This window comes from Pseudomonas sp. NPDC096950, assembly GCF_044762525.1.
In the GTDB taxonomy this organism is placed as follows: Bacteria; Pseudomonadota; Gammaproteobacteria; order Pseudomonadales; family Pseudomonadaceae; genus Aquipseudomonas.
Genome location: NZ_JBIWEL010000003.1, coordinates 173,421 through 397,530 on the forward strand (window position 1 = coordinate 173,421; position 224,110 = coordinate 397,530).

At 60.1% G+C, this 224,110-nt stretch carries 220 protein-coding genes and 3 pseudogenes (1 of these 223 running past the window's edge); 121 read left to right on the forward strand and 102 right to left on the reverse strand.

The features are described 5' to 3' along the window. Positions 1–546: 546 nt before the first annotated feature. The gene (locus tag ACIQY3_RS07830) at positions 547–1,473 is read right to left on the reverse strand and encodes a helix-turn-helix transcriptional regulator (protein WP_403018758.1); all 927 of its coding nucleotides are present in this window, start codon (positions 1,471–1,473) and stop codon (positions 547–549) included. Between the two features lie 148 nt (positions 1,474–1,621). Next, positions 1,622–3,067, reverse strand: coding sequence for a transporter (locus ACIQY3_RS07835; RefSeq protein ID WP_403018350.1), 1,446 nt, complete (start codon positions 3,065–3,067; stop codon positions 1,622–1,624). Between the two features lie 130 nt (positions 3,068–3,197). On the opposite strand from ACIQY3_RS07835, the gene ACIQY3_RS07840 reads away from it, so the two are divergent. Next, complete coding sequence (locus ACIQY3_RS07840) at positions 3,198–3,677, forward strand: Lrp/AsnC family transcriptional regulator (RefSeq protein WP_403018351.1); 480 nt, start codon at positions 3,198–3,200, stop codon at positions 3,675–3,677. On the opposite strand, the gene ACIQY3_RS07845 is transcribed toward ACIQY3_RS07840, so the two are convergent. Both ACIQY3_RS07845 and ACIQY3_RS07850 read right to left on the reverse strand, forming a co-directional pair. Continuing rightward, positions 3,674–4,585: a hypothetical protein gene (locus tag ACIQY3_RS07845; RefSeq protein WP_403018352.1), complete on the reverse strand. Its 912-nt coding sequence runs from the start codon at positions 4,583–4,585 to the stop codon at positions 3,674–3,676. The two genes, ACIQY3_RS07840 and ACIQY3_RS07845, sit on opposite strands and share 4 nt — an antisense overlap. A gap of 3 nt (positions 4,586–4,588) precedes the next feature. Beyond that, positions 4,589–4,750 (reverse strand): DUF2986 domain-containing protein, encoded by a 162-nt coding sequence (locus ACIQY3_RS07850; protein WP_403018354.1) that lies wholly within the window; start codon positions 4,748–4,750, stop codon positions 4,589–4,591. Positions 4,751–4,935: 185 nt separating this feature from the next. Here ACIQY3_RS07850 and ACIQY3_RS07855 point away from each other — a divergent pair, with 185 nt between their 5' ends. Beyond that, the gene (locus ACIQY3_RS07855; RefSeq protein WP_403018355.1) at positions 4,936–5,334 is read left to right on the forward strand and encodes a hypothetical protein; all 399 of its coding nucleotides are present in this window, start codon (positions 4,936–4,938) and stop codon (positions 5,332–5,334) included. Between the two features lie 118 nt (positions 5,335–5,452). Here the strand turns inward: ACIQY3_RS07855 and ACIQY3_RS07860 are convergent, their stop codons facing one another. Next, on the reverse strand, positions 5,453–5,821 hold the full coding sequence (locus tag ACIQY3_RS07860) for a DUF6124 family protein (RefSeq protein ID WP_403018356.1): 369 nt from the start codon (positions 5,819–5,821) through the stop codon (positions 5,453–5,455). A 608-nt stretch (positions 5,822–6,429) separates the two neighbouring features. Here ACIQY3_RS07860 and ACIQY3_RS07865 point away from each other — a divergent pair. The 4 genes from ACIQY3_RS07865 (at position 6,430) to mqo (ending at position 9,395) form a co-directional block, all read left to right on the forward strand. After that, positions 6,430–6,885, forward strand: a complete 456-nt coding sequence (locus ACIQY3_RS07865; RefSeq protein WP_403018759.1) for a DUF6130 family protein — start codon at positions 6,430–6,432, stop codon at positions 6,883–6,885. A 67-nt stretch (positions 6,886–6,952) separates the two neighbouring features. Then, complete coding sequence (locus tag ACIQY3_RS07870; RefSeq protein WP_403018357.1) at positions 6,953–7,180, forward strand: hypothetical protein; 228 nt, start codon at positions 6,953–6,955, stop codon at positions 7,178–7,180. Positions 7,181–7,248: 68 nt separating this feature from the next. Next, positions 7,249–7,455, forward strand: coding sequence for a hypothetical protein (locus tag ACIQY3_RS07875; protein ID WP_403018358.1), 207 nt, complete (start codon positions 7,249–7,251; stop codon positions 7,453–7,455). 293 nt (positions 7,456–7,748) lie between these two features. Then, positions 7,749–9,395, forward strand: a complete 1,647-nt coding sequence (gene mqo, locus ACIQY3_RS07880) for a malate dehydrogenase (quinone) (protein ID WP_403018359.1) — start codon at positions 7,749–7,751, stop codon at positions 9,393–9,395. Between the two features lie 160 nt (positions 9,396–9,555). Here the strand turns inward: mqo and ACIQY3_RS07885 are convergent, their stop codons facing one another. After that, positions 9,556–10,149, reverse strand: a complete 594-nt coding sequence (locus ACIQY3_RS07885) for a LysE family translocator (RefSeq protein ID WP_403018360.1) — start codon at positions 10,147–10,149, stop codon at positions 9,556–9,558. 95 nt (positions 10,150–10,244) lie between these two features. Between ACIQY3_RS07885 and ACIQY3_RS07890 the strand changes: the two genes are divergently transcribed. The 3 genes from ACIQY3_RS07890 to ACIQY3_RS07900 all read left to right on the forward strand — a co-directional run bounded on the left by ACIQY3_RS07890 (position 10,245) and on the right by ACIQY3_RS07900 (position 12,189). Next, positions 10,245–11,099: a LysR family transcriptional regulator gene (locus tag ACIQY3_RS07890; protein ID WP_403018361.1), complete on the forward strand. Its 855-nt coding sequence runs from the start codon at positions 10,245–10,247 to the stop codon at positions 11,097–11,099. Positions 11,100–11,225: 126 nt separating this feature from the next. Then, the gene (locus tag ACIQY3_RS07895) at positions 11,226–11,618 is read left to right on the forward strand and encodes a GFA family protein (protein ID WP_403018362.1); all 393 of its coding nucleotides are present in this window, start codon (positions 11,226–11,228) and stop codon (positions 11,616–11,618) included. A gap of 157 nt (positions 11,619–11,775) precedes the next feature. Further along, positions 11,776–12,189 carry a hypothetical protein gene (locus tag ACIQY3_RS07900; RefSeq protein ID WP_403018364.1) on the forward strand — a complete coding sequence of 138 codons (414 nt, stop codon included), beginning with the start codon at positions 11,776–11,778 and terminating at the stop codon, positions 12,187–12,189. 283 nt (positions 12,190–12,472) lie between these two features. Here the strand turns inward: ACIQY3_RS07900 and ACIQY3_RS07905 are convergent, their stop codons facing one another. Then, positions 12,473–13,399 (reverse strand): LysR substrate-binding domain-containing protein, encoded by a 927-nt coding sequence (locus ACIQY3_RS07905; RefSeq protein WP_403018365.1) that lies wholly within the window; start codon positions 13,397–13,399, stop codon positions 12,473–12,475. Positions 13,400–13,689: 290 nt separating this feature from the next. Here ACIQY3_RS07905 and ACIQY3_RS07910 point away from each other — a divergent pair, with 290 nt between their 5' ends. From ACIQY3_RS07910 to ACIQY3_RS07995, 18 genes and pseudogenes are all read left to right on the forward strand, one after another. Next, positions 13,690–15,033 (forward strand): OprD family outer membrane porin, encoded by a 1,344-nt coding sequence (locus tag ACIQY3_RS07910; protein ID WP_403018366.1) that lies wholly within the window; start codon positions 13,690–13,692, stop codon positions 15,031–15,033. 563 nt (positions 15,034–15,596) lie between these two features. Continuing rightward, positions 15,597–17,177, forward strand: coding sequence for an ABC transporter substrate-binding protein (locus ACIQY3_RS07915; RefSeq protein WP_403018368.1), 1,581 nt, complete (start codon positions 15,597–15,599; stop codon positions 17,175–17,177). Continuing rightward, the gene (locus ACIQY3_RS07920; protein WP_403018370.1) at positions 17,178–18,305 is read left to right on the forward strand and encodes an NAD(P)/FAD-dependent oxidoreductase; all 1,128 of its coding nucleotides are present in this window, start codon (positions 17,178–17,180) and stop codon (positions 18,303–18,305) included. Beyond that, positions 18,286–18,582 carry a (2Fe-2S)-binding protein gene (locus ACIQY3_RS07925; RefSeq protein ID WP_403018372.1) on the forward strand — a complete coding sequence of 99 codons (297 nt, stop codon included), beginning with the start codon at positions 18,286–18,288 and terminating at the stop codon, positions 18,580–18,582. Before ACIQY3_RS07920 ends, ACIQY3_RS07925 begins: the two co-directional genes overlap by 20 nt. Beyond that, positions 18,579–19,979 carry an FAD-dependent oxidoreductase gene (locus ACIQY3_RS07930; RefSeq protein WP_403018373.1) on the forward strand — a complete coding sequence of 467 codons (1,401 nt, stop codon included), beginning with the start codon at positions 18,579–18,581 and terminating at the stop codon, positions 19,977–19,979. The genes ACIQY3_RS07925 and ACIQY3_RS07930 overlap by 4 nt, the downstream gene beginning before the upstream one ends. Further along, entirely contained in the window at positions 19,976–20,917 is a 942-nt protein-coding gene (locus ACIQY3_RS07935; RefSeq protein WP_403018374.1) for an ABC transporter permease, read from the forward strand. Before ACIQY3_RS07930 ends, ACIQY3_RS07935 begins: the two co-directional genes overlap by 4 nt. Then, on the forward strand, positions 20,914–21,786 hold the full coding sequence (locus ACIQY3_RS07940) for an ABC transporter permease (RefSeq protein ID WP_403018376.1): 873 nt from the start codon (positions 20,914–20,916) through the stop codon (positions 21,784–21,786). The genes ACIQY3_RS07935 and ACIQY3_RS07940 overlap by 4 nt, the downstream gene beginning before the upstream one ends. Further along, a complete protein-coding gene (locus ACIQY3_RS07945) occupies positions 21,783–23,684 on the forward strand; it encodes an ABC transporter ATP-binding protein (protein WP_403018377.1) in 1,902 nt (633 codons plus the stop codon). Before ACIQY3_RS07940 ends, ACIQY3_RS07945 begins: the two co-directional genes overlap by 4 nt. Positions 23,685–23,823: 139 nt before the next feature. Beyond that, positions 23,824–24,921, forward strand: coding sequence for an NAD/NADP octopine/nopaline dehydrogenase family protein (locus ACIQY3_RS07950; RefSeq protein ID WP_403018379.1), 1,098 nt, complete (start codon positions 23,824–23,826; stop codon positions 24,919–24,921). Further along, positions 24,915–25,961 (forward strand): annotated as a pseudogene (locus ACIQY3_RS07955) (methyl-accepting chemotaxis protein); the annotation flags it as partial. The gene ACIQY3_RS07950 and the pseudogene ACIQY3_RS07955, both read left to right, overlap by 7 nt. A gap of 144 nt (positions 25,962–26,105) precedes the next feature. Continuing rightward, positions 26,106–26,819, forward strand: coding sequence for a methyl-accepting chemotaxis protein (locus ACIQY3_RS07960; RefSeq protein WP_403018760.1), 714 nt, complete (start codon positions 26,106–26,108; stop codon positions 26,817–26,819). Between the two features lie 12 nt (positions 26,820–26,831). Further along, positions 26,832–26,981, forward strand: coding sequence for a hypothetical protein (locus ACIQY3_RS07965; protein WP_403018380.1), 150 nt, complete (start codon positions 26,832–26,834; stop codon positions 26,979–26,981). 253 nt (positions 26,982–27,234) lie between these two features. Beyond that, positions 27,235–28,842, forward strand: a complete 1,608-nt coding sequence (locus ACIQY3_RS07970) for a hypothetical protein (RefSeq protein ID WP_403018381.1) — start codon at positions 27,235–27,237, stop codon at positions 28,840–28,842. Positions 28,843–28,853: 11 nt separating this feature from the next. Continuing rightward, positions 28,854–29,276 carry a hypothetical protein gene (locus ACIQY3_RS07975; protein WP_403018384.1) on the forward strand — a complete coding sequence of 141 codons (423 nt, stop codon included), beginning with the start codon at positions 28,854–28,856 and terminating at the stop codon, positions 29,274–29,276. A gap of 54 nt (positions 29,277–29,330) precedes the next feature. Beyond that, positions 29,331–30,383, forward strand: coding sequence for a hypothetical protein (locus ACIQY3_RS07980; protein WP_403018385.1), 1,053 nt, complete (start codon positions 29,331–29,333; stop codon positions 30,381–30,383). A 165-nt stretch (positions 30,384–30,548) separates the two neighbouring features. Further along, entirely contained in the window at positions 30,549–30,962 is a 414-nt protein-coding gene (locus tag ACIQY3_RS07985) for a hypothetical protein (RefSeq protein ID WP_403018386.1), read from the forward strand. A 2-nt stretch (positions 30,963–30,964) separates the two neighbouring features. Then, positions 30,965–31,855, forward strand: coding sequence for a hypothetical protein (locus tag ACIQY3_RS07990; RefSeq protein WP_403018387.1), 891 nt, complete (start codon positions 30,965–30,967; stop codon positions 31,853–31,855). Beyond that, positions 31,855–33,201 (forward strand): hypothetical protein, encoded by a 1,347-nt coding sequence (locus ACIQY3_RS07995; RefSeq protein WP_403018388.1) that lies wholly within the window; start codon positions 31,855–31,857, stop codon positions 33,199–33,201. Before ACIQY3_RS07990 ends, ACIQY3_RS07995 begins: the two co-directional genes overlap by 1 nt. 47 nt (positions 33,202–33,248) lie before the next feature. Here ACIQY3_RS07995 and ACIQY3_RS08000 read toward each other — a convergent pair whose 3' ends face one another. Continuing rightward, positions 33,249–34,664 (reverse strand): cytosine permease, encoded by a 1,416-nt coding sequence (locus ACIQY3_RS08000; RefSeq protein ID WP_163914220.1) that lies wholly within the window; start codon positions 34,662–34,664, stop codon positions 33,249–33,251. 349 nt (positions 34,665–35,013) lie between these two features. Between ACIQY3_RS08000 and ACIQY3_RS08005 the strand changes: the two genes are divergently transcribed. Then, the gene (locus ACIQY3_RS08005; RefSeq protein ID WP_403018389.1) at positions 35,014–35,925 is read left to right on the forward strand and encodes a LysR family transcriptional regulator; all 912 of its coding nucleotides are present in this window, start codon (positions 35,014–35,016) and stop codon (positions 35,923–35,925) included. A gap of 16 nt (positions 35,926–35,941) precedes the next feature. Here the strand turns inward: ACIQY3_RS08005 and argE are convergent, their stop codons facing one another. From argE to ACIQY3_RS08025, 4 genes are all read right to left on the reverse strand, one after another. Beyond that, on the reverse strand, positions 35,942–37,090 hold the full coding sequence (gene argE, locus ACIQY3_RS08010) for an acetylornithine deacetylase (protein WP_403018390.1): 1,149 nt from the start codon (positions 37,088–37,090) through the stop codon (positions 35,942–35,944). Further along, entirely contained in the window at positions 37,087–37,764 is a 678-nt protein-coding gene (locus ACIQY3_RS08015) for a DUF1028 domain-containing protein (RefSeq protein WP_403018391.1), read from the reverse strand. The genes argE and ACIQY3_RS08015 overlap by 4 nt, the downstream gene beginning before the upstream one ends. 140 nt (positions 37,765–37,904) lie before the next feature. Next, complete coding sequence (locus ACIQY3_RS08020; protein WP_054051217.1) at positions 37,905–38,321, reverse strand: RidA family protein; 417 nt, start codon at positions 38,319–38,321, stop codon at positions 37,905–37,907. A 20-nt stretch (positions 38,322–38,341) separates the two neighbouring features. Continuing rightward, positions 38,342–39,688 carry a flavin-containing monooxygenase gene (locus ACIQY3_RS08025; protein WP_403018761.1) on the reverse strand — a complete coding sequence of 449 codons (1,347 nt, stop codon included), beginning with the start codon at positions 39,686–39,688 and terminating at the stop codon, positions 38,342–38,344. 115 nt (positions 39,689–39,803) lie between these two features. Here ACIQY3_RS08025 and ACIQY3_RS08030 point away from each other — a divergent pair, with 115 nt between their 5' ends. Next, complete coding sequence (locus tag ACIQY3_RS08030) at positions 39,804–40,193, forward strand: ester cyclase (RefSeq protein WP_403018392.1); 390 nt, start codon at positions 39,804–39,806, stop codon at positions 40,191–40,193. Between the two features lie 148 nt (positions 40,194–40,341). Here the strand turns inward: ACIQY3_RS08030 and ACIQY3_RS08035 are convergent, their stop codons facing one another. Together ACIQY3_RS08035 and ACIQY3_RS08040 are read right to left on the reverse strand one after the other, a co-directional pair. Then, the gene (locus tag ACIQY3_RS08035) at positions 40,342–40,770 is read right to left on the reverse strand and encodes a nuclear transport factor 2 family protein (protein WP_163914230.1); all 429 of its coding nucleotides are present in this window, start codon (positions 40,768–40,770) and stop codon (positions 40,342–40,344) included. Beyond that, positions 40,763–41,233 carry a hypothetical protein gene (locus ACIQY3_RS08040; protein WP_403018764.1) on the reverse strand — a complete coding sequence of 157 codons (471 nt, stop codon included), beginning with the start codon at positions 41,231–41,233 and terminating at the stop codon, positions 40,763–40,765. Before ACIQY3_RS08040 ends, ACIQY3_RS08035 begins: the two co-directional genes overlap by 8 nt. A 177-nt stretch (positions 41,234–41,410) precedes the next feature. Here ACIQY3_RS08040 and ACIQY3_RS08045 point away from each other — a divergent pair, with 177 nt between their 5' ends. Both ACIQY3_RS08045 and ACIQY3_RS08050 read left to right on the forward strand, forming a co-directional pair. After that, the gene (locus ACIQY3_RS08045) at positions 41,411–43,033 is read left to right on the forward strand and encodes a diguanylate cyclase domain-containing protein (RefSeq protein ID WP_403018765.1); all 1,623 of its coding nucleotides are present in this window, start codon (positions 41,411–41,413) and stop codon (positions 43,031–43,033) included. A gap of 31 nt (positions 43,034–43,064) precedes the next feature. Continuing rightward, the gene (locus ACIQY3_RS08050; RefSeq protein WP_403018394.1) at positions 43,065–43,487 is read left to right on the forward strand and encodes an HD domain-containing protein; all 423 of its coding nucleotides are present in this window, start codon (positions 43,065–43,067) and stop codon (positions 43,485–43,487) included. A 52-nt stretch (positions 43,488–43,539) separates the two neighbouring features. Here the strand turns inward: ACIQY3_RS08050 and ACIQY3_RS08055 are convergent, their stop codons facing one another. Further along, on the reverse strand, positions 43,540–44,166 hold the full coding sequence (locus ACIQY3_RS08055; protein WP_403018396.1) for a TetR/AcrR family transcriptional regulator: 627 nt from the start codon (positions 44,164–44,166) through the stop codon (positions 43,540–43,542). A 119-nt stretch (positions 44,167–44,285) separates the two neighbouring features. On the opposite strand from ACIQY3_RS08055, the gene ACIQY3_RS08060 reads away from it, so the two are divergent. Continuing rightward, positions 44,286–45,491: an MFS transporter gene (locus ACIQY3_RS08060; RefSeq protein ID WP_403018398.1), complete on the forward strand. Its 1,206-nt coding sequence runs from the start codon at positions 44,286–44,288 to the stop codon at positions 45,489–45,491. A 70-nt stretch (positions 45,492–45,561) separates the two neighbouring features. Here the strand turns inward: ACIQY3_RS08060 and ACIQY3_RS08065 are convergent, their stop codons facing one another. Beyond that, the gene (locus ACIQY3_RS08065; protein WP_403018399.1) at positions 45,562–46,017 is read right to left on the reverse strand and encodes a GFA family protein; all 456 of its coding nucleotides are present in this window, start codon (positions 46,015–46,017) and stop codon (positions 45,562–45,564) included. Then, a complete protein-coding gene (locus tag ACIQY3_RS08070) occupies positions 46,014–46,472 on the reverse strand; it encodes a GFA family protein (RefSeq protein WP_403018400.1) in 459 nt (152 codons plus the stop codon). The genes ACIQY3_RS08065 and ACIQY3_RS08070 overlap by 4 nt, the downstream gene beginning before the upstream one ends. 129 nt (positions 46,473–46,601) lie before the next feature. Between ACIQY3_RS08070 and ACIQY3_RS08075 the strand changes: the two genes are divergently transcribed. Next, entirely contained in the window at positions 46,602–47,504 is a 903-nt protein-coding gene (locus ACIQY3_RS08075; RefSeq protein ID WP_403018402.1) for a LysR family transcriptional regulator, read from the forward strand. On the opposite strand, the gene ACIQY3_RS08080 is transcribed toward ACIQY3_RS08075, so the two are convergent. Then, positions 47,498–51,553 (reverse strand): molybdopterin-dependent oxidoreductase, encoded by a 4,056-nt coding sequence (locus tag ACIQY3_RS08080; RefSeq protein WP_403018403.1) that lies wholly within the window; start codon positions 51,551–51,553, stop codon positions 47,498–47,500. The genes ACIQY3_RS08075 and ACIQY3_RS08080 overlap by 7 nt on opposite strands. A gap of 570 nt (positions 51,554–52,123) precedes the next feature. Here ACIQY3_RS08080 and nirB point away from each other — a divergent pair. Continuing rightward, complete coding sequence (gene nirB / locus ACIQY3_RS08085) at positions 52,124–54,685, forward strand: nitrite reductase large subunit NirB (protein WP_403018406.1); 2,562 nt, start codon at positions 52,124–52,126, stop codon at positions 54,683–54,685. Then, entirely contained in the window at positions 54,685–55,071 is a 387-nt protein-coding gene (gene nirD / locus ACIQY3_RS08090) for a nitrite reductase small subunit NirD (RefSeq protein WP_403018408.1), read from the forward strand. Before nirB ends, nirD begins: the two co-directional genes overlap by 1 nt. Positions 55,072–55,204: 133 nt before the next feature. On the opposite strand, the gene arsH is transcribed toward nirD, so the two are convergent. From arsH to ACIQY3_RS08110, 4 genes are all read right to left on the reverse strand, one after another. Continuing rightward, complete coding sequence (arsH, locus tag ACIQY3_RS08095; protein WP_403018409.1) at positions 55,205–55,894, reverse strand: arsenical resistance protein ArsH; 690 nt, start codon at positions 55,892–55,894, stop codon at positions 55,205–55,207. A gap of 12 nt (positions 55,895–55,906) precedes the next feature. Next, complete coding sequence (locus ACIQY3_RS08100) at positions 55,907–56,377, reverse strand: arsenate reductase ArsC (protein ID WP_403018411.1); 471 nt, start codon at positions 56,375–56,377, stop codon at positions 55,907–55,909. Positions 56,378–56,397: 20 nt separating this feature from the next. Further along, complete coding sequence (locus ACIQY3_RS08105) at positions 56,398–56,745, reverse strand: metalloregulator ArsR/SmtB family transcription factor (RefSeq protein WP_123515291.1); 348 nt, start codon at positions 56,743–56,745, stop codon at positions 56,398–56,400. A 367-nt stretch (positions 56,746–57,112) separates the two neighbouring features. After that, complete coding sequence (locus ACIQY3_RS08110) at positions 57,113–57,745, reverse strand: TetR family transcriptional regulator (protein WP_403018412.1); 633 nt, start codon at positions 57,743–57,745, stop codon at positions 57,113–57,115. 131 nt (positions 57,746–57,876) lie between these two features. Between ACIQY3_RS08110 and ACIQY3_RS08115 the strand changes: the two genes are divergently transcribed. From ACIQY3_RS08115 to ACIQY3_RS08130, 4 genes are all read left to right on the forward strand, one after another. Continuing rightward, on the forward strand, positions 57,877–58,533 hold the full coding sequence (locus ACIQY3_RS08115) for an O-methyltransferase (protein ID WP_403018413.1): 657 nt from the start codon (positions 57,877–57,879) through the stop codon (positions 58,531–58,533). A 110-nt stretch (positions 58,534–58,643) separates the two neighbouring features. Continuing rightward, on the forward strand, positions 58,644–59,738 hold the full coding sequence (locus ACIQY3_RS08120; RefSeq protein ID WP_403018414.1) for an alpha/beta fold hydrolase: 1,095 nt from the start codon (positions 58,644–58,646) through the stop codon (positions 59,736–59,738). A gap of 59 nt (positions 59,739–59,797) precedes the next feature. Further along, positions 59,798–60,853: an alpha/beta hydrolase gene (locus ACIQY3_RS08125; protein WP_403018415.1), complete on the forward strand. Its 1,056-nt coding sequence runs from the start codon at positions 59,798–59,800 to the stop codon at positions 60,851–60,853. Positions 60,854–60,871: 18 nt separating this feature from the next. Then, the gene (locus ACIQY3_RS08130) at positions 60,872–62,029 is read left to right on the forward strand and encodes a cupin domain-containing carboxymuconolactone decarboxylase family protein (protein ID WP_403018418.1); all 1,158 of its coding nucleotides are present in this window, start codon (positions 60,872–60,874) and stop codon (positions 62,027–62,029) included. Positions 62,030–62,054: 25 nt separating this feature from the next. Here ACIQY3_RS08130 and ACIQY3_RS08135 read toward each other — a convergent pair whose 3' ends face one another. Further along, positions 62,055–62,948, reverse strand: coding sequence for a LysR family transcriptional regulator (locus ACIQY3_RS08135; protein ID WP_403018420.1), 894 nt, complete (start codon positions 62,946–62,948; stop codon positions 62,055–62,057). Between the two features lie 158 nt (positions 62,949–63,106). Here ACIQY3_RS08135 and ACIQY3_RS08140 point away from each other — a divergent pair, with 158 nt between their 5' ends. The 3 genes from ACIQY3_RS08140 (at position 63,107) to ACIQY3_RS08150 (ending at position 65,120) form a co-directional block, all read left to right on the forward strand. Continuing rightward, positions 63,107–63,451, forward strand: a complete 345-nt coding sequence (locus tag ACIQY3_RS08140; RefSeq protein WP_403018421.1) for a cupin domain-containing protein — start codon at positions 63,107–63,109, stop codon at positions 63,449–63,451. Between the two features lie 122 nt (positions 63,452–63,573). Beyond that, positions 63,574–64,245, forward strand: a complete 672-nt coding sequence (locus tag ACIQY3_RS08145; protein WP_403018424.1) for an ATPase — start codon at positions 63,574–63,576, stop codon at positions 64,243–64,245. An 83-nt stretch (positions 64,246–64,328) separates the two neighbouring features. Beyond that, positions 64,329–65,120, forward strand: coding sequence for a DeoR/GlpR family DNA-binding transcription regulator (locus ACIQY3_RS08150; protein WP_403018425.1), 792 nt, complete (start codon positions 64,329–64,331; stop codon positions 65,118–65,120). Here the strand turns inward: ACIQY3_RS08150 and chrA are convergent. From chrA to ACIQY3_RS08165, 3 genes are all read right to left on the reverse strand, one after another. Then, complete coding sequence (gene chrA, locus ACIQY3_RS08155; RefSeq protein WP_403018426.1) at positions 65,117–66,451, reverse strand: chromate efflux transporter; 1,335 nt, start codon at positions 66,449–66,451, stop codon at positions 65,117–65,119. The two genes, ACIQY3_RS08150 and chrA, sit on opposite strands and share 4 nt — an antisense overlap. A 70-nt stretch (positions 66,452–66,521) precedes the next feature. Continuing rightward, a complete protein-coding gene (locus tag ACIQY3_RS08160; protein WP_403018428.1) occupies positions 66,522–67,946 on the reverse strand; it encodes an MFS transporter in 1,425 nt (474 codons plus the stop codon). Positions 67,947–68,221: 275 nt separating this feature from the next. Then, the gene (locus ACIQY3_RS08165) at positions 68,222–69,115 is read right to left on the reverse strand and encodes a LysR family transcriptional regulator (protein WP_403018430.1); all 894 of its coding nucleotides are present in this window, start codon (positions 69,113–69,115) and stop codon (positions 68,222–68,224) included. 100 nt (positions 69,116–69,215) lie between these two features. Between ACIQY3_RS08165 and ACIQY3_RS08170 the strand changes: the two genes are divergently transcribed. Beyond that, positions 69,216–69,620, forward strand: coding sequence for a cupin domain-containing protein (locus ACIQY3_RS08170; RefSeq protein ID WP_403018431.1), 405 nt, complete (start codon positions 69,216–69,218; stop codon positions 69,618–69,620). Between the two features lie 5 nt (positions 69,621–69,625). Here ACIQY3_RS08170 and paoC read toward each other — a convergent pair whose 3' ends face one another. The 4 genes from paoC to ACIQY3_RS08190 form a co-directional block, all read right to left on the reverse strand. Next, positions 69,626–71,821 (reverse strand): aldehyde oxidoreductase molybdenum-binding subunit PaoC, encoded by a 2,196-nt coding sequence (gene paoC / locus ACIQY3_RS08175; RefSeq protein WP_403018434.1) that lies wholly within the window; start codon positions 71,819–71,821, stop codon positions 69,626–69,628. Further along, positions 71,818–72,774 (reverse strand): FAD binding domain-containing protein, encoded by a 957-nt coding sequence (locus tag ACIQY3_RS08180; RefSeq protein ID WP_403018436.1) that lies wholly within the window; start codon positions 72,772–72,774, stop codon positions 71,818–71,820. Before ACIQY3_RS08180 ends, paoC begins: the two co-directional genes overlap by 4 nt. After that, the gene (paoA, locus tag ACIQY3_RS08185) at positions 72,771–73,412 is read right to left on the reverse strand and encodes an aldehyde dehydrogenase iron-sulfur subunit PaoA (protein WP_403018437.1); all 642 of its coding nucleotides are present in this window, start codon (positions 73,410–73,412) and stop codon (positions 72,771–72,773) included. Before paoA ends, ACIQY3_RS08180 begins: the two co-directional genes overlap by 4 nt. Positions 73,413–73,767: 355 nt before the next feature. After that, a complete protein-coding gene (locus ACIQY3_RS08190) occupies positions 73,768–74,619 on the reverse strand; it encodes a CAP domain-containing protein (RefSeq protein ID WP_403018439.1) in 852 nt (283 codons plus the stop codon). A gap of 153 nt (positions 74,620–74,772) precedes the next feature. Here ACIQY3_RS08190 and ACIQY3_RS08195 point away from each other — a divergent pair, with 153 nt between their 5' ends. Then, entirely contained in the window at positions 74,773–75,396 is a 624-nt protein-coding gene (locus ACIQY3_RS08195) for a cell wall hydrolase (RefSeq protein WP_403018441.1), read from the forward strand. A 330-nt stretch (positions 75,397–75,726) separates the two neighbouring features. On the opposite strand, the gene ACIQY3_RS08200 is transcribed toward ACIQY3_RS08195, so the two are convergent. Both ACIQY3_RS08200 and ACIQY3_RS08205 read right to left on the reverse strand, forming a co-directional pair. Beyond that, positions 75,727–75,939 carry a YXWGXW repeat-containing protein gene (locus tag ACIQY3_RS08200; RefSeq protein ID WP_403018443.1) on the reverse strand — a complete coding sequence of 71 codons (213 nt, stop codon included), beginning with the start codon at positions 75,937–75,939 and terminating at the stop codon, positions 75,727–75,729. A 67-nt stretch (positions 75,940–76,006) separates the two neighbouring features. Then, positions 76,007–76,327, reverse strand: coding sequence for a YXWGXW repeat-containing protein (locus ACIQY3_RS08205; protein WP_054050395.1), 321 nt, complete (start codon positions 76,325–76,327; stop codon positions 76,007–76,009). A gap of 172 nt (positions 76,328–76,499) precedes the next feature. Between ACIQY3_RS08205 and ACIQY3_RS08210 the strand changes: the two genes are divergently transcribed. Both ACIQY3_RS08210 and ACIQY3_RS08215 read left to right on the forward strand, forming a co-directional pair. Further along, a complete protein-coding gene (locus ACIQY3_RS08210; RefSeq protein ID WP_403018444.1) occupies positions 76,500–77,432 on the forward strand; it encodes a GlxA family transcriptional regulator in 933 nt (310 codons plus the stop codon). 95 nt (positions 77,433–77,527) lie between these two features. After that, positions 77,528–78,481 carry a nitrilase-related carbon-nitrogen hydrolase gene (locus ACIQY3_RS08215; protein WP_403018445.1) on the forward strand — a complete coding sequence of 318 codons (954 nt, stop codon included), beginning with the start codon at positions 77,528–77,530 and terminating at the stop codon, positions 78,479–78,481. 128 nt (positions 78,482–78,609) lie between these two features. Here the strand turns inward: ACIQY3_RS08215 and ACIQY3_RS08220 are convergent, their stop codons facing one another. From ACIQY3_RS08220 to ACIQY3_RS08235, 4 genes are all read right to left on the reverse strand, one after another. After that, positions 78,610–79,308, reverse strand: a complete 699-nt coding sequence (locus ACIQY3_RS08220; protein WP_403018446.1) for a dienelactone hydrolase family protein — start codon at positions 79,306–79,308, stop codon at positions 78,610–78,612. 30 nt (positions 79,309–79,338) lie between these two features. Further along, positions 79,339–79,962 carry a glutathione S-transferase family protein gene (locus tag ACIQY3_RS08225; RefSeq protein ID WP_403018447.1) on the reverse strand — a complete coding sequence of 208 codons (624 nt, stop codon included), beginning with the start codon at positions 79,960–79,962 and terminating at the stop codon, positions 79,339–79,341. Between the two features lie 52 nt (positions 79,963–80,014). Continuing rightward, a complete protein-coding gene (locus tag ACIQY3_RS08230) occupies positions 80,015–80,530 on the reverse strand; it encodes a DoxX family protein (RefSeq protein WP_403018448.1) in 516 nt (171 codons plus the stop codon). A gap of 287 nt (positions 80,531–80,817) precedes the next feature. Next, positions 80,818–81,441: a ferric reductase-like transmembrane domain-containing protein gene (locus ACIQY3_RS08235; protein WP_403018449.1), complete on the reverse strand. Its 624-nt coding sequence runs from the start codon at positions 81,439–81,441 to the stop codon at positions 80,818–80,820. Between the two features lie 208 nt (positions 81,442–81,649). Between ACIQY3_RS08235 and glsB the strand changes: the two genes are divergently transcribed. The 5 genes and pseudogenes from glsB to ACIQY3_RS08260 all read left to right on the forward strand — a co-directional run bounded on the left by glsB (position 81,650) and on the right by ACIQY3_RS08260 (position 85,654). Continuing rightward, positions 81,650–82,558, forward strand: a complete 909-nt coding sequence (gene glsB / locus ACIQY3_RS08240) for a glutaminase B (RefSeq protein ID WP_054050381.1) — start codon at positions 81,650–81,652, stop codon at positions 82,556–82,558. A gap of 410 nt (positions 82,559–82,968) precedes the next feature. Continuing rightward, positions 82,969–83,310, forward strand: a pseudogene (locus ACIQY3_RS08245) (methyl-accepting chemotaxis protein); the annotation flags it as partial. Positions 83,311–83,346: 36 nt separating this feature from the next. Continuing rightward, positions 83,347–83,733 carry a CZB domain-containing protein gene (locus ACIQY3_RS08250; protein ID WP_403018767.1) on the forward strand — a complete coding sequence of 129 codons (387 nt, stop codon included), beginning with the start codon at positions 83,347–83,349 and terminating at the stop codon, positions 83,731–83,733. 67 nt (positions 83,734–83,800) lie between these two features. Beyond that, entirely contained in the window at positions 83,801–85,303 is a 1,503-nt protein-coding gene (locus ACIQY3_RS08255) for an aldehyde dehydrogenase family protein (protein WP_403018452.1), read from the forward strand. A gap of 60 nt (positions 85,304–85,363) precedes the next feature. Next, positions 85,364–85,654, forward strand: a complete 291-nt coding sequence (locus ACIQY3_RS08260; RefSeq protein WP_403018453.1) for a BON domain-containing protein — start codon at positions 85,364–85,366, stop codon at positions 85,652–85,654. 9 nt (positions 85,655–85,663) lie between these two features. Here the strand turns inward: ACIQY3_RS08260 and ACIQY3_RS08265 are convergent, their stop codons facing one another. Beyond that, positions 85,664–86,560, reverse strand: a complete 897-nt coding sequence (locus ACIQY3_RS08265) for a DMT family transporter (protein ID WP_403018456.1) — start codon at positions 86,558–86,560, stop codon at positions 85,664–85,666. Between the two features lie 87 nt (positions 86,561–86,647). Here ACIQY3_RS08265 and ACIQY3_RS08270 point away from each other — a divergent pair, with 87 nt between their 5' ends. Then, positions 86,648–87,979 carry a PLP-dependent aminotransferase family protein gene (locus ACIQY3_RS08270; protein WP_403018457.1) on the forward strand — a complete coding sequence of 444 codons (1,332 nt, stop codon included), beginning with the start codon at positions 86,648–86,650 and terminating at the stop codon, positions 87,977–87,979. Between the two features lie 3 nt (positions 87,980–87,982). Here ACIQY3_RS08270 and ACIQY3_RS08275 read toward each other — a convergent pair whose 3' ends face one another. The 3 genes from ACIQY3_RS08275 to cynS form a co-directional block, all read right to left on the reverse strand. After that, positions 87,983–88,642 (reverse strand): carbonic anhydrase, encoded by a 660-nt coding sequence (locus tag ACIQY3_RS08275; protein WP_054614365.1) that lies wholly within the window; start codon positions 88,640–88,642, stop codon positions 87,983–87,985. A gap of 34 nt (positions 88,643–88,676) precedes the next feature. Continuing rightward, complete coding sequence (locus ACIQY3_RS08280) at positions 88,677–88,913, reverse strand: DUF2790 domain-containing protein (protein WP_403018459.1); 237 nt, start codon at positions 88,911–88,913, stop codon at positions 88,677–88,679. A gap of 79 nt (positions 88,914–88,992) precedes the next feature. Continuing rightward, positions 88,993–89,460 (reverse strand): cyanase, encoded by a 468-nt coding sequence (gene cynS / locus ACIQY3_RS08285; RefSeq protein ID WP_403018460.1) that lies wholly within the window; start codon positions 89,458–89,460, stop codon positions 88,993–88,995. A gap of 124 nt (positions 89,461–89,584) precedes the next feature. Between cynS and cynR the strand changes: the two genes are divergently transcribed. Then, a complete protein-coding gene (gene cynR / locus ACIQY3_RS08290) occupies positions 89,585–90,466 on the forward strand; it encodes a transcriptional regulator CynR (protein ID WP_403018461.1) in 882 nt (293 codons plus the stop codon). 197 nt (positions 90,467–90,663) lie between these two features. On the opposite strand, the gene ACIQY3_RS08295 is transcribed toward cynR, so the two are convergent. The 7 genes from ACIQY3_RS08295 to ACIQY3_RS08325 all read right to left on the reverse strand — a co-directional run bounded on the left by ACIQY3_RS08295 (position 90,664) and on the right by ACIQY3_RS08325 (position 96,599). Beyond that, entirely contained in the window at positions 90,664–90,993 is a 330-nt protein-coding gene (locus tag ACIQY3_RS08295) for a hypothetical protein (RefSeq protein ID WP_290029078.1), read from the reverse strand. 495 nt (positions 90,994–91,488) lie between these two features. After that, the gene (locus tag ACIQY3_RS08300; RefSeq protein WP_403018462.1) at positions 91,489–92,007 is read right to left on the reverse strand and encodes a GNAT family N-acetyltransferase; all 519 of its coding nucleotides are present in this window, start codon (positions 92,005–92,007) and stop codon (positions 91,489–91,491) included. A 202-nt stretch (positions 92,008–92,209) separates the two neighbouring features. Further along, entirely contained in the window at positions 92,210–92,839 is a 630-nt protein-coding gene (locus ACIQY3_RS08305; protein ID WP_403018463.1) for a glutathione S-transferase family protein, read from the reverse strand. Between the two features lie 78 nt (positions 92,840–92,917). Beyond that, on the reverse strand, positions 92,918–94,867 hold the full coding sequence (locus tag ACIQY3_RS08310; protein WP_403018464.1) for a DNA topoisomerase III: 1,950 nt from the start codon (positions 94,865–94,867) through the stop codon (positions 92,918–92,920). A 117-nt stretch (positions 94,868–94,984) separates the two neighbouring features. Continuing rightward, complete coding sequence (locus ACIQY3_RS08315; protein WP_403018466.1) at positions 94,985–95,125, reverse strand: hypothetical protein; 141 nt, start codon at positions 95,123–95,125, stop codon at positions 94,985–94,987. Between the two features lie 168 nt (positions 95,126–95,293). Beyond that, positions 95,294–95,623, reverse strand: a complete 330-nt coding sequence (locus ACIQY3_RS08320; protein WP_403018468.1) for a DHCW motif cupin fold protein — start codon at positions 95,621–95,623, stop codon at positions 95,294–95,296. Positions 95,624–95,699: 76 nt separating this feature from the next. Beyond that, the gene (locus ACIQY3_RS08325; protein WP_403018769.1) at positions 95,700–96,599 is read right to left on the reverse strand and encodes an AraC family transcriptional regulator N-terminal domain-containing protein; all 900 of its coding nucleotides are present in this window, start codon (positions 96,597–96,599) and stop codon (positions 95,700–95,702) included. A 206-nt stretch (positions 96,600–96,805) separates the two neighbouring features. On the opposite strand from ACIQY3_RS08325, the gene ACIQY3_RS08330 reads away from it, so the two are divergent. From ACIQY3_RS08330 to ACIQY3_RS08340, 3 genes are all read left to right on the forward strand, one after another. Beyond that, positions 96,806–97,639, forward strand: coding sequence for an oxidoreductase (locus tag ACIQY3_RS08330; RefSeq protein ID WP_403018470.1), 834 nt, complete (start codon positions 96,806–96,808; stop codon positions 97,637–97,639). A 149-nt stretch (positions 97,640–97,788) separates the two neighbouring features. Further along, positions 97,789–99,198 (forward strand): serralysin family metalloprotease, encoded by a 1,410-nt coding sequence (locus tag ACIQY3_RS08335; RefSeq protein ID WP_403018472.1) that lies wholly within the window; start codon positions 97,789–97,791, stop codon positions 99,196–99,198. Positions 99,199–99,472: 274 nt separating this feature from the next. After that, positions 99,473–99,841 (forward strand): DUF427 domain-containing protein, encoded by a 369-nt coding sequence (locus ACIQY3_RS08340; RefSeq protein WP_054052884.1) that lies wholly within the window; start codon positions 99,473–99,475, stop codon positions 99,839–99,841. Between the two features lie 138 nt (positions 99,842–99,979). On the opposite strand, the gene lldD is transcribed toward ACIQY3_RS08340, so the two are convergent. The 3 genes from lldD to ACIQY3_RS08355 all read right to left on the reverse strand — a co-directional run bounded on the left by lldD (position 99,980) and on the right by ACIQY3_RS08355 (position 104,756). Further along, positions 99,980–101,125 carry an FMN-dependent L-lactate dehydrogenase LldD gene (gene lldD, locus ACIQY3_RS08345; RefSeq protein WP_403018473.1) on the reverse strand — a complete coding sequence of 382 codons (1,146 nt, stop codon included), beginning with the start codon at positions 101,123–101,125 and terminating at the stop codon, positions 99,980–99,982. Between the two features lie 228 nt (positions 101,126–101,353). Further along, a complete protein-coding gene (locus ACIQY3_RS08350) occupies positions 101,354–102,976 on the reverse strand; it encodes an MFS transporter (RefSeq protein ID WP_403018474.1) in 1,623 nt (540 codons plus the stop codon). Positions 102,977–103,034: 58 nt separating this feature from the next. Continuing rightward, positions 103,035–104,756 (reverse strand): GMC family oxidoreductase, encoded by a 1,722-nt coding sequence (locus tag ACIQY3_RS08355; RefSeq protein ID WP_403018475.1) that lies wholly within the window; start codon positions 104,754–104,756, stop codon positions 103,035–103,037. Positions 104,757–104,877: 121 nt separating this feature from the next. Here ACIQY3_RS08355 and ACIQY3_RS08360 point away from each other — a divergent pair, with 121 nt between their 5' ends. Then, the gene (locus tag ACIQY3_RS08360; protein WP_403018476.1) at positions 104,878–105,768 is read left to right on the forward strand and encodes a LysR family transcriptional regulator; all 891 of its coding nucleotides are present in this window, start codon (positions 104,878–104,880) and stop codon (positions 105,766–105,768) included. A 72-nt stretch (positions 105,769–105,840) separates the two neighbouring features. On the opposite strand, the gene ACIQY3_RS08365 is transcribed toward ACIQY3_RS08360, so the two are convergent. Beyond that, complete coding sequence (locus ACIQY3_RS08365; RefSeq protein WP_403018477.1) at positions 105,841–106,239, reverse strand: carbohydrate-binding module family 20 domain-containing protein; 399 nt, start codon at positions 106,237–106,239, stop codon at positions 105,841–105,843. 298 nt (positions 106,240–106,537) lie between these two features. Here ACIQY3_RS08365 and ACIQY3_RS08370 point away from each other — a divergent pair, with 298 nt between their 5' ends. From ACIQY3_RS08370 to ACIQY3_RS08385, 4 genes are all read left to right on the forward strand, one after another. Then, positions 106,538–107,902, forward strand: coding sequence for a hypothetical protein (locus ACIQY3_RS08370; protein ID WP_403018478.1), 1,365 nt, complete (start codon positions 106,538–106,540; stop codon positions 107,900–107,902). 89 nt (positions 107,903–107,991) lie between these two features. Then, positions 107,992–109,473, forward strand: a complete 1,482-nt coding sequence (locus ACIQY3_RS08375) for a hypothetical protein (RefSeq protein WP_403018479.1) — start codon at positions 107,992–107,994, stop codon at positions 109,471–109,473. A 97-nt stretch (positions 109,474–109,570) separates the two neighbouring features. Further along, positions 109,571–109,783 (forward strand): DUF4287 domain-containing protein, encoded by a 213-nt coding sequence (locus ACIQY3_RS08380; protein WP_403018481.1) that lies wholly within the window; start codon positions 109,571–109,573, stop codon positions 109,781–109,783. Positions 109,784–110,291: 508 nt separating this feature from the next. After that, the gene (locus ACIQY3_RS08385; RefSeq protein ID WP_403018482.1) at positions 110,292–110,660 is read left to right on the forward strand and encodes a DUF6124 family protein; all 369 of its coding nucleotides are present in this window, start codon (positions 110,292–110,294) and stop codon (positions 110,658–110,660) included. A gap of 207 nt (positions 110,661–110,867) precedes the next feature. Here ACIQY3_RS08385 and ACIQY3_RS08390 read toward each other — a convergent pair whose 3' ends face one another. Genes ACIQY3_RS08390 through ACIQY3_RS08400 form a run of 3 tightly spaced genes read right to left on the reverse strand, consistent with a single transcriptional unit; the run spans position 110,868 to position 113,589 of the window. Next, entirely contained in the window at positions 110,868–111,971 is a 1,104-nt protein-coding gene (locus ACIQY3_RS08390) for a DNA alkylation repair protein (RefSeq protein WP_403018483.1), read from the reverse strand. A 25-nt stretch (positions 111,972–111,996) separates the two neighbouring features. Continuing rightward, on the reverse strand, positions 111,997–112,608 hold the full coding sequence (locus ACIQY3_RS08395; RefSeq protein WP_403018484.1) for a glutathione S-transferase: 612 nt from the start codon (positions 112,606–112,608) through the stop codon (positions 111,997–111,999). 60 nt (positions 112,609–112,668) lie between these two features. After that, positions 112,669–113,589, reverse strand: coding sequence for a MurR/RpiR family transcriptional regulator (locus ACIQY3_RS08400; protein WP_054052853.1), 921 nt, complete (start codon positions 113,587–113,589; stop codon positions 112,669–112,671). Between the two features lie 310 nt (positions 113,590–113,899). On the opposite strand from ACIQY3_RS08400, the gene iolC reads away from it, so the two are divergent. The 14 genes from iolC to ACIQY3_RS08470 all read left to right on the forward strand — a co-directional run bounded on the left by iolC (position 113,900) and on the right by ACIQY3_RS08470 (position 131,810). Beyond that, positions 113,900–115,837, forward strand: coding sequence for a 5-dehydro-2-deoxygluconokinase (gene iolC / locus ACIQY3_RS08405; protein ID WP_403018485.1), 1,938 nt, complete (start codon positions 113,900–113,902; stop codon positions 115,835–115,837). 163 nt (positions 115,838–116,000) lie between these two features. Further along, positions 116,001–116,891, forward strand: a complete 891-nt coding sequence (gene iolE / locus ACIQY3_RS08410; RefSeq protein WP_403018486.1) for a myo-inosose-2 dehydratase — start codon at positions 116,001–116,003, stop codon at positions 116,889–116,891. Continuing rightward, positions 116,891–117,700: a 5-deoxy-glucuronate isomerase gene (iolB, locus tag ACIQY3_RS08415; protein WP_403018487.1), complete on the forward strand. Its 810-nt coding sequence runs from the start codon at positions 116,891–116,893 to the stop codon at positions 117,698–117,700. Before iolE ends, iolB begins: the two co-directional genes overlap by 1 nt. A 30-nt stretch (positions 117,701–117,730) precedes the next feature. Then, positions 117,731–119,233 (forward strand): CoA-acylating methylmalonate-semialdehyde dehydrogenase, encoded by a 1,503-nt coding sequence (locus ACIQY3_RS08420; RefSeq protein WP_403018488.1) that lies wholly within the window; start codon positions 117,731–117,733, stop codon positions 119,231–119,233. A 23-nt stretch (positions 119,234–119,256) separates the two neighbouring features. Beyond that, positions 119,257–120,078, forward strand: a complete 822-nt coding sequence (locus ACIQY3_RS08425; protein WP_403018489.1) for a TIM barrel protein — start codon at positions 119,257–119,259, stop codon at positions 120,076–120,078. 156 nt (positions 120,079–120,234) lie between these two features. Beyond that, on the forward strand, positions 120,235–122,166 hold the full coding sequence (iolD, locus tag ACIQY3_RS08430; RefSeq protein ID WP_403018491.1) for a 3D-(3,5/4)-trihydroxycyclohexane-1,2-dione acylhydrolase (decyclizing): 1,932 nt from the start codon (positions 120,235–120,237) through the stop codon (positions 122,164–122,166). Positions 122,167–122,208: 42 nt separating this feature from the next. Then, positions 122,209–123,219 carry a Gfo/Idh/MocA family protein gene (locus ACIQY3_RS08435; RefSeq protein WP_403018493.1) on the forward strand — a complete coding sequence of 337 codons (1,011 nt, stop codon included), beginning with the start codon at positions 122,209–122,211 and terminating at the stop codon, positions 123,217–123,219. A 152-nt stretch (positions 123,220–123,371) separates the two neighbouring features. Continuing rightward, positions 123,372–124,232 (forward strand): sugar phosphate isomerase/epimerase family protein, encoded by an 861-nt coding sequence (locus ACIQY3_RS08440; RefSeq protein WP_403018494.1) that lies wholly within the window; start codon positions 123,372–123,374, stop codon positions 124,230–124,232. A 161-nt stretch (positions 124,233–124,393) separates the two neighbouring features. After that, entirely contained in the window at positions 124,394–125,446 is a 1,053-nt protein-coding gene (locus ACIQY3_RS08445; protein ID WP_403018495.1) for a Gfo/Idh/MocA family protein, read from the forward strand. A 146-nt stretch (positions 125,447–125,592) separates the two neighbouring features. Continuing rightward, positions 125,593–126,519, forward strand: coding sequence for a sugar ABC transporter substrate-binding protein (locus ACIQY3_RS08450; protein WP_403018497.1), 927 nt, complete (start codon positions 125,593–125,595; stop codon positions 126,517–126,519). 70 nt (positions 126,520–126,589) lie between these two features. Continuing rightward, positions 126,590–128,155, forward strand: coding sequence for a sugar ABC transporter ATP-binding protein (locus tag ACIQY3_RS08455; protein ID WP_403018771.1), 1,566 nt, complete (start codon positions 126,590–126,592; stop codon positions 128,153–128,155). A gap of 57 nt (positions 128,156–128,212) precedes the next feature. Beyond that, on the forward strand, positions 128,213–129,235 hold the full coding sequence (locus ACIQY3_RS08460; RefSeq protein ID WP_054052830.1) for an ABC transporter permease: 1,023 nt from the start codon (positions 128,213–128,215) through the stop codon (positions 129,233–129,235). Between the two features lie 326 nt (positions 129,236–129,561). Continuing rightward, entirely contained in the window at positions 129,562–129,966 is a 405-nt protein-coding gene (locus ACIQY3_RS08465) for a TraR/DksA family transcriptional regulator (RefSeq protein ID WP_010459637.1), read from the forward strand. Between the two features lie 620 nt (positions 129,967–130,586). Next, complete coding sequence (locus ACIQY3_RS08470; protein WP_403018773.1) at positions 130,587–131,810, forward strand: methyl-accepting chemotaxis protein; 1,224 nt, start codon at positions 130,587–130,589, stop codon at positions 131,808–131,810. 237 nt (positions 131,811–132,047) lie between these two features. Here ACIQY3_RS08470 and ACIQY3_RS08475 read toward each other — a convergent pair whose 3' ends face one another. From ACIQY3_RS08475 to ACIQY3_RS08485, 3 genes are all read right to left on the reverse strand, one after another. Beyond that, positions 132,048–132,287: a DUF2789 domain-containing protein gene (locus tag ACIQY3_RS08475; RefSeq protein WP_054052826.1), complete on the reverse strand. Its 240-nt coding sequence runs from the start codon at positions 132,285–132,287 to the stop codon at positions 132,048–132,050. Between the two features lie 130 nt (positions 132,288–132,417). Then, positions 132,418–132,648 carry a hypothetical protein gene (locus ACIQY3_RS08480; RefSeq protein WP_403018500.1) on the reverse strand — a complete coding sequence of 77 codons (231 nt, stop codon included), beginning with the start codon at positions 132,646–132,648 and terminating at the stop codon, positions 132,418–132,420. A gap of 158 nt (positions 132,649–132,806) precedes the next feature. After that, positions 132,807–133,055 carry a hypothetical protein gene (locus ACIQY3_RS08485; protein ID WP_403018775.1) on the reverse strand — a complete coding sequence of 83 codons (249 nt, stop codon included), beginning with the start codon at positions 133,053–133,055 and terminating at the stop codon, positions 132,807–132,809. A gap of 409 nt (positions 133,056–133,464) precedes the next feature. Between ACIQY3_RS08485 and ACIQY3_RS08490 the strand changes: the two genes are divergently transcribed. The 3 genes from ACIQY3_RS08490 to ACIQY3_RS08500 all read left to right on the forward strand — a co-directional run bounded on the left by ACIQY3_RS08490 (position 133,465) and on the right by ACIQY3_RS08500 (position 135,284). Further along, on the forward strand, positions 133,465–133,935 hold the full coding sequence (locus tag ACIQY3_RS08490) for a hypothetical protein (RefSeq protein ID WP_403018502.1): 471 nt from the start codon (positions 133,465–133,467) through the stop codon (positions 133,933–133,935). Further along, a complete protein-coding gene (locus ACIQY3_RS08495) occupies positions 133,935–134,138 on the forward strand; it encodes a hypothetical protein (RefSeq protein ID WP_403018505.1) in 204 nt (67 codons plus the stop codon). The genes ACIQY3_RS08490 and ACIQY3_RS08495 overlap by 1 nt, the downstream gene beginning before the upstream one ends. Positions 134,139–134,267: 129 nt before the next feature. After that, positions 134,268–135,284, forward strand: a complete 1,017-nt coding sequence (locus ACIQY3_RS08500) for an ABC transporter substrate-binding protein (protein WP_403018507.1) — start codon at positions 134,268–134,270, stop codon at positions 135,282–135,284. 117 nt (positions 135,285–135,401) lie between these two features. On the opposite strand, the gene ACIQY3_RS08505 is transcribed toward ACIQY3_RS08500, so the two are convergent. Beyond that, the gene (locus ACIQY3_RS08505; RefSeq protein ID WP_403018508.1) at positions 135,402–137,534 is read right to left on the reverse strand and encodes a TonB-dependent receptor; all 2,133 of its coding nucleotides are present in this window, start codon (positions 137,532–137,534) and stop codon (positions 135,402–135,404) included. 88 nt (positions 137,535–137,622) lie between these two features. Beyond that, a complete protein-coding gene (locus tag ACIQY3_RS08510; protein WP_403018510.1) occupies positions 137,623–138,009 on the reverse strand; it encodes a DUF2946 domain-containing protein in 387 nt (128 codons plus the stop codon). Positions 138,010–138,104: 95 nt separating this feature from the next. On the opposite strand from ACIQY3_RS08510, the gene ACIQY3_RS08515 reads away from it, so the two are divergent. Beyond that, a complete protein-coding gene (locus ACIQY3_RS08515) occupies positions 138,105–138,542 on the forward strand; it encodes a DUF3995 domain-containing protein (RefSeq protein ID WP_403018512.1) in 438 nt (145 codons plus the stop codon). A gap of 114 nt (positions 138,543–138,656) precedes the next feature. Here the strand turns inward: ACIQY3_RS08515 and ACIQY3_RS08520 are convergent, their stop codons facing one another. From ACIQY3_RS08520 to ACIQY3_RS08550, 7 genes and pseudogenes are all read right to left on the reverse strand, one after another. Beyond that, a complete protein-coding gene (locus ACIQY3_RS08520) occupies positions 138,657–139,019 on the reverse strand; it encodes a Na+/H+ antiporter subunit G (protein ID WP_403018514.1) in 363 nt (120 codons plus the stop codon). Then, positions 139,016–139,294, reverse strand: coding sequence for a K+/H+ antiporter subunit F (locus ACIQY3_RS08525; RefSeq protein WP_054052807.1), 279 nt, complete (start codon positions 139,292–139,294; stop codon positions 139,016–139,018). The genes ACIQY3_RS08520 and ACIQY3_RS08525 overlap by 4 nt, the downstream gene beginning before the upstream one ends. Then, on the reverse strand, positions 139,291–139,779 hold the full coding sequence (locus ACIQY3_RS08530; RefSeq protein WP_403018516.1) for a Na+/H+ antiporter subunit E: 489 nt from the start codon (positions 139,777–139,779) through the stop codon (positions 139,291–139,293). Before ACIQY3_RS08530 ends, ACIQY3_RS08525 begins: the two co-directional genes overlap by 4 nt. Further along, positions 139,776–141,461, reverse strand: a complete 1,686-nt coding sequence (locus ACIQY3_RS08535) for a monovalent cation/H+ antiporter subunit D (RefSeq protein ID WP_403018517.1) — start codon at positions 141,459–141,461, stop codon at positions 139,776–139,778. Before ACIQY3_RS08535 ends, ACIQY3_RS08530 begins: the two co-directional genes overlap by 4 nt. Then, positions 141,458–141,802 (reverse strand): Na+/H+ antiporter subunit C, encoded by a 345-nt coding sequence (locus ACIQY3_RS08540; protein WP_007986256.1) that lies wholly within the window; start codon positions 141,800–141,802, stop codon positions 141,458–141,460. The genes ACIQY3_RS08535 and ACIQY3_RS08540 overlap by 4 nt, the downstream gene beginning before the upstream one ends. After that, the gene (locus ACIQY3_RS08545; RefSeq protein WP_403018519.1) at positions 141,802–144,738 is read right to left on the reverse strand and encodes a monovalent cation/H+ antiporter subunit A; all 2,937 of its coding nucleotides are present in this window, start codon (positions 144,736–144,738) and stop codon (positions 141,802–141,804) included. The genes ACIQY3_RS08540 and ACIQY3_RS08545 overlap by 1 nt, the downstream gene beginning before the upstream one ends. 244 nt (positions 144,739–144,982) lie before the next feature. Further along, positions 144,983–146,012: pseudogene (locus ACIQY3_RS08550) on the reverse strand (DMT family transporter). On the opposite strand from ACIQY3_RS08550, the gene ACIQY3_RS08555 reads away from it, so the two are divergent. From ACIQY3_RS08555 to ACIQY3_RS08605, 11 genes are all read left to right on the forward strand, one after another. Next, on the forward strand, positions 146,007–146,570 hold the full coding sequence (locus ACIQY3_RS08555; protein ID WP_403018520.1) for a helix-turn-helix domain-containing protein: 564 nt from the start codon (positions 146,007–146,009) through the stop codon (positions 146,568–146,570). The pseudogene ACIQY3_RS08550 and the gene ACIQY3_RS08555 sit on opposite strands and share 6 nt — an antisense overlap. Before the next feature lie 157 nt (positions 146,571–146,727). Continuing rightward, complete coding sequence (locus tag ACIQY3_RS08560) at positions 146,728–147,921, forward strand: SfnB family sulfur acquisition oxidoreductase (protein WP_403018521.1); 1,194 nt, start codon at positions 146,728–146,730, stop codon at positions 147,919–147,921. A 10-nt stretch (positions 147,922–147,931) separates the two neighbouring features. After that, positions 147,932–148,381 carry an acyl-CoA dehydrogenase gene (locus tag ACIQY3_RS08565; protein ID WP_403018523.1) on the forward strand — a complete coding sequence of 150 codons (450 nt, stop codon included), beginning with the start codon at positions 147,932–147,934 and terminating at the stop codon, positions 148,379–148,381. Continuing rightward, positions 148,381–149,784 (forward strand): LLM class flavin-dependent oxidoreductase, encoded by a 1,404-nt coding sequence (locus ACIQY3_RS08570; protein WP_403018525.1) that lies wholly within the window; start codon positions 148,381–148,383, stop codon positions 149,782–149,784. Before ACIQY3_RS08565 ends, ACIQY3_RS08570 begins: the two co-directional genes overlap by 1 nt. A gap of 106 nt (positions 149,785–149,890) precedes the next feature. Next, the gene (locus ACIQY3_RS08575) at positions 149,891–150,796 is read left to right on the forward strand and encodes an acyl-CoA synthetase (protein ID WP_403018526.1); all 906 of its coding nucleotides are present in this window, start codon (positions 149,891–149,893) and stop codon (positions 150,794–150,796) included. Then, a complete protein-coding gene (locus ACIQY3_RS08580; RefSeq protein WP_403018528.1) occupies positions 150,793–151,569 on the forward strand; it encodes an ABC transporter ATP-binding protein in 777 nt (258 codons plus the stop codon). The genes ACIQY3_RS08575 and ACIQY3_RS08580 overlap by 4 nt, the downstream gene beginning before the upstream one ends. Further along, entirely contained in the window at positions 151,569–152,450 is an 882-nt protein-coding gene (locus ACIQY3_RS08585; protein WP_054052782.1) for a branched-chain amino acid ABC transporter permease, read from the forward strand. The genes ACIQY3_RS08580 and ACIQY3_RS08585 overlap by 1 nt, the downstream gene beginning before the upstream one ends. A gap of 4 nt (positions 152,451–152,454) precedes the next feature. Then, positions 152,455–153,504 (forward strand): branched-chain amino acid ABC transporter permease, encoded by a 1,050-nt coding sequence (locus tag ACIQY3_RS08590; protein WP_403018529.1) that lies wholly within the window; start codon positions 152,455–152,457, stop codon positions 153,502–153,504. A gap of 25 nt (positions 153,505–153,529) precedes the next feature. Further along, positions 153,530–154,870, forward strand: a complete 1,341-nt coding sequence (locus ACIQY3_RS08595) for an ABC transporter substrate-binding protein (RefSeq protein ID WP_403018531.1) — start codon at positions 153,530–153,532, stop codon at positions 154,868–154,870. 3 nt (positions 154,871–154,873) lie between these two features. After that, positions 154,874–155,641 (forward strand): ABC transporter ATP-binding protein, encoded by a 768-nt coding sequence (locus ACIQY3_RS08600; protein WP_403018533.1) that lies wholly within the window; start codon positions 154,874–154,876, stop codon positions 155,639–155,641. Positions 155,642–155,654: 13 nt separating this feature from the next. Beyond that, on the forward strand, positions 155,655–157,127 hold the full coding sequence (locus ACIQY3_RS08605) for an FAD/NAD(P)-binding protein (protein WP_403018534.1): 1,473 nt from the start codon (positions 155,655–155,657) through the stop codon (positions 157,125–157,127). A 178-nt stretch (positions 157,128–157,305) separates the two neighbouring features. Here ACIQY3_RS08605 and ACIQY3_RS08610 read toward each other — a convergent pair whose 3' ends face one another. From ACIQY3_RS08610 to ACIQY3_RS08620, 3 genes are all read right to left on the reverse strand, one after another. After that, positions 157,306–157,551, reverse strand: a complete 246-nt coding sequence (locus tag ACIQY3_RS08610; RefSeq protein WP_403018536.1) for a hypothetical protein — start codon at positions 157,549–157,551, stop codon at positions 157,306–157,308. Positions 157,552–158,045: 494 nt separating this feature from the next. Beyond that, entirely contained in the window at positions 158,046–158,465 is a 420-nt protein-coding gene (locus ACIQY3_RS08615) for a hypothetical protein (RefSeq protein WP_403018537.1), read from the reverse strand. Positions 158,466–158,627: 162 nt separating this feature from the next. Continuing rightward, on the reverse strand, positions 158,628–159,368 hold the full coding sequence (locus ACIQY3_RS08620) for a response regulator (RefSeq protein WP_403018538.1): 741 nt from the start codon (positions 159,366–159,368) through the stop codon (positions 158,628–158,630). 198 nt (positions 159,369–159,566) lie between these two features. Between ACIQY3_RS08620 and ACIQY3_RS08625 the strand changes: the two genes are divergently transcribed. Together ACIQY3_RS08625 and ACIQY3_RS08630 are read left to right on the forward strand one after the other, a co-directional pair. Then, a complete protein-coding gene (locus tag ACIQY3_RS08625) occupies positions 159,567–160,589 on the forward strand; it encodes an alpha/beta fold hydrolase (RefSeq protein WP_403018540.1) in 1,023 nt (340 codons plus the stop codon). Positions 160,590–160,735: 146 nt separating this feature from the next. Then, entirely contained in the window at positions 160,736–161,407 is a 672-nt protein-coding gene (locus ACIQY3_RS08630) for an NAD(P)H-binding protein (protein ID WP_403018541.1), read from the forward strand. A 251-nt stretch (positions 161,408–161,658) separates the two neighbouring features. On the opposite strand, the gene ppnN is transcribed toward ACIQY3_RS08630, so the two are convergent. Then, positions 161,659–163,032 carry a nucleotide 5'-monophosphate nucleosidase PpnN gene (gene ppnN / locus ACIQY3_RS08635; RefSeq protein WP_054614419.1) on the reverse strand — a complete coding sequence of 458 codons (1,374 nt, stop codon included), beginning with the start codon at positions 163,030–163,032 and terminating at the stop codon, positions 161,659–161,661. A gap of 228 nt (positions 163,033–163,260) precedes the next feature. Between ppnN and ACIQY3_RS08640 the strand changes: the two genes are divergently transcribed. The 3 genes from ACIQY3_RS08640 (at position 163,261) to ACIQY3_RS08650 (ending at position 165,970) form a co-directional block, all read left to right on the forward strand. Beyond that, a complete protein-coding gene (locus tag ACIQY3_RS08640; protein ID WP_403018542.1) occupies positions 163,261–163,788 on the forward strand; it encodes a DUF3087 domain-containing protein in 528 nt (175 codons plus the stop codon). A 112-nt stretch (positions 163,789–163,900) separates the two neighbouring features. Beyond that, complete coding sequence (locus tag ACIQY3_RS08645; RefSeq protein WP_403018543.1) at positions 163,901–164,302, forward strand: hypothetical protein; 402 nt, start codon at positions 163,901–163,903, stop codon at positions 164,300–164,302. 90 nt (positions 164,303–164,392) lie between these two features. Continuing rightward, entirely contained in the window at positions 164,393–165,970 is a 1,578-nt protein-coding gene (locus ACIQY3_RS08650) for a sensor domain-containing diguanylate cyclase (protein WP_403018545.1), read from the forward strand. A 2-nt stretch (positions 165,971–165,972) separates the two neighbouring features. Here ACIQY3_RS08650 and ACIQY3_RS08655 read toward each other — a convergent pair whose 3' ends face one another. The 3 genes from ACIQY3_RS08655 to ACIQY3_RS08665 all read right to left on the reverse strand — a co-directional run bounded on the left by ACIQY3_RS08655 (position 165,973) and on the right by ACIQY3_RS08665 (position 168,344). Continuing rightward, positions 165,973–166,890: a LysR family transcriptional regulator gene (locus tag ACIQY3_RS08655; RefSeq protein WP_403018547.1), complete on the reverse strand. Its 918-nt coding sequence runs from the start codon at positions 166,888–166,890 to the stop codon at positions 165,973–165,975. Between the two features lie 71 nt (positions 166,891–166,961). Then, entirely contained in the window at positions 166,962–167,336 is a 375-nt protein-coding gene (locus ACIQY3_RS08660; RefSeq protein ID WP_403018549.1) for a DUF2784 domain-containing protein, read from the reverse strand. A 72-nt stretch (positions 167,337–167,408) separates the two neighbouring features. Then, positions 167,409–168,344: a GGDEF domain-containing protein gene (locus tag ACIQY3_RS08665; protein ID WP_403018550.1), complete on the reverse strand. Its 936-nt coding sequence runs from the start codon at positions 168,342–168,344 to the stop codon at positions 167,409–167,411. A 181-nt stretch (positions 168,345–168,525) separates the two neighbouring features. On the opposite strand from ACIQY3_RS08665, the gene ACIQY3_RS08670 reads away from it, so the two are divergent. Genes ACIQY3_RS08670 through ACIQY3_RS08680 form a run of 3 tightly spaced genes read left to right on the forward strand, consistent with a single transcriptional unit; the run spans position 168,526 to position 169,760 of the window. Beyond that, complete coding sequence (locus ACIQY3_RS08670; protein WP_403018552.1) at positions 168,526–169,224, forward strand: AzlC family ABC transporter permease; 699 nt, start codon at positions 168,526–168,528, stop codon at positions 169,222–169,224. Beyond that, positions 169,224–169,535: an AzlD domain-containing protein gene (locus ACIQY3_RS08675; protein WP_403018776.1), complete on the forward strand. Its 312-nt coding sequence runs from the start codon at positions 169,224–169,226 to the stop codon at positions 169,533–169,535. Before ACIQY3_RS08670 ends, ACIQY3_RS08675 begins: the two co-directional genes overlap by 1 nt. A 60-nt stretch (positions 169,536–169,595) precedes the next feature. Then, positions 169,596–169,760 carry a hypothetical protein gene (locus ACIQY3_RS08680; protein WP_403018781.1) on the forward strand — a complete coding sequence of 55 codons (165 nt, stop codon included), beginning with the start codon at positions 169,596–169,598 and terminating at the stop codon, positions 169,758–169,760. Positions 169,761–169,889: 129 nt separating this feature from the next. Here the strand turns inward: ACIQY3_RS08680 and ACIQY3_RS08685 are convergent, their stop codons facing one another. The 6 genes from ACIQY3_RS08685 to ACIQY3_RS08710 form a co-directional block, all read right to left on the reverse strand. After that, positions 169,890–170,117 (reverse strand): hypothetical protein, encoded by a 228-nt coding sequence (locus ACIQY3_RS08685; RefSeq protein WP_403018553.1) that lies wholly within the window; start codon positions 170,115–170,117, stop codon positions 169,890–169,892. Positions 170,118–170,307: 190 nt separating this feature from the next. Further along, positions 170,308–170,580 (reverse strand): hypothetical protein, encoded by a 273-nt coding sequence (locus tag ACIQY3_RS08690; RefSeq protein ID WP_403018555.1) that lies wholly within the window; start codon positions 170,578–170,580, stop codon positions 170,308–170,310. A gap of 275 nt (positions 170,581–170,855) precedes the next feature. After that, positions 170,856–171,536 carry an SOS response-associated peptidase gene (locus tag ACIQY3_RS08695; protein WP_403018557.1) on the reverse strand — a complete coding sequence of 227 codons (681 nt, stop codon included), beginning with the start codon at positions 171,534–171,536 and terminating at the stop codon, positions 170,856–170,858. 29 nt (positions 171,537–171,565) lie between these two features. Then, the gene (locus tag ACIQY3_RS08700; RefSeq protein ID WP_403018559.1) at positions 171,566–172,279 is read right to left on the reverse strand and encodes an ABC transporter ATP-binding protein; all 714 of its coding nucleotides are present in this window, start codon (positions 172,277–172,279) and stop codon (positions 171,566–171,568) included. Between the two features lie 2 nt (positions 172,280–172,281). Next, a complete protein-coding gene (locus ACIQY3_RS08705) occupies positions 172,282–173,118 on the reverse strand; it encodes an ABC transporter permease (protein WP_403018561.1) in 837 nt (278 codons plus the stop codon). Between the two features lie 90 nt (positions 173,119–173,208). Continuing rightward, entirely contained in the window at positions 173,209–174,195 is a 987-nt protein-coding gene (locus ACIQY3_RS08710) for an aliphatic sulfonate ABC transporter substrate-binding protein (protein WP_403018563.1), read from the reverse strand. Between the two features lie 299 nt (positions 174,196–174,494). Between ACIQY3_RS08710 and ACIQY3_RS08715 the strand changes: the two genes are divergently transcribed. Further along, a complete protein-coding gene (locus ACIQY3_RS08715) occupies positions 174,495–175,442 on the forward strand; it encodes an ABC transporter substrate-binding protein (RefSeq protein WP_403018565.1) in 948 nt (315 codons plus the stop codon). Here ACIQY3_RS08715 and ACIQY3_RS08720 read toward each other — a convergent pair. Continuing rightward, positions 175,416–176,318, reverse strand: a complete 903-nt coding sequence (locus tag ACIQY3_RS08720; RefSeq protein ID WP_403018567.1) for a LysR family transcriptional regulator — start codon at positions 176,316–176,318, stop codon at positions 175,416–175,418. The two genes, ACIQY3_RS08715 and ACIQY3_RS08720, sit on opposite strands and share 27 nt — an antisense overlap. 131 nt (positions 176,319–176,449) lie before the next feature. Here ACIQY3_RS08720 and ACIQY3_RS08725 point away from each other — a divergent pair, with 131 nt between their 5' ends. From ACIQY3_RS08725 to ACIQY3_RS08745, 5 genes are all read left to right on the forward strand, one after another. Next, positions 176,450–177,742 (forward strand): CitMHS family transporter, encoded by a 1,293-nt coding sequence (locus tag ACIQY3_RS08725; protein WP_403018569.1) that lies wholly within the window; start codon positions 176,450–176,452, stop codon positions 177,740–177,742. Beyond that, positions 177,742–179,106, forward strand: a complete 1,365-nt coding sequence (locus ACIQY3_RS08730; RefSeq protein WP_403018570.1) for an acyclic terpene utilization AtuA family protein — start codon at positions 177,742–177,744, stop codon at positions 179,104–179,106. The genes ACIQY3_RS08725 and ACIQY3_RS08730 overlap by 1 nt, the downstream gene beginning before the upstream one ends. Beyond that, positions 179,103–179,411, forward strand: coding sequence for a hypothetical protein (locus tag ACIQY3_RS08735; protein WP_403018571.1), 309 nt, complete (start codon positions 179,103–179,105; stop codon positions 179,409–179,411). Before ACIQY3_RS08730 ends, ACIQY3_RS08735 begins: the two co-directional genes overlap by 4 nt. A gap of 148 nt (positions 179,412–179,559) precedes the next feature. Next, a complete protein-coding gene (locus ACIQY3_RS08740; RefSeq protein ID WP_403018573.1) occupies positions 179,560–180,459 on the forward strand; it encodes a polysaccharide deacetylase family protein in 900 nt (299 codons plus the stop codon). Positions 180,460–180,558: 99 nt separating this feature from the next. Beyond that, positions 180,559–180,801: a DUF1652 domain-containing protein gene (locus ACIQY3_RS08745; RefSeq protein WP_403018574.1), complete on the forward strand. Its 243-nt coding sequence runs from the start codon at positions 180,559–180,561 to the stop codon at positions 180,799–180,801. A 169-nt stretch (positions 180,802–180,970) separates the two neighbouring features. On the opposite strand, the gene ACIQY3_RS08750 is transcribed toward ACIQY3_RS08745, so the two are convergent. Beyond that, on the reverse strand, positions 180,971–181,855 hold the full coding sequence (locus ACIQY3_RS08750) for a LysR family transcriptional regulator (protein WP_403018575.1): 885 nt from the start codon (positions 181,853–181,855) through the stop codon (positions 180,971–180,973). 127 nt (positions 181,856–181,982) lie between these two features. Here ACIQY3_RS08750 and ACIQY3_RS08755 point away from each other — a divergent pair, with 127 nt between their 5' ends. The 8 genes from ACIQY3_RS08755 (at position 181,983) to ACIQY3_RS08790 (ending at position 189,568) form a co-directional block, all read left to right on the forward strand. Continuing rightward, positions 181,983–183,131, forward strand: a complete 1,149-nt coding sequence (locus ACIQY3_RS08755) for a muconate cycloisomerase family protein (RefSeq protein ID WP_403018576.1) — start codon at positions 181,983–181,985, stop codon at positions 183,129–183,131. A 10-nt stretch (positions 183,132–183,141) separates the two neighbouring features. Further along, positions 183,142–183,432 carry a muconolactone Delta-isomerase gene (catC, locus tag ACIQY3_RS08760; protein ID WP_403018577.1) on the forward strand — a complete coding sequence of 97 codons (291 nt, stop codon included), beginning with the start codon at positions 183,142–183,144 and terminating at the stop codon, positions 183,430–183,432. Positions 183,433–183,483: 51 nt separating this feature from the next. Further along, positions 183,484–184,413: a catechol 1,2-dioxygenase gene (gene catA / locus ACIQY3_RS08765; protein ID WP_403018579.1), complete on the forward strand. Its 930-nt coding sequence runs from the start codon at positions 183,484–183,486 to the stop codon at positions 184,411–184,413. Between the two features lie 123 nt (positions 184,414–184,536). After that, positions 184,537–185,496 carry an AraC family transcriptional regulator gene (locus tag ACIQY3_RS08770; protein ID WP_403018580.1) on the forward strand — a complete coding sequence of 320 codons (960 nt, stop codon included), beginning with the start codon at positions 184,537–184,539 and terminating at the stop codon, positions 185,494–185,496. A 240-nt stretch (positions 185,497–185,736) separates the two neighbouring features. Continuing rightward, the gene (benA, locus tag ACIQY3_RS08775) at positions 185,737–187,101 is read left to right on the forward strand and encodes a benzoate 1,2-dioxygenase large subunit (protein ID WP_403018581.1); all 1,365 of its coding nucleotides are present in this window, start codon (positions 185,737–185,739) and stop codon (positions 187,099–187,101) included. Beyond that, the gene (gene benB, locus ACIQY3_RS08780) at positions 187,098–187,586 is read left to right on the forward strand and encodes a benzoate 1,2-dioxygenase small subunit (protein WP_403018583.1); all 489 of its coding nucleotides are present in this window, start codon (positions 187,098–187,100) and stop codon (positions 187,584–187,586) included. Before benA ends, benB begins: the two co-directional genes overlap by 4 nt. 10 nt (positions 187,587–187,596) lie before the next feature. After that, on the forward strand, positions 187,597–188,610 hold the full coding sequence (gene benC / locus ACIQY3_RS08785) for a benzoate 1,2-dioxygenase electron transfer component BenC (RefSeq protein WP_403018584.1): 1,014 nt from the start codon (positions 187,597–187,599) through the stop codon (positions 188,608–188,610). A 184-nt stretch (positions 188,611–188,794) separates the two neighbouring features. Then, a complete protein-coding gene (locus tag ACIQY3_RS08790; protein WP_403018586.1) occupies positions 188,795–189,568 on the forward strand; it encodes a 1,6-dihydroxycyclohexa-2,4-diene-1-carboxylate dehydrogenase in 774 nt (257 codons plus the stop codon). A 5-nt stretch (positions 189,569–189,573) separates the two neighbouring features. On the opposite strand, the gene ACIQY3_RS08795 is transcribed toward ACIQY3_RS08790, so the two are convergent. Continuing rightward, positions 189,574–189,936, reverse strand: coding sequence for an NUDIX hydrolase (locus ACIQY3_RS08795; RefSeq protein WP_403018587.1), 363 nt, complete (start codon positions 189,934–189,936; stop codon positions 189,574–189,576). Positions 189,937–190,147: 211 nt separating this feature from the next. Here ACIQY3_RS08795 and ACIQY3_RS08800 point away from each other — a divergent pair, with 211 nt between their 5' ends. Further along, complete coding sequence (locus ACIQY3_RS08800; protein ID WP_403018588.1) at positions 190,148–190,339, forward strand: DUF2188 domain-containing protein; 192 nt, start codon at positions 190,148–190,150, stop codon at positions 190,337–190,339. A gap of 103 nt (positions 190,340–190,442) precedes the next feature. On the opposite strand, the gene ACIQY3_RS08805 is transcribed toward ACIQY3_RS08800, so the two are convergent. Continuing rightward, complete coding sequence (locus tag ACIQY3_RS08805; protein WP_123508759.1) at positions 190,443–190,682, reverse strand: hypothetical protein; 240 nt, start codon at positions 190,680–190,682, stop codon at positions 190,443–190,445. A 163-nt stretch (positions 190,683–190,845) separates the two neighbouring features. Here ACIQY3_RS08805 and ACIQY3_RS08810 point away from each other — a divergent pair, with 163 nt between their 5' ends. Next, positions 190,846–191,181, forward strand: coding sequence for a hypothetical protein (locus tag ACIQY3_RS08810; RefSeq protein ID WP_403018589.1), 336 nt, complete (start codon positions 190,846–190,848; stop codon positions 191,179–191,181). Between the two features lie 151 nt (positions 191,182–191,332). Here the strand turns inward: ACIQY3_RS08810 and ACIQY3_RS08815 are convergent, their stop codons facing one another. Further along, positions 191,333–191,890 (reverse strand): RrF2 family transcriptional regulator, encoded by a 558-nt coding sequence (locus ACIQY3_RS08815; protein ID WP_403018591.1) that lies wholly within the window; start codon positions 191,888–191,890, stop codon positions 191,333–191,335. A gap of 285 nt (positions 191,891–192,175) precedes the next feature. On the opposite strand from ACIQY3_RS08815, the gene ACIQY3_RS08820 reads away from it, so the two are divergent. Beyond that, positions 192,176–193,378, forward strand: coding sequence for an NAD(P)/FAD-dependent oxidoreductase (locus tag ACIQY3_RS08820; RefSeq protein WP_403018592.1), 1,203 nt, complete (start codon positions 192,176–192,178; stop codon positions 193,376–193,378). Positions 193,379–193,577: 199 nt separating this feature from the next. Here ACIQY3_RS08820 and ACIQY3_RS08825 read toward each other — a convergent pair whose 3' ends face one another. From ACIQY3_RS08825 to ACIQY3_RS08900, 16 genes are all read right to left on the reverse strand, one after another. Then, positions 193,578–196,052: a TonB-dependent receptor plug domain-containing protein gene (locus tag ACIQY3_RS08825; RefSeq protein ID WP_403018594.1), complete on the reverse strand. Its 2,475-nt coding sequence runs from the start codon at positions 196,050–196,052 to the stop codon at positions 193,578–193,580. Between the two features lie 36 nt (positions 196,053–196,088). Next, positions 196,089–196,586, reverse strand: a complete 498-nt coding sequence (locus ACIQY3_RS08830) for a RidA family protein (RefSeq protein WP_403018595.1) — start codon at positions 196,584–196,586, stop codon at positions 196,089–196,091. A 146-nt stretch (positions 196,587–196,732) separates the two neighbouring features. Next, positions 196,733–198,307: a flavin monoamine oxidase family protein gene (locus ACIQY3_RS08835; RefSeq protein ID WP_403018596.1), complete on the reverse strand. Its 1,575-nt coding sequence runs from the start codon at positions 198,305–198,307 to the stop codon at positions 196,733–196,735. 84 nt (positions 198,308–198,391) lie between these two features. Further along, positions 198,392–200,524 carry a TonB-dependent receptor gene (locus tag ACIQY3_RS08840; protein WP_403018597.1) on the reverse strand — a complete coding sequence of 711 codons (2,133 nt, stop codon included), beginning with the start codon at positions 200,522–200,524 and terminating at the stop codon, positions 198,392–198,394. A gap of 458 nt (positions 200,525–200,982) precedes the next feature. Continuing rightward, positions 200,983–201,942: a D-isomer specific 2-hydroxyacid dehydrogenase family protein gene (locus ACIQY3_RS08845; protein WP_403018599.1), complete on the reverse strand. Its 960-nt coding sequence runs from the start codon at positions 201,940–201,942 to the stop codon at positions 200,983–200,985. After that, the gene (locus tag ACIQY3_RS08850; protein ID WP_403018600.1) at positions 201,939–203,126 is read right to left on the reverse strand and encodes an acyl-CoA dehydrogenase family protein; all 1,188 of its coding nucleotides are present in this window, start codon (positions 203,124–203,126) and stop codon (positions 201,939–201,941) included. The genes ACIQY3_RS08845 and ACIQY3_RS08850 overlap by 4 nt, the downstream gene beginning before the upstream one ends. A 217-nt stretch (positions 203,127–203,343) precedes the next feature. Continuing rightward, positions 203,344–204,354, reverse strand: a complete 1,011-nt coding sequence (locus ACIQY3_RS08855; RefSeq protein ID WP_403018601.1) for an ABC transporter substrate-binding protein — start codon at positions 204,352–204,354, stop codon at positions 203,344–203,346. Positions 204,355–204,367: 13 nt separating this feature from the next. Beyond that, entirely contained in the window at positions 204,368–205,051 is a 684-nt protein-coding gene (locus ACIQY3_RS08860) for a peroxiredoxin-like family protein (RefSeq protein ID WP_403018602.1), read from the reverse strand. After that, the gene (locus tag ACIQY3_RS08865) at positions 205,048–206,394 is read right to left on the reverse strand and encodes an LLM class flavin-dependent oxidoreductase (protein ID WP_403018604.1); all 1,347 of its coding nucleotides are present in this window, start codon (positions 206,392–206,394) and stop codon (positions 205,048–205,050) included. Before ACIQY3_RS08865 ends, ACIQY3_RS08860 begins: the two co-directional genes overlap by 4 nt. Before the next feature lie 15 nt (positions 206,395–206,409). After that, positions 206,410–207,387 carry an ABC transporter substrate-binding protein gene (locus ACIQY3_RS08870; RefSeq protein ID WP_403018605.1) on the reverse strand — a complete coding sequence of 326 codons (978 nt, stop codon included), beginning with the start codon at positions 207,385–207,387 and terminating at the stop codon, positions 206,410–206,412. 12 nt (positions 207,388–207,399) lie between these two features. Next, positions 207,400–207,777 carry a ferredoxin family protein gene (locus ACIQY3_RS08875; protein ID WP_403018606.1) on the reverse strand — a complete coding sequence of 126 codons (378 nt, stop codon included), beginning with the start codon at positions 207,775–207,777 and terminating at the stop codon, positions 207,400–207,402. After that, a complete protein-coding gene (locus tag ACIQY3_RS08880) occupies positions 207,774–209,384 on the reverse strand; it encodes an FAD-dependent oxidoreductase (protein WP_403018607.1) in 1,611 nt (536 codons plus the stop codon). The genes ACIQY3_RS08875 and ACIQY3_RS08880 overlap by 4 nt, the downstream gene beginning before the upstream one ends. Before the next feature lie 701 nt (positions 209,385–210,085). Then, on the reverse strand, positions 210,086–212,560 hold the full coding sequence (locus ACIQY3_RS08885) for a TonB-dependent receptor plug domain-containing protein (protein WP_403018609.1): 2,475 nt from the start codon (positions 212,558–212,560) through the stop codon (positions 210,086–210,088). A gap of 282 nt (positions 212,561–212,842) precedes the next feature. Further along, the gene (locus tag ACIQY3_RS08890; RefSeq protein WP_403018611.1) at positions 212,843–213,712 is read right to left on the reverse strand and encodes a TauD/TfdA dioxygenase family protein; all 870 of its coding nucleotides are present in this window, start codon (positions 213,710–213,712) and stop codon (positions 212,843–212,845) included. A 235-nt stretch (positions 213,713–213,947) separates the two neighbouring features. Then, the gene (locus ACIQY3_RS08895) at positions 213,948–215,531 is read right to left on the reverse strand and encodes a rhodanese-related sulfurtransferase (protein ID WP_403018613.1); all 1,584 of its coding nucleotides are present in this window, start codon (positions 215,529–215,531) and stop codon (positions 213,948–213,950) included. Further along, positions 215,528–216,136: a cysteine dioxygenase gene (locus tag ACIQY3_RS08900; protein WP_403018614.1), complete on the reverse strand. Its 609-nt coding sequence runs from the start codon at positions 216,134–216,136 to the stop codon at positions 215,528–215,530. The genes ACIQY3_RS08895 and ACIQY3_RS08900 overlap by 4 nt, the downstream gene beginning before the upstream one ends. A gap of 229 nt (positions 216,137–216,365) precedes the next feature. Here ACIQY3_RS08900 and ACIQY3_RS08905 point away from each other — a divergent pair, with 229 nt between their 5' ends. Beyond that, the gene (locus tag ACIQY3_RS08905) at positions 216,366–217,271 is read left to right on the forward strand and encodes a LysR family transcriptional regulator (RefSeq protein WP_403018617.1); all 906 of its coding nucleotides are present in this window, start codon (positions 216,366–216,368) and stop codon (positions 217,269–217,271) included. 119 nt (positions 217,272–217,390) lie between these two features. Further along, complete coding sequence (locus ACIQY3_RS08910) at positions 217,391–218,185, forward strand: class II aldolase/adducin family protein (RefSeq protein ID WP_403018619.1); 795 nt, start codon at positions 217,391–217,393, stop codon at positions 218,183–218,185. A 116-nt stretch (positions 218,186–218,301) separates the two neighbouring features. On the opposite strand, the gene ACIQY3_RS08915 is transcribed toward ACIQY3_RS08910, so the two are convergent. Together ACIQY3_RS08915 and ACIQY3_RS08920 are read right to left on the reverse strand one after the other, a co-directional pair. Next, entirely contained in the window at positions 218,302–219,249 is a 948-nt protein-coding gene (locus tag ACIQY3_RS08915; protein ID WP_403018621.1) for a Dyp-type peroxidase, read from the reverse strand. Positions 219,250–219,632: 383 nt separating this feature from the next. Next, entirely contained in the window at positions 219,633–220,721 is a 1,089-nt protein-coding gene (locus ACIQY3_RS08920) for an LLM class flavin-dependent oxidoreductase (RefSeq protein ID WP_403018623.1), read from the reverse strand. Between the two features lie 360 nt (positions 220,722–221,081). Here ACIQY3_RS08920 and ACIQY3_RS08925 point away from each other — a divergent pair, with 360 nt between their 5' ends. From ACIQY3_RS08925 to ACIQY3_RS08940, 4 genes are all read left to right on the forward strand, one after another. Beyond that, positions 221,082–221,954, forward strand: coding sequence for an ABC transporter permease (locus tag ACIQY3_RS08925; RefSeq protein ID WP_401322061.1), 873 nt, complete (start codon positions 221,082–221,084; stop codon positions 221,952–221,954). A 1-nt stretch (position 221,955) separates the two neighbouring features. Beyond that, the gene (locus ACIQY3_RS08930) at positions 221,956–222,735 is read left to right on the forward strand and encodes an ABC transporter ATP-binding protein (RefSeq protein WP_403018625.1); all 780 of its coding nucleotides are present in this window, start codon (positions 221,956–221,958) and stop codon (positions 222,733–222,735) included. Then, the gene (locus ACIQY3_RS08935) at positions 222,728–223,744 is read left to right on the forward strand and encodes an ABC transporter substrate-binding protein (protein WP_403018628.1); all 1,017 of its coding nucleotides are present in this window, start codon (positions 222,728–222,730) and stop codon (positions 223,742–223,744) included. Before ACIQY3_RS08930 ends, ACIQY3_RS08935 begins: the two co-directional genes overlap by 8 nt. Before the next feature lie 183 nt (positions 223,745–223,927). Then, a protein-coding gene (locus tag ACIQY3_RS08940; RefSeq protein WP_403018630.1) for an isopenicillin N synthase family dioxygenase crosses the window boundary here: on the forward strand, positions 223,928–224,110 show its beginning. Its footprint extends 855 nt past the window's final position; only the first 183 of its 1,038 coding nucleotides appear in the window; it begins with the start codon at positions 223,928–223,930; its stop codon lies beyond the right edge, outside the window.

Below are 224,110 nucleotides of genomic sequence, written 5' to 3' on the forward strand. Positions count from 1 at the left end.
ACCCAAATCCCCTGTGGGAGCGGGCTTGCCCGCGAAGAGACCGGCACATTCAGAATGGATGTCGGCTGACCCACCGCTTTCGCGAGCAAGCCCGCTCCCACACTGGATCTGCAGTGGACGCAGTATTTGTGAACAACCCACATCCCCTGTGGGAGCGGGCTTGCCCGCGAAGGCGGACGGTCAGCCAACATCAATGGCGCCTGACACGACCCCTTCGCGAGCAGGCTCGCTCCCACATTGGTGTGGTGTCGTTCGCAATATTTGTGGCCAGCGACGGTCCCTGTGGGAGCGGGCTTGCTCGCGAAGAGGCCGGCACATTCAGAATGGATGTCGGCTGACCCACCGCTTTCGCGAGCAGGCTCGCTCCCACATTGGTGTGGTGTCGTTCGCAATATTTGTGGCCAGCGACGGTCCCTGTGGGAGCGAGCCTGCTCGCGAAGGCGATGGCACAGTCAAAAACAACATTGCCTGACCCACCGCTTTCGCGAGCAAGCCCGCTCCCACAGTGGTTTTGTGGTGTGCCAGGGACTGTGTAGAACGGCCCAGTCAGCGCCGTCGGTTTTTCACTTCCGCCGGGCTGACACCGTAGGCATTCTGGAAGTACTGGCAAAACCTGCCGACATTGCTGAACCCATACCGCAAAGCCACATCCGTCACCGACATCGCGGCGCCACCCGCCAGCGCATCGTAGGCACGCTCCAGACGCACTTGCCGTTGGTAGGCCACTATCGAAGTCCCCACAAATCGCTGAAACCCATCTTGCAAAGCACGCTGGCTGACGTTGCTCAGCCGCGCCAACTCCGTGCCGCTGAGCAGATTATCCGGATGCTCCCGAATGTACTCGACCGCCAGCTTCACATGCCGTGGCGCGATCAGTGGCGCCGGGCGGCGCAGGGCCGGGGTGAAGTTGTGCGGCCAGGCCTCCAGCACCGCGTCCACCAACATTTCCCGCAGGCGCGAAGGCATCAGCGTGCCGGCGTTGATCAGCAAGTCGAACTCAGTCCCCGTGGCCAGGTCGATCAACGCCTTAATGCCTTGGAAGGCTGCAGCATTCAGATTCACCTCCGGTTCGAAAACCACCTTGTTCAAGATCGGCTTGCCCAGCAGCGTCGACAGCCGTTCGGTGATCAGACTTCGCTTGATCGAAATCCCGTGCTGCGCATGGTTGTCGATAAAACGCATCGAACGCACATCGGCCTTGTCGATGGCCAGTCCGACATGGGCGATGCCCACCGACTCGGTTCTGTGATTGAAGACGATCGTGCCGGCGGTAGGGATAACGAAGGTGATTTCATCCACCGGATCAGGAAACGCCACCGTGAAATCGCCGCGATAGTGCATGCGCCGAAAGCTCACGCCTTCGTGTCGGCCATAGACCCCGCCGATGATGATGTGCCCCGGCGGGGGCGGCGTGTCGGCATAGCGGTTGCCGAACATCTTCGAGAACAGCGCGCCAAAGTCATCGCAGCGCATGTCGTTGGATCTGAGGATGATTTGCTGGCGTGTCGAGGTTGAGAACACCTTGAGGGGCACCTTGGGTCAGGCTGCTGGGGGGGCACAGGGCGGGTCGCGCGAGGAAGATAGCAGGCGGGCGTTACGGGTTTGTGACGCCCCCCGGTTTCTACCATGCGCTCAGCAACCCGGCACCCAACGCGACCAACGCCGTATTGAGGCAGACCAGCACGAAGCCGAACCGAACCAGCTCACTGTCTTCCGTGGCCGTAGTTTTGGCCAGTCCCAGGATCAGCATGACGATCGACAGCGAGCCCAGCGCCGCATGTCCTGCCGAGCTATTTTGTACCGCGGCCAGCAATAATCGAGAGGGCTCGGGCAGCATCGCGATGGCCGGCATGAAGATCGCGTTGCCGCCCACGTTCGAGCCGGTCATGTAACCGGACAGTGCGCCGAGCATGGTCACCAGCGAAGTCGCGCCGGAGGGTGACAGGCCCGCCAGCAATTGCATCAAACCCGTCAGGAAACCGGCCTTCACCATCATCTGCGACATCGCGAGAAAGAAGAAAATCGTCAACAGTGGCCGCTTCGCCCGGGCCGTTAACGCAACAATAAGGTTGGCGCCGGGCTCTACCTGATGTCGTGCGTTGCGCGTGTGAAACCCCAACCCGATCAGCACCAGAGTCAGCGCGATGCCAGGTGATGCGAGAGGCTTCCAGGTGACCTGGGCGCCTTGAACGATCCAGAGATCCTGCCAAGCCGTGATCGTCCACAGTGTCTTCAACGCCACAATGGAGACAATCAACACCTGATACGGCCACGCCTGACGCGGCCATTGCACCGAACCGTGTTCGCTGCGCCGCCGCCACAACCCGGCAGCCAGCACCGCGCCTGCTGTCACCAGACCCGCCGCAACGCCGGCCACTTCCGGCCCCAGCCACCGACTGACGCTGTACAGCACCGCCACAAACAGCAGCCAGAAAGCGCCGAGCGCCTGCCATTCCCGCGACTCGCGAACGCCGGCCAGATACAGCGCCATCGCACCGAGGGCCAGAAAAACCGGCGCACTGATCAGTGCCGAGGTCGACGCCAGTGCGGTGGCATCCAGGTGAGCCAGCGAGGCGCCAATCACCGAGGCCAGGCCCAACGTTCCCCACGGCATGATCGCCATGCCGGTCAGCGCAATGCGCAGCGCGACCCGGCGCTCGAAGAGGCTGAGCAGCAGCGGCACCGTGGCGATCAACGACACACCGAACCCGGTCATCGCTTCCAGCAACGGCGCCAGCCCGAGAACGATAAACACCACCTGATTGCCGCGCCCCAAACCCAGCGAGCGCACCCATTGACTCAGCGTCAGATTGACGCCCAGGCGCTCGATAAAAATCACGAAGGCCAGCCCCGGCACGATCACGAAAGCCGTACTGGCAAACAGCACCGCCGTATCTTGCGCGGCCGCCACCATGCTGCCCGGCTGCCACGCATCCGCAGCGCCGGCGAGCCACAGCACGATGACGAGGAGGGTGCCGGCGATAGCGGCGTGAACGGGTGGCCGGCGCAGCACCACGAGCATGGCTGTCACCAACAAAACCGGGGAGAGATGAAACAAAGCGACCATGCCAAAAATATCCTTGTGAGTTCCCGACTCAGGCTGCGGATGCAGACTGTGGGCAAGATAATATTTCGCACGACTGGATAAAGGGCCTCGGTTTTCTGGTAGTTTTCGAGAAAATTTCTCGCGGCCTACCATGATCAAAAACGACGCTGCATCCGAATCGCTGGACAAATTCGACCGCGCCATCCTGGATCTCGTCCAGCGCGACAACACCACGCCGCTGCGCCTGATGGCCGAGCAGGTTAATCTCTCCACGGCTGCCGTGCAGCGGCGCATCAAGCGCATGGAGGAGCGGGGCGTCATCACCGGCAATGTCGCCATCGTCGACCCCACCGCCGTCGGCCGGCCGATCACGATCATTGTGGAAGTCATGGCCGAGCGCACCAGCATCGAGGCGCTGGAGGCGATGAAGGCACACTTCGCGGTGCCCGAAGTTCAGCAGTGTTACTACGTCACCGGCGAAGTGGATTTCGTCCTGGTGCTGACGGTGGCCAGCATGCAGGAATACCAGGCGTTAGCGCGGCGTTTGTTTGCTGAAAACGCCAACGTGACCTGGTTCAAGACCATCGTGGCGCTGGACCGAGTGAAAGTAGGGCTGGCGGTGCCGAGCTAAACCGTCGTCGAAGTTTGACGTTCCGGACAGGGCCCGACGCTGGCTTGCGCCTTGTCCACCAGCCGTTGTATCCATTCGGCATCTTGCTGATTGACCACGGCGTAGCGATCGGGAGGAAAAAAGGTCCAGTGATGGGCGACATCGGCAAGGCGCTTGAGCTCATCGGCAGACAGCCAATATGGCGTGTTCACCAATGTCATCGGTGCGCCGCTGAAGCGCCGACCGAGAGAGAGGTTGGTGCCGGGAGCGAAGGCGATCGCCAGTTCCTGGCCGGGGTGCATGTGCTTATCCGGCGCGGGCATTTTTCCCTCCCGTCCGTAGCTGAAACTGCCCGGAAATTGTTCCTTCAGCACCAGCCAGTGACCCGCAGTGGTTTTCGCCACGACCCATTGCGACACACCGCTGTCTTGCACGCCTTCAAGCTTGCCGTTTTTCCATTGCATAACGGTGTTGCAGTCCGGGTCGTAATCGGAAGACCACAGGTTGATGCCTGATTCCAGAGAATGGCGCTCAAGCTCGACCAGCCCTTCATCCGGCATCGACTGCCAGTAGCGTTTGGTCGGGTCGCGGGTATCGCGCAGATAGTTGCGTAACACCCAGGCTGTCATGAACAGCAGCGTCGCCAGTGCAAGCCAGCCATAAGACGCGCCGACGATCCGGTCGATATCCACGTCAGGCGCAAACAACGATCGATAGAGCAACAGCCCCAGTAAATACGCGAGACCCGGCAGAACCGGGCCAAAGCACAACGGCGGGAGCAACACCGCGATCCAACTGAAACGATGCCCGGAAGCACGCTCATACGCCCAGGCTTTCTCCTGAACAAGCATCGGCGCCTGTTCCCGTGGGGCAATGCCAGGATCGGGCGTCTGAAAGCGTATGTATCGCGTGTAGGAATCGTCGCTCATGGATCAGCTTTCAGAGGCACTGATGGCGTCCGGATCGGCTTCAGCCTCCAGCTTCAACCGGTCGGCTTTACTGATGTACTTATCCTTTTTTTGCGGCGCCAGTTTGGCACTGGCCTTCTTGGCTTTAGCCTTGAACAGTTGCTGTAATTTTTTTTGACGATTCATCTCGTTCTACCGGGCTTGAAAACGCTCGAATGATATCTGAAATAGATCGCGGATTTATTCAATGGGTTATTTATCCAGAAAATAGAACTGTCCCGCTATCCACAAAAAAACATTGTTGAATAGCCCTTTGCTACTACTCTGAGGTCGCAGATGTCATGCGCAAATAATCAAATGGAAGGTCAAGGATGAGCACGTTCGCACGATCCCTTACTGTCGAGATTTTCAACTCAAGCGGCGCTGACATTACTGTCAACTATGGACTATTGACGGGGGGAGAATGGGCGACATCGCCGGTTCCCGGCACGGTAATCCGCGCCACCCAACAGCAAGCCTATGTTAACGGTGTGTCCAATACCCTATCGTCACTCGGAGGTCAGATTTTACTGACGCCTGCCACGGGCGGCAGCATCGCCCCGGTATGGAACTGGCCGGCAGGGTCTCCGGTTTCTGGCAGTGTGAACAATACGGCGACGGATCTCGCCATTACCTACCAGATGGTAAACACCCAAACCAATAACCCCACGATGCAGATAGTGGTCGCTAATGCGAGCACCAGCGGTAAGTTCGTAGCGGCGGGGAAGTAAACCGATCTCTGATCGAATGTGGGAGCGGGCTTGCTCGCGAAAGCGGTGTGTCAGGCGACACAGTCATTGACGGTGCCGACGCCTTCGCGAGCAAGCCCGCTCCCACAGTGCCCGGCTGCTACCCGGGCTTGTGGTTATCCAGTACGCGATTGACCGCCAGTTCACCCATCGTGATCACCCGGTGCAGCACCCGCATCGTATGGCGTCGCGGGGCGTCATCGAGGTCGACGAGATCGTTGACCATCTCGCGGGCTTCTGCGAACGATTCGCTGGCCTCGACGAGCAACGTTTCGTCATCCACCGCTGCGTCGATGGTGAAGATGGTGCTGCGCTTGCGGGGCGCTATCTGCGTTTTCGTCGCCCCGGGGTTCAGGTAATAGTTGAGCGCGCGGTCGGCCGACTCTTTCAGTTTCTTGGGGTCAAGATCAAAAGAGACGTCGTAGGGCACTGGACCGGTATTTGGGGGGTTAGGTGTAACTTTGAACATAGATGAAACTCCCATTTTCGAACTTAAGATTAAGGAGCCATCACCTTCGCTACCAAACGAGGGGTGGCGGCCATACGTGGGTTGGTAGACCGGTCGAAAACGGGAAACCCGGCGCTCGCAAGGAGCCCCACGCATGACCACCATATAAAGCTGAGTCCCAAAAAGAGACTACATAAGGTGCCGCCATGCGGATGTTTTCGAGGCGGGCTACCAAACCCGATCACTGTTTTGCAGTGACCCGGAAACGATATAGCCCACCCCACAGCCGCACAAGCCGGCGGATTCTGGCGTACGCGTAGGCAACGACGCAAGGCGTTGTAGCCGCTTATGACGTAACACTGAGTGTCTTTAAACGCGCGCCGTTAAACATGATCATACCCAGCGCAGACGCAACGCCAGCGGAGGTTTTAGAGCAGGCTGAGAGGGCGGGGCTGACGCAGATTGAGGTGGTTGATCAATAGAGACGATGGCAGCTTTAGCGGTCTGGTATGCGCGTCTTGGCGGTTTTGAATGACTGACTCTGCCTGTCGGTTCAACCGTTCGATGCAGCATAGACAATGGGTCGGTTTGATCTAGCCTTGAATAAGATCACGCTGGAGAAAAACTCCATGTCCCTCGCGCTCAGAAATCTGTTTGTCTTTGCCTTCGCAAGCTTTGTTTGCATCGCCGCATTCGGTCAAGGAGAAGCAGATACCCATCACCCACCGGCAATACTCCCATTGGAATCCGAGGCGCTGCCCAAACTCACTGCCTATCCACCGCTTGCCGAGCCGCTCGCCCGCGGTGTTGTCATCATCCAGTATCGAACAGAGCACGCCAGGATCATGCCGGTATTTGGCAAAGCGGCGGGTGACGTCTCACCCCGTCTCGGCCACCTCCATGTGACCGTCGATGACTGGAAAGGTACATGGGCGCATACCAGTGAAGACCCGATCATCCTGGTTGGGCTGACGCCCGGAACTCACAAAGTTCTTCTGGAAGTCGCCGACCCGACTCACAAAATCCTCACCAGTACGACAGTGAGTTTTATAGTGCCCGAGAAGCAACCACCAAACGCCGAATAGTTGAACCAAGCACTGATTAATCAAGTCGGGATTGTTAACGGCACTTCTTCCCTGACGAGAATCAACCATGCGCTACTACACCCTGAAATACCTGTTCGACGGCGAGCCCCGCACCCACGTGTTCGATCTCAAGCAGCCTCAACTGCCCATTCACGAGGCGGCGATGCACCTGCTACAACTGCATTTCGGGGATGGCGAGAATAGCCTGATCATGCCCAGCGCAGACGCGACGCCGGCGGAGGTTTTAGAACAGGCCGAGCGGGTAGGGCTGACGCAGATTGTGGTTGTTGATTAATAGATCTGATGGCAGGTGCAGAGACTTGGCTTGCACCTTGTCAGCCAATAGACATGCGGCACACCGGTATGACCAAGATGAAAAATCCTGAAGATGTGCCAGGTGCATTCCAAGCTGCCTGGAATGATCACGACATGGCTGCTCTAGGCGGACTGTTCGATCAGGAAGCGACGTTCGTGAATCGTTTCGGACACTATGTCGGGGGCATCGAGAAGATTGTGACGATTTCTGCCGGTTGCCACCGTCCGCTTAGGGCCGATAGACGCCTCCCGTGAAACGCTAATTTTTCGACCAAAACTAACGTCGCATTTGCCGGCAACCACATGAATTCACGAATGTGGCTGTAATTAAATGCAAATTGGCACAAAAAGCACGCATACACCTGACCAGGACTCTTCGATCCTCGTTACCCTGATTCCATTGGGTGCCGAGCATGGAACCCAATAGGGATCCTGGATTCACGTGATGCTTGATCTTGAAGCTTCTCACCAGGTCTTTACCTCCTATCACCAACGATAGAGCCAACTGAGCGGTAAGGATGACCGTAAATTTGCGGGAGAAGCACAAGATGAACACGAAAAGACTGAGACACATTCTTGCCGGTTTAACGCTGTCTTTTGGCGCTGTGCATTCGCAGGCCGAAGAGGCCAAAAAAGTCGACGTACTGCTGATCGGTGGCGGCATCATGAGCGCAACCTTGGGCGTGTGGCTGAATGAATTGGAGCCGGGCCTCTCGATGGAGATGGTCGAGCGCCTCGACGGTGTCGCCTTGGAAAGCTCCAATGGCTGGAACAACGCGGGCACAGGTCATTCGGCCTTGGCCGAGTTGAATTACACGCCGCAAGACGAGAACGGAAACGTCACGATCTCGAAGGCCGTTGAGGTTAATGAAGGCTTCCAGCTGACCCGGCAGTTCTGGGCTTGGCAGGTCAGGCAAGGGGTGCTGAAGAACCCGCGTTCGTTCATCAATTCCACCCCGCACATGAGCTTCGTCTGGGGCGATGCCAACGCCAGCTTTCTGAAAAAGCGTTATGAGGCGTTGCAGGCTAGCCCGCTGTTTCGCGGAATGCAGTACTCCGAAGACCCGGCCGTGATCAAACAATGGGTTCCGCTCATGATGGAAGGGCGTGATCCCAAGCAAAAAATCGCGGCCACGTGGAATCCCAATGGCACTGATGTCAATTTTGGAGAAGTGACCCGCCAACTGGTCGGTTACCTGAAAACCTCGCCGAAATTTGCCTTGAAGCTGTCAAGCGAAGTGCGCGACATCACTCGAAACGAGGACGGTAGTTGGCGCGTCAGCTATAAAAATCTCAAAGACGGGAGCGAAAACGTAACCGATGCCAAGTTCCTGTTCATTGGTGCGGGTGGTGGCGCGCTGAAGCTGTTGCAGAAGTCGGGTATTCCCGAGGCCAGGGAATATGCGGGCTTTCCAGTCGGCGGCTCATTTTTGGTGACAGAAAACCCGGCCATAACAGAGCGGCATCTGGCCAAAGCCTACGGTCAGGCGTCGGTGGGGGCGCCGCCCATGTCGGTTCCGCATCTGGATACACGTGTACTGGACGGCAAGCGCCTGATCCTGTTCGGACCATTCGCAACTTTCAGTACCAAGTTTCTCAAGCAGGGCTCCTTTCTGGACCTGCTGAGTACTACCACGGTAGACAATGTGTGGCCGATGACTCGCGTCGGCATCAAACAATATCCACTGGTCGAGTACCTGGCCGGCCAACTGATGCTGTCGGACGAGGATCGGCTCAGTGCTTTGAAAGAGTACTTCCCCAACGCCAAGGCCGAAGACTGGCATCTGTGGCAAGCGGGCCAGCGCGTGCAGGTGATCAAGCGTGACGAAGCTGCCGGTGGCGTGCTGAAACTGGGCACGGAGATTGTTACGTCCCAGGACGGCACGATTGCCGGCTTGCTAGGTGCTTCTCCAGGCGCGTCGACCGCGGTACCGATCATGGTGAGCTTGCTGCAGAAAGTCTTCAAAGACAAAGTCGCGACGCCCGCCTGGCAGGAGAAACTGCATCAGATCCTCCCGAGCTACGGGACCCAACTTAACGACGATCCGGCGAAAGTGGCGGAAGAGTGGGCCTATACCGCCAAGATTCTTGAGCTGATGCCGCCACCGGTGATCAGTCAAGCCGCTACGCCGAGTGCTGAAAAAGAGGAGGGCAAACCGATGGAAGAAAAGGCAGCGGCTGACATGGCTCTCTGATTAACAAGACCACCCATTCGCAATGCCTTGTATCGCTGACTTAGAGAAAAAAGCCCGCTGGACGTTAACGGTCAGCGGGCTTTTTTATGGGGCGAGAGAAGCTAGCCTGAAACTTTCCACGTATTTACTGGCAGGGCGTCAAGCGCTTAGCCAGAGGTTCCTAAAGCCAGATTGGCACAATAGACACAGCCAGCAGCGCACCCAGCAGCATGTTTAAAAATCGCCATTGTCGTTCGCTCTTCAATTGCCGCGACAGCGCCAATCCGGCGCCGCACCACAGCGCCAGCGAACACATGCAAGATATGCCAAACACCAGGCTCAGCAGCAACGCAAGTGACGCCGGCCCCGGTGTCAGCGAAGCGAATGATGCGGCGGCGCTGAGGGTCATCGCCCAGCCTTTGGGGTTTTGCAAAAGCATCCAGATGCCCGTGAGAAAACTTGCGGGCTTTTCGTTGACCGCGGCGTTACCGGGTTTTCCTCGTTTCGCGATCTGCCAGGCCAGCCACAGCAGATAAAGCGACCCCATCAGTTTCATCGCCAATTGCAGCGACGGCGCCGCCAGGATCAGGCTGCCCAGACCGCCAGCCGCCGCGACGGCCATCAGCGCCAAGCCAAATGAGATGCCCGCAAGCAATGGAAGTGAGCGCACCCAACCGAAATTTGCTCCGGAGGCTGTCGCCAAGGTGGTTGCGCCGCCCGGGCTGAAAGTGGCGACCATAACGAAGAGTAGAAGCGGAAGTATTGAACCTGGCATGGCGAGTTTCCTTAAGTGGTCTCGACTTAATAGCCTGTTGCCAAGTAGCATTAAAGCTAATGTTTGTAATGCTAAATATTAGGAACCCTAATGCTATGCAGACTCTGGATCTGGTACTCCTGCGCAGCTTCGTCGTGGTCGCTGAAAAACGCAGCATGACGGTGGCTGCCAAGCATCTGCATGTGAGCCAAGGAGCGGTCAGTCAACAGATCAAACGGCTGGAGGAAGTGCTGGGCGGGGTGTTGTTTTTACGTGATCGGCGCGGCATTCGCCTCGCGCCACTTGGTGAGCGCTTGTTTACCAAGGCCCAGCAAATGCTCACGCTTAACCAGCAGATTTGGGCGGACGTGAAGGGGAGCACGCTCCAGGGGCGGGTGCGCCTGGGTGTCCCTTACGACCTCGCCGGCGCGTGGATTGCGCCAATCCTCAAGGCGTTTGTCGAGGCGAATGCGCAGGTGGAGCTGTCACTCAAATGTGGCTCGTCGCTAGAGCTGAAAAATGAAGTCGACAAAGGCGCACTGGACCTGGCCATTATTGAGGAAGCGGCCGCGGGGGCTAACGGTGAATGCCTGATGATCGATCGTTTGGTATGGGTCGGCGCCAGCGGTGGAGCGGCCTTCCTGAACACACCATTGGCGGTATCGCTGGTTGCCGAGACTTGTGCATTTCGTGAGCCAGTGATCGCTGCTCTGGAAGGCCAGGATCGACAATGGAAGATGGTATTTGATAACGGCAACCTTGAGACAACGCGAGCGATGGTCGGCAGCGATCTGGCCGTGTCGGCGTGGTTGAAGTCGGCAGTGCCGCCAGGCCTGGAGATCTTATCTGCCGAGGCGAACTTACCGGATTTGCCGCCGTTTGCGATTTCGCTGGTGAGATCAAAAGGCACTGCGAGTGCGGCGGCTGTGGAGCTGGTGCGGCACATTCATGAGCATCTTGATCAATCCTGATTCGCCGAGATCTGCATCTGAGATCAAGGCCGCGCAGGACACTTTCTCCATATAGAGGAAGCGCTCAATCTCCCCCAACTGCTAGCGTTAAACATTCCAACGGTTCAACCTCCCAGGAGAAGCCCCATGAACTCATTCACCGGCGGCTGCCTATGCGGCGACGTCCGAATCGTGGCGACAGGCCAACCCTACCGCGTCGGCATCTGCCACTGCCTCGACTGCCGCAAGCACCATGGCGCACTGTTTCACGCTTCCGCGATTTTCCCTCAAGATGCGGTGACCATCACTGGAGAAACACAGGACTACGCTGGACGGTTTTTCTGCCCACGCTGTGGCTCATCGGTTTTCGCCCGCACTGGCGACGAAGTCGAAGTGAATCTGGGCTCTCTCGACACCCCGGATCAACTCAAACCTACCTACGAAAGCTGGATCGTCCGGCGCGAATCCTGGTTGCCGGCGTTTCCGCTCGCTAAACACTATGAGCATGATCGTGAGGGGCCGGGACGGTTTGAGGAGTAAGGGCATCCAGGCGGATGCACTTCATTGATTGTGTGATGGCATATTAATATGAATACTGGCCGCCAAATGGGGCGACGCGTATAGCGACGATCCTGTGCTCACGAAAAAACAGGCGTCTGCATCTCAGGACGGCGACACACATTATGGAGACGTACAGATGGCCGAAGAGATTGTTAAGTCCAAATGGGTCAATTTTCTGGTGGCCGACGCTGAGGTGAATTACGGCCTGGCGGATGATGTTTATTCGATCGCCGGCAGCGGCAATGTCGGTGCGTTAAGCAGGGTGATGGAGGCTTTCAAGCAAGCCAACGGTGGGTTGTGGGTGGGCGGGAAGATGGCGCTGACCCGAACGTCGGTTCGCTTGAGCGCCAGTGCTTTGAACCGCCTGGTTCAGGAGGGGACCCTCGATATTGATCTGCCGCTGGCGATGATCCGCAAGGTGACCATTGAGGGTGGGTTTGTGACCAAGATCGTTCGTCTGGATACCGACGCTGGCAGCGTTAAATTTCGCTGTTTTGGGGCAAGGGACGTCGCCGCACTGATAGAAAAGATGACCCTCTCGCGGGCCTGAACACAATAAAAAACCCGCATCACCGTGCGGGTTTTTTACGTTTGAACGCTTGCTCGCGAAAGCGGTGTGTCAGGCGACATTGTCATTGACTGTGCCGACGCCTTCGCGAGCAAGCTTCGCTCCTACAGGGGATGTGCCCGGCTGCTACCCAGGATTTGCCCAGCGCAGACGCAACGCCGGCGGAGGTTCTAGAGCAGGCCGAGCGGGTAGGGCTGACGCGGATCCAGGTCCGGCAGCCTTCGGTTTCGTAGGGCCATTCAAATGCATGGCGTCGACTGGTTAATTAGCCTCGAACAATCAAATTAGCAGGAACCATATTTCGTATCTCCCGGCGCGCATGATCTATGAAGGGCTTCAAGATAAGGGTCGATGAGTTTCGCTGGGAGATGACTATCGAATAATCGTTGATAATCACAGGCTCAAACGGGATGAATTTAAGCAAGTTTCCCGAGTAGCCACTGGCCGTCAACGGGTCGACAATCGAAATGCCTAATCCGGCTTCGGCTAATTTGAGTATGGCGATGGTTGTCTGCGTTTCGGCACTGATCCGGCGTTTGACTCCATAGGAAACCATCAAAGAGTCGATCTTCATCCGAACCTCCATCAGCGGCAAAAGCGATATATAGTTTTCGCCTTCGAAATCTTCGGGGCGCAATGTACGCTTGCGCGCCAATCGGTGATTGACGGGAACCACGCCTACCATTTTCGCGGTGACCAGCGTTTCACTGTTGCCGAGTCGCGTGGCCCTCATGGGAAACATCGCGAACCCCAGATCACATCGGTCCTGCTGAACCATATCCAGTACGGTTGCCGAACTGTGCATGTGCATCGATACAACTGCATCCGAATGCTCGAGCGTGAAACTTGCGATGGCCTTGGGTAAAAAAGACAGTGCCATGCTAGGTGCCGCCGCAATCTCAATACGCCCAAGTTTCAACGTTTTGATGTTGGATGCGGCATTCGCAATCCGCTCAATGCCAATCAAGGATTGCTCGACGTCCTTGAACAGAAGCGCCGCCTCTGGCGTAGGCAATAAACGCCCTTTGATTCGGGTAAAAAGCGAAATGGAAATTCGCTCTTCCAGGTCGGCGATAAGGCGCGTCACAACGGGTTGGGTGACTTCGAGCATCTCTGCTGCACCCGTAACGGTTTTGCGCACCATGATGGCGCGAAACGCCTCAAGGTGACGCAGTGTGATTCTATTCTCCACACGTCTCTCCCGGCTAAATAGCATTACAACATGGGCTAATAGTATAGCGACATTAAAATCGCCATCTGATATAAATTAATTCATATAAATCAATATATTAAATACCCGTGGCACCTCTATTGCTAAAAAACATGTATGGAATTCACCTCGTAAAATTTAACGCTGATTGGAGCGTGAATGCCATAGCAATGCGGGTGTTACGGTTCAAGGATTCGATATGTGGGCGTGGCGACATATCGGGCACTTGCTCCGGAGCACGTAAAAAAATAACGTTTCAGGAGCGATAACAATTGAAAAAGAGCACCCTGGCATTAGCCGTTGCCACGGGCATTTTGACCCAACACGTCAGTGCCGCCGGCTTCATTGAGGACAGTAAAGCCTCCATCAGTTCCCGCACTCTGTATTTTGAAAGCGATCAGCGTGACGCCGGCGGTATTGACCAGCGCCAAACGGTCACCGGTCTCAAGTTTGATTTTCTGTCCGGCTTCACTCAAGGAACAGTAGGTTTCGGTCTGGATCTGCAAGGTGTTCAGGGCTTTACTCTGGGCGGCGGTACTTCTCCGCACGGGCCTGCGACGACCAACACCGTTTCTCCCCTCGATACGGATGGCACACCGGTTGGAACGTGGGGGCGTGTGGGCGCTAACGCCAAGATCAAGTACTCCAAGACTCAGCTGACTGCAGGTAACGCGCTGTCGCCTAACTTGCCCATACTGGTGGCCAACGATGGTCGCTTAGTGCCGACCGCCTTCCAGGGCGCCATTCTGACCTCAAATGAAATTGATAACGTTACGCTGACAGCCGGTGAGCTGAATCGTGTTATAGGACGGGCGTCCTCAAACTGGTCTGCAATCGCCGCGGGTGGTCGCAAGGGCTCTGACAGTTTCCGGTTCGTGGGTGCAGACTGGAAGGTAACGAAGGATCTCACGCTGCAGTACTACCATTCACAGCTTGAAGACTACTATCGCCAGAATTTCTTTGGCTTGCTTCATGTTTTCCAGATAGCACCCAATCAAACATTCAAGACCGACTTGCGCTACTTCAACAGCAAGTCAGATGGGAAAAACGGTAGCGACGTAAACTACCAGTACAAGAACGGCTATAACGCCGGCGGCTTAGGCAAGGTGGACAATGACACTTGGTCCGCCGCTTTCATTTATACCCTCGGCGGGAACGTTTTTACGTTGGGGCATCAGCGAGTCAGCGACAGTGGTGGTATGGCGTACGTTAACAATGCCAACGTTGTTGATGGCCGTGGGCGTAATGAAGGTGAAGGCGGCGCCAGCATTTATTTGTATACCGACCTGACAATCAACAGCTTTGCCAGGGCGGGCGAAAACACTACGTTTGGCATGTACAGCTATGATTTTGCCGGACTTGGAGTGCCCGGTTTAAAGCCGTCCATCTACTATGCGAGCGGTCGAGACGTGCGTGGCACGGGTAACGCAACCACTGGACGTTATGATGAGTGGGAGCGGGGTGTCCGGTTGGACTATACCCTGCAGAGTGGGCCGTTCAAGAACTTGAACTTCTCGCTGCGTCGGGCAAACTTCAGGACTGACCTTCCAGAGACCATCGTGAAGGATCAGGATCAAACTCGGTTCTATATAAATTACACCTACGCACTTTGGTAGGCGCAAAAGATAGCCATCTAGTTCAACGCTGATTTTTTAATTTATCTAACCTCGCAATGCAGGGCTACAGCCTCGGACGTTGGCGCATCACTGTGCGTCATCGTCCGGGGCTGTTGTGTTTTCACACCATTTAAATTCGCTGTTCGACTACTGCAAAACCGGATTTTGCGGCATGCGGTCACCTGTATCTGTGGGCCGAAATCTGATCGATCGCAACGCGCACCAAAGTGTTACCTCAAGTAGCGAATCATGCTCGGTGGCAGAACCTGAGCACTACATTGGGTAGCAGGTGCATCAGCCTTGGGCATGCTTTCAGCCATAGGATCGCAAGTGCATAGCATTTAAGCATTGGCCCATATCATTAGGCTTTAGATATCAGTAATCGAAAAATAAAAATCTTTATTAATCAATCGTTTAAATAACGATGGCCTTGGCATTGCTAAATAACATGGTGTAAGGCTAACGATGGTGCGGGACGTGGAATAGTCGCTTGCGATCTAGGCTATCCATGTAGTCATCGGAAAGCCCTGCTGTGGTCTTATCAATAATCAAGGAGCCCTTCGATGAAGTCTCATGGTCTGACGATTCGTTCGAGTGCATTAGCAGTACTTCTGGCGTTGTATGGCTCAAGTCCTTCGGTGTTCGCCCAGGACGATGCCCGTCCTCTTATCACAGTCAGCTCGGGCGCTTCTGACATCACTACGCTTGATCCACACCGTGCGACATTGGTTGGGGATAAGGGGGTCGTGTCCGAACTGTTCAATGGGCTGGTTCGTTTCCCGCCAGGAAGCGCCGACCCCAAGGAATTACAGGGCGACCTGGCTGAGAAATGGGAAGCGTCAGCGGATAACCGGATCTGGACTTTTCACCTGCGCAAAGGCGTTCAGTTTCACGGTGGTTACGGTGAACTGAAAGCGGCCGATGTCGTGTATTCGATCCAGCGTGCAGGGGATCCCAACCGTTCGAGTTTCGCGGCTAACTTCGCAATCATCGACAAGGTTGAATCGTTAGACGACTACACGGTGCAGATCACGTTGAAGTACCCGGATGCAACCTTCCTCGGTCGCGTATCCAACTATCACGGCGGCAATATCATCAGCAAAGCCGCTGCGGAAAAACTGGGCGACAAGTTTGGCCAATCGCCCATTGGTACCGGACCGTTCGTATTCGGTGAGCATGTCACGCAGCAATACGTAAAACTGGTCGCCAACGACGCCTATTTCCTGGGTAAACCAAAACTCGGCGGGATCACTTATCGGTTGATTCCTTCAGATAGCGCACGGGATCTCGCGTTCACTTCGAACGAGCTGGATCTAACTGCGGGCAAGCGTGAGCAACGCTGGGTTGAACGCACAAGAAGTCGTGGCGTGAAGGTCGATGTATTTGAACCCGCCGAATTTCGAACGCTGTTTCTCAATCGAACGATCAAGCCGTTGGACAACCTGAAAGTGCGTCAGGCGATCGCCGCCGCCGTCAATCTGGACGAGATCGTGCGCTATGTGGGCAAGGATGTGGCGGACAAGGGCTGCTCGGTCATACCCAATGGCTACCTCGGCGTGGATTGCACTGCGGGTGGCTATAAATACGATATGGATCGCGCCAAAAAGCTGCTGACGGAGGCGGGATTTGCGAACGGCATTGTTCTCAAAGCGGTGGTATCCAACGCGCCTGCCCAGCAACCCATCATGGAAATCGTCCAGGCGCAATTGGCCAAGGTCGGAATCAAGCTGGACATGGAGGTCGTCGACCATGCGACCTATCAAGCCAAGAGCCGCCAGGATCAGAGTGCGATTGTCTTTTACGGAGCTGCGCGGTTCCCTAATGCCGATTACTGGCTGACCGAATTCTATGACTCCACGGCATCGATTGGCGCTCCTGGGGCCATGTCCAACTTCGGCCATTGTTCGGTGGCTGACGAGGCAATCCGCAAAGCACGCGTTGAAACCAATTCGCAGGAGCAGCTCGTCCTGTGGAAGCAGGCACAGTTGCAGATTCATGACGACGTCTGCGCCATCCCCCTGTTTGGCCTGAAACAAGTCTGGGCACACAGTGATCGCGTGAACTACGGCTACGACTTCAAGGGTGCGCTGAACCTGCAACCGCCGATTACCGAACTCACAACGGTTACCGGGAGTGGGCGCTGAATGTCCTTCGAATATGACGTGATCGTCGCGGGCGGCGGAATGGTCGGTGCCGCCATCGGGTATGGGTTGGCCGGAATGAATCGCCGGGTGCTGATGCTGGATGGCGCGGATACGGATTTTCGTGCAGCCAAGGCCAACTTCGGTTTGATTTGGGCCCATGGGAAAGGCTTCGGGCACCCTGCTTACCAGCGCATGTCACTTCAGGCGGTAAAAGACTGGCCTGAGTTCGCCATGCAGCTGGAGGCGGAAAGTGGCATGGAGTTGGCGTATGAGCGCAACGGAGGATTGAACTTCTGCCTGAGCGAAGATGAGTTCAACGCCCGCACGCATCACATAACCAGGTGGCACGCCCAGACCCCGGAGCTTGCCCCCTCAACTCAAATGCTGGATCGGGCCGAGCTCAATCGACGTTTCCCCTCATTGCGTTTGGGCAAGGAGGTCGCAGGCGCAAGTTTTGGTGAACTGGATGGACACGCAAACCCCCTTCGTGTGCTGGCGGCGATGCATCAGGCCTTCCTGCAAAGGGGAGGGACACTGCGCAGCAATCATGCCGTGAAGGCCATTCACAAGCTGTCGGGTGGCGGGTTCGAAGTGCTGGCCGGGACGTTCCGAGCGCGCGCTGAGCGGGTAGTGATTGCGGCGGGTCTGGGATCGTCGGCTCTTGGGCCGATGGTGGGGCTCGATGTGCCATTGCGTCCCCAGCGGGGGCAAATCCTGGTGACCGAGCGACTCGCCCCGTTGCTGCCCGTGCCGGCAAGCGGCCTGCGTCAAACAGGCGAAGGGACGGTCATGATCGGTGTCACCCAAGAGGATGTTGGGTTCGACCTGGCCACGACCGCTGAGGGTGCCGCGCGCATGGTGCGCAAAGCCCTGAGGATTGTTCCGGATCTGGCGAAAGCGAAGTTGATCCGCCAATGGTCCTGCCTGCGGGTCATGACACCGGACGGCAATCCCGTCTATGCGAAATCCATCAGCCATCCAGGCGCGGATATCGCGCTATGCCATTCCGGCGTGACCTTGGCTTCCTTTCATGCGGGCGCCTACGCCAAGGCGCTGATTGACGGGGTACTGCCTGCCTCTTTGGAGATCTTTCATCATGGGCGTTTCAATGTTCAAAAGACTGCCTGAGTCGCCAGCCGCTACATTGACGCTGTTTATTGACGGCAAATCCGTTGCAGCGGCTGAAGGCGAGTCTGTCGCCGCTGTGCTGTTGCGGCAGGAAGGGCTGGCCAGCCGCACGACTCCGGTGCTGGGCACCCCGCGGGCGCCCTATTGCATGATGGGCGTTTGCTTCGATTGCCTCGCGGTCATCGATGGTGTCGCCTCCACGCAATCCTGTCTGGTGACAGTGCAAGAGGGCATGCAGGTGGAACGCCAATATGGTCGGCGGAGCGTGACGGCATGACACGTAAATTTGATGTGGTCGTGATCGGTGCCGGTCCCGCCGGCATGAGCGCGGCGATCGGCATGCGCGAGCTTGGCCTTGGTGTTCTGGTGGTCGACGAGCAACCTGCGCCGGGAGGACAAATCTGGCGCGCAGTCGAAGCCGTGGCGCCCACCCCGACAGGTGCGATTCTTGGAAATGAGTACCGCGCGGGTGCCGAGCTCGTTGCACGATTTAGAGGGTGTGGCGCGGTTTATGAACCACAGACCCAGGTCTGGAAGATCGAGCCAACATGGAGGGTGTTCCTCAAGCTTGACGGGCAGGTCGAGGCGGTGCGTGCCGACCAGGTTGTATTGGCCACTGGCGCTCAAGAGCGACCGGCGCCGTTTCCTGGTTGGACGTTGCCGGGCGTATTGACCGTCGGCGCAGCCCAGATCCTGTTGAAGACCTCAAGCCAGGTGCCTTCACAACCTGTGTGGGTGGTCGGCTGCGGTCCGCTGCCACTCTTGTATATGGCGCAGCTGTTGCGTGCGGGAGGACGTATCGCCGGGTGGATCGATACTTCACCGCCGGGTGGATGGCGCCGCGCATTACCCTGGGCGGGCGCAGCGCTGGCCGACCTGAAGGAAATCGGCAAGGGCCTTAAATGGTTGTATGAAATCAGAAGCGCCCGCGTTCGCCGAGTGCGCGGAGCGACTGCCCTGCGAGCGCTGGGTGAAGGACGCCTTGAGGCATTGGAATACGTCCAGTCCGACGGTAAGTCGGTTCGTGTCAAAGCGAGTGTGTTGCTTTCACACGAGGGCATCGTGCCCTCCATCCACATTTCACAGGCATCGGGCTGTAAACACAGTTGGAGCAAACAGCAGTCATGCCTCTCGCCTGACCTTGACGAGTGGGGGCAAACCACCGAGTCCGGTATCTACGTGGCCGGTGATGGCGCGGGAATCGGCGGTGCGAAAGCGGCGTGTGTACGGGGTGAAATTGTTGCGCTTGGCATTGGCATGCGTGCCGGACGTATCACTGCAGGCGCAGCGAGCGCCAGGAAGAAAAAACTTCGAGAGAAGCTGGATTCATTACTGCGTTTGCGGCCAATGCTTGATGCGTTGTATCCACCTCGGGCAAGCATTCTCGCGCCATCCAACGACACCATTGTGTGTCGCTGTGAGGAGCTGACCGCAGGCGATATTCGCAAGGCCGCTGCGATCGCTTTGCCTGGCCCCAATCAACTCAAGGCGTTTACCCGGGCGGGCATGGGGCCCTGTCAGGGCCGACAGTGCGGATACACGGTCGCGAACATCATTGCAGCGGAACAAAAACAGTCTGTTGCGACCGTGGGGTATTTCCGTATTCGCCCACCGTTGAAGCCGCTGACGCTCGGTGAGTTGGCGTCGCTTAATATCGATGAGGATAAGTCATGATGCAATTTGCGATCAAACGACTCCTGCTGGCCATACCTACGTTGATTGCCATGTTGACGGCGGTGTTTGTATTGGTGCGCCTGGTCCCGGGCGATCCGGCAGCGGTGATGCTCGGCGATCAGGCCAGCGCCGAGTCACTGAGTGCCATGCGCACTCAGCTCGGCCTGGATCAACCGGTTTACGTTCAATACCTGCAGTTTCTTGGCGATATGTTGTCGGGCAACTTCGGTGTATCCATGTCCAGCGGCCGGACCGTGGCGCAAGAAGTGGCCCTGGTGCTTCCCTGGACACTGCAACTGACGTTGGCGTCGATTGTGATTGGTCTGATCCTGGGCTTGCCTTTGGGCGTCTGGGCGGCACTGCGGCGTAACGCTTGGCCGGATTACCTGGGCCGAGTGCTGTCGTTGGTGGGATTGTCATTTCCAGCGTTTGTGTCGGCGATTCTGATGTTGCTGGTTTTTGCCATTCATCTTCGGTGGTTCCCGGTGATAGGCAGTGCCGTGGATGGAGGATGGCTGGCGCAGCTGCATGCGCTGGCGCTGCCGGCGTTCAACCTTGGCCTGATCATGACGGCCTATGTGATGCGCGTTACCCGTTCATCCATGTTGGGTGTCATGGGTGAAGACTACATACGAACGGCCAAAGCCAAAGGTGTCCCCGCGATGCGCCTGGTCTTGCGGCACGGCTTGCGCAATGCACTGATCCCCATCGTGACAGTGGTCGGATTATATTTCGGTACGTTGATTGGCAACTCTGTACTGACTGAGATTGTGTTTAACCGACCAGGGCTGGGTAAGTTGATTCTTGGCGCATTAAATACTCGTGATTACAGCTTGCTCCAGGGTTTGATGGTGGTGTTCGCCTGCTGTGTCATTGTCGTCAACATCTTGACCGACCTTGTCTATGGGTTGGTTGATCCTCGAGTGAAATTCAAATGACCTCTTTAGCCGCACCATTAGCCGCCAGGCCGAATGGGCTTTGGCAGGCCTTGGCTACCAATCGAATGGCGTGGATCGGTATCGGATTGCTGTTACTGATCATATTGATTGCCGTGTTTGCGCCGCTGTTGGCGCCCTATGATCCTTTGCAGCAAAACATTGCTTATCGACTTGAGCCTCCGTCCGCAGAGTTCTGGCTGGGCACAGACAGTTACGGACGGGATGTCCTGTCACGGCTGATCTATGGCGCACGCGTGTCACTGCTTGTCGGTTTCGTGGCGGTCATGATTGCCATGACTATCGGCTCTGCACTGGGTGTTCTCGCAGGCTATGTAGGCGGGGTGCTGGACCGGTTCATTATGGGGCTGGTTGACGTGTTGCTTTCCTTCCCGACCTTGCTCTTGGGACTGATGGTGGCTGCCATGCTGGGCGCGAGTCTGGAGAATCTGATCATCGCGATCGCCATCACCGAAATTGCCCCATTCGTGCGCGTCGCCCGCGCACCGACCATTGTGTTGAAACAACGGGATTTCGTTGAAGCGGGCCGCTCATTGGGATACGGGCCGATGCGTCTGATGGGTATCCACATACTGCCGAACATGATTTCAGAAGTCGTCGTGCTGGGCGCCCTGTGGATGGCGACCGCGATTCGCACCGAAGCGTCGCTGAGCTTCATCGGTCTGGGTGCGCCGCCACCCACACCGACATGGGGCAGCATGATCCGTGAAGGCTTTGAAAATATTCTGGATGCGTGGTGGCTGACGGTCTGCCCGAGCATCGCGATTCTACTGACGGTCCTGGCGCTCAGTCTGCTGGGCGATGCGTTACGTGACGCCATAGATCCCAAAACACGATCGGAGCGCTCATGAATACGCACAGCGTCATCACCTCCAGCTCTCGGAGCATTCAGACCCCTATGAATGACACTCTCATCAGCGCCGCGGCTTCAGCCGGGACCCAGCAAGCAGTTCTGCAAGTCAGCGGGCTCAACGTAGCGTTTCGCCGGGGCGACGCATGGGCCTCAGTCGTCAATGGCCTGGATTTCAGCGTTGCGCGGGGCGAGACCCTGGCAATCGTCGGCGAGTCAGGTTCCGGCAAGAGCGTTTCAGCGATGGCGGTCATGGGACTGCTGGCGTCAAAAAGCAGCCGCGTCCAAGGCAGCATATGCCTGGATGGGAGGGAGTTACTGACCCTTTCGGAACCTGAAATGGCGACCCTGCGCGGTAATCGGATCGCCATGATTTTTCAGGAGCCGATGACCTCGCTCAACCCGGTCATGAGCATTGGGGAGCAGATTGCGGAACCCCTGCGTCTTCATCGCCGGCTGAATCACGCCGAAGCACGCGCCGAAGTTTTGCGCCTTATGGACCGAGTCCGAATTCCGGCAAGTCACCAGCGTTTCAGCGATTACCCTCATCAGTTTTCTGGCGGCATGCGTCAGCGCGTAATGATTGCGATGGCGTTGGCGTGCAATCCATCGGTGCTCATCGCTGATGAACCGACCACGGCGCTCGATGTGACCATCCAGGCGCAGATACTGGAACTGATCAAAGAACTGCAAACGCAAGAGCAGATGGCGGTGGTGTTCATCACTCACGACATGGGAGTCGTAGCGGAGATCGCGGATCGCACTTTGGTGATGTACCGCGGTGACATGATCGAGACCGGAGTCACCGCTGACATCTTTGCGCGCCCGCAGAAGGCGTACACCAAGGCACTGATAGCGGCGGTTCCAGAGTTGGGCTCCATGAATGCGCACAATCTTCCCCAGCCATTTCCGATCTATGACATCAAAACCGGCGCGACCGCTCCGGTTCCACGGGTCAGCGACAGCGTTCAACATGACGCTCCGTACTTGCTGGAAGTATCAAACCTGGTCGCGCGTTTCGACGTTCGTTCGTCTTTCTTCAAGCGAGTGACCGGGCGTGTTCATGCGGTAGAGAACGTTAACTTCAATCTCCGACGCGGTGAGACGCTGGCTATAGTCGGCGAGTCCGGTTGCGGTAAGTCGACGACAGGGCGACTGATCACAGGTCTGTTATCCGCAACGGGCGGCCAGATCAAGGTCGAGGGTCAGGACATTGGGAGCATCGCCCCGATGGAGCGCGCCAGGAAAATCCAGATGGTTTTCCAGGATCCCTACTCAAGCCTCAACCCACGTCAGAGTGTTGCGCAGGCACTCATCGAACCGTTGCGGGTGCATCGTCTGGTCAGTTCGCGCGACTGCGAACAGGTGGCAGTGGAGTTGCTGGCAAGGGTGGGATTACCGGCCGATGCAGTGTTGCGCCTGCCCCATGAGTTTTCAGGCGGGCAGCGCCAGCGCGTTTGCATTGCCCGCGCGCTGGCGTTGCGGCCTGGAACGATCGTAGCGGATGAAGCGGTTTCAGCACTGGATGTATCGGTGAAGGTGCAGATCGTCAATCTGCTGTTGGAATTGCAGCAAGAGATGGGGCTGGGGTTCGTTTTCATCAGCCATGATATGGCCGTGGTGGAACGCATCAGCCATCGCGTGGCCGTCATGTACATGGGTGAGATCGTCGAAATAGGTCCCCGCGCCGAGGTCTTCAGCAATCCGCGACACCCTTACACCCGTCGTCTGCTCGAAGCGGTCCCGGTCCCTGATCCGGCGCGCCGTCAGACTCGGCACCTGGCCCCCCGCGAACTGCATACCCCCTACAAGTCACACGACTTCAAACCTGCGGTCAGGACCTACCATCAGGCGGGGCCCAACCACTTTTACATGGAGCCGGGAGACGAGTGGAAGTGAGTTGATGTTCGGTGGATGAACTTAGTCGCAAGGACAAGTTGAGCTGAAGTAACGATTCATATCTAAAACGATGCGATGCAAGTAGTGCCGTGCGAGCGCGGTACTACGCATCGTAGACACACAACTGTGGGGTTTATAAATGCTTCGCTTGAAAACTGGAATAGCTGGTTCTGGTGCGATAGGTCTCGCCTATGCAGCCTGGATTTCACATGGCCAACATGATGTTGCCGTCTGGTCGCCTCAGACAGGAAGTGCAGAACTGCTGCGAAGCGAGCCGCTGCGAGCAACGGGATTGCTCGAAGAAGCGTTTCCAGTCAGCTACGCAAAAAGTGCCGAAGAACTCGCCACTGGCGTTGACGTGATTGTCATTGCCTTGCCACTTAATGGGCATCGCGCAGTCATGGACGCTCTGTTACCGCATCTACGAACGGGGCAGATTGTGATTGTCAGTTCCATGGCTTCTCTCTCCTCACTTTATTTGTACGAGCGTGCTCTCAAACGTGGCATTGAGATCACTGTTGCGAGCTTTGGTACAAGTGCATTAACGGCTCGACGCAAGGGGCCTGTACATGTCCACATCATGACGAAGCGTCCGAGTTTAGGAGTTTCCTGTTTACCCGTTTCGCAACAGGGGCTTGCGTTGAATGTTTGTAAATCACTGTTCGGGAGTGACTTTAAAGCTGAAGAAAATCCACTGAGTTCGATGCTTTCCAACACCAGCGCCGTCGGCCATGTGCCGCTAGCCTTGTTCAATTGGACACGAATCGAACGCGGTGAAGATTGGCCGCAGTACTACTACATGACGTCCAGCACAGCAGATGTGATCAACGTACTGGATGTCGAGCGCCGTTCGCTCGCCAGTGTCTTTGGTTGGAGTCTCCCAAGCTTTAGTCAGAAGCTGCGCCAGTCGTTCAACATTGAATCGGTTGAATTAGCCGACGTGGCCAGGGAACTTCACCGAAAACGAGGCGGCCCCGCCGGCCCAACCCATATAGAGACGCGTTATATCTGGGAGGACGTGCCCTACGGCCTGTTATTTACGCTGGCGCTTGGGCGTATTGCGAACGTTGCAATGCCCGCTACAGAAGCCATCGTTGCCACAGCCGGGCTGATTGTCGGCGAAGCGTTGCTCAAGGCCAATGACCTGATTGAGGCGCTGGGGCTTTCAACTGAAACCGTTCAGGGCCTACTCAGCCGGGTTAATGTGGGTTCGCCCTGCAAGGAAGCGTTATGTTGACTAATGCGCTTCTGAATATCGCCGTAAGGTCGAAACTCATACTCGGCTTTACTCTGGTTATCGTCCTGACCGTTCTGATCGCATTTACCGGTTGGAGCGGTATTCAAACGTTAAGCCAGAGAAGCGAAAAAATTGCAGACATTGGAAAGCTCGGCACGTTGACGCGGGACATGTTAATTGGCCGCTTATCCTATGCGATCAACTACGATGCTGATCATGCCGCCAGTTGGCGGGTCAACCTGGAAAATCTGGAAAGCCATTTGGTTTATGTACGCTCGGTGCTTGTTTCCGAGTCCGATGCTCCACATCTGGAGGCAGCAGCCTCCGCCTTGAAACAATCGTGGGAACACTACAACGACATCATTCGTGGCACCGCCGCAATGGTCGCCAGTCGTGCAACGGCGGGGCGCCAGGCTGAAATAGCGACCAATGCGCTAAATGACCTGGACGATTTCGCGAACTCCTCGGAAGGGAATATTGCTCAGCGTGCTGCAACGGCGCAGGCGCTCAGCCTGTTTCAAAAAATGCGTTTCGATGTGCGCGGTTATACCTACTCTCTGAATGCCGAGACCAAAAAAGTGGCGGGTTCTTCCGTCGCCACGACTATCGGGTATATCAAAAATCTGGAGGGGTTCGACTTACAAGCGAACACAGTGAAAACTCTCCAGACGTCGTTAAATGTGTATCAGGATGCAATTTCCCGGTTTGGCGATGCGCAGGTGGCTGTCGAGGATGCCCAGACCGGTATCGAACAGAATATTGCCAGCCTGCTCTCGTCCACTGCACGACTGACTGAGAACCAGGAAGCCTTGCTGGTCAGTGATATCCGGCAGGCGGAAAAATACCTTGTTCTATGGTTGATTGTCGTTCTCGTCATGAGCGTCTTGATCGCCTGGATCATTACCCGCTTGATCGTTACACCGCTACTCGATGCTTTAAGGCTCGCGGAGCAGGTAGCGAATGGTGACCTGACAGACACACAGACCACGACTCGTCAGGATGAACTGGGGCGATTGCAGACCAGCATGCATAAGATGACGGCTAACTTGCGCGTGTTGATTGGCGGTCTACGTGACGGTGTGATTCAGATATCCAGCGCTGCTGAACAACTTCAGACGGTGACTGAGCAGACTAACCATGGCGTCAACAGCCAGAAGAGCGAAACAGACCAGGTCGCCACGGCCATGCACGAAATGGCTGCCACTGTGCAGGAAGTCGCAAGGAACGCTGAGCAAGCTTCCCGGGCGGCGATCAGCGCTTCACTGGAGGCTCGGGAGGGTGGCGACGTTGTTTCAAAAGCGATCCTGCGAATCGAAAGGCTGGCGATCGAGGTTGGTCACTCCAAAACCGCCATGGACGATCTCAAAACCCAGAGCAACAAGATCGGTGGGGTGCTGGATGTGATCAAGGCGGTGGCAGAGCAAACCAACTTATTGGCCCTCAATGCCGCCATCGAGGCTGCGCGGGCTGGTGAAGCCGGACGAGGATTCGCGGTGGTGGCGGACGAGGTGAGAAGCCTCGCCCAACGCACCCAGATATCGACAGAGGAAATCGCATTACTGATCAGCGGTTTGCATAGCCGCACGGAACAGGTTGCGGCGATCCTGGACAACAGCCGAGTGTTGAGTGACAACAGCGTGGAGCTGACACGCGATGCTGGGGCGTCCATCATGAGTATCAGCCACTCAATCTCGACCATCGAGTCGATGAATGTCCAGATTGCGGCGGCTGCGGAGCAGCAAAGCGCGGTGGCAGAAGGCATAAATCGAAGCATTCTGAGTGTTCGGGATATTTCCGAACAGAACGCTTTCGCCAGTGAAGAAACTGCGTCGTCGAGTGTCGAACTCGCTCGCCTGGGCGTTCAATTGCAGAGTATGGTGAGTAAATTCGCCATCTAAGGCGCCGGCAACGTGCAACTCGTAGCCTCAGGCCAACCCTACCGCGTCGGCCTGTTCCATTGCCTTGACTGCCGCAAACACTATGGTGCGCTGCTACCAGCGTTTCCGCTTGCGAAACACTATGTAAGTGATCGTGAAGGTACAGGGCGTTTTGAGAAATAGGCTCATCCCCCACCCGCGTATCCCGTAAGGCGAGCAGGCCGTGCTGGCTGCCGCTGCCGATGGAGTGAAAGTCCTGTTAAGTGGAGAGTGTCGGTGACAATTTGTCGGTGTCCGGTGGGAAGTTATGCCCCGGCGACGGCACTCTCACGCCCAATTTGACAAGCGCAATAATCATTACTAAACCTCTCAATGGTCACCCATTCTGTTGTTGGAGGATCTTCTGCCATGCCTTAAATCATGAAGGGAGTCTCGAATGAAAAACGATCCCGCAACAGACCAACTGGATGCCGACACACCTGAAGATGTCATCGTAAAGACGCAAGCACGTGTCCCGGACTTTGATCCCTCGCTCGGCATTACGGTCAAGCTTGACGCGATTCCGGGTGCCAGTACGAATAAGCTGGTGACCATTGGCGATTCTGTGACGATGGGGTTTCAGAGCGGCGCTATCTACAACACGCGTATCAGTTGGCCAAAAATTGTCGCGGCGGAACTTGGGTGTGATCCGGGATTTCGCTTCCCGTTGTTCGACGGTTACGGCGGACTTCCGTTGAACATTGAATATCTCCTGCGCGCCATCGAACATAAGTACGGCACGGAAATCAGCTGGTGGGAGTTGCCCGCGGCAGGGTTTGAGTTGCGTCACCAAATGGCGTTGATCGAGGATTACTGGGAGCGCGGCGCAGGCGCGAAAGCGCCGGTCACCAGCGCAATAATGCATAACCTGGCGGTTTATGGCTGGGATATTCGAGATGCGTTGTCCCGAACCGCAAAGAACCTGAAAGCTGCGATGGTTAAACCAAAGGATGATCTTTTTTCCCAGGTCGTCGAGAACGCCAATATCAGGGCGGCACTTGGGGTCTATTCCTCCATGGATGAAACCGATACGTTGCTGGATGCCGCAAGAAAACTAGGCGAACAAGGTGCATTGCCAGGAAGCGGTGGCGATGCAACTACGCCCGGGATCGAGACCCTCGTGGTTTTTCTGGGGGCCAATAATGTGCTCGGCGCCGTTACTCGCCTGAAGGTCAATTGGAGCGGAAAAAATCACGACAAGATCGGCAAGGACAAGGACAGTTACACCGTATGGCGTCCAATCCACTTCGAGTCCGAATACTTGTTGCTGGTAGCAGAGCTGGAAAAAATCAAAGCGCAGCATGTGATTCTGATCAACGTTCCTCATGTGACGATCGCGCCTGTAGCCCGTGGGGTTGCGCAGAAGGTTGAGCCTCGTTCACGCTACTTTCCGTTTTATACCCGCCCATGGATCAGTGATTCGCAGTTCAACGCCGCGACAGATCCCAACATCACCGAGAATCAGGCGCGGGCCATTGACAGTGCTATCGATCAATACAATGAGCTGATAGCGAATGTTGTGAAACAGCAGCGGTTGGCCGGTAAAGACTGGTATGTGCTGGACATTGCGGGCGTCATGGATCGAGTCGCGGCTAGGCGTTATATAAACGATGTCGCCGCACGCCCCGCATGGTGGACGGAATATGAACTGCCGGCAGCGCTCAAGGTCCTGAATCCAAAACCCGACTCGCGATTTTTCTCTTCAAGCCCACAGGGCCGCCTGCAAGGAGGCTTGTTCAGTCTGGATGGCATTCACCCAACGACTATCACCTACGGCCTCATCGCGCAGGAAGTGATCAACATCATGCAGTTGGCCAAAGTGCCGTTTTATCATGGCGATGGCGTGACCCTTCGACAGGGGCCCGTGCAGGTCGACTTTGAACGGCTGATCAGGCTGGATTCACTCATTTCAAAACCGCCCGCTACGCTGTCCAGTGATATGAAGACACTGGGATGGCTGGATGAAACCGGTGACTTTTTTGGCAAGTTGAATCCATTCAGTTGATCGGAGCCAACGTGAACGATCTTGCCCGCTCGCCACCACCGGGTGCCTCGCAGTTGCTGAATCGTCAACACATCTCGTCCCGCGATAAGTGGGCTGGGACGGGCGTCACCCTGGAGCAGGGGAGGCGTTATTTTTTTCGAGCCAGCGGTACATGGCGGGATGCCTGGATTCACTGTGATGCCAATGGCTACAACCGCACTTTTTTGAACCTGGCCAAACGATTTTTGCGTTGTTCTACGGGTGACGCCTGCTGGTTCATGCTGATCGGGGCCATTGGCGAGTCCACAGACTCCTTCTTTGTAATAGGTGATGGCGCTCGCTGGAGTGAAGGCTGGATAGCCCCGGCGAGCGGGAAGCTAAGTGCGTTTGCCAACGACATAAACGGTTTTTATTGGAATAACTCCCGTTCGATCATCCTGGAAGTCTGGCAGTAAGTTTCCAGGATCTACCACTCGCAAGCCCCGATAGATTCGTCTGGGAGGGAGACCGTGCGTAATGCTCTTTGGCTGACAGTGTTAATGACGATCAATGTTTCAGCTTACAGCTCAGAAGATGACAACCTGGAGATCTGGCGCCAGCAAGGTGTTGCCGAGCCGAAGATTCAGTTCCTGGGTGTTGGCGGCTGGCTTTTGCATTGGCACGCAGAAGGGTTGCTATTGGCTCCCTCCTTCAGTAATCCCGCCGCGCTGGGGATAGAGGGGTTGCCGCCGCTCTGGGTTGAAGCCGACAAGAAACGCATTGATCAATACATGCCGCCAGCAAGTGACGTTACGTTGCTGTTAGTCGGGCACGGACACTACGACCATTTGCTGGACGTGCCCTGGGTCATGAGCCGACACACACCCAAGGCGAAGCTCTATGGGTCTGATTCGGTGGTGCACATGCTAAAGGCAATGGCGGATCCCGACAGGGCTGAGGACGATCATTGGACGCGGGTCGACCCGGCCAGAGTCTTCAGCGCACAGAAAGCCATGGCCACGATTCAAACGAATTCAACCAGGCCCGGAGAATGGATCTATTCCTCCGGCCAGACAATCCGGGCGATGCCGATCCAGAGTGAACATGCAGGGCATATCCTGGGTATTGATCTTGTTCCGGGTGAATACACGGCGGATCTGACTGAAGTGCCGACTTCCGTATTCAAATGGAAGCCCGGGCAATCGCTGGCCTGGCTGATTGACTTGCTCGATGACCAGAAACAACCGGTGTATCGCATCCATTATCAGGACAGCGCCGCCTCGCCGCCTTACGGCTTTCCTCCAGTCTTGTCAGACTGCAAGGCCATTGATGTCGAGATCCTCAGCGTCGGTTCCTGGCAGCAGGTGGACAAGTACCCGAATGAACTGTTGAAGTTGACCCGGCCTCGATTAGTGCTGCTGGGGCATTGGGAGCGGTTCTTTGGAAACGACCCCGGCAAACCCGAGTCTCTTCGTTGGCAGAACGAAGCGGGAATGGTTCGGGCGATTCATGACAGTGTTCCGGTCGGCACGCTGGTGCGCATGCCTGCGCCGTTTGCCGAAATAGCCCTTCCAACCGCGTAATGACCGGAGCTGAAACGGGCAGCGAATCAGGTTTCGATGAGTCGTTTATCGGGCAGCGTGACTGCCTCAAACAGATATTGCCTAAACAGGGGAAATACCGTGCCCGATTCAACAGGACAAACGCCAGAGACTCCACCAACGCCTTCTGGAGCGGGAATTGCACATATGTCGAAAACCACTATAGAGTCAGTTCAGTTTGATATTGCCCAGGGCAACAACTACCGGATGGAACTGAGCAAGACAATGCTCGCCATCGCAACAGGTTTGCTTGCGTTCACCATCTCCTTCCCGCCGACTTTGACCAAAATCACATGGGTTGAATCGATGCAGGTTGGTTGGCTTGGCCTCGCCGCATCCATTATTGGTGGTTTCGTCAATATGTATGGATGGGAAAGGTTTTACCTGAGTTATCGAGAGGATTTTCACGGTAAGGGCGAGGCCGCAAAAGGGAATCGAAAATGGATTACGGTATGGCGACGCTGCGGCCGGTTCGTTCAGTCCGCCGGGTTGTGCATCGGTGTTATCGGCATTGGCATTTTCGCCTACTGCAATCTCCCCAACATCAAACTGGCGCCTTGATTATGTCCGCTAAATGGCAACAACGCAGAAGCCGCGAGTTGGCGGAATCGGGCAAACGCAAAACAGAGAAACGGGCGTTTGCGATTGCAAATGGCAAAGCCGTTGACGGGGTAGTCAAAGACCTTGGACCCGATCCGGGTTCAAAGGCTGGAGGCGGTGTTCGCGTGGTCTTCAACATGTCCAACGAACACATTCCGACGTTTTGCGCCGACACGGTGGGCGGCTATAAAAACTCCTACGATCTTGGCAAAACAATCCGCTTGGGTGACGTCATTCCGACCCCACCGCCCAAACTCCGTGAACTGGTGGATTATGCTGTTTCAAAGGCCACCGGCATCGCGGCTGATGAAATTTACTTCGGGGCCGTGGAAGTGAACGGCAGCGGGGTGCGTTTTTACGGCGACTATTGTCTGGTTTTGAAAGACACCCAAACCGATGAATGGGTGCTTGATCGCAACTCCTACGACATTGCCCGGCCACCGCTTTCCTGGAATGGACCTCTCGATCAAAAACAGATGATTAAAAACGTCGAATCGATTTCAGGAAAGTGGAGCGCTGATCTCGGACATATGTTGGTCGTAAAGACGTTTTCGAGTGTCCGAGTCTCGAGTCGAAGACTCACCGTCGGGCAGATCTCAAATGCGGTTCTGAATGACGAAGACTATGTCGAAGTGCTGCGCAAAGGCAGCTTCACCACTGCCGATATAGCCGAGGTACGAACCTCCGCGACCGACGCCGCTCGGGAAAGCGCCATTGCTGACCGCGCGCTGCATGGCCCCATTCCCAGCGCAATGGAATTGCTATGGCGCCGTCGCCGTCTTGAGGCGGAGCATGCGATGACAAACAGGGGGCTAACCGTCCGGGTCGTCACCGCCCCAGGGAGAATCCGCTGATGGCCTGGTATATCGACACGATGGATGCACCGGCCGGTTATGCGTTTGCGACCAAACGGATGCCTGATCTGGAGGGCGATCGCACCCTTGCGGACAATGCCGATACATTCTTTATCGAGGCCCCGCATTTTGTCGCTGAGCGTGTGAGTTCTCGCGCCATTGCATTCGGTGCGACGCGGGGCCGGTTTCAGGCCGGCTTGTATCAAGGCGCGAGCGAAGTTTCATTTCCATCCCTAAGCGCGGTGTCCGAATTCGTGCGACGTTGCTATGGCAGTGGCGGTGGTGCGGATGAGGGCGGCCCCGGGACACCCGTCGGGCCTGGCCCGAACGAGCCTCAACCGGATCGCCCGCGTCTGAGCGCTTGGCGCGCGCCATCCGGCGAACGTCCGGAGCGGGAGCAGACCGATCCTGTCCGGACTCTGGAAGGCGCATTTGGGTCGTTTCAGGAGCAGGTGCAGGCCCGGCACGAGGAGCTTGCCTCCATCGAGCCGTCTTCGTTTCTTGAACTGACTGCACAACCCACAGAGCGCTATGGCGAGGATTCGGCGCTGCGCCTGGCGCGGGCTGCGTTGAGGCTCATTCTTGAAGTCAACCTGATTCCCGAAGCCGCTGATCCGGAGCAACGCTGGGCCATTGACGAGTCTGGCAGACGACTCTACGCATGCATTTCGCGGATGGGGCTCTGGGTGCCGATTTATAGATTGCTCGAGGCTGATCAACAGGCTTTCGGGCTGGCCAAAGGTGCCGTCGGCTGGAACCTGATCAACCTATTCGAACATATTGTCGGGCGAACGCGTGATGAGCTGACCGTCGTTCATTTACTGGGACTCAAACTGTTCGCTGGACGGGAAGATCTATCGATCTACGAAAACATTATTTCGAGATCACGTTACAGTTTCGACTACCACATGGGCATTTTCAGCGAGACGTTTCATGTTGGTGTTGCGCTTGATCGTTTCGCGGATATTTCGCATATCGTGATTCCTGCGGTGCTGATTCCTGAGGAGTATCGTCCTCGCCAAGTGGCGCCCACCCTTAGAAACCTAATCGCATTCGCGTGCAATTCGCCGACGAAAATCCCTGCGAACTTTCGCCAAGAAGTCTGCGAAACCCTTTTATTCGGCGCCTGTTACTTAAATGGCTCCACAGGCTCGAACCATTTCATGAACCACTCGGTGCCCTATGACATTCCCAACTTCGCATCCAGCGAATCTCAGTTGGCGAACATTCATCGCATGGTCACCGCCGCCATGGCTTGGCTCAAGACTAGCTTTCCCACGTGCGCGTTCAGCCCGGCACTTGAAAGCATCATCGCGGACACGGCGTCATTGAAGAAGAAAATCTGAGCCCGAAAAAACCCGCAACTCAGTGCGGGTTTTTTCACGCTTGAACGTTACACGGCACTCGCCAGTTTCCCGCTCGACAACCGCCGCTTATAAGCACTGTCCCGATTCGCCAACCAGAAATACAACGGCGAAGTCACCAGCAACCCCACCAGCCAAGACAGATCCGCACCGTTGATGTGCTCGGAAATCGGCCCGACGTACAGCGGTGTGTTCATGAACGGAATCTGCACCGCAATCCCGATCGCGTAGGCCAGCAATGCCTGTGGGTTGTAGCGTCCGTAGATCCCGCCGTCGACGTGGAAGATCGAGTCGATGTCGTACTGACCTTTGTGAATCGCGTAGAAGTCGATCAGGTTGATCGCGGTCCACGGCACCAGCACTACGAGCAGCACCAGCACCATGTCGACGAAGTGGCCGATGAAGTCCGCCGAGGCGCCGACGGCGGCGAAGCAGCACGCGCCGAGGACGATGACCGAGAGCACGGCGCGGCTTTTCGCGGTGGGGATCCAGCGATAGGCGAAGGTTTGTACCAGGGTGATCAGCGACAGCACGGCGCCGTAGAGGTTGAGGGCGTTGTGGCTGATGACGCTGAGCAGGAACAGCACCAGCATCAACGGACCGATGGAGCCGGTGGCGAGTTTGACGGCGTCCATGGTGTCCATGCCGACCGGCGTGGCGAGGACCGCGACGGCGCCGAAGATGAACGACAGGCTGGAGCCGAGCACGGTGCCCAGGTAGGTGGTCCAGAACGTCGAGGCGACAGGCACGTCCGCCGGCAGGTAGCGCGAGTAGTCGGACACGTACGGCGCGAACGCAATTTGCCACAGCGCTGCCAGCGATACTGTGGCCAACCAGCCGGAGATGTTGAAGCTGCCACGGGTGAGGAAGTCGGTGGTCTGCACGTGGGTGAAGATGTAGCCGAAGCCGAGCACGATGCCGGCACCGAGCACCCAGGTGCCGATGCGGTTGAGGACGTGGATGAAGCGGTAGCCGATGATGCCGATGATCCCGGAACCGAGGGCGCCGATGACGATGCCCACCGGCACTGGCACGCTGTCGACCACGCCGTGCAGCGATTTGCCGGCGAGGACGATGTTGGAGGCGAAGAAGCCGATGTACATGATGCCGGCGATCAGCACCACCAGCAGCGCGCCGAGGGAGCCGAATTGGGCGCGGCTCTGGATCATCTGCGGGATGCCCATCTGCGGACCTTGCGCCGAGTGCAGCGCCATCAGCACGCCGCCGACCAGGTGCCCGACCAGAATGGCGATGACGCCCCACACCAGGTTCAGGTGAAACAGTTGCACGCCGAGGGCGCCGGTAACGATGGGCAACGGCGCGATGTTGCCGCCGAACCAGAGGGTGAACAAGTCCCGGACCTTTCCATGGCGATCTTGCGGCGGGACGTAGCCGATCGTGTGCTTCTCGATCAGCGGAGCGGAGGTTGTTGCAGAGGTGACCATGACGAACTCCAAGGCAATGTGAGTACGTGGACGTACTTCGGTGAGCGCCGCGTGGGCGACGCTTTTCTTGTTGGAGTGATCATGTGCAAAGCCTCGTCATAGATAAATTAGTAAGTTTGTTGCTTCAAACCTTAAAAAAAATATGCCCCGGGGTTGGGTGGGTCCGGTATGTTCTGGGTTGATCGAACACTGACCTGTGGCGAGCGAGCTTGCTCGTGCTGGGCTGCGAAGCGGCCCCAAAAATTCTGCGAACCGTTGTCGATTTTGTGAGTGCTGCGCACTCAAGCGGGAGCAAGCTCCCTCGCCACAACAGTCTGTCGGTGCAATCCGATGTTTTCTGGAGATCCGCATGGCCGCTTACAACCTGCGACAGCTGCGCTATTTTGTCACCACCGCCGAATGCGGCAGCGTGGCGGAGGCTTCGCGCAAGCTCTACATCGCCCAGCCGTCGGTGTCGACGGCGATCAAGCACCTGGAAGAAAGCTTCGGCGTGCAGCTGTTTATCCGCCATCACGCCCAGGGTGTTTCACTGACGCCGAGTGGCTCGCGGTTTTATCGCAAGGCGCTGGAGCTGCTGCGGGTGGCGCACGAGTTTGAGCAGAACGCATTGGCGGACAATGACGTGGTGGCGGGGCAGATCGATATCGGCTGCTTTGAAACCGTGGCGCCGCTGTACCTGCCGCGTTTGATCGCCGGTTTCAAGGAGCGCTGGCCGGGTGTGGAGATCCGCATTCGTGACGGCGAGCAGCAAGAGTTGGTGCAGGCCCTGACTGCCGGCAGCATCGATGTGGCGATGCTGTTCGAACACGATCTGGACAGCACGATCGAGACGGTTCCGCTGATGCCACCGCAGCAACCTTACGCCTTGCTGCCGGCGGACCATCGCTTCGCGCAGCAGGCGAAAGTCTCGCTGGACGACCTGGTGCTGGAGCCAATGATTCTGCTCGACGTGGTGCCGAGCCGCACCTACTTCGTCAGCATCTTCGAGGAGCGCGGATTGACCCCGCACATCGTCTTCAGCTCGCCTTCAATCGAGATGGTGCGTGGCATGGTCGGCCGTGGTTTTGGCTTTTCGATCCTGGTGACCAAACCCTTTTCGCCCTACACCTATGACGGCCAACAATTGGTGTGCATTCCGCTCGCGGAAACGGTGACGGGATCGGGGTTATCGGCGGCGTGGCTCAGAAGGTCGCAACTGACCAAACCGGTGCAGTTGTTCGTGGATTATTGCCAGGAAGAACTGGCCCGACTCTATACCTGAGTGTCGGGCCCATCACTCAACTGATCGATGCCAGCATCCGTTGCAGCAACGCGTCGCAGCCGTTCAATTGCTCGACGCTGACGAACTCGTCCGGTTTGTGGCCCTGGTCCATGCTGCCCGGACCGCACACCACCGTCGGGATCCCCGCCGCGTCAAACAGACCGCCCTCGGTGCCAAACGCTACCGTGCCGAACTCCCGGGAACCCGAGAAGGCAGCGATCAACTCAGCGGCTTCGCTGCGGGCATCAGTGGCCAAACCGGGATACGCCGACAACTGACTGAAGCGGATATCGCTCTGTTCACTTACGGCGCGCATACGCGGCAAAACCTGTTGCTCGGCGTAGGTCTTCAGCTCTTGCGCCACAGCGCTTGGATCAAACGAGGGCAGGGCGCGGATTTCAAAGTCGAAACGGCAATCGGCGGGGACGATGTTCAACGCCTTGCCGCCGGCAATCACCCCGGTTTGCACGGTGCTGAAGGGCGGATCGAAACGTTCGTCGTGATGCTCCGGCGCTTTCAGCCGCTGGCCAATCCGCCCCAGTTCACCGATCAGTTCGGCGGCGTATTCAATCGCGTTGACCCCAAGCGGCGCGTAGGCCGAATGGCAGGCTTCACCGTGAATGTCGCAACGCATCGCCAGTTTGCCCTTATGCCCGAGCACCGGTTTGAGTTCGGTCGGTTCGCCGATGATGCACAGCATCGGTTTGACCGGGCGTTGCTCCAGCGCTTTGAGCAGCGAGCGCACCCCGAGGCAGCCGACTTCTTCATCGTAGGACAGCGCGATGTGCACCGGCCGCCGCAGCGAGGCCTTGACCAGCGACGGCACCAAGGCCAGCACGCAGGCGATGTAGCCTTTCATGTCCGCCGTGCCACGGCCGAACAGCTTGCCGTCGCGCTCGGTGAGTTGGAACGGCGCAACGGTCCACGGCTGGCCATCGACGGGCACTACATCGGTGTGCCCGGACAGCACAATGCCCGGCAGATGGGCGGGGCCGATGGTTGCGAACAGATTGGCCTTGCTGCGTTGCTCGTTGTAGACCTGTTCGCAGGGCACCTCGAAACGGGCAAGGTAGTCGCGGACAAACTCGATCAGCTGCAAGTTGGATTCGCGGCTCGTGGTGTCGAACGCCACCAGCGCTTGAAGCAAATCGCGGCTGCTGTTCATCGGTCGTCTCCGGCAACGCCGTAGCCAGGGGAGCGATCAGGCGCCAGGGCGCGGTCGATGTAATCCTGAACTTGAGGGCGATAGGCGTCCCATAGCTTTTCCAGTTCGCCGATCGGATCTTCTTCGGCCCAATCCACCCGCAGGTTGATGATCGGCCAGGTCAGTTCACCGACCACGACCATCGCGGCAGAGTGCACCGGCCCGGCTTCACCGCCCGCCACCATCGCGGCTTGCATTGCGGCCAGCAAGCGGTCGGCCAGTTGACCTTCACCCTGCTCGAACGAGCGGACCATGGCCTCGATCACCGAGCGATCCGCCAGCATGTTACCGGCGGCCACGCATTGCTCGCCGGACACGGCATTGTGGTTGCCCAGGGTTTCCGAGCCGCTGAAATGCGCGGTGCGGCCGAGGTGGTCAATCGCGGTGACCTGGCGATATTGGCTGTAGCCGTTGCGGGTCAGCACCTTGTCCAGCGCATCCGAGGGTGAAAGCCCTTGCTCCATGAACGCGAGGGTTTCCGGGCCGAGGGAGGGCAGGGTGATGTTTTGTGTGGAAACGGCGCCGACACCCGGAACGAGCCACGGGCAGCGGGCGCCGACGGCGATGCTGGAGGAACTGATGGCGATGCCGAGTTGACCGGTTTCGGGGCATCTGGCGGCGATGGAGAAGGTCATGGTTTTGCTCCTTGTTTTGCCTTGGCAAAAGGGGTGTCTGGGCGGGCGTCTTCGCGAGCAAGCCCGCTCCCACAGGGGGAACGCATTCCAAATGTGGGAGCGAGCTTGCTCGCGAAGGCCGCGCCTCGGTCTACCTGTGCTTACTCAGGAATCACCGCAATCACATCAATCTCCATCAACCACTGCGGCTGCCCCAGCGCCGAGACCACCAACCCGGTGGAAATCGGGAACACGCCCTTGAGCCACTTGCCGACTTCCTGGTACACCGGCTCGCGGTAGCGCGGGTCGATCAGGTAGGTGGTGGTTTTGACGATGTGGCTCAGGTCGCTGCCGGCTTCTTCCAGCAGTTGTTTGACGTTGCGCATCGCTTGCTCGGCTTGGGCTCGCGGGTCGCCGAGGCCGATCAGGTTGCCTTCGAAATCAGTACCCACCTGACCGCGAACATACACGGTGTTGCCGGCGCGCACGGCCTGGCACAGGTCGTTGTCCAGGCTCTGGTTCGGGTAGGTTTCCTTGGTGTTGAACATGCGAATACGGGTATGGGTTGGCGTGGACATGTGAAGCTCCTGAACAAGAGTTAAGCGCTGACGCTGGTTTTATGGGCGACGGGGCCGGTCTCGGCTGCACGCTGGTCCGCGTCGCGGTACTCGAGGTACGAACGCTGGATGGCGATGTGGTCGGCGACGTACTTGGCGTCATGCCATACGCCCCAGATAAACGACGAACCGCGACGGGACTGCCACGGCAGGCCGAGGAAATACACACCCGGCTCGCTGGACACGCCGCGCTGATGCTGCGGCTTGCCGTTGTCGTCGAAGGCGTTGACCTTCAGCCAGCTGTAATCCGTGGCAAAACCGGTGGCCCAGATGATCGAGGTCACGCCGGCCTTGACCAGGTCGAGTTCAAGAATCGGATTACTCACACACTCCGGCTCCGGGAAGGTGTGGCGGGCTTCGGGTTCTTCCGGCAGGTCCAGGCCATTGCGTTCGATATAGGCGTCGGCGGCATCGAGCAGCGCCCGGTAGTTCTCGTCGCCACGGGCGAGGTTTTCCGCCAGGTTCGGCTGGAACGACGCCACGGCACCGTTGAACGACTGGGTCAGACCGACCAGCGTCATCCCGGCATGGGCCAGGCCACGGAAGTCCACGGTGCGGCCGCCATGGGCACCGCTTACGGCGATGGTCACGTGTTCACGGCCCGGCTTCATTGCCGCTTGATCCCACTCGCCCAACACCCCCAGCCACCAGCAGAAATCACGGTTGCGATAGGCGCGAGGAGGGCGGTCGTGGGCGCCCACCGAGAGATAGACCTTCCTGCCCGCGCCCTGCAATTCATCGGCAATCTGCACCCCGGACGAACCGGCGCCCACCACCAGCACCGCGCCTTCGGGCAGTTGCTGCGGATTGCGGTATTCGGCGGAATGAATCTGGGTGAACGGCGCGTCTTTCGGCGCAATCGGTGGGATCACCGGACGCTGGAACGGCCCGGTGGCGGCCACCACGCGATTGGCTTCGATCACACCTTCGGAGGTTTCAACGGTGAAGCCCGGGCGACCGACATTGCGATCGACCTTCAGTACGTCCACGCCGGTACGGACCGGGGCGTTGAATTTCTTGGCGTAGGCTTCGAAATAATCCGCCACCCGCTCTTTCGGGGCAAAGCCGTCGGGGCTCAGATCGTCGAATTCCATACCGGGAAAGCGATCGTGCCAGGCCGGACCATTGGCCACCAACGAATCCCAACGCCCGGTGCGCCAGCGTTCGGCAATCCGATTGCGCTCCAGCACCAGGTGCGGTACACCGAGTTTGCTCAGGTGTTCACTCATGGCCACGCCAGCCTGACCGGCGCCGACAATCAACGTGTCTGTTTTTATTGTTTCTGTGGTCATTTCTCTACCCTTCGAAGTGGGAGTCAGGTCGGTTATGGCCTGCCATCTCTTGGGGTCAAGACTAGGGTTCACCCTGGTATCGGTAAAATATTATTAAGCTGGGAACTGAGCATAAATAACGGATGCAGAGGGTTAACGGAGAGATCGAGCCATGAACAAACAAGCACTCAGCGATGCTTATTGCGCCTATATCGACTGCCTCAACCGCCAGGACTGGCCGACCCTGGGCCAACTACTCGATGAAAACGTGCACTACAACGGCGAACGCGTCGGGGTGTCCGGTTATCAGGCGATGCTGGAGCGGGATTTCCGCGCGATCCCCGATCTGCGCTTCGTGATCGAACGGCTTATCGCCGACCCACCGCACATCGCTGCAAGGCTGAACTTCGATTGCACGCCCGTGGGGGAATTGTTTGGCTTGCCGGTGAATGGGCGGCGGGTAGTGTTTAGCGAGAATGTGTTTTACGAGTTCAAGGAGGGGAAGATTTGCGCCGTGTGGTCGGTGATCGATAAGGCTGCGGTCGCGGCGCAGATTATTTGAATGGTGCCAGATACATTTTTGACTTCACCTGAAAACCCTGTGGGAGCGAGCCTGCTCGCGAAGACGGTGGGTCAGCCAACATCACCGCTGAATGACACACCGCATTCGCGAGCAGGCTCGCTCCCACATGGACAGCATTAAGGTCCGATCAGGCCTTGCTCGCCGCCAGATAAGCGCCAAGTCGGCTGCCCATCTCCGCCCCCAACGCCTGCAAACCACTCAGCGGACGCACCATCACTTCAAATTCGACGATTTTCCCTTGTTCATCGAAGCGGATCATGTCGATGCCTTTCAGCGCTTTTCCGCCGACGTTGGCACTGAACTCCAGCACGACATTCAACCCGTCCGCCGTCGCCAGTTCGCGGTGGTATTCAAAGTTTTCGAAGACGTCGAACACGGTGTTGAGGATCATCGACACCACGGCCGCGCCTGGATAAGGCGTGTGCGCCATGGGCGAGCGGAAGACGGCTTGTGGGTCGAGCAATTCGGGCAAGGCTTGCAAGTTCCCGGTGCGGATCATCGCGTGCCACAGGGTCAGGGATTCTGCGGCTTTGGGATGCAGGTTCAGTTCAGACATTATCAACTCCTGTTTTTTGTTGTTCTGTGAGCGCCGGGCGAGCCTGCAAATACTCGGCCATCGCGGCGAAGCGCTGGCGCGTTTCGTGTTCGAAAATACGATTGACCAGCGGATCCAGCAACCACCCCAGCCAGCGTGGCCGCAAACGGACGCTGAAGGTGTAGATCAACTCCGAGGTGTTGTCACCCAGATCGCGATGGCGCATCGACGCCGCCCACCACTCAAACACGCCTTCAGGCTCGACCAGCAGCGCGGCGGCGACTTGCCCTGGCTGGAAGTTGACGAAGCGGGTGCGCATGGAAAAGTAGCGCTTCCAGCCTCGGCCTTCATTGAATGTGATTGCACCGGTGTAAGGACGAATACCGCCACCTTCGACGCCAGCGCGCGACAGCAGCGTGTCCCACTGCATGCGCACCGTGTGATTATGGAAGGCCTCGAACGCGTCGGCCGCGCTGGCGGGCATGATCAGGTTGATTCGGTGTTGGGTCACGCGTCGTCCTCGACGATTTTCACCATCATGCCCCAGCGCGGAACCAGAATGCTATGCACCGCCATGACCATCCCCACACAGGAATGGCGGCCTGCGCCGCCAGTGGAAAACATCACCACAGAGCGGATCGCTCTCGGATACACTCCCGTGATGCCAAAACATCATCACACGCCCTTGCGCTTCAGCCGTATCGCTCACAGCATCGTCACTCGACTGCTGTTATTGGCGCTGTGCATGGTCATTTTTGGCGCGGTGGTGCGCTATTTCGTCTTGACCAACTTCCTGCGTGAAGATTTGAGCGCCGTGGTGGAAGGCCAGCAATTGACCCTGGCCACCTATGTCGCCCGGGATATCGACTACAAAATCGTCCAGCGCCAACTGATGCTGGATCGCCTGGCCGATTCCGTTCCGGTCGAGCTGCTGACACAACCGCAGCAGTTGCAGGCGTGGCTGAAAGAGCATTACGCGTACCAGACGCTGTTCACCGCGGACTTATTCATCGTCGGCCCAACGGGGCGTGTGCTCGGGAACTATCCGGAACCCGTCGAGACCGATTACGCCGAGCGGGATTACGTGCGGGCAGGGCTGGCGGGGCGCTCCTTGATCGGTCAACCGGCGCTGGACAAAACGACCCAAACACCGATCCTGCCCATGGCCGCGCCCATCAAGAATGCCGCCGGTGAGGTCCAGGCCGTGCTGGTTGGCGTCAGCGTGCTCGGTACGACAGGGCTTCTGGATTCGCTGCTGCAAAGTCGCGTGGGGGATGCCACGGGGGATTTCCTGCTGGTATTCCCCGACAGTCAATTGTTTATCGAGTCGTCCAACCGTAACGTGCAACTCAAGCCCACCTCGGCTACCGGCGTCAATGTGCTGCATGATCGGGCGGTGGCGGGGTTTCGCGGCACCGGGATGACGCTCAATTCCAAAGGCGTCGAGGAAGTCGCCGCCATCGCCGCCGTCCCCAGCGCCAACTGGTTCATCGTCGCGCGCTTGCCGGCCAGCGAGGCGTTTGCCACGGTGACGCGCACCCAGCATTTCTTGCTGAAAGGCGCGGTGTTGTCGATTCTGTTTTTTGCGACGTTCGCTTCCATCGGTTTGTACTTTGTTTTCCGTCACCTGTTCCGCGCCGCCGAGCAGGCCGACCGCATGACCCGCGATGAACTGCCCCACGCGCCCCTGGCGGTGGTGCGCGATGATGAAGTCGGGCACTTGATCTCGGCGTTCAATCGCCTGCTGCTCAAGTTGAATGACAAACAGGATGAACTGAAAAAAATCGCGCATCACGACACCCTGACCGGGCTGACCAACCGGCACCATCTCTCTGGCCAACTGCGGCAAGTGCTGGCGCAGGCGCGACGCACAGACACTCAAGTCGGCTTGCTGTTTATGGACCTCGATGGTTTCAAGCACATCAACGACAGCCTGGGGCATGAGGCCGGCGATGAGGTGCTGCGTCAGGTGGCGCGGCGTTTTTCGTCGGTGGTGCGCGAGGGCGACACCCTGGCGCGCATTGGCGGTGACGAATTTGTCGTGCTGCTGAGCGACCTTGGGGCCCATGCCGAAGAAACCCTGGGCACCGTCGCGACCCACTGCATCGAATCCTTGAGCGCGCCGTTCTTCATTTCCGGCACAGTGTGCATCGTCGGTGTTTCGATTGGCATCGCCTTGGGTAACGGGCAGAGTTCCGCCGATACACTGCTGCTGGCCGCCGACCGGGTCATGTACCAGGCCAAGAAAACCGGGCGTGGGCGGTATGTGACGTACAAGCTTTAGGCCATTGGCGTTTAACTCAAGGAGAACCGAAATGAGCCAGACACTGGAACGTGCCATCGCTATCGCCGCTTCCGCCCACGAAGGGCAGGTCGACAAGGGCGGCGCGCCTTACATCCTGCATCCGCTGAAAGTCATGCTGCGGGTGACGACCCTGGAAGAACGGATCGTCGCCGTACTGCATGACGTGGTGGAAGACACCGGCATCAGCCTCGAAGCCCTGCGTCAGGAAGGCTTCAGCGAAGCGGTGCTGGAGGCCATCGCGTCGGTCACCAAAGTGCCGGGCGAGTCTTATGAAGCGTTCGTCGAACGCGCGGCGCTGAACCCGATCGGGCGGGTGGTGAAGCTGGCGGATCTGGAAGAGAACAGCGATTTGTCCAGGATTGCGCAGCCGTCATGGGATGACTTGGAGCGGGTTGAGAAGTATCGGCGGGCGATTGGGGTGCTGCGGTCGTAATCTGCCAGATCAAAAAACACCCCCATCCCGCCGTGTGGGCCGCGACGTTGATTTACCGTCGCCCTGTGGTTGCGCCCAAGGCATCCCACACAGCCATGACCTGAGTCACCGACGCGTCCATCACCGCGTGGGGAATCCCGTCTCTGGCCAACGCTGTCAGGCCCAACAGAAAACTGTCAAACATGGCGGCCAGCGCAGACGTGTCGGTCTCGGTCGGCAGTTCGCCCTGGGCAATGCCGCGCTCGATGCAAACAATGATGCCCGCCCTGTTACGAGCCCTGGCTTCGGCCAGCGGTGCAGAAACCGCCGTGGGTTGTGCCGAGCAAGTGTGCATGACGCCCAGCGTCACCAGGCAGCCCGGAGGATGGCCAGCTTCGCTCTGCATTTTGGCGGAGCGGCGCAAGGTCGACTCGATGGCTTCGCGCGGGGGCAGAAGGGGGTCGAACAGGCTCTCGGTCACGCGGCCGTGGGAATTTTGATAACGCTCGATTACTTCCTGGAACAACGCCTCTTTTGAGCCGAACGCGGCATAGAAACTGGGCGCGGAGATACCGCCGCCGATGGCTGCCTTGAGCTGACTCAGTGAAGTGGATTCATAGCCGTGCTCCCAGAACAGGTGCATTGCCTGCGTGATTGCCTCGTCACGGTCGAACGTGCGCGGGCGGCCCATTGTTGCCATGTTCACCTCCGGTAATCGTGTACTTAGATACTAGTCGATACAAAAGTCATTGACCATGTCCTGTTTGCTCTTTAGATTTATACCACTCGATACATAAGTGCGTAATCAGGAGCAAAAACATGCAGGACAGTCAGCTTGAAAATGAACGGTTACCCCTCGGCGCGCTCCTCGCGCTGGCCATGACAGGCTTTATTTGTATCGTCACCGAGACCTTGCCGGCCGGGTTATTGCCCGAGATCGGCAGTGGTCTGAATGTTTCGCCATCACTGGCCGGGCAAATGGTCACCGTCTATGCGTTGGGTTCGTTGCTGGCGGCCATTCCGTTGACCATCGCCACCCAAGGCTGGCGGCGCCGTAGTGTGTTGCTGCTGACTATCGTCGGTTTCCTCGTGTTCAATTCCGTCACGGCCTGGTCGTCGAGCTACGGGTTGACGCTCATTGCCCGATTCTTCGCAGGGGTATCTGCCGGGTTGGCGTGGAGTCTATTGGCCGGTTATGCGCGGCGCATGGTGGCGGTGCACCTTCAAGGGCGCGCCATGGCCGTGGCGATGGTGGGCGCGCCGATTGCGTTGTCGCTGGGCGTGCCGTTAGGCACTTGGTTGGGAAGCCTGGTGGGTTGGCGCACGGCGTTTGGGTTGATGTCGGTTCTGACGGTGGGGCTGATTGTCTGGGTGCTGGCGAAAGTCCCGGATTATCCTGGCCAGGCAGGTTCCGAACGCATGCCGTTGGGCCGGGTGTTCTTCACCCCGGGCGTTCGACCGGTGCTCGGGGTCGTGATGACCTGGATGCTGGCGCACAACATTCTCTACACCTACGTCGCGCCTTTCGTGACCCCGGCCGGGCTGGCCAGCGATATTGATCGCGTGCTGCTGGTGTTCGGTATCGCGGCACTGCTGAGTATCTGGATTACCGGTCGCCTGGTGGACCGCTATCTGCGCAACGCCGTGTTGATCAGCCTCGCCGCGTTCGCCGCGACGGCCTTCGTTTTCGGGTTCTTTTCCCAGTCTGTGATCGTCATCTACCTGGGCACCTTTGTCTGGGGCCTGACCTTCGGCGGTGCCGCCACATTGCTGCAAACTGCGCTGGCGGATACGGCCGGCGAGGGCGCGGATGTCGCCTTGTCCATGAACGTTGTGGCCTGGAACGGTGCGATTGCCATTGCCGGGTTATTGGGGGGTGTGTTGCTGGATCAGGTCGGCGTTGTCTCGTTTCCGTGGGTGTTGCTGTTGCTGTTGCTGGCGGGATTATGGATTGCAGTGGGCGCACGGGTGCATGGTTTTCCGCAGGGTCAGCGGCAAGGAGGCGCTGTGGTGACCGGTCATTGATAAGCGAGAGACGCAGCGCAAAACCCGGCCTGCGGTTGAAGGCAGTGCCGTTTCGGCGGCACTGCTTTTCTCAGTTCTGACCGCGCTGTGCGTATTGCTGAACCAGCGGTCCAAAGTCCTGCGGCGCAGGGAATTGCTCAAAGCCATGTTCTGCGCCGGTCGCGACCCACGGCAGCTTTTCGCTTGTCCACGTTTCGATAAACGGGGCGTAGCGCTGCGGGTTTTCGAGCAGGCTGGAACGCACGCCAATCACCTGATCATTGCCTTCCGGACGGGTAAACAACCAACTCAGGCAATGCGGGCAGAAGAAGTGTTGCGTTGGCCCATGCAAGCCACCGATGGCGGGGTTGCCTTGTGTGACCACAAAGCTTTCCGCCGGCACCAGAACACTCAGAGAGAAAGCGCTGGACGCCATTTTCTGGCAACCCGTGCAATGGCAGGCGGTGGTGATGAGCGGCGGGGCGCGCAGCTCAAAAACAACCTGGCCGCAACGACAACTGCCTTTATCCATGACTGAGTGATTCATCGAACCTCCGGTGCCGTTTCGGATGGCTGCAACGCTTGAGCGAATGCCTGCGGGGTCGGGCTTTGCGTCCAGGTCGGGATACCCTCCGGCAACGTCAGCCAGGGTTGTTTGTGTCTGACCCAGATATGCGCGACAGGCTGCAGGGTTGGGCTGTGATCCAGCGTCCCGGCGCGCAGCACCAACATGCCCGGCGCCGCGCTGGTGGTGTTGTAGAGTCGGGTATGACAGACGCTGCACAACGTGTGAATGGAATGCTGGCTGTCGGCGTCATAGGCATAGTGCGTCACCGGACCTTCATGGGCGATGGCCTCGGATGGCATCAACGCGTGAAGGGCGAACGCGCTGCCACTCCAGGTCTGGCAATCCCTGCAATGACAAGCATAGACCGCCAGTGGCGCATCGGTTGCGAGGGTGTAATGCACGGCGGTACAGCGACATTGGCCGGTCAGCGTCATATGAAAAGCTCCTTTCAGCATCAGGGCAGCGGATAAAGCAGGTTGCCCATGGGATATTCTTGGCCAGCATGACGCTGTGCTTGCAGAAAGAACATCAGCCAAAGTTGCCCAACGGCTCACAGGAAATGTATGAACGCTCCTCAACTACAGTGGGAAACCCAGCGAGCCTTTCTGGCCGTACTGCGTACCGGCAGCCTGTCCGGCGCGGCACGTTTGTTGGGCATTGCGCAGGCGACGGCGCGGCGACGGATCGAGGCGTTGGAGCAAAGCGTCGGCGTCAGCCTGTTCATCCGTTCACCCGCCGGATTGCTGCCGACGGAGATGGCCAAGGACCTGATCAGCCATGTCGAAGCCATGGCCATGGCGGCGAACGCCTTCAATCGGGCGGCGTCAGCCGATGCGGGGCTGGCCAGCGGCACGGTTCGCCTGACCAGCAGCAAACTGCTCGGGGTTGAAGTGCTGCCACCGATGTTGCGCACCTTGCGCCAGGCCTGTCCGCAATTGGCCATCGAACTCAGCGTGTCGAACCGTCTGCAAGCGCTGGCACGGCAAGAGGCTGACGTGGCGGTGCGTATCCGTCGTCCGACCGAGGCATCGGTGGTGACGCGCAAAGTGGGTGACTTGCGCGTCGGGCTGTACGCTACGCCTGATTTGCTGGCGGAGCAGGGCACGCCGGCTACTGCGGCGGAGTTGCATCGCTACCCGCTGATCGGGCCGGATCGCAATCTACTGGAAATAGAATTTCTGCGCGAAAGAGGCTTCGACTGCGCGGCGGAGCATGCCCTCATTCGCACCGACGATCATCTCGCGCAACTGGCTGCACTTCGTGCAGGGTTGGGAATAGGCGTCTGTTCCAGTCAGTTGGCCCAGCGTTACGGACTGGTGCGGGTATTGCCTGGGCAGGTGGATTTTTCAGTCGATGTCTGGATTGCCATGCATCAAGACATGCGCCGGGTTCAACGGATTGCCCTGGTGTTTGATGCGTTGGGCGAAAGCCTGAGGGATTTCCTGGAGCAACCTCCCATTCAGTAAACATCCCGCAAATAGCGCTTCTGCTCACTCATCTGCCGCCAGTAATCCGCAGCACTTTCCTGACTCAACCCGCCATGCCGTTGCGCCACCTGGCGCAACGCCTGGTCGACATCCTTGGCCATGCGCCCGGCATCGCCGCAGATGTACACCTGCGCACCTTCCTGCAGCCAGCGCCACAGTTCCGCACCTTGTTCGCGGATGCGGTCCTGCACGTAGATCTTTTCTGGCTGGTCCCGGGAAAACGCCAGGCTGAGTTGTGTCAGCAGGCCGTCATGTTGCATGCCCTGGAGTTCCTCGCGGTAGTAGAAATCGGTGGCGGCGTGTTGCTCGCCGAAGAACAGCCAGTTGCGGCCCTGATCGCCCCGGGCGCGACGTTCTTGCAGGAAGGCGCGGAACGGTGCGACACCGGTGCCGGGGCCAATCATGATCATCGGCAGGCTGCCATCGGCGGGCGCGCGGAAGTGTTTCGATGGCTGGACGAATACCGGTACTTCGCCGTTTTCCAAACGGTCAGCAAGGAAGGTCGAGGACACGCCTTTGCGTTTGCCGTAGCGAACGGCGGCCACGGTGAGATGGACTTCCTGTGGGTGCGCCTTGGAGCTTGAGGCAATCGAATACAGCCGCGGTTGCAGGCGTTTGAGCGTGCCCAGCAGCTCTTGCGCCGAGCAGTCGATCGGGAATTCCTGCAGCACGTCCGCCAGTTGCCGGCCCCACAACCAGTCTTTCAAGTCCGCTTTGCGTTCACTGCCCAGCAGGTGTTTCAACGCCGGGTTGGCGCTGCGTTCGGCGATAAAGGCCAAGGTGTCGATGTTGGGGCGGGCGATTTCCAGGTGTTCGGTCAACGCCTGATGCAGCGGAACTTCACCGAACTTGTCGACGGTCACGGTGGTGTCAGCATCGAGCCGGGTCAGGTCGAGCAATTCATCGACCAGTTCCGGGCAGTTGCGCGGCATTACGCCCAACGCATCGCCCGCTTTGTAGCTCAGCCCGGAGTTCGCCAGGTCCAGGGAAAACATGCGGGTTTCCTTGTGGCGGCTCTGTTGGTTCAGGTGACGGTTGATCAGTAGGCGTGACGCGTGAGGCTTGGCTTTGCCGGGCGTTTCGGTGGGGCTGACGGCGATGCTCGGTGCCGCCGGTTTCAGCGTTTGTTGGAATTGGCTTAGCCATGCCTCCGCACGTTCTTCGAATTCCGTATCGCAATCGACCCGTTCCAGCAGCCGGATCGCGCCCAATTCCTGCAAGCGTTGATCGAGTTGTTTGCCGTGCTTGCAGAACTGGTCGTAATTGGGATCGCCCAGCGCCAGGACCGCGAAACGCAGCGATTCCAGACGGGTTTCGGCGGTCTTCAGGGTGTGCCAGAAACCTTCGCCATTGTCCGGCGGATCACCGTCGCCGAAGGTGCTGCTGATCAGGGCCAGGGTCTGGGTGGTCGCGAGTTTGCTCGCCGGGAAATCCGCCATGGCGCTCAGTTCCACGGCGATTCCATCGGCGCGTAACCGTGTGGCAAAACGCTGCGCCAGGGCTTCGGCGTTGCCGGTTTGCGAGGCCCACAGCAAGGTCACGGTGGGAGCGCTGTCACTGTTCAGTTGGGGGATGCCTGATTCGACGCGGCTGAACAACCCACCCAGCAAACCATCCAGCCACAGCCTCGAGTCAACCGCCAGTGGCGCATTGGCGGGCAGGGTAGGGACGCCACCTGTCTGGCGTCCGGCCGGGGACTGCAAACCGCTGAGAAAACCGGCGAGGTAAGTGCGTTCACTGTCGCTCAGTGGTGGAGAAGGCACGCGGCTGATGCCGGCGAGATCGGCGAAGGCCTCGATGCGCGACATGGGCAATTCCTCGGACAAGGGGGGAGTGTCGATAGCCGCCGGCACGTTGAGAAACTGATGCTCGATCAATTCCACCCGTTGCAAGGCGACCGCACAAAACTTGAATTCAGGCTGCAGCGAAATCGGGTCGACGGCATCGTTGGTCACCGCGTTGATCGCCAGGTTTTCACCGAACACATCGTTCCAGTGAAAAGGCGCAAAACAGTTGCCCTGACGTACCCGGTCGGTGACCACCGCCGGCAGCACCGCGCGGCCGCGCACTGAACGCACTTCGACGTGATCCTTGTCCTTGATGCCGAGGTTGGCGGCATCTTCCGGGTGCAGCTCCACGAACGGCCCCGGATTGAGCTTGTTCAGGGTCGCGACCTTGCCGGTCTTGGTCAGGGTGTGCCACTGGTGCTGCAAGCGACCGGTATTGAGCACAAAGGGAAAGTCCACGCCCGGCATCTCCGCCGGCGGCATGTGCGGGCGCGGGAGGAAGACGCCTTTGCCGTGCTCGGTGGCAAACACGATGGTGGGTTGGCGGCCATCGTTGTCGACCTTGAGCGTCTGGCTCACGCCGTTGTTCAGGTAGCGAATCGGATTGCGATCCGCCGCCTCGCCTGTCGCGCAGGGCCATTGCAGCGGTTGGTCCCGCAGTCGCGCATAACTGGCTCCGCGAATGTCGTAGCCAGTCTTCGGGTTCCAGGCCTGTTTGATCTCTTCAAAAACCTGCGACGCACAGGTATAGGTGAAGGCCTCGGCGAAGCCCATTTCGCAGGCGACCCGGGCGATGATGTGCCAGTCGGCCAGCGTCTCGCCGGGTGGCTCCACGGCTTTTTGCATCAGCGTCAGGTTGCGCTCGGAGTTGATCATCACGCCCTCGGCCTCGGCCCACAGCGCGCCGGGCAGGAGGATGTCGGCGTAGCGGTTGGTCTCGGTGTCGAGGAACGCATCCTGGGTGATCACCAGCTCGGCGGCCTGCAAACCTTCAATCACTTTCTGCCGGTTGGGCCCCGAGGCGACCGGGTTGGTGCAGATGATCCAGCAGGCCTTGATCTGGCCGGCGCTCATCTGCTCGAACATCGCCACGGTGCCACCGCCAACCTTGCGCGGCAGGCTGTCGTGGGGGAGCCGCCACAGGTCTTCGATGAATTGCCGATCCGCCTCGACCAACACCGAACGCTGCCCCGGCAGACCCGGGCCCATGTAACCCATTTCGCGACCGCCCATGGCATTCGGTTGCCCGGTCAGGGAAAACGGCCCGCTGCCCGGTCGGCAAATCGCGCCGGTAGCCAGGTGCAAATTGCACAGGGCATTGGTGTTCCAGGTGCCGTGGGTGCTTTGGTTGAGGCCCATGGTCCAGCAACTCATCCACTCGGCGGCCTGGCCGATCCATTCGGCGGCTTGGCGAATGTCGGCTTCGGGGATGCCGGTGATCTCGGCGACGCTGGCCGGTGGGTAGTCTTCGAGGAACGCCGGCATGACGGCCCAACCTTCGGTAAACGAAGCGATGAAGTCCGGGTCGGTGTGGCCGTTTTTCACCAGCAGATGCAGCAAGCCATTAAGCAACGCCAGGTCCGTCCCCGGTTTGATTTGCAGGAACAGACCAGCCTTGTCCGCTGTGGCGCTGCGCCGTGGATCGACCACAATCAGCTTCGCCCCGGCCTTGACCCGATCCATCATGCGCAGGAACAGAATCGGGTGACAGTCAGCCATGTTGGCGCCGATCACGAAGAATAGGTCGGCGCGATCGAAGTCCTCATAGGAGCCCGGCGGCCCATCGGAGCCGAGGGACAGCTTGTAACCGCTGCCGGCACTGGCCATGCACAGGCGCGAGTTGGACTCGATGTTGTTGGTGCGGACAAAGCCTTTGGCCAATTTGTTGATCAGGTACTGAGCTTCCAGCGACATCTGCCCCGACACATAGAACGCCAACGCATCCGGGCCGTCGCGATCAAGAATGGCGCGCAGTCGGCCGGCGGTTTCGCTGATCGCCTGGTCCATGCCAATCCGCACCGGATCACGATCGCGTTCATGACGCAGGTAGGCGTTTTCCATCCGCCCCGACTCGGCGATTGCCTGCCCGCAAGTGGTGCCCTTGGTGCAGAGTCGGCCGAAATTAGTCGGGTGCGTCTTGTCGCCGGTGACCTTGACGACCCGGTTGTCCGCGACCTGCATGACGATGCCGCAACCCACGCCACAATAAGGACAGACGCTGCGTACGCTGGTGTTTGTCATCCTCGCCCCTTGACCTTTTGCCTGCATTTGCCCGACCCGCAAACAAAAAAAGCGCCATGTGACCCTCCGTTAAAAAAACGGGAGTTACACGGCGCCTTTGTCGTAGGTGGGCAATCTGCGTTGACTGCTTTGCTGGTGTTATTGCAAGTCACGCGCCAGAAGTATTGTTCAGGCTTGAGCGGTAGATAATCAGCGGGATTCGCGCCCCTGTCCGGCAAGCCGTCATGCGTATTCGGTGCACTTTTATATGGCGCCGTGCACCAGTCGGAGGCGCGATATCCGCGTTTCCAATCGCTGTGACAACCTCCGGGCGCCGTAGCTGCTGGCTTGCACCGGTTGGCACAAACGCTGCAAGCCCTTGTTCAAACCCACCGTCAATACAGCAGTGGGTCGCCCCCTCGGTCAACGACGATCGAATGGCCAACAGGTCGTGGGCTACATCGGTGGATCGGGCATAGACGTCCGGTTTCAACACCGCAAAAGAACAGGCAAAGACGCCTGGAACCGCAAGGTTTCAGGCGTTTTTTTTTGCTTTTTGAACCGTGATTGGCCGTGCAAAGGGTGCTTCTTATGAATTCCAATGTTGCCGCGTTGAACAAATTGCAAACGCTGATCGTGATCGGCAATGGCATGGTCGGACATCATTGTGTCGAACAACTGATCGAGCGCGGGGCGCTGGACCACTACCGCCTGCACGTCTTCAGCGAAGAACCGATGCGGGCCTACGACCGCGTGCATCTGTCGGAGTATTTCACCGGCCGCGATGCCGAGTCGCTGGCGCTATCGGATGCGTCGCTGTACCAGACGCCCGGGGTCACTTTGCATCTGGGTGTGCCGGTGCTGGAAATCGACCGCGCCCGTTGCGAGGTGATAACCGCCCAAGGCTGCGTGGCTTATGACAAGTTGATCCTGGCCACTGGCTCCTATCCGTTTGTGCCGCCGATTGAGGGTGCCGAGGGCGATTCGCGGCTGGTGTATCGCACCCTGGAAGACCTCGACGCGATTCGTGCTGCTGCGGCCAACGCCCGGCGCGGTGTGGTGGTCGGCGGTGGCTTGCTTGGTCTTGAAGCTGCCAATGCGCTGAAAAGCCTGGGGCTGGAAGCGCATGTCGTCGAATTCGCCCCGCGCCTGATGCCGGTGCAACTGGACGACTTCGGCGGTTTGGCGCTCAAGGCGCAGATCGAACGCCTGGGCGTGGGTGTGCATTTGTCCCGCGCCACCCAGTCGATCAGCGCGGGCGCGGATTACCGCTACCGCATGAATTTTGCCAATGACGAATTCCTTGAAACCGACCTGATCGTGTTCTCCGCCGGTATCCGTGCCCAAGATGCGTTGGCTCGCCAATGTGCCTTGGACATCGGTCCGCGCGGTGGCGTGGTGATCAACGACGAATGCCTGAGCAGCGACCCGAACATCTACGCCATCGGCGAATGCGCGGCGTGGAATGGCAGCCTGTTTGGCCTGGTCGCGCCGGGTTACCAGATGGCCCGTGGGGTGGCCGCACAGGTGTGCAACCAGACTGCCGAGCCGTTCCTGGGCGCGGACATGTCGACCAAGCTCAAACTGCTGGGCGTGGACGTCGGCTCCATCGGCGATGCCCACGCCCACACGCCGGGCGCGCGCAGCTATCAGTTCATCGACGAAGCCACTGCCAGCTACCGGCGTCTGGTGGTTAATCCGACCGGCAAATATGTGTTGGGTGCGGTGCTGGTGGGTGACAACAGCTATTACGACACGCTGCTGCAATACATGCAGAACGCGATTGCCTTGCCGGCGGAACCGGCCAGCCTGATCCTGCCGTCGTCCGAAGGCGCACCGACCCTCGGCCCCGGCGCGTTGCCCGAGTCGGCCACGGTGTGCTCGTGCCACAACGTCACCAAAGGCGCGATCTGCTCAGCCATCGACGGCGGCTGCACCGACCTCGGCCTGCTCAAGTCGCAGACCAAGGCCTGCACCGGTTGCGGCGGTTGCGCCGGGTTGCTCAAGCAAGTCTTCGAGCATGAGTTGATCGCCCGTGGCGTCAGCGTCGACAAGAGCCTGTGCGAACACTTCGCCTACACCCGTCAGGAACTCTATGCGCTGGTGCGAGTGGAAGGGGTGATTACCTTCGAAGAACTGCTGGCCAAACATGGCCGTGGCCACACCGGTTGCGACGTGTGCAAACCGGCGGTGGGCTCGATCCTCGCCTCGTGCTGGAACCAGCCGATCATGGACCCGTCGCTGGTGCCGTTGCAGGACACCAACGACACTTTCATGGCCAACATGCAAAAGAACGGCACGTACTCCGTGGTGCCGCGCATCCCCGGTGGCGAAATCACCGCCGACAAACTGATCGCGATTGGCGTGGTGGCGAAGAAATACGACCTCTACACCAAAATCACCGGCGGCCAGCGCATCGACCTGTTTGGCGCGCAGTTGCATGAGTTGCCGGACATCTGGAGCGAGCTGATCGAGGCCGGTTTCGAAACCGGGCACGCCTACGGCAAATCCACGCGCACGGTGAAGTCTTGCGTCGGCAGCACCTGGTGCCGTTATGGCGTGCAGGACAGCGTGAAAATGGCCTTGCTTATCGAGGACCGCTACAAGGGACTGCGCTCGCCGCACAAACTCAAATTCGCCGTGTCCGGTTGCACCCGCGAATGCGCCGAAGCCCAGAGCAAAGACGTCGGCGTGATCGCCACCGAGAAGGGCTGGAACCTCTACATCGCCGGCAACGGCGGCATGCGCCCGCGACATGCCGAGCTGTTCGCCACCGACCTCGATGATGAAACCCTGATCCGCTACATCGACCGCTTCCTGATGTTCTACATCCGCACCGCCGACAAATTGCAGCGCACTTCGGTGTGGCGCGAAAGCCTGGAGGGTGGCCTCGACTTCCTCAAAGACGTGATCATCAGCGACAGCCTCGGGCTCGGTGCAGAGCTTGAAGCGCAGATGCAACTGGTGGTCGATCGCTACGAATGCGAATGGGCCAACGCCCTCAAGGATCCGGAAAAACTCAAGCGCTTCCGCACCTTCGTCAACGACAAACGCCCGGACCCGGACATCCACTTTGTCCAGGAACGCGGCCAACGGCGCCCGATCATGGCCGCCGAACTCAACCTGATCCCGGTCACCGAGGAGATTGCCTGATGAGCCTTCCCAATACCCAACGCGTTACCGTTCCGGAAAACGCCGAAGCCTGGCAGACCGTGTGCGGGCAACAGGATTTGGTCGATAACTCTGGCGGGGTCGTGTGGCTTGATGGCGCGCAAGTGGCGCTATTCTACCTGCCGGATGCCGAGGGCCAGACCCTGTTCGCCATCGACAACCACGACCCGCAATCCGGGGCGAACGTGATCGGTCGCGGGTTGGTCGGCAACATCAAGGGCGATCTGGTGGTGGCGTCGCCGATCTACAAGCAGCATTTTCGGCTGGAGGACGGGAGTTGCCTGGAGTATCCGCAGCAGCGGTTGCGGGTGTGGCCGGTCAGGCTCAATGGCGGGGCGGTGGAAGTGGGAACGTTGATAACTCGCTAGCGCGCAAAACCTGTGGGAGCGGGCTTGCTCGCGAAGGCGGTGTGTCAGTCACCATCAATGTTGACTGTGAAACTGCTTTCGCGAGCAAGCCCGCTCCCACACTGTTTGTGTTTGGCTTGAATGCCTGGTGCTATCAAATCGAGCGCTGATTAACCCGTTGGGTCAGCGCTTCAGCCGATTCCTTGCGCTCCGAATAGCGGTCAACCAGATCCGGGCGATCGCGAAGCAGCAGGGTGAATTTCACCAGTTCCTCCATCACGTCCACCACCCGGTCATAGAGCGCCGAGGGCTTCATGCGGTTGTCCTCGTCGAACTCCAGAAAGGCCTTCGGCACGGATGATTGATTGGGGATGGTGAACATCCGCATCCAGCGCCCCAGCACGCGCAGTTGATTGACCACGTTGAAGGATTGCGAGCCGCCGCATACCTGCATCACCGCCAGGGTCTTGCCTTGGGTTGGGCGCACGGCGCCGATGGCCAGTGGCACCCAGTCTATTTGCGCCTTGAACACGGCGGACATCGAACCGTGCCGCTCCGGCGAGCACCAGACCTGGCCCTCCGACCATTGCATCAGTTCCAGCAGCTCCCGGACTTTCGGGTGATCGTTCGGCGCGTCGTCCGGCAGCGGCAAACCTGAGGGATTGAAAATCCGTGTCTCGGCACCGAAGTGCTCAAGCAAACGGGCCGCTTCTTCGACCATCAGGCGACTGAAGGAGCGGGCGCGGGTCGAGCCGTACAACAGCAGGATTCGTGGTTTGTGCTGATCGTCATGGTCACGAGGCTGGATCAATGACGCGTCGAGGTTGGGCAGTGGATGAGGCATGGACGGCTCCGGTTACAGCGTGCTGATGCGGTCGAGTTCCCGCTTCAAGGCATCGCGATCAAGTTCGGCGAAGGGCAGGGCGAGAAAGGCCCGGCAGCGGGTTTCGATACGCGCGAGGGTCGCGTGGAAAGCGGTGGAGATCGTGGCCTCGTCACCCGTCACTTCCGACGGATCTTCCAGCCCCCAATGGGCCTTCAATGCCGGACCGAAGTACACCGGGCAGGCTTCACCGGCGGCCTTGTCGCAGACGGTGATGACGATGTCCGGCGGGTTGGCCTCGAAGGCGTCGTTGCCTTTGCTGCTCAGGCCATCGGTGGCGATCCCGGCTTCTTGCAACGTGATCAGGCTGCGGGGCAACACCTGGCCCTTGGGGAAACTGCCGGCGCTGACCGCCTCGAAACCCGACGGCGCCAGGTGATTGAACATCGCTTCGGAAAGGATGCTGCGGCAGCTGTTGGCCGTGCACATGAATAGGACTCGCATGAAAACTCCGTTGGGTCAGGTCAGCAGCACGCTGCGGTGTTGAGGGGGCGGTCGTTCATCTGCTTGAGCCGTGCGCTGTTTTCTTCAAGCCAGTCGGCATTGGCGTGCAGCGTGGTTTCAAGAACAGCGCGCACCCAGGCGGGCAGTTCCGGGTTGAGCCGGTAATACACCCATTGCCCCTGGCGTCGATCAAGCAACAAACCGCAAGACCGGAGCTGGGCCAGATGACGGGAGATCTTTGGCTGACTGTCATCCAGCGCACAGACCAACTCGCAAACGCATAACTCGCCCTCGCGGGTGATCAGCAGCGTGGCCCGGGCGCGGGTTTCGTCGGAGAGGCATTTGTAGATGGCTGGAGGACTGAGCATGGGGGAGGTCGTTGATATGTGAATATTCGAATATACGGATATCCATATATATTCAGCAAGCCTGCTCTCACATCAGGTGACCAGTGAACGCCGAATCTCTACCCAATCCCAATCCCCTGTGGGAGCGGGCTTGCCCGCGAAGAGGCCGGCACATTCAGAATAAATGCAGACTGACCCACCGCCTTCGCGAGCAAGCCCGCTCCCACAGGGGATCTGTGTCGGCGCAAAAATGTTGCGAACAACACTGAACAAAAATGTGGGAGCGGGCTTGCTCGCGAAGGCGGTGGGTCAGTCCCCATCAACGTTGAATGTGAAACTGCCTTCGCGAGCAAGCCCGTTCCCACAAGGAGTCCTTAACTGATCGGCATCAGCGCAGGCTGAGCGTCCTGATGTAGGCACAAAACATATCCGCCATCCCGTCCGAGTAAACCGCGATCTCTTCATGGCTACGCGGACTTCCCGAGAAGGACTTCCCCACCGAACTGAGCGTCGTGGAGATCAAATCACACGCCAGCGCGCGAGTTTCGCCTGAGGCCTCAGGCAACGCCTCAAGCATGAAATCCTGAAAAATCTGCTGCCCCGCCGCACGAACCTCATGAGCTTCCGGCGCGTCACGATAGAGCGGCGCGGCATCACTGAGCGCCACCCGCATCTGCGCCTCCTCGCACTCTGAACATATGAACGCATGCACCAACACGCGCAGCCGCTCCAGCGGCGGCTTGCCCGCATCCTCCAGAATCCCGCGCAGCATTTGCGTGGTCTGTTGCCACTCATCACTCTGCAGCCGGAACAGGATGGCGGCCTTGTTGGGGAAATATTGGTACACCGAGCCGATGCTGACACCGGCTTTTTCCGCCACGCGGGCAGTGGTGAAACGCGCAGCGCCTTCCTTGGCCAAAACCTGAGTAGCCGCTTGCAGAATGGCCGCCACCAACTCGGTCGAGCGGGCCTGCTGGGGCTGTTTGCGTGAGGAAATCTGCGAGGTCTGGCGGGGTGTCATAAAGGCTCCGGGCCTCGGGGCTAATGCGAATAGCGAATGTGACGAATGGCTCGCATAATTTTAATGCGACGGATTAGTCGCATCTTAGCCCCGGCGCCTCCAGGCGCTCAACCTACAAACGGAAAGCACCCATGACCACCATCACCTCGGCCCCTGTGGCACCGCTGATTGAACGCCTGTACGCCCAAGCCAATGCCGCCACCAGCCCGGTTTTCAGCGACTTTTCCAATGAAGAACGCGACCGCCTCATGCACAGCAAGACCGACTACCTTGAACTCTACGGCCTGCTCAAAGACGCGTGGCTGCCGGTATCCCGCGACACCGGCAAATTGCTGTACACCCTGGCGCGCAGCTCGAAGGCGCGAGCCATCGTCGAATTCGGCACCTCGTTCGGCCTTTCAACCTTGCACCTGGCCGCCGCACTGCGGGACAACGGCGGCGGCGTGCTGATCAGCAGTGAGTTCGAACCGTCCAAGATCACCGTGGCGCGCCAACACCTGATCGAAGGCGGGGTCAGCAATCTGGTGGAAATCCGCGAGGGCGATGCACTCGTCACCCTGGCAACCGATCTGCCCGAGGCCATCGATTTGCTGCTGCTCGATGGCGCCAAAGCGCTCTATGGCGACGTCTTGAGTTTGGTGGAAAGTCGTCTCCGGCCCGGCGCCCTGGTGGTGGCCGATAACTCCGATTACTGCCCTGAATACCTGGCCTACGTGCGCTCGCCAGCAAATGGATACCTGTCGGTGCCTTTTGGTGAAGACGTGGAGTTGTCGGTGCGATTGCGGTAACTCAGTCACAGTTATGTGTTTTTGGTATCAGTGCTATCCGATTAGCACTGTTTATCAATCAATAGTCGAAAGGTAAGTTGCTTCTCTGCACGTTCAGCCGAGAGCAATCCATGCCCCAGCACACTATCCGCAAATGCATACCTGCCCTGGCAAAGGCGGGCTCCCTGTGTTTCGCGCTGAGCACCAGTGCGGTCGTCGATGCGGACGATCGCAGTCCACTGGTCATCAAGGATCAGGGCAGCCTGATTGCCGGCGGCAGGCTGGCCACCCAGCCGGGTGTTTTTGATCCCTACGCGCCGATGAAACCCGATGGGCAGACCTATCACGGCGACCATGTCTACGCGTTCTACCAGGTCCCGGTAGAAGCGCGCCCGCTTCCGATCGTCATGTGGCATGGCGCCGGGCAGTCTGCGAAGTCGTGGGAAACCACGGCCGATGGGCGTGAAGGGTTCCAGAACATCTTCCTGCGTCGCGGTTTCTCCACCTATCTGATCGACCAGCCGCGCCGTGGCGATGCGGGACGCAGCCTGGTTGAAACCACGCTCAAACCGGTGGCGGACGAACAGATGTGGTTCAACCAGTTCCGCATCGGCCTGTGGCCCGACGCCTTCGAAGGCAGCCAGTTTCCACGTGGGCCGCAGGCGCTGGAGCAGTTCTTTCGTTCGATGACGCCCAACACCGGCCCTTACGATATCGAGGTCGTCTCCGATGGCGTCTCGGCGCTGCTGGAAAAGACCGGCCCGGCCATCCTGTTCACTCACTCGCAGGGTGGCGGGCCGGGTTGGCTGACGGCGATCAAGAGTCCCAATGTGCGGGCTATCGTGGCATTCGAGCCGGGTAGCAATTTTGTTTTTCCGGAAGGGGAGGCGCCGGCACCGATCCCTAGCGCGTTCGACACGCTCTCGGCGCAGGTCGTGTCGAAGGTGCAGTTCGCAGCGCTGACTCGCATCCCCATCGTGATCTTCTATGGCGACAACATCCCCGACAAACCGGTGCGTTTGCCTGCGCAGGACAGCTGGCGCGCACGCCTTGAGATGGCGCGCCTGTGGCGCGACACCGTGAACCGGCATGGCGGTGACGTCAGGCTGATTCACCTGCCGGAGATCGGGATCAAGGGCAATTCTCACTTTCCTTTCTCGGACCTCAACAACGTCGAGATCGCCGATCTGGTGTCGACGTTTCTCGCAGAGAAGCAACTGGATTGAACACGTGCACGGCGATGGCCGACATGCACGCCGAAACAGGAATCGACAGGAATATCCCTATGACGCGAACCACGATAAAAGCCACCGTTCTGGCCGCCATGATCGGGCTCTCTGCCGCCGAGATTGAAGCCGCTGACTACAAGCAGAATCCCTTCACATTGACCTACGGCGGTGCGCTGGTGAAGAACGAGCCGGGCAAGGTCAACCTCCACTCGGTCACATACAAACTTAACGGCCTGGACATTGCTGCCAACGTTTACACCCCCGCGAACTATGACGCGGCGAAGAAATATCCCACCATCGTCGTGGCGCATCCCAATGGCGGGGTGAAAGAGCAGGTGGCCGGACTGTATGCCCAGCGTCTGGCCGGTCAGGGCTACATTGCGATCACGGCAGATGCCGCGTATCAGGGAGCCAGCGGCGGTCAGCCGCGCAATGTGGACAAGCCCGCCAACCGCATCGAAGACATCCATGGCATGGCCGACTTCATCGCCCGTTATCCCGGCGTTGATGCTGCACGTCTTGGCTTGCTCGGTATTTGCGGTGGCGGCGGTTACTCATTGAAGGCGGCGCAGACCGACAAGCGCTTCCAGTCGATTGCAACCTTGAGCATGTTCAATTCCGGCCTGGTACGCCGTAATGGCTACCGGGATTCGCAAGTGTCCACAATCCAGCAACGCTTGCAGCAAGCTTCGGCCGCCCGGGCCCAGGAATCGGCAGGTGGGGAGGTTCTCTATACCGGGGATGCCACGCTGACTGACGAGCAGATCGCCAAGTTGCCGTTTGATCTGTACCGGCAGGGTTTTGAGTATTACGGAAAAACCCATGCCCACCCCAACTCGACCTTCAGGTACACCTTGAGCAGTTTGCTGGACCTGATGAGTTTCGATGCCACCGATCAAATCGAACTGATCGATAAGCCGTTGCTGATGCTCGCGGGCAGCAAGGCTGACAGCCTGTACATGTCAGAGCAGGCGTTTGCCAAGGCCACCGGCACGCAGGATAAAAAGCTGTTCTTGATCGAGGGCGCGACTCATATCGAAACCTATTGGGTGCCTCGTTATGTGGACGTCGCAATGGATCAGTTGACCGCGTTTTACGCCCGCACGCTGTGAATCGAAGGAGAAGTCATCATGAACAAAACCCTTTTGGGCATCGCGATATGCGCCGCGACGCCGTTCGCTGGCGCCGCACAGGCAGACAATGCCAGTGAGTCGCAGGTCGCCCAGCAGATTCGTCGTGCCGGCACACAGGCTTCGGCGACGGGTCCAGCGGAACATTTCTCCGGAAAGGTCCGTGTCGATCCCTTGTTTCCCGCCAGCGGTGAAATCAATGCGTCGGGTGCCTACGTCACGTTCGAACCGGGGGTTCGCTCGGCTTGGCACACCCACCCGGCGGGACAGCGATTGGTGGTCATTTCCGGTGTGGGCCTGACTCAGGAGTGGGGCAAACCGGTGCAGGAAATCCGCCCGGGCGACGTCATCGTCTGCCCGCCGGGTGTCAAACACTGGCATGGCGCTGCACCAACGAGCGCCATGACTCATCTTGCCGTGACCGGCGTGGTGGATGGCAAGAGCGTGCAGTGGCTGGAGAAAGTCACCGATGAGCCGGCGTCGCTGGCAACACCCGCCGAACAGTCCACCTCCGGTGAGCTGACCGCCAGGCAGCGAGCCATTCCAGCGATTGCAGCAGCCATGGCCACGAGCAATATGCCGAGACTCGGCACGGCGTTGAACCAGGGGCTGGATGCCGGCCTGACCGTCAGCGAGGCGAAGGAAGTGCTGGTGCAACTTTATGCCTACACCGGTTTTCCACGCAGCCTCAACGCCCTCGGCGAATTGATGAAGGTGGTGCAAGCGCGTCAACAGCGCGGCATTCAGGACAATCCGGGGCGCGAGCCCGGTCGGGTCATTCCAACCGGAGGTGAGCTGCTGGCAGTGGGCAAGGCCAATCAGACGCGGATTTCCGGTGCGCCGGTCCAGGGACCGCTGTTCGACTTCGCCCCAGTCATCAACCAGTACTTGCAGGCGCATTTGTTCGGCGACATCTTCGAGCGCGACAACCTCGACTGGCAAAGTCGCGAGCTGGCCACGGTCGCCGCGTTAGCCGCTACACCTGGCGTGGAGCCGCAACTGCGATCGCACATGGCCGCCAGCATGAGGGTGGGGCTGAGCGCTGCGCAATTGCGTCAACTGAGTCAGGTGCTGGCCGATCAAGGCGATGCTGATGCGGCCAAGCGTGCCGGCGAGGCGCTGGATCAACAGCTGGCTGGAACAGCCGTGCAGCCATGAGTCACGCCATAAGCGAATAGATCGATCAGTTGGAATAGCGCAGGGCTTCGCGCAACAAGGTGAAGGCGGGCGAACTCTGGCGACGGCTTGGATAGTAGAGGTGGTAGCCGGAAAACGGCTCGCACCAATCCGCGAGCACGCGAATCAACCGACCCTGTGCGACATGCTCCTGCACCAGGTCTTCCGGCATATACGCCAGCCCCAACCCCTGCAGGGCGGCCTCCAGGCGCATGGCAATATTGTTGAACACCAATTGGCCTTCGACGCGCACTTTCAGTTCCTGCCCGTTTTTCTCGAACTCCCAAAGAAAGAGGCCGCCGTAAGTCGGCATGCGCAAGGTGATGCAGTTTTGCTGCGTCAGGTCACCCGGCACTTTTGGCTTTGGATAGCGGGTGAAATACGCCGGGGAGCCGACAACAGCCATCCGCATATCGGCGCCGATACGCATCGCGATCATGTCCTTGGCGACTTGCTCACCCAGCCGAACCCCGGCGTCGAAGCCTTCTGCCACGATGTCGGTCAGGCCGTAGTCGACGATGATCTCGATCTTGAGATCGGGATTGTCGGGCAGCAGTTTGGCGAGCACAGGTTGCAGGACCGTGATCGCGGAATGTTCACCGGCCGTGATACGCAATTTGCCTGCCGGTTTGTCGCGGAATTCGCTGAGCAAGGCCAGCTCGGTGTCGATTTCCTCGAACCGGGGGGCGATCACGCGCAGCAGATGCTCGCCTGCTTCGGTGGGGGACACACTGCGAGTGGTGCGAGCAAGTAGCCTCACGCCCAACCGCTCCTCCAACTGACGCATGGCCCGGCTCAAGGCCGGCTGTGACATGCCCAGCCTGGCAGCGGCACGGGTGAAACTGCGCTCTTGGGCCACAGCCGTGAAGATTGCGAGCTGGTCGTAACTTTCAACGGTCATTTATACGCGCCTGTTATGAACGGTTTGCGATTATGCCATTTGAGCGACGCATCGTCCGGCCAAGGTACGCTGCTTGACCCTTGGTCGCCTCCCCACCAATCACGCCTTTTAGGGTCTCTACTTGTAACTAGACCCTTTAGGTCCACGTGGAGCGCGCAATGAGCATCGAACCGGCGGCACCTGAAACGAAAGGCGTTACGGTGACGTTGCTGGCAACGATTGACCTCGGTCCCGAGATCGAAGGCATGGCAGGGCGCCAACTCAGAATGCGCAGGGTGACCATCGAGCCCGGAGGTGTCTTCGGGCCGGTGCACAACCACATCGACAGGCCGGGTACCGTCTACATCCTGCAAGGGACAATCACGGACCATCGCAATGGCGTCGCCACGGATTACGGACCGGGCGTGGGCTGGCCCGAGGATCGCAACACCACCCACTGGCTCGAAAACAGAGGCTCGGAAACGGCGGTAGAGATCTCGGTGGATATCGTCAGGCAAGCCTGAACGCCGGGCGTTCCTGACCATTCGTTCAATCGATAGTCATCATCAAAAAATGCGAGTTCTGTTTTTTCCTCAACGGAGGAGGATAGCGACATACCGATCTCGCTTCTGAAGGAATCTGCGCGATGAGAATCTCAACTGTCTTGGCCCTTGTCGCCGTCCTCACCGGCGGTTTCGCTGCCACCGCCCCGGCCTATGCGGCCGATCCACAGGCCTGCCATTTCCTGCCGATGGGGGACAGCAGCGCCGAGTTGAAGCATTCCCAGTCGGTGGGTGTGCTCTACAGCGAAAACACCGTCAACACCCTCGAATACCTTGAGAACTACCACACTGTTGCGGTGAACGGCGGCAAGAACCCGGCGCTCGATTCGCGCATCAGCAACGCCTTCATCAAAAGCTCCGATCCGAAACTGGCGATCAACTGGTTGATGGGTTCGTTGCAGAAAGAATTCGCTTCGGTGACCGTCTACGACAACCTCGATGCGTTGGTGCAAGCGAAGCCGGACGTGGTGGTGATGCTCGACACCTACAGCCGTCTGGTGAGCAAGCGCAACAACCAGGTTGAAGCGCGTTTCCTCGCCAAGTTCTACGACTCGAACCTGCAATACATCGGCCAGGCCGAAGGCGCCCGTGAACAGCAAATGCCTTCGGTGTGGGTTCGCGGTAAAGCGGCGCCGGAGATTGCGGCGCAAATCGACCAGCAGACCGAGTTGCAAGTGAATGCGTTGAAGCAGTTTGATGCGTCCTTGAAGGCGCTGGTGAAGTCGGGGAATGCGGCACGGATGGCGACTAACTGAGGAGGAGGTTTCATGACCTCCTCGATTGTGTTTACCCGGCGCTTTGGCTAATCTCGCACAAACCCGCAAAAACAGGCATTACCATGCAAGATCACGCCATCGCCGAACTGCCGTCCCTGCGTCGACAAAAAATCCTGCTGATCCTCGAACGCGACGGCAAGGTCATGGCCTCCGAGTTGAGCCAGCATTTCGCCGTGTCCGAAGACACCATCCGCCGCGATCTGGCGGAACTGGACAGTGCCGGCCTGGTGCAACGGGTGCACGGCGGGGCGTTGCCGCGGCCCAAGGACACCGGCAAGGATTTTTTCACCCGCGTCAGTGAAACCGATGAAGTGAAATCCTATCTGGCGCAACTCGCGGCGAGGTACGTGAAGGACGGCCAGATTGTGATTTTCGATTCTGGCTCCACGACGTTGCAGATCGCCCGTTCGCTGCCAGTGGACATCGCCATCACGGCGGTCACGGCCTCGCCGATCATTGCGATCGCGTTGGCCGAGTACAAAGGCATCAAGGTGATTCTGGCGGGCGGTCAGCTCAATCCGGCGACGATGTGCGCCAGCGGGCATGAAACGTTGCGCCTGCTTCAGGGGATCAAGGCTGATCTGCTGTTCACCGGGGTTTGCGCGATTCACCCCGAGGTTGGCATCAGCTCTTTGCATTTCGACGAGGTGCCGGTGAAACAGGCGATGCTCGACAGCGCCGCCCATGTAGTGGCCGTGAGCATGGCGGACAAACTGGGGGCGGTGGAGCCGTTTGTGGTGGCGCCTTGCCGGCGCATCCAGACGCTGATCACTGAGCGGCATCTGGCCTCGGGTAATGTCGAGGATTACCAGCGATTGGGCATCGAAGTGGTGCAGGCCGACACGGATCTTTAGCGGATTAAATGCACCGCCAGTCCGACCAACGCACAGCCGATCAACACCTGGATCACTCCGCGCTTGAAGCGAAACAAGGCAATCGCCGCTGCAATGGCAATCAGCGCCGAAGGCCAGTCGAGGTGAGCGCTGAAGCCGTTGGGCCAGAGCACGTGGTAGCCGAAGAAACACGCCAGGTTGAGAATCACCCCGACCACCGCGGCGGTGATGGCGGTCAGCGGCGCGGTGAATTTCAGTTCGTTGTGCGTCGATTCCACCAACGGGCCGCCGGCGAGGATGAACAGGAACGAGGGCAGGAAGGTGAACCAGGTCACCAATGTGGCGGCGAGGGCGCCGGCGAGGAACACGTGATCGGCGCCGAACACCTGCTGAACGTAGCCGCCGACAAACGCGACGAAGGCCACCACCATGATCAGCGGACCGGGCGTGGTTTCGCCCAGCGCCAGGCCATCGATCATCTGCGTCGGCGTGAGCCAGCCATAGTGGCCGACCGCGCCCTGATACACATAGGGCAGCACGGCGTAGGCGCCGCCGAAAGTCAGCAGCGCGGCTTTGGTGAAGAACCAACTCATCTGCGTCAGCGTGCCGTTCCAGCCGAACAACACCGTGAGCAGTCCCATCGGCACGATCCATAACACGGCGCCGATCAGCGCCAGACGCAGCAGCTTCACCGCACTGAAACGCGCATGTTCAGGCGTCGGGGTGTCGTTATCGATCAGCGCCGGGCCGTAGGATTTGTTCGTCCCGCTGTGGCCGCCGTTGTTGAATTTCTCCGGAGCCAGGCGTCCGCCGACATAACCGATCACCGCCGCGCCCAGCACAATCAGCGGAAACGGCACATTGAACGCGAAGATGGCAATGAACGACGCCGCCGCAATCCCCCATAGCCAGTTGTTCTTCAGCGCCCGGCCGCCGATGCGATGCGCGGCCTGCAGCACAATCGCCGTGACCGCAGGCTTGATCCCATAAAACAACCCGGCCACCACCGGCACGTCGCCGAATGCGATGTACATCCACGACAATCCGATCAGGATAAACAGCGACGGCAACACAAACAGCCCGCCAGCGATCACGCCGCCCCAGGTCCGGTGCATCAGCCAGCCGATATAGGTCACCAATTGCTGCGCCTCCGGGCCGGGCAGCAACATGCAGTAGTTGAGCGCGTGCAGAAAACGCCGCTCCGAAATCCAGCGCCGTCGCTCGACCAACTCCTGATGCATGATCGAAATCTGCCCGGCCGGACCGCCGAAACTGATGAAGCCGAGTTTTAGCCAAAACAGGAAAGCTTCGCGCAGGGAAATGGCTTGGGGTTTGGCGATTGCGTCACTCAAGAGTTGAGCCTTTTTCAGAGACCGGCGGGTTGCTTACAGTAGCGGGGAAGGGCCGGTTTCGGATAGTCGGCTATGGCCGCACGCGTTCGACGGTTGAAGCTACGGGGGCGGGTTTGATGATCAGCGTGACGATGCAGATCAGGGCCAGACCGAGCATCAGGCTGCTGCCGATATAAGCTGCGGAGATGCCGCTGGCGATGGCCTCTGCACCCACCTCCGATGCCGCGCCGTGAGCAAACACCACGGTCAGAATCCCCAGACCCAGCGAGCCGCCGAGCTGATGCGCCACATTGACCATGCCTGAACCCGCACCTGCGTCGCGTGGATCGACGTCGGTCATGCCGGCGGTGGTCAACGGACTCAGGCTGGCGCCTTGACCGAGTCCGATCAGTGCCATCGGCAACGCGACCTCCAGCAGGTAGTTGCTGTGTGCCGTTACGCCGCTGAGCCAGAGCATGCCGACCAACGCCACCGCTACGCCACCGGCCAACAGCCAGGCGTTGCCGAAGCGCCGGGTCAAGCGCGGGACGGTCAGCGCGACGGCGAAGTTGACCAGGGTGGTCGGCAGGAACGCCATGCCAGCTTCGCTCGCGCTGAAGCCGAGCACTTCTTGCAGGTATTGCGTGGTGAAAAACCAGAAGCCGATCATCCCGCCCAAAAACAGCATGCGTGCCGCATAGGCGCCGGCCCGCACTCGGTGGGTGAACAGGCGCAGGGGCAGGATCGGCTGATTAACCCGCGCTTCATGGGCCATGAATATGGTCAGTAACAGGAGGCCGCCGAGTGCGCTGGCGAGGGTGACCGGATCGGCCCAGCCGAGGGAGGTGGATTCGACGATGCCGTAGACCAGGGCGGTCATTCCGAGGGTCGATAACACGGCGCCGAGCAGATCGAACGTGCCGCCATGCCGCGCCGTTTCGCCGAGGCAACGCCGTGCACCGAGCATCAGGGCCAGGCCGATGGGTACGTTGATCAGAAAACCCACGCGCCAGGACAACCATTCGGTCAGCAGGCCGCCCAGCAGCAATCCGACGCTGGCGCCGATACCTGCTGCGGCGCCATACCAGGCTATGGCGCGGATACGCTGTGGGCCTTCGGCAAAATGGGTGAGCAGCAAGGCGAGGGTGGACGGGGCCAGGATCGCGGCGCCGATACCTTGCAACGCCCGGGCGGACAGCAGCAACGAAGCGTTCTGGGCGAGAGCGACAAGCAGCGAAGCGGCGGTGAACAGCCCCAGCCCGACAATGAACATACGGCGCCGACCGAGAATGTCACCGGCCCGCGCGCCCAACAGCAACAAACCACCGAAGGCCAGGGTGTAGGCGTTCTGCACCCACGACAGACCCGCCGCGGACATCTCGAAGGTTTGTCGGATCCGGGGCAGGGCGGTGATCACGATGGAGATGTCCAGCACGATCATCAGGTAGCTGCTCAGAATCACCAGCAACACGGCGAGTTGGCGTGGCGTGAGGTGGGCGTCGTGGGTAGCGGGCATGGGCGGACTTCTCGGAATGGCAGCGCGGTGCGCCATTTTATGGTCCCGGCGGCTCAGTGATTAGTCAGCTGAAAGGCATTTACCCTATGAGCGTGGCTCATGAATCGAGCAGGTAAACTTCGAGCACGAACCGAGCAATCCCTGTGGCGAGGGGGCTTGCCCCCGTTCGGCTGCGAAGCAGTCGCAAAACCTGCTTGCACGGTATGACTGAAGTAGTCGGGGGCCGCTTCGCGACCCAACGGGGGCAAGCCCCCTCGCCACAGGGGTTGTGGGATTCAGCCCCTGTAACGCAACGCATCCAATAGCAGCGCAAACGCCGGCGAAGCCTGCCGACGACTCGGGTAATAAAGATGAAACCCGGTAAACGGCGCGCACCAGTCCTCCAGCACTTGCACCAACCGTCCTGCCGCCAGATGCGGTGCGACGATGTCTTCGGGAATGTAGCTCAAGCCGAATCCATCCAGTGCCGCGTTCAGCAGTTGATAAACACCATTGAACGTCACTTGCCCGGACACCCTTACATTCAGGCTTTCCTCGGCCTTTTTAAACTCCCAGACGTAGAGGCCGCCATTGGTGGGCAGCCGCAGGTTATTGCATTGATGCTCGGTCAGGTCGCGAGGTGTCCGGGGAATCGAGCGCTCGGCAAAGTAGGCCGGCGAACCCACCACCGCCATGCGCATGTCCGGCCCGATGCGGGTGGCGATCATGCCTTGGGCCACATCCTCACCGAGGCGCACGCCGGCATCGAACCCCTGGGCGGCGATGTCGACAAAACTGTAATCGCAGCACACCTCGACCGAGATGTCCGGGTACTTTGCCAGGAACGGTTTCAACACCGGCCACAGGATGTGTTCCAGCGCGTGGTCCATCGCGTTGATGCGGATAGTGCCGGCCGGTCTGTCGCGCAGGTCACTCAGCGCTGCCAGGCCGATCTCGATTTCTTCGAAGTGCGGGCCGATGGTGTCCATCAGGCGCTGGCCGGCTTCGGTCGGCGAGACGCTGCGGGTGGTGCGGGTCAGCAGACGCAAGCCCAGTCGCGCTTCCAGGCCACGAATCGTATGGCTCAGCGCGGATTGGGAAACCCCCAGTCTGGCCGCAGCCTTGGTGAAACTGCGCTCCCTGGCAACCGCCAGAAAGGCGAGCAGATCATTGGCGTTTTCCCGCAGCATCCATGAGTCCCCCTCATAAGTTTTTCCGAATTGTAGCGGCTAATCCGGGGAATACGCAGCTGATAGATTGGGCGCACTTTTTAAGGCTCAGGAGAATCCGATGCTGACTGTTACCCCCAACGGCGCCCAACCCTCGGCCAAAGGCCCGGCTGATTATTTCACCGGCACCGTGCGGGTCGATGCACCGTTTAAAGGCACCGAAGCGGCGCGGGTCAGTGGCGCCACGGTCACGTTCGAACCCGGTGCGCGCACAGCCTGGCACACCCATCCGCTGGGGCAGACGTTGATCGTCACGGCCGGCATGGGCTGGGTGCAGGAGCAGGACAAACCCGTGCAACAGATCAAGCCCGGCGACACGGTGTGGATTCCACCCCACGTCAAACATTGGCATGGCGCCACGGCGACCACCGCCATGACCCACATCGCAATTGCCGAAGTGCAGGATGGCAACGTGGTGGAGTGGATGGAGCAAGTCAGCGACGGGCAATACCCCGCCGCGCAGTAACCCGCTCAGATCATCTCTGGCAACTTGTCCAGAATTTTGTCCAGGGTGATCGGGTACTCCCGAACCCGCGCACCGGTCGCGTTGTAGACCGCGTTGGCGATGGCCGCACTGACACCGCACAACCCCAATTCACCGACACCTTTGGCTTTCATCGGCGATGAATAAGGGTCGGTTTCCTCCAGGAACATCACCTCCTGGTGCGGGATGTCGGCATGCACCGGCACCTCGTACCCGGCAAGGTCATGATTGACGAAAAAGCCCTGGCGCTTGTCCACCGCCAGTTCTTCCATCAACGCCGCGCCCACACCCATGGTCATCGCGCCGATCACCTGGCTGCGCGCCGAGGTCGGGTTGAGGATGCGTCCGGCGGCGCACACGGCCAACATGCGGCGCACGCGGATTTCCCCGGTGGCACTGTCCACCGCGACTTCGACAAAGTGCGCGCCGAAGGTCGATTGCTGGAACTGCTTGCCCAGATCACCAAACTCAATCGAGTCCTCGGCGACCAGTTCGCCAGCCTTGGCCGCATCCCGCAGCGGCAGGCTTTTATCGCCGGCGTGCACTTGGCCGTCGGAGAACGCTGCTTCCTGCGGGTTCACGCCCAACTTTTGCGCGACTGCTTCGCGCAACTTGACGCAGGCCGCGTACACACCCGCCGTCGAGCAGTTGGCGCCGAACTGGCCACCGGAACCGGACGACACCGGAAAGCTTGAATCCCCCAGGCGCACCACCACGTTGTCCAGTGTCACGCCCATCATTTCCGCTGCGGTCTGGGCGATGATCGTGTAGCTACCGGTGCCGATATCGGTCATGTCGGTTTCAACAGTAACGATGCCCTGGTCATTGAGCCGAACCCGCGCGCCGGACTTCACCAGGTTGTTATTGCGGAAGGCCACGCCGACACCCATGCCGATCAGCCAGCGACCGTCCCGTTGCGTGCCGGGCTGCGGGTGGCGCTGGCTCCAGCCAAACCGCTCGGCGCCGGTGCGCAGGCATTCGGACAGTTGCCGTTGCGAGTAACGGCGTTCGGGATTGGTCGGGTCGACTTGGGTGTCATTGAGGATGCGGAACTCGATGGGGTCGAGGTTGAGTTTCGCGGCCATCTCGTCCATGGCGATTTCCAGCGCCATCAACCCCGGGGTTTCACCCGGCGCGCGCATGGCATTGCCTTCCGGCAAATCAAGGGTGGCGAGACGCATGGCGATCAAGCGGTTGGCCCCGGCGTACAACAGCTTGCTCGGTTGCGCCGCCCGTTCGACCTTGCCGCCGGGCAAGTCGCCGGACCAGCCTTCATGGGCGATAGCGGTGATCTTGCCGTCACTCGTGGCGCCGATGCGAATCCGTTGAATGGTCGCCGGACGATGTGTGGCGTTGTTGAACATCATCGGCCGGGTCAGCGCGACTTTCACCGGCCTGCCGGCCAAGCGCGAGCCGAGGGCGGCAAGCACCGCATCGGCCCTGACAAACAGTTTTCCGCCGAAGCCGCCGCCGATATAGGGCGAGATCAGCCGCAGGTTTTTCTTCGGAATGCCCAGGGTGGTGGCCACGTCGCTGGCGGCCCAGTCGATCATTTGGTTGGACGTCCATAACATCAGCTGATCGCCGGTCCAGGCAGCCATGGAGGCGAAGGGCTCCATCATTGCGTGGGCCTGGTCGGGGGTGGTGTAGGTCGCATCCAGTTGCACCGGCGCGGCAGCGAATGCACTGGCGAAATCGCCATGGCTGACGTCCGGCATCTCCTTGGGCACGACGCCTGAACCCCGAAGGCTGGCGAGATCAAACGCGCCGTCGACGCGGGCGTAGGTGATGTCGAGCCGTTGAGCAGCAGCCCGTGCCTGTTCGAAGGTTTCAGCGACCACCAGCGCGATAGCCTGGTGGTAGTGCTCGATGTCGGGCCCGGCGAGCAACTTCGCCGTGTTGTATTTGCCTTTGCCGAGCTTGCCCGCGTTGGCGGCGGTGACAATCGCGATCACCCCCGGCGCTGACTTCGCCTGTTCAAGGTTCATCGAAGTGATGCGGCCCTTGGCGATGGCCGCGCCGACCACGAAACCATAGGCCTGATTCGGCACCGCGTCGTGATGTTCGTAGGCGTAAGGGGCTCGCCCCGTGGTTTTCAAATGGCCCTCGATACGCTGCGTGGGCTTGCCGATCACCTTCATTTGATCGATCGGGTTGGTGCCGGCCGGGGTCTCGAATTTCATGCGTGGTCCCTCGCTTGCGCCAACACCGACGCGAGCGTGCGCTCGGCCAGGGTCAGCTTGAATGCGTTTTGCTCGGTGGGCGTGGCGCCGGCAAGCAGTTGTGCGGTGACGGCTTTCGCGCCTTGGGACATTGCCGATTCGGCGGCCTCGACGCGCCATGGCTTGTGCGCCACGCCACCCAGGGCAACGCGGCCGGAACCGTCGTTCTGGATCACCGCCGCCACCGAAATCAGGGCGAAAGCATAGGACGCGCGGTCGCGGACCTTCTGGTAAATGTGCGTGCCGCCGAGGGGCGCCGGCAGCGTGACGGCGGTGATCAACTCGTGCGCGCCCAATGTGGTTTCAATGTTGGGCGTATTCCCGGGCAGTCGATGCAAGTCGGCAATTGGAATCAGGCGGGTGGTGCCGTCGGGGCGCACCGTTTCGATCTGCGCATCGAGGACGCGCATGGCCACGGCCATGTCGCTGGGGTGAGTGGCGATGCAAGCATCGCTTACGCCGATGATGCCCAGGGAGCGATTGATCCCGCCGATGGCCGCACAGCCACTGCCCGGCTGGCGCTTGTTGCAGGCCTGGTTGGTGTCATAGAAATAAGGACAACGCGTGCGTTGCAGCAGATTGCCGGCGGTGGTCGCGACATTGCGCAACTGGCCGGATGCGCCAGCGAGGAGGGCGCGGGACAACACGGCGTAATCCTTTCTGATCCGCGCATCGGCCGCGAGGTCGGTGTTGCGCACCAGCGCACCGATTCTCAGGCCGCCCTGATCCGTGGCTTCGATTCGGTCCAGGGCCAGGTCGTTGACGTCGATCAGGTGCATCGGCGTCTCGATGTCCAGCTTCATCAGGTCCAGCAGGTTGGTGCCGCCGGCGATAAATCGCGAACCTTCGATTTTCGCCGCCAGGGCAGCGGCCTCGGCCGGGGATTTGGCGCGGGAATAGGTAAAAGGTCTCATGCGTTGGCCTCCGCGACTTCGGTGATCGCCTCGATGATGTTGGAGTACGCACCGCAGCGGCAGATATTGCCGCTCATGCGTTCCTGCAATTCACGGGCGATCAACTGGGGAGGTTCAGTCAGGCTGGCGCTGGCATGACTGGGAATCCCTTGGCGGATTTCTTCCAGTACGGCCACGGCGGAACAGATCTGCCCCGGCGTGCAATACCCGCATTGATAGCCGTCGTGCTTGATGAACGCGGCTTGCATGGGGTGCAGTTTTTCCGGGTTGCCGAGGCCTTCGATGGTGGTGATTTTCGAGCCTTCGTGCATCACCGCCAGCGTCAGGCACGAATTGATCCGTCGGCCATCGGCGATCACTGTGCACGCTCCGCATTGGCCGTGGTCGCAACCCTTTTTGGTGCCGGTCAGGTGCAAATGTTCGCGCAAGGCGTCGAGCAGGGTGGTGCGGGTGTCCAGGTCCATGGCGTGCGCTTCGCCGTTAACCTGGATGGACAACTTGGCCTGCACCGGTCGCACGAGGTTCGCGGCCGAGGCTTGGGCGCAGATGAAGGGCGGCAGCGCGATGGCGGTCGCGGTCACGGCGCCGACAATCAGAAAGGTGCGTCGGGAAATCGTCTTCCGGTCATGCTCGTCCATTGGTTCGATTCCTGTGCGGTATTTTCTTCGCGCAGCAGCAACCCTGCGCCCTGGCGGAACTCATCAAAGAGTGACATGCGCGGGGGCGAAATGTTTTTGCGTTATTGGGCTATAGAGTTATGCGTGGGGCTCATGAATCGATGGAGGGTGGGGTGTCAGTCGCCATTGATGGTGTCGGACACAACGCCTTCGCGAGCAGGCTCGCTCCCACAGGGAGTTGTGGTCGTACACAATTTTTTGATTCAGCACAGAACAACTGTGGGAGCGGGCTTGCTCGCGAAGAGGCCGTGTCAGTCGACATCAACTTGTCTGACACACCGCCTTCGCGAGCAAGCCCGCTCCCACAATGAAAGGTTTATTGGGTGCCAAACATCGCCGTCCAGTAAATCCCCCCATCGCTCTTCGGGTCCACCGCGTATGCGGCGCCGAGTTCGCGGAATTGCGGGTTCATCAGGTTGGCGCAGTGGCCGGGGCTGTTGATCCAGCCATCGACGACTTTGCGCGTGGTGTCTTGCCCGGCGGCGATGTTCTCGCCGATCTGCTGGGCGATGTAGCCGCCCAGTTCCGCGCGGTCACCCGGCGTGCCGCCCGAGCGGTCCTTGTGGTCGAAATAGTTGTTGTTGGCCATGTCCCGACTGTGGGCTTCGGCGGCTGCACCCAACGTGGCATTCCAGGCCAGCGGTGTGGTGGCAGCGAACGGTTGACCGCCGCACTGACGCGGTTGGGTGCGGGCGACGTTGAGCAGTTCCAGAAGCTTTTGGCCTTCGGCCTGCGCATCGCCCAGGCGCCCGCTCAACAGCGGACGGGCGAGCACGATGCGCCACTCGCGACCTTCGCGGCTTACACCGACATCGATGAATTGCGGGTTCAGCACCACCTGGCAGAAGGTCTCCTGCACGGCCTGCATCGCCGACTGCGCATCACGCGGGCCGGACAGGGTGATCGCCTGCACGTTGACCATCGGATAACCCGCCCGCGCCATCGCCTGTTGCAGGTCGACGTTTTGCGTGGCCGACAGCACCAGGCGTGGATCGGGCGCCAGCGGTGGCAACTCCGGCGACGCTTGGCCGCCACAACGTTGCACCTGGCTGCGGTAGGTGTTGATCGACTGAACCAGTTGCGTCTCGTCGGTGGCCAGGGCCGTGGTGGCGAACACCAGGCCCGACGACAACGCCGCAACACGCAAAACGGATGATAGGACGCGCATGAAAATCCCCCTTGAACGGACTGCGCCCATGATGCGCGATTTCGCCCCGTTCAGGGCAATGGCTTTTTGCTGTTTGTTCGCGGTTTTATCCAGTGATTTGCGGACTACAATGAAGCGAAGTCGCCTGCCGACGCCCTACAGAGCCTGCCCATCATGCGCTTCCCGTGGATTGCATCCTGTCTCGCGTTAACCCTCTTCACTGGCCAAGTCATGGCGGACGACCAGGAACAAAAAAAGGAAGTCGCGGTGGACAAGGCTCAAGTCCTGGAAGAGAAAGCCGCCGATAAAGGCAGCACGGCCCCGGCGCCGAAAAAGGCCGAGACGATCACCCAATCCGAAGTCCAGGCCGTCGACCCGGCCGGCACCGCGCCGCTGGACGAAGCCATCACCTGCATGGCCCGCAGCATTTATTGGGAAGCCAAAGGCAAAGACTCTGCCGACATGGAAGCCGTTGCCAACGTGGTGATGAATCGCCTCGGCCACGAGGGCTTTCCGGATACGGTGTGCGGGATCGTCAAGCAGGGCTCGGAAAAGCATGCCTGCCAGTTTTCGTGGTGGTGTGACGGCAAGCCGGACACGGCTCAGGAAGAAGCCCCTTACGCGATCGCCAAGGAAATCGCGCGCAAGGCGTTGAACAAACAACTACCGGATCGCACCCACGGCGCCATGTATTTCCATGACCGTACGGTGAAACCGGACTGGGCGCATGAATACATCAAGACCGCCCAGATTGGCCTGTTCACGTTTTACAAACCCCATGACGGCGACGCGAAATAGCGCGGTCAGGCGTGGCCCAGCGCGATGGCAAAAGACACTACGATGACGCAGGCAATCGCCAGATTGAAATTCATGAGGAGTTCGTCCGATCTGTTTTAGGTGGTGCCATGGTGAACAGGTCGGAGGGAAATGAAAAATTCGCTTTCGTGATTTGTATGATCGAGAGAAATGATGGGTCGTTGGGCAGGTGCCAATTTCTGCGTTGACTGGCAGGCCGCCTTCGCGAGCAAGCCCGCTCCCACACTGGATCTGTGAATGACACAGATTCAGTGTGGGAGCGGGCTTGCTCGCGAAGAGGCCATCAGCTTCACGCAGATTTAAGATCCGGCATCAATAACCCCTCCAATGCCCCGGCACCCACACCCACTCGTTATGAGACCAACGATACTGCCCGGCCACCCAGTGATAACCCGGCGCGGGCATCACCGGGACCATCTCGACCCGCGGTGGCGGTCGGTGTGGACGGGCCGGTTCGATGACGCAGCCGGACAGGGTGATCGCCATGAGGCTGGCGATCACAGTGGTCTTGAACAGTCGAGACATTGCCTGATTCCTTGATTCATACAAACCGGCGCCAGGATGGCGAGCCGGTAGACCCAGCGTTTAGCACTCAACGCACCCAGCGCCCTTCGATCCAGTACCAGTTCGGCCCGCGCGCCTCCCAGTGCCCCGGCATCCAGCGCCCGCCGTGGTGCATCCGTTGCCAGTGACCGGGCGCCCACACATAACCGCGACCGTCCCAGCGCCAGTGACCGTTGTCCCAGGCGTAACCGGGACGAGCCATCGGCACTTGTTCCATGCGCACGGGCGGCGGCGCCTGGCGGATGATGATCTCGGGCTGAGCAAACACCGGCGTGCTCGCCAGCGCTGCCAGCGCCAGAGGGACGAGCAAGACATGCCGCAACTTGATCAGGGGGCGCACAACGTTCATGACAACTCCTCTAGGCCGGCATCCTGAAAGTGGATGCTGCTGATGAATTGGACGCCGTATCGGGAAAAGATTGGTCCCGGGAAAAATGAAATTTTTTTCAGGTTGGCGGTGGGCGTACAGTGCAAACAGGCTGGCCTGAAATTCCACCAGGCCACGTTTAAGGTCAAAACAGATGCACAGCATCGGACTCATCGTTTACCCCGGTTTCCAGGTGTTGGGCCTGGCCATGTGCGCCACCTTCGAAATGGCCAACAGCGTCGCGGATGAGCCGGTGTACAGCATCGCCTTGCTGTCGGAGCAGGGCGGGACGGTGCAGACGTCGGCCGGGTTTGGCGTGGAAACCACCTCGTTCGACCAGCGCACTTTCGACACCTTGCTGGTGATGGGCGAAAACCTGGTTCGCCCGGTATCTCCCGGCATGGTCGCGTTCCTGCGTCATGCCAGCCTGACCACCCGGCGCCTGGGTTCGATCTGCACCGGCGCCATCGCCCTGGCCGAAGCCGGATTGCTCGATGGCCGGCGGGCGACCACTCACTGGTGTCACGCCCGCGTCTTGCAGCAGGCTTATCCGAAGGTGATCGTCGAAGAGGACCGCATCTTCATCAACGACGGCAATATCTGGACCGCGGCGGGCATGAGCGCCTGTGTCGACCTGGCGCTGGCCCTGGTGGAAAAGGATCTCGGCGCCGAAATCGCGCGCCGTGTGGCCCGGCAATTGGTGGTCTATCACCGGCGGGCGGGGGGCCAGTCGCAGTTTTCCGTGATGCTGGAACTCGAGCCGCGGACCGACCGCATCCAGGCTGCGTTGACCTATGCCAAGCACAACCTCAAGTCTTCGCTGTCGGTGGAAGAACTGGCGGTTGCCGCCAACCTGAGTCCACGCCAGTTCAGTCGGGTGTTCCATGCCGAAACCGGACAATCACCGGCCAAAGCCGTGGAAAACCTGCGGGTGGAAGCGGCGCGGCTGATGATGGAAACCGGCCGGCATTCCATCGATGTGGTGGCGACCGACACCGGTTTTGGTGATCGCGAGCGCATGCGTCGAGCGTTTATCCGGGCGTTCGGGCAACCACCGCAAGTAATCCAGCGGGCCAATCGCGGCTGATGTCCTAAAAGGTGGCGTATTCGGCATTTAAGACAAAATATGATTACCGTAATATTGATCTCGTTGAAGCCCATTCCCTCAATGAGATCGCCGCCATGTCCATCGTCAAAGCCGCCGCCGTACAGATCAGCCCGGTCCTTTACAGCCGTGAAGGCACCGTCAATAAAGTCGTGCAGAAGATTCTCGAACTCGGTGAACAAGGCGTGCAGTTCGCCGTGTTCCCGGAAACCATCGTGCCGTACTACCCGTACTTTTCCTTCGTGCAGTCGCCCTTTGAAATGGGCGCTGAGCACTACAAGTTACTGGATCAGGCCGTGACGGTACCTTCCGCTGCAACCGAGGCCATCGGTGCAGCGGCGAAGCAGGCCAACATGGTCGTGTCCATCGGCGTCAACGAACGTGACGGCGGTACGCTATACAACGCGCAGTTGCTGTTCGACGCAGACGGCACCCTGATCCAGCACCGGCGCAAGATTTCCCCGACCTACCACGAACGCATGGTCTGGGGCATGGGCGACGGCTCCGGCCTGCGCGCCACCGACAGTGCCGTGGGTCGCATCGGCCAACTGGCGTGCTGGGAACATTACAACCCGCTGGCCCGTTATGCGTTGATGGCCGACGGCGAACAGATCCACGCCTCGATGTACCCCGGCTCGTTCGCCGGCCCGTTGTTCACCTCGCAAATGGAAGTCAACATTCGCCAGCACGCGCTGGAGTCGGCGTGCTTCGTGGTCAACTCCACGGCGTGGCTGAACCCCGAACAGCAAGCACAAATCATGGCCGACACCGGATGCCCGATCGGCCCGATCTCGGGTGGTTGCTTCACCGCGATCATCAGCCCGGATGGCGTGGTGCTGGGTTCGTTGCAGGAAGGCGAGGGCGAGGTGATCGTTGATCTGGATATGTTCCTGATCGACAAGCGCAAACGCATGATGGATTCGCGCGGTCACTACAGCCGTCCGGAACTGCTGAGCCTGCTGATCGACCGCACGCCGACGGCGCATGTGCATGAGCGCGGTGTGCAGCCTCAACAAGTGGAAGAAGTGTGATTCTGCCGACGCTTTAAATGTGGGAGCGGGCTTGCTCGCGAAGGCGTCGCATCAGTCAACATCATTGCTAACTGACAAACCGCCTTCGCGAGTAAGCCCGCTCCCTCAAGGGGCTGTGCGTTGGGGGCTTAGAGCTCCATACCCAGGAAGATCAGGGTATTGCCATGGGCCTCAACGGCCGCGCGCTGGTTGTAGCTGTCGCGGTGGGAGCAGTTGAAGCCATGTTCGGCCTCCGGATACACCACGATTTCCACGTTGTCGTTATTGTCGAAACGCTCGGCGATTTTCTCCACGGCTTCCAATGAGATGTGGCTGTCCGCCTCACCGAAGTGCATCAGCAACGGCACCTGGATTTCATCGGCGCGGTCGAGTTGGTTCTGGATGCCGCCGCCGTAATAGGCGATGGCTACGTCGACGAAACCGTTGGCGGCGGTGTGATACGACAGCAAGCCGCCGAAGCAGTAACCGATCGACGCGATGCCGCCATCCAGGCCCGGTTGGGCTTGCAGGGCATCGATGGCCAGTTTGATGTCGGCCTGGGCCTTGGTCAAGTCGGTGGCGTTCATCAACTCCACTGCGCGTTTCCAGCCGGCTTCGTCGTAGGTCAATTCGATGCGCGGGCCGCTGCGCCAGAACAGGTCCGGTGCGATCACCAGGTAGCCGTCGGCGGCGTATTGCTCGGCGACCGAGCGGATGTGTTCGTTGACGCCGAAGATCTCCTGGATCAACACAATCCCCGGACCCTTCTGGGTATGGGGAATCGCCAGGTAAGCGCCGAATTTACCTTCGGGGCTGTCGATCTCGATCCATTGGGTGGTCACGCTCATGGTGGCTCCTGTCTTCAGTAAGGGTTGAGTTTATTGCGGTGCGGTGGCCTGGAAACTGGGCAAGGCCTGCATACGCTTCCACCACTCGGCGAAACCGTCAACGGCAAATACTTGCCCTGCATCCGGCGTCATGGCGATGTAGGCGCAGCCCGGAGCCAGGTAGAAGTCACCGAAGCTCGGTGCGAGGCCGGCGATATACGGATCATCGCCCTTTATCTTCATCAGTTCACGCAATACGCGCTTGGAATTTTCGATGCCTTTGCGGCGGGAGTCTTCATTCTGCCCGCCAATAAAGTCCGGAAACAGGTGATAGCCGAACACCGAAACCAGCGAACCGTAGCCATAGGAATCATAAATGCCCATGGCCATGTGGCTGCGCGCACGGTCGTGGGCGTTGTCCGGGGTCAGCGACGGGCCGGGCAGGACTTCATCCAGATAGGCCATGATCGCCGCTGTTTCAATGATCCGGAAACCATCGTGATCGATCACCGGCACCTTGCCGAAAGGGTGGCGGGCCAGGTGTTCCGGCAGGTGCGGTTCGCCTTTGATGACGTTGACCTGCACCTGATCGAAATCCGCGCCTTTTTCCTCCAGCAGCATCTTCACCGTGCGTACATAACTGCTGCCGTCAAAACCGTAGAGAGTGAGGCTCATGACGATCGCTCCGTTTTTATAGAGTGTGGGACGTTTTCGAGACACTGACGTTTCAGCGGTTGTGACGACGCCAGAAGAATCGAGCCAGCAAGGCATCCAGACTGAGCTTGCCTGCGCCGCAGAGCAACAGTGGCATCAGGGCGGCGAGGTAGATCAGCGGCAGTTTGAAGTTACCGTGCCCTTTGTTACTGATGGCGTAGCCCTGGGCGAGTTCACTCAATGTAGACCAATCGGCCGGCCAGTGGACAGCGGCGGTCGCGACCACAGTGACGACGATCAGGATCACCGTCGAGATCCGCGTGCCCAGGCCCACCAGCAGCGCGAGGGCGCAGATCAGCTCGGCCCACATCGACAATTCCCAGTTCAGCGTGGCGGGTACGTGGTTGAACGGAAACGGGAACGCATCCTGGATGTCGGCGAACCAGTTCTGGCCGTTCCATTTCTCCAGGCCCGACTCGAAAAACTCCCAGGCGAGGAAAATGCGCAGGGTCAACGGGGCAATCCAGCTGCCGGCACGGTCGAGGTTCAGGTGCAGGCCTTTGACGGCCGAAGAAAGTGAAGTGTTCATGGGCTTGATCTCCGTTGAGGGTTTTGATCGGCTGGGCCAATCGACCGGGTCATTTGATCAAGTGGGTGTATCTGCGGTGTGTCGCGGGGGCGGGGTTTTGAAGCGTTGGTGTGTCTGGGGCGGGGCTGTACACATTCCGATACATAGCCAGACAAAAAATCGCCAAACAACAAAAATCCCCTTGTGGGAGCGAGCCTGCTCGCGAAGGGGACCTGTCAGTCGAAGTTGATGTAACTGACAGTCCGCTTTCGCGAGCAGGCTCGCTCCCACAGGGGATCTGGGTGGACTCAGGAATAGGCAACCCGCTGACTACGCTTGTTCTTCACCGCCCACTTACCCATCAACCGCACCGCAATCGCTGCGCACATCATCCCGAACGGCAGCACATACCAGGCACTCATCGGAATTCGCTTGAAGTTGGAATAGGTAAACACCGCCGCAATCACCCACATACCCGTCACGTGCAGGGCTTTCCAGGCTTTGGCGCCGATCAGCCGCGTGGTGGTTTTAAACGAAGTAATCGCCATCAGCAAAATGAACAGATAACCCACCGAGCCCGGAATGTTGCCCACGGTGGTACGCCCCGGCCAAAACTCGGGATTCAACTGCCCATAGCTATAAATCAGCACCGCATGCACCAGATGGGAAAAGGCAAACGCCAGGCCGATAAACCGCCGCTCGCGCACCAGAGATTTAGTGAACGGCGAGGGCACCAGCACGGCGAAGGCCGACGCGAGGAACGCCGCGAGAAACAGTGCAAACGAGGTCCGGGCCGTGGCGCGGATGGCGCTGCGGGTGGCTTCCACCAGATCCGGGTTGAGCACCAGGATCAGGCCGGTCATCAGCAGCACCAGCAAGGACAGCAGGCCGAACAGCGACCAACCGTGATAACGCGCAATTGAGGTATTCATGACAACGCTCCGGAACAAGGGCCGACCAGGGTCAGCAGACAACCGCAGTGTCCCCGCGCGGTGTGTTGGCGATATGTCCCGATAGCCTCTTGATGTATCAGGACGGGCCCCAGATACATTCCTCTACAAAACTGTGATCCGTCCCGGACCAGCGGCGTCTAGCGACTGTGTCCCCGCAAACCCATGGGGCGAGACTTCGGAACCCGGCATGCAAGCGCTGTTGAACGAGATCCTTGACGCAGTTCGTCCCCTGATCGGCCAGGGCAAGGTGGCTGACTACATTCCCGCCCTCGGCACCGTGCCGGCCAACCAGTTGGGCATCGCCGTGTATGGCAATGACGGCGAGTTGTATTGTGCTGGCGACGCCGAAACGCTGTTCTCGGTACAGAGTATTTCCAAGGTATTCAGCCTGGTGCAGGCCATCGACCACTCCGGCGAAGCGATCTGGGAACGCCTGGGCCACGAGCCGTCCGGCCAGCCGTTCAACTCGTTGGTGCAACTGGAATTCGAGCGCGGCCGCCCGCGCAATCCGTTCATCAACGCCGGGGCGCTGGTGATCTGCGACATCAACCAGTCGCGCTTCGCCGCGCCGGCCCTGTCGATGCGCGATTTTGTCCGGCGCCTGTCGGGCAACCCGCAAGTGATGGTGGACGGCAAAGTCGCCGAATCCGAATACCAGCACCGCGCGCGCAACGCCGCCATGGCTTACCTGATGCAATCCTTCGGCAATTTCCACAACGACGTCGAAGCCGTGTTGCGCAGCTATTTCAGCCACTGCGCCCTGCGCATGAGTTGCATCGATCTGGCTCGCGCCTTCTGCTTCCTGGCCAACGATGGTTTCTGCAAACACAGCGGCGAACAAATCCTTACCGCGCGCCAGACCCAGCAAGTCAACTCGATCATGGCCACCAGCGGCCTCTACGACGAGGCGGGCAACTTCGCCTACCGCGTCGGCCTGCCGGGCAAGAGTGGCGTCGGCGGCGGGATTGTGGCGGTGGTGCCGGGACAGTTCACGGTGTGCGTCTGGTCGCCGGAATTGAACGCGGCCGGCAACTCCCTGGCGGGCATGGCGGCGCTGGAGTTGTTGAGCCAGCGGATCGGCTGGTCGGTGTTCTGATCCGACGCGGTCTACCGGTCTTTCGCCGGATTGGATCTTTTACCGTGCGCCGTTCGTTCGTATCGTCCGCGCTTTGACGCTTTGCGTCGGGCGGGCAGGGGAAACGGATGAATTTCGGATGGCGCAAGAAACCGGTGGCACAGAGCGTTGAACCCCAGGCGATGGTCGTGCAGCCCGTGGTCGATGAAGCAGCGCTGGCGGCGCATGCGGCAGACCGGCGCGATCGCGATTTCTTTCGCGGCCTGGCGCAACACCTGCTGACCTGCGGCAACTCGCTGTCGCCGGTCAGCGAATCCTTTTCGATGCTCAACCATCGCCTCAAACTCAATCACGAGCGGGCCGAAACCGTGGCCCGCGCCGCCGTGGACAACCGCGAGCGCGTCGGCCATCTGCAAGAACAGTCGCGGGTCATGGAAGCGGGGCTTGAAGCGCTGGAAGGAGTGATCACGCACCTGGTCGGTCGCGCCAGCGAGATTGACCGCATCGTGGACCTGATCAGCGACATCGCGCGCAAGACCAACCTGCTGGCCCTGAACGCTGCCATCGAAGCCGCGCGTGCCGGGGAAACCGGGCGCGGGTTTGCCGTGGTCGCCAGCGAAGTGCGCTTGCTGGCGGAGAAAACCGCCGAGGCGACCCAGGAGATCGTCAAGGAAACCTCGGCCATCCAGCAGCAAATCAGCGAGGCCAAACTGGCGATCTCGCAACAGAGTCAGGTGTCGAGCGCGTTCGGCGCGGTGATCGATCAAACCGCCGACACCATGGCCGGCATGTACGGCGAAGCGCAGCAGATGCAGCGGGAAATCGACCAGTCGCACCTGCTGTCCAACGTCGAACTGGCCAACCTGCAAGAACTGACGCTCAAGGTCACCGTCTACGACCGCTTGCTCAATCCCAAGCCGCTTTCGCCATTGAGGCTACCGGATGAAACCGAGTGCATGTTCGGCCAGTGGTACTACGGCGAGCAGAACCAGAACCAACAGCGCGACGCCGATTTTCGCCGCATGGAAGTCCCCCATCGACTGGTTCACAGCAGCGGCCAGGCAGCGCTGGAAGCCCATGCCCGTGGCGAACTGGATGTAACGCTCAATCACGTCGGGCAGATGGAAGAAGCCAACGCCGCGGTGATGCGCACGGTCAAGGGACTGCTGCATTCGCGCCTGCAATCACCCGCCTGAGGCGTGACGCTTGGCGGGTTTTGCTATACATTTTTCCGCCCGCCCCCCTGCATGGTGAAACCGCTTCATGTCCCTGATGCTCGAACGTCTCGTCGCTGGCACTCCGATCCCTTTCGCTGGTAACCGCGTCACTGTGGTCAGCCCCGAACTGGCGGCGCGTTTTCAGCCCGGTGACCATCTGCTGGTGGAGCAGGTCAGCGGCGAGTTGTTGTTGATTCCAGTGGTGGATCAGCAAGCGGCAACCGTGGCGATCGAGCGCGCACAAGCGGCGTTCAGCGCGATGTCGGCGGTGTCCGATGAAGCCATCAGCGAGTTCTTCGACGTGTTTGCCCTGCGTCTGGAAACCGCCGAAACCTGGGCCTTGATCGAAGCCGCCAACCTGGCCGACATCGAGCGCGCCAAGGCTCGAGGGCGTTCCACCACGCGGTTGCTCGCCGATGAGCGCATGCGTCGCGACATGATCGCCGGCCTGCGGGCCTGGCGTGATGCGCCGGCCACTCGCGGCAAAGTGATCAGCTGCGTCGAGCATGACGGCTGGAAAGTCGAGCAAGTGGTGTCGCCGCTGGGCATCGTCGCTTTCGTCTTCGAAGGCCGGCCGAATGTGTTTGCCGACGCCGCCGGTGTATTGCGTACCGGCAACACTGCGGTGCTGCGGATTGGCAGCGATGCATTGGGCACCGCCCAAGCTATTGTCGAGCACGCCTTGAATCCGGCACTGGCCGATGCCGGGTTGCCGACTGGTGCGGTGTCGCTGGTGGAAAGCGTCAATCACGCTGCCGGTTGGGCGATGTTTGCCGATCGGCGTCTGTCGCTGGCCGTGGCCCGGGGTTCGGGGCGCGCGGTCAGTCAACTGGGCAGCATCGCCCAACAGGCTGGCACTGCCGTTAGCCTGCACGGCACTGGCGGCGCCTGGTTGATCGCTGATAAAGACGCCGACGCCACGCGGTTTGCCGCCGTAGTACGCAATTCCCTGGACCGCAAAGTCTGCAACACCCTGAACGTTTGCCTGATCCAGCGCGAGCGCGCCGCTGAACTGGTGCCGCTGTTTCTCGACGCCTTGCAACAGGTTGGCACCGCACGGGGCCAGGGCTGCAAATTGCACATCGTCGAAGGCAGCGAATCGTATTTGCCGAGTGACTGGCAGGGCGCCACGGTCGAGGTTTATCGCGCCGAAGGCTACGTCACCGAAGCCTTGGCCGAGCCGCTGGCGGAAGCTCAATTGGGCCGCGAGTGGGAGTGGGAAGAAACCCCGGAAGTCAGTCTGAAGATCGTTGACGACTTGGATCAAGCGATCGCGCTGTTCAATCTCTATAGTCCGCAGTTCACCGTGTCGCTGATCAGCGAAGCGGCTGAGGCGCATGAACGTTTCTACAACGCGGTGAATGCGCCGTTTGTCGGCAACGGCATCACCCGTTGGGTCGACGGCCAGTACGCGCTGAACAAGCCGGAACTGGGGCTTTCGAACTGGGAAAGCGGTCGTCTGTTCGCTCGCAGCGCGATTCTCTCGGGCGATGGCGTGTTCACCGTTCGCAGCCGCATGACCCAAGTGGATTTGTCGGTCAAACGCTGAGCCCTTGGGAGCGCACTATACTTATCGGGTGTCTGTGTTTGTGTAATGGAGGTTTTCACCATGAAACTTCATTCCTTTGAGCATTACTCCCATGACCTGGCCATGGCCGCCCGCGACTCATGGACGACCGCGAGGGTGAAGTCGGCCCTGACCCGGGCCGACCCCAACTTTGGCCTGCACATCCATGTCAAAACCCATGGCGGCGCGGTAGCGCTGAGCGGCATGGTCGATACCCACCGCCAGTGTGACCAGGCGGTTGAAGTGGCCCGTTCGGTCCAGGGTGTCGTCGATGTCGAGGCCAGTGCCTTGCGCACTCATGTGTTCAAGCCTGGCAGTTCTGACGATCAATAACCCTGGTGATCAGCGGGAGAACTTTCGCGCTCCGGCCACACAGAGGATCACCGCCACGGTGACCCCCAGCATCCCCAGGCTGACCTGCTCGTGCAGCAGCGTGGCCGCCAGCGCCAGGCCAAAGAACGGTTGCAGTAACTGAAGCTGGCCCACGGCGGCAATCCCGCCTTGGGCCAGTCCGCGATACCAGAACACGAAACCGATCAGCATGCTGAACAGCGACACATACGCCAGGCTCAGCCAGGCCGGCGTGCTGACTGTCGAAAATGAAGCGGGCAAGCGATACCAGGTCAGCGCCGCCATCACCGGCAGCGATACCAGCAACGCCCAGCAAATCACCTGCCAGCCGCCCAGCGTCCGGGACAGTTTCGCCCCCTCGGCATAACCGAGCCCGCACACCACCACCGCCAACAGCATCAGCAGATCGCCGGTGGGCGAGGCGGTAAGTCCTTGGGAAACGGCAAATCCCACTACCAGCAAACTGCCGAGAATCGAGAACAGCCAGAACGCCGGTTTTGGCCGCTCGCCACCGCGCAACACGCCGAACACGGCGGTCGCCAGTGGCAGCAGACCGATGAAGACGATGGAGTGTGCGGACGTTACGTATTGCAGGGCCAACGCGGTCAACAACGGGAACCCGACGACCACGCCCAGCGCGACAACGATCAGCGGCACAAGCTGATGCCGGGCAGGGCGCTTTTCCTTGAACAGCCATAGCAGGCACAGCGCGAGAATCCCGGCGATGGTCGCCCGGGCCACGGTCAGGAACACCGGGTCGAACTCCAGCACCGCCAACCGCGTGGCAGGCAGCGAACCGCTGAAGATCACCACGCCGATCAGTCCATTGATCCAGCCGCGAGTGCTGGTTTCCAGCGGCGGGTTATTCAGCTTCGAGGTACGTTCCATGGCGGGTCTCGTCAGGTCGGGTTGCTTTCAGCGCATCCTATGACCGAAGATCAAGACAATCAAAAAATTGTCATGGATACATTCCCGATGCCACGCTCCCGGTACAAGTCGTTGGTGGACACCTTTGCCGCCGATATCCGTTCAGGCCGTTTGCCGCCGGGCACGCGTTTGCCGACTCATCGGCAGTTGGCGACCACGGAAGGCCTGGCGCTGGTCACGGCCAGTCGGGTCTATGCCGAGCTGGAAGCCATGGGCCTGGTCAGTGGCGAAACCGGGCGCGGCACCTTTGTCCGCGAGACTTCGCTGCCACCCAGCCTGGGCGTGCACCAGCCCAGTGTGGTCGCGGGGATGCGAGATCTGAATTTCAACTATCCGGCGTTGCCGGGGCAGGCCGATCTGTTGCGCATGGCCTTGCGCCAACTGGCGCTGTCCGGGGACCTGGAATCCCATTTGCGCTACCAGCCCCACGCCGGACGCCTGCATGAGCGGGCCTCGGTGGCACGGCATCTGCTGACACGCGGGTTGAGCGTGGCGGCCGAACAAGTGGTGATCGTCAGCGGCGCCCAGCACGGGTTGGCGGTGACGATGATGGCGCTGCTGCAACCCGGTGACGTGATCGCCGCCGATGCGCTGACCTATCCGGGGTTCAAGGTGCTGGCCGAGACGCTGCACCTGGAAGTGGTGCCGATTCCCGTGACGGAGACCGGGCCTGATCTCGAAGCGCTGGAAAAACTCTGCCGAAGCCGTTCGGTGCGTGCCGTCTACAGCATGCCGACTTTGCACAATCCGTTGGGCTGCGTGATGGCTGCCGATCAACGCGAGCAACTGGTATCGATTGCGCGAAAGCATGATTTGCTGATCATCGAGGACGCGGCCTACGCGTTCCTGGCTGAAGCGCCGCCACCACCGTTGGCGGAATGGGCGCCCGAAAGGACGGTGTACGTTTCCGGATTATCCAAGAGCATCGCTACTGGATTGCGCGTCGGTTTTGTTGCCGCGCCGTTGGCCATGGTTCCGGCGCTGGAGCGCACGATCAGGGCCACTACCTGGAACACCCCCGGCGTGATGACGGCGATTGCCACCGCCTGGCTCGACGACGGCACCGTCATGTTGCTGGAAGCGCAAAAACGAACGGATGCCCAGGCCCGGCAGGCAGTGGTCGACGAGGTGTTGGTGGGCTTGCACTACGTGCGTCATCCCGCGTCCTACTTTGTCTGGCTGCCCTTGTCGGAAGAGGCCAGGGCGGATCAGATTGCCGTGGCATTGCTGCATGAGCAGGTGTCGGTGTCCACCGCCGAACCGTTTGCCACGTCGGTCCATGTCCCCCATGCGATCCGGTTGGCGCTTGGCTCGGTGGACATGGATTCGCTTCGCCAAGCGCTGTTGAAAGTGAAGCAGGTGGTGGGGGCTTACTTTTAGCTTTCAGGCGACTTGTGCAGCCTTGGCATACACCGCGCAGGTGGTCGGGTGCTCGACCAAAGAGACGAAGCTGCGGCTGTCCGCATCCAGCGCATCGATCGAACCGGTCTCGATGTCGTACACCCAGCCATGCAGGTTCAACTGACCTTTTTCCTGGGCCAGACGCACACTCGGGTGAGTCTGGATATTCGCCAGTTGCGCGATCACGTTCTCACGCACCATCGAACTGACCTTGGCCGCTTCACTGGCGTGAGGCCGGGATTCGTTAATCACCTTGGCCGACTCGGCGTGTTGCAACCAGCCGCTGACGGCGGGCAGGTGATCCATGCATTTGCACTTGGCCACGGCGGTCATCGCGCCGCAGTCGGAGTGGCCGCAGATCACGATGTCGGTGACGCCCAACACGGCAACCGCATATTCGACCGTGGCCGAGACACCACCCGGATGCGGGCTGTAGGACGGCACGATATTGCCGGCGTTACGGATCACAAACAGCTCGCCGGGCTCTTGCTGGGTCAACAATTCCGGCACGACGCGGCTGTCGGAGCAGGTGATGAACAACGTGCCGGGGTGCTGAGTGGTGGCCAGGTGTTTGAACAGGTCGGTGCGTTGTGGAAAGGCTTCTTTCTGGAACTTCAAAAAACCGTCGATGAGCGCTTTCATGGTTGCTTCCTCATAAGTGATGAACAGTGGCGGCTCAGTTCGAGCAACCGGTGCCGAATTCGCTGTATTGCAAGATGTGCGTTGCGCCTTTGGAGTCGAGGTAGGTCATCTCCACCGGCGCCGGGCCGCAGACATCGGCGACCGGGGTGATATTGACGACCTGGGCGATGTCCAGGTCCATGCCGTATTGGTAGGCGACGGCGCTGTCCTGGGCTTGAGCCTGGGTCGCCAAACCGGCGATCAGCGACAGAGCGAACAGAATTTTTTGCATGGGGCGTCCTCCAGTCGAAAGTGGTGATCCGTGATTTTTTGGGGGGAGGCCCGCCGGTAAAGCGCGGGCCAGTCTGGGTTTAGAAAGGACGCAGTGGCAGAAACTTGCCGTCCAGGGTGATCACGGCGCGGGAGCCGCCTTCCGGGTCTTCAACTTTCTTCATGTCCAGCTTGAAGTTGATCGCGCTGATGATGCCGTCGCCGAACTGCTCGTGAACCAGGGCTTTGAGCGTGGTGCCGTAGATCTGGATCATTTCGTGGAAGCGGTAGATGGTCGGGTCGGTCGGCACACCCGACAGGCTGCCGCGCAGCGGGATGATTTGCAGACGGGCGATGCTGTCGGCGTCCAGCTCCAGCTTGTCGCCGACCACTTTGGCGGCGGCTTCCGGCAATGGGTGTTGGCCGAGCAGGGCAGCGGTGACATAGGCCAGGCTCAGGCCAGTGCCATCGCTCAGGTCCTGCCAGGACAGGTTTTTGCGCGCCTTGGCGTCGAGGATCGAAGTGGTCAGGGCCAGACTCTGATCGTTGTAAGCGTGGGACTGTTGCATGGTGTGACTCCTTTATCGGATTGGGTTGTTGCTGTGTGTGGAGCAATCTTCTGCCGATTGATCCATAGCGTCCAAGACCGATATACAATGCCTAGCATAAGCACAGCCTATAGATGGTGTTCCGATGCTGCTCCGACACTTGCGTTACCTGATCGCGGTCGCCGACCACGGCGGCTTCACCCGCGCCGCCGAAGCGCTGCACGTCTCCCAGCCGACCCTGTCCCAGCAGATCCGGCAATTGGAGGAGACTCTCGGCGTGAGCCTGTTCGACCGCACTTCGCGCACGGTCAAGCCCACCGATGCCGGCGAGGCCTACATCGAGTGCGCCCGACGGGTGCTGGTGGAACTGGAGGCGGGCAAGCGTGCGTTGCACGACGTGAAGGACTTGTCCCGCGGCACCTTGCGCTTGGCGATGACGCCGACCTTCATGGCGTACCTGGTGGGGCCGCTGGTGCGTGACTACGTGGCGCGCTTTCCGAACATCCACCTGGAGATTTTCGAGTTGTCCATGGATGACATCGAAGCCGGGCTGGCGGACGACTCACTGGACATCGCCATTGCTTTTACGCCGGTGAGAAACCCGGAAATCGAGTGCATCCCGGCGTTCGTCGAGACGCTGGGGGTGATGGTCGGGCGTGATCATCCGCTGTACGAAAGCCAGGCCACGCTGACGCCAAGCGAAGTGGCGCAACTGGAATTCGCGTTGCTGGCGCCGGAGTTCATTACCCGGTCGTCCATCGACGAATACTTCCGCCAGCAAGGCATCACGCCCAAAGTGGTGATCGAGGTGAACTCGGTGAGCACACTGCTGGAGGTGATTCGGCATACGGCGGTCGCGACGATTTTGCCGGAGGCGATTGCGACTGAAGATCGAGCGTTGCGCAAGATTGCGGTGGCGGGTGAGGCGCCGCAGCGGGGGGCGGCTTTGCTACGGCGCCGGAATAACTACCACAGCGCGGCGGCGTTGGCGTTTGTGGAGTTGGTGTTGGGCAGCGATTTGTCTTAATCACCACAAGTCCCCTGTGGGAGCGGGCTTGCTCGCGAAGGCGGTGTGTCAGTCGACATAACGGCTGGCTGACACGACGCCTTCGCGAGCAAGCCCGCTCCCACAGGGATTTAGGTGTTTATTAGTCTTGTGTGAAAACCCAGGCATAAAAAAGGGTCTGCTCCTTGATGGGAGCAGACCCTTTTTTTCAGTCTTGTTTAGTAGAACCGATCAATCACCCGAACTTCGTTCTGGTTCTGCATCGATGCCCACGCCTGTTTCAGAGTTTGCAGAACATTACCGATGAAGTCCTTGTCGGCGGCGGCTTTCTTGCCGACATAACCCTGGCCGCGACGGTACATCTTCAGGCGGGCCAACAGGTTCTGGTTGTTCTTGTCGAACTCTTCTTCGTGAGCATGGGGCGACAGGCAGTCCATGTGCACCTGGCCCGACTTGCTGATCCACAGGATATGGCTGTCGTGGCTGTCTTTTTGCGCAGCGAACATACGAGCCAGTTCATCGATAGTGGGTTGATTGTTCAAATTCATAATTAAGCCCCTTGACCATTTGGTGATCTTTCAAAGTTGATTCGCTAATACAGGTAGCCCATCGGTTAGTTGATCCCTGGCACCGAAACCAGGACGTCAGCGGTCAGCCGCCAAATCGACGGGGTCTCGCGTCTGTTGCATGTAGTCGTGTTGAATAACTGCTACGCAATAGCGTCACAACGAAGAGAAGCGGCGAAAACCTGGAGGCCACTGCCGACGTTTTCAGGGTCGGCCACAAGCTTCATGAGAACGTTTCGCCAGCGCTTCTCGTCCTTGTACTGGACGTTCGGGCCAGGTCAGCTTCTTCAATCTGCCTTGTGGGCAGCGTGTATCCGGGAAAAACAGCTCGGCGGTCAGACGAGCTTGCTCAAACATGTTGCCTGTACTCCCGATCGGGGAGACGTCTGCATCATGCAAGGGCAAATCGATGGCGTCAACGGTTATGTAGTGATTATTTTTAGTCACTACATATTGTCGGACAAAGTGGTTTTGGAATTAGGAAAGGTCGCCCGGAGGGCTGTGGCGGGGGCTTTTGAAGCAGTAGGACGTGCACGGATAGCCGTCCACCTCCAGTTGATGCGTTGTGTATTCTCCCTGGGTCAGAACCGGGATCACACACGCCCAGAACCGCTGCGCAGGCTGGTTCGCATCGAGGTGGAAAATTTGCCATTGACCGGGCAATCGGCTCAAGAGGGCAGAGACGACAAACTTCGCGACGCCTTGGCCACGAAAGCGTCGGCTGACAAAAAAGTAGCCGATGTTGAACTCGGCGCCAGCAACGTGGATATCACCGTCGACGGTCACAAATCCGGCCAGTTCGCCATCGACCTTGATCAAGAACGGGCGCGTGGCCGGTTGCTGCCAGTAGCCCGGTTTAGGCTGGATGTTGAATAAACCCTGCTCGCCCAGTTTCAACGGCAACCATTCGCTGAAGTCGTACACGTAGAACTGCATCAGGTTTTCAATGGTTTCCAGCTCATCGCGATGGGCGGCATGCAATTCGATTCGAGACATGGCGGGAGCGCTCTGGTAAGGCCTGATAGTTGTAGCAGCTGCCGAGGCACGAGGCTGCGTTCGGCTGCGAAGCAGTCGTAGAACCTGAGCTCGTGGTCTTCCTCAAGCACCGCGTCGGCTGATTACACGACTGCTGCGCAGCCGAACGCAGCCTCGTGCCTCGGCAGCTGCTACAGAGCCGGGCGCAGGCTGCTACAGATTCTCAGTGGGGCGCGAAGTCGTACTTGCCGCCGGTTTTCAAAGCCGCAGCGTAAGCCGGACGCGCCTGGAAGCGTTCGACCCAGGCAGCGATATGAGGATAGTCACGCAACTTGCCCTGGGCCCTGGCGATCTCGCCGATAAAGCTCATCTGGATATCGGCGGCGCTGAATTCATCGCCCAACAGGTAATCGGACTGGCTCAATGCGGTGTTGAGGTAGCTCAAGTAATTGGCCACTTCCGAGTTGATTCGCGGATGCAGCGGCGCGCCGGCTTCACCCAACTTGCCCACATACAGATTCAACATCAGCGGCAGCATCGCCGAGCCTTCGGCGAAGTGCAGCCACTGCACGTATTGATCGTAGGCGGTGGTGGACGGATCAGGTTGCAGGCGACCCTGGCCGTGGCGGCGAATCAGGTAGTCGATGATTGCGGCGGACTCGATCAGCTTCTGTGCGCCGTCCTCGATTACCGGCGATTTGCCCAAGGCATCGATGGCTTTCAATTCCGGTGGCGCGAGGTTGGTTTTCGGGTCGCGCTGATAGAGCTTGAGTTCGTAAGGGATGGCCAGTTCTTCCAGCAGCCAGAGAATGCGCTGGGAGCGGGAGTTGTTCAGGTGATGGACGATGATCATGGTCGGGGCCTTTTCAGAAAGTGGGGCGATCGCCGGGCTTGAGCAACACTAGACCATTCGGGACTTCACGAAGTGCCATCAAGCTTTGCTCGCCGGTTTTGCGGCGCGTTTAGTGCCGGTCGCGGGTTTGCGCGGGGCGGACTTGCGTTTTTTCTTCCACGGCGTGGCGCCGCGACTGGCCGGGCTCGCCGGCCCGCTGATGGTCATGTTCATCCCCGCACAACGGGCGACTTGCTTGCTCATCCACGCCGCTTGTTTGGTGACGAATTCTTCCAGGCTCATTTCGCCGCTTTGCACCATGTCCAGCGCCTGTTCCCAGATCGCGGTGGTTCCCGGATCGGCGATGGCTCGCGGTACGGCGTCGATCAGGCTGAACGCAGCCGGCGTTGCGGCCAGGGCCTTGCCGTTCTTCACCAGGTAACCCCGGTCGAGCAGGCCCTGGATGATCGAGGCGCGGGTCGCTTCGGTGCCGATCCCGGTGGTGTCCTTGAGCTTCTGCTTGAGCAGCGGGTCTTCCACCAGTTTGGCGACGTTCTTCATCGCCTTAATCAGATCGCCCTCGGTGAACGGCTTGGGTGGTTGGGTCCAGAGGTCCTTGAGCTTGACGTCGGCCACGGCGCAATCGCGTCCTTCGGCCAACGCAGGCAGAGTTTGCGGCGCTGGCGCCTCACGGCCCTTGGCCGGTGCGAGGGCTTCGGGCAGGGCACGCTTCCAACCGGGTTCGACGATCTGTTTGCCCACGGCGCGCAGGGCTTCTCCGGCACAGTCGAAGTCGGCCTGGGTGCGGTCGTATTCATGGTTGGGCAGGAACTGCGCCAGATAGCGCGCACGGATCAGGGTGTAGACCGCCCGTTGCTTGCCCACCAACCGTTCGAGATTCTTCGCTGCTGCGGTGGGGATGATGCCGTGGTGAGCGCTGACCTTGGCATCGTTCCACGCTCGTGAGCGTCGCTGAGGTTCCAGGTGCTCGTTCAAGGCGTTCAGGCTCGGATCGGCCTGGCGCAATGCGGCGAGAATGCCTGGGGCTTCGCTGTGCTGGCTCAGGGGCAGGTAGCCGCAATCGCTGCGCGGGTAGGTGATGACTTTGTGGGTTTCATAGAGGGCCTGGGCGATATCGAGGGTTTCCTGGGCGCCGAGGCCGAGTTTCTTCGAACAGACTTCCTGCAAGGTGCCCAGGTCGAACGGCAGCGGCGCGATTTCACGCATGCGTTCGGTGCGCAGCTTGATCACCCGGGCGCTCGTCGCGCTGCTCATTGCCGCCGCCGCTTGCTGCGCCAGGGCCTGATTCAGACAGCGATCCTGATCGTCGCAAACATCGGACGCCGCACGCCACTGCGCGGTGAATGCCGTGCCGTCATGCAGTAGCTGCACGTCGATGGCCCAGTAGGCGACGGGGACGAAATCGGCAATGCTGCGATCCCGATCCACCACCAGCCGCAAGGTCGGCGTTTGCACGCGACCCACCGGCAACACCCCTTGGTAACCGGACTGGCGCCCGAGCAGGGTGAACAACCGACTCATGTTCATCCCGATCAGCCAGTCGGCCCGGGAACGGCCCAGCGCCGAGTGGTAGAGGCTGAATGTCTCGGCACCCGGCTTGAGCGCCGCCAGGGCCTTGCGGATCGAGGCATCGTCCAGCGCCGACAGCCACAGCCGCCGGATCGGCCCGCGATAACGGCAATGCTCCACCAGTTCCCGGGCGATCATCTCGCCTTCGCGGTCGGCGTCCGTGGCGATCACCAGTTCACTGGCCTCGCCGAGCAAGCGCTTGACCGCTTTGTATTGGCTGGCGGTGCGAGGCTTGACGGTCATCTTCCATTTGTCGGGGATGATCGGCAGGTCTGCCAGCACCCAGCGCTTGTAGCGTGCGTCGTAGGCATCCGGCGGCGCGGTTTCCAGCAAATGGCCGATGCACCAGGTCACCGTGACGTTCGTTCCCAGCCAGCAACCGTCGCCCCGACGCTTGGCGCCGAGCACTGCCGCGATGTCTTTGGCCTGGGAAGGTTTTTCACAGAGGTACAGCTGCATAACCACCATCGTTCAAGTCGGTTTGAAGAAGGTGAACAGAATGCGCAGGGATTTTGATTGGAGCAACCTTTATCTGTATGGATATACAGATAAAAGGTTGCCGATGATGACTGAGGATCAGGCCGAGGCTTCCGAACCTGCAATCGCTTTCCATCCCGCCAGCGGCGTCAGGAAGTGCAGTTCGAAGCGGCGTTCGTTAAAGGCCCAGAGACCGTCCCGATGTTCGAACCGGTCGTGGTAGAGGCCACTGATTTGCACCTGGCCCATATCGCCGTGATTCAGTGTGGGAGCGGGCTTGCTCGCGAAGGCGGAGTGTCAGACGACATCATTTTTGAATGGGCCGGCCTCTTCGCGAGCAAGCCCGCTCCCATAAGGGAATTGTGGTGGTTCACAAATCCCTGATTCACCTCAGGACAACCGTGGGTGTCAGTCGACGATGAACAATCTGGCGCCAGTGGACGTTGAGGACCGATGCGCTTCAGCATTGTCCGCGACCTGGTAACTCATGCCGGGTTTGAGCACGAATTGGCGGCCATCGTCCAACTCGGTGTGCAGTTCCCCTTCAAGGCAAAACAACACATGGCCCTTGGAGCACCAGTGATCGGCCAGGTAGCCCGGTGTGTATTCGACGATACGCACCCGAATCGCCCCGAACTGTTGCGTGCGCCACAGAGCGCTGCCGGTTTCTCCCGGGTGTTCGGTGGGTTCGATGTGAGTCCAGTCGGTGGTGCCAAAGGGGATGCCTGCAATGTCCATTTTGCTCTCCTGGGTGTGATTCTTGCCGAAGCGATGGGGCGGCACTGTAGCGGAAGGTGGCAGGTCAGGAAATGGCTCAATGCGATGACACAAACACCGAATCCTGCATCGGTGGTGGCAAGGCAAACGCGTCTTTCATCCGCGCCACTTCATCGGTGGGCGTCCTGCCAAATAATCGTTTGAACTCGCGGCTGAATTGCGAGCCGCTTTCATAGCCGACTTCGGAGGCCGCCATCGCCACGCTGTAACCATTGCGCGCCATCAACAGCCGGGCCTGGTGCAGGCGGGTGGATTTCAGGTACTGCATCGGCGAGGTGTGGGTAATGGCTTTGAAGTGTGTGTGAAAGGTCGGCACGCTCATGTTCGCCTCCGAGGCCAGTTGTTCGACGTCGAGCCGTTCGCCAAGGCTGGCGTGGATTTTCCGCAGGGCCAGGGAGATTCGGCCGAAGCGGCCACGGGCGGTGAGGGCGGCGCGCATCGAGCCGCCCTGGGCGCCGGTCAGGATCCGATAGTAAATTTCCCGCACCAGCGACGGCCCAAGAATGCGGCTATCCAGCGGCGAGTCGAGGGCTTCCAGCAAACGCAGCACGGATTGGCTCAAGGGCGGCTCCATCGGCGAGGCGTACATGCCCTTGGGCTCGGCGGTGTGCGGGTCGTCGAGTTGCAGCATCAGGTCGGCGGCGAGATTGAAGTCCAAATGAAAGTAGATCGCCAACAGCGGTTCCTCGGCGCTGGCGTCGGTTTCCATGGTGAACGGCACGGGCACGGCAACGGCCAGATAATGTTGGGCGTCGTAGAGGTAAGTCGCGTCGCCCCAATACCCCCGCTTGCTGCCCTGGCAGACGATGACGATGCCCGGATCGTAGAGCACCGGCGTGCGCGTCAGCGGACGGTTGCAGCGCAATAAACGGACATCCGGCAGTGCCGTCAGGTTGTAACCCTCGTCCGGGGCGAGCTTCGTCAGCAACGTGATCATTCGTCGCTGGTCATCGTTTTGATCAACCTGTGCCGCGCTCACATTTATTCCTCGTGCGATATCACTAGCTCGAATGTGAACCGCCGTACGCGGTAAATCAATCAGCTCATAGGATTAGGCAAAACACCCACAGTAATCGGCGTTCAGCCATCAAGGCTGCCTCCCTATCATGGCTACAACTTCACAACCCACGGCGGAACGCGACCATGACGACGAAAAAGACCCTCTTCATCACCGGCGTCAGCAGCGGCTTCGGCCGGGCCCTGGCCAACGAAGCCCTGGCCGCAGGCCACCGAGTGATCGGCACCGTGCGCAACGAAACCGCCCGCATCGAATTTGAACAGCACCCTTCGAAAAACGCCTTCGGTCGCTGCCTCGACGTCACCGACTTCGGCGCCATCGATGCCGTCGTCGCCGAGGTTGAAAGCACCTTCGGGCCGGTGGATGTGTTGGTCAACAACGCCGGTTATGGCCATGAAGGGATTTTCGAGGAGTCGGCTCTGGAAGAGATGCGCCAGCAGTTCGACGTCAACGTGTTCGGCGCGGTGGCCGTGACCAAGGCGTTCGTGCCTTTTTTCCGCCAGCGTCGGGCCGGGCATATCATCAACATCACCTCCATGGGCGGCTTTATCACCATGCCCGGCATCGCCTATTACTGCGGCAGCAAGTTCGCCCTGGAAGGCATTTCCGACACCTTGAGCAAGGAACTCAAACCGTTTGGCATTGCCGTCACCGCTGTGGCACCGGGCTCGTTTCGCACCGACTGGGCCGGGCGCTCGATGCGCCGCTCCGAGCGCAGCATCGCCGACTATGACGCGACCTTCGACCCGATCCGCACGGCGCGCCAGAACAAAAGCGGCAAGCAGTTGGGCGACCCGGTGAAAGCTGCGCGCGCCATGCTCACCTTGATCGCCAGCGACTCACCACCTGCGCATTTGTTGCTAGGCAGCGATGCCCTGCAACTGGTACGCGAACGCTTGGTGGCCATGACGCAGGAGCTTGAAGCGTGGGAGGCGGTCACGCGATCCACCGACGGTTGAGCCGAAGTGCTATCGAGAAATTGATTAGCGCCACGTTTCAAGCTGTGTCAGTTTCACCGCGCCTGCAATGGGGCGAGTGACAGGACAATCTCGCCAAGGGATCGTCGTGGTCTGTCGGAAACTGACTACTTTGAACAAGGACGTAAACAATGTCTCAAGCAAAATCCCGGGCCAGTGACGCCTACTCGACGGTCGACACTTTCAGCCACTTGTACGACCGTGGCGGCAGCGCACTGGTGAACGGCAAGCCGTCGTTCACCGCTGATCAGGCGGCGGACCAGATCCTGCGCAAAGGCGCGTCCTGGCATGACCAGAATGCCGACGGCAAGATCGATCTCAGCTACACCTTTCTGACGTCAAAGCCAGCGAACTACAACCCGGCCCTCGGTACGTTCAGCGAGTTCAGCGCCCAGCAAAAAGCCCAGGCCGTGCTGTCGATGCAATCCTGGTCGGACGTGGCCAAGGTCACCTTCACCGAAGGCGCTGGCGGCGACGGTCACATGACCTTCGGCAACTACAGCAACAACACCGGCGGCGCGGCGTTCGCTTACCTGCCACAGGGCAGCCAGTACGATGGCCAGTCCTGGTACATGATCAACGACCAATACCTGGTCAACAAAACCCCGGACACCAATAACTACGGGCGCCAGACACTGACCCACGAAATCGGCCACACCCTGGGCCTGTCGCACCCTGGCGTGTACAACGCCGGCAACGGCAACCCGACCTACAACGACGTGACCTACGCCCAGGACACCCGTGGCTACAGCCTCATGAGCTACTGGAGCGAAAGCAATACGCACCAGAACTTCAGCAAGGACGGCAGCGTTGCCTACGCCTCTGCGCCGTTGCTGGACGACATCGTCGCGGTGCAGAAACTCTACGGCGCCAACCTCGAAACCCGCGCCAGCGACTCGGTTTATGGCTTCAATTCCAACGCCGAACGGGACTTCTACAGCGCCACCTCGGCCGCCTCGAAAGTGGTGTTTTCTGTGTGGGACGGCGGTGGTAACGACACCCTGGACTTCTCCGGTTTCAGCCAGAACCAGAAGATCAACCTCAACGCAGGTTCGTTCTCCGATGTTGGCGGTCTCGTCGGCAACGTCTCCATCGCCCATGGCGTGACCCTGGAAAACGCGGTCGGCGGTTCGGGCAATGACTTGGTGATCGGCAACGCGGTGGCGAACAGTCTGGAAGGCGGGGCCGGCAACGACATCCTCTACGGTGCCGGTGGCGGTGATTCGTTGTGGGGCGGGGCGGGGGCAGACACCTTCGTGTTTGGCGCGGCCAGCGATTCGACCATGACCGCACCGGACTGGATCATGGATTTCACCAGCGGCCAGGACAAGATCGACCTGTCGGGCATCGCCGAATTTGCTTCGGGCGCGGCGACGCTGAACTTCGTTGGCGGTTTTACCGGGCATGCCGGCGACGCGATCCTCACGTATTTTGCGCAGACCAACCAGACCAGTCTGATGGTGGATTTGACCGGGCATGGAGCGGTGGATTTTGCGGTGGGGACGGTGGGGCAGGCGGCGGCGACGGATATCGTCGCTTGATTTGAAAAAAGGCTAGATCAAAAGATCGCAGGCTTCGGCAGCTCCTACAGGTGTACGCGTTCCCCTGTAGGAGCTGCCGAAGCCTGCGATCTTTTGATTTTGTGGCGAGGGAGCTTGCTCCCGTTCGGCTGCGAAGCAGTCGCAAAGTCCAAACATGCGTTATACCTGACAGTCGTGGTCACAGATTTTTGAAAGCTGCCGCACACCGCGTTTTCGTTCATCGCGAGCAAGCTTTGCTCCTACAGGTCCATCACCGTCATGAGGAACGTTTTCCATGAAAAGCTCCGGTCCCAGTCCTGTCATCACCATCGCCGAGCAACCCGGTTGCCTGCTGGTGAAGTTCCACGGTATCCAGGTGGCCGCCTCCGCGCGGTCGCTGGTGCTGCTGGAGGCCAACTATCCTCCGGTGTATTACGTCCCGCGCGAAGACATCGACGAAAAGTATTTTGCCCGCACCGATCACACCAGTTATTGCCCTTACAAGGGCGATGCCAGTTATTTCAGTTTGCAGATTCCGGGGCACGAAGGCGCCAACGCGGTGTGGAGTTATGAGAATCCGAAGGTGTCTGTGGAGCAGATTCGTAACTATGTGGCTTTTTATCCGGATCAAGTGAAGTTCGAGATCATCGAAAATTTTGAGTGATTGTGGCGCTGACCCTGTGGCGAGGGAGCTTGCTTGTGGCGAGGGGGCTTGCCCCCGATGGACTGCGCAGCAGTCCCGTTATTTTGGGGCTGCTTCGCAACCCATCGGGGGCAAGCCCCCTCGCCACAAAGGTTGGCTTCAGTTTTTATACATATTTACCAACGTCGATTCATCAATCTGCCCAATCGACGTCACCCCGGTCAACGTCATGGCTACGCGCATTTCCTTGGCGAAAATATCCAGCATATTCTCCACCCCACGCTGACCATCGGCCGCCAACGCATAAGCCATGGAGCGCCCCAGCAATACACCTTTCGCCCCCAGCGCCAGCATCCGCACCACATCCAGCCCCGAGCGAATCCCCGAGTCCACCAGCACGGTCAGGTCATTGCCCACGGCCTGCATGATCGGCGGCAACGCTTTGGTCGTCGACAGCACGCCATCCAGTTGTCGCCCGCCGTGGTTCGACACGACAATGCCGTCCGCGCCAAAGCTCACTGCATCCTTGGCATCCTGCGGGTCGAGAATCCCTTTGATGATCATCGGGCCTTTCCAGAACTCACGAATCCACTCCAGATCGCTCCAACTGATCGACGGGTCGAAGTTATTGGCCAGCCAGCCCATGTAGTCTTCGAGGGTCACGGCTTTGCCCAGGTACTTCGAGATATTGCCCAGATCGTGGGGACGTCCCATTAAGCCAACGTTGAACGCCCAGTCAGGTTTGGTCATCGCCTGCAACATTCGTCGCGACGAAGCGAACGGGCCGGACATCCCCGAGTGTGCATCCCGGTAGCGCGCGCCAGGCGTGGGCATGTCCACGGTAAACACCAGGTTCTTCACCCCGGCGGCCTTCGCCCGTTCCAGGGCGTTTTTCATGAAGCCCCGGTCTTTCAGCACATACAGCTGAAACCAGATGGATTGTTGGCTGTGCGCCGTGACTTCCTCGATCGAACACACCGACACCGTGGACAGACACAGCGGGATGCCTTTGTTCTCCGCTGCTTTGACTGCCTGCACTTCACCGCGCCGGGCGAACATGCCCGTCAGGCCCACCGGCGCCAGAATGATCGGCATTGAAAGCGGTTGATCGAAGAGGGTGGTTTCCAGGCTCAGGGTTTCGACGTTTTTCAGAATGCGCTGACGCAGGCTGATGCCGGTCAGGTCGGCGCTGTTGGCCCGCAACGTATGCTCGGCATACGCGCCGCCATCAATGTAATCGAACAGGAATCGGGGAAGTTTGCGACGTGCCGCCTCGCGATAGTCGGATGCAGATGAAATGATCATGGTGCCTCGGTCTGTGGGATGGCGGGGCTGAAGAGTTCATCGAGCTTAACGAAATACAAGGGGTTACGGGAAATGCCGATCAAGCGCAAAAACTGTGGGAGCGAGCTTGCTCGCGATGGCGGACTGGCAGGCGACATACCTGCTGAATGTTAAACCGCTATCGCGAGCAAGCTCGCTCCCACAGGATTGTAGAGACCCGCATTACCGGGTGTTTATTGCCATGGACATTCAGTTTTTATCCAGATCCACGTTCTTCGTCTCGCGCAAGCAGATCAACCCCACGATCAAACTCACCCCGGTAATCACCACCGGGTACCACAGCCCATAAAAGATGTCCCCGGTGTACACCACCAACGCAAACGACACCGTCGGCAGGAACCCGCCGAACCAGCCATTGCCGATGTGGTAGGGCAGGGACATCGAGGTGTAGCGGATGCGCGTCGGGAACAGTTCGACCATCAGCGCGGCCAGCGGGCCGTAGCACATGGCGGAAATGATGATCAGCGCGACGATCAGCGCCACGATCATCGGTTTGTTGATCAATTGGGTATCGGCTTGGGACGGATAACCCGCCAAAGTGATCGCGCCGCGCAGGGCTGATTCGTCGTAGCCATCGATTTTCACGTCGCCGACGCTGACCTGCACGCCTGCGCCCGCCGGGGCGGCGGCGCTGGTGTAAGGCAGGCCCTGTTTGACCAGGAAGGTCTTGACCTTGTCGCACGGGCTATCAAATTTCGCCTTGCCCACCGGGTCGAACTGGAAGGTGCAGGTGGCCGGGTCGGCCAGGACAGTGATCGGCGCCTGTTGGCTGGCCTGGTCCACGGCCGGGTTGGCGTAGTGAGCCAGGCTCTTGAAGATCGGGAAGTACAGCGCGGTGGCCAGCAACAGGCCAATCATCAGCACCGGTTTGCGCCCGACCTTGTCCGACAGCCAGCCGAAAAAGATAAAGAACGGCGCGCCAATAATCACGCTGACGATCAGCAGGCTATTGGCCAGGGCCGGGTCCATTTTCAGGAACTGAGTGAGGAAAAACAGCACGTAAAACTGCGCGGCATAGAAGGTCACCGCTTGCCCGGCGTTGATGCTGAACAGGGCGATCAGTACGACTTTGAGGTTTTCCCATTTGCCGAAAGAGTCCCGCAGTGGCTGCTTGCACAGCTTGCCTTCTTCTTTCATTTTCACGAAGGCCGGCGACTCGTGCAGGCTCAAGCGAATCCAGGTCGAGATGCCCAGCAGCACGATGGAAAACAGAAACGGAATGCGCCAGCCCCAGACTTCAAACTGGTCACCGGTGAAGTAGCGGCAACCGAGCACCACCAGCAACGACAGCAGCAGGCCGAGGGTCGCGGTGGATTGAATCCAACTGGTGTGGAAGCCGCGCTTACCGATCGGCGCGTGTTCCGCCACGTAAGTCGCGGCGCCGCCGTACTCGCCACCGAGGGCCAGGCCCTGGAGCATGCGCAGCAGCACCAGGATGATCGGCGCAGCGATGCCGATGCTGGCGTAAGTCGGCAGCAACCCGACACAGAACGTCGCCAGGCCCATCAGGATAATGGTCGCGAGGAAGGTGTACTTGCGCCCGATCATGTCCCCCAACCGACCGAACACCAGCGCACCGAACGGCCGCACGATGAAGCCCGCAGCGAACGCCATGAGCGCGAAGATAAACGCCGTGGTGTCGTTGACCCCGGCAAAGAACTGCTTGCTGATTACCGCCGCGAGGGCGCCGTAAAGGAAAAAGTCATACCACTCGAACACCGTCCCCAGGGACGAGGCGAAGATGACTTTGCGGGTATCGCTGCTGGTGCCGGCGCTGCGCGTGGCTTCCAGGGGCTGAACGTGTTCTGACATATCGGTATCCCTCACAGTGATTGTTTTTGTTGTTCCACTGGTGTTGCGTGTCCGTGAATCAGATGAAAATCCCCTGTGGGCGCGGGCTTGCTCGCGAAAGCGGTGTGTCAGTCAACATGTCCGTTGACTGGCCGGGCGCCTTCGCGAGCAAGCCCGCTCCCACAGGGGTGATGTGTGCAGTAGGGTTCAGCATCAACTGCGCAGCCTTCTCGGCAATCATCAGCGTAGGCGAACACGTGTTGCCCGACGTGATACGCGGCATGATCGAGGCATCGGCAATGCGCAAGCCAGGAATGCCATGGACCTTGAGCTGTGCATCCACCACCGCATCCGCATCGTTGCCCATCCGGCAAGTACCCACCGGATGGAAAATCGTCGTGCCAATCCGCGCCGCCGCTTCGTGCAATTCTTCTTCACTCTGCAAACTGTCACCGGGCAAATACTCCACCGGTTTGAACGCCGCCAACGCCGGTGCTGCAACGATGCGCCGGGTCAAGCGAATGGCGTCCGCCGCCACCCGCAAATCCTCGGGATGGCTCAAATAATTAGGCTGAATCAGCGGCGCTTCCTGTGGATCGGTGCTACGAATTTCAATCCGCCCACGGCTCTGCGGCCGTAGGTCACACACCGACGCCGTGAACGCAGGGAAGGGGTGCAATGGCTCACCAAAGCGCTCCAGCGACAGCGGCTGCACGTGATATTCAAGATTCGCCGAAGCCTGCTCCGGCCCCGACCGTGCAAATGCCCCTAACTGACTCGGCGCCATGGACAACGGCCCGCTGCGGTCATACAGATAACGCAGGCCCATGCCCATCTTGCCCCACACCGTGCCGGCGATTTGATTGAGTGTGCGGGCGTTTTCCAGTTTGTAGATCAGCCGCAGTTGCAGGTGATCCTGCAGATTGCTGCCAACCCCCGGCAGCTCATGCACCACGCCGATTCCCAGGCGCTGCAACAGCGGACGCGGGCCAATCCCGGAGCGTTGCAGGATGCTTGGCGACCCGACGGAGCCGGCGCACAGGACGATTTCCTTGCGCGCCTTGAAGGATTTCGCCTGACCTTGCCAGCGGGTGAGGACCGCCGAAGCGCGGCCGTTTTCCAGCAACACGCGATCCACTTCAACGTCAGTCAACACCGTGAGATTGGCGCGATGGCGGATCGGTTTGAGAAACGCCTTGGCCGCATTCCAGCGAATCCCGGCCTTCTGATTGACCTGGAAATAACCGCAGCCTTCGTTATTGCCCTGGTTGAAGTCATCGATGCTGGCGATGCCGCTTTGCTCGGCAGCGCGCCGAAACGCATCCAGAATGGGCCATGACAGCCGCTGGCGCTCGACCCGCCATTCTCCGGCGGCGCCGTGGAATTCCGAGTCGCCGGCAAAGTGGTTTTCGCTTTGTTTGAATAGCGGGAACACGTCTTTCCAGGACCAGCCCGGATTGCCATCCGCCGCCCAGCCGTCGTAGTCGCCGGCCTGGCCGCGCATGTAGATCATGCCGTTGATCGAGGAACAACCGCCGAGCACTTTGCCTCGAGGGTAGCTCAGTGTTCGTCCTTGCAGACCGGCTTGGGCTTCGGTCTTGAAGCACCAATCGGTGCGCGGGTTGCCGATGCAGAACAGGTAACCCACGGGAATATGAATCCACGGATAGTTATCGCGGCCGCCGGCTTCCAGCAACAGCACCCGGTGTTGCGGGTTGGCCGACAATCGATTGGCCAGCAAACACCCGGCCGGCCCGGCGCCGACCACGATGTAGTCGTATTCATCGAGGGAAGTCTGCATCCCTGACCTCTAATTGTTTTTGTTGTTGGGCTTCATCCTAGTTGTTAGCTTTCGTATAAAGAATGTTAGTTTTTGCGCAGCCGCTGTGCGTTTTCAGACAGCTTAGCCCTAAGGAAGCCTGATGTTCGATTGGAATGACCTGCGGTTTTTTCTCGAATTGCAACGCAGCGGCCGCTTGCTCACCGCCGCCCGGCGCTTGAACACCACCCACGCCACCGTGGCCCGACACATCGAGGCCATCGAAAAAAGCCTCGGCACTGCGCTGTTCGTGCAGCATGCCCAGGGCTATCAAATGACACCGGCGGGAGAAGCGCTGCTTAAACACGCCGAAGCCATGGAAAACGTCGCGCTGCTGGCCCAGGAAGAAATCACCCAATCCACCGCGCCCCTGGGCAAAATCCGCGTCGGCGTCACCGAAGGCCTGGGCATCATGTTCCTCGCCAGTCGCATGAACGGCCTGTTCGAACGCTACCCCGGCCTCGAAGTGGAACTGGTCGCCGTGCCGCGCTTCGTCAGCATCCTCAACCGCGAAGCCGAAATCAGCATCCACCTCGAACGCCCGGCCGCCGACATGCTGGTCACGCGCAAACTCACCGACTATCGCCTGGCGCTCTACGCCAGCCAGGCCTACCTCGACAAGGCGCCACCCATCAACAGCCGCGAAGACCTCGGCCGCCATGCGTGGATCGGCTACGTCGATGATTTGCTGTTCAGCCAGGAACTGATGTTCCTCAACAACTTCTGCCGCAACCCCCAGGTCGTGTTCCACAGCACCAGCGTCATCGCCCAGCAACAAGCGGCGCGTTCGGGGTCGGGGATTGCGGTGTTGCCGTGTTACATGGCGAGTGCCGATCCGGAACTGGTGCCGTTGTTTCCGGATGAGAGCATTCAGCGCAGTTACTGGATCAGTACGCGGCGGGAGTTGCACAAGTCGGTGCGGTTGCGGGTGTTGTGGGATTACGTGGTGGAGTTGTGTGAGCGCGAGCAGGATCTGCTGCTGGGCCCAACTTAACCCGTCTACGCAATCCCTCTGTAGGAGCTGTCGAGTGAAACGAGGCTGCGATCTTTTAATCCCACTCACCCCTCAAAACGTTCCGACACTCTTTGCAGTAAAAGCCAACTTAACGATGTTGTTGGGATTGCCCTGCCACTTCTGCACGTCAGTCGGTACGGTTTCGTTGCGCACAATGCACTTCCATTCCACCTCTTTGCCGTCGTCCGCACCTGGAAAAAGTACTTTGCCGGTCCATGTAGGGTAGGCAGCAGGATCGAGCTTTATGGCTTGGGTCGGATCCCAGTTTCCCAAGTTCGGATGGTTGCCGACTACATACACGCTGTAGCCCGGTGTCGTGACGCCGTTGTCGCACTGAAAGGTTACTTCGTCTCTGATCGGCGTCCACTGGCCACCTTGGGCATCGCGGAACACCGGCAGCATCGCCAACAAGAGAGCGCCCAGCGGTAACAGGTAATAATCGCGAGACATGGTGAACACCTCAATTCAATCCAGTGGGTTCAGCTTATTCCCGGAAAAACCGAGTGTGACCTGTCATAAATGACAGTTCATTAGAACGCTTGGCGATAGTTTTAAAGTTACTTATTTAAAATCAAGCTTGCTCGCGACAGCGCCTACGACAGCTGCATCACGAGGATGAAGTCGCCTTCGGCCCCAACCGTTTATCCGAAAATCATCCCGACCTGTAATTTCTGACAGTAGCCAACTTTTCCTGATCGAGCGCTTGATAACCCATCGCTGCGGGCTATCACATCGACAGGAGCACACCATGGACAAGCCATCAAACGTACCAGGCATCCTCGAGTTGCCCTTTTTCACCATTCCCGGCTGGGTAAGTCCGGTTCAGCCTCCCGACCTGGCGCATGGTGGGGTCTCGATTCGGGTCGCCGAGCTGGACAATCCCGAAAAAGGAATGCAATGCGTAATCGACCCATGGCCAGATACTGTGTTCGCGGTGTTGGCCGAAGGAGATCATGTCAGCCTCCACGTCAATAACGACGACTTGCCCGTGGACGGTAAAACCGTCCAGAAAGGCGAAGAGAGCAATCGAATTGACCTCTATATACCTGTAGGCACGCTGCGCAACGGGGTCAACCAACTTCAGTACAGGGTTAGACGCATCAGCGGTAACCACGACGAATCAGACCCGATGAATGTGTTGTTCTATCGCCCGGGGCCCTCGGCTTTGCGCCTAGTCCTGCCCCCCGATGTGGTGAGGGACGGTGTGAGTGCCGAACGCGCCGCGCGGGGGGGGGGTTGCGAATGCCATTACAGTACGCCACATGCTTTTGATACGGTTCGCCTGACCGGCAATTCCGCCACCGTCAGTCAACCGGTCGCGGCTGGGCAAACCTCTCCCGTTTTGATTACGCTCGACCTCGATTTTTTCCGCGAGGCCGGCGACAACCCTGCGGCACCGTTCTATTTCACCGCCACGGATCAGCTAGGTAATCGTGGATTATCCTCGACCGTCAATATCGATATTCATCTGGGGCGCGTGGACTTGGACTTGCGAGCGCCGGTCGTGCTGGAAGCCAGGGAAGCCGGTGGTACACGCCTGAACTTCCAGAAAGACTTTTACGAAGCGCAGTTCGCTACCGTGACGGTCAACTACACCGGTTCCGCACCTGGGCAAACCGTGAAGTTGTATTGCATCGGACGCAGAAATACCTACGGTTCAGAGATCCAGACCATACAAGTCGCCGGTCAAACCTTGACCTTTCTCGTACCACGGCTGGAAGTAATTGATTCCATCGGAAATCTGATGACGTTCTACTACACCGTCAGGCTGCCCGGTACGAGTGAAGAGCACCCATCCAGATCGCTGGGGGTCAATGTCACCACTCAACCGCTTCATCTTCCAGAGCCAACACTTAATGCCGGCAGGAATAATGCCCGTGTGTATTTCCCGGTATTGGTTGGCGAGTACAGAGTGCGACTGAGGCTGCATGGCACTGTTATCAGGGATTCGGCGGAGATCTATATCAATCGCGCGGATTACATGGATATTGCCGTGCCCTCGAGCTGGCTGACGGAGAACATGAACAAGGACGTCATCTTCAATTACACGCTAAGAAAAACCGACACAGGTGAACTTATCCAGTTTTCCTGGTGTTTGAGAGTGCGCCTGTAGCGTTGTGCCTGACCTTCAACCTACCCCGTAAGTAATCAGGCTTGAACACGGCTGATCCCATGGCGCTGTATTCAGGCAAGGACATTGTCATGCGTAAAATAATTGCACTTTTATTAGTGGCTTTGATGGCCGGTTGCACCCAACAACCCGTTATTGATACAGCCGTTCCGATAACACCCTTAAGCCAAACACTAGCGGGGCCGGAAGTTGCCGCTCAACTCAATACGTTGTATGGGCGTCGATTTCCCAATTGCAACAACTCGGACTCGCAGCCGGCATTCCTGTGTTCTGGCGTGACCCTGCGCGTCACGGTCAAAGACCCGGCCAATACCTATAAAGTATGGGATCCCAGCCCGACTTCAGTGGCCAGCGGCGGTGTGTCATTTTCCTATTTGCGCGCCGACTCCAACTTTGGGCAATTGGCCTGGGGTAATACCAATGGCCTGATTTTTTACCCGATTTTTGAAGCTCCGGCGGACAAGATTGATGTCGATTACATGTGTGCTTATCCAATGGATGCCTGGAATTGGAATCGAACCTCGCCTTGCGGCTATCACGCCTCTTTTCCAAACCAAAGCGGGGCTTGCCAGAGCGTGGGGGTGACCACCGCCGAACAATGGATGACTATCTGGAACAGTTCGCCCACAGAAAGGAATATCCGCCAATGCAGTTTCGATATCCGAGACGAACGAAACGCCTTGGCCGGGCCGGCGTTTTACCAATTCGTGCGGGCGAAGGGTTTACTTGGCGCTACTGGTTTCGGTGAGCAAAACGAGATCGTGATAAAAACCTGGGCGGCCGGTCGGCCCAATACACTGCCACTGATGGCGTTCTTTTACGTACAGGGAGGGCCAGGTACGGCCCTGGCAGACGCCCGATACAATCAACAGGATTTCTACAATTCCACTAACCCGCACATCACCGTGCCGATCATCCGTCTGACGTTGCCCACTTCCTCGGCGGGGACTGCCAACTTCTCCTATAACGCGGCCGATCAGGCGGTGGGCACAGCCAAGGCATTCAGGTTCCAGACTGGCACGAGTATTCTTACTTCACGATGGGTGCGATCAACTCAGCTTACGGCAACCGGTAAAACACCCGTATTTACCCTCGAGTATTGGGCGGATGGAACGCCTCCCTATCAGTGCAGTTCCTCACAACCCGATATTGTGTCGGCACAAATGCGCGGTGATATGTGTGTCACCAGCCGAAAAAACCCAGGCGATGCCACGATAACTGCAGTTGATGGAAGCGGGCAGACCCAATCGTTTATTGCTCGGCACCAAATAAAAACGTTCAATCTGCAGATTTCACCTACAGCCTTGGATGCCGCGGCCGGGGTAAGTTGGTTGAAGGCCAACGGGCTGACAGGGCCACCCTTTAGTGAAGAAGTATCCACGGCACTCACCGCGATGTATCGATATACACCGGGCGTCAAGTTTTTGATGAATTTAATCCCTGTTCATAATGAGCGTGGCACCGTCATTGAATATGACGGAAGTAAATGGGTACGGTCATCAGTGACCTCCGGACCGTTTCGTGTGGTGGGTGTGAAATCGTCTGAATTCTAAGGCCGATGGTTGTCGGGATAACGCTTTGCATCCACTCTATTTCATGCCGACAAGGAGCGTTATCCGACACTCCGTCGCGATAAAGGGAGCTTGCAGCATGACCGAAGAGACAAAACTGAAAGGCCCGGCGTCGTACTTCCCGTCAATCGAGAAAAAGTACGGCCAGCCCATCAGCCACTGGCTGGGATTGCTCGGGACAGTGAGCGGCAAGAAGCATATGGAAATGGTGGCTTGGCTGAAAGATGAGCATGGAATGGGGCATGGCCATGCGAATGCGTTGGTGGCGCATTATTTGGCGAGTGTTAAGTAGTGAGTGCTATGTAAGTGGCATGTAGTTACATGCAGGTGGACGTGCTGCCGTCTTCGCGAGCAAGCCCGCTCCCACATTGGTTCTGGTGTTGTTCGCAAGATGTGCGGCCGACACATATCCCCTGTGGGAGCGGGTTTGCTCGCGAAGGCGTCCGATCCGGCACCGCATAAACATGTTAACGGCGCATGTTTAAAGACACTCGGTGTTACGTCATAAGCGGCTACAACGCCTTGCGTCGTTGCCTACGCGTACGCCAGAATCCGCCGGCTTGTGCGGCTGTGGGGTGGGCGATATCGTTTCCGGGTCACTGCAAAACAGTGATCGGGTTTGGTAGCCCGCCTTTAAGTGAACCGCATGGCGTCACCTTTTATGGTGGTTATGCGTGGGGCTCCTTTGTGAGCGCCGGGTTTCTCACTTAGACCGGTCTACCAACCCACGCATGGCCGCCACCCAACGTTTGGTAGCGAAGGGTGATGGCTCCTTAATACTCTAAGTGAAGGTTCCATCCATGTTCAAAGTAACGCCCAACCCCCCGAATACCAATCCAGTACCGTTCGACGTCACTTTCAATCTTGACCCCAAGAAAATGAAAGAAGCCGCCGACCGCGCGCTCAGCCATTACCTCAACCCCGGGGCGACGAAAACGCAGATACCGCCCCGCAGGTCCGGCACCTTCCTCACCATCGACGCAGCGGTGGATGACGAAACGTTGCTGGTCGAGGCTTATGAGTCGGTGTCATCGGTGCGCAAGATGCTCATCGACCTCGCCGAACTGGAAGACGGCCCGCGACGCCATACGATGCTGGTGATGCATCGGTCGCTGTTGATCGGTGAGATGGCGGTCAATCGCGTACTGGATAACCACAAGCCTGGTTAGCAGCCAGGCACCCGAGTGAGGGAGGCGACTCCCTCACTGCACTTGAACACTTTTGTGGCGAGGGAGCTTGCTCCCGCTGGGCTGCGCAGCAGCCCCAATAAAGCTGTCGCGGTGTTCCAGAAAGAACTCGATGACCGATTTGGGGCCGCTTCGCAGCCCAGCGGGAGCAAGCTCCCTCGCCACAGTGGTCCGCGATCAGACTTGAAATCAGGGAAGGATTTCGAAAGAGGTGCTGGCCAACAACTCACCATTCACCATGATGTGCACAGCATGCGCGCCCGCGTAATGCCTACGCGTGGTCAGCTCCTTGATCTGCTGCCCGCGACTGACGAGCTCACTGGCATACCCAGGCAGGGTGAGGGTCTTTAGCTTGAACACCTTCGCCGAAGTCCCACCATTGGCCTTCACATAATCAATCGCATAATCAATCACCAGCCGCTGACTCGCCGCCACAGTGGATTTCACGCTAAACGAAAGCGTGACTTTCTCCCCCAGCCGAATCACCGCCGGCTCAACCTTCACCCCGACAATCTCAACCTCAGGCTTGCCACCCGCGCCAATCACCGCCAACGCCCGCTGATTGCCCTGTTTGATCAAACTGCGCAGCGCATGTTTGGCAATCCACGCGGTGTGCTTGTTCTCCAGCGACCAGCCCTCGATCAAATCCAGCACCCACTCCGGGTGATCCTTGGTGATGTCGTTGAGGTGATTGGCCACGGACTTGCGCACGTAAAGGCTTTCATCCGCTTTGAGATTATCGAGAATCGCCGCCGCCAATGTCGGGTCTGCTTGAATCGGTTCCAGGCGAAACGACCACGGTAAACGCGGACGGCTGCCTTCGCTGGCCAAGCGCCGCACATGTTCGTTTTTATCCCGCGACCACACCTGCATAAGCGCCAATGAGCGCTCAAGATCACTGCGCAGAAAGTGCCGGATCGCAAATTCGGAAGAACCGAACGAGGTGAAAAACTTCAGCGCATCCATTGACTGCTCAAAGTCATGCGCGCCGTACATCGCCACATAATTCGGCAACGAGATGCTGACAAATCCGCTATTCAGACGCGGGGCGAGGGCGCGCAGCACTTCAAGGGATTCTTCGAAATTCAGCGGCAACACCGCATGCAGGCACTCACTCACCCGCGCCATGCGCTGCATGATCGACAACTCAGCGAGGCCTTCATTGGCCATTTTCAGAAAGGCCTTGGCGTTGAACGCCGGGTAGACCGCCGTCATTTCGGTCGCGATGTGCTTGAGGCGCTCGGCGTTGAAGATTTCCTTCAGCGCCGGGGCAGGGGTTTCAGCGGCGGTCATGAGCGAATCCGTGAAGAAGGGCGGCTCAGGTTATCGGGGTAGCGATGAACGCCTCAAGCTTTTCCGCCTGGGCGGTGAATTCAGCGATCTGCGGGAAGCGTGAGGCGTCGACCTGATCCGGCACCACGAGGTTGGTGAAACTCCAGGCGACTGCGACGGTAATTCCGTCCTGCGCAATCTCGGAACCACCCGGCAATGGTTGCTTCGAAAGCTCCCGTTCCAGCGCCGAATAGGCTGCGGCAAGTTGCCCTTCAACCCGCTCAACCCACGGCTGATGCTGAATGTCCGCCGGCCGCAGATTACGTTCGTAGTAAAGCTGCACAGACTTCTCGCACGCCGCCAACGCCAGCCCGATCACCCGCAACGAACGCAGACGCTGCTTCAGATCACTCGGCATCAGGCTGTTCGAAGGCCCGGCCAACGCTTCCAGGTAGTCGATGATCAGCGTCGAATCGACCAACACCTCGCCGTCATCCAGTATCAGCGTCGGCGCCTTGACCACCGGATTGATCTGCTGGAACTGCTCGAAATGCCTGAACACCGACACCGATTCGTGCTCAAGATCGATGCCCAAGTGTCTGGCGGAAATCGCCACACGCCGCACGTAAGGAGAATCCAGCATGCCGATCAGTTTCATGACGCGTTCCTTCAAGTCGAACCGGGGGAGGGCATAACCTAGCCGAGCCTGAAGGAATTGTCAGTCCTCGAAACCAACCTGCTCATGAATCTCATCCACCTTCAGTTCCAACCGATACGCCACCGCAATAAACAACGCCTGACACAAACACAACGTCGCACTCAACGACCGGAACGCAAACGAACTCCCTTCATTCACCAGCAACACCGTGCTCGCCCGCTTGGCCAGGGGCGAAAGATTGCTGTCGGTGATGATCAGGGTTTTCGCCTGGTGGTGCTGGGCGATGCGCAGGCAGTGTTGGGTTTCTTTGCCGTAGGGCGTGAAGCTGATGGCGATCACCAAGTCATTGGCGCGCACGCTGCGCATCTGCTCGCGGTAGCTGCCGCCGAGGCCGGACACCAGGTGAATGCGCTTGTTGGTGTGTTGCAGGTTGTAAACCAGGTAGTCCGCCACCGCGAACGAACGGCGCACGCCGACCACGTAGATGTTGTCGGCATTCACCACAAGATCCACGGCTTTGTCGAAGGCGACATCGTCGAGTTCCATGCCCAGGCGTTCGATGCCCGACAGCGTGGCGTTGACGCATTCGCGGGCGAGGTCGCCGCCGCTGGCCTTCTGCGACTTGTTGGCGATCATGCTGCGGATGCGCTGCTGGTAGTTCTGCACCGGCGTGGTCTTGTGGGTGTACGCCTCGCGGAACAACGCCTGCATCTCGCTGAAACCGCTGAAACCGAAGCGCTGGGAGAAGCGCACGATGGCCGACGGGTGCACTTCGCATTCCCGGGCGATGTCGCTGATGCGATCGACCATGATCCGGTCGCTCTGCTGGCTCATGTAGCTGGCGATGCGTTTGAGCTGGCGCGGCAGGCTTTCGTATTCGTTGGTGATCAGCTGCAGCAATCGCTCGGCATTGATCGGTGGGCTCTGGAGGTCGCTCTCGGGCGTGCTCTCGGTCGTAGCCGGCTGATCGGTGCGGGACATAGGAAATCCTTCTGGCTTGTTCTTATAGGAATGACGAATCGGTCATCCCCTGACAATAGGTTGGCTGTGCGCAGTCTACAGGGTAGGCCGGAATAAAATCTTGAGCTTGCCGTCGGCAAGCCGCCTGCTGAAACGATGCACTGCCTCTGGAACGCTCGTACCGGAGTTTATTGGAAAAAATATTCCACGTAAAAAATATATAGAATAAATATTGATTGTTCGGTCCCGGTCGTTTTAGTCTGCATCCACCAAGAGTGTTCGGCACGTCCAGCGTCCCGAACGCAGGCTGATAAAAATAACAGGAGCCAGCATGGGCCAGACTCGTTTTGCCAGTGGGCGTCAATTGGATCTGATTTGCCTGGGGCGCCTTGGCGTCGACCTCTATGCGCAGCAAGTCGGGGCGCGGTTGGAAGATGTTTCAAGCTTCGCCAAGTACCTCGGTGGATCCTCCGCCAACATCGCGTTCGGCACCGCACGCCTGGGCCTCAAGTCGGCGATGCTGAGCCGGGTCGGCGACGACCACATGGGCCGCTTCCTCCTCGAATCCCTGGCCCGCGAAGGTTGTGATGTCAGCGGCATCAAGGTCGATCCGGAGCGCCTGACCGCCATGGTCCTGCTGGGCCTCAAGGACCGCGAAACCTTTCCGTTGGTGTTCTACCGCGAAAACTGCGCCGACATGGCGCTGCGGGCCGAAGACATCAGCGAAGCCTTTATTGCCTCCAGCAAAGCCTTGCTGATCACCGGCACCCATTTCTCCACCGACGGCGTGTACAAGGCGAGCATCCAGGCCCTGGACTACGCCGAGAAGCACAACGTCAAACGCATTCTAGACATCGACTATCGCCCGGTGCTGTGGGGCCTGGCCGGTAAGGCTGACGGCGAAACCCGTTTCGTCGCCGACCAGAACGTCAGTCAGCATGTGCAGAAAATCCTCCCGCGTTTTGACCTGATCGTCGGCACCGAAGAAGAGTTTTTGATTGCCGGTGGTTCCGAGGATTTGCTCACCGCGTTGCGCAACGTGCGGCGTCTGAGTGACGCGACGTTGGTGGTCAAGCTCGGCCCGCAAGGTTGCACGGTGATTCACGGGGTGATTCCGGTGCGTCTCGAAGATGGCGCGATCTACCCCGGCGTGCGCGTCGAAGTGCTCAACGTGCTGGGCGCCGGCGATGCCTTTATGTCGGGTTTTCTCGCCGGTTGGCTGGAAGACGCCAGCGACGAGCGTTGCTGCCAATTGGCCAATGCCTGCGGTGGTCTGGTGGTGTCGCGCCACGCCTGCGCCCCGGCGATGCCGACCCGCGCTGAACTCGACTATCTGTTCAACAGCCCGGTGCCGATCACGCGGCCGGATCAGGACGTCACGCTGCAACGCCTGCACCAGGTCAGCGTGCCGCGCAAACAGTGGAAACAACTGTTCATCTTCGCCTTCGACCATCGCGGGCAACTGGTGGAACTGGCGCACAAGGGCGGTCGCGACCTCAACGCCATCGGCGAACTCAAGCAACTGTTTATTAAAGCCGTGGAACGGGTAGAGGCTGATTTGCGCACCCAAGGCATCGAAGCCGATGTCGGGCTACTGGCGGATCAACGCTTTGGCCAGGACTCCCTGAACGCCGCCACCGGCCGTGGCTGGTGGGTGGCGCGGCCGGTGGAAGTCCAGGGTTCGCGGCCATTGGCCTTCGAGCACGGGCGCTCCATCGGCAGCAACCTGATTGCCTGGCCACAAGAACAAATCATCAAGTGCCTGGTGCAATTCCACCCGGATGACGAGCCACTGTTGCGTCTGGAGCAGGAAGCGCAGATCAAGGGTTTGTACCAGGCGTCCCAGGTCAGCGGTCATGAATTGCTGCTGGAAATCATCCCGCCCAAGGATCACCCGTCGACCCATCCGGACGTGCTCTATCGCGCACTGAAACGCCTCTACAACCTGGGCATCTACCCGGCGTGGTGGAAGATCGAAGCGCAGAGTGCCGAGGAGTGGAAACAGCTCGACGAACTGATTCAGGAGCGCGACCCGTACTGCCGTGGCGTGGTGCTGCTGGGCCTGAATGCCCCGGCGGCGGCATTGGCCGAAGGCTTTCAACAGGCCAGCCAGAGCCGGACCTGTCGCGGGTTTGCCGTGGGCCGCACGATTTTCCAGGAGCCGAGTAGGGCGTGGATGGCGGGGGAAATCGACGATGAAACGTTGATCCGCCAGGTGCAGGGCACGTTTGTCGAACTGATCGACGCCTGGCGCACCGCCCGCGCCTGACCAAACACTGCAAAACCACCTTGTGGGAGCGGGCTTGCTCGCGAAGAGGCCGGCACATTCAACCCATGTGTCGCCTGATACACCGCCTTCGCGAGCAAGCCCGCTCCCACAAGGGGTTCAGCGTCGGTCTTACAGATTTGTAAAAACAATAAAAGGTGCAGCCATGCCCGCTATCCGAATTGGCATCAACCCGATCTCCTGGAGCAACGACGACCTGCCGTCCCTTGGTGGCGAGACGCCGCTGAGCACGGCGTTGAGCGAAGGCAAGGAAATCGGCTACGAAGGTTTCGAACTCAACGGTAAATTCCCCAAGGATGCCAAAGGCGTCGGTGACGTGCTGCGGCCTTACGATCTGGCGCTGGTGTCCGGCTGGTATTCCAGCCGTCTGGCCCGCCGTTCCGTGGCCGAGGAAATCGACGCCATCGGCAGCCATGTCGAGCTGCTGGCGAAGAACGGCGCGAAGGTGCTGGTCTACGGCGAAGTCGCCGACTCGATCCAGGGCCAGCGCATTCCACTGGTCGAGCGCCCGCGTTTCCACACCGAACAAGCCTGGCAAGAGTACGCCGACAAACTCACCGAACTGGCGCGTTTTACCCTGTCCCAAGGCGTGCGCCTGGCGTATCACCATCACATGGGCGCCTACGTCGAATCCCCGGCGGACATCGATAAATTGATGGCCCTGACCGGCAGCGAAGTCGGCCTGCTGTTCGATTCGGGCCATTGCTACATGGGCGGCGGCGAACCGTTGCAGGTGCTGCGCAAGCACATCGAACGCATCTGCCACGTGCATTTCAAGGACGTGCGCAAACCGGTGGTGCAACTGGCGCGCAACCACTTGTGGAGTTTTCCGGACTGCATCATCAACGGCACGTTCACCGTGCCCGGCGATGGCGACATCGACTTCGGCGCATTGCTCGATGTGCTGTTGGCCGCCGATTACCACGGCTGGCTGGTGGTCGAAGCCGAACAGGATCCGGCAGTCGCGCCAAGTTATGTCTACGCCAAGAAAGGCTTCGACACCTTGCGCTCACTGCTCGACGAGAGGATTAAGTGATGAGCCTGCTGGTTAAAAGCAATGCCCGTGGCCGGACCATGGTCGAGCTGGGCAAAGGTGAGTTGGAATACGTCGGTTTCGCCGCCTACCGCTTGAGCCTCGGTGAAACCTTGCCCGTCAGCGCGGGCGATAAAGAACTGTGCCTGGTGCTGCTCAGCGGTCGCGTCAGCATCAAGGGCGAAGCGCCGGGGCAGGGCGCGTTCGACTGGGACAACCTCGGCGATCGCCAATCGGTGTTCGAAGACAAATCCCCGTACGCCGCGTACCTGCCGCCGGGCAGTCAGGCGCAAGTGGTGGCGCTCAGCGATGTGCAAATCGCCGTGTGCGCCGCGCCCGGCTCAACCGCCGACAACCTTGGCCCACGCCTGATCAAACCCGAAAGCATGAAGCGCAGCGTGCGCGGCAAAGGCGCGAACACCCGTTACGTCTGCGACATCCTGCCGGACACCGAGCCCGCCCATTCGCTGCTGGTGGTGGAAGTGCGCACGCCGTCCGGGCACTCGTCGAGCTATCCGCCGCACAAGCACGATACCGACGACCTGCCGCACCAGAGCTTTCTCGAAGAAACCTACTACCACCAGATCAACCCGCCCCAGGGCTTTGTGTTCCAGCGGGTCTACACCGACGACCGCAGCATCGATCAGGCCATGGCCGTGGAAAACAGCGACCTTGTGGTGGTGCCCAAGGGGTATCACCCGGTCAGCGTGCCGTATGGCTACGAGTCGTATTACCTGAACGTGATGGCTGGGCCGAAACGCGTCTGGCAGTTCCATAACGATCCGCAACATAGCTGGCTTCTGGATCTCTGAATTTCAACATTTACACGGAGAACAAGAACAATGAGCAACACCCCGGTTTTAGGCCATTACATCAATGGCCAGGTGCAAGACAACGGCAGCGAACGCTTCAGCAATGTGTTCAACCCGGCCACCGGCGCGGTGCAGGCGCGGGTCGGATTGGCGAGCGAGAAGACCGTCGACGAAGCCGTGGCCTCGGCCCTGCAAGCCTTTCCGGCGTGGTCTGAGCAATCGTCCCTGCGTCGCTCCCGGGTGATGTTCAAGTTCAAGGAACTGCTCGACCGCCACCACAACGAACTGGCGGAAATCATCAGCCGCGAACACGGCAAAGTCCTGTCCGACGCCAAGGGCGAAGTCACTCGCGGCATCGAAATCGTCGAGTACGCCTGCGGTGCGCCAAACCTGCTGAAAACCGATTTCAGCGACAACATCGGCGGCGGTATCGACAACTGGAACCTGCGTCAGCCACTGGGCGTGTGCGCCGGGGTTACGCCGTTCAATTTCCCGGTGATGGTGCCGCTGTGGATGATCCCGCTGGCGCTGGTGACCGGTAACTGCTTCATCCTCAAGCCGTCCGAGCGCGACCCGTCCGCCAGTTTGCTGATGGCGCGTTTGCTCACCGAAGCCGGGTTGCCGGACGGTGTGTTCAACGTGGTCCAGGGCGATAAAGTCGCGGTGGATGCGTTGCTGCAACACCCGGACATCGAGGCGATTTCCTTTGTCGGCTCGACGCCGATTGCCGAGTACATCCACCAGCAAGCCACCTCTCGTGGCAAACGTGTGCAGGCGTTGGGCGGGGCGAAGAACCACATGATCGTCATGCCCGACGCGGATCTGGATCAAGCCGCCGACGCCTTGATTGGCGCCGCTTATGGCTCCGCCGGCGAGCGTTGCATGGCGATCTCGATTGCGGTGGCGGTGGGCGATGTCGGCGACCAATTGATTGCCAAGTTGCTGCCGCGCATTGATCAGCTCAAGGTCGGCAACGGCATGCAGGGTGACAGCGACATGGGGCCGTTGGTGACGGCCGAACACAAGGCCAAGGTCGAAGGCTTTATCGGTGAAGGCGTGACACAGGGCGCGCAATTGATCGTCGATGGCCGCCACTTCAAGGTGCCCGGCGCCGAGAACGGTTTCTTCGTCGGCGCGACGCTGTTCGATAACGTCACGCCCGAGATGAGCATCTACCAGCAAGAGATTTTCGGCCCGGTGCTGGGCATCGTCCGCGTGCCGGATTTTGCCAGCGCCGTGGCGTTGATCAACGCCCACGAATTCGGCAACGGTGTGTCGTGCTTCACCAGCGACGGCGGCATTGCCCGCGCGTTTGCCCGCACGATCAAGGTCGGTATGGTCGGCATCAATGTGCCGATCCCGGTACCGATGGCCTGGCACTCGTTCGGCGGCTGGAAGCGCTCGTTGTTCGGCGACCACCACGCGTATGGCGAAGAAGGCATCCGCTTCTACAGCCGCTACAAAAGCGTGATGCAGCGTTGGCCTGACAGCATCGCCAAGGGCCCTGAATTCAGCATGCCAACCGCCAAATAATTCACCTGCGGAGAACAACAATAATGAGCAAGCCCCTGCGTTTCGCCCTGAACCGTATGGTCGCCCCCCGTTTGTCCCTGCCGGCGTTTATCGACCTGGCGGTGACCCTCAAGGCCGACGCCATCGAGATCCGCAACGACCTCAAAGGCATCGAGATCGAAGACGGCACCGCGCCGGAAGCGGTGCGTGAGTTGTGCGCGGCCAAAGGCATCACCGTGCTGTCGATCAACGCGCTGTACCCGTTTGATGTGTGGAATGACGAGCGCCGGACCCAGGCGTTGAAACTGGCGGCGTATGCCCGGGATTGCGGTGCGCAAGGGCTGGTGATGTGCCCTTTAAATGATCGCGCCGATTCGCGCAACGAAGCGGAACGTGCCTCGGGGTTGCGCACGGCGTTGACTGAACTGGCGCCGATCCTGCGCGATCACGGGATTCTCGGGTTTATCGAGCCGCTGGGGTTTGAAGAGTGTTCGCTGCGGCGCAAACGTCCGGCGGTGGAGGCGATCAAGGCGATTGGTGGGCTGGATGTGTTTCGCCTGGTGCATGACACCTTTCACCATCACCTGGCCGGTGAGCAGGAGTTTTTCCCTGAGCTGACCGGGTTGGTGCATATCTCTGGCGTCGAGGATGCCGAAGCGCCGCTGAACAGCATTCGCGACGGTCATCGGGTGCTGGTGGGCGAGGGCGACATCCTTGGCAATGCCGCGCAGATCGAAACCTTGCTGGGCAGCGGTTATGGCGGCTACCTGTCGTTCGAACCGTTCGCCGACAGCGTGCATGGCCTGGCGGATATCGAACAGGCGATCGGCGCGAGCATGAACCACCTGCAAAACTCTCAAGGCTAATGAAGATCCCCCCTGTGGGAGCGGGCTTGCTCGCGAATGCGGAGTGTCAGGCGACATCAATGTTGGATGTGCCGCCGCTTTCGCGAGCAAGCCCGCTCCCACAGGGGGCGCATTTCAAGGCACACACCGGATTTGGCTTCAAAGGAAGGTGCAAGCATGACCACTACAAGACTGACCATGGCCCAGGCCCTGGTGAAATTCCTCGATAACCAGTACATCGAGGTCGATGGCGTCCAGAGCAAATTCGTCGCCGGAGTCTTTACCATTTTCGGCCACGGCAACGTGCTCGGCCTGGGCCAGGCCCTGGAGCAGGACAGCGGCGACCTGATCGTGCATCAGGGCCGCAACGAACAAGGCATGGCCCATGCCGCCATCGGTTTCGCCAAGCAACACCTGCGGCGCAAGATCTACGCCTGCTCTTCATCGGTCGGCCCCGGCGCGGCCAATATGTTGACTGCTGCCGCCACGGCCACCGCCAACCGCATTCCTTTATTGCTGCTGCCCGGCGATGTCTACGCCTGTCGCCAGCCGGACCCGGTGCTGCAACAGATCGAACAGTTCCACGACCTGAGCATCAGCACCAACGATGCCTTCAAAGCCGTGAGCAAATACTGGGACCGCATCAACCGTCCCGAGCAACTGATGACCGCAGCGATCCACGCCATGCGCGTGCTCACCGACCCCGCCGAAACCGGCGCCGTGACCCTGGCCTTGCCCCAAGACGTGCAGGCCGAAGCCTACGACTACCCGGATTATTTCCTGCAAAAACGCGTGCACCGCATCGAGCGGCGTCCGGCCACCGAAGCCATGCTCGGCGACGCGTTGGCGCTGTTCAAAGGCAAGCGCAAACCGCTGATTATTTGCGGTGGCGGGGTGCGTTATTCCGGGGCCAACGCCGCGTTGCAGGCGTTTGCCGAACGCTTCGATATTCCGTTCGCTGAAACCCAGGCCGGCAAAAGCGCGGTGGTGTCGAGCCATCCGCTTAACGTCGGTGGCATCGGCGAAACCGGTTGCCTGGCGGCGAACCTGCTGGCGAAAGACGCTGACCTGATCATCGGCATCGGCACTCGCTACAGCGACTTCACCACCGCGTCGAAATCCTTGTTCCAACATCCCGAGGTGCAATTCCTCAACCTCAATATCAGCCCGTGCGATGCGCTGAAACTCGACGGCGTGCAACTGCTCGCCGACGCCAAGTCCGGTTTGCTGGCGCTCGCCGATGCACTGGGCGATTACCGTTCGAGCTGGGGCGATCAACCGCGCCAGGCCAAGGCGCAACTGGATGAGGAAGTCGATCGCATCTATCAGGTCGAGTACCAGGCCAAGGATTTCGTCCCGGAAATCAACGACCACATGGACCCGGCCGTGCTGCGCGAGTTTATCGAGCTGACCGGTTCCTGCCTGACCCAGAGCCGTGTGCTCGGCGTGCTCAACGAAACCCTGGCCGATGACGCGGTGATCGTCGCCGCCGCCGGCAGCCTGCCCGGCGACTTGCAGCGCAGCTGGCGCAGCAAGGGCGTGAACACCTATCACGTCGAGTACGGTTATTCGTGCATGGGTTACGAGATCAACGCCGCACTGGGCGTGAAGCTTGCCGAACCGGATCGCGAGGTCTATGCGCTGGTGGGCGATGGCTCCTACATGATGCTGCACTCGGAGCTGGCGACCTCGATTCAGGAGCGGCGCAAGATCAACGTGGTGCTGCTGGACAACATGACCTTTGGCTGCATCAACAACCTGCAAATGGAACATGGCATGGACAGCTTCGGCACCGAGTTCCGTTTCCGCAACCCGGAAACCGGCAAGCTCGATGGCGGCTTCGTGCCGGTGGATTTCGCCATGAGCGCGGCGGCCTACGGCTGCAAGACTTACAAGGTGAACACCGTTGAAGAGCTGCAAGCGGCGCTGGCGGATGCGCGGTTGCAGACTGTCTCGACCCTGATCGATATCAAGGTGCTGCCCAAGACGATGATTCACAAATACCTGTCGTGGTGGCGGGTCGGCGTGGCGCAAGTCTCCACCAGCGCTCGCACCGACGCGGTGGCCAAGACCCTGAACGAACGACTGGCCAAGGCCCGTCAGTACTGATTGCCCCTGAAACCAACAACAATTTTTCGCAGGAGAATCTTTATGTCATTGAAGCTTGGCGTCATCGGCACCGGGGCCATCGGCCAGAACCATATCCGTCGTTGCAGCCAGACCTTGCTCAATAGCCAGGTGGTTGCCGTCACCGACATCAATTTGCAGCAAGCCGCGAAAGTCGTGTCCGACCTGAAGCTGACCGCCGAGGTCTACCCCGACGGCCACGCGCTGATCAAGGCGCCAGAGGTCGAGGCTATCCTCGTCACCTCTTGGGGCCCGAGCCACGAAGAGTTCGTGCTGGCTGCCATCGCGGCGGGCAAACCGGTGTTCTGCGAGAAGCCCCTGGCCGTCACCGCCGAAGGTTGCCGCAAGATCGTCGAGGCCGAAGTGGCCCAAGGCAAGCGCTTGGTGCAGGTCGGTTTCATGCGTCCTTACGATGAAGGCTATCGTGCCCTCAAAGCGGTGATCGACAGCGGCCAGATCGGCGAGCCGCTCATGCTGCACTGCGCGCACCGCAACCCGACCGTAGGCGAAAACTACAAGACCGACATGGCGATCACCGACACCCTGATCCATGAACTGGACGTGTTGCGTTGGTTGCTCGACGACGACTACGTTTCGGTGCAAGTGGTATTCCCGCGCAAGTCCAGCAAAGCCCTCGCGCACCTCAAAGACCCGCAAATTGTCCTGCTGGAAACGGCCAAGGGCACGCGCATCGACGTGGAAGTGTTCGTCAACTGCCAGTACGGCTACGACATCCAGTGTGAAGTGGTGGGGGAGACCGGCATCGCCAAGTTGCCGGAACCGCAACAGGTGCAATTGCGCAGTGGTGCGAAGCTGTCGAACGCGATTCTGATGGACTGGAAGGATCGGTTTATCGCGGCGTATGACGTGGAGTTGCAGGCGTTTATCGACGGTGTGCGTGCCGGTCAAGTCGGCGGCCCGTCGGCATGGGACGGCTTCGCGGCGGCGGTGGCGGCGGACAAGTGCATCGAAGCACAAAACAGCGGCCAGATCGTCAAAGTCGGCCTGCCAGAGCGCCCACGCTTCTACGGCTAACCCCAGACCCAATGTGATTGATCGTTCCCACGCTCCGCGTGGGAATGCATCCCGGGACGCTCCGCGTCCCAAGAGCGGACGCAGAGCGTCCATGGCGGCATTCCCACGCAGAGCGTGGGAACGATCAGTGCCAAGTGAAGGAGAACAATAAAATGCGCATCGCACTAGACCCCTACATGTACCGCACGCTGTCCCTGGGCAAGATGGTCGATAAAGTCGCCGAACTCGGCTACGAACATATCGAACTGTCCCCCCGCGAAGACTTCCTGCCGTTCTACAAAGCCCCGCGCGTGGACAAGGCGCGGATCAAGGAATTTCGCAAAGCCCTGAGCGACACCGGGGTCAAACTCTCTTCCTTATTACCGATGTACCACTGGGCCGCCGCCGACGAGGGCCTGAGGATCGCCGCCGTGCGCAACTGGAAGCGCGCGATCCAGATTGCCGTGGAAATGGATTGCGAACTGGTCAACACCGAATTCACCGGCCAGTCGGACAACCCGCTGGTGTGCGAGAACCAGTTCATGCGCTCCATGGACGAGTTGATCCCCGAGTTCGAACGCGAGGGCATCAAGCTCGATATCCAGGCGCATCCGTATGACTTCTGCGAGCGCAACAACGAGTCGGTGGACATCATTCGCGGCCTCGATCGCGACTGGATCAACTACCTCTACGCCGCGCCGCACACGTTTTTCTATGACGACGGCGTCGGCGATATCGCCTCGATGCTCAAGTACGCCGGCTCCAAGCTCAGCCACTTGATCATCGCCGACACCTACAACCACAAGGCTTCTTCGGGCTTGCGCTATATCGTCAACCCGCCGGGGGTGGTGGCCACCGTGCATCAGCATCTGGACATCGGCCAGGGCGAGGTCAATTGGGACGCGTTTTTTGGCACGTTGCGCGAGATTAAGTTCGACGGCATCGCCACGGTGTCGGTGTTCGCCTGGGAAGACCGGCCGGACGAGTCCAACCGGATGATGCTCGAACGGGTCAAAAGCGAGCTCTGTCGCTAAGCCCCACACAAACCCCTTGTGGGAGCGGGCTTGCTCGCGAAAGCGGTATCCCATCCAACATCTTCGTTGGCTGACACACCGCCTTCGCGAGCAAGCCCGCTCCCACAGGGATTAGGGGCATCCAGTGAGCGGCTCATATAACAATAAGAAGGAATGCACACATGCGTATCGGACTTGTCGGTTACGGCCATGGCGGCCGGTTTTTCCATGCTCCGCTGCTCAGCAGTCTGCCGGGCGCCACGTTTGTTGGCGTGGTCACCCGTTCCCCGGAGCGCCGACAGTTGCTCGCTGCCGAACACCCCAACGTGCCGGCCTTCGACAGCATCGGCCAACTGGTGGAAGCCGGGATTGATGTGCTGGTGGTGTCCACGCCGCTCAAGGGCCGTCCGGCGCTGGTGCTTGACGGCATCGAGCACGGGGTGGCGGTGGTCAGCGACAAACCGTTCGCCGCCGATGCGCAGCAGGCGCAAACCCTGATCACCATGGCCGAGCGCCAGGGCGTGCGGCTCAGCGTCTACCAGAACCGGCGCTGGGATTCGGATTTCCTCACCGTGCGCAAACTCATCGAGTCCGGCGCGCTAGGACAAGTCACCCGTTTCGAATCGCGCATCGAACGCTACGCGCCGCAAGCGGTGAACAACCCCAGTGGCGGCGGTTTCCTGCGGGATTTGGGCAGCCACTTGGTGGACCAGGCGTTGCTGCTGTTCGGCCCGGTGACGCAGGTGTATGCCGAGCTGGAGTACCTGGAAAAAGGCCAGGCCTTTGATAACGGCTTCTTTATGTCACTGACCCACGCCAGCGGCGTCACCTCGCACCTGGGCGGCAGTTGCCTGCAAAACACCCCCGGACCGCGCTTTCGGGTCACCGGCACCCAGGGTTGCTACAGCGTCGATGGCCTGGACGGGCAGGAGGCCCTGGCGCTGGCCGGGCTCTCACCGAAAACCGAAGGCGAACGCTGGGGCGTCGAAGAGCACCGGCGCTGGGGCTGGTTTGAACAGGGCGAAGTACGCGAGCGCGTTCCGTCCGAACGCGGTTGCTGGAACCAGTTCTATTTACAGCTACAAACCGCGTTGCAGAGCGGTGGCCCACTGCCGGTCGAGGCCCGTGATGCACTGGCGGCCACCCGTGTTCTGGACGCGGCGCGATTGAGTGCCGAGCGCCATCAAGTGGTGGAATTAGGTCAGTTCGATGCCCGTGGAATAAAATCAGAATAAAATTCTAAAATGAGTTGATATAGAAATTATATTCCAATAGAGTCATTTCCAGCGACTGCCTCGCGATACGTTTCACGCTTTTGCTACTGACTGAAATCGACACGCTTTATCCATAAAACCAACAAGAATGTGGAGAAAGACTTTTCATGAAGACCCAGATCCGTTTCGCCTCACTTGCCCTGTCCCTGATGTTCGCCAGCGGCGCTGCATTGGCTGATATGAAGATCGGCGTGAGCATGTCCCAGTTCGACGACACCTGGCTGACCTACCTGCGCGAATCCATGGACAAGAAAGCCAAGTCCTACCCCGATGGCGTGCAACTGCAATTCGAAGATGCCCGCAGCGATGTGGTCAAGCAGCTGAGCCAGGTGGAAAGCTTCATCAGCCAGAAAGTCGATGCCATCGTGGTCAATCCGGTGGACACCGCCGCCACCAAGAAAATCACTGAAGCCGCTGTCAAGGCCGGCATTCCGCTGGTCTACGTCAACCGCCGCCCGGATGACCTGAAACTGCCCAAAGGCGTGGTCACTGTCGCGTCCAACGACCTGGAGGCCGGTGAAATGCAGATGCAATACCTGGCCGACAAAATGGGCGGCAAGGGCGACATCGTGATTCTGTTGGGCGACCTGGCGAACAACTCCACCACCAACCGCACCAAAGGCGTCAAAGAGGTGCTGGCCAAGTACCCGAACATCAAGATCGAGCAGGAGCAGACCGGCGTCTGGTTGCGGGATAAAGGCATGACCCTGGTCAACGACTGGCTGACCCAGGGCCGCAAGTTTGACGCGGTGGTGGCCAACAACGACGAAATGGCGATTGGCGCCGCGATGGCCCTGAGTCAGGCCGGCGTTGACAAAGGCACGGTGCTGATTGCCGGGGTCGACGGTACGCCGGACGGCTTGAACGCGATCAAGAAAGGCAACATGGCGGTCTCGGTGTTCCAGGACGCCAAGGGTCAGGCGGACGGTTCCATCGACACGGCGGTGAAAATGGCCAAGAACGAGGCGGTGGAACAGAACGTCTGGGTGCCGTATCGCCTGATCACTCCGCAAAACGTCGACACCTTCAAATAGTCCGTCCGTTCAATAACAACAATAAGCACGCAAGGTTGCCACGGTGACCTTGCTGATGGAGTACCTGATCATGTTCGCTTCAGCGACTGCTTCGAGCACCCCGTTGGTGGGTAGCCAGCCAACCGCAACACCTGTCGATGAGCCGTACCTGCTGGAGATCATCAACGTCAGCAAGGGTTTTCCCGGTGTGGTGGCCTTGTCCGATGTGCAACTGCGGGTGCGCCCAGGCTCGGTGCTGGCCCTGATGGGCGAGAACGGCGCGGGCAAATCGACCCTGATGAAAATCATCGCCGGCATCTATCAGCCGGATGCCGGTGAGATTCGCCTGCGGGGCAAACCGGTGGTGTTCGACACGCCGCTGTCGGCGCTCCAGGCCGGGATCGCGATGATTCACCAGGAACTCAACCTGATGCCGCACATGAGCATCGCCGAAAACATCTGGATCGGTCGCGAACAGCTCAACGGCCTGCACATGATCGATCACCGCGAAATGCACCGCTGCACCGCGAAACTGCTGGAACGCCTACGCATCAACCTCGACCCGGAAGAGCAGGTCGGCAACCTGAGCATCGCCGAGCGGCAGATGGTCGAGATCGCCAAAGCTGTGTCCTACGACTCCGACGTGCTGATCATGGACGAACCGACCTCGGCCATCACCGACAAGGAAGTGGCCCACCTGTTCTCGATCATTGCCGACCTCAAGAGTCAGGGCAAAGGCATCATCTACATCACCCACAAAATGAACGAAGTGTTCGCCATCGCCGATGAAGTGGCGGTGTTCCGCGACGGTGCCTACATCGGCCTGCAACGGGCCGACAGCATGGACGGCGACAGCCTGATTTCAATGATGGTCGGCCGCGAGCTGAGCCAGTTGTTCCCGGTGCGCGAGAAGCCGATTGGCGATCTGCTGCTGTCGGTGCGCGACCTCAAGCTCGACGGGATTTTCAAAGGCGTGTCCTTTGACTTGCATGCCGGGGAGATTCTTGGGCTTGCCGGGTTGATGGGGTCCGGGCGGACTAACGTTGCCGAAGCGATTTTCGGCATCACCCCCAGCGACGGCGGCGAGATTCGCCTCGACGGCGAGGTGGTGCGCATCAGCGATCCGCACATGGCGATCGAGAAGGGCTTCGCGCTGTTGACCGAGGATCGCAAGCTCAGTGGCCTGTTCCCGTGCCTGTCGGTCCTGGAAAACATGGAAATGGCCGTGCTGCCGCATTACGCCGGTCACGGTTTCATCCAGCAGAAAGCCTTGCGGGTGTTGTGCGAAGACATGTGCAAGAAGCTGCGGGTCAAGACCCCGTCGCTGGAGCAGTGCATCGACACCCTGTCCGGCGGCAATCAGCAGAAAGCCTTGCTGGCGCGCTGGCTGATGACCAATCCGCGGATCCTGATCCTCGACGAGCCGACCCGGGGCATCGATGTCGGCGCCAAGGCCGAGATCTATCGGCTGATCTCCTACCTCGCCAGCGAAGGCATGGCGGTGATCATGATTTCCTCGGAACTGCCGGAAGTGCTCGGCATGAGCGACCGGGTGATGGTCATGCACGAGGGCGACCTGATGGGCACCCTCGACCGCAGCGAAGCGACCCAGGAACGGGTGATGCAACTGGCCTCGGGTATGTCCGCGGTTCACTAATTGATGTCGGCGGTGGCTGCGGCCAGCGCGGGCGACGCGATAAAAGGGTGAGTGGTTATGAACGCGATACTGGAAAACAAGCCGGCAACGGCACCGACCAAAAGCCGTCGGCGCTTTCCGACGGAACTGAGCATCTTCCTGGTGCTGATCGGTATCGGCCTGGTCTTTGAGGTGTTCGGCTGGATCGTGCGCGACCAGAGCTTCCTGATGAACTCCCAGCGTCTGGTGCTGATGATCCTGCAAGTGTCGATCATCGGCCTGCTGGCCATCGGCGTGACCCAGGTGATCATCACCACCGGTATCGATTTGTCTTCCGGGTCGGTGCTGGCGTTGTCGGCGATGATTGCCGCGAGCCTGGCGCAGACTTCGGACTTTGCCCGGGCGGTGTTCCCGTCGCTGACCGACTTGCCGGTGTGGATACCGGTGATTGCCGGGCTCGGGGTCGGACTGCTGGCGGGGGCGATCAACGGCAGTATCATTGCCGTCACCGGGATCCCGCCGTTCATTGCCACCCTCGGCATGATGGTGTCGGCCCGTGGCCTGGCGCGGTATTACACCGAAGGCCAACCGGTGAGCATGTTGTCCGATTCCTACACCGCCATCGGCCATGGCGCGATGCCGGTCATCATCTTCCTGGTGGTGGCGGTGATCTTCCACATCGCCCTGCGCTACACCAAGTACGGTAAATACACCTACGCCATCGGCGGCAACATGCAGGCGGCGCGCACCTCCGGGATCAACGTCAAGCGGCATCTGGTGATCGTCTACAGCATCGCCGGGTTGCTCGCGGGCCTGGCTGGCGTGGTGGCCTCGGCCCGAGCAGCGACCGGGCAGGCCGGGATGGGGATGTCGTATGAACTGGATGCGATTGCCGCCGCAGTCATCGGCGGCACCAGCCTGGCGGGCGGGGTAGGTCGTATCACCGGGACCGTGATCGGTGCGCTGATTCTCGGGGTGATGGCCAGCGGCTTTACCTTTGTCGGGGTCGATGCGTATATTCAGGACATCATCAAGGGGCTGATCATTGTGGTGGCGGTGGTCATCGACCAGTACCGCAACAAGCGCAAACTCAAACGCTGAAACCGCAATTAACAGCAAAATGCGCCACGCCTGACCCGCGTGGCGCAGCCGTTTGTCTTCTATATACAGCCGCTGGACTGAATTTCTTGCTATAAACGCACTCCGATAACCACCACAACGGCTGCCATAGCGCACTTTCCGGGTGTTGTCGGACAAATTCGCTGTCTTTTCAGTTGCTGAGGCCTCAAGTCGGCCTTAGACTGCCGCCCCTCGTAAATTGAGTGCCGGGTGGCGCTTGGAATACATGGCGCCTTTCCGACGGCCGACGAGGTCCGACGGAACGCTCCCTAATTCGCCTTAATGCACGTTTTTTTATAGAGATATCAATGACAAAGGACAAGTTGCTGGCCATGCCGGCGGATGACTACATGAATGCCGAGCAACATGCTTTTTTCTACGAGCTGTTGCAGAACATGAAAGTCGAAACCCACGAGCGCATCGAACAGAACCGCATCGCCATCGAAAGCCTGGACACCCCGGCTGATCCGGCCGATGCTGCTTCCGTTGAAGAAGAGCGCACCTGGCTGGTGAACGCGATCGATCGCGACCAGCGCATGCTGCCTCAGTTGGAACAGGCTCTGGAACGCATCAAAGAAGACAGCTTCGGCTGGTGCGACGACAGCGGCGAGGCCATCGGCCTGAAACGCCTGCTGATCAGCCCGACCACCAAGTACTGCATCGAAGCTCAAGAGCGTCACGAGCAAATCGACAAGCACCAGCGTCAGGCCTGATTCTGTGAGGCAACCCATAAATTATGGGTTGCCTTGAAAAGATCGCAGCCTTCGGCAGCGCCTACACCGATCCCGTAGGAGCTGCCGAAGGCTGCGATCTTTGCTTTTCGCCGTCTGCGAAACGTCACTGCACTTCTGTTGACCTGCTGCACCATCCACTACTAACGGACCATAGATAATGGCCCACTAGTGGCGTTTAATGCAGTCACAACAAATAGAAAACGCATGGGGTGACGAAGATGACGAGAGACGGATCTCTGGTTGGGCATGTGCCTGCACCAGTGTTTGCGCCAAAAAACCTTTGGCTGACGCCGACTGTGCAAAGCATCGCCCTGGTGCTGTTGCTCTGCGGCATGACCCTGGGTGGCGCGTCGCTGTATATCGGCCTGCCCGTGGCCGTGCTGATCATCTGGCTGCCGCGCCTGCGTTCACGCGCGATTTCCGATTCAATCCCCGTCGACAGCTCAAGCGCCATCGCCGAGCTGACTCGCGACCTTTCCTACACCACCAGTCATAACGCGCTGTCCGCCGCGGGCGTGGCGTTTTCGGTCAAGCAACTGGCCGAGAAAGTGCAATCGCAACTGGATGCGGCGAAGCGCATCGTCAGCAACGCCGAAGTGATGATCTCCACCGAACACGCCACGTCGACCCTCAGTCGAGACGCCTTGAGCGCGGCCAGTGAAGCCCATCAGAGCAGTGCCGCCGGGCGCACGGAGTTGATCGAATCGATCTCGCGCATGCATCAGCTCAGCCAGCGCGCCAGTGCCAGTCGTGAACTGATCGAGGCCTTGAGCCTGCGCAGCGACGACATTCAACGAGTGACCCTGGTGATCCAGTCCATCGCCAGCCAGACCAATTTGCTGGCGCTGAACGCCGCTATCGAAGCGGCACGGGCCGGGGAACATGGTCGCGGGTTCGCGGTGGTGGCGGATGAGGTTCGTGGTCTGGCCGCCCGCACCGCGACGGCCACCGGTGAAGTCGGGGAGATGGTCGCCGATATCCAGCAACGCACCGCGCAAGTAGTGGAGCAGATCCGTCAGCTCTCCAGCGACCTGGACGTCGGTGTCAAACAGGTGGAGCACACCGGGCAACATCTGGAAAACATCGCCCGCCTGGCCGCCGGTGTCGAGCATCAGGTCGGGGAAATCGCCCGGGGTGCCGACACCAACCGCGAGCAACTGGACAGCCTGTTTCATGCCATCGAACAGATGCGCAGTGATTTGGCGATCAGCGATCAACAGACCCAGCACCTGGCCAAGGCCGCGGTGCAGATGGAAGGGCAGGCCGAAACCATCAGCGAGCGCCTGGCCGAAGTCGGGCTGGACGACTATCACCAACGGATTTATGACCTGGCCCGGGAAGGCGCGAGCCAGATTGCCGCGCGGTTTGAGGCGGATATCGATCAGGGGCGGGTCAGTCTTGATGACCTGTTCGATCGCAATTACCAGGCGATTCCCAATACCAGCCCGGCCAAGTTCCAGACACGTTTCGACCGTTACACCGATCAGGTGCTGCCGGCGATCCAGGAACCGTTGCTACCGCGCCAAGAAGGTTTGGTGTTCGCCATCGCCTGCACGCAGCAGGGTTATGTGCCGACCCATAACACGGTGTTCAGCCAGCCACTGACGGGGGATGCGCAGGTGGACACTCTGCAGAACCGCACCAAGCGCAAGTTTGCCGACCGCACCGGGATTCGCTGTGGCAGTCATCAGCAACCGGTGCTGTTGCAGACCTACACTCGCGATACCGGTGAGTTGATGCACGATTTGTCGGTGCCGATCATGGTGAAGGGGAGGCATTGGGGTGGGTTGCGGTTGGGGTATAAACCGGAAAAACCACGCTAGGTGCGTGGTCTTGTACAGCTGATGTCGAAGCAAGGTTTCGCCTGTAGCAGCTGCCGAGGTACGAGGCTGCGTTCGGCTGCGCAGCAGTCGTAAAACCTGATCATGCGGTCTTCCTGAAACACCGCGTAGCATGATTTCACGACCGCTTCGCAGCCGAACGCAGCCTCGTACCTCGACAGCTGCTACAAGCGAACGCAGGTTTGTACCTCGACAGCTGCTACAAGGTGGGGGTTTTGCCTAGTGAACCTGATGCATCCGCAGGTTCAGATCATCCACCACCCGCGCCCAGTCCGCGTCTTCACGCAGCTGTTCTTTCAGGAATCCGGCTTGTTGCGGCGTCCAGAACTCGGCGTCGATCAGTTTTTTGTCGTCGGGAAGCGGTGAGTGGCTGGCGATGAAATCGTCGATGGCCTTCTCGCTGGAGTCCAGGCCGAGCTGGTCGAACAAACCTTTCAAGTCGTGTGTCGGTGAATCCATGTTCATCTCCTTGCGGGTCGCGTCGAGTGCGAGATCTGAGGGGCGGCTTCACTGCATCTGAGGGAGCCGCGCGTCAGGAGTTCGATTGCGATGGTCGAAAGCAGGAGAGAGCATAGACGGCAAAGCCGGATCAGGCCTTTAATGCACCGTCGTCGACCGCCAGCTTCAGGGCCTTGGCGGCTTCCAGGGCGGCGATCAACGCGACGTCCGAGGTCTTGAACCAGCGATCCTTCTCGACCTGGTGATAGGTCACGGTGGTCAAGGGTGGTTTGGCACGCATCACAATGACAGCCTGGAATTCGCCATCGACTTCTCTGGCTTCGCCCCGGATAAAAAATTCACCGATATCAAATTCCGTCACGTAGCAGCCTTCCCTTGGAAATATTATGTTGTATTGAAAGCCGTCCGCCGAGGGGCCGGATTTCATGGGTTGTGCAGTATGGCAGTAGTTGCTGGCCGACGGCTGAGTTAAGTCGTCGGCGTGACGAAACGTCATTCGGGATCAGCCAGTGATAGGCGTCAGGTGCGTGAGGCCAGTGAGCGGGCGAGGGTGCAGGCATCGTTATGATTGGTGCGGAAACCCCTTACACGACCGGTGGCCGTTTCCTTGATATGAAAGAACGACTTGCCGGCCGGTATCACCTGGAAACGCGGCATGACCAGTGTTTGCAGGGGCAGTGCATAGGCTTGCAACACCACGGGATGCAGGGACGCTGGGTGGTTTGTGTGGCTTATCGAGTGATTCGCAAAGTGAGTCATGGTGCACATAAGAAGTCCTTTTCGTGTTTTTACCGACGTGTGTTCGTCGTTTTGAGTAGTCTCGGCGAGCATCGCTGCTCTAGAATCGCCATCACTGTTGGCGATTGGTAGCCATCTAAAGCAATTTTTTACGGGCGATATGTCGGAAAAGTGCTTTTCTTGAAGGGTTTTTTCCCTAAAGTTAGTAGGACGGTTTTTCTGGCCGCTAGAAGGGCGTTTTCCTTCAACGTCTGGCGAACGTCATGGAGGACGACGCGAGTGACAATCCAGTAATCTCTCTTACCTCGCGATGGATGAGCACTCTGCTCAGTTCAGGATTTTGACCCGGCCCATTCGGCAACACCTTCGCCATGGCCGTTTTTTTCTGCTGTGCGTTTTTCCTGCGCGCGGCATCATTTTCAGATGTGGGGATGTTTCCTTGGCAGTAAGTAATCTTGATATGCACGCGTTGTTCGTCCTGGGTGATTTGCGTGCGAAGTTGGTTAAACAGTTCCAGTCCCGTTTTGTCTATGTCACCGAACAGAACGCCGAAGGCATCTACATTGCCGAAATCGATACCGAAGAAGCGCTGGTGGTGGACGATAAGCCCGGTCTGAAACTCAAGGTCGGCGATCATTTCAGCGCTTCGGTGTTGCCCAGTCGCGAAGGCGGCAAACTGGATATCAAGTTCCGTGAAATCAAACTGACGGTCTACGGCCTGGGCGACTACGCGTTTGTCACCACCGTTGACGGTCACGGGATCGTGTTCAAGGAAGGCCATAGCGTGGTGATGGTGTTCGCCGCTCATCAACAATTGCAGGAAGGTCTGACCAAAACCCTGAAAGCCGTGACGGCCAAGGCCGCCAAGTGGCGCAAGGGTGAACTGGTGACTTTCAAGGCCAGCGAGTAATGCCGCTGACCCGCGCCGATTTCCATGTGCAGAACCTCGCCAGTGCACAGGTCGAGGCCCAGCGGCTGTTCGACCAGAAGGCCATTCTGCAAGGCGGTTGGCTGACTTGGGTGGCGTCACAGATCTACACCTTGCGCCCGGCGGAGTACGCCAGCATGGTGCGAAGGGAACTGTCCCGGTTGCAGCAACCTTCTGAAAAATAATCCTCGTACCTCGTGATCCCTAAAAAGCGGGAACCTCTACTACAGTCAATGGACTGAGTATTCAGAGGCTTGCGGTCTTGTCTGTCAGGCCATCCTGCTATTGCTGTGAACAGCACGAGGTGCAAAAGCATGAAAGGACTTCGACGGTTGCTGGCCGCTACCCTGGCCACCTTTGGTTTGTTGGCCGCGCCGGTCCCGGTGTTCGCGGCCCAGGCGCCGATCCACTTCGCCGACCTGAACTGGGAAAGCGGCAGCCTGATCACCGATATCCTGCGGATCATCGTCGAGAAGGGCTACGGCCTGCCGACCGACACGTTGCCGGGCACCACCATCACCCTGGAAACCGCCCTGGCCAACAATGACATCCAGGTCATTGGCGAGGAGTGGGCGGGGCGCAGTCCGGTGTGGGTCAAGGCCGAGGCCGAAGGCAAGGTTGCGAGCCTGGGCGATACGGTCAAGGGCGCCACCGAGGGCTGGTGGGTGCCGGAATACGTGATCAAGGGCGACCCGGCCAAGGGCATCAAGCCGCTCGCGCCGGATCTGCGCAGTGTCAGCGACCTGCCGCGTTATAAGGACGTGTTCAGCGACCCGGAAAGCCCGGGCAAAGGACGCTTCCTCAACAGCCCGATCGGCTGGACTTCGGAAGTGGTCAACAAACAGAAGCTCACGGCCTATGGATTGAACGACAGTTATGTGAATTTCCGCAGTGGTTCCGGCGCAGCGCTGGACGCGGAGATCGCTTCGTCGATCCGCCGTGGCAAGCCGGTGTTGTTTTATTACTGGTCGCCGACACCGTTGCTCGGGCGCTTCAAGCTGATTCAACTGGAAGAGCCGCCATTTGACGCCGAAGCGTGGAAAACCCTGACCGACGCCGACAACCCGAATCCGAAACCAACCCGTTCCCTGGCGTCGAAACTGTCGATTGGGGTGTCTACGCCGTTCCAGAAACAGTATCCGCAAATTGCCGAGTTCTTCAGCAAGGTCGATTTGCCGATCGGGCCGTTGAACAAGGCCCTGGCGCAGATGAGTGAGAAACACACCGCACCGCGCCAGGCGGCCGAAGCATTCATGAAGGCGCATCCGGAGGTTTGGCAGGCTTGGGTGCCGAAGGATGTGGCGGATAAGGTGAGTGCCAGTCTCCAGTGATGTGCCGAGTCGGGCATTCGCGAGCAGGCTCGCTCCCACAGGGGTTGAAGGTGGACACAAAATTTGTGTACATCCAAATCCAATGTGGGAGCGAGCCTGCTGGCGAAGCTTTTGCTTTTAGAACCTAGTTTGTACGGCTAACTCGAAGGTCCTCGGCGTCCCGAGGTAATACGCCGGCGACACATGCGCAAACTCGGCATACACCTCATTGGTCAGGTTGCGCACCCGGCCGGTAACGGTGGTGTGCTGGTCGACCTTGTAGCTCAGGAAACTCCCGAACAACGTGTAGGACGGCACGGTCATGGTGTTGGCGCTGTCGGCAAACACCGACGCCACGTACCGCGCGTCGACGCCACCCTGCCATTGCGGCGCGAAGTCGTAGGTCAGCCACAGGTTGCCGACCCGGTCCGGCACGTTGGTCGGCGTGTTGCCTTTACGTGAAACCACCACGCCCGCCGCGTTCTTCTCGGTGAACTCGTCGTATTGCGCATCGACCCAGGCGAAGTTGCCTTCGGCCAACAGCTTGTCGGTGATCCTGAAGGACGTGGCCAACTCGATGCCTTTCGACGTTTGCTGACCCACCGGGATGCTTTGCGTCGGGTCCAGCGGATCCGTCACGGCGAAATCCTTGCGCTCGATCGTATACGCCGTCACCGTCGCCGAACCGCGCCCGTCCAGATAATCAAACTTGCTGCCGACCTCCCATTGCTTGCCGGTGGACACGTCGAAATCCTGCGTGCCGTTGGGCTGTTCGGCGGCGGTGCTGTATTGCACGTAGACGTTGGCCGAGGGGATGAACTGGTACGTCAGGCCGACCCGCCCGGTGACCGGCTCCCAACTGCGCTTGAGGTGCCGGGGATTGCTGGCGGTCACTTCGCGGTGATTGGTCACGTCCAGGTCGATGTCGTCGTAGCGCAGGCCGGTCAGCAGCGCCAGTTTGTCGGTCAACGCCAGGCGGTTCTCGACGAACAGCGCCTTGGTGGTGACCTCGTTGGTCTTGTCGCTGATCAGCTTCGGGTTGGTGCCCGGAATGTCATAGAAGTGCCCTGGCTGGAAGTTGTTCGGGTCAACGGTGCTGGCGCCTTTGACGTTCAGCGGCGAGTTGGTGGTCTGGTTGACCTTGTACTCGAAACCGCCGGACCACGTGGTGTCCAGGCCGAACAAGGTGTTGTCGTGACGCAGCTCGAACTGGTTGCCGTTCTGCTCACCCTGGTGGCGCACCTGATACGCCGTGGAGCGGTTCACCGCGCTGTTGTCGGCGTTGTACTGGTAGGTTTCCAGGTTTCGGTAGTCGCGCTGACTATCGAGGTGGTACAGGGTGTTGCGCAGGGTGGTGTTGTCGTTGATCCGGTAATCGATGATCGAGCGCACCCAGATCGTGCGCTGCTCATAGCGACCATCCTCGACGTTGTAGTTATTGAAGCGGTTGTGTTTGTCGATCTTCAATTCGCCCGCCTTGGGATTCAGTACTGGGGTGCCCCAGTAAGGGCTGTCCTCGTGTTCGTCCTGATATTCCAGGGCCAGGGTGTGGGATAGGTTGGGCGTCAGGTCGCTGAGCAGCGAGAACGCCACGCTCCAGGCATCGCGCTCCTGACGGTCGATGTAGCCGTTGCTGGTGTTGTGGCTGACGTCGAGTCGCGCGTAGTGCTGAACGTCTGCCCCGGCTTCACTGAGGGCGTGGTTGAGGCCGAATGCGGTCTCGGTGGTGTCGTAGCTGCCATAGCTGACCCGACCTTCGGCGGCTTGCTCCTCGCGGGTCGCCAGTTTGGTCACGTAGTTCAGCGAACCGCCCACGGAACCGGCGCCATTGATCAGCGACGAGGGGCCGCCCACCAGTTCCACCCGATCATAAATCCACGCATCCACCGGGCGCGCCAGACCTCCGGAGACATTGATGCCGTTGAACATCTGGGTGATCTGGCTGCTGGTAAAGCCGCGATAGGACACGAAACCGCCGAAACCCGGCGGGGCGCTGGCGTTCACGCCGGGCAAGGTGTTGGCGGCGTCCTGAAAGTTCTGCGCGCCGTGGCGCTCGATGTCATTGCGGTTGGCGATGGCCACCGAGGCCGGGGTGTCCCGCACGCTCAGGCCCAGGCGCGAGGCCATGCCGCTGGATTGGTCCAGGCTCAGGCCCGGTTCGGTACCGTCCTCGCCATCAATGGTGATCGGCGCCAGATCGACGGTGGATTGCGCCCAGGTGTTAACGGACAGGCAGCCGAACAGGCTTGCCAGAAGAGGAAGATGTTTCATCGATGAATCCTGAATGCTTGGCTAGGAAACAGCGCACAGGCAAACGCCACGCGTTAGCGAAGTGGGCTGATCAGAAAGGCGAAGTCGTTCAGGCAAAAGGCGGGGCACGCGGGTTGGCCGAAGGCCAGGTGTAGCGAGCAGGCAGGTCGATATCGGCAACGACGGCCAGCGGCGGGCTGTGTTGTTGCGGGAGGATCGCCAGGGTCAGGCTGGAATTGAGCGCCGGGCCCATGCCGCCGGTGGAGCACAGCGGGCAGCCGAAGGCCTTGGACAGGGTCGGCAGCTTTTCTTCGGAGAGGTTCGAGGCAACGGGTGCCTGGGTGGCCGGGTCCACGGCGCAGAACTGGCCGCCGAGGCCGTTGAGCTGCATCCCGACCATTTGCCCGTGACCGATACTGCAGGCGAACACGTTGAACAGGACGCAGCAATAAAGCATCCAGGCCATCAATGTGCGATCAGTTCGGGCAAATTTCATGGGGTCGCACTTTACCACCGTCGATGACATTTACCCTTACAAAAATGCTCGATGAAGTTCATCCTGCTGCGACATTTCACGCTGGAAGTCTGAATATGAGCCTAATGGTCGCGCAATGGATTGCTGCAATCTTCCTGTTGATCAGCCTGATTCATTTGTATTGGGCGGCAGGTGGCAAGTTGGGAAGTGAGGCGGCGGTGCCGCGAGTGCCCGGGGAGGGCGGCGGAGAATCAAGGCCAGCGTTCAAGCCCTCGGGCTTTGCGACGTTGCTGGTGGCGGTGGGGTTGCTGTTGATCGCGATGCTGGTGTGCTTGCGGGTCGGTCTGTACCTTCCGACGGTGCAGCACTGGTCGCTGCAATGGGTGATCAGCGCCATTGCGATGCTGATGTTCGCCCGGGCGATCGGCGATTCGAACCTGATAGGGTTCTTCAAGCAGGTCAAGGATTCGAAGTTTGCCCGGCTCGATACCTGGGCCTATTCGCCGTTGTGTGTGGTGTTGGGGGCGGGGTTGTTGGCGGTTGCCTGGATTTGAGTTAGCCGATCTATCGCCTTCGCGAGCAGGCTCGCTCCCACAGAGAAACGCATTTCAATGTGGGAGCGAGCCTGCTCGCGAAGGGGGCTGTTCAAACACCAAAAATCTCTGAACCTAACCCTGACTTTCTGTGTGCCGACTACTCACCTCAGCCGGCACATCATCCCCGGCCATGCGCTTGCGGAACAACGCAGCCCGCGCCAGCAGCAACGTGGTCACCGGCACCGTAATCGCCAACAGAATCGGAATCAGCCACGCGTGCAATACCGGCGCGGACTTGAGTGCCGAAAAGTAAATGATCGACGCCAGCGCCACACACCACGCACCCAAGGTCGACGCCAGGGCAGGCGGGTGCATGCGCTGGAAGTAATCCTTCATCCGCAACAACCCGAGCGCGCCGATCAGCGCAAACAGACTGCTGAGTACCAGCAAGATTGCCACCGGAATCTCGACCCACAGCGACAGTTCGCCAGTCATTCGATCACCTCGCCACGCAGAAGGAATTTGGCCAGGGCAAACGAGCCGACAAAGCCGAACAGGGCGATCAGCAGCGCCGCCTCAAAGTAGGTGTCACTGGCATAACGAATGCCCAGGGTCAGCATCATCAGCATGGCGATGATGTACAGGTAATCCAGGGCCAGAACCCGGTCCTGGGCCGACGGGCCCTTGAACAGGCGGATCAGCGTCAGGATCATCGCCAGGGAAAAGATGAACAGGCTCAGCAGGATCGCGTTCGACAGCAAGGCGCTCATTCGAAGATCTCCATCAAGGGGCGCTCGTAGGTCGTCTTGAAGTGCTCGATAAACGACGCTTCGTCATCCAGGTCGAACACGTGCAGCAACAGAATGCTGCGATCCAGCGCCAGTTCCGACCAGACGGTGCCGGGCACCACCGTGCAGATCATCGACAGCGCCGCGAGGCCGTTGGCGTCGCGCAAGTCCAGCGGCACTTTGACAAATGCCGAGCGCGGTGGACGCTGACCAGCATTGAGCACGCCCCAGGCCACCGCGAGGTTGGACGTCACCACGTCGCGGCCGACCAGGAAAAACAACCGCACAATCACGCCGGGCCGTCGAATACGAATCGGCAATGGGCGCAATTTGCGCATCATCAGCGGCGCACAGAACCCGAGCATCGCACCCAGCAGCAAATTGCCGGGGCTCAGGGACAGGTTCAGCAACAGCCACAACAGCCACAGCGCCAGGGACAACCAGGGTGCAGGAAACAGACGCTTCATGGTTGCACCTCAGCCATCGCGGTCTTGGCTTCCGGGCTTGGAACTGCGCGGGTGCCGAGCACTGCCATCACGTATTGCTGCGGGTTGTTCAAAGCATCGGCGGCAGCCTGGGTGTAGCGCAGCAGCGGTTCTGCCTTGAAGGTCAGCACAATGCTCAACCCCAGCAGCGCGATGATTGGCACGCATTCGAAGCGCCGCAGCAGTGGCGATGGCCGCTCTTCAGGCGTCCAGAAACGCTGGATGCCCAGACGCGAGAAGGCGATCAGCGAGGCCAGCCCGGACAGGACCAGTAGCGCCAGCAAACCCCACGCCGCATTCGATACCGGCACCTCACCGCTTTGGCCCAGGCCCAATGGATTGAGCAGGGCGCTAAGCAGGCCGAGCTTGCCGATAAATCCGGAGAGCGGCGGCATGCCAATGATCAGCAGCGAGCAGGCAATGAAACTCAAGCCAAGGAACGCCATGGTCCAGGGGATCACCTGACCGACCACGGCTTTCTGTTCGTCGTCGAGGTTGATGCCTTTGGGCGGTTGCAGGGATTCCATCGGCCGAGGCAGCAGGTCGCCGTCGTCGTACAGCGGCATTTCGTTGACCGAACGGGAACGCTCGATCAACTCGGCCAGCAGGAACAGCGCGCTCAACGCCAGCGTCGAGCTGACCAGATAGAACAACGCGGCGCCAATCAGGTTCGGCTGGGCGAAACCGATGGCCGACAGCAAGATCCCCGCCGACACCAGAATGCTCAGGCTGGCCAGGCGTTCCAGGCGTTGCGCGGCCAGAATCGCCACCCCGGCGCAGACGATGGTCGCCATGCCGCCGTAGATCAGCCAGTCGCCGCCAAAGTAGGCGGACGCCCCGGCCTGGCCGGAGAACAGCAGCGTCCATAGCCGCAGCAAGGTGTAGACGCCGACCTTGGTCATGATCGCGAACATCGCCGCCACCGGCGCGCTGGCCGCGGAGTAGGCCGGCACCAGCCAGAAGTTCAGCGGCCACATCCCGGCCTTCGCCAGGAACGCCACCGCCAGAATCGCCGCGCCGGCATGCAGCAGACCGCGATCAGCTTCCGGCACCAGCGGGATTTTCAGCGCCAGGTCGGCCATGTTCAACGTGCCGGTGACGCCATAGATCAGCGCCGCACCAATCAGGAAAAGCGACGAGGCGAGCAGGTTGATGGAGATGTAATGCAGCCCCGACGACACCCGCGCCCGACCCGAGCCGTGCAGCATCAGGCCGTAAGACGCGGCCAACAGCACTTCGAAGAACACGAACAGGTTGAACAGGTCTGCCGTCAGGAACGCGCCGTACAGGCCCATCATCTGAATCTGGAACAGCGCGTGGAAGCTTGAACCGGCGCCGTCCCAGCGAGCCATGGCGAACAGCAGGGCGCTGACGCCGATGATCCCGGTCAGCACCAGCATCAACGCCGAGAGGCGATCCACCACCAGCACCAGGCCGAACGGCACTTGCCAGTTGCCCGGCAGGTACACGCCGATGGAGCCGGGCACGCCAGTGGTTTGCGTCCATTGCAGCAACAACACGGAAATCCCCAGGCCCAACAGGCTGGAGAACAGGTTGATCTTGGCTTTCAACGGGCGATGTTTCTCGCCGAGCATCAGCATGATGGCGGCGGTCAGCAGCGGCAGCAGAATCGGTGCGGCAATCAGGTGCGTCATCGCATTCATTCTTTAGGCTCCCGGCCATCCACATGGTCGGTGCCGGTCAGGCCCCGGGAGGCCAGCAGCACCACCAGGAACAGCGCGGTCATGGCGAAGCTGATGACGATCGCCGTCAGCACCAATGCCTGCGGCAGCGGATCGGTGTAATGCAGCAAATCCTGGGGCACGCCGTCCTTGATGATCGGTTCCTTGCCGATGAACAGGCTGCCCATGCTGAAGATGAACAGGTTGACGCCGTAGGACAGCAGGCACAGGCCCATGACTACCTGGAACGTCCGAGGTCGCAGGATCAGCCAGACACCGGACGCGGCCAGGACGCCGATGGCGATTGCGATGACTTCTTCCATCAGACGGCTCCTTTGGCGGCAACGGATCTTGGCAGGGCGGCGGATTTGGGCTGCGCCGCGGTTTTGTGGCCCCGGACCGATTGGTGGGCGAGGGCGGTGAGGATCAACAGCGTCGAACCGACCACCACGGCGTACACGCCGATGTCGAAGAACAGCGCACTGGCGATGTGAATATCGCCCAGCACCGGCAGTGCGAAATGCCAGGTGTGGGTGGTCAGGAACGGATAGCCGACCGCCATCGCCCCCAGCCCGGTCACCGTGGCGAACAACAGCCCGGTGCCCATCCAGCGCAGCGGCCGCAGGCTCATTTGCGCCTCGACCCACTGTGTACCGGCGACCATGTATTGCAGGATGAACGCGACGGACATCACCAGCCCGGCAACAAAACCGCCGCCCGGTTGGTTGTGACCGCGCATGAACAGATAGAACGACACCACCATGGCAATCGGCAGCAGCAGGCGCACCAGCACTGCCGGCACCATCATGAAACCGAGGGCGGTGTCGCTGGCCTGGCGCGGGTTGACCAGATCGGTGACCACGTCCGGCGCGAGCAAACGCTGCTGGGCCGGCAGTTGCAGGCTTTCTTTCGGTGGGCGGAAGCGGCGCAGCAGGGCGAACACGGTCAGTGCCACGGCCACCAGCACGGTGATTTCACCGAGGGTGTCGAAGCCACGGAAGTCCACCAGCATCACGTTGACCACGTTGCTGCCGCCGCCTTCCGGCAGGGCGCGACTGAGGTAGAACGAGGAAATATCGTTGGGCGTCTGGCGGGTCAGCATCGCGTAGGCCAGCAACGCCATGCCGCCACCGACCAGGGCCGACAGTAGCAAGTCACGGATACGCCGGATGCGCGCCTTGCGCAGGGTGCTTGGCAGCGGCGACACCTCTTCGATCCGCCGTGGCAGCCAGCGCAGGCCCAGCAGGATCAGCACGGTGGTCACCACTTCGACCACCAGTTGCGTCAGGGCCAGGTCCGGCGCCGAGAACCAGACGAAGGTCACGCAGGTCATCAGCCCGCAAACGCTGACCATGGTCAGGGCGGCGAGACGGTGATATTTGGCCTGCCACGCGGCGCCGAGGGCACAGGCAATCGCCAGCAGCCAGAGGATCACGAACACAATCGAACCCGGAATCTTCGGTCGGTCGCCCCAGCTCAGGCTGCTGTGGAGCATCGGGATCAACCCGGCCAGCACGGCGGCGAGCACCATCAGGAACAATTGGGTTTGCAGGCGCTTGGTGCTGATCCGCCGCTCAAGGCGACGGGCCAGGCGCATCATGACCACCAGGCTGCGCTCGAACTGGCGCTTGCCGTTGAGGCGGCCAATCAGCGGCGGGTACTTGAAGCGCCCGCGCTTGAGCTGATTGCGCAGTAGCAGATAGAGCACGATGCCGCCGGACATGGCGATCAAACTCATAATCATCGGCGCGTTCCAGCCGTGCCAGATCGCCAGGCTGTATTCCGGCAAGGTGCCGCCGACCACGGGCAGGGCCGCAGCGGCGAGCAACGGGCCGACCACTTGCGCCGGGAAAATCCCCACGATCAGGCAGGTGAACACCAACAGTTCCACCGGTGCGCGCATCCAGCGTGGCGGTTCGTGCGGGGTGTGCGGCAGGTCGGTGGCGGGCGGGCCGAAGAACACGTCGACGGTAAAGCGCAGGGAGTAGGCGACGCTGAAGGTGCCCGCGATGGTGGCGACGATTGGCAACGCCATCTCGACCCAGGCCGTGGCGTTGATGAACACGGTTTCGGCGAAGAACATCTCTTTCGAGAGGAAACCGTTGAGCAACGGCACACCGGCCATCGAGGCACTGGCGACCATCGCCAGGGTAGCGGTGAACGGGATCAGCTTGATCAGGCCACTGAGTTTACGGATGTCCCGGGTGCCACTTTCGTGGTCGATGATCCCGGCGGCCATGAACAGCGAGGCCTTGAACGTGGCGTGGTTGAGAATGTGGAACACCGCGGCCACGGCGGCCAGCGGACTGTTCAGGCCGAGCAGCAGGGTGATCAGGCCGAGGTGGCTGATGGTCGAGTAGGCCAGCAGGCCCTTGAGGTCGTTCTGGAACATCGCGCAATACGCGCCGAGCAACAGGGTGCAGGCGCCGGCTCCGCTGACGATGTAGAACCATTCTTCACTGCCGGACAGCGACGGCCACAACCGTGCGAGCAAGAACACCCCGGCCTTGACCATGGTTGCCGAGTGCAGATAAGCCGAAACCGGGGTCGGCGCCGCCATTGCGTGGGGCAGCCAGAAGTGGAAGGGGAATTGCGCGCTTTTGCTTAGGGCGCCGATCAGGATCAGAGGGAGCAGGATAGGGTAGAGGGCATGGGCGCGAATCAGATCGCCGGCGGCCAGGACCTTGTCCAGGTCATAGCTGCCGACCACATGGCCGAGCAAAACAACCCCCGCCAACAGGCACAACCCCCCGGCACCGGTGACCATCAGTGCCATATAGGCGCCGCGTCGCGCATCGGCGCGGTGGTGCCAATAGCCGATCAACAGGAACGAGAAGAGGCTGGTCAGCTCCCAGAAAAACACGATCTGGATCAGGTTGCCGGAGATCACCAGCCCGAGCATGGCGCCCATGAACGCCAGGAAAAACGCGAAGAACCGTGGCACCGGATCATCCGGCGACATGTAGTAACGGGCGTACAGCGACACCAGCGTACCGATGCCCAGCACCAGCAGCGAGAACAGCCAGGCAAACCCGTCCATGCGCAGGACGAAGTTCAAACCCAGGCTCGGCAGCCAGAAAAACTCTTCGCGGATCACGCCGCCATGGGCGATTTGCGGGTACAGGAGGGCGACCTGGATGGTGCCAATCAAGGCGACCAGGCCAGCCAGCAGCGATTCGGTATTACGCGCGTTGTGTGGCAGCAAAGCCGCGACACAGCTGCCGATAAAAGGCAGAAGCAGTAGAACTATCAGGGACATAGGCTTCTAATCTGCGGAAGTTTGTGAAGCATCATACGTGCCAGCTCCCGGATCGCCAAACGCCAACCTGTGGCAGGATCCTACAAGATAGGCGGGAAAGGCTGGTTTTTCAGGGTTTCCGCAGGATTGATTGCAGCAGATCCGGCCCCTTCGCGAGCAAGCCCGCTCCCACAATGGTTTGGCATACACCAGACACCTGTGGGAGCGGGCTTGCTCGCGAAGAGGCCCGGATAGCCTGCATCAATTAATCGGCAGTCTCGCTTTCCAACGCCTCCTCGACCTGCTCGCGATTCTTACCCTTGGTCTTCAATTCACTGACAATCACCGCCGCCACAATCAACCCGGCCCCCACCAGCGCAATCCCCGGCAACCGCTCCCCGGCGATCCGCCCGACAATCCCGGCCCACACCGGCTCACCGGCATAGATCAATGTCGCCCGAGTCGGCGAAACGCTCTTCTGCGCCCAATTCATCGCCACCTGAATCGCCGCACTCGCCGCGCCCAAACCCAAGGCACTGCCCAGCAGCAACCAGGAGAAATGCGGAATCGCTTCCTGGGTCGGCACCACCATCAGAAACGCCAGCATCGACGTGACCGCCAATTGCACCACGGTCACCCGGCGCACATCGACCTGGCCCGCATAGGTGCTGATCAGAATGATTTCGGCGGCAATTGCCACGGTGCTGATCAGGGTGGCGATTTCGCCGGGACTGAAGTTCAGCGAGGCACCGGACGGCCCGGACAGCATCATCAATCCGGTAAACGCCAGCATGATGCCAATGCTCGGCATCAACCCCGGACGCTTGCCGAAGACCAGCCATTGCAGCAACGGCACGAATGGCACGTACAACGCGGTAATAAACGCTGACTGACTGCTCGGAATCGTCTGCAAGCCCACGGTCTGCAAGCCGTAGCCAAGCATGATCGCCACGCCGATGAACGAACCGGCCTTGAGTTCCAGCAGCGTTAACGCCCGCAAGCTGCGCCAGGAAAACAGCGAGACAATGCACGCCGCCGCCGCAAAGCGCAGACCCACGAAAAACATCGGCCCGCTGACGGTCATCGCGTGCTGCACCAGCAAAAAGGTCCCGCCCCAGACCATCGTGATCAGCACCAGCACGCACTCGGCCTTGCTGAATCGCGAGAAACGGGAAGAAGCCTGAGGGGAGTTCACTGACGTCATGACCTTGCGCGCTACCTGAGGCGGACGCACAATGCGCCCGAATGTTGCGCAGTATACTGCCCAACCCCACCGAGTGAGCAATATAGTGCACAAAGATTCTCCCCCGCGGGCTTCGGTCCTCCAGCACGTCAGCCAGAACGTTCGACGTTTGCGCCACGCCGCCGATATGAGCCAGACCGCGCTCGCAGAAAAATCCGGGGTCAGCCGGCGGATGCTGGTAGCGATCGAGGCCGGCGAGAAAAACGTCAGCCTGACTACCCTCGACCGCGTGGCCGAAGCGTTGGACGTGGCGTTCAGCGATCTGATTCAAGCTCCAGACGTCCGCGATCCGAGCCGCATCAATGAACTGGCCTGGGCCGGGACGATTCCTGGCAGTAAAGCGGTGCTGTTGTCCAAAGCCACCGCCACCCGTGAAGTGGAGCAGTGGGAATGGTGCCTGCAACCGGGAGAAATCTACCCGTCGGAACCGGATGCCGACGGCTGGAGCGAACAGATCTACGTGTTCGAAGGCTGCCTGACCCTGATGCTGGGTGACACACCACAGAGAATCGCCGCCGGTGAGTTCTTCATGTTTGCCAGCAACCAGCCGCACTCTTACCGCAATGAAGGGGACGTAGCGGCGCGGTTTGTGCGCAATGTGGTGATCTGACTGTTTACAGGCCAACAGTAGATGAACACTTTGCTGTTTTTAAGCTGCAAGCGTTTCTCGAATCACTTTGCAAGCCGCTGAAATACAACGATTTTAGATTCAGGCACGACTCCTGCAAAAGCTCCAGGGTATTCACCCGGAACCAAGGAGTCGGCCCATGACAACTTCACCTCCCACTGCCCATTTGATCCGTTCGGACGCCGAGGCCATCGCCGTCGCGCACAGGCTCGCCGCACGCTTCGCCGTCGAGGCCAGCGTCCGTGATCGCGACCGACGCCTGCCAGTGACCGAACTCGACGAGTTCTCCGCCAGTGGCCTCTGGGGCATCACCGTTCCCAAGGAATACGGCGGCGCCGGGGTGTCCTACGTGACCGTCGCCGAAGTGATCAAGATCATTTCCGCCGCCGATTCATCCCTCGGCCAGATCCCGCAAAACCACCTCGGCGTGCTCGACATCCTGTTGCAAACCGCTACCGAAGAGCAGAAGCGCTACTACTTCGGCAAAGTCCTGCAGGGTTACCGTTTCGGCAATGCCTTTTCCGAATCCAAAAGCAAAAACGCCGGTGCGTTTGAAACCCGCATTCGTTTCGACCAGGACACCGCGCAAATCGATGGCGAAAAGTTCTACTGCACCGGCGCGTTGTTCGCGCACATCGTGCCGGCGGTGGCGGTCAACGAACAGAACCAGGCCTTCATCGCCTTCATCGAGCGGGACAATCCCGGTCTGACGGTGATCGACAGCTGGGACGGTTTCGGTCAGCGCACCACGGCCAGCGGTGGCGTGACCCTCAACGCGGTGAAAGTGCCTTTGAGCGCGGTCATTCCGGCGCACAAGGCGTTTGACGAACCCACCGCCGATGGCCCGATTTCGCAAATCATCCAGGCCGCCGTGGACACCGGGATTGCCGTCGGCGCACTGGAAGAAACCAAGCGTTACGCCCGCGAATCCCGCCCGTGGATCGACAGCGGTCACGATCATGGCTGGCAGGACCCGTTCAGCATCGCCGCGATTGGCGACCTCGAATGGCGTGTCCACGGCACCGAAGCGATTCTGAAGAAGGCCGGGTTGGCCATCGACGCGGCGTTGCTCAACCCCAACGAAGACACCGTCGCCCACGCCTCCGTGGTGGTGGCCCAGGCCAAAGTGCTGTCCGCCGACATCGCCTTGCTCGCCAGCAGCAAACTCTTCGAACTGGCCGGCACCCGCTCGGTGCTCGGCAAATACAACCTCGACCGCCACTGGCGCAACGCCCGGACCCACACCTTGCACGACCCGGCGCGCTGGAAATACCACTTGATCGGCAACTATTTGCTCAACGGCGTGAAACCCGCACGCCACGCCTGGAACTGAGGAGCCCACCATGAATGCCTTGACCCAACCGATCGGTGCCGGGCAACCCCTGGCCAAAAGTCAGCACGACTTGCACAACGCCCGCAGCCTGCTCGATGCGACCCTGCGGTTTGTCCGCCAGCACGGGGAAGGCGCGCAGGATCCGTATGTCATCAGTCGCTTCGGTGATTTGCACATCCGCATCGAAGTCGCCGCCGCGCTGTTGGAGCGCGCCGAAGCCTTCCTCAACAGCCACGAAGACGACACCGAAATCAGCGTCGCCATCGCCGAATCGCACTTGGCCAGCGCCGACGCCCTGAATGCCGTGAGCAACGCCGAATTCGAACTCACCGGCCAACGCACCCCGTTGCACGGTTCCCTGCACGACCCGCTGCGCTGGAAACTCCACCTCATCGGCAACTTCCGCCTCAACGGCATCCATCCCCCCAGTTTTCGCACACTCAACAAGGGAGCCGTTTGATGGCCCGTGAAATTCGCCTTAACGCCTTCGACATGAACTGCGTCGGCCATCAATCACCGGGTTTGTGGGCGCATCCCCGGGATCGCTCCTGGCAGTACAAGGACCTGGAGTACTGGACCGATCTGGCGAAAATCCTTGAACGCGGCAAGTTCGACGGCTTGTTCATTGCCGACGTGCTGGGCATCTACGACGTCTACAACGGCAACGGTGACGCGGCGATCCGTCAGGCGGCGCAGGTGCCGGTCAACGATCCGCTGCAACTGATCCCGCCCATGGCGCTGGTCACCGAACATTTGGGCTTCGGCCTGACCGCGTCGCTGTCCTTCGAACACCCGTATCCGTTCGCCCGGCGCCTGTCGACCCTCGATCACCTGACCAAGGGCCGCGCTGGTTGGAACATCGTGACCTCGTACCTGGAGAGCGGCGCGAAGAACCTCGGCCAGAAAACCCAGACCGAACATGACGCCCGCTACGACTTCGCCGAAGAGTATCTCGAGGTTTGCTACAAGCTCTGGGAAGGCAGTTGGGAAGAGGGCGCGATCCTGCGGGATCGCGAGCGACGGATCTTCAGCGACCCGAGCAAAATCCATGAAATCCAGCATGTCGGCAAACACTTCCAGGTGCCGGGCATTCACCTCTGCGAGCCTTCGCCGCAACGTACGCCTGTGTTGTATCAGGCCGGCGCGTCGAGTCGTGGCAAGCAGTTCGCGGCTGAACATGCGGAGTGTGTGTTCGTCGCGGCCCCGTCGAAAGTGCTGCTGAAGAAGACAGTCGCGGATATCCGTCGGCGGGCCGCTGAAGCGGGGCGCGATCCGAAGAAGATTCTGATCTTTAACCTGCAAACCGTGATCCTCGGCGAGACCGATGCCAAGGCCAAAGCCAAGTTTGAGGAATATAAAACCTGGGTCAGTTATGAAGGCGCGATGGCGCTGATTTCGGGCTGGACCGGGATTGATTTCAGCCAGTTCAAACCGGACGAACCGCTCAAGCATGTGCACACCAATGCGATTCAATCGGCGGTGGAAGCCTTCTCCACGGCGGACCCGAACAAGGTCTGGACCCCGAATGAATTGGCCGATTGGGTCGGGATTGGCGGGTTTGGGCCGTTGTTTGTCGGCAGCCCGGAAACTGTCGCTGATTTGTTGCAGGAATGGGTTGAAGAGACGGATGTGGACGGTTTTAACCTGGCCTACGCGTTGACCCATGAAACCTTTATCGACGCTGTGGAATTGCTCGTGCCGGAATTGCAGAAGCGCGGGGTGTACAAGACCGAATACGCGCCGGGGACCTTGCGCGAGAAGTTGTTTGGGGAGGGGCCGCGGTTGCCCGAAATCCATCCGGGGGCGGGGTATCGCGACCTGGCGGCGTTGCGGCAGCAGGAAAAGAAAGTGGTGTCGGCGTAGACGCCTTCGCGAGCAAGCCCGCTCCCACAATTGGATCGTGGTCGTTTTACAGATTTCAGCCCAGCGGACCACCGCACGCTTTTGCCCATGAACAGGAGGTCAATCCATGAGCGTGCATGAACTCAAGCGTCCGCCCAGTGCAGACTCTGCCGAATGGCAGGTCAAGGCGCCCCAGGCTTTGGAGCAGTTGCGCCATTGGGGGCAGGTCAGTCCGTTGCACACGGCGCTGCGGCACAAGCGCCACGGCCAGTGGTTTGTCTGGCGCTGGATCGATGCCTTGCGCGATGTCGAGCGTCTGGCCGATGGCTTGCGCCAGCAAGGGTTTACCGAAGACTCGCGGCTGGCCCTGAGCGGTGCCTTCGAACCGAATCTGTTGCTGCTGGCCCTGGCCGCCCGGCATGTCGGCGGTGAAGTGCTGACCTTGCCCGACACCCTCGACGCCGAGTCATTGCACAAAGCGCTGTGGCGCAGCCGTCCGACCCACGCCTTTATCCAGGGCCGGCAAACCCGGCAACTGTGGCTCAACCACGGCCAGACGCTGCTGGACTTCACCGAACTGCTAGGCCCCGTAGAACCGCCGCAACGCCTGCGCCTTGGCGTCCACAGCGCCCAACTGTGGAGCGAAGAGGGCACGCAATGGCAGGACGGCCTCAACGTACTACTGGAGCAATGGCTGGCCAGCGGCCAATCCCTGGCTTTCCCGGAAAGCACTGGGAGTGCCAGCCGTGATCGGCGGGAAGTCGCGCCCTCCGGTCTGCTGCTGTCCGCCGAACGCCTGCAACGCCTGGCCGACGAAATCGACAGCCGCCTCGCACCCCAAGGTACCTGGCGCCGACGCCTGTGCGACTGGGCCATCGCCCACCCGGAAAAACCCCTGCAACGCCTGATCAAAAACCGCGTTCGCCGCCTGCTGGGTTTCCACAACCTGCATTTCATCTGGCAAGCCACCCGCACGCCAGGCGCCCAACCCGCGCCGACCTGGCTCGCCGAATTCAAACGGGACATCGCATGAGCTCGACCGATTCCATCCTGCAAGTCAGCGGCATTTCCCTGTCGTTCAAAGGCGTGAAGGCGATCAACGACTTGTCCTTCGACGTACGCCGGGGCGAGATCTGCGCGCTGATCGGCCCCAACGGCGCGGGCAAGAGTTCGCTGCTCAATGTGCTCAACGGCGTGTACCGCTTCGATGCCGGCTCGATCGTGTTCGAGCAGCAACCGTTCAAACGCATCGACCCGCTGAGCGCCGCGCGCCGGGGCATCGGTCGCACGTTCCAGAACAACGCGCTGTTCAAGAAAATGAGCGTGATCGACAACATCCTCACCGGCCTGTCCCGCCACCTGCGCAGCAGCTTCATCGAGCAAGCCCTCAACCTGCCGCGTGCCCGGCGTGAAGCGCAAGACTTCCGCCAACAGGCCCAAGGCATTCTCGAATTCCTCGAACTGCAAGCCCACCGCGACGTGCCGGTGGGCAATCTGTCCTACGGCCTGCAAAAACGCGTGGAACTGGGCCGCGCCTTGATCGCCGGCCCGCGCCTGTTGCTGCTCGACGAACCCATGGCCGGGATGAACGCCGAAGAGAAACAGGAAATGGCGCGGTTCATTGCTGACATCAACCGCGACCTCGGCACCACCGTGGTGCTGATCGAACACGACATGAGCGTGGTCATGGGTCTGTCCGACCATGTCGTGGTGCTGGATTACGGGCGCAAGGTCGGCGACGGCACACCCGCTGAAGTGCAGGCCGATCCGGACGTGATCGCGGCGTATCTGGGAGTGGTGCACTGATGACGTTTTTCTTCGAAACCCTGCTCGGCGGGTTGCTGGCCGGCACCATGTATTCGTTGGTCGCGATTGGCTTCGTGCTGATCTACAAGGCCAGCGGCGTATTCAATTTCGCCCAGGGCTCGATGCTACTGTTCGCCGCGCTGACCTTCGTCAGCCTGCACGACCAAGGCGTGCCGTTTGCTCTGGCGCTGTTGCTCACCGTCGTGGTGATGATCATCGGCGCGCTGCTGATTGAACGCTTGGTGCTGCGGCCCTTGGTCAATCGTTCGCAGATCACTCTGTTCATGGCGACGCTTGGGTTGTCGTTCATCATTGAAGGCCTGGCCCAAGGGCTGATGGGCTCGCAGGTGCGGGCGCTGGACCTGGGCATCGATGACGTACCGATTTTCATTGGCGGGATGATGGTCAGCCAATTCGACCTGATCGCCGCCGCAGCCGCCATCGTGCTGGTGACGGTGCTGGCGCTGCTATTCAACAAGACCCGGATCGGCGTGTCCTTGCGCGCCGTGGCGGATGACACCACCGCCGCGCTGTCGATCGGCATCAACCTCAACCGCATCTGGCAGATCGTCTGGGCGGTGGCCGGGATTGTCGGTCTGGTCGCCGGTTTGCTCTGGGGCGCGCGCCAAGGCGTGCAGTTTTCCCTGTCGCTGGTGGTGCTCAAGGCCTTGCCGGTGTTGATCATCGGCGGCTTCACCTCGATTGGCGGGGCAATTGTCGGTGGGCTGATTGTCGGTGCGGCGGAGAACCTCGCCGAGGTCTACATCGGCCCGCTGATCGGCGGCGGCATCACGCCGTGGTTCGCTTACGTCCTGGCTTTGGCCTTCCTGTACATCCGTCCCGCCGGCCTGTTCGGCGAGCGCGCCATCGAGCGAGTCTGAACCCATGTCGATTTCCCTTATCCGAGAAACCGCGCCGTCGGTGTTGATCCAGCGTCGTGTGCCGTTTGGCCTGCTCGGCTTGTTGTTGATCGCCTTCGTCATTGTGCCGCTGACCGGCAACGACTATTGGCTGAACGCGATTCTGATCCCGTTCCTGGTGCTGTCCCTGGCCGGGCTCGGCCTCAATCTGCTGACCGGCTACACCGGCCAGACGTCGGTCGGCGCGGCGGGATTCATGGCGGTCGGCGCGTTTGCCACGTATGGATTTTTGCTGCGATTGCCGGAACTGGGTTTGCCGGTGGCTCTGCTCGGCGGCGGATTGATCAGCGCCGTGGTCGGTTTTGCCTTCGGCCTGCCCAGTTCGCGGATCAAGGGTTTTTACCTGATGGTCACCACGCTGGCCGCGCAATTCTTCCTCGAATGGCTGTTCGTCAAATTTCCCTGGTTCTACAACTACGGTTCCTCCGGGACTATTTCCGCGCCGAAACTGGCGCTGTTCGGCCATGACCTGAACACGCCGGTCGGGCGTTATTTGCTGACGTTGACCACGGTGCTGTTGCTGACCTGGGTCGCCGTGAACCTGGTGAAAAGCCAGATCGGCCGCAACTGGATGGCGATCCGCGACATGGACACCGCCGCTGCCGTGATCGGCATTCCCGTGGTGCGCTACAAACACCTGGCGTTCGCCGTCAGCTCGTTCTACCTCGGCATCGCCGGGGCGTTGTGGGCCTTCGCTTACCTGGGCACTGCAAGTGCCAGCAGCTTCGATATCAATCGATCCTTCCAGATCCTGTTCATCATCATTATCGGCGGCATGGGCAGCATCGCCGGCAACTTCGTCGGCGCAGCGTTTATCAGCTTGCTACCGATCCTGCTCAGCCACGCCGGGCAAGCTTTTTTCGGCGGCGCGGTGGATGCGGGGCAATTGCAGAACCTGCAAAAAATCATCTTCGGCGTGTTGATCATCCTGTTCCTGATCAAGGAACCGGAAGGGCTGATTCGCCTGCTGGGCAACCTTCGTGAACGGCTGAGTCACTGGCCGCTGCGCTTCTGAATTCCTGACCTATTAGAGAGACAACATGCGTGCATCCTTGAAACGTTCCCTGCTTGGCGCGGCTCTGACGCTGGCGGTTTTCGGCACTGCGGTGCCCGTGGTCCAGGCCTCGGCGGACCAGCAATTCTTCCCGTTGGCCACCTACCGCGTGGGCGCCTATGCCTCCAGCGGTGTGCAGGTGTGGGCCGGGATGCTCGATTACCTGAACTACATCAACGAGGTGGAAGGCGGGATCAACGGCGTGAAACTGGTCTGGCAGGAATGCGAGACGGAGTGGACGGCGGAGAAGGGCATCGAGTGCTATGAGCGCTTCAAGAAAGGCCTGGACGGCGCGCCGGTGGCGATCTATTCCCCCAACGGTGCCCCGGCAGCGTATGCCCTGAGCGAGCGGGCCGAAGTCGACAAAATTCCGCTGATCACCCTCGGCTACGGCCGCACCGAGGCCACCGACGGCACAGTGTTCCCGTACAACTTTCCGGTGATGCTGACCTTCTACAGCGAGGCCTCCAGCCTGATCAATTACATCGTCCAGCGCGAGGGCGGCTTCGACAAACTCAAAGGCAAGAAGATCGCCACGGTGTACCACGACTCGGCGTACGGTCGCGAAACCCTCGGCCCGTTGAAGCTGTTGGCGGAGAAGTACGGCTTCGAAAACATCCAGATTCCGGTGGCCGATCCAGGCAACGAACAGTCTTCGCAATGGCGGCAGATTCGCCAGCTCAACCCGGACTGGGTGTTCCTGCGCACCTGGGGCGTGTCGACGCCGGTGGCGGTGAAGACCGCCGCGCGTTTCGGCTTCCCGGTGGACCATATCGTCGGCGATATCTGGGCCAGTTCCAGCGAAGACGTGTTGCCCGCAGGCGCCGCTGCCAAAGGCTATCTGGCGCTGACGCCATACCCGGCCGGCACCGATTTCGAGATCCACAAACGCCTCAAGCAATACATCCTCGATAAGGGCAAAAGCGACCTCAAGGACCTGAAGAATTTCGGCAGCGTCTACTACAACTCCGGGCTGGTGAATGCGGCGGTGATGGTCGAAGCGATCCGCACCGCCCAAGGCAAGTTTGGTAAACGTCCATTGAATGGCGAAGAAGGGCGTTGGGGCCTGGAGCACTTGAACATCGACGACGCGCGGCTCAAGGACATGGGCTACTTCGGGCTGATGCAGAACCTCAAGCTGTCCTGCAAGGATCACGAGGGCGGTGGTTCGGCGCGGGTGCAGCAATGGGACGGTGCCAACTGGACGCTGATCAGCGACTGGATCCCGGCGGATCGCGCCTTGCTGCGGCCGTTGATTGACGAAAAATCCGCGGCGTTCGCCAAGGAAAAAGGCCTGACGCCGCGCACCTGCACCGGGGATGAATAAACCATGAGCCAAGCCGCCACGGATAACGCCGCGCAGCAGCTGTTGCAGGTCAAGGACATCGAAGTGATCTACGACGGCGCGATCCTGGCTGTGGCCGGGGTGTCGCTGACCGTGCCCAAGGGCGGCATCGTTGCGTTGCTCGGGGCCAACGGCGCGGGCAAAAGCACCACGCTCAAGGCGATTTCCGGGCTGGTGCGGGCCGAGCGGGCGGAGGTCAGTCGCGGCAGCATCGAGTTTCTCGGCCGCGATACGGTGGGCGTTGATCCGAGCGTGCGGGTGCGCCAGGGCATGGTGCATGTGCTGGAGGGCCGCCACGTGTTCCCGCAACTGACGGTGGAGGACAACCTGCGCAGCGGCGGGTTTGTCCGGCGCTTGAGTCGCCAGGACCTGGCCCGGGACCTGGAGCGGATCTACGCCTGGTTCCCGCGCCTGAAAACCAAGCGCAAGACCCAGGCCGGGCTGACGTCCGGAGGCGAGCAGCAGATGGTCGCCATCGGCCGGGCGCTGATGACACGTCCTACTTTGGTACTGCTTGATGAACCTTCCATGGGTTTGGCGCCTATTATCGTCCAGGAGATTTTCGAGATCGTCGCCCAGCTCAATCGCGACGAGCAGGTGAGCTTCCTGATTGCCGAGCAAAACATTAATGTGGCGCTCAAGTATGCGTCCCAGGCCTACGTGCTCGACACCGGGCGCGTGGTGTTGTCTGGAACCGCCGAAGAACTGCTGGCCCGGGGCGATCTGCACGACTTCTATTTAGGCAAACACTGACCGTGAGAATGCGATGAATCAAACCCCAAGCGGACAGGCGACCGACGCCATCCGCCACGCAGACATCCTGATCATTGGCGGCGGCCTCAGCGGCGCGATGCTGGCGGCGCAGTTGCTGCGGTTGCCCGGCCAGCGTTCGCTGCTGGTGATTGAACCCCGGGCCGAACTGGGCCGGGGCGAGGCCTATAGCGCGGTTGAGTTGGGCCATACGCTCAATGGTAATGCGGCGCGGATGAGCGTTGATCCGGACAATGCCGATGATTTGACCCAGTGGCTGACCGAATACATCGCGGGGGGCGGCTGGCCGGAGTCTGACGAGCAACATGTGCCGGTCAGCGAGTTGTTCCCGCCGAGGGGGATTTTCGGGCTGTACGTGCAGCAGCGTTTGGCGGAAGCACAAGCGGTGGGCGCGTTGAACGGCTCGACTGTCGAGCATGTGCGGGCCGAGGTGGTTGACCTGCAAACCTTCGATGATTCCGTGCGATTGAGTTTGAGCGACGGGCAGCAGTTACGGGGCGCTTTTGCGGTGCTGGCCACCGGAATGTTCCCCGCTGCGCGCACGCCGCAGACCGAATCCAGCGGTTTGAATGCGGCGGCGCTGGACCCCTGGGACGTCGCCGTCATGCAGCAACTCGATGCGCAATCCACGGTGCTGATCATCGGCTCGGGCCTGACCATGGTCGATGCCGTGGTATCGCTGGAACAGGCCGGGCATCGCGGGCCGATCGAAGTGTTTTCCCGGCACGGATTGCTGCCGCATGTCCGGCGCCAGCCGCCGGCCTGGGTGGATTTTTTGGCGCAGGATCACAGCATTCGTTCGCCCCGCCAGTTGCTGCGGGCATTGCGTCGTCACTGCAAGGACGCCATCGCTCAAGGCATCGACTGGCAATCGCCCCTCGACACGGTGCGGGCGCACATCGGTCGGTTGTGGAATCAGGCGACGGACGCGCAACGCCGGCAGTTTGTGCGGCATGTGCGGCCATGGTGGGAAAGTCATCACCACCGCTCGCCACCGTTGAGCGCGGAGTTGGTCGCGCGGCTGCACGGGGAAGGGCGGTTGCGGATTCAGGCGGCGTCGTTCAAAGGCTTGGCGCCTTCCGTGAACGGTGACGTGAGCATTCGTATCCGTCGTCGCGGCGAGGCGGAAACGGTGTTTGTCAGCGGCGCAGCGTTGATCAACTCCAGCGGTATCGAATACGACTGGCGCCGGGTCGCCCGGCCCCTGCCACAGCAGTTGCTGGCGCGTGGGCTGATCAAACCGGGGCCGTTGGCGCTGGGGATTGCAGCGGCGGTGGATGGTGCGGTGTTGGACGTTGACGGGCAAGTTGCCCAGCGCTTATTCGCCATGGGCCCGCCATTGCGTGGCATGTGGTGGGAAAGTACGGCGGTGACGGATGTGGCGAGCCAGGCCAAGGCGTTGGCGGCGCGCTTAGCCGTAGCAGCTGCCGAGCCCGCGAGGCTGCGTTCGGCGGCGAAGCCGTCGTGAAGTCAACGACTGCGTTGTTCCAGGATGACCGTGCATAGCGGGTTTACGACGGCTGCGCCGCCGAACGCAGCCTCGCGCAGCTCGGCAACTGCTACCACGGATATCGCTGGCTGTTAAAACGGAGAAACCCCGGGTAGAGCGGATCTACCCGGGGTTTCTTGTTTGAAGCGGCGCAAACTTACGAATCAATACGCTGATATTTCGAACCGAACTCAGGGCGGTTTTCAGCCACGTAGAGTTTGGCTTGTTCGGCGTTCTGCTGCAGGTTCACACTGCCTTTGCGTTCGGTGTCGATGCTGACGGTGTTAACGTTCTGGGTCGCCGGTTGGCCGACTTTCACCGCAGCGATGGATTGTGTTGCGGCCATGGCCGAGGTGGTGCCAAGGACGGTAAGGGCGAAGGTAAGACCGATGATGCTTTTCATGATGTTGCTCCAGAGAGTGGGAAGAAGATGTGGCCACTCTAGTGCCGGAGCGCGGCGATGAAAAAACACCCTTGGGCATAGTCGATATCAAGAACGTTGATCCATGGCCGGGTGTCGCGCACGAACCCTGTGGGAGCGGGCTTGCTCGCGAAGGCTGCCTGACATTCAACAAAGATGTAGACTGTTACACCGCTTTCGCGAGCAAGCCCGCTCCCACAGTTGATAGGTGTTGAGCGCATTTTCTGTGCCTGGCACAAAACCATTGTGGGAGCGGGCTTGCTCGCGAAGGCTGCCTGACATTCAAAAACGGTATCGACTGTTACACCGCTTTCGCGAGCAAGCCCGCTCCCACAGTTGATAGGTGTTGAGCGCATTTTCTGTGCCAGGCACAAAACCATTGTGGGAGCGAGCCTGCTCGCGAAGAGGCCAGTACATTCAACATTGAAGTTGTCTGTCAGGCCGCCTTCGCGAGCAGGCTCGCTCCCACAATTGGATCAGTAGCGCTGATATTTCGAGCCGAACTCAGGACGGTTTTCCGCAACGACCACACCGGCGTGTACGGCGTTGCTCGGGCTGAAAAGCGCAACACGTTCGCGCAGTTCTTGCAGGCAATCGGCGCCGCCTTCGGCTACACGATTCTGGATCAGGCGATCGGCGCCGCCTTCGGCCACACGATTCTGGATCAAGCGATCCGAGCCACCTTCGGCGACACGGTTCTTTTGCAGGTTTTCAGAGCCATATTCCGCGACGCGATTCTGTTGCAGCCGATCCGAACCGCCTTCCACCAGCAGTTGCTGGGCCGGGCTGTGGGCGGCAGCGCTCGCGGTGTTGGCCGAGGCCAGGTTCGACAGGCCGAGGCCGCCGATCAATGCCAGACCGAGTGCCAGGGACGAAACTTTCGAGAAGTTGATCATGGGTGATGCTCCGTGCGTTTAGTTTGAGTGGGTCGGTAGCTGCTGCTATCCGGTGAACACAGTTAAACGCTCGGGTGTATCGGTGATGTGTGCTGGAACGTCGCGAAGTCGCAGGTTGCGTATCTATCGCGGGGTTTTATACAGACGGATACAAATCTATCTTCACGACGGTGCACCCAGCATCTCCACGGGGTAGGAGAACACGTAGCCTTCATTGCGCACGGTCTTGATGTAGGTCGATTCCCGGGAGTCGTCCATAAGGCGTTGGCGCAAGCGGCTCACCAGCAAGTCGATGGAGCGGTCGAACAGGTCGGCGTCACGACCCTGGGTCAGGTTGAGCAACTGGTCGCGGCTGAGCACCCGTTGCGGGTGATCGAGGAACACCCGCAACAGTCGGTACTCGGCGCCGCTCAGAGCGACCATGGTGTCGTCTTCGTCTAGCAAGTGGCGGGCGGTGGTGTCGAGACGCCAGCGGCCAAAAGCCAGGAGCCGGCCGCTTTCGGTGATCAGCAGGTTCGGCGGCAACATGCGGGTGCGGCGCAGCACGGCGTTGATCCGTGCCAGCAGTTCGCGGGCGGCGAAGGGTTTGGTCAGGTAGTCGTCGGCGCCCATTTCCAGGCCGAGGATGCGGTCAGTTTCATCGTTGCGCGCAGTGAGCATCAGGATCGGCGTGGCTTTGTGCTTGCCCGCGCGCAATTCGCGGCACAGCAGCAAGCCGTCGTCACCGGGCATCATGATGTCGAGCACGATCAGGTCCACCTGATTCGCTTCCAGAAAGCTGCGCATCTGCCGGCCGTCGGCGACCACGGTGGTGCGCAAACCGTTCTTCTTCAGGTAATTGCCGACCAGTTCGCGGATCTCGCGATCGTCATCGACAATCAGGATGTGGTCCACATGCTCCATTGCCCAGCCCTCTTATTATCAGTACACCGCCAACCCTGTTTGTATCGCACTGTATCTCACGCGCTGTTGGACACGTTATGCCTTATTAGCAGTGGTTTTACGACACATGGCAGATACCTCGGGACGATTGAATGGATCCATTGAGGCAAGCCGACTTGCCTGGCAACCACTGGTCATTGCACCCCTGAGGAAATCACCATGAACTGGAACAAACTCGCTGTCGCCAGCTTCTTCGCGGTCCTGAACGTTGCAGCATTTTCGGCCCATGCCGATGAAAAAACCACGGCGCCTGTGCCAGTCAGTGCCAGCACCCTCAAAGCGGACCCGTTCGGCGCGCTGAAGCATGTCAACGCCGGGTTACTGAACGTGGCGTACGCCGAGGTCGGTCCCGCCGATGGGCCGGTGGTGATTCTGCTGCACGGCTGGCCCTACGACATTCACAGCTACAGCGACGTGGCGCCCTTGTTGGCGGCCAAGGGTTACCGGGTGCTGATCCCGTACGCGCGAGGCTATGGCGATACGCATTTCCTGTCCGAGAAGACCCTGCGCAATGGCCAACCCGCCGCGCTGGCCAGTGACGTTATCGACTTCATGGACGCGCTGAAGATCAAGAAAGCCGTGCTCGGTGGCTACGACTGGGGCGCACGCTCGGCGGACATCGTTGCGGCGCTGTGGCCGGAGCGGGTAGAAGCGCTGGTCGCCGTGAGCGGTTACCTGATCGGCAACCAGGCCGCGGGCAAGAATCCGTTGCCGCCCAAGGCCGAATTGCAATGGTGGTACCAGTTCTACTTCGCCACCGACCGCGGCGAGGCTGGCTACGAAAAAAACCGCCACGATTTCGCCAAGCTGATCTGGCAAATAGCTTCGCCGAAATGGACCTTCGACGACGCCACCTTCGACCGCAGCGCTGTCGCGCTGGATAACCCTGACCATGTCGCGATCACGATTTTCAACTATCGCTGGCGCCTGGGCCTGGTCCAGGGCGAACCGCAATATGAAGCGCTGGAGCAGCGACTGGCCAAGGCGCCGAACATCACCGTGCCGACCATCACGATGGAAGGCGACGCCAATGGCGCGCCGCATCCGGCTGCCGAAGATTACGCCAAGCGCTTTACCGGCAAATATGAGTACCGGCTGATCAATGGCGGCATCGGCCACAACCTGCCGCAGGAAGATCCGCAGGCGTTTGCCAAAGCGGTGATAGACGCTGATCACCTGTAACATCTGCCGCAAATTACTGTGGGAGCGGGCTTGCTCGCGAAGACGGAGTGTCAGGCGATGAAGATGTTGAATGTGCCGGCCCTTTCGCGAGCAAGCCCGCTCCCACAGGGAATCTAATCGCTCTACTCAATCAGGATTCGTCGTTCATGAAAGCACTGATCTTCGGCGCCACCGGCATGGTCGGCCAGGGCGTACTGCGCGAAAGCCTGCTGGCGGCGGATGTCGAGCAGGTGGTCGTCGTCGGCCGAACAGCGGTCGAGGCGACGAACCCCAAGTTGCAATCGCTGGTGGTGCCGGACTTGACTCGCCTCAGCGCGGTTGAAGCGCAGTTGCAGGGTTTCGATGCCTGCTTTTTCTGCCTCGGCGTGTCGTCGTCCGGAATGGATGAAGCGCAGTATGCGCGCCTCACCTATGACCTGACCCTGGCCGTGGCCGAGGTGCTGGCGCGACTGAATCCGGGCATGACCTTTGTGTATGTCTCGGGCGCCGGCACCGACAGCACTGAGAAGGGCAAAAGCATGTGGGCGCGGGTCAAGGGGCGAACCGAGAACGCGTTGCTGCGTTTACCGTTCAAGGCGGTTTACCTGTTTCGACCGGGGATGATCCAGCCGTTGAATGGTGCAGTGTCCAAGACCTCGGTGTATCGCTGGACCTACATCGTGATGGCGCCGTTAATGCCGCTTTTGCGCTGGCTGTTTCCGCGGCAGGTGCTGACCACCGTTTCGGTGGGGCAGGCGATGTTGGAGGTTGCCCGGCATGGGGCGGCGAGTGCGGTCCTGGAGGCGCCGGCTATACAGGCTGCGGCACTCAGAGGATAACGAGCCAGGCACCGAACCAAATGTGGGAGCGGGCTTGCTCGCGAAAGCGGTGTGTCAGGCGACATCCATGTTGAATGTGACGCCCCCTTCGCGAGCAAGCCCGCTCCCACAAGGTATGTGATCGTTCCCACGCTCTGCGTGGGAATGCAGCCCGGGACGCTCCGCGTCCCATCAGTAGCCGAACGCGGAGCGTCCGCAGAGGCATTCCCACACAGAGCGTGGGAACGATCACAACGATCAATCAAGCGATATTACGCAACCACTTGATAACACGGCACATACGCCGCGCCACCCGGCAGTTTCATCCGGTGCTGGGCGACGAACGCCTTGAGCAGCTGATCCAGCGGCTGCATCACCGCCGCGTCGCCACGGATCTGGTACGGGCCGTGTTCTTCGATCAGGCGGATGCCCTTGTCCTTGACGTTGCCGGCAACGATGCCGGAGAACGCCCGGCGCAGGTTGGCGGCGAGTTCGTGTGGTGGCAGTTTGCGGCTCAGTTGCAGGCTGGCCATGTTTTCGTGGGTCGGATCGAACGGACGCTGGAAGCCTTCGTCGATCTTCAGCAGCCAGTTGAAGTGGAACGCGTCGTTGCGCTCGCGGCGGAACTGTTTGACCTCTTTGAGCCCCGCAGTCATATGCCGCGCCACTTCCGCCGGGTCGTCGATGATAATCGTGTAGTGCTGCTTCGCCGCGTCACCCAGGGTGGCGCCGACGAACGCGTCCAGCTGCTCCAGATACGGCGCTGCGTGTTTCGGCCCGGTCAGCACGACCGGGAAGGGCAGGCCTGCGTTATCCGGGTGCATCAGGATACCCAGCAGGTACAGGAATTCTTCCGCCGTACCGGCGCCGCCCGGGAAGATGATGATGCCGTGGCCGACGCGGACGAAGGCTTCCAGGCGTTTTTCGATGTCCGGCAGGATCACCAGTTCATTGACGATCGGGTTCGGCGCTTCGGCGGCGATGATGCCCGGCTCGGTCAGGCCCAGGTAACGGCCGCCGTGGATGCGCTGCTTGGCGTGGGCGATGGTTGCGCCTTTCATCGGGCCTTTCATCACGCCGGGGCCGCAACCGGTGCATATATCGAGGCTGCGCAGGCCCAGTTCGTGGCCGACTTTCTTGGTGTATTTGTATTCTTCGGTATTGATCGAGTGGCCGCCCCAGCACACCACGATCTTCGGCTCCACGCCTGGGCGCAGGGTGCGCGCGTTGCGCAGCAGATGGAAAACGTAGTCGCTGATGCCTTGCGAGGTGCTGAGGTCAATGCGCTGGGCGTCGAGTTCGTTTTCGGTGTAGACGATGTCGCGCAGGGCGCTGAATAGCATTTCCCGGGTGCTGGCGATCATTTCGCCATCGACGAAGGCGTCGGCCGGGGCGTTCAGCAGTTCCAGGCGCACGCCGCGATCCTGCTGGTGAATGCGGATTTCGAAGTCCTTGTAGGCTTCGAGAATAGTCTTGGCGTTATCAACGTGGGCGCCGGTGTTGAGGATGGCCAGGGCGCACTGGCGGAAGAGGGTGTAGGTGCTGCCGGAACCGGCTTCGCTCAGTTGCTGGACTTCACGCTGGGACAGGGTTTCCAGGCTGCCTTTAGGGCTGACAGAGGCGTTGATTACTTGGCGTTGGGACATTCAATGATCCTTAAAACGATGCCAGTCATACAGGAGGAGCGATTGGCATCCGAATAAAATGTATCCATGAAAGAAGATGGCACGAAGTACGCTGTCTCGCCACGTTCTCCTTTGACGATGAAAAGATGAAAAGGAGCCCCAGCATAGCTAAATCCCCCACAGAGGCGATAATGCGCGCACTCTTTTTGCTCACAGAGCCTTTTACTTGATGCAGGGAACCCCGCCAAGATGTTCGAAATCCAGCCAATGAATGCCGAAGTTTTCCGAAGCCAGACCCGTCGCAGTACGGTGATCATCGCCCTGATTTTCCTGGCGCTGGCCATGGTGCTCTCGACGACGGCTGTGGCGTTGTTCGGCGAACCGGGTGGCGACAACCTGCGATTCAACGTCGGCGGCGTGTTTGTCGCGGTTTTGCTGATGGTGGCGCTGATGCGTGGCCGGTTCTGGCACCAGCAATGGATGGCTCCGGCGGTCTACGGCTGGCGCCTCAAACGCAGCCTGATGAGCGTTACCAACGTCATGCACCAGGTGACGGCGGCGGTGGCGAAGGATGATCCGGACGCCATGAAGCTGCTGCGCTTCTATCACCTGGGGTTGCACCAGATGCACGAACTGGACGGCAACTCCAGCGATCACAGCCAGTTGATCCGGGAAATGGACCAGCATAAGGCGCGGATGGAAGCGTTGGGCCTCGACACCGAACAGACCCAATTGAATCCGGCGTGGCTTGAGGCGGTGAAGCAGACCCCGCGCTAGACCCGTGGTGTGGGCGAAATCCGCCCGATTGGATCTAGGGTTTCGCGGCGCTGGCGCCTAGGCTGAAGGTCACTCCCCGAACGGGGGAGGCGGCTGCCAGAAAGGAACCCCAATGACCGCGACACGCCCGATCCTTATCTTCGCCATCGTCCTCGGCGTGGCCATGGCCGCCAACGGCGTGTTCATGCTGATCAATCCTGCGTTGTGGTACAGCGCGGTGCCCGGGGTCGAGCGCACCGGGCTGTTCAACCAGCATTTCATCCGCGACATCGGTTTGCTCTACATGGCGATTGGCGCCGCGTTCGCTGGCGGCAGCCTGAGCCCGACGCACCGCGTGCTGCTCTGGGCTTCAGCGGCAACCTGGCTGACTGCCCATGCGCTGTTTCATTTCTGGGAAGTCGCCGCCGGGATCTGCGGGCCAGAGGCGTTGCGGGTGGATTTCGCGGCGGTGACGTTGCCGGCGATTTTCGCGATTCTGCTGACGTTGTGGGCAATGAAAGCGCGTATCGCCTAATCTGAGCGATGATCAGGCATAGTAAAGCGCCCGCGGGGCCAAAGACGCGATCAGGAAGCATCGCCTCTTCAACAGAATTCAGGGAACGTCATGGGACAGCCGTCCGTAAAAGTTCGTATTGAAGCCCTCCAACCCACGGCGTCGTTTCTGGCCGAGCAGGTCCAGGCGAAGCTCAAGGTTCGTTACGCCGTGGTTTTGCTGGTGGCGGTGTGCCTGTCCATGACCGCCATTGCGATCTGGGAGGCCTGGAACTCGCGTCACTATCACTTGCATGACAAAGAAGTGGCGATGTCCAACCTGGCGCAGACCCTGGCGTCCCAGGCACAGTCAACGATCAAGCAGGCCGACACGTTGCTGTTTACCCTGGTCGATCGCATCGAAAAGGACGGCATGGGGTCGCCACCGTTTTCTCGCATGCAACTGTTACTCGGCGCCCAGCGGACTGAGCTATCCCAGCTCCATGGTTTATTCATCTACGACGAAAACGGTCATTGGCTGGTCAATTCCAATGGCTCCTCCATGCCCAATGCCAACAACTCCGACCGTGAATACTTCATTTTTCATCGTGACCATACCGACCGTGGCCCGCATATCGGCCCGTCGATCAAGAGTCGCTCGACCGACGAATGGATCATGACCGTGTCGCGGCGCCTCAATCATCCCGATGGCAGTTTTGCGGGTGTGGTGGTGGCCACGATTTATCTCAATCATTTCCTTTCGCTGTACGACAGCATCGACATGGGCAAAAACGGCGCGATCAACCTGATGGCCGACAACGGCACCATCATCGTGCGCCGACCCTTCAGAGAAGCTGACATCGGCACCAGCGTCGCCAGCGGACCGTTGTTTACCCAGCTTCTGCCTCACGCCAGCTTCGGTACGGCGACGATCAAATCCGTGATCGATGGAGTCGAGCGAGTCCTGGGATTTCGGCGAGTTGATGGTTATCCGATGGTGGTTTCCGCGGCCCTGAACAAAGAAGAGGTGCTCGCCGGCTGGCGTCAGGAATCGTTGAACAGTGCGGCGATCGTGGCCTTGCTGCTGGGGTTTCTGGGCACGCTCGGCTATCGGCTGATCCGGGTCATGAAGCAGCAGAATCACATTCAAAGCGTCTTGCTCGACGCCCAGGAAAAACTCATCGAGGTCAATCGCAGCCTTGAGCTACTGGCCCTGGAAGATGCGCTGACCGGGCTGGCCAACCGGCGTCAGTTCGATATTTTCATGGTGGCGGAGATGGGCCGCGCCCGGCGCAGCCAGTCGGGCCTGGCGTTGCTGATGATCGATGTCGATCACTTCAAGTTGTTCAACGATCACTACGGGCATGTGGCCGGCGATGAATGTTTGCGCAAAATCAGCGCCATCATCACGGAAAACATCAAGCGTCCCGGTGATTTGGCCGTGCGCTATGGCGGTGAGGAATTTGCCGTGGTGCTGCCCGGCACCGACTATGTCGGGGCCTTCCTGGTGGCGGAAAAGATCCGCCGCGCGGTGCAGCTGGCGGGCATTGAGCACACGGAAGGCATTGAAGGTGTGGTCACGGTCAGCCTGGGTGTCTGCGCCTACCACCCGGCCTCGCAAGCCGGGGCCGACGATCTGGTCGGCGCGGCGGACAAAGCGTTGTACGTGGCCAAGGCCAGTGGCCGGAACATGAGCGTTATTGCTAACTGAATTCAGACTAAGCGGTCGCTGCCCTGGACCAGTTTGCTCGCGAGCCAGGGTTGCTTGAGCTGTTCCAGCCACCAGCCCAGGGCGCGGCCGTCGTGGTCGCCACGCCAGCCGGCGTAGAGAATGTTCGGCTCGCGCGGGTCGGCCATCTGTTTTTCAATCAGCGTGCCGTTGTCCAGCAGGGAGCCGACCCGATGCCGGGGCAGCCATCCGACGCCCAGGCCGTCGCACTGGGCGAGGATTTTCGCGCGCATGGTCGGCACCGCGAGCACCGGTTGTCCGCCGGAAACGCCATAGGTGCTGCCTTCGGTGGCCCGGGACGAGTCCGCCACGACAATCGCCCGGTGCTGCGTGACCATGGCGCGGGTGATCGGCTCTTTGGCCTTGGCCAGCGGGTGTTTGGGGGAGACGGCGAACACCCATTCCATTTCCCCCAGTTGCATCCAGCGCAATGAAGGAATGGCCGGCGGCTCGTTGGTGGCGCCGATGATCAGGTCCGCGCGACCTTCCCGCAACGCTTCCCAGACCCCTTTGAGGACTTCCTGGGTGATGCGCAACGGCACGCCGGATTCCAGCACGTCGAACGCGTGAATCACCGGGATCAGGGTGTCGAACTCCAGCAGTTCGTCAGTGACAATCCACAACCGGCTCTCCCAGCCATTGGCCACTTGCTGGACGCGTTGGGTCAGGCGAGAGACGTCCTGCATCAGCCGCGCCGCTTCGTTCACCAGCAATTCACCGGCAGCGGTGAGCTGCAAACGGTAGCGACGGCGATCGAACAGCAGGGCATCGAAGCGTTCTTCCAGTTGCCGCGCGGCGTAGGACACGGTGGACGGCGCCTTGCCCAGATGGGCAGCGGCGCGGGACAGGCTGCCGGTTGCGCGGATGGCCTCAAGCAGGGCCAGGTCTTCAATCGACAGCATCTTTCGAGATCTCCGGTGAACCTGTGGCGAGGGAGCAAGCTCTCTCGCCACAGGTTTTGTGTTCGCTTGCCTTATGCCGCCCGACGCAACTTCCACAACCGAATCAACCGCACATAAACCACCAGGTTGACCGCCAGCACCACGCTGGCGAGCCCCAGTTGAATCGTCGGTGTCAGCCCGGCCGGGTAGATGACCGGCAACACGTAGTGCTCGATGAAACCGCCGCCATACACGGTTTGCCCGGCGGCTTCGCGCATCAGGTTTTCCCAATAGGTCAGCGGGCAGGTCAGGTGAAAGACTTCGACGATCACGCCCCACGCGGCGGCGGGCAGGTGCCACCAGATCAGGGGGCGCCATTTGAGCACCAGCAGCCCGCCGAACAGCACGAACAGAATGAACAACAGGTGAAACAGCACCAGCCCGTCGGCGGCGATTCGGTAAAGCATGTCGATTCCCTGACTCTTCGATTGAATGGCTCCATGTTACTCGGGCGACGGACTGCGCTCTATGGTTGGTTTTCAATCCCGAAAATCGGCGAATTCCGCGCGCATCCGCCCGTTGTGCTTGGCTTGATAGAGCAACTTGTCGACCTGTTCGACGAACGCCAGGGCACCGCTGTCCTCGCTGGCGGCGGTGGTGCCGACGCCGAGGCTCAGGGTGACAAGCGGTGAAACCGGCGAAAATCCATGGGCAATCTGCTGCTGGCGAATCAAGTGCAGGCATTTGCGCGCCACCAACCTGGCCGACTCGGCATCGGTTTCCGGTAGCAACCAGACGAACTCTTCGCCGCCGATCCGGGCAATGAAATCCCGTGGCCGATTGGCCGCCAGGGACAAGGTCTGCGCCACGCGCCGCAAGCATTCGTCACCCTGGATGTGGCCGTAGTGGTCGTTGTACTGCTTGAAGTAATCGATATCCAGAATCAGCAGCGACAGCGGCAGCTCGGTGCGCTGGGCGTTGCTCCATTCGCGTTCCAGGACCGTATCGAACATGCGCCGGTTAGCGATGCCGGTCAGGCCGTCCTGGAACGAATATTCTTCGAGTTGCTTCTGCAGGCGAATCAGGTGCTCTTCGGTTTTCTTGCGCTCGCTGATGTCGAACATGAACCCCACCAGCGCTTCGACTTCGCCGTCCTTGCGCACCACGTGCACCACATCGCGAATCCAGACGTAGTCGCCGTCGCGGGTCAGCGCACGGTAGTCGGCCTCGTGATCGACCCCGGCGCGGGATTGCGAGACGCAGAACTCCACCACGTAATCGCGATCGTCCGGATGCATGCGCTCGACCCAGTCATTGACCGTGACCCAACTGTCCTGCTGCCAGCCGAGCAGGCTTTCGATCTGCGGGCCGATGTAGCTGAACGTCATGGTTTTCCAGTCGATCCGCCAGGGAATCGCCTTGGTCGACTCAAGCAGGGTTTTGTAGACATCGCTGTCGGTGTCGACGGAGCTCATAAAGGGCCGGCCTCATGGGAGGGAATGCAGGGCCATCATGTTGATACTACCGTCACGAATCAAGCGGGCAGCCGATGAAAGGCAGCGCCACATGGGTTTCTGGAAAGTGCGCAAGATTGTTCAAGCCTTCGCCGGCGTCTGCTGGCACAGTCGGTGGTCTTTCCACGGGTTGTAGAGCGTTATGTCGAATTCACACATGCCGCGCAGTGCCTTTCTGCGTGGCGCGGCGGCGATCATGCCGTTGTCTCTGGCCACCGCGCCGTGGGGGCTGTTGGCCGGCTCCATGGCCATCGAGGCCAACCTCACGCCGCTGCAAGGCCAGGGCTTGTCGAGCATCGTGTTTGCCGGCGCCGCGCAATTGGTGGCCATCGGCATGCTCAAGGGCGGGGCCGGGGTCTTTTCGATCCTGCTGACCACGCTGCTGCTGACCTCCCAGCACTTGCTGTATGGGATGAGCATGCGTTCAGTGATTTCACCGTTGCCGGGTCGCTGGCGGGTGGGGTTGGGTTTTCTGCTCACCGATGAGTTGTTCGCCCTGACCAGCCAGCACGACAAACAACAGTTCAACCGCTGGTACGCGTTGGGCGTAGGGCTGACGTTCTACATCGCCTGGAACCTGTTCACCCTGGCGGGCATCGTGTTAGGCAGCAGCATTCCGGGCCTGGAACACCTGGGCCTGGACTTCTCCATCGCGGCGACCTTTATCGCCCTGATCACCCCGGTGGTGCGCAATGTGCCGACGGTGGTCTGCGTGGCGGTGTCGCTGTTCTGTTCGGTGCTGTTCAGCTATTGGCAATGGGGCTCGGCCCTGGTGCTGTCGGGGCTGGCGGGCATGACCGCCGGGTTTATCTGCAACAAGCTGTATCTGGAGCGCACATGATCGTTTGGGCAGTGATTATCGGCATGGGCATGTTGGTGTTCTTGAACCGCTACGTGTTTCTCGAACCGCGACTGCCGGTGCGTCTGAGCAGCAATGCGCGGCAGTTTCTCGGCTTTGCCGTGCCGGGCATGTTGACGGCGATTTGCGGGCCGATCGTGTTTATGCCGGACAAACAGCTGAATCTGCAGTGGGATAACCCTTACCTGCTCAGCTCGCTGGTGGCCGTGGGATTGGTGCTCTACACCCGCAACACGCTGCTCAGCATGTTGTTGAGCATGGGCTTCTTCTTTTTGCTGCGCTGGTGGCTGTGAGCCGGGCGGGGGGAAATGTTCTACGCTTAAAGCGGATATTTGATCCCTTCAGGAAGCGAGGTGCACATGGCAACCGAACCCAAGCAGCCGGACCTGGATGACGACACGGACGAACCGAGCGAAGAAGAGATCCAGCGGCAGCGACGCTCGACGCCGGACTGGAAGCATCCGGATGACGGGAAAGAACTGTCGGAACGCGATAGAGAATTTCCCTTGAAACCCTGATTTCTTTGGAAGCAATGAACCCATGTGGGAGCGGGCTTGCTCGCGAAGGCGTTGTGTCAGTCACCATCTACATCGACTGAACGGACGCCTTCGCGAGCAAGCCCGCTCCAACACAGGTATTTGGCAAAATCAAATCGCCTCATTCCAGCGAATATGCGTAATACCCAATTGCTGGGCTTTATTACGCGCGGTTTCGAGACTCGCGTGGGGCGCAATCTTTTGCCCGGATTCGGGATAGGCATGCGCAGACGCCGACTGGATGGCTTCCACATCGGAAAACCCCGCCGCCAATTTGAAAAAGTGTTGTCGCACACCGTCGAGCAGGTAATGCACGGCATAAGGGACAAGTTCGCTCATGTAATTCCATTTGGAGCCAGCCAGATGTGGCTTAGTCATTGAACAGGGAATTCAGAGAGATCTGCGGTACCAGTGTCATGCAGAAATAGGGTCGCCTGAAAAACAAGAGGCCAATCCGGCCTCTACATTCAGAGTGCTCCCAGGGCGGGTTCGTTCAGTTCTGGTGCTGACGTGGCCTGGGAGCGTTGTTTCAGACGTCTTCCAACTGTGGAAAGTCGGGGTGGGCCGCTCGATAGCCGAGGGTCTTGTCGAGCCAGGCGTTGAGCTCATTGATCATCACCGGCGGTTTGCCCGGATAACTTTGCAGCGTGGAGCGCAGAACGCCGCTGATTTCAGCGACTGAGCGCAGGTTTCGAGTCTTGATGTAATTGCCGATAAAGCAGTCGAGTTGCAAGTGTTCTGTCATCGAAAGATAGACACACGCCAGCTCACCGACTTGTTTGAGTGCAAAATCGTCGCGCAACTTATTTCTCTGCAAGATGTGTAAAAGTTGTAGGGATTTCCTGGGGTTGTTGACTCTTTGGTCAACTGTGCGTGCTTATGGAAATGCGGCGCGCATGCTATCTGTAGTCCTGTTAAATGTATGTATGACGGTTGAAATGTCAGACAAGCGGTTATGCGTCAAACAGCCGCGTATATATAACTGTCTCTCCCATGAAACACTTAATGTAACGTTTGAGTTTCCTGTTTATATAGGCAAGTTTTTTGTACGGCTATTCACGCAGGGCTGGATAAACCTCATGGCAGCTCATCAATTAGCGTGGCGTCCTGGTTCCGGACATTACCTACCGCTTTGCCGACCCTGTACCACTGGAAACGTTCGCTGGTTTCACCCTGCATCAACAGCATGTCTTCGGCGCGATCCCTGGGAGTGGCCGGGTCGAGCCATTCCCGCGCCAATTCCGCCGACAACACCACCGGCCGCCGGTCATGAATGTCGAGCAGACCACCGGCGCTGTCGGCGGTGATGATCACAAAACCGACCTCGGCCTGAGGTTCGGGATCACCGGCCGGAAACTGCCCGATCGCCGCACAGAAAATCGGCGTCCCGTCGCGGTGGCGGATCAGCCACGGTTGACGCTTGGCTTCCCCTTCATCCACCCATTCGAACCAGTTGTCGACCGGACAAATCGCCCGGTGCGGCCAGATCGACCGGAAGAACGGCCCGTGGGCAACGTTCTCGCCCCGTGCGTTGATCGGCGCCGCGCGATCCTTTGCCCAGTGTGGCCGCCAGCCCCAGCGCACGTTGTCAGCGTGCAGCCCATCGCTTTGCAGATAAAACAGTGCCAGTTGCGTGGTGGGCGCCGCGTTGTAGCGGGCCAGCGGTTCATCGCCGACGTGGTTGATCAACGCGTCGGGGATGCTCAACACCGCCACGAAATCGTGAATGCCCCGGTACTGCGACAGGCGTCCGCACATCAGCGAAATCTCCCACTGGAGATTTCAGCTTAGATGACATGCGCCAGTTGCAACTCGGTCAACGACAACGCCTTGAGCCGCGCCAGCAACGGGTCACGACGATCGCGGGGATGGGCGAGTTCCACCGCCAATTCCTGACGAATGCGGCTCGGCCGATGATCCATCACCAGCACCCGGTCGCTCAGGTACAGCGCTTCATCGACATCGTGGGTCACCAGCAGCAGGGCAATCGCGTGGCGCTCGGCCAGTTGCAGCAGCAGGTCCTGGAGTTTCATCCGGGTAAAGGCATCGACGGCGCTGAAGGGTTCGTCGAGCAACAGCACTTGCGGGCGCGAATACAGGCCGCGTGCGATGGCCACCCGTTGCGCCATGCCGCCGGACAAGGCTTTGGGCAACGCCTGGGCAAATCCGCCGAGGCCGACTTCTTCGATCAACTGCGCCACCCAGGCTTTGTCGTAGCGGTTGTCGGCGCTGAATCCGATGTTCTGCTCCACCGTCAGCCACGGCATCAGGCGCGGTTCCTGAAACACGAACGCCACTTCACCGGCATTGTTTTTCAGTTCGCCCTGAAAGTCCTTTTCCAGTCCGGCGACGATCCGCAGCAAGGTGCTTTTGCCGCAACCGCTGGGGCCCAGCAGGCTCACGGTTTCCCGAGGCTTCAATTGCAGGTGGATGTTGTTGAGCACGGTGGTGGCGGCGAAGGTTTTGCGCTCCACGCGAATGTCCAGCAGGTGTTCGGTCATGCTCAATCCTCTGCGCTTTGGCCGTTGAAGGTGTCGCGCCAGGCCAGGAAACGTTTCTCCAGGCCGGCGAGGATGCCGTCGCTGAGTTTGCCCAGCACCGCCAGCACAATAATCGCCGCGAGGACGATGTCCGGGCGCGAAGTTTCGCGACCGTCGCTGAGCAGATAGCCAAGGCCTTTGGTCGCGGCGATAAGTTCGGCGGCCACCAGAAACATCCAGGCCAGGCTCATGCCGCTGCGCAACCCGGTGAACAGGCCGGGCAGGGCGGCGGGCAGCAAAATCCGCCGCACCAACCGGGCGTGGCTGAAACCGTACATCTGCCCGACTTCCACCAGTTTGCGGTCGATGTCGCGGATCGCCGCGACGCCGTTGAGGTACACCGGGAAGAACGCGCCGATGGCGATCAGGACGATTTTCGACGTCTCGTCGATGCCCAGCCACAGCAGCAACAACGGCACCCAGGCCAGGCTCGGAATTGAACGCAGGCCGGCGAAAGTCGGTTCCAGATAAGCCTCGGCTTCGCGGCTCAAACCGACCCACGCGGCAAACACCAGGGCCAGGCTCGCGCCGATGGCGAAGCCCAGCAACACCCGCAAAAGACTGGCACTGATGTGTTTCCACAGTGCACCTTCGGCGAGGTCACCGAGGGTCATCGCCACTTCGCTGGGGGCGGGCATCTGGTAGGACGGCAGCCAGCCGATGCGCACGACGAATTCCAGAATGAGAATGATCAGGACCGGCAGGGCCAGGCCTTTGAGGCGCAGTTGCCAGGCGTTGCTGAGGCGGCGGGGGGCGGGTAATGCCAGAGGGGCGGGCAGCGATTTACTTTTGCTGGTCATGGGTTTTCTCCAGGCCAAGATCAAAAGATCGCAGCCTGCGGCGGCGCCCACAGGCGCGTAGGAGCTGCCGAAGGCTGCGATCTTTTGCTTTTATTGACGGGCCACGGTTTCCTTGAAGCCTGTGTCAATCAACTGATCAATGACTTGATCGACGTTAACCCCTTTGCGAACCAGCTCTTCGGACACCAGAATCGGCGCCGCAGCCTTGGACGCAATCACATCCTTGGCGGTCAATTGCGGGCTGCTCAGGTCAGTACGCGACAGTTGCAGCTTGGCCACTTCCAGCGGCAAACCCGATTCCGTGGCGAGCAACTGCGCCAGTTCTTCCGGGTTTTTCACCGCCCATTCCCGCGCCTGTTCGTAAGCGTTGAGCACGGTTTCGATGGTTTTCGGGTGTTCCTTGGCGTAGCTGTCGGTGACGCTGACCACGCCGTAACTGTTGAAATTGGTGTTGCGATACAGCAAGCGTGAACCGGCCTGGACCTGGCTCGCGGCCATGTGCGGATCCAGCCCGGCCCAGGCGTCGACGTCGCCTTTTTCCAAAGCGGTGCGACCGTCCGGATGCTGCAAGTGCACCAGTTCCACGTCGTCCTTGCTCAGGCCGGCCTGTTGCAGGCTGCGCAAGGTAAACAGGTACGGGTCGGTGCCTTTGGTGGCGGCGATTTTCTTGCCTTTCAGGTCGGCCACGGTTTTATAGGGCGAATCCTTGCGCACCACCAGCGCGGTCCATTCGGCGCGGCTGTACACGTACACCGACTTGATCGGGCTGCCATTCGCCCGGCTCAACACCGCCGCGAGGCTGGCGGACGAAGCGAAATCGACGCCACCGCTGTTGAGGTATTCCAAAGAGCGGTTACTGCCCTGGCTCAACACCCAGCCGACCTTGGTCTGGGGCAGGGCTTTTTCCAGGAAGCCGAAGTGCTTGAGCACCAGGCTGACGGGCGAGTAATAGGCGTAATCCAGATGCACTTCGGCCGGGGTGGTTTCGGCGGCCTGGGCCAGGGGTTGCAGGCTCAGGGCGATAGCGACGGCGCTGATCAGGTGCCTGGCTTTGGCAAAACGGAAGAGGCGATTCATGGGGGTGAAACTCCGGCAAGGCAACGGGATTCTTATGTCCTGATGATTGGTAGCTACGAATGCATCCTGCATAAAAGGAATATTGCAGGCTCTGTGCCATGTCCTAGGTTTTGCCGGTTTTCGGGACGCTGGCGGGGGTTAAGTTGGCAAATCGATGACTCAAGCAGAACAGTCTGTTGAGTCGCTGTTGCTGGGCCAACACTGTGGTTTGCCAGTCATGAGCTTATGCATAAATCGAATTTAAAAAGCTTGTGATAAGAGCGTTATGGTCTATCGGAATAACACCCCCGGAGCCTCCGATGAACCCGTCCCGATTCTTGCGCAGCGTGCTGATCAGCGCGCTATTCGCCGCACCTTTTGCCTACGCCAATGACCCCGTCGTCCTGCACGTCGGCGACCAGAACTACTACAACGTTCGTGCCTCGGTGGAGGCCTCGGGTGTGCTGGAAGGGGCGCCGTACACCGTTGACTGGAAACACTTCCAGGCCGCCGCGCCATTGGCGGAAGCGCTGAACACCGGCGCACTGGACCTGGGCTTTCTCGGTGATTCAGGCTTTCTGTTCCTCGCCGCGAAACAGGCGCCGGTGAAGCTGATCGGCGTGTCGCGGCAGAACCCGGACACCATCGCGTTGTTGGTGCCCAAGGATTCTCCGGTCAAAACCATCGCCGACCTCAAGGGCAAGAAAGTCGCGTATTGGCCCGGCGCCTGGAGCCAGCAACTGACCTTGCGCGCCCTGGAGAAAGCCGACCTGCCGGAAGACTATGTCGACTTCATCAAGTTGATGCCGATTGACGCGGCAGCAGCCTTGCCTCAGGGCAGCATCGATGCGTTCCCGGTATGGGAACCGTACATCTCGCAACAGATTCTGTTCTCCGGCGCCCGTCCGATTCTCACCGCCAAGAGCTTGATGCCCGGCCTCAGCGCGATTGCCGCCTCGACGCCGTCCATCGACAGCAAGCGCGAAGCCATCGCCGACTTCCTTGGACGCCTGAAAAAGGCCCGGGCCTGGGTCGATAACCACACCGACGAGTACGCCGACCTCTGGGCGAAGAAGGCCAACCTTGATCAGGAGGTTTCCCGTCATTGGCTGCGCCAGGCCCACATGACCGTTGGCCCGGTGGATCAGCAAGCGGCAGCGGATTTGCAGAGCACCGCGGACTTCCTGTTCAAGGTCAAGGCGCTGCCGGCAGCCTTCGCGACGGCGCCGATCATCGACAACTCATTCCAAAAGTCCTTCGCCGAGTAAACCGTCACCCTGCAGCATGTCGATAAAGCGCTGCGCTGCCGGCGCCATGGCCTGACCCGTGCGGGTGATCAGGCCAATCTGGCGCGTGACGCCGGGATGATCCACCGGCACTTTGACCAGATCATCCCGGCCGTCATCGGCTGATTCGGGCAGCAGGCTCACGCCCAAACCCTGGCGCACCAGTGCCAGCACCGTCGACATGTAATTGGCTTCCAGCCCTGGTGACAATGGCAACTGTGCGTCGGCGAACAGTTGCTCCACCAACTCCCGCACGCTGCTGTCGCGCCCGGTCAGGATGATCGGTTGATCCGTCAGTTCATTCAGTTTGACCGAGCGCCGCCCGGCCAACGAGTGATCGGCGGGGATGAACAGGCACAGCCGATCCTCCAGCACCGTTTGAAACTCCAACCCATGGCTCATCCGCGCCCGCACGCCGAGGCCGAAATCCACTTCGCCATCGCGCACCAGCGTGTCGATCCGTTGCGCCACCACATCGCGCAATCGCACCTCGACCCCCGGAAACTGCTCGCGAAACTGCTTCAACAGCGGCGGCAGGGCGGCGGCGCACAACGATGGCAGGGCCGCGATAGTCACCACGCCCCGGCGCAACGACGCCAAATCCCGCGAAGCGCTGACGATGTTGTCCAGATCCAGCAATAACTTCTCCATAGGCAGCAGCGCACTTTGCCCGGCGCTGGTCAGCGCCACATGCCGGGGGCTGCGTTCGAGCAGGGCGACCCCGAGCCAGTCTTCCAGTTGTTGAATCTGCACGGTCAGGGCCGACGGCGAGAGGTTCAGCGCCACCGCCGCTTTGGCGAAGTTGCCGGTTTGCGCCACGACCAGGAAGGCGCGGATGTGCTGGATTGAATTCTTCATTTTGTTTTTCCGAATGCAGGCAGCCGAACATTTCAATTTACAAAGATTACCCGCAATTCCAATACTCGGTGAAAACAACAACAGCGCATTTCATCGCCGCCGCGAGCAGAAATGCCGAACAGGACCTGCCCATGCTTGCCACACTCGGTGTCATCACCATTCTCTGTTTGCTCGTCGCGGTGATGAGCAAACGCCTGTCGCCCCTGGTTGCCCTGATCGCCTTGCCGATCATTGCCGCGCTGCTCGGTGGCTTCGGCCTGCAAACCAGCGCCTTCATCATTACCGGGATCAAGAACGTCGCCCCGGTGGTCGGCATGTTTGTATTCGCGATTCTGTTCTTCGGCGTGATGACCGACGCCGGGATGCTCGACCCGATCATTGACCGCATCCTCAAACGCGTCGGCACTCGCCCGACCCGCATCGTCATGGGCACTGCGCTATTGGCGTTGCTGGTGCATCTGGACGGTTCCGGGGCGGTGACTTTCCTCGTGACCATCCCGGCGATGCTGCCGTTGTACACGCGGCTTGGTATGGATAAACGCATCCTCGCCTGCGTTACCGCAATGGCAGCCGGGGTTAACTTTTTGCCGTGGACCGGCCCGGTGCTGCGTTCATCAGCGGCGTTGCATGTGCCGGTGGCGGACCTGTTTCAACCGCTGATTCCCGTGCAGATTGTCGGCCTGATCTTCGTCTTCACCTGCGCCTGGTTCCTCGGTCGCCGCGAAGAAAAACGCTTGGGCCTGGGCGCCGGCGCGGTGGTGGACGTAATGCCGCAACGAGTGTTGACCGAGGCCGAAGTGGCCCTGCGCAAGCCACGGCTGTTCTGGCTCAACCTGGTGCTGACGGTGGTGGTGATGGGCGTGATGATTGCCGGGGTTGTCGACCCGGTGGTGATGTTCATGCTCGGCACTGTGTTGGCCTTGTGCATCAACTACCCGAACGTCGATGCGCAACGTGCGCGGATCGACGCCCATGCCAAAACCGCTTTGACCATGGCCAGCATTCTTTTGGCCGCCGGGGTGTTCACCGGGATCATGCAGGGCAGCGGCATGCTCAAGGCCATGGCTGAAGTCGCGGTGGCGCAGATTCCCGCCGGGCATGGCAAGTTGATTCCGATGGTGGTGGGCTTTATCTCGATGCCCCTGAGCCTGCTGTTTGATCCGGATTCCTTCTACTTCGGCATCATGCCGGTGGTGGCCGAAGTCGGCCGCGCCCTGGGTGTCGATCCGCTGCAAGTGGCCCAGGCCTCGCTATTGGGCGTGCACACCACCGGGTTCCCGGTCAGCCCGTTGACCCCGGCGACCTTCCTCTTGGTTGGGCTGTGCAAGATTGAACTGGCGGATCACCAACGCTTCACCATCCCGTTTCTGTTCGCTGCCTCGGTGCTCATGACCGTGACCGCGCTGCTCTTTGGAGTGTTCTGATGAAAACCTTACGCATCGGTTCGGGTGCCGGTTACTCCGGCGACCGCATTGAACCGGCGATCGAACTGGCCGAGCACGGCGAGCTGGATTACCTGGTGTTCGAATGCCTGGCCGAGCGCACCATTGCCCTGGCGCAACAGGCGCGGTTGCTCGACCCGCGCGCCGGTTTCGACCCGCTGCTGAGCGAACGCATGCGCCGGGTGCTGCCCTTTGTCGGGCGCGGTGCCGAGGGGCAGCGCCGCCGCTTGCGGGTGATCACCAACATGGGCGCGGCCAATCCTCTGGCGGCGGCGCAGGAAGTGCGGCGCATTGCCGGGGAACTGGGGATGTCGGGGCTGAAAGTGGTCGCGCTGACCGGTGACGATGTACTGGCGACTCTGCTGGGCGATCCGTCGCAGACTCTGGATAACGGAAAGACCCTGGCTTCCTTGGGCGAGCGCCTGATTTCGGCCAACGCCTATCTGGGTGTGGACGGCATCATCGACGCGCTGCGGGCTGATGCCGACGTGGTAATCACCGGTCGCGTGGCGGATCCGTCGCTGTTTCTCGCGCCGCAGATGTTCGAATTCGGCTGGGCGGCGGACGATTGGTCGCGTTTGGGGCGCGGTACGTTGGTCGGGCATTTGCTCGAATGTGCCGGGCAAATCAGCGGTGGTTATTTCGCTGATCCGGGGTTCAAGGATGTGCCGGATCTGGCGCGCCTTGGGTTCCCGCTGGCCGAGGTCGATGCCACGGGGCGGGCGGTGATCAGCAAGGTCGCCGGCTCCGGTGGGCGCATCGATACCGCGACCTGTACCGAGCAGATGATCTACGAAGTGCATGACCCGGCGGCGTATCTCACGCCGGATGTCAGCGCCGATTTTTCCGGGGTGTCCTTCAGCGTTCAAGGGCCGGACCGGGTACTGGCGTCAGGTGCTGACGGTCGGGCGCGACCGCAGTCGCTGAAGGTCTCGGTGGGTTATCTCGATGGCTGGATTGGCGAGGGCCAGATTTCCTATGGTGGCCCCGGTGCGCTGGCTCGGGGGCGACTGGCACGGGACGTGGTGCTGGAGCGCTTGAAGCTGACCGGCGTGGTGTTTGAAGAGATTCGTGCCGAGTTGATTGGCGTCGATGCCTTGCACGGTGGTGAATTGGGTTCACGGACGGACAGCGAACCTTGGGAAGTGCGCCTGCGCGTCGCGGCCCGTTGCGCGGATCGCGCCGAAGCCGTGCGAATTGGTAATGAAGTGGAAACGTTGTACACCAACGGACCTTATGGCGGCGGCGGGGCGAGCAAGTCGGTGCGCCAGGTGGTAGCGGTGGCTTCGCTGTTGTTGCCGCGGGATACCGTTACGTTGCAGATTCATTCAGAGGACTTGGCATGAAGCTGCGTGAACTGGCCCATTCCCGAACCGGGGACAAGGGCGATACCTCGAACATTTCGGTGATTGCCTTTCGCGCCGAGGACTTTCCCCGCCTGCGTGAATGGCTGACAGTGGAGCGAGTCACCGCGCATTTCGCTGAACTGCTGGACCTGCAAGGCCCGCCGGTACGGCGCTACGAATTGCCCAACGTCCACGCGCTGAATTTCGTGTTGCCCGGCATTTTGCGCGGTGGCGTCACCCGATCCCTGGCCATCGATGCCCACGGCAAGGCGCTGGGTGCTGCGTTGCTCGATCTGGAGCTTTGAAACACCTGACATAGCGGCACTTGAACCAAAACTGTGTACCCTGTTCCAACCTGGGCCCGTCGCCACCGGCGGGCCCATTGGAGGATCACCGGGCGAGGGGTTTTTGCCATTAACGTGACGACCGCAACGGTCTGGCCCAAGGCAAAACATGACGCAACTGTTCAAGGTTCTATCGGCGCTTGCCCTGGCTATCGGGTTGACGGGCTGCATCGCATCGCCTATCGAACTGACGCCGCAGACACAACAGCGTCTGCAAACCCAGGCGCCGATCCGTTTTCTGCTGACCTTCGATGACGGCCCCAGTGCGTCAAGCTTCTGGAACCCCACCGACACCGTACTCGACGGCCTCGCGCAAAACCCGTTGCAACCGAATATCAAAGCGGTGTTCTTCGTCCAGACCGGCGCGCCCCGGGCCGGCGACAGCGACATCGGTCGGCGAGTCATGCAGCGCGAGCATGCCGAAGGGCAGATTCTCGGTTTTCATACGGCCACCCATTTTCACACCAATCATCGTTCGTTGAGTCCTGAAGACCTGGAGCAGTCCCTGAGCAACGGCAGCGCCGCCATCGCCGCGATCACCGGGGCGCCGCCGAGCCTGATGCGGCCGCCGTTCTGGAATTACGACACGCGCACCTTCGCCGCCTACCAACGGCATGGCATGCACGTATTGTTGACCGACGTGAGCGCGAATGACGGCAAGATCTGGGGCTTCAACGCCAGCCCCCGGCGCCGGGCGAACATGCTGCGCCAGTTATCGGAAATTCGTGAGCGCATCGCCCAAGGTGAGCTGCCCACGGTGGACGGGGTGATACCGGTGGTGGTGACCTTCCACGACCTCAACCGCTACACCGCCCGGCATACCCGTGAATACCTGCAGATCCTGATCGACAGCGCCAAAGCCACCGGGGTGAAAACCGCGCCGAAGCCGTTTTACGACGATCAAGGGCAACTGCTGCGCGCGGCCATGGCCCGCACCGTCACCGAAAGTGCGGAACCGGTGCAATTGCCGGGCATCTGGAACTGGCTGTGGGACGGCGATAGCCATTGAGGGATCGCGAATAATTTTTGGCGCTCGATGTGCAGGCTGGCAAAAGCGTATCTATGCTGATCGGGTCGAGTTCAATCAACCGCCATGGAGGCCCCCGTCATGGTTTCGATTCCAGAACTTTGCCGCATCGTGACGTCCGGTTTTCAGCCGCTTTCGTGCGACTGCTCGGTAAACCCCGACGGCACCCTGCGGATCAAGGTCTTCGAACCGGCGACCGGGCGCATCGATCTGTTGCTCACCGGCGTCTCGCCGGCGCAACTGACCACCGTCCGCGATATATCCAACCTGATCGGCGAACTTCGCACCGAAATGCGCGCGGGGCGGCGGGCGTTTACCGGCTGAAGCAATGAGTCCTGGTGGCGAGGGGGCTTGCTGTGGCGAGGGGGCTTGCCCCCGTTGGGTCGCGAAGCGGCCCCCGCGTTCTGTCAGGCAAACCGTATCGGTAGGATTTACGACTGCTTCGCAGCCGAACGGGGGCAAGCCCCCTCGCCACAGGTTATACGTCGCCCATTTAATCGTTTGGCACCAACTCATCAATCATCTGTAAACAATGGTTCAAACCCGGTGACACGTCGCCCACCCGGCGGCTGAGGATGATCGGTGAGGTGGCGTTGTCTTCCAGCAGTGGGGTGAAGCCGATGTCGTCGCGGTGCAGCAGTTGCACCGAGGCGGGGACCAGGGTGACGCCGATGCCTGCGCCCACCAGGCCGATCGCGGTTTGCAGTTCGTTGGTCCATTGCGCCACGTGGATGCTTACGCCATAGGATTCGAACAGGGCGATCACATGGTCGGCATAGCTTGGGCGCGGGTTGCCGGGGTAGAGCACGAAGGGTTCTTTTGCCAGGTCCCGCAGGCTGATAGGGCCGGCCAGCAGCGGGTGGCCGGCGGGCAGGGCGGCGACCAGGCGATCTTCGGTCAAAACGGTCTGGATAATCGCCGGGTCGTCGATGCGAATGCGCCCGAAACCCACATCAATGCGCCCGGCCTTAAGCGCTTGCACCTGTTGCAGGGTGGTCATTTCCGACAGCCCAAGTTCCAGTTCCAGGCGCTCGTGGTTGCGCAAGCGCCGAATCAGTTCCGGCAGCACGCCATACAGCGTCGACGGCGCAAAGCCGATACCCAGCCAGGTCTTTTCCCCCAGGCCGATCCGTCGCGTGTTGTCGCAGACCTTGCCCAGTTGCTCCAGCAACGCACTTGAATGCTCATGGAAAAACCGCCCGGCGTCGGTCAGCTTCAGCGGCCGTCCACGCTCCAGCAACATCACCCCGAGTTCGTCTTCCAGTTGCTGGATCTGTCGACTCAGGGGCGGTTGGGCGATGTGCAACAGCTCGGCGGCGCGGGTGAAGTTGAGGGTTTGAGCCAACACCTGAAAATAACGCAGGTGACGCAGTTCCATGGGGCCTCCAAATGCTCACGAGTTGAATACCTTTAAGGTATCAAGCCAGACCAATTCTATATTGGCCGCCACGTAAAAGCCGTATGAGAATCCGATTCAGAACTTTAAGAACCTGACGGGTATCGACATGCGTGCAACAGCCATTGAATCGATCGAGACGATCATCGTCGATCTGCCGACCATCCGCCCGCACAAACTGGCGATGCACACCATGCAGAACCAGACCCTGGTGATCATCCGTGTGCGCTGCGCCGATGGCATCGAAGGCATCGGCGAATCCACCACCATCGGTGGCCTGGCCTATGGCAATGAAAGCCCCGACAGCATCAAGACCAACATCGACCAACACTTTGCGCCATTGCTGATCGGCCAGGACAGCGGCAACGTCAACGCGGCGATGTTGCGTCTGGAACGCAGCATTCGTGGCAATACGTTCGCCAAGTCCGGCATCGAAACCGCGTTGCTCGACGCCCAGGGCAAGCGCCTCGGGCTGGCGGTCAGTGAATTGCTCGGCGGTCGGGTTCGCGAGGCGTTGCCGGTGGCCTGGACCCTGGCCAGCGGCGACACCGAGCAGGACATCGCCGAAGCGGAAAAAATGCTCGACCTGCGCCGCCACCGGATCTTCAAGTTGAAAATCGGTGCTGGCGAGGTCAACCGCGACCTGGCCCACGTCATCGCAATCAAGAAAGCCCTGGGCGATCGCGCCAGTGTGCGGGTCGATGTCAATCAGGCCTGGGACGAAGCGGTGGCACTGCGCGCCTGCCGGATCCTCGGCACCAATGGCATCGACCTGATCGAACAACCGATCTCCCGCAACAATCGCACCGGCATGGCACGCCTGAACGCGATCAGCCCGGCGCCGATCATGGCCGACGAGTCCATCGAATGTGTGGAAGACGCCTTCAACCTCGCTCGCGAAGGTGCAGCTTCGGTGTTCGCCCTGAAGATCGCCAAGAACGGCGGCCCCCGCGCCGTGCTGCGTACCGCCGCGATTGCCGAAGCGGCCGGTATCGGCCTGTACGGCGGCACCATGCTCGAAGGTGGGATCGGCACCCTGGCCTCGGCCCATGCCTTTGTCACCCTGAACAAACTGGCCTGGGACACTGAACTGTTCGGCCCGCTGCTGCTGACCGAAGACATTCTCAGCGAGCCATTGGTCTATCGCGATTTTGAGTTGCACGTCCCGAAAACACCGGGCCTGGGCCTGAGCCTGGATGAAGAACGTCTGGCGTTTTTCCGCCGTGACAAGTCAACCACTGCCGTTTATCAAGCCTGAGGAGAGCATCATGCTGTTCCACGTAAAAATGACCGTGAACCTGCCGCTCGACATGAACCCGGAAACCGCCGCGAGCCTCAAGGCCGACGAGAAAGCCCTGGCCCAGCGCCTGCAAGAGCAGGGCAAGTGGCGCCACCTGTGGCGCATCGCCGGGCACTACGCCAATTACAGCGTGTTCGATGTCGACAGCGTCCAGGAACTGCACGACCTGCTGCTGCAATTGCCGCTGTTTCCGTACATGGCCATCGAGGTTGATGCGCTGTGCCGGCATCCTTCTTCGATTCACGAGAATGACCGCTGAACCCGGCCCGTTCAGTTAGCTACGATAATAATGACAAGATGAGGAACCACCATGAACATCAAGATCTCCCACACCGCCAGCGCCCAGAAGTTTCTCGAAGAGGCCAGTGGTCTGCTCAACGAGGCCGGTGATCCACGGGTCAAGGCGCTGGTTTACCGGATCTTGCGGGATTCGGTAAACATCATCGAAGACCTGGCCGTGACCCCGGAAGAGTTCTGGAAAGCCGTGAACTACCTCAACGTGCTGGGTGCGCGTCAGGAGGCCGGTTTGTTGGTGGCCGGGCTCGGCCTGGAACATTACCTCGACCTGTTGATGGACGCCGAAGACGAGCAGGCCGGCAAGTCCGGCGGCACGCCACGCACCATCGAAGGGCCGCTGTATGTGGCCGGTGCGCCGCTGTCTGACGGCGAGGCGCGGCTGGATGATGGCGTCGACCCGGGGGTGACCCTGTTCATGCAAGGCCAGGTGTTCAATACCGCTGGCGAACCGTTGGCCGGGGCGGTGGTGGATGTCTGGCACGCCAACACCGGTGGCACCTATTCGTACTTCGACGCCACGCAATCGGAGTTCAACCTGCGCCGTCGGATCGTCACCGACGCCGAAGGCCGTTACCGTTTCCGCAGCATCGTGCCGTCGGGCTACGGCTGCCCGCCGGACGGTCCGACCCAGCAATTGCTCGATCAACTGGGTCGCCACGGGCAGCGGCCGGCGCATATCCACTTCTTTATCTCGGCGCCGGATCATCGTCACCTGACCACCCAGATCAACCTCGACGGCGACAAATACCTGCACGACGATTTCGCCTATGCCACCCGTGACGAGCTGATCGCTCACATCACCTTCAGCGACGACCCGCAACGGGCGGCGGCCCACGGTGTCAGCGGTCGCTTTGCTGAAATCGAGTTCGATTTCACCTTGCAATCGTCCGCCCAACCTGAGGAACAACAGCGCATCGAGCGGGTGCGCGCACTCGAAGACTGACCGCCTCCTGTGGGAGCGGGCTTGCTCGCGAAGACGGAATCAGCTCAACATCATCGTTGACTGACACTCCGCCTTCGCGAGCAAGCCCGCTCCCACACCTACATCAACAACGAGAGTGACCCGATGATGCACGCGCAACTGTTGAGTCAGCGCAGCAGAGTATTCGACCACGCCGACCCTTACGCGGTGTCGGGTTACGTCAATCAGCACGTCGGCAACCATTGCATTCTGATGCCCCGTGCCGGTCGGCCGCTGGCCAGCCTCGATCACCGCAAGTTCGCCAGCCTGGACCTGTGCCGCATCAGCTACGGCGCCAGCGTGCGGGTCACATCCGGTGCGCTCGACAGCATCTATCACCTGCAAGTCTTGCTGCGCGGTCACTGCCTGTGGCGCGGGCATGGCCAGGAACATTACTTCGAACCCGGCGAGTTGCTGCTGATCAACCCTGACGATCCGGTGGACCTGACCTATTCCGACGATTGCGAAAAATTCATCCTAAAAGTCCCAACGCGTTTGCTGGAATCGGTATGCGATGAACAACGCTGGGGTTATCCGGGGCAGGGCGTGCGGTTTCTGCAGAATCGCTATCAGCTCGATCAACTGGAAGGTTTCGTCAGCCTGCTGGCGATGATTTGTCAGGAGGCCGAGGCCACCGAGCCGATGCTTAAAGTGCAGGAGCATTACGCGCAGATCATCGTCAGCAAAATGCTCAGCCTGATGAAGACCAATGTGAGCCGGGTCAGCCTCGGTTCGCCTTCGGCCACGTTCGAGATGATTGCTGACTACATCGCGCGCAACCTCAAGCAAGACTTCGACAGCGAAGCACTGGCCCGCCAGGCACGGATGAGTGTGCGTTCGTTGTATGGCTTGTTTGAGCGCAACGCCGGGGCCACGCCGAAAAACTACATCCGCCAGAAACGCCTCGAACGCATCAACGCCTGCCTGAGCGACCCGACCTGCAACGTGCGCAACGTCACCGAAGTGGCGATGGATTACGGGTTCCTGCATTTGGGGCGGTTCTCCGACAGCTATCGCAAGCAGTTTGGCGAATTGCCGTCCGATACCCTCAAGCGTCGGCATTGAATCGCTGACAACCAGCCCTGATCGTTCCCACGCTCCCGCGTGGGAATGCCTCAACGGACTCTCCGCGTTCGGCTTTGGATGGGACGCGGAGCGTCCCGGGCTGCATTCCCACGCGGAGCGTGGGAACGATCACTAAAGGACTGCAGTAAACGGATAAAGGTCTGCACCCATCGGATAGTGCGCCTCATCCCCCCGCCCTAGCATGGCCCTGCCTGAATAAAAACAATGGAGGCGGCGGCCATGTCCCTGCGACCCGAATACCTTCACTCCCTGCTGGAAGACGACAAAGAACACGGCATCTACCGCTGCAAGCGCGAGATGTTCACCGACCCGCGCCTGTTCGATCTGGAGATGCAGCACCTCTTCGAAGGCAACTGGCTGTACCTGGCCCACGAAAGCCAGATCCCGAATATCAACGATTTCTACACCACCACCATGGGCCGCCAGTCGATCTTTATCGCGCGCAACAAGGCCGGTGAACTCAACGCGTTCATCAACGCCTGCAGCCATCGCGGCGCCATGCTGTGCCGGCACAAGACCGGCAACAAAAGCTCCTACACCTGTCCGTTCCACGGCTGGACCTTCAATAACTCCGGCAAGCTGCTCAAGGTCAAGGACCCGGCCGAAGCGGGTTATCCGGCGAGTTTCAATTGCGATGGCTCCCACGATCTGACCAAAGTCGCGCGGTTCGAGTCCTATCGCGGTTTCCTGTTCGGCAGCCTCAAGGCCGATGTGGTGCCGCTGGTGGAACACCTGGGCGAGTCGGCGAAGATCATCGACATGATCGTCGACCAGTCCGCCGATGGCCTGGAAGTGCTGCGCGGTTCCTCCAGCTACATCTACGAAGGCAACTGGAAACTCACCGCTGAAAACGGCGCCGACGGTTACCACGTCAGCTCGGTGCACTGGAACTACGCGGCCACCCAGAGCCAGCGCAAACAGCGCGAGGCCGGCGAAGACATCCGCACCATGAGCGCCGGCACCTGGGCCAAGCAGGGCGGTGGTTTTTACTCGTTCGACAAGGGCCACATGCTGCTCTGGACCCGTTGGTCCAACCCCGAGGATCGCCCGTTGTTCGAACGTCGCGACGAGCTGGCCCGGGACTTCGGCCAGGCCCGCGCCGACTGGATGATCGAGAACTCGCGCAACCTGTGCCTGTACCCGAACGTGTACCTGATGGACCAGTTCAGCTCACAGATTCGCATCGCCCGGCCGATCTCGGTCAACCGCACGGAAATCACCATTTATTGCATCGCCCCCAAAGGCGAAAGCGACGTCGCTCGGTCGAGCCGGATTCGCCAGTACGAGGATTTTTTCAACGTCAGCGGCATGGCCACGCCGGACGATCTCGAGGAGTTTCGCTCCTGCCAGACCGGCTACCAGGGCAGCGTCACCACTTGGAACGACATGTCCCGTGGCGCCGAGCATTGGGTCGAAGGCGCCGACGACGCGGCCAGGGAAATTGACCTGCATCCCCTGCTCAGCGGCGTGCGCACCGAAGACGAAGGCTTGTTCGTGCTGCAACACAAATACTGGCAGCAGACGATGCTCAAGGCCTTGGCCGACGAACAGTCCGAACTGATCGCTGTGGAGGCCGTGCAATGACCATCACCTATGAAGCCGTGCGCGATTTTCTCTACCGCGAAGCCCGCTACCTCGACGACAAACAATGGGACGACTGGCTGGAACTGTACGCCGCCGATGCGTCGTTCTGGATGCCGTCCTGGGACGACAACGACGAACTCACCGAAGACCCGCAGCGGGAAATCTCGCTGATCTGGTACGGCAATCGCACCGGCCTGGAAGACCGCATCTTCCGCATCAAGACCGAGCGTTCCAGCGCGAGCATTCCCGACACCCGCACCTCCCACAACATCAGCAATATCGAGCTGCTCGAACACGCCGAGGGCCTATGCAAGGTGCGCTTCAACTGGCACACCCTGAGCTTTCGCTACAAGACCGTCGACAGCTATTTCGGCAGCAGTTTCTACACCCTCGATGTGCGCGGCGAGAACCCGCTGATCAAGGCCAAGAAAGTGATCCTGAAGAACGATTACGTTCGCCAGGTCATCGACGTTTACCACTTGTGAGGCGGCCGTCATGACTCATTCCATCGCATTCAATTTCGAAGACGGCGTCACCCGGTTCATCGACGCCAACCCCGGCGAAACCGTGGCCGACGCCGCGTACCGCCAGGGCATCAATATTCCGCTGGACTGCCGCGACGGCGCCTGCGGCACCTGCAAATGTTTCGCCGAGGCCGGTCGTTATGACCTGGGCGGTGAGTACATCGAAGATGCCCTCAGCGCCGATGAGGCCGAGCAGGGTTTTGTCCTGACCTGCCAGATGCGTGCCCAGAGCGATTGCGTGGTGCGGGTGCCGGCGTCGTCGGATGTCTGCCGCACTCGCCAGGCCAATTTTGAGGCGACCATCAGCACCGTGCGCCAGTTGTCCGACAGCACCATCGCGCTGTCGATCAAGGGTGAGGCCCTGAGCAAACTGGCGTTCCTGCCGGGGCAATACGTGAACCTCGGCGTGCCCGGCAGCGAGCAGACTCGCGCGTATTCCTTCAGCTCGTTGCAGCGCGATGGCGAGGTCAGTTTCTTGATTCGCAACGTGCCCGGCGGCTTGATGAGCAGCTTCCTCACCGGCATGGCCAAGGCCGGCGACAGCATGACCCTGGCCGGACCGCTGGGCAGTTTCTACCTGCGGGATATCCGCCGACCGCTGTTATTGCTGGCGGGCGGCACTGGCCTGGCACCGTTCACCGCGATGCTGGAAAAAATTGCCGAGCAGGGCAGTGAGCAGCCGCTGCACCTGATCTACGGCGTGACCAATGACTTCGACCTTGTGGAGCTGGACCGACTGGAAGCCTTCGCTGCGCGCATCCCGAATTTCAGTTTCAGCGCCTGCGTGGCCAACCCCGACAGCCAGCATCCGCTCAAGGGCTACGTGACCCAGCACATCGAGCCCCGGCATTTGAACGATGGCGACGTCGACGTCTACCTGTGCGGCCCGCCGCCGATGGTCGAGGCGGTCAGCCAGTTCATCCGTGAGCAAGGCATTGCACCGGCAAACTTCTACTACGAAAAATTTGCCGCCAGCGCGGCGTGACTGTCTTCGCTACGACATATTTTTGTAGCAGCTGGCGAAGCCTGCGTTCGGCTGCGAAGCAGTCGTGATATCAGGCGACGCGGTATTCCAGGAAGACCTCGCGCCCAGGTTTTACGACTGCTTCGCAGCCGAACGCAGGCTTCGCCAGCTGCTACAGATCGCGTTTTGTGCAAGTGAGGGATATATGAACAGGTTTCAGGAAAAAGTCGTGCTGATCACCGGTGCCGCTCAAGGCATCGGCCGGCGCGTTGCCGAACGCATGGCGGCAGAGGGCGCGCGATTGATACTGGTCGATCGTTCGGAGCTGATATTCGAGGTGCAACAGCAATTGGGCCAGACCCATCAGGTGCTCGCGCTGACCGCCGATCTTGAGCAATACAGCGAATGCAGTCGCGTGATGAAAACCGCCGTCGAGCGCTTCGGGCGTCTGGATGTGCTGGTCAACAACGTCGGCGGAACAATCTGGGCCAAGCCTTTCGAGTATTACGAAGAGCAACAGATCGAGGCCGAAGTCCGGCGCTCGCTGTTCCCGACACTGTGGTGTTGCCACGCCGCGCTGCCGTTCATGCTCGAGCAAGGCAGTGGCGCCATCGTCAACGTGTCCTCCATTGCCACCCGCAGTATCAATCGCGTGCCTTACGGCGCGGCGAAGGGTGGGGTGAATGCACTGACCGCATGCCTGGCGTTCGAAACCGCCGGTCGCGGGGTTCGGGTCAATGCCACGGCGCCGGGCGGAACCGAAGCGCCGCCGCGAGTGATTCCGCGCAACAGCGCCGGGCAAAGTGCCCAGGAGAAAGTCTGGTACCAGCAGATCGTCGATCAGACCCTCGACAGCAGTCTGATGAAGCGCTACGGCACGCTGGATGAGCAGGCCAGCGCTATTCTGTTTCTGGCCAGCGACGAGGCTTCGTTTATCACGGGAATGATCATGCCGGTGGGCGGCGGCGATCAGGGCTGAACACCTTAGAGGCGACGCTGAAACGCCTTGACGATTCGCAGCGTGGCTTCGCTGGTTTTCAGGTTGTGGACGGCGTCCAGCGGATGCCAGATGCAATCGATAATCTCATTGAGTGGTCGGGCTTCATGCAGGTTCACCACCGACGCTTCATAAACATGGTGGCGGGTGCTGCCGTCTTGCAGTTCCATCAGGTACAGCATGCCGTCGACCCCGAGCCCGGTTTCTTCCGCCAGTTCTCGCACGGCAGCGTCCACTTTGGTTTCGCCTGGCTCGACCGTTCCGCCGGGCAAGGTCCAGCGACACCTTGGCTTGCGCACCAGGAGGACGTGTCGGTCTTGTTCGCAAATAACGGTGGCGCGTACTTTCATGTGTTACCTGATTGCCCGTTTGTCATAAAACCGTAATAAAAATGCAATATTCGGGCCGAGGCCCCGTGTTTCGGCGGTTTCAAGGATTGGAGCTACGCAGCCAGCCGAAAGTGCCACCGGATGTCGCGACGTCTGGTCGGCATCCGCGCCGGGGCCGGGTGTAAGGTAGGCCAGTCAATCTTTGATTTTCACTGCCCAAAAGGAGGTGACTATGAGCATTGAGATGCTGACCAAGATGCACATGAACGGTTACGACGTACTCAGCGTGAACCACGGCCCGTGGCGGGTGTGCACCAAAGGTGACCGCTTGGGCGCCTTTGGCAGCCGGGAAGAGGCTCTGGCCTTCGCGGCGTCCTTGCCTGCCTATAAAGCGCGGGCGAGTCGGCTGGCGCGTAGCCAGTAGTCAACGTCGTACGAGTAGCCCCGGCCGGTGCCGGGGCTTTTTTATGGGTGATCGATCGGTTGCCACCCTCATTGCCAATGACACCGGACGGCCGGGAGGGGTGTTATTGAGGTTTCGTCCGGCTGATGTGCCTCGCCTTCACTTCCTCGGCGTAGCTTTTCAGCCGTTCTTCGTCCCCCTGGAGCACTTCCCGCAGCCTCAGGGCCACCTGGGCATCTACTTCATTGCCAGCCTGGCGAAACTGCTCCGCCAGACGCAAAAGTTCTACCGCTGACCACCGCAGATTCGACTCCACGCTCTGGAGGTCGCGCCGAAGTTCCTGTTCGAGTTCGTTAAGCCACATGATGATCTCCTGCAAATCCCCGCTACGAAAGATTAGCCCCGTTTGCCGCGCCGGGCGTTCCGTTCGTAAGGCCGCGTGGCGGTCTGTCGCTTTTACCAATCGTTCGCTGGATGTCTTTGCAACGACGCGTTACATTCGCCGTTTTTCAGGATGAGGAAGCGTCATGCGGATGTTGCTAGCGGGGGTAGCGGTGGCTATGTTGGCGGGCTGCTCATTGCCCGCGTCCCTGGTGCCAGGCGAGCCCAATGTCAGCAAATACAGCAGCAAGCCGCCCAAGGATTACGTCGCGTGTGTGCTGCCGTTATGGCAACAGCAGGTGCCCAAGACCACTCAAGTTGGCATTTCCAACGGCTATCGCCTGAACGCACCGAGCATCATCACGGCGGACGAGATTCTGGATATCGTGAAATCCAAGGATGGTAGCCGGGTGTCGTTGTACCAGGGGCCGCCGTGGGCGAAATCGGCGGCGTTGCGACAGGCGGTGCGGGACTGTCTGTAAAGCTGGAAATTGGATTTAAAAAAAGCCGAAGCCGGATGATTCCGCCTTCGGCTTTTTTGTGGCGAGCGAGCTTGCTCGCGCCGGGTTGCGCAGCAGCCCCTTTTGCGAGCGCTGCGCACTCGGGCAGGAGCAAGCTCCCTCGCCACAATGATTAGTGGGTGATGTCGGTCAGCGTGATGTTCTGTTCTGAGCTGCCGGCGCCTTTCTTCTCCCGACGATCCACCAGCCATTCATCCACCTGCCCGGCAAATTCCGGCGGCGCCTTGCGCCCGACCTTCCGGGCCAGGTCCAGAATGGTGGTCTGGGCGAGGGCGTCTTCCATGCGTTTCTGCGCGGTCATCATTGCGCCGTGCACCGCGCAACCACCGTCCAGCGCCCAGGCTGGCGCCGAGCCTTCGAACAAGGCGCAACGCCCACGGATCTCGCGGCAATCGAAGATCAGCTTCTGGCCGTCGATGGCGTTGACGATATCCAGCAAGGTGATTTCATCGGCAAACCTGGCCAGTTTGAAACCGCCGCGCACGCCTTCAGTGGCCACCACCAGTTTGGCCTTGGCCAGTTTGGTGAAAATCTTGGCCAGATAATCCAGCGGTACGCCTTGCAGCTCCGCGAGGTCTCGCACGCTCGCCTCGCGGGAGTTGCCGCCATTGCCCACCAGAAAAAGCAGGCAATGAATGCCGTACTCAACGCCTGCGCTGTAAAGAGACATAGTGATCTCCGACTAATGTAGTCGCAAATATTAGCAGCGGAACGGGAGGGCGGCAACGCGCTTTATCGGCGGCAATAGCTTGATGGTTCATGTTTTCAAGATGCGAAAGGCCAGTGATGGCCGGTTTAGGAGGGTTACGCAAACAGATCTGATAAACCGATTGGAATGATCAGTAATGTTGACTTGTTTGATTTAAAGGCGACCAATAGAGTCGTAGTTATTCAGTCGGCAGCGGTCGTTGACCCTAAACAAATTCATCACCTGGTTTTCCACTCGGAGTTAAAAATGAAACAGCAGATTCTGGTCATTGGTGCAGGTTTTGGTGGCATGTGGACAGCGTTGAGCGCCACGCGGCTGTTCGATATTCATGGCCACGACGCCGTTGAAGTGACCGTCCTGGCCCCACAGGCCGAGCTGCGGGTGCGTCCGCGCTTCTACGAACCGAATGCCCATCAACTGGCGGCGCCGATCGGCGAGCTGTTCGATGCAGTGGGCGTGAAGTTCATCCAGGGTGCCGCTGAAACCATCGACGTCGAGCAAAAACAAGTGGGCTACATCGATGCTTCCGGCGCGAAACAGGTGCGAAGCTACGACAAACTCGTTCTGGCTACCGGCAGCCGCCTGGCATCGTCCAACACCCCGGGCGTAATCGAACATGCCTTCGACGTCGATCAGATCGAACAAGCCGTGCGCCTGGAGAACCATCTGAAATCCTTGGCCAACCTGCCAGAAAGCAATGCCCGCAACACCGTCGTCGTCGCCGGTGGCGGCTTCACCGGGATTGAAACTGCGACCGAGATGCCCGCTCGTCTGCGCGCAATCCTGGGCGAGCGCGCCGACATCAACGTGATCATCGTTGATCGCGGCGAAAAGGTCGGCGCGTCCATGGGGGCTGAAATCAGCCAGTCCATCGCCGAAGCCAGTACTGAACTGGGGGTGAAGTGGCAACTGAATTCGACGGTGGTAGCGGTCGATGAAAACGGTGTGACCCTGGCCGATGGTCAGCGTATCGAAGCCAACACCGTGATCTGGACCACCGGCGTGCGTGCCAGCTCACTGACCGAACAGATCCCCGGCGAACGCGATAACCTTGGCCGCCTGCACGTAGACGCGCACCTGAAAGTCATTGGCCAGGACGATATCTTCGCCACCGGCGACGTGGCTTACGCAGCCTCCGACGACATCGGCAACCACGCGCTGATGACCTGCCAGCACGCCATCGTCCTCGGACGTCACGCCGGCAACAACGTGGCCGCACAGATTCTCGGGGTGGACCCTACGCCGTACAGCCAGCCGAAGTACGTGACGTGCCTGGATTTGGGCGCCTGGGGTGCGGTGTACACCGAGGGATGGGATCGCCAGGTCAAACTGGTGAAGCAGGAAGGCAAGGCGCTCAAGACCCAGATCAACACCGTGTGGATTTACCCGCCAGCGGCCAATCGCGAAACGGCGTGGGCCGCTGCGGATCCGCTGATCCCCATCGCTTGAGGCGCAGAAGTCCGCACAAATAGTGTTGATATATAAGGGCTTACGATTTTAATTAACCGAACGGTGCGCAGAAAAATATTGTTTCAAAGTGTTTTAGTAGGTTAATATCGCCCCGCGTTCACCACCACGGTTTATGCATTTTTAAGTCCCAGGCGTCCATCAGCTGCCTGGGATTTTTTTTTGCCTGCGATTTGTCTTTTCAAAACGCATATTGCAAACGGGTGTAGTAGTAACCGCCGGTAAAGCCGAACGGTGAATAGCTGCCCCAGTTATCGCCGAACGATGAGTTGGATACGCCGATGTGGTCCGGGTATTTGTCGAACAGGTTCTGCGCACCCACGGCCACGGTCAGCTGTTTGCTCAGGGCGTAAGCGACGTCGAGGTCGGTGATCCATTTGGCCGAGTACTCGCGGTCGAGACTCGGATCGCTGGAACTGTTGACCTCGGTGTAGGTGCCATACCGGGTCAGGCGCAAGTTGACGTCGAAGTCGTTGATGCCCCAGTCGGCGGCGAAAATCATCTTGCTGCTCGGCGACGTCTTGGTGATCAACGCCCGGGACTGACGCCCCATCAGTTGAAAATTACCCAGTGCAGTCAGTTGCTCCGGCGTGTCGTTCACGCTGAGGATCTGCGTGTGGTTGTAGTTCAGCGCCGCTGTCCATTTCACCGTGCCGTAGCGATTGAGGTTCTGCCGATAATTACCCACCACATCGACCCCGGAGGTGCGGGTGTTGGCGCCGTTGGTGAAGTACTGCGCACCCGCCGTGGCCGGCACGCCGATGCTGTCAAGCAGGGCGGCGACGCCGGGGCCCTGAAAGCGTTCGCTGAGCACCAGGCGATCACGCAGGTTGATCACGTAACCGTCGACGGTCAGGCTCAGGTCTTCACTCGGGGTCAGGGCGAAACCGAGGCTGAAGTTGGTCGAGCGCTCGGGCTTCAACGCTTCGGCACCGAGGGCCTGGGCGCCCGTCGAATCCACCGGCAGGATCACGTAGTTATAGGACTGGTAGACGCCATTGATGGTGTCGAACCCGGTCGAGCGCGCGGTGAAAATCTGGTTGGCCAGGGACGGCGCGCGAAAGCCGTTGCTGACGCTGCCGCGCACCGAAAACACCGGGTTGAACTCGTAGCGGGTGCTGAGCTTGCCGCTGCGGGTGCCGCCGACGCCTTCGTTGTAATGCTCGTAACGCCCGGCGACGCCGACGTACCACTGTTCCACCGGGTAGAAGCCGAGGTCGATGTAGCTGGCGACACTGTTGCGGCTGACTTTCTGCGCATCTTCCGGCGTGATGCCGTTGGTAACCTGCGCCCCCGGATCCGGACGTTGCCCGGCCCGTGGATGACCGACCGGGAACACGTAGCCGCCATCGATATACGAAGCTTCGGAGCCGGCGCGGGTTTCGTAGCTTTCGCGCCGATGCTCGAACCCGAAGGCCACGTCCATGGGTTTGGCCAGGCCGATGTCGTAACTGTTTTTCAGGTCGAGGTTACTGGTCAGTTGATCGGCGATGTAGATGCCGGAAGTGAACTTGTTCGGGGTGTTCTCGCCGAGGGACGGGTTCTGGTTGTCGTAGGTCCGTTGCTTGGCGTAGTTGCGCCCGTAGGTGCTGCTCAAATCCCAGGCCCAGCCACCGAAATTGTCGCCCTTGGCGCCGAACGCGGACTGGAAGTCGGTTTCATTGACCAGCCAATACGGGCTGTAGCCGTCGGGATAACCGTTGGGGCCGGTGGTGATGGTGTTGCGCCCGTTGGGCAGGCGGAAGTTCTGGCCGTCGTTGTTCTCACGGGTGGCCACGGTCGAGAACGAATACAGGGTCAGCGCATCATTGAGCGGCAAGTCGAGGTTGTAGCCGGCATCGGCCAATTGACTGCGCGGCAAGCCGTAGCCTTTATAGGTGTGATGGCTGGCGTCAGCCTCGCGCGGATCGGGGGAACCGTCGGCCTGCGGGTAGTAATGGGCGCTGTAGCCGTTACTGCCGGCCTTGTTGTCGCGCTCCTGATAGCGGGTGTCGAGGGACACGTTGAGCACGCCCGCTTCGCCGACCTGGAAACCATAATTCAGCGCTTCCTGGCCGGTGCCGCGCTTGCCGTCGTAACCCCGGCCGAGGGTGGTGTCGGAGCTGCCGCCGGTGGTCTGTTTGAGGATGATGTTGATCACCCCCGAAATCGCATCCGAACCGTATTGCGCCGCCGCACCGTCGCGCAGCACCTCGATATGGTCGATGGACGCCACCGGGATCAGGTCCAGGTCGGTTGGCGCGGCACCACTGTTGAGCCCGTTGATATTCAGTGTGGCGCTGGTGTGCCGGCGCTTGCCGTTGACCAGCACCAGCACATGGGACGCGGTCAGCCCGCGCAGGGTCGCCGAGCGCACCACGCCGCTGGCATCCCAACCGGCGCGGTCCGGCAAATTGAACGAGGGAATGAATTTGCTCAAGGCTTCGAGCAGGCTCGGTTTGCCGACGGAACGCAGTTGTTCGCCGGTCACCACGTCGATGGGTGTCGGGCTGGTGGTGACGGTGCGTTGCTCGGCGCCACGGTTGCCGGTCACGACGACGGTGTCGAGGGTCGGCGCGCCGGTTTCAGCGGCTTCGAGGCTGAACGAGGTCAGGCTGCAAGCAAAGGACAGCGGCAATAACAAGGGGCGGTAGGCAGGTACTGGGCAGTTGCGCATAAAGGTGAAGCTCCTGAATGTCGGGTGTTGTCCGTGTCATTTCTTGCGTGCGGCGACGGCTTCGATTTCCACCAGGCCACCGGGCAGCGGCAGGGCCACGACTTGAATCGCCGTGCGCGCCGGTTTGTTCGGTTGCGCGGCGCTGCCGAAGAACGGCGTATAGCCTTCCTGCAAACCGGCGAAATCGAGCTTGTTGCCCTTGGCCGGATCACCCACGAGGAACACCCGCAGTTGCACCACATCACCGAGGTCCAGGCCCTGGCTTTGCAACACGCCTTTGAGTTTGTTGAGGATCGAGGTGGTTTGGGTCGCGGTATCGCCATAAGCGGCGAAGGAATCCTTCGGTGCGTTTGGATCATGCAAATCGGCGAGCAAGCCGCTGACGAATAGCAACTCGGTTTGCGCCGGCACCGACACTGCTAGCGAGATCGGGAAGTTGGAGTTGGGCAGGGCGATGCGCTTGATCTCGTCGGCTTGGCTGGTGAGGGCGGTGGCGGTCATGAGCAATCCTGTGAGCAAGGTAATGGCTTTCATCGTTCAGTCCTTTAATGGAAAAGCGTCAGGGAGTGATGAACCTTTGTGGGAGCGGGCTTGCTCGCGAAAGCGGTGTGTCAGGCAACATTGATGGCGGCTGATACACCGCCTTCGCGAGCAAGCCCGCTCCCACAGGAGTTTGCGCATCAGGCAGCAACGCCCGATTGAGTGCGTTCGGCATGCCGGCCAATCAGCCCGACGATGCGCCGCGCCGAATCGGCGGCGCTGTTCTGCCAGATGCCGACACCACCGTGGGCGAGGGCATCGCTGGCCAGATAGGTGCGGCCCTGGGGTTCGTTGAGAATCTGGTAAGCGCTCTCGCCCACTTCGTCGTTGACGATCCACGGGCCTTTGCTGAACGGCACCTTGGCCCAGTTGATCGCCACCGGTTTTTGCAGTTGCGCGCTGTGGCCGGGGTGCAGCAGTTCGACGGCTTGCCGGGACGAGGCAAACTGTTCGGCGAGGGATTTTTTGCTGAAGGCCTGGGCCGATTCGCTGGTGTTGTAGGCCGCGACCAAAATGCCCTGGGCGCTGTTCAGCCGATCGCTCGGATACCACAAGCCTTTGACTTCGTGATCCAGGTACGAGAGGCCGCCGTAGATGTTGAAGTCGGTTTCCCAGAAGCGCGGCGACTGCCAGGCCACTTTGTTCGCCTGATCGCTTTGTGCGCTGAGGATCGCTTGCTTGAACGGCGGGCTGAAGTTGCTCGGCAGCTTGGCCAGCAGTGGCAGCGGCACGGTGACCACGGCGTAGTCGGCGCTCAGGGTCTGGGTCTTGCCGGTCTTGCGATCCCGATAAGTGATGCGGCTGCCGCTCTCGGAAGTCTGGATATCGCTGACTTCGGCATTGAAGCGCACCGCGTCCTTGAGCTTGTCGTAGAAGGCATAGGGAATCCGGTCCATGCCGCCGACCGGTTGGAACATGGTCGAGGAAAACTCCGGTATTTCGTCAAATACCAACGCACCCCAGAGCTTGGGATTGAGCAAGGTTTGCAGTTCCAGCGGTGCGCGGGTCACGCCGGTTTGATCGCCGGCGCCGGGTACCCGGGTGTAGCCGGAACGCACCGAGCCTTTGTATTGGAAATCGGCGTTGAGGTCGCCATAGACCTTGAGGAAATTCAGCAACGCCTTGCGGTCGTCGACGCTCAAGTCCTGGTCCAGGGCTTTGCGGCTGACGGTCCTTGCCAGCAACTCTGATAACTGACCGCGCGTGTCGTTGACCGCCTGGCGCAACTGGAACGCCGGTTTGCTCGGGTCCGGCAGGGCCAGCGCGTTGCGGCTACTGTTGACCAGCACTTGCAGCTCGACACCCAACTCCCGGCAGTAGCCGAGAATGGTCTGGTGATGGCTGGGAATCCGCGCCGGACCGGCGTTGAAGAACTGCCCTTCATCAAAGTCGACGGTCTGGCTGACGCCGTCGTCGAAATCAACTTTGGTGCCGCGACGCAAAGTCCAGTTGCGTCCGCCGACTCGCTCCCGGGCTTCCAGAATCGTCACGTTGAAACCGGCCTTGCGCAGCTCATAGGCACTGACCAGACCGGAGATGCCGGCACCGACGATCACCACGTTTTTGCCTTTGCCACTGCTGCCCAGTTGCAACGGTTTGAAACTCGCGGCCACGGCCTGAGGTGTAAGCCCCAGCGCGCCGAGGGCGCCGACAGCGGCGGAGTAGCCACCGACCGCGGCAATGCGGGAAATCAGTTCTCTGCGGGTAAAAGCCATTGTGTTGCTCCTTGGCATTAAGCGATGTCGAATCCGGCGTAGGGGGGTTGCGACCATCAAGAGTTATGTCGATGTTTTCGGAAATCAGAGGTCGTAACGCACCGACAACAACAGGGTTCGCGGGTCGTTGATCGAGTAGTAGCGGGCGCCACTGGACGGCACGTAGCCGACCGATTGCGGGTAGGCGCGGTCGAGCAGGTTTTTCACCGCCAGGGTCGTGGTCCAGTGGCCATCGCTGGAGATGTAGCGGGTGTTGGCGTTCCAGAAGGTCTGCTTGGGGATTTCCTGCACGTCATCGTTCAACGCATTGGCGTAGGACTTGGTCTGGAACTGCGCATCGGTGCCCGCCAGCCAGGTGCCGGGCAGACCGGCCGGGATCGTGTAGTTGAGGCCGACGCTGGCATTCCAGCGTGGCGAGAACACCAACTGCTTGCCGTTGGCATCCACCCCGGCGCCGCTGGCGTTTTCGAAGTCGTCGTACTGGCTTTGCAAGTAGCCGATGTTGGCGGTCAGTTGCAGGTCGCGGGTCAGGGCGGTCAGGGTTTCCAGTTCGACGCCGTAGGTGTGGGCCTGGCCGACGTTGGTCCGCAGACTCACGCCCAGCGCCGGGTCGTAAGCGTTGGTTTGCAGGTCCTTGTAGTCGTTGTAGAACACCGCGACGTTGGCCCGCAGGCGCTGGTCGAAGAAGTCACCCTTGAAGCCGGTTTCCCAAGTGGTCACGTCTTCCGGTGAGAACGCCTGCTCGGCGGCGGCCTGGGTCGGCGCGCGGTTGTCGTAGCCGCCGGCCTTGAAGCCTTTGGCGACGTAGGCGTACTGGTTCAGGTGCGGGGTCCAGGCGTATTCAAAGCCGATTTTCGGGCTGGTGGACTGCCACGACTTGCTCGAATCCGCCGTGAAGTTGGTCCCGGTGATCTGCCGATTGGTGTTGATCGCGTAGTTGGTGTAATCGAAATTCTTGTGCTCGCGGGTAAAGCGCAGCCCGGCGATCAGCGACAGTTGCGGGGTGATTTTGTAGCTGCCCTGACCATACAGCGCGTAGCTTTCGGTGTTGGTCGTGCTGTATTGGCCCTGGCCGATCACGCGGTTGCGCGCTACGGAATAGGTGAGGTTGTCGCGGTCGGCTTCGAATTTCTCGCGGTACAGGTACAGGCCGGTGCTGAAACTGAATTTGTCGTAGTCGCCATTGAGCTGGAATTCCTGGGTGGCGTAGTCCTGTTTGTAGGTGATCAGGTTGTTCTGGATCAGCGCCGCTTGACCGGAATTGTCGTAATCCACCGGCTGGTTGAACGCCGAATAGGCACTCACAGATTTGAAGCTCAGGTTGTCGTTGATCGTATAGATGGCGCGCAGCACCGAACTGCCCTGATCGAGGCGGTTCTTCGGATTGAGGCTGCTGTAGCTCTTGAATTTGTCGAAGTGGCCGTTGGCGTCAAACGGCGTGTAGCTGGTGGTGTCGCCACGGTCGAAGGTACCGGCCAGGGTCAGTTGCACATCCCACGGCGAATCGATGGGGTTGAAGCGCAACTTGCCGCGATAAGACTGGATGTCGACGTTGTTCACATCCTTGCCGCGAGTCGGGTCGGAGACAGTGCCGTCGCGGGTCAGGCGAATCGCTGAAAAACTGCCGAACAAGGCGTTGTCCACCAGCGGGCCGCTGATCAGGAAGCGGCCGTTCTGCGCGTTGTAATTGCCGGCGCCGAGTTCGAAGAAACCACGAGTTTCCTGGGTTGGATCGCGGGTAATCACGCGGATCGCACCGGCGCTGCTGTTGCGTCCGTAGAGCGTGCCCTGCGGCCCGCGCAACACTTCGACGCGCTCGACGTCGTTGAAGTCGAGCATCGAAGAAATCGCCCGCGGGATGTACAGGTCATCGGCGTACACCGCGACGGCGGATTCCTGGATCGGGTCGGTTTCGCCGATGCCACGGATGCCGTAGGTCTGGGCGCTGTAGGAGATCGACTGGCGGCTCAGGGTCAGGTTCGGCACTTGCCCGGAGAGGTCGCGGATGCTTTTGATCTGCTTGTCGTCCAGGGTCTTCTCGTCGAACGCCGAGATCGCCAGCGGGGTTTTTTGCAGGTCTTCGCTGTGGTGTTCGGCGGTGACCGTGACGACGGGGAGGGCACCATCCTTGGTGTTTTCGTCGGCGTGGGCCGACAAGCCGAACAGGGCCAGCGAGACGGCCAGCGTCAGACGGTTTGCAGTGAAGGTGTTGTGCATGGTGAGCCCCAGGTGTGTAGGTGCAGCGTTGGCGGTGTAAGGTTTTTTTTAGGCAAAGCGTTGCCGGGGCCAGGGTTTGAAAGCCATGGCGGCGAGGGCTCGGGCCGTTTTCAGGTTTTGGGTGTGGCGGTTGACCGTGGAGTGGTGTCGGCCGGAAAAACGAGCAGTTCCGTGGGCCTCCACCTGGTCAGGGGTCGGTGATGGTTGTAACAATATTTGTATAATACGGCGCTGTAAAAGTCCGATTAGTTATAAGTTAATTATAAAAAATAGGCATTAAGTGCTGTGTAGAGATGCGTAAAGCTGATGTTTGTTTCTGGCGGAAAGCGCAACCCAATGTGGGAGCGAGCCTGCTCGCGAAAGCGGTGTATCAGGCAACATTAATGTCGACCGGTACGCCCTCTTCGCGAGCAGGCTCGCTCCCACATTGGATTGCGCTTGACTGACGGGTGTTGGAATCAATACCCGCGCTGTACGTTCGCCAGATTCTCCGGCGCCAACCCGTTCAGGAAGCGCTCAAGATTGGCCAGGAAACTGTCCGCAATCTCATGCCGGCTGTTGCTGGAAACCGACGAAGTATGTGGCGACAGGCGAACCCGTGGATGGGAATAGAGCGGATGCCCGTCCGGCAACGGCTCGGGCTCGGTCACGTCCAGCGACGCCAGGCCGATCGCGCCACTGTCCAGCGCTTCAAGTAACGCCCCATGGTCGAGCAAACCGCCCCGGGCAATGTTGATCAGGTGCAAACCAGGCTTGGCACTGGCGAGCACCGCGCTGTTGACGATATGCCGCGTGGCATCGGTCAGCGGCGCGGCCAGCACCAGGTGATCGGCCCGGGCAAACAGGTCATGGATGTCCCGCGCCGCCTCGACGCCTTCCACTTCGAACGGCGTTTGGCTCTGTCGTAACGCGACCACGTTAATCCCCAGGGCGTGGGCCTTGGTCGCCAGACTGCGGGCAATCGCACCGAAACCGAGAATCCCCAAGGTGCTGCCCTTGAGCGGTGTCAGCGCGGTGAAATTCCATTGTGAGTCATGCACCCAAATGTCCGGCAGATGCTTGGCGGCGGCGAAAATCGCGGCCAGGGCGAACTCGGCGATGTTCTCGGCGGCGCTGCCCCGCGAGGTGCTCAGCGGCGGGCCGTCGAACAGCCATTGGGGGTAGAAGTCGATGCCGGACGACACCACCTGAATCCACTTCAAGCCATAGGGCCAACCCGGTGGCGGCGTGTCCGGCGCGAGGTAACCGCGCACGTTGATCGGCCGCGCCAGCAGAATACTGACCTCGGCTGGCAAGTCGCTGGGCACGCCGGCCGGCACGTCCAGTACTTCGGCGCCCGGATGCGTGAGGGCGAGGCGCTGGCGGATCACCTCATTGAAATCGGCGTCCAGTTGGCTGGCGATCACGAGCTGGCTCATTGGCTGTCCTTTTGCTGGCGCTGGGCGAATACGGCTTTGCCGACGCCCTGCAGCACGGCGTCGTTTTGCGGGGTGTGGACGCGACTGCACAACACATCGCGGTAATGCCGTTGCAGCGGATTGTGCCGTGACAAACCGGGGTTGCCGGAGGCTTCAATGGCCAGCTCGACGGCGCGGATAGCGTTGCCGGTCACCAGGTATTTCAGCTGCGCGGCGTTGCTCGCGGGTGTGCGGCCTTCGGCGGCGGCATCCAGCAGGCTGCGGTTGGCGAACAACAGCGTGTCGATGTGGCCGACGGTTTCCTGAAAGCGCGGCAGGGTGGAGAGTGCCGCGCCGAGGTTGGACGGCTTGCGTTGTTCCAGCCACCCGACAAACCAGTCGCGGGCGGCTTGGGCGACGCCGTCATACACCGACGACAGCAACACCGACATCCACAGGAAGCCATCGCCATCGAGTTCCGGTTGCGGTGCGCTCCACGGGCTGACGCTGACGGCGTGATCCAGCGGCACCAGCACGTTGTCGAACACCACCTCATGGCTGCAGGTCGCGCGCATGCCCAGGTGGTCCCAATCGTCGATGATGCTGATGCCCGGCGTGTCCTTGTGCACCAGCCAGGCGCCGACCAATGGATCTTCATCGGTGCTGCGCGCCCAGACGCTGAACCACGTCAGGCCATGGCTGCCGGTGGAGTAGATCTTGCGCCCGCTGATGCGCCAACCGGCGGATGTGCGTCGGGCCACGGTCGCTGGCAAGCCGCCGCGAGCCGGGGTGCCAAGGTCGGGCTCGACCCGCAGGGCATTGATCAGCGCGCCGTGCTCGACCGCGTCGCGAGCCACTTGCAGACGCAGGGTTTCGGGCCAGGTTTTGCTGTCCTGCAGGCGAGTGTGTTGCAGGTATTGCATCACCAGGATCAACGCTGTCGAAGGCTCACCTTTGGCAATGGCGCTGATCGCCTTGCGTGCCTGGATCAGACTCGCGCCGCCACCGCCGAGGGCTTTGGGCACGGTCAGCGCGACCAGGCCGTGCTCATGCAGAAGTTTGAAATTGTCGTGGGGGAAAGCACCGTTTTCGTCATAGACGTGGGCCGAGGCGCCGAGTTGTGCGCCGAGGGTTTCCAGCAGTGCTTCAAAATTGGCCGCTTCGATGGAGCGCAGCGGCGGGGCGTGTTGAGACGAAAGACTCATGATGGATTCACTCGATCAAAAGGTGAGAGCCGATATTTGTATCAACGCAATCAACTGTGGCGAGGGGGTTTACCCCCGTTGGGGTGCGAAGCGGCCCCAGCATTTTTTCAGTCATACCGTGCCAGCAGGTTTTGCGACTGCTTCGCAGTCGAACGGGGGCAAGCCCCCTCGCCACAGGCAAGCCCCCAGCCACAGGGTTTTGTGTTCGGCCTAGGGTTCACAGCGGCAACAACTTGAACTGTTTGTCCCACAACGGCCCGACATCCAGCCGATCACTCAGCACCCCGGCATCAAAGAACAAATCCGCGACTTCCTGCTGCGAGGCAATCGCCTGGTCGTCCACTTCAAGGACTTTCCACGGCTGGCTGCGGCTGTTGTACATGTCGAGGAACACCGCTTTGTCCACGCCGAGCAGTTGCGCGGATTTGCTCGCCCACGGCTCGGGGTTGTTGTTGATCCATTCCAGGGTGCGCGCGGTGCGTTGCAAGTAGTCCTGAATCGCTTGCTTGCGCAGCGGATCTTCGAGGGCGGCGGGGCGGGCAGCCATCAAATAGTTGCCGGACAGGTAACCCAGTGCGGTCTTCAACACCCGGGCACCGCTGCGGAATTTCGCCAACTGGATAAACACGCCATAGATCACCCACGCATCGAGCTGACCGCTCTGGAACGCGCTGAATCCGTCCTGCGGCGTCAGCGCGACTGCGGTGATGTCCTTCATCGTCAGGCCCTGTTCCTTCAGGGCTTTGATCAAAAAGTAATGCGAAGTGGTGGAGCGCACGTACCCGACCCGTTTACCGCGCAACTGCCCGACGGATTCGAGTTTTGAATCCTTGGGAATCAGGAACACCTGGTTGTTCACGTCGCCCTGGATTACCGCGATTAGCTTCGGCTCGCGATGGCTCTGGAGCGAGAAAATCGGCGGGATTTCGCTCATGGAACCGATGTCCAGGCTGCCCGAGGCCAGCGCTTCGACGATCAGGTTGCCGCCGGCGAATTCCGCGTAGTCGACCTTGTAAGGACGGTTGGCAGTGCCGGCGTCTTCGGTGAAATACGACTCCTGGCCACGGTAGGTGGCGACGCCCAGGGTCAGGTCCGAAAGCTGGGTGTTTTGCGCGAATGCACGCGGGCTCAAGCCGAGCGAGGACAACCCCAGCGCGCCGACGGCAATCGAACTGGCCGTCAGGAAGCCGCGACGATTGAACTGCCCCTGTGAGATGTTTTTCGTCATGGTCGGGCTCTGGTCAGATAGCGAGTTGCAAGGCGGGTTGCCCCAGCAGTTGTTCAACGGCGCGCAACACCGGATCGGCTTCGGTGCGCACCAGCCAGTCCGGGCTGACCTCGGCGAAGGCCACACTGCCGTCCCGGGCGATCACCACCACGGTCGGCTGCGGCAATTCCCAGGTGCCAGTGCCGGTGGTTTCGCCGATGCTTTTGCCCTTGGCCAGCGCGGCGTTGCGCGAGGCTTCATCGAAGCTGTAGAGAATGCCCAGGCGCCGGCCGAGCTGGTTATCCGGGTCGCTGGCTACTTGCAGGTCGAGGGTGTGACGGGTCTTGATTTCGATCAGGCGCTCCGGCACTTGCGGGCTGACCGCCACCAGCGGAACCCCCAGCGCATGCAACTGCGGATAGAGCCGGCGCTGGTAATAGGGCAGGGCGATATTGCACGCCGGGCAGCCGGCGAAACGGAAGAAAATCAGCACCGCCGGGCCGTTGGCGAGCAATTCGTCGCGGCTCAGGCTGCCACCTTCAACCTTCAGCAGAGTGAACGGTTCCAGGGTGTCGCCGACCTTGACGAAATCCTCGACCCTGGCTTCATCCACCAGGCGTTGACGCTGATCGATATTGACTTGCAGGGCCGCCGGCTCCCAGGTCGCCACGCGCTCGGCGTGCAGGTTCGCGAGCAGTTGATTGAGGGATTCGCTCATGCCAGTGCCTCGCTTTTTTCGTGAGCCTGAGGGGTGGTGTGACGGTTGGTAGGCACGTCGAGCCCAAGGTTGTCGCGCAGGGTTTTACCGCTGTACTCATCGCGGAACAGACCGCGCTGTTGCAGCACCGGCACCACCAGTTCGGTGAAATATTGCAGGCCATCGGGCAGCAGGGAGTTGATGATGAAACCGTCCGCAGCACCTTCTTCGAACCAGGTCTGCAGGGCGTCGGCGACTTGTTCCGGCGTGCCGACGAAATCCCGCCGTGGCCGGGAGAAGCGCAGGGCGACCTGGCGCAAGGTCAGGCCTTCGTCCTTGGCCAATTGTTTGATCCGGTCGGACCCGCCTTTCTGGCTGTTGGAACCCAGATCCCCCAGTTCGGGGAACGGCGCATCCAGTGGGTATTGGCTGAAGTCATGGTCATTGAATGGCCGGCCGAGGGCGACAATCGCATCCTCGATGCCCACCAGTTCCACCGCTTGCTGATAGCGGCTTTCCACTTCCGCTTCATCGCGGCCCACGATCGGGCGGATGCCCGGCAGGATCGACAGTTTCTGCGCGTCACGACCAAAGCCGCTGGCTTGTTGTTTCAGGTCTTTGTAGTAGGCGCGGGCTTCGTCGAAGGACTCGGGGCTGACGAAAATCGCATCGGAATTCTCGGCAGCAAAATTGCGCCCGGCCTCCGAGGTGCCAGCCTGGAAAATCACCGGTTGACCTTGCTGTGAACGCGCAATGTTGAGCGGGCCTTTCACCGAGAAAAATTCACCCTTGTGCTCCAGCGCATGCAGTTTGCCGGGGGTGAAAAACTCGCCGCTTTGCTTGTTGTAGGCGAAGGCGTCGTCTTCCCAGGAATCCCACAAACCCTTGACCACATCCACATGCTCCTTGGCGATGCGATAGCGCACGGCATGGGGCGGGTGCTCGGTCTTGCCGAAGTTGTCGGCGGTGCCGCTGAGCCAGGACGTCACCACATTCCAGCCGGCGCGACCGCCGCTGATGTGGTCCAGTGACGCGAACTGCCGCGCGACCTGGAACGGTTCGGTGTAGCTGACGGTGACGGTCGCCACCAGGCCGATATGTTGGGTGGTGGCCGCTAACGCCGAGAGGATAGTCAGCGGCTCGAAGCGATTGAGGTAGTGCGGGCTGGATTTTTCATGGATGTGCAGGCTGTCGGCGATGAACACGAAGTCGAACTTCGCGCCTTCGGCCAGTTGCGCCTGCTGCTTGTAGAAATCAAAGTTCACGCTGGCATTGGGCTGGGCCTGCGGGTGGCGCCATTCGCCCCAGCCGTGGCCGACGCCATGGACCATCGCCCCGAGTTTCAGTTGACGTTGTTTGCTCATGGTTCTACTCCTGAATTAGCGCGATGCCTGGGTGGTTGGGGCACGCTGGGCGTTGAAGCTCTTGTCGAAGCCTTGGGAGACGTCGATGTGTTTGGTCAGAATTCCTTCTTCCTGATAAATGTCCGCGGTGGTTTGCAGGCCGCTGATCACCGTGTCGTCGATGGCGACCGGCTGCATGTGCGTGCCCTTGGCCACGGCGACATGCACGGCCAGCGGCAGGCCGGTGACCTTGGCCTGGGCGGCGGCATATTCCTCGGGATGAGTGTTGGTCCAGCGGTAGGCGCGATCGACCCGGGCGACGAAATCGTCGAGTTGCTGGCGCTTGCCGGTGATCGCCTGGCTGGTGGCGGCGAGGTACAAATGGTTGGTCAGCAGGGAATCGCCGCTGGCCAGAACCTTGGCCTGGCTCTGGGTGGTGGCAATCGTGGTGTACGGGTCCCAGGTCGACCAGGCATCGGCGCTGCCATTGTCCAGCAGGATCCGCGACTCGCTCGGCAGCAGGTAGATGAACTGTACGTCGTGGGTGCTCAGGCCGACACTGCGCAAGGCCTTGATTGCGAGGAAGTGGCCGATGGAGCCGCGAGTGGTGACGATGCGCTTGCCCTTGAGGTCGCTGGCGTTGTTCAGCGGCGAATCCTTGAGGGCGAGAATCGCGGTGGTGTAGCGACCTTCGGCGTGGATGATGCTGACGACTTTCAACGGTGCACCGGCGCCGAGGGCGAACACATAAGGCGCATCGCCGAGAGCGCCAATGTCCACCGCGCCGGCATTCAAGGCCTCGCCCAGCGGTGCGGCGGCAGGGAACTCGGAGAACTGGATTTCGTAGGGCACATTTTTCAGTTCGCCGGAGACTTCCAGCAGCACCTTGATCGAGGACTTTTGATTGGCCACCAGCAGCGGTTGCAGGTCGGCGGCGTGGGCGATCGCGCCCAGCCCCAGCGAGAGGACGGCACCCAGGAGCAGGCGTTTGAAGGGCAGTCGTGGTGTTGACATGTTGGCGTCCTTTTATCGTGTTTTGGTGGGGAGGGCGGCGGTATCGGCCGCACCGCGGGCCAGGGCAAAAATGCCGTCCATGCGCCAGTGTTGATTGGTGTGTGTCGGGTCAGCGGCCCACTCGTCCCAACCCGAATCACGCCGGTACTGGCCGAGCAGACCGGCGCTGCGGACCGCTTCGGGGTCGGGATGGCGCGCCTGTTCGCAGTCGGGATCGACGTACAGCGCATCGCTGGCGCAATACAGTTCGCACATGAAGCAGGTCTGGCAGGCTTGCTGGTCGATGATCCGTGGCCGGGCCTGTGGGTCCAGCCCCAACGCATTGGTGGGGCACACCGCGACGCATTGGCCGCAGCCGCTGCACAGGTCCTGATAAATCAATTCGATCATTGGGCGTGACCTTGTGGCTGTGGGGTGGCGGCGAGCACCGGGTCTTGGCGAAGCCAGGGTTGATCGACGCCAGCGATGCGCAGGTGCGCGTCGAATAACGGATTCTGTTCAGGGGTGTCGCTGCGCTGGTGCATGCCACGGCTTTCCTGGCGTTGTTCGGCGGCGCGATAGCACCAGCGCGCGGTCGCGGCCATGGCGGCGATTTCCCGGGCCTTGAGCGGGTTGTGCGGATCGGCCGGGAGCCCGTCGCGCACTTCATCCCAGACGTTTTCCAGTGCCTGCAGCGAGCGGTCGATCTGCTGGCCGGAACGGAACAGGTTTTTGTCCAGCGGGTGGGTTTCGGCCTGAATGCGTTGAATCAAGTCATTGGGGCGCGTCTGGGTAAGCGCTGCACGAGGTTGCAGACCGACGCCGTTGAAACCTTGGAGTGAAGCGCTGTGGGCGGGCTTTTGCCGTGCCAGTTGTGCGGCACCGCGTCCGGCCCACTGCCCGGAGGACAGGGCCCAGGCGGAGTTCTGGGCTCCGCCGCCGGAGGTGGCCCCGGCGATCAATTCGCGACTGGCGGCATCCCCGGCGGCGAACACGCCGGGCACGGTGGTCTGGCAGGCGTCATCGATCACCCGCAGCCCGCCGACGCCGCGAATGGTGCCTTCGGCGTGCAGCGTGACGGCGAATTTGTCGCGATACGGGTCGATGCCTCGACGGTCGAACGGCAACATCACGTTCGGTTGAATGCTCGGCAGCTGCACACGGATCTGCGCCGGGACGCGATTCAAGCGGCAGTACACCGGGCCATTGAGCAAGGCGCGGGCGAGGGCGTTGGTGAAGTCCGGGCCTTGCGGGATATCGAGGGGGCGGTCGGCGGCGTCGAAGTATTCGCCGAAGCTGTAAATCATTGAGCGAGTCATGCTGCTGCCTGCGGCAGCGATGCAGTAATAGCTGGAGAATTCCATGCCGGACAATTCAGCACCGGCTTCGGCTGCCATCAGGTATCCGTCGCCGGTATTGGTGTGGCAACCCAGCAACCGCGAGAGGAACGCGCACCCGCCGCTGGCGACTACCACCGCGCCGGCGCGGATCCGCCAGTCGCCGCCGGCTTGGCGACGCCAGCCCCGGGCGCCGGCCACTTCGCCCTGATCGTTGCGCAGCAATTCCAGGGCCGGGCTGTGATCGAGAATGGTCACGCCGCTGTCCTGCACCAGGCGGCGCATGCCGCGCAGGTATTCCGGGCCGCGCAGCCCGCGATACTGGGTCACGCCGTGTTCGTTTTGCGGGAAGTCGTAGTAGCCGGCGAGGGGCGGCAGGCTGTTCCAGGTGGTGTCGATGATGCGCGCCATCCAGCGTGCATCCGCCAGTCCGTGGGCGCTGGCCAGGCGTTTGCCGATGGCCGCTTCCCGCGCACCGGGCAGTGGCGGCACCCACCAATGACCGGGGCCGGCGCTGGCCGTGACCCCGCTGGTGCCGCAATAACCTTTGTCGACCAGCACCACCCGCGCGCCTTCACGGGCAGCAGCGACCGCCGCCCACGTACCGGCCAGGCCGCCGCCGATCACCAATACATCGGTGACCAGGTCGAGGGTCGGTTGGGAGGGGGTGTTTGACGTCATGAAATGCGGGCTCCAGGCGAGTGTTGGTGTTGTGGTCACCTCCGCCTGGAGAAAGGGGTTGGTCTGGGTTTGACGTTATCTCTATAAAAAGCAGTTGGGAAAGTCTTTCTGGTTATATGCTAATTATTAAGTAAGCTGATTATCGTTGTTTGTAATATTAAATAAATGCATTTAGTGCGATCGAAGACAGCAACGCCAACGCAGACCCCCCCTGTGTGAGCGGGCTTGCTCGCGAAGGCTGCGTGTCAGTCACCATTGATGTTGAATGGGAAACCGCTTTCGCGAGCAGGCTCGCTCCCACAGGGGATCTTAGTCGGGCACTAAATTTGTGAGCGCGGCAAGCCCCTTGTGGGAGCGAGCCTGCTCGCGAAGACGGTGGGTCAGCCACCATTGATGTTGAATGGGAAACCGCTTTCGCGAGCAGGCTCGCTCCCACAGGGGATCTCTGTCGGGCACAAAATTTTTGAGCACAGCAGGCCCCTTGTGGGAGCGGGCTTGCTCGCGAAGGCTGCGTGTCAGTCACCATCGATGTTGAATGTGAATCCCCATTCGCGAGCAAGCCCGCTCCCACAGGGGATCTTTGCCGAGCATAAGTTTTGCGTACACAGCAGACCCTGTGTGGGAGCGGGCTTGCTCGCGAAGGCGGTGGGTCAGGCACTCTCAATGTTGAAGGTGAAACCCGCTCCCACAGGTCTGTACCGTCAAAAGTTGTAAGCCAACCGCGTGTAGTAATACGCCCCGCCAAATCCAAACGGTGAAAACTGTCCGTATTTGTAGCCGCCGGCCCAGTCCTTGATACCGTTTTTGTCCGGGTACACGTTGAACAGGTTGTTCGCGCCCAGCGCCACGGTCAGGTGTTTGGTCAAGTCGTAGGCGGCGTCCAGGTCGGTGATCCATTTGGCGCTGAATTTGCGGTCGTTCACCGGGTTGTTGTCGCCCTCGGTGTAGCTGCCGAAGCGGGTCAGCGCCAGGTTCAGGTTGTAGTCGGTGACTTTCCAGTTGGCGGCCAGGATCAGTTTCGATTGCGGCGTGGCAACGGTCAGGTCCTTCTGCAAACGGCGATCGAACAACTGGTAATTGGAGCCCAGGCTGGTGAGTTTGGCCGGGTTGTCCTGGAGTTTTTCGATCTTGGTCTGGTTCCAGTTGTAGGCAGCGCTCCAGCGCACTTGGCCGTACTCATCCAGTTGTTGGCGGTACTCGTTGATGATGTCGATGCCGCGCGTGCGGGTGTCCACCGCGTTGGTGTAGTACTGGGCAAACAGTCCCGGCGACAGGCCGTTGGCGACGAGGATTTGCGAAACCGCCGGGCCGCCCAACAGGCTGGTGGACACGATGCGGTCGCGGATGCCGATCTGATAGAGGTCGGTGGTCAACCGGTAGTTGGCCGTGGGGTCGTAGGTGAAGCCGAGGCTGTAGTTCAGGGATTTTTCCGGCTTGAGTTTTTCCGCGCCCAACGCCTGGGCTTCTGGGGTGTCCACCGGCAACACCTTGACCGGCACCGAAACCTGCTCGCCATTGACCACGCCGCCAGAGGTGAACGTGGACGAGGCGTAAATGGTCTGCGCCAGGGACGGTGCGCGGAAGCCGTTGTTGACCGTGCCGCGCAGGGCGAAGGCATCGGTGATTTTGTAGCGGGTCGAGAACTTGCCGCTCCAGGTGCTGCCGATGTCCTGGGTGTAATGCTCATAGCGCGCAGCGGTGCCGACGTACCATTTATCCGTCACGTCCAACCCGAGGTCGACGTAGCTGGCGACGTTGCTGCGACTGATTTCCCCGGCATCGGCGGTGCTGGTGCCGTTGTAGGAGGCCAGGCCCGGCAACGGTGTGCGGCCGGCAAACGGTCCGCTGGGAATCACATAGTCACCGGGCGTATACGACGCAAAGTCACCCGGCTCAATCTGGTATTTCTCCCAGCGGTATTCGAAACCGAACGAGGTTTGCAGCGGATTTTTCAGGCCAATGTCGAAACCGCGACTGAAGTCGAGGTTGTTGGTCCACTGATCGAAAATCTGCGACGCCAGGTTGAACGAGGTCGGGCTGGTCGGCCCCAGGGACGGGTTGAGGGTGTTGTTGGCATTGAGGGTCGAGTCGTCCTCGCCCCAGGTCGAACTGGCGTCATAGTTCCAGCCACCGACCTCACCCTTGAAGCCGCCCGCCACTTGAAAGTCGATGGTGCGGTTGCGCCGTTGGGCGTGAATACCATCGGGGTAGGGCGTGTTCGGGTCGCCGGCCAGGGATGTGATGTCGTTGGGTCGATAGTTGCCGGTGACCTTGGTGGTTTCCATGTAGCTGGCGGTAGAGAACGAGTAGAACTTCAAATCATCCTGGATTGGCAATTCGAGGTTGTAGCTGGCGTTGGTGACCTTCTCCCGGCCCAATCCGTAACTGGGGTTCCAACCGTGGCGATTGACGGTCTGGTCACGGCTGTCGGGGAAACCGGGTGATGAATACAGGTTGCCCGTGGCACTGCCGGTGCGGTCGAAAGGCTCCTGTTCCTTGCTGTCCAGCGCCAGGTTGGCGAAGCCGTCATTCGGCAGCGCCAGGCCGTAGTTGACGGTTTGATGCACAGTGTCGCCATCGCCACTGCCGTAGCGCCCGAAAGAGGTTTCGGCGCTGCCACCGCTGTCGTTTTCCTTGAGGATGATGTTGATCACTCCGGCGATGGCGTCCGAACCATATTGTGCCGAGGCGCCGTCGCGCAGCACTTCGATATGATCGATGGCGGAGACGGGAATCAGGTCGAGGTTGACCGGTACCGCCGCCGTGCCAATGCGGGCCAGGTTGTTGATCAGCGCGGTGTTGTGCCGGCGCTTGCCGTTCACCAGCACCAGCACCTGATCCCCGGACAGACCGCGCATGGTCACGCCGCGCACCGACCAGGACGTCCCGCCGCCATTGATCGCCGGCAGGTTGAAGGACGGCAGCAGGCGCGCGAGCAGTTCCTTGAGACCGACCTTGCCGCTGGCCTGCAATTGCTCGGCGCTGATCACATCGATCGGCGAGGGGCTGTCGGTGATGGTGCGCGGTTGATTGCCGCGGTTGCCGGTCACCACCACGGTGCTCAGGGTCTTGTCCGGCTCGCTGGTTTCGGCGTGGACCTGAAGGCTGGCCGTCAGCAGGCTCAAGGCTGCGGCGGCGTAATAATCGTATTTCACTCGGGAGCTGGATGAGGTCATGACGCGAATTCCTGAAAGATTGCACGCACAGGCAAAAATACCGATCAGCTAAAAATCGCTAGCCAAACATGCCTCCCGTAGCAGCTGCCGAGGCACGAGGCTGCGTTCGGCTGCGAAGCAGTCGTGAAATCAGGCGACGCGGTGTTTCAGGAAGACCGCATGCTCAGGTTTTACGACTGCTGCGCAGCCGAACGCAGCCTCGCAGGCTCGGCAGCTGCTACGGGTCGTGTAATGGCTAATTGATCGGCATTGGGTTGCCAGGTCTTTTCTTGGGGTTTGCGGTCAGGCCGCGTTGGCGCGTTTTACCCGATGGGGAATGTCGTCATAAGCGATCAGCACCCGTTCCATGCGGCGCGGATAATCGCCGTAGTTGTAGACCGGGTAGTGCAGCGTCGAGCGGTTGTCCCAGAACGCCACGGAGTTTTCACGCCATTTGAAGCGCACCTGATGCTCGGGTTTGTTGAATTCCAGCAGCAGGCGATCGATCAGTTGCTTGCTCTTTTCCGGCGTCCAGCCGATCACCGAAGGGTTCTGCGAGAAATTGATGAACAGGCCATCCTCGCCGGTTTCCGGGTGGGTGCGCACCAGCGGATGCGCGAGGATCGGATAGTCGTAGCCCACCTTGTCCAGGGCTTTCTTGAAGTCGTGGACCACATACAGATCATCGATTTCTGCGCGCAGCTCATCGGGCAAGGCGCGATACACCGCGCCGGTGTCGGCCCACAAGGTATCGCCGCCCACCGGCGGCAAATCCACGGCGCGCAATATTGCGCCGAGGGTCGGGCGCAGCAGCCAACTGGTGTCGGTGTGCCAACGGCCGCTGATTTTCGGGCCGTAGAGCTTGCGTTCATCCTGGGCTTGAATCAGGTGTGCTTGTGGTTGCGTCGGGTCGTTTTGCTGGGTGGTTGGGTGAACGTACAGCTCACCGAATTCCCGGGCGAAGGCGATCTGCTGTTCGGTGCTGATCACCTGGTCGCGAAAAAAAATCACTTTGTGTTCGAGCAGCAACTGGCGCAGTTCATCACGCAGGGCCGGGGTCAGCGGCTGGCTCAAGTCGATGCCGCTGATTTCGGCGCCGATGGTCGGTTCCAGGCGGGTGACGTGTAAGGTCGGTTGAGGCTGTAAGTCAGTGCGGTGCAAGACTGCGGTCATGGTGAAACTCCTCTCGGTTGTGGGTTCAGCCTCCGCCTGGAGAGGGGTCGGATGTTTGTGTGTGTGACGGGTTTTTGTAGCAGCTGTCGAGCCGCGCGAGGCAGCGTTCGGCGGCGAAGCCGTCGCAAACCCTGCGCCCGCGGCTTACCTGACACACCGCATAGTCTGATTTCACGACGGCTTCGCCGCCGAACGCTGCCTCGCGCTGCTCGGCAGCTGCTACAACGGGTTGTTGTTAGATCACAAAAAAGCCATGGGTAGCGTCGCGGGCCAGTTGCGCCACCAGGCCATATTCCCAACCCAGATAGGCTTGCATCGCTTCGCGTGGGCTGTCGGTGCCTTCGTACGGGCGGCGATAGCGGTCGATGCGCGGCGAGGCCAGGTGCGTTTCGCCGTCTTCCAGCGGCAGTTGCGCAGCGACCCAACTGGCGGTGCCACCCTTGAGCAGGAACACCGGTTTGCCGGTCAGGGCCTCGACATCGGCGACGGCCAGCCGCGCCAACTGGCTGCTGCCACAGGTCAAGACATAACGTTCTGCCTTGGGGGCGTTGGCCAGGGCTTCACGCAATTGCCCGCGCAACGCCCACCACGCGCCGGGGATGTGGCGCTTGACGTAGTTGGCGCTGCTGGTGAAATCCAGCACCACGCTATCGCCGTGGGTCAGCCATTCGGCCAGGGTGTCGGGGCTGATTTCCTCGGCCTGTCGGGGCGCAGGGACCGGCGCCTGCCAGGCACCTTTTTCGCTGAAATGCGCAGGCTGCACGTCGTCCAGCACATGCACCTCCCAACCCAGTTGCGAGAGCCAGGACGCCGACATGTTGGCGCGCACGCCGTCGTCATCCACCAGCACCAGGCGCGCACCGCGCACGCTGGCGAAGTGATCGGTTTCCTGCACCAGTTGACCACCGGGTGTCGAACGAGCGGCGGGCAGGTGGCCGGCTTCGAATTCTTCCGGCGTGCGCACATCGAACAGATACGTAGTGCGGGTCGATTCCTGCTGCCAGCGCTGAAGATCCGCCAGGGTGGCTCGACCAACCAAGGCTTTGTCGGCAACGCGACGGGCATCCTGGGCGGCAATGTGGCGGTGTTCTTCGCTGGTCGGTGCAAACCGGCGCGATTGGCCGTGTTGCAGTTGTTGACCGGCGAGGGTCCAGCCGATGGTGCCGTTGCGCAACGCCGATACCGGGTTCGGAATCCCCGAGTTGATCAACGACTGGGTGCCGATGATGCTGCGGGTGCGACCGGCGCAGTTGACGATGATCCGCGTCGCCGGGTCTGGCGCCAGTTCGCGGGCGCGCAACACCAGTTCCGCCCCCGGGACGCTGATGCCGGTGGGAATGCTCATGGTCTGGTATTCGTCGAAACGCCGGGCATCCAGCACCACCACGTCAGCTTCACTGTCGAGCAGCGCCTGAACCTCTTCCGCCGCCAGGGACGGTGTATGGCGCTGGCTTTCCACCAGTTCGCCAAAGGCTTTGCTCGGCACGTTGACGTCGATAAACAACTCGCCACCGGCCCGGCGCCAACCGTCCAGGCCACCTTCCAGCAGGGCGACATTCACGTAGCCCAACCCTTGCAGGCGCTGCGCCGCGATCTGTGCCAGGCCTTCGCCGTTGTCGTAGACCGTCACGGCAGTGTCGAGCCGTGGAATCCGCGAGTACACCTCCAGCTCCAGTTTCGACAAGGGAATATTGGCCGCGAACAACGGGTGCGCCTCGGCGAAGGGCGCTTCTTCACGCACATCCACCAGGGCAAGTTCTTCCTTCTTCAGCAGAGCCTTGCGAATGTCGGCGAAGGTGCGGGTCAGTACGTTGCTCATAGGGCTTGGCTCTCTTTGGAAAGATCCCAGATGTTGGGGAGAAAGGCGTTGGAATAACCGGAGATAAACAGTTTCTCGCTGCCGTCGGGCTGATACACCGCGCGGCGCACCGCACCGATGTTGGCGCCATACACATGGATGCTGATGGACACCTGATCTTCAAAGGCGTTGCTGACTTGATGGATGTCGCCAATCTTCGGCGACACGGCTTCGACCTGACCGGGTTGCAACTGAATACGGTTGCCCTCGGGCACCAGCGTGCCGTCGGTATGGCGGGCGTAACCCTGGGAATATTCTGCGCCGCGCAACATGCCGATCAGGCCCCAGACCCGATGATCGTGGATCGGCGTGCGTTGCCCCGGCCCCCAGACAAAACTGACCACACTGAAACGCTGCCGGGAATCGGCGTGCAGCAGAAATTGCTGATAGCGCTCCGGGTCAGGGCGGGCAAAGTCTTCCGGCAGCCAGTCGTCGTGGCTGACCAGTTGGCCGAGCAGCTTGCCGCCGCGATGCAACAGGTCACCCTCGCGCGGATTGCTGTCGATCAATTCCGCCAGGGCGCCTATGAATGCTCTGAGTCTCTCCGGGTGTCGGGCCTGGGTCATGGCGATTCCATCATTGGTTTCGAAGGTTGTTGTGGTTATCTAAGCATAATGATTGGTCTTAATATGCAATTTTTATATGATTAGGTTATAGCTGAAAGGAATTTAGAACTCGATTGAATAGCGTTAATCGTTATCGATATGGGCACCTGAAGCTTCGGGCTATCCAGATGCCAGCAATGGAACTATGCTTTTCAGACATCTTATTGACTGTTCTCTATGTGCGGCCCAAATGAAAATTGATGATATCGATGCCTTCGTCGAAGTGATCCGTTGCCAATCCATCAGCCATGCCGCCGAGTCGTTGCAGCTGACTCAACCCGCCATTACCCGGCGGGTGCAGAACTTCGAGCAAGCGTTGGGCGTGGAATTGTTCGACCGCAACACCAAACCGCTCAAGCCTACTTTGATCGGAACCCGGGTGTATGAACAGTGCCGTTTGATCCTGCGGGAAATGGACGCATTGCGCGAACTCGTGGCGACGGACGCACCGCCCACCGGGCTGTTGCGCCTGGGTGTGCCGCAAACTATCGGCGATGTGGTACTGCTCGATGCCCTCAAGCACCTGCGCGTCGAATACCCGGAATTGCGCGCTCAAGTGGCGACGGGTTGGGGCAGTCAATTGGTCGGCAAGATCGAACGCGGTGAACTGGATGCGGCGGCGGCGCTGTTTCCGGCGGGCAAGATTTTCCCGGACAACATCGTCGGCGAGTCCATCGGCAAGATGGAACTGGTGGTGGTCTGCGCCAAGGCGCAAGTGCCCAAGCGTCCGTGCAAACTGGCCGACGTTTACCAGAGTGGCTGGGTCCTCAATCCCGACGGCTGTGGCTTCCGCGCCGGGTTGCAGCGGACCTTGTCGGATCAAGGCCTGGCTCTGCGGGTCAATCTGGAAACCTTCGGCACCGAGCTGCAATTGGGCCTGGTCGCCGATGGCCTGGGCCTTGGTTTAGTGCCGCGTCCGTTGCTGGAGCGCAGTGCGCATTTCGATCAACTGGCGGTGGTGCCGCTCAAGGATTTCAAACCGGTGATGGACCTGTGGCTGATCTATCCGCATTTCCTTGGCAACCTGCAAGGGCCGGTGGATGCCTTCGGCAAACTGGTCGCCGGGTCGCTGCAGAAGATCAAGAGCGCCGCATGACGGCGGGCTGAAGACATAAAAAAAAATGATAATTAGCTTAGATTAAAATGTGCTTTTTATTATTTTTTGCCTTCCCATAGGCTGGCTGCAATTCTTAAGGCCATCCAGGAAGTTTTGCCATGAGCAGCGTCAGCCCGTTGTCCAGTGTCTCGAAAAATGTTCGCCAGCGCGTCACCCCCGAAGAATGGGAAGTGCGGGTCAAACTGGCCGCGGCCTATCGATTGGCGGCGTTGTTCAAGTGGACCGATCACATCTACACGCACTTTTCCGCGCGAGTGCCGGGGCCTGAAGAGCATTTCCTGATCAACGCCTTCGGGCTGTTGTTCGATGAAATCAGCGCCTCCAACCTGGTCAAGGTCGACCTCGACGGCACCATCGTCGACGACCCGACCGGGCTCGGTATCAACTACGCCGGGTACGTGATCCACAGCGCCATCCACGGCGCGCGTCCCGACCTGCAAGCGGTGTTGCACACCCACACCCGCGACGGTATTGCAGTCTCGGCCCAGCGCGACGGACTGTTGCCAATCTCCCAGCATTCCATCGCATTTTCCGGGCGAGTGGCCTATCACGGTTACGAGGGGATCGCCCTGGACCTGGACGAGCGTGAACGCCTGGTGGCGGACCTTGGGGACAAAAGCGTACTGATCCTGCGCAACCACGGTTTGTTGACGGCGGGTGTCAGCGTTGAACACGCGTTCCAGCAACTGCAGAGCCTGGAGCGTGCCTGCAATATTCAGATCGCGGCCCAGGCGGGTGGCAACGCCGAACTGGTGTTCCCGCCGGCCGAAGTGGTGGCCAAGGTCGAGAAACAGGCGGAGGCGTTCAAGAGTGGCGACGGGCCGGGTGTGGCGCGGCATTGGAATGCGCTTGTTCGGCAACTGGAGCGGACCGATACGGCTTACAAGGATTGAATCGACACCACAACCCCTGTGGGAGCGGGCTTGCTCGCGAAGGCGGAATGTCAGTCACTATCAATATCGACTGCCACACCGCCTTCGCGAGCAAGCCCGCTCCCACAGGGGATTGTTTATGGCTCGCGATCCGCCAGCTCTTCCAGAAGATCCGCCGAAGGCACAAAGAACAACCCACCCGTGACCGCCGTGCTGAAGTCCAGCAAACGGTCATAGTTGCCCGCCGGCCGGCCGACAAACATGTTCTCCAGCATCAGTTCAATCGGCTCCGGCGAGCGCGCATAGCCAATGAAATAAGTCCCGAATTCGCCCGCGCCGGGCCGGCCGAACGGCATGTTGTCGCGCAGGATTTTCACTTCCTGGCCATCCTGGGTGATGGTGGTCAAGGCGCTGTGGGAATTGCTCGGCTTGGCCGCATCATCGAGTTCGATATTCGACAGTTTGGTCCGCCCGATCACGCGCTCCTGCGCCTCGACAGACAGCGCGTTCCACGCATCCATCTTGTGCAGGTACTTCTGCACCAGCACGTAGCTGCCGCCGGCAAACGCCGGATCTTCATCACCAATGAGGGTGAATTTGGCCATGTGCCGATCATCCGGGTTCTCCGTGCCGTCGACAAAACCGATGATGCTGCGCATGTCGAAATAGCGGAAACCCTGGACTTCATCGACCACCGACACCGCATCGCCGAGGGCCGAGAGCAATTGCGTGGCCAGTTCGAAACACAGGTCCATCTGGTCCGCACGAATGTGCAGCAGGATGTCCCCCGGTGTTGCCACCGCGCGCCGTCCTTCGTCGCCGAACTCGCGGAAGGCGTGCAGCGAGGCCGGACGCGGGGCGCCAAACAGCGTGTCCCAGGCACTGGAACCAAAGCCGCAGACGCAGGACAGGTAACCTGTCGGCACGCGCTTGCCGACGGAGCGGGTGAGGGCGGCGATGTCACCGCACCAGCCCCGGACTTTCTCCGCGGCATCGCTGCCGGGCGCCAAGGTGGCCACGATGAAAATCGCGCTTTTTGTGATCGGTGCGCAGACGGCTTGAGGATCAGGCGTTGGGTTGGTCATGGTGTGAGCACTGTCATCGTTGCGAAGTGCAAAGACAGTAGCAGGATAAAGGCTGTGAATCAGCCTTCGAGACACCCGGGCGGGGTGTCAGGTGAGATGTTTACCGGCTGACAGGCCGCCTTCGCGAGCAAGCCTGCTCCCACAGTGGTTTGTGGTTGTACAGAAAAATTGCGAACGCAACAGATCCCCTTGTGGGAGCGAGCCTGCTCGCGAAAGCGGTGTATCAGCCAACATCAATATGGAATGTGAAACCGCCTTCGCGAGCAGGCTCGCTCCCACAATAAATCACCGGCGGACACAAACTCTGCACACGCAGCTAATCCTGTGTAGGAGCAAAGCTTGCTCGCGAAGGGGCCCTCACATGCACCGCCGAATCAAGCCATTTACGCCACTTTTTCCTCCGCCTGCCGCTCGCGCTCGGCCACCAATTGGCGAACCAGCGGGATCAGACGCTTGCCATAGTCGATAGCATCATTAAGCGGATCGAAACCGCGAATCAGGAACGTAGTGATGCCCAGGTCGTAATAGTCGAGCAACGCTTCCGCCACCTGTTCCGGCGTGCCAACCAGCGAGGTCGAATTGCCCTGCGCCCCTAGCAGCCCGGCAATCCCCGTCCACAGCCGCTTATCCAGCCGCGAGCCCTGGGCCGCTGCCGCCAACAAACGCCGGGAGCCTTCATTCGGCGGTTCCCTCCGCACAAAACCATTCTTTTGCGCCAACGCCGTAGCCTGTTCCAGGATGCTTTCGGCACGTTCCCAGGCCTGCGCTTCGGTGTCCGCCAGGATCGGGCGCAGCGACAGGCTGAAGCGAATGCTGCGCCCATGCTTGGCTGCTTCGGCGCGCACCTGGTTCACCACTTCGCGCACCTGTTCGTAGGTTTCACCCCACAGCGCATAAACGTCCGCATGCTTGCCCGCCACCGCGATGGCCGCTGCCGACGAGCCGCCGAAATACAGCGGGATGTGCGGCAGCTGCGGCGACTTCACGGCCGAATGCGCCCCTTCGACCTGGTAGTACTTGCCCTGATAGTCGAAGGGCTTTTCGCTGGTCCATTCCTGGCGCAGCACGTCGAGGTATTCATCGGTACGGGCGTAGCGCTCGTCCTTGCCGATGTGGCTGCCATCGGCCCGCAGTTCGCGATCATCGCCGCCGGTGATGATGTGCACGGCGGTGCGGCCGCCATTGAACACATCGAGGGTATTGAATTGCCGCGCGGCGAGAGTCGGCGCAGCGAAACCCGGGCGATGGGCGATCAGGAACTTGAGGTTTTTCGTCACGCTGGCGGCGTGGGAGGCAATCAGCGTGCTGTCCGGGCTGTTGGAGTGGAACGCCACCAGGGCGCGGTCGAAACCGGCCTCGTCGTGGGCGCGGGCGACGGTCTCCACATAGTCGGGTTGCAACACCGGGCCGCTGCGCGGATGGATTTCCGAGGAATGGTGGCCGCCGATGTAGCCGATAAATTCGATGCTCATGCTGAGTTCCTTGTCTTTGGATAGGCGTGATTCACCTCCGCCGGGCAGGGGGTCGGTCCGTGGTGTCGAAAGTAGGCGCAGTGGGGCGGGGCTGTGAAATGCCGTTTTGTTCTAAGTTAATTATTAATTTAGCGAATCATAATAAATTGAAGATATCAGTAATCCGCATTTTAATCCGGGTCAGAGATGCACGCGGCGAAGGGCGCGGGCTGAACGCTTTAATTATGCAAATAATTTATCTGGATCATGCGCTATCTGATTTTTAATCATATTAGGTTATTCCCAAAAAGAATTTCACTGGCGTTTTTTATGCGAATAGCATGAATCCGAAGCCATGTTCTTGATGAGGAAGGAAGCCTGATGACCGAAAAGACCTTCGATACACCGAGCGCCAGCAGCTCATTTTCCGTCAACAAGGCGATTGATAGCCCACGTGCGTCGCGGCTGATCCCCAACTGGCTGAGCAATTGGCGAACCCCGGAAGTTTTCCTGCGCTTGCTCAGCCCGATCGCGCTGCTGTTGTTATGGGAACTGGCGTCACAGTTCGGCCTGATCCCGCAACGGGTGATTGCCGCGCCGTCGCAAATCGGCGGCACGCTGTGGGCAATGATCATCTCCGGCGAGCTGGGCAAGCATTTGCTGGTGTCCCTGCAGCGTGCGCTGTTGGGCTTGAGCATCGGGGTCAGCGTTGGCGTGGTCGCGGCGCTGATCACTGGCCTGTCGAAGCGCGGCGAAGTAATCCTCGATTCGCCAATGCAGATGCTGCGCACCATTCCTTCCCTGGCGCTGGTTCCGCTGTTCATCCTCTGGTTTGGCATCGGCGAGTTCACCAAGATCGCGCTGATCGTCACCGGTACGACCTTTCCGGTTTACCTCAACCTGTTCTCCGGCATTCGCAACATCGACCCCAAATTGATCGAGGCCGCCAACACCCTGGGCCTGAATCGTCGCGAGTTGATCTGGCACGTGATCCTGCCGGGCTCCTTGCCTTCGTTTTTTGTCGGCTTGCGTTATTCCCTGGGGATTTCCTGGCTGGCCCTGGTGTTTGTCGAGCAGATCAACACCACCGCCGGCATCGGTTTCCTGGCCAGTGATGCCCGGGACTTCATGCGCACTGACGTGATCGTTATTTGCCTGTTGATTTACAGCGTCCTCGGTTTGTTGATCGACGGACTGATCCGCACGCTGGAGCGTTTCGCCCTGGCCTGGCGCCCATCTTTTGTGAGGAACTGACATGTCGAATATCGATATTCTGGACGCACCGTCAACAGCGCCGGTGCAACTGCGAAACGTAGTGCGCCAGTTCGGCCAGCAACGGGTCATCGATGGCCTGGACCTGGACATTGCGCCGGGGGAGTTCGTCGCATTGCTCGGGGCCAGCGGTTCCGGCAAGACCACGTTATTGCGCAGCCTGGCCGGGCTCGACAGCATCGACAGCGGCCAGTTGCGCGTGCCCAAGGCTCGGGCCGCGGTGTTCCAGGAGCCACGCCTGATGCCGTGGAAACGCGCCTGGAAAAACGTGATCCTCGGCCTGCACATCCCGAATGCCAAGGAGCGTGCAGTGCAAGCCTTGACCGAAGTGGGGCTGGCCCATCGCCTGGAAGCCTACCCGGCAACCCTCTCCGGCGGCGAAGCCCAGCGAGTGGCCCTGGCCCGTGGCCTGGTGCGCGAACCCAAGCTATTGCTGCTCGACGAACCCTTCGCCGCCCTCGATGCCCTGACCCGAATCAAGATGCATCGGCTGATCATCGAACTGTGGCGCAAACACACCCCGGCGGTGCTACTGGTGACCCACGATGTGGACGAAGCGATCCTGCTCGCCGACCGGGTCATTGTGCTGGCCGACGGCAAGATTGCCGAGCAGTTGACCATCGACTTGCCCCGCGCCCGCGACACCGGGCAGGACGGTTTCCAGGCGATTCGCGCACGCTTGCTGAGCCTGCTGGGCGTCGAAGTGGAAAGCGCTGCGGTGGCTGAGCGTCAGCCTGTGCTTCGGCGGTTTGCCCATGCTTGATCGACCTCTATGGAAATCCGCGGTGCTGTTGCTGTCAGGTGCCGCGCTGTTGCTCGGTGGCTGCGGTGACGCCATCGAACCAAAAAACCAGGCGGACTTGTCCAGCGTCAAACTGATCCTCGGCGATCAAGCCAAGGGCCTGCGCACGGTGGTCGAAGCCGCCCATGCGCTGGAGGGCATTCCCTACAAGGTCGAGTGGGCGAATTTCCAGGGCGCCGCGCCGTTGTTCGAAGCCTTGCGCGCCGGTGCTGTGGACCTGGGCCCGGCCGGTGATACGCCGGTGCTCGCCGCCGCTACCGGTGGCACGCCGTTGCGCATCGTCGCGGTACGCCGGAGTCAATCCCGAGGCATCGGAATCCTGGTGCCGCAGGATTCGCCGATCCACAGCATCGCGGATCTGAAAGGTCGCAACGTGGTGGTGTCATCGGCACGGGGCAGCATTTCCCAGTACCTGTTGATTCGTGCCTTAGCCAACGCCGGGGTCGATGAGAAGGACGTCAACGTCGGTTTCGTCCTGCCCACCGACGCCTTGTCCGCGTTCAACGCCGGCAAGATCGAAGCCTGGGCCACGTTCGGTATTTATCAGGCGTTTGCCGAGCAGCAGGGCGCCCGGGTGTTGATCAGCGGCGAAGGGATCAACACCGGGCTGACGTTTATCACGGCGTCGGATGAGGTGCTGACCGACCCGCTCAAACGCCAGGCCCTCAGCGATGTGTTGCAGCGCTTCGCCAAGGCGTTCGAATGGGCGCGGCAAAACCCCGACGAGTACGCGCGGGTATTCGCCAAGGCCAATGATGTACCGCTGGAAGTCTCGCAGCGGCTGCGCAGTTGGGGCGATGAGTCGCTGGTGCCGGTCGAGCCACGGGACGTCCAGGCCTTGCAGCAGGTGGATGATTTATTCGTCGAGAAGAAGATCTTTCCGCACCGTGTAGACGTAGAAAAATTCACCGATGCGCAGGTGTTTTCCAGTGAGTCATTGGCGCTGAGTCGAAGCACTTCCGCCCAATAAAACCGGGTTGATCCTCAACAACGCTGCTGTTTCGAACAGGGGCGTTTTTGTGCTTCTAAACCGGAAAAAGCCTGGGTGAAGCGAACCTAAGCTAATGCAAAAAAGATATTTATTACGAGTTTTTAAGATCGTTTAGCTTGGATGCATCGCCACACAAAACATCGTTTCACATGGGAGTGAATCATGCCGCATCCACTGGACATCACCACCTTACCGACCCTCGACCTGTCATTGCTCGACGGATCACCGGCCCAGTGCCAGGACTTTCTCGACGACCTGCGCCACGCCGCACGGGACGTGGGTTTTTTCTACCTGACCGGGCATGGCATCGACAGCGATTTGTTGAGCCAGGTGCAAGATCACGCC

Coding starts and splice junctions, on each gene's coding strand:
- ACIQY3_RS07830 (WP_403018758.1), bottom strand. CDS start 1,473: ATGCGCTGCGATGACTTTGGCGCGCTGTTCTCGAAGATGTTCGGCAAC.
- ACIQY3_RS07835 (WP_403018350.1), bottom strand. CDS start 3,067: ATGGTCGCTTTGTTTCATCTCTCCCCGGTTTTGTTGGTGACAGCCATG.
- ACIQY3_RS07840 (WP_403018351.1), top strand. CDS start 3,198: ATGATCAAAAACGACGCTGCATCCGAATCGCTGGACAAATTCGACCGC.
- ACIQY3_RS07845 (WP_403018352.1), bottom strand. CDS start 4,585: ATGAGCGACGATTCCTACACGCGATACATACGCTTTCAGACGCCCGAT.
- ACIQY3_RS07850 (WP_403018354.1), bottom strand. CDS start 4,750: ATGAATCGTCAAAAAAAATTACAGCAACTGTTCAAGGCTAAAGCCAAG.
- ACIQY3_RS07855 (WP_403018355.1), top strand. CDS start 4,936: ATGAGCACGTTCGCACGATCCCTTACTGTCGAGATTTTCAACTCAAGC.
- ACIQY3_RS07860 (WP_403018356.1), bottom strand. CDS start 5,821: ATGTTCAAAGTTACACCTAACCCCCCAAATACCGGTCCAGTGCCCTAC.
- ACIQY3_RS07865 (WP_403018759.1), top strand. CDS start 6,430: ATGTCCCTCGCGCTCAGAAATCTGTTTGTCTTTGCCTTCGCAAGCTTT.
- ACIQY3_RS07870 (WP_403018357.1), top strand. CDS start 6,953: ATGCGCTACTACACCCTGAAATACCTGTTCGACGGCGAGCCCCGCACC.
- ACIQY3_RS07875 (WP_403018358.1), top strand. CDS start 7,249: ATGACCAAGATGAAAAATCCTGAAGATGTGCCAGGTGCATTCCAAGCT.
- mqo (WP_403018359.1), top strand. CDS start 7,749: ATGAACACGAAAAGACTGAGACACATTCTTGCCGGTTTAACGCTGTCT.
- ACIQY3_RS07885 (WP_403018360.1), bottom strand. CDS start 10,149: ATGCCAGGTTCAATACTTCCGCTTCTACTCTTCGTTATGGTCGCCACT.
- ACIQY3_RS07890 (WP_403018361.1), top strand. CDS start 10,245: ATGCAGACTCTGGATCTGGTACTCCTGCGCAGCTTCGTCGTGGTCGCT.
- ACIQY3_RS07895 (WP_403018362.1), top strand. CDS start 11,226: ATGAACTCATTCACCGGCGGCTGCCTATGCGGCGACGTCCGAATCGTG.
- ACIQY3_RS07900 (WP_403018364.1), top strand. CDS start 11,776: ATGGCCGAAGAGATTGTTAAGTCCAAATGGGTCAATTTTCTGGTGGCC.
- ACIQY3_RS07915 (WP_403018368.1), top strand. CDS start 15,597: ATGAAGTCTCATGGTCTGACGATTCGTTCGAGTGCATTAGCAGTACTT.
- ACIQY3_RS07920 (WP_403018370.1), top strand. CDS start 17,178: ATGTCCTTCGAATATGACGTGATCGTCGCGGGCGGCGGAATGGTCGGT.
- ACIQY3_RS07925 (WP_403018372.1), top strand. CDS start 18,286: ATGTTCAAAAGACTGCCTGAGTCGCCAGCCGCTACATTGACGCTGTTT.
- ACIQY3_RS07930 (WP_403018373.1), top strand. CDS start 18,579: ATGACACGTAAATTTGATGTGGTCGTGATCGGTGCCGGTCCCGCCGGC.
- ACIQY3_RS07935 (WP_403018374.1), top strand. CDS start 19,976: ATGATGCAATTTGCGATCAAACGACTCCTGCTGGCCATACCTACGTTG.
- ACIQY3_RS07940 (WP_403018376.1), top strand. CDS start 20,914: ATGACCTCTTTAGCCGCACCATTAGCCGCCAGGCCGAATGGGCTTTGG.
- ACIQY3_RS07945 (WP_403018377.1), top strand. CDS start 21,783: ATGAATACGCACAGCGTCATCACCTCCAGCTCTCGGAGCATTCAGACC.
- ACIQY3_RS07950 (WP_403018379.1), top strand. CDS start 23,824: ATGCTTCGCTTGAAAACTGGAATAGCTGGTTCTGGTGCGATAGGTCTC.
- ACIQY3_RS07960 (WP_403018760.1), top strand. CDS start 26,106: ATGCACGAAATGGCTGCCACTGTGCAGGAAGTCGCAAGGAACGCTGAG.
- ACIQY3_RS07970 (WP_403018381.1), top strand. CDS start 27,235: ATGAAAAACGATCCCGCAACAGACCAACTGGATGCCGACACACCTGAA.
- ACIQY3_RS07985 (WP_403018386.1), top strand. CDS start 30,549: ATGTCGAAAACCACTATAGAGTCAGTTCAGTTTGATATTGCCCAGGGC.
- ACIQY3_RS07990 (WP_403018387.1), top strand. CDS start 30,965: ATGTCCGCTAAATGGCAACAACGCAGAAGCCGCGAGTTGGCGGAATCG.
- ACIQY3_RS07995 (WP_403018388.1), top strand. CDS start 31,855: ATGGCCTGGTATATCGACACGATGGATGCACCGGCCGGTTATGCGTTT.
- ACIQY3_RS08000 (WP_163914220.1), bottom strand. CDS start 34,664: ATGGTCACCTCTGCAACAACCTCCGCTCCGCTGATCGAGAAGCACACG.
- ACIQY3_RS08005 (WP_403018389.1), top strand. CDS start 35,014: ATGGCCGCTTACAACCTGCGACAGCTGCGCTATTTTGTCACCACCGCC.
- argE (WP_403018390.1), bottom strand. CDS start 37,090: ATGAACAGCAGCCGCGATTTGCTTCAAGCGCTGGTGGCGTTCGACACC.
- ACIQY3_RS08015 (WP_403018391.1), bottom strand. CDS start 37,764: ATGACCTTCTCCATCGCCGCCAGATGCCCCGAAACCGGTCAACTCGGC.
- ACIQY3_RS08020 (WP_054051217.1), bottom strand. CDS start 38,321: ATGTCCACGCCAACCCATACCCGTATTCGCATGTTCAACACCAAGGAA.
- ACIQY3_RS08030 (WP_403018392.1), top strand. CDS start 39,804: ATGAACAAACAAGCACTCAGCGATGCTTATTGCGCCTATATCGACTGC.
- ACIQY3_RS08035 (WP_163914230.1), bottom strand. CDS start 40,770: ATGTCTGAACTGAACCTGCATCCCAAAGCCGCAGAATCCCTGACCCTG.
- ACIQY3_RS08040 (WP_403018764.1), bottom strand. CDS start 41,233: ATGCCCGCCAGCGCGGCCGACGCGTTCGAGGCCTTCCATAATCACACG.
- ACIQY3_RS08045 (WP_403018765.1), top strand. CDS start 41,411: ATGCCAAAACATCATCACACGCCCTTGCGCTTCAGCCGTATCGCTCAC.
- ACIQY3_RS08050 (WP_403018394.1), top strand. CDS start 43,065: ATGAGCCAGACACTGGAACGTGCCATCGCTATCGCCGCTTCCGCCCAC.
- ACIQY3_RS08055 (WP_403018396.1), bottom strand. CDS start 44,166: ATGGCAACAATGGGCCGCCCGCGCACGTTCGACCGTGACGAGGCAATC.
- ACIQY3_RS08060 (WP_403018398.1), top strand. CDS start 44,286: ATGCAGGACAGTCAGCTTGAAAATGAACGGTTACCCCTCGGCGCGCTC.
- ACIQY3_RS08065 (WP_403018399.1), bottom strand. CDS start 46,017: ATGAATCACTCAGTCATGGATAAAGGCAGTTGTCGTTGCGGCCAGGTT.
- ACIQY3_RS08070 (WP_403018400.1), bottom strand. CDS start 46,472: ATGACGCTGACCGGCCAATGTCGCTGTACCGCCGTGCATTACACCCTC.
- ACIQY3_RS08075 (WP_403018402.1), top strand. CDS start 46,602: ATGAACGCTCCTCAACTACAGTGGGAAACCCAGCGAGCCTTTCTGGCC.
- ACIQY3_RS08080 (WP_403018403.1), bottom strand. CDS start 51,553: ATGACAAACACCAGCGTACGCAGCGTCTGTCCTTATTGTGGCGTGGGT.
- nirB (WP_403018406.1), top strand. CDS start 52,124: ATGAATTCCAATGTTGCCGCGTTGAACAAATTGCAAACGCTGATCGTG.
- nirD (WP_403018408.1), top strand. CDS start 54,685: ATGAGCCTTCCCAATACCCAACGCGTTACCGTTCCGGAAAACGCCGAA.
- arsH (WP_403018409.1), bottom strand. CDS start 55,894: ATGCCTCATCCACTGCCCAACCTCGACGCGTCATTGATCCAGCCTCGT.
- ACIQY3_RS08100 (WP_403018411.1), bottom strand. CDS start 56,377: ATGCGAGTCCTATTCATGTGCACGGCCAACAGCTGCCGCAGCATCCTT.
- ACIQY3_RS08105 (WP_123515291.1), bottom strand. CDS start 56,745: ATGCTCAGTCCTCCAGCCATCTACAAATGCCTCTCCGACGAAACCCGC.
- ACIQY3_RS08110 (WP_403018412.1), bottom strand. CDS start 57,745: ATGACACCCCGCCAGACCTCGCAGATTTCCTCACGCAAACAGCCCCAG.
- ACIQY3_RS08115 (WP_403018413.1), top strand. CDS start 57,877: ATGACCACCATCACCTCGGCCCCTGTGGCACCGCTGATTGAACGCCTG.
- ACIQY3_RS08120 (WP_403018414.1), top strand. CDS start 58,644: ATGCCCCAGCACACTATCCGCAAATGCATACCTGCCCTGGCAAAGGCG.
- ACIQY3_RS08125 (WP_403018415.1), top strand. CDS start 59,798: ATGACGCGAACCACGATAAAAGCCACCGTTCTGGCCGCCATGATCGGG.
- ACIQY3_RS08130 (WP_403018418.1), top strand. CDS start 60,872: ATGAACAAAACCCTTTTGGGCATCGCGATATGCGCCGCGACGCCGTTC.
- ACIQY3_RS08135 (WP_403018420.1), bottom strand. CDS start 62,948: ATGACCGTTGAAAGTTACGACCAGCTCGCAATCTTCACGGCTGTGGCC.
- ACIQY3_RS08140 (WP_403018421.1), top strand. CDS start 63,107: ATGAGCATCGAACCGGCGGCACCTGAAACGAAAGGCGTTACGGTGACG.
- ACIQY3_RS08145 (WP_403018424.1), top strand. CDS start 63,574: ATGAGAATCTCAACTGTCTTGGCCCTTGTCGCCGTCCTCACCGGCGGT.
- ACIQY3_RS08150 (WP_403018425.1), top strand. CDS start 64,329: ATGCAAGATCACGCCATCGCCGAACTGCCGTCCCTGCGTCGACAAAAA.
- ACIQY3_RS08160 (WP_403018428.1), bottom strand. CDS start 67,946: ATGCCCGCTACCCACGACGCCCACCTCACGCCACGCCAACTCGCCGTG.
- ACIQY3_RS08165 (WP_403018430.1), bottom strand. CDS start 69,115: ATGCTGCGGGAAAACGCCAATGATCTGCTCGCCTTTCTGGCGGTTGCC.
- ACIQY3_RS08170 (WP_403018431.1), top strand. CDS start 69,216: ATGCTGACTGTTACCCCCAACGGCGCCCAACCCTCGGCCAAAGGCCCG.
- paoC (WP_403018434.1), bottom strand. CDS start 71,821: ATGAAATTCGAGACCCCGGCCGGCACCAACCCGATCGATCAAATGAAG.
- ACIQY3_RS08180 (WP_403018436.1), bottom strand. CDS start 72,774: ATGAGACCTTTTACCTATTCCCGCGCCAAATCCCCGGCCGAGGCCGCT.
- paoA (WP_403018437.1), bottom strand. CDS start 73,412: ATGGACGAGCATGACCGGAAGACGATTTCCCGACGCACCTTTCTGATT.
- ACIQY3_RS08190 (WP_403018439.1), bottom strand. CDS start 74,619: ATGCGCGTCCTATCATCCGTTTTGCGTGTTGCGGCGTTGTCGTCGGGC.
- ACIQY3_RS08195 (WP_403018441.1), top strand. CDS start 74,773: ATGCGCTTCCCGTGGATTGCATCCTGTCTCGCGTTAACCCTCTTCACT.
- ACIQY3_RS08200 (WP_403018443.1), bottom strand. CDS start 75,939: ATGTCTCGACTGTTCAAGACCACTGTGATCGCCAGCCTCATGGCGATC.
- ACIQY3_RS08205 (WP_054050395.1), bottom strand. CDS start 76,327: ATGAACGTTGTGCGCCCCCTGATCAAGTTGCGGCATGTCTTGCTCGTC.
- ACIQY3_RS08210 (WP_403018444.1), top strand. CDS start 76,500: ATGCACAGCATCGGACTCATCGTTTACCCCGGTTTCCAGGTGTTGGGC.
- ACIQY3_RS08215 (WP_403018445.1), top strand. CDS start 77,528: ATGTCCATCGTCAAAGCCGCCGCCGTACAGATCAGCCCGGTCCTTTAC.
- ACIQY3_RS08220 (WP_403018446.1), bottom strand. CDS start 79,308: ATGAGCGTGACCACCCAATGGATCGAGATCGACAGCCCCGAAGGTAAA.
- ACIQY3_RS08225 (WP_403018447.1), bottom strand. CDS start 79,962: ATGAGCCTCACTCTCTACGGTTTTGACGGCAGCAGTTATGTACGCACG.
- ACIQY3_RS08230 (WP_403018448.1), bottom strand. CDS start 80,530: ATGAACACTTCACTTTCTTCGGCCGTCAAAGGCCTGCACCTGAACCTC.
- ACIQY3_RS08235 (WP_403018449.1), bottom strand. CDS start 81,441: ATGAATACCTCAATTGCGCGTTATCACGGTTGGTCGCTGTTCGGCCTG.
- glsB (WP_054050381.1), top strand. CDS start 81,650: ATGCAAGCGCTGTTGAACGAGATCCTTGACGCAGTTCGTCCCCTGATC.
- ACIQY3_RS08250 (WP_403018767.1), top strand. CDS start 83,347: ATGCAGCGGGAAATCGACCAGTCGCACCTGCTGTCCAACGTCGAACTG.
- ACIQY3_RS08255 (WP_403018452.1), top strand. CDS start 83,801: ATGTCCCTGATGCTCGAACGTCTCGTCGCTGGCACTCCGATCCCTTTC.
- ACIQY3_RS08260 (WP_403018453.1), top strand. CDS start 85,364: ATGAAACTTCATTCCTTTGAGCATTACTCCCATGACCTGGCCATGGCC.
- ACIQY3_RS08265 (WP_403018456.1), bottom strand. CDS start 86,560: ATGGAACGTACCTCGAAGCTGAATAACCCGCCGCTGGAAACCAGCACT.
- ACIQY3_RS08270 (WP_403018457.1), top strand. CDS start 86,648: ATGCCACGCTCCCGGTACAAGTCGTTGGTGGACACCTTTGCCGCCGAT.
- ACIQY3_RS08275 (WP_054614365.1), bottom strand. CDS start 88,642: ATGAAAGCGCTCATCGACGGTTTTTTGAAGTTCCAGAAAGAAGCCTTT.
- ACIQY3_RS08280 (WP_403018459.1), bottom strand. CDS start 88,913: ATGCAAAAAATTCTGTTCGCTCTGTCGCTGATCGCCGGTTTGGCGACC.
- cynS (WP_403018460.1), bottom strand. CDS start 89,460: ATGCAACAGTCCCACGCTTACAACGATCAGAGTCTGGCCCTGACCACT.
- cynR (WP_403018461.1), top strand. CDS start 89,585: ATGCTGCTCCGACACTTGCGTTACCTGATCGCGGTCGCCGACCACGGC.
- ACIQY3_RS08295 (WP_290029078.1), bottom strand. CDS start 90,993: ATGAATTTGAACAATCAACCCACTATCGATGAACTGGCTCGTATGTTC.
- ACIQY3_RS08300 (WP_403018462.1), bottom strand. CDS start 92,007: ATGTCTCGAATCGAATTGCATGCCGCCCATCGCGATGAGCTGGAAACC.
- ACIQY3_RS08305 (WP_403018463.1), bottom strand. CDS start 92,839: ATGATCATCGTCCATCACCTGAACAACTCCCGCTCCCAGCGCATTCTC.
- ACIQY3_RS08310 (WP_403018464.1), bottom strand. CDS start 94,867: ATGCAGCTGTACCTCTGTGAAAAACCTTCCCAGGCCAAAGACATCGCG.
- ACIQY3_RS08320 (WP_403018468.1), bottom strand. CDS start 95,623: ATGGACATTGCAGGCATCCCCTTTGGCACCACCGACTGGACTCACATC.
- ACIQY3_RS08325 (WP_403018769.1), bottom strand. CDS start 96,599: ATGATCACGTTGCTGACGAAGCTCGCCCCGGACGAGGGTTACAACCTG.
- ACIQY3_RS08330 (WP_403018470.1), top strand. CDS start 96,806: ATGACGACGAAAAAGACCCTCTTCATCACCGGCGTCAGCAGCGGCTTC.
- ACIQY3_RS08335 (WP_403018472.1), top strand. CDS start 97,789: ATGTCTCAAGCAAAATCCCGGGCCAGTGACGCCTACTCGACGGTCGAC.
- ACIQY3_RS08340 (WP_054052884.1), top strand. CDS start 99,473: ATGAAAAGCTCCGGTCCCAGTCCTGTCATCACCATCGCCGAGCAACCC.
- lldD (WP_403018473.1), bottom strand. CDS start 101,125: ATGATCATTTCATCTGCATCCGACTATCGCGAGGCGGCACGTCGCAAA.
- ACIQY3_RS08350 (WP_403018474.1), bottom strand. CDS start 102,976: ATGTCAGAACACGTTCAGCCCCTGGAAGCCACGCGCAGCGCCGGCACC.
- ACIQY3_RS08355 (WP_403018475.1), bottom strand. CDS start 104,756: ATGCAGACTTCCCTCGATGAATACGACTACATCGTGGTCGGCGCCGGG.
- ACIQY3_RS08360 (WP_403018476.1), top strand. CDS start 104,878: ATGTTCGATTGGAATGACCTGCGGTTTTTTCTCGAATTGCAACGCAGC.
- ACIQY3_RS08365 (WP_403018477.1), bottom strand. CDS start 106,239: ATGTCTCGCGATTATTACCTGTTACCGCTGGGCGCTCTCTTGTTGGCG.
- ACIQY3_RS08370 (WP_403018478.1), top strand. CDS start 106,538: ATGGACAAGCCATCAAACGTACCAGGCATCCTCGAGTTGCCCTTTTTC.
- ACIQY3_RS08375 (WP_403018479.1), top strand. CDS start 107,992: ATGCGTAAAATAATTGCACTTTTATTAGTGGCTTTGATGGCCGGTTGC.
- ACIQY3_RS08380 (WP_403018481.1), top strand. CDS start 109,571: ATGACCGAAGAGACAAAACTGAAAGGCCCGGCGTCGTACTTCCCGTCA.
- ACIQY3_RS08385 (WP_403018482.1), top strand. CDS start 110,292: ATGTTCAAAGTAACGCCCAACCCCCCGAATACCAATCCAGTACCGTTC.
- ACIQY3_RS08390 (WP_403018483.1), bottom strand. CDS start 111,971: ATGACCGCCGCTGAAACCCCTGCCCCGGCGCTGAAGGAAATCTTCAAC.
- ACIQY3_RS08395 (WP_403018484.1), bottom strand. CDS start 112,608: ATGAAACTGATCGGCATGCTGGATTCTCCTTACGTGCGGCGTGTGGCG.
- ACIQY3_RS08400 (WP_054052853.1), bottom strand. CDS start 113,589: ATGTCCCGCACCGATCAGCCGGCTACGACCGAGAGCACGCCCGAGAGC.
- iolC (WP_403018485.1), top strand. CDS start 113,900: ATGGGCCAGACTCGTTTTGCCAGTGGGCGTCAATTGGATCTGATTTGC.
- iolE (WP_403018486.1), top strand. CDS start 116,001: ATGCCCGCTATCCGAATTGGCATCAACCCGATCTCCTGGAGCAACGAC.
- iolB (WP_403018487.1), top strand. CDS start 116,891: ATGAGCCTGCTGGTTAAAAGCAATGCCCGTGGCCGGACCATGGTCGAG.
- ACIQY3_RS08420 (WP_403018488.1), top strand. CDS start 117,731: ATGAGCAACACCCCGGTTTTAGGCCATTACATCAATGGCCAGGTGCAA.
- ACIQY3_RS08425 (WP_403018489.1), top strand. CDS start 119,257: ATGAGCAAGCCCCTGCGTTTCGCCCTGAACCGTATGGTCGCCCCCCGT.
- iolD (WP_403018491.1), top strand. CDS start 120,235: ATGACCACTACAAGACTGACCATGGCCCAGGCCCTGGTGAAATTCCTC.
- ACIQY3_RS08435 (WP_403018493.1), top strand. CDS start 122,209: ATGTCATTGAAGCTTGGCGTCATCGGCACCGGGGCCATCGGCCAGAAC.
- ACIQY3_RS08440 (WP_403018494.1), top strand. CDS start 123,372: ATGCGCATCGCACTAGACCCCTACATGTACCGCACGCTGTCCCTGGGC.
- ACIQY3_RS08445 (WP_403018495.1), top strand. CDS start 124,394: ATGCGTATCGGACTTGTCGGTTACGGCCATGGCGGCCGGTTTTTCCAT.
- ACIQY3_RS08450 (WP_403018497.1), top strand. CDS start 125,593: ATGAAGACCCAGATCCGTTTCGCCTCACTTGCCCTGTCCCTGATGTTC.
- ACIQY3_RS08455 (WP_403018771.1), top strand. CDS start 126,590: ATGTTCGCTTCAGCGACTGCTTCGAGCACCCCGTTGGTGGGTAGCCAG.
- ACIQY3_RS08460 (WP_054052830.1), top strand. CDS start 128,213: ATGAACGCGATACTGGAAAACAAGCCGGCAACGGCACCGACCAAAAGC.
- ACIQY3_RS08465 (WP_010459637.1), top strand. CDS start 129,562: ATGACAAAGGACAAGTTGCTGGCCATGCCGGCGGATGACTACATGAAT.
- ACIQY3_RS08470 (WP_403018773.1), top strand. CDS start 130,587: ATGATCTCCACCGAACACGCCACGTCGACCCTCAGTCGAGACGCCTTG.
- ACIQY3_RS08475 (WP_054052826.1), bottom strand. CDS start 132,287: ATGGATTCACCGACACACGACTTGAAAGGTTTGTTCGACCAGCTCGGC.
- ACIQY3_RS08485 (WP_403018775.1), bottom strand. CDS start 133,055: ATGTGCACCATGACTCACTTTGCGAATCACTCGATAAGCCACACAAAC.
- ACIQY3_RS08495 (WP_403018505.1), top strand. CDS start 133,935: ATGCCGCTGACCCGCGCCGATTTCCATGTGCAGAACCTCGCCAGTGCA.
- ACIQY3_RS08500 (WP_403018507.1), top strand. CDS start 134,268: ATGAAAGGACTTCGACGGTTGCTGGCCGCTACCCTGGCCACCTTTGGT.
- ACIQY3_RS08505 (WP_403018508.1), bottom strand. CDS start 137,534: ATGAAACATCTTCCTCTTCTGGCAAGCCTGTTCGGCTGCCTGTCCGTT.
- ACIQY3_RS08510 (WP_403018510.1), bottom strand. CDS start 138,009: ATGAAATTTGCCCGAACTGATCGCACATTGATGGCCTGGATGCTTTAT.
- ACIQY3_RS08515 (WP_403018512.1), top strand. CDS start 138,105: ATGAGCCTAATGGTCGCGCAATGGATTGCTGCAATCTTCCTGTTGATC.
- ACIQY3_RS08520 (WP_403018514.1), bottom strand. CDS start 139,019: ATGACTGGCGAACTGTCGCTGTGGGTCGAGATTCCGGTGGCAATCTTG.
- ACIQY3_RS08525 (WP_054052807.1), bottom strand. CDS start 139,294: ATGAGCGCCTTGCTGTCGAACGCGATCCTGCTGAGCCTGTTCATCTTT.
- ACIQY3_RS08530 (WP_403018516.1), bottom strand. CDS start 139,779: ATGAAGCGTCTGTTTCCTGCACCCTGGTTGTCCCTGGCGCTGTGGCTG.
- ACIQY3_RS08535 (WP_403018517.1), bottom strand. CDS start 141,461: ATGAATGCGATGACGCACCTGATTGCCGCACCGATTCTGCTGCCGCTG.
- ACIQY3_RS08540 (WP_007986256.1), bottom strand. CDS start 141,802: ATGGAAGAAGTCATCGCAATCGCCATCGGCGTCCTGGCCGCGTCCGGT.
- ACIQY3_RS08545 (WP_403018519.1), bottom strand. CDS start 144,738: ATGTCCCTGATAGTTCTACTGCTTCTGCCTTTTATCGGCAGCTGTGTC.
- ACIQY3_RS08560 (WP_403018521.1), top strand. CDS start 146,728: ATGACAACTTCACCTCCCACTGCCCATTTGATCCGTTCGGACGCCGAG.
- ACIQY3_RS08565 (WP_403018523.1), top strand. CDS start 147,932: ATGAATGCCTTGACCCAACCGATCGGTGCCGGGCAACCCCTGGCCAAA.
- ACIQY3_RS08570 (WP_403018525.1), top strand. CDS start 148,381: ATGGCCCGTGAAATTCGCCTTAACGCCTTCGACATGAACTGCGTCGGC.
- ACIQY3_RS08575 (WP_403018526.1), top strand. CDS start 149,891: ATGAGCGTGCATGAACTCAAGCGTCCGCCCAGTGCAGACTCTGCCGAA.
- ACIQY3_RS08580 (WP_403018528.1), top strand. CDS start 150,793: ATGAGCTCGACCGATTCCATCCTGCAAGTCAGCGGCATTTCCCTGTCG.
- ACIQY3_RS08585 (WP_054052782.1), top strand. CDS start 151,569: ATGACGTTTTTCTTCGAAACCCTGCTCGGCGGGTTGCTGGCCGGCACC.
- ACIQY3_RS08590 (WP_403018529.1), top strand. CDS start 152,455: ATGTCGATTTCCCTTATCCGAGAAACCGCGCCGTCGGTGTTGATCCAG.
- ACIQY3_RS08595 (WP_403018531.1), top strand. CDS start 153,530: ATGCGTGCATCCTTGAAACGTTCCCTGCTTGGCGCGGCTCTGACGCTG.
- ACIQY3_RS08600 (WP_403018533.1), top strand. CDS start 154,874: ATGAGCCAAGCCGCCACGGATAACGCCGCGCAGCAGCTGTTGCAGGTC.
- ACIQY3_RS08605 (WP_403018534.1), top strand. CDS start 155,655: ATGAATCAAACCCCAAGCGGACAGGCGACCGACGCCATCCGCCACGCA.
- ACIQY3_RS08610 (WP_403018536.1), bottom strand. CDS start 157,551: ATGAAAAGCATCATCGGTCTTACCTTCGCCCTTACCGTCCTTGGCACC.
- ACIQY3_RS08615 (WP_403018537.1), bottom strand. CDS start 158,465: ATGATCAACTTCTCGAAAGTTTCGTCCCTGGCACTCGGTCTGGCATTG.
- ACIQY3_RS08620 (WP_403018538.1), bottom strand. CDS start 159,368: ATGGAGCATGTGGACCACATCCTGATTGTCGATGACGATCGCGAGATC.
- ACIQY3_RS08625 (WP_403018540.1), top strand. CDS start 159,567: ATGAACTGGAACAAACTCGCTGTCGCCAGCTTCTTCGCGGTCCTGAAC.
- ACIQY3_RS08630 (WP_403018541.1), top strand. CDS start 160,736: ATGAAAGCACTGATCTTCGGCGCCACCGGCATGGTCGGCCAGGGCGTA.
- ppnN (WP_054614419.1), bottom strand. CDS start 163,032: ATGTCCCAACGCCAAGTAATCAACGCCTCTGTCAGCCCTAAAGGCAGC.
- ACIQY3_RS08640 (WP_403018542.1), top strand. CDS start 163,261: ATGTTCGAAATCCAGCCAATGAATGCCGAAGTTTTCCGAAGCCAGACC.
- ACIQY3_RS08645 (WP_403018543.1), top strand. CDS start 163,901: ATGACCGCGACACGCCCGATCCTTATCTTCGCCATCGTCCTCGGCGTG.
- ACIQY3_RS08650 (WP_403018545.1), top strand. CDS start 164,393: ATGGGACAGCCGTCCGTAAAAGTTCGTATTGAAGCCCTCCAACCCACG.
- ACIQY3_RS08655 (WP_403018547.1), bottom strand. CDS start 166,890: ATGCTGTCGATTGAAGACCTGGCCCTGCTTGAGGCCATCCGCGCAACC.
- ACIQY3_RS08660 (WP_403018549.1), bottom strand. CDS start 167,336: ATGCTTTACCGAATCGCCGCCGACGGGCTGGTGCTGTTTCACCTGTTG.
- ACIQY3_RS08665 (WP_403018550.1), bottom strand. CDS start 168,344: ATGAGCTCCGTCGACACCGACAGCGATGTCTACAAAACCCTGCTTGAG.
- ACIQY3_RS08670 (WP_403018552.1), top strand. CDS start 168,526: ATGTCGAATTCACACATGCCGCGCAGTGCCTTTCTGCGTGGCGCGGCG.
- ACIQY3_RS08685 (WP_403018553.1), bottom strand. CDS start 170,117: ATGAGCGAACTTGTCCCTTATGCCGTGCATTACCTGCTCGACGGTGTG.
- ACIQY3_RS08695 (WP_403018557.1), bottom strand. CDS start 171,536: ATGTGCGGACGCCTGTCGCAGTACCGGGGCATTCACGATTTCGTGGCG.
- ACIQY3_RS08700 (WP_403018559.1), bottom strand. CDS start 172,279: ATGACCGAACACCTGCTGGACATTCGCGTGGAGCGCAAAACCTTCGCC.
- ACIQY3_RS08705 (WP_403018561.1), bottom strand. CDS start 173,118: ATGACCAGCAAAAGTAAATCGCTGCCCGCCCCTCTGGCATTACCCGCC.
- ACIQY3_RS08710 (WP_403018563.1), bottom strand. CDS start 174,195: ATGAATCGCCTCTTCCGTTTTGCCAAAGCCAGGCACCTGATCAGCGCC.
- ACIQY3_RS08715 (WP_403018565.1), top strand. CDS start 174,495: ATGAACCCGTCCCGATTCTTGCGCAGCGTGCTGATCAGCGCGCTATTC.
- ACIQY3_RS08720 (WP_403018567.1), bottom strand. CDS start 176,318: ATGAAGAATTCAATCCAGCACATCCGCGCCTTCCTGGTCGTGGCGCAA.
- ACIQY3_RS08725 (WP_403018569.1), top strand. CDS start 176,450: ATGCTTGCCACACTCGGTGTCATCACCATTCTCTGTTTGCTCGTCGCG.
- ACIQY3_RS08730 (WP_403018570.1), top strand. CDS start 177,742: ATGAAAACCTTACGCATCGGTTCGGGTGCCGGTTACTCCGGCGACCGC.
- ACIQY3_RS08735 (WP_403018571.1), top strand. CDS start 179,103: ATGAAGCTGCGTGAACTGGCCCATTCCCGAACCGGGGACAAGGGCGAT.
- ACIQY3_RS08740 (WP_403018573.1), top strand. CDS start 179,560: ATGACGCAACTGTTCAAGGTTCTATCGGCGCTTGCCCTGGCTATCGGG.
- ACIQY3_RS08745 (WP_403018574.1), top strand. CDS start 180,559: ATGGTTTCGATTCCAGAACTTTGCCGCATCGTGACGTCCGGTTTTCAG.
- ACIQY3_RS08750 (WP_403018575.1), bottom strand. CDS start 181,855: ATGGAACTGCGTCACCTGCGTTATTTTCAGGTGTTGGCTCAAACCCTC.
- ACIQY3_RS08755 (WP_403018576.1), top strand. CDS start 181,983: ATGCGTGCAACAGCCATTGAATCGATCGAGACGATCATCGTCGATCTG.
- catC (WP_403018577.1), top strand. CDS start 183,142: ATGCTGTTCCACGTAAAAATGACCGTGAACCTGCCGCTCGACATGAAC.
- catA (WP_403018579.1), top strand. CDS start 183,484: ATGAACATCAAGATCTCCCACACCGCCAGCGCCCAGAAGTTTCTCGAA.
- ACIQY3_RS08770 (WP_403018580.1), top strand. CDS start 184,537: ATGATGCACGCGCAACTGTTGAGTCAGCGCAGCAGAGTATTCGACCAC.
- benA (WP_403018581.1), top strand. CDS start 185,737: ATGTCCCTGCGACCCGAATACCTTCACTCCCTGCTGGAAGACGACAAA.
- benB (WP_403018583.1), top strand. CDS start 187,098: ATGACCATCACCTATGAAGCCGTGCGCGATTTTCTCTACCGCGAAGCC.
- benC (WP_403018584.1), top strand. CDS start 187,597: ATGACTCATTCCATCGCATTCAATTTCGAAGACGGCGTCACCCGGTTC.
- ACIQY3_RS08790 (WP_403018586.1), top strand. CDS start 188,795: ATGAACAGGTTTCAGGAAAAAGTCGTGCTGATCACCGGTGCCGCTCAA.
- ACIQY3_RS08795 (WP_403018587.1), bottom strand. CDS start 189,936: ATGAAAGTACGCGCCACCGTTATTTGCGAACAAGACCGACACGTCCTC.
- ACIQY3_RS08800 (WP_403018588.1), top strand. CDS start 190,148: ATGAGCATTGAGATGCTGACCAAGATGCACATGAACGGTTACGACGTA.
- ACIQY3_RS08805 (WP_123508759.1), bottom strand. CDS start 190,682: ATGTGGCTTAACGAACTCGAACAGGAACTTCGGCGCGACCTCCAGAGC.
- ACIQY3_RS08810 (WP_403018589.1), top strand. CDS start 190,846: ATGCGGATGTTGCTAGCGGGGGTAGCGGTGGCTATGTTGGCGGGCTGC.
- ACIQY3_RS08815 (WP_403018591.1), bottom strand. CDS start 191,890: ATGTCTCTTTACAGCGCAGGCGTTGAGTACGGCATTCATTGCCTGCTT.
- ACIQY3_RS08820 (WP_403018592.1), top strand. CDS start 192,176: ATGAAACAGCAGATTCTGGTCATTGGTGCAGGTTTTGGTGGCATGTGG.
- ACIQY3_RS08825 (WP_403018594.1), bottom strand. CDS start 196,052: ATGCGCAACTGCCCAGTACCTGCCTACCGCCCCTTGTTATTGCCGCTG.
- ACIQY3_RS08830 (WP_403018595.1), bottom strand. CDS start 196,586: ATGAAAGCCATTACCTTGCTCACAGGATTGCTCATGACCGCCACCGCC.
- ACIQY3_RS08835 (WP_403018596.1), bottom strand. CDS start 198,307: ATGGCTTTTACCCGCAGAGAACTGATTTCCCGCATTGCCGCGGTCGGT.
- ACIQY3_RS08840 (WP_403018597.1), bottom strand. CDS start 200,524: ATGCACAACACCTTCACTGCAAACCGTCTGACGCTGGCCGTCTCGCTG.
- ACIQY3_RS08845 (WP_403018599.1), bottom strand. CDS start 201,942: ATGAGCCAGCTCGTGATCGCCAGCCAACTGGACGCCGATTTCAATGAG.
- ACIQY3_RS08850 (WP_403018600.1), bottom strand. CDS start 203,126: ATGAGTCTTTCGTCTCAACACGCCCCGCCGCTGCGCTCCATCGAAGCG.
- ACIQY3_RS08855 (WP_403018601.1), bottom strand. CDS start 204,354: ATGACGAAAAACATCTCACAGGGGCAGTTCAATCGTCGCGGCTTCCTG.
- ACIQY3_RS08860 (WP_403018602.1), bottom strand. CDS start 205,051: ATGAGCGAATCCCTCAATCAACTGCTCGCGAACCTGCACGCCGAGCGC.
- ACIQY3_RS08865 (WP_403018604.1), bottom strand. CDS start 206,394: ATGAGCAAACAACGTCAACTGAAACTCGGGGCGATGGTCCATGGCGTC.
- ACIQY3_RS08870 (WP_403018605.1), bottom strand. CDS start 207,387: ATGTCAACACCACGACTGCCCTTCAAACGCCTGCTCCTGGGTGCCGTC.
- ACIQY3_RS08875 (WP_403018606.1), bottom strand. CDS start 207,777: ATGATCGAATTGATTTATCAGGACCTGTGCAGCGGCTGCGGCCAATGC.
- ACIQY3_RS08880 (WP_403018607.1), bottom strand. CDS start 209,384: ATGACGTCAAACACCCCCTCCCAACCGACCCTCGACCTGGTCACCGAT.
- ACIQY3_RS08885 (WP_403018609.1), bottom strand. CDS start 212,560: ATGACCTCATCCAGCTCCCGAGTGAAATACGATTATTACGCCGCCGCA.
- ACIQY3_RS08890 (WP_403018611.1), bottom strand. CDS start 213,712: ATGACCGCAGTCTTGCACCGCACTGACTTACAGCCTCAACCGACCTTA.
- ACIQY3_RS08895 (WP_403018613.1), bottom strand. CDS start 215,531: ATGAGCAACGTACTGACCCGCACCTTCGCCGACATTCGCAAGGCTCTG.
- ACIQY3_RS08900 (WP_403018614.1), bottom strand. CDS start 216,136: ATGACCCAGGCCCGACACCCGGAGAGACTCAGAGCATTCATAGGCGCC.
- ACIQY3_RS08905 (WP_403018617.1), top strand. CDS start 216,366: ATGAAAATTGATGATATCGATGCCTTCGTCGAAGTGATCCGTTGCCAA.
- ACIQY3_RS08910 (WP_403018619.1), top strand. CDS start 217,391: ATGAGCAGCGTCAGCCCGTTGTCCAGTGTCTCGAAAAATGTTCGCCAG.
- ACIQY3_RS08915 (WP_403018621.1), bottom strand. CDS start 219,249: ATGACCAACCCAACGCCTGATCCTCAAGCCGTCTGCGCACCGATCACA.
- ACIQY3_RS08920 (WP_403018623.1), bottom strand. CDS start 220,721: ATGAGCATCGAATTTATCGGCTACATCGGCGGCCACCATTCCTCGGAA.
- ACIQY3_RS08925 (WP_401322061.1), top strand. CDS start 221,082: ATGACCGAAAAGACCTTCGATACACCGAGCGCCAGCAGCTCATTTTCC.
- ACIQY3_RS08930 (WP_403018625.1), top strand. CDS start 221,956: ATGTCGAATATCGATATTCTGGACGCACCGTCAACAGCGCCGGTGCAA.
- ACIQY3_RS08935 (WP_403018628.1), top strand. CDS start 222,728: ATGCTTGATCGACCTCTATGGAAATCCGCGGTGCTGTTGCTGTCAGGT.